This is a genomic window from Streptomyces sp. SCA2-17 (assembly GCF_044336695.1).
Genome location: NZ_CP117521.1, coordinates 4,550,204 through 4,780,889, shown reverse-complemented (window position 1 = coordinate 4,780,889; position 230,686 = coordinate 4,550,204). Strand labels below are relative to the sequence as shown.

The 230,686-nt window shown below is 70.8% G+C and carries 196 protein-coding genes, 5 tRNA genes, 8 pseudogenes and 2 riboswitches (1 of these 211 only partly in view); of the genes and pseudogenes, 72 read left to right on the top strand and 137 right to left on the bottom strand.

Features of this window, described 5'->3' with window-relative positions:
* From PS271_RS21775 to PS271_RS21750, 6 genes are all read right to left on the bottom strand, one after another.
* Positions 1-589, bottom strand: partial view of an ABC transporter permease gene (locus PS271_RS21775; RefSeq protein WP_398383901.1) — the 5' portion only. 242 nt of this gene lie to the left of the window's left edge; 589 of the gene's 831 nt are visible here — the first part of the coding sequence; its start codon is at positions 587-589; its stop codon lies off the left edge, out of view.
* Positions 589-1,509: an ABC transporter permease gene (locus PS271_RS21770; protein ID WP_398383899.1), complete on the bottom strand. Its 921-nt coding sequence runs from the start codon at positions 1,507-1,509 to the stop codon at positions 589-591. Before PS271_RS21770 ends, PS271_RS21775 begins: the two co-directional genes overlap by 1 nt.
* Entirely contained in the window at positions 1,509-2,672 is a 1,164-nt protein-coding gene (locus PS271_RS21765) for an ABC transporter ATP-binding protein (RefSeq protein WP_398383898.1), read from the bottom strand. Before PS271_RS21765 ends, PS271_RS21770 begins: the two co-directional genes overlap by 1 nt.
* Positions 2,673-2,782: 110 nt before the next feature.
* The gene (locus tag PS271_RS21760) at positions 2,783-3,979 is read right to left on the bottom strand and encodes a polyamine ABC transporter substrate-binding protein (protein ID WP_398383896.1); all 1,197 of its coding nucleotides are present in this window, start codon (positions 3,977-3,979) and stop codon (positions 2,783-2,785) included.
* 413 nt (positions 3,980-4,392) lie between these two features.
* Positions 4,393-5,916, bottom strand: a complete 1,524-nt coding sequence (locus PS271_RS21755; protein WP_398383894.1) for a gamma-aminobutyraldehyde dehydrogenase — start codon at positions 5,914-5,916, stop codon at positions 4,393-4,395.
* Positions 5,917-6,064: 148 nt separating this feature from the next.
* Positions 6,065-6,568: a DUF4190 domain-containing protein gene (locus PS271_RS21750; protein ID WP_398383893.1), complete on the bottom strand. Its 504-nt coding sequence runs from the start codon at positions 6,566-6,568 to the stop codon at positions 6,065-6,067.
* A gap of 138 nt (positions 6,569-6,706) precedes the next feature.
* On the opposite strand from PS271_RS21750, the gene ybiA reads away from it, so the two are divergent.
* Complete coding sequence (ybiA, locus tag PS271_RS21745; protein WP_398386979.1) at positions 6,707-7,327, top strand: riboflavin biosynthesis intermediates N-glycosidase; 621 nt, start codon at positions 6,707-6,709, stop codon at positions 7,325-7,327.
* On the opposite strand, the gene PS271_RS21740 is transcribed toward ybiA, so the two are convergent.
* Positions 7,279-7,842, bottom strand: coding sequence for a DUF4190 domain-containing protein (locus PS271_RS21740; RefSeq protein WP_398383892.1), 564 nt, complete (start codon positions 7,840-7,842; stop codon positions 7,279-7,281). The two genes, ybiA and PS271_RS21740, sit on opposite strands and share 49 nt — an antisense overlap.
* Before the next feature lie 396 nt (positions 7,843-8,238).
* Here PS271_RS21740 and PS271_RS21735 point away from each other — a divergent pair, with 396 nt between their 5' ends.
* Both PS271_RS21735 and PS271_RS21730 read left to right on the top strand, forming a co-directional pair.
* The gene (locus tag PS271_RS21735; protein ID WP_398383890.1) at positions 8,239-9,261 is read left to right on the top strand and encodes an adenosine deaminase; all 1,023 of its coding nucleotides are present in this window, start codon (positions 8,239-8,241) and stop codon (positions 9,259-9,261) included.
* A gap of 36 nt (positions 9,262-9,297) precedes the next feature.
* Complete coding sequence (locus tag PS271_RS21730) at positions 9,298-10,011, top strand: glycerophosphodiester phosphodiesterase (RefSeq protein ID WP_398383888.1); 714 nt, start codon at positions 9,298-9,300, stop codon at positions 10,009-10,011.
* 63 nt (positions 10,012-10,074) lie between these two features.
* Here the strand turns inward: PS271_RS21730 and PS271_RS21725 are convergent, their stop codons facing one another.
* Positions 10,075-11,238 carry a polyamine ABC transporter substrate-binding protein gene (locus tag PS271_RS21725; RefSeq protein WP_398386977.1) on the bottom strand — a complete coding sequence of 388 codons (1,164 nt, stop codon included), beginning with the start codon at positions 11,236-11,238 and terminating at the stop codon, positions 10,075-10,077.
* 490 nt (positions 11,239-11,728) lie between these two features.
* Positions 11,729-13,180 carry a gamma-aminobutyraldehyde dehydrogenase gene (locus PS271_RS21720; protein WP_398383886.1) on the bottom strand — a complete coding sequence of 484 codons (1,452 nt, stop codon included), beginning with the start codon at positions 13,178-13,180 and terminating at the stop codon, positions 11,729-11,731.
* 164 nt (positions 13,181-13,344) lie between these two features.
* Here PS271_RS21720 and PS271_RS21715 point away from each other — a divergent pair, with 164 nt between their 5' ends.
* From PS271_RS21715 to PS271_RS21695, 5 genes are all read left to right on the top strand, one after another.
* Entirely contained in the window at positions 13,345-13,848 is a 504-nt protein-coding gene (locus tag PS271_RS21715; RefSeq protein ID WP_398383884.1) for an Lrp/AsnC family transcriptional regulator, read from the top strand.
* Positions 13,833-15,212, top strand: coding sequence for an aspartate aminotransferase family protein (locus tag PS271_RS21710; protein ID WP_398383883.1), 1,380 nt, complete (start codon positions 13,833-13,835; stop codon positions 15,210-15,212). Before PS271_RS21715 ends, PS271_RS21710 begins: the two co-directional genes overlap by 16 nt.
* A 560-nt stretch (positions 15,213-15,772) precedes the next feature.
* Positions 15,773-16,510 carry an ABC transporter ATP-binding protein gene (locus tag PS271_RS21705; protein WP_398383881.1) on the top strand — a complete coding sequence of 246 codons (738 nt, stop codon included), beginning with the start codon at positions 15,773-15,775 and terminating at the stop codon, positions 16,508-16,510.
* Positions 16,492-17,760 (top strand): hypothetical protein, encoded by a 1,269-nt coding sequence (locus tag PS271_RS21700; RefSeq protein WP_398383879.1) that lies wholly within the window; start codon positions 16,492-16,494, stop codon positions 17,758-17,760. Before PS271_RS21705 ends, PS271_RS21700 begins: the two co-directional genes overlap by 19 nt.
* Positions 17,761-17,918: 158 nt before the next feature.
* Positions 17,919-18,839: a DMT family transporter gene (locus PS271_RS21695; protein WP_398383877.1), complete on the top strand. Its 921-nt coding sequence runs from the start codon at positions 17,919-17,921 to the stop codon at positions 18,837-18,839.
* A 68-nt stretch (positions 18,840-18,907) separates the two neighbouring features.
* Here the strand turns inward: PS271_RS21695 and PS271_RS21690 are convergent, their stop codons facing one another.
* From PS271_RS21690 to rpsB, 9 genes are all read right to left on the bottom strand, one after another.
* Positions 18,908-19,951 carry an ABC transporter ATP-binding protein gene (locus PS271_RS21690; protein ID WP_398383876.1) on the bottom strand — a complete coding sequence of 348 codons (1,044 nt, stop codon included), beginning with the start codon at positions 19,949-19,951 and terminating at the stop codon, positions 18,908-18,910.
* The gene (locus PS271_RS21685) at positions 19,952-21,667 is read right to left on the bottom strand and encodes an ABC transporter permease (protein WP_398383875.1); all 1,716 of its coding nucleotides are present in this window, start codon (positions 21,665-21,667) and stop codon (positions 19,952-19,954) included.
* Entirely contained in the window at positions 21,643-22,743 is a 1,101-nt protein-coding gene (locus PS271_RS21680) for a thiamine ABC transporter substrate-binding protein (RefSeq protein ID WP_398383874.1), read from the bottom strand. The genes PS271_RS21685 and PS271_RS21680 overlap by 25 nt, the downstream gene beginning before the upstream one ends.
* Positions 22,739-22,846, bottom strand: a riboswitch (TPP riboswitch). Its footprint overlaps the gene before it by 5 nt.
* Positions 22,847-22,912: 66 nt before the next feature.
* Positions 22,913-24,022: a dual-specificity RNA methyltransferase RlmN gene (rlmN, locus tag PS271_RS21675; RefSeq protein WP_030369662.1), complete on the bottom strand. Its 1,110-nt coding sequence runs from the start codon at positions 24,020-24,022 to the stop codon at positions 22,913-22,915.
* Positions 24,023-24,189: 167 nt separating this feature from the next.
* A complete protein-coding gene (locus tag PS271_RS21670; RefSeq protein ID WP_398383871.1) occupies positions 24,190-25,293 on the bottom strand; it encodes a phosphatidate cytidylyltransferase in 1,104 nt (367 codons plus the stop codon).
* Positions 25,293-25,850: a ribosome recycling factor gene (frr, locus tag PS271_RS21665; RefSeq protein ID WP_398383870.1), complete on the bottom strand. Its 558-nt coding sequence runs from the start codon at positions 25,848-25,850 to the stop codon at positions 25,293-25,295. The genes PS271_RS21670 and frr overlap by 1 nt, the downstream gene beginning before the upstream one ends.
* Before the next feature lie 168 nt (positions 25,851-26,018).
* A complete protein-coding gene (gene pyrH / locus PS271_RS21660) occupies positions 26,019-26,801 on the bottom strand; it encodes a UMP kinase (RefSeq protein ID WP_120753932.1) in 783 nt (260 codons plus the stop codon).
* A 162-nt stretch (positions 26,802-26,963) separates the two neighbouring features.
* Positions 26,964-27,800 (bottom strand): translation elongation factor Ts, encoded by an 837-nt coding sequence (tsf, locus tag PS271_RS21655; protein WP_398383868.1) that lies wholly within the window; start codon positions 27,798-27,800, stop codon positions 26,964-26,966.
* Positions 27,801-27,899: 99 nt separating this feature from the next.
* A complete protein-coding gene (gene rpsB / locus PS271_RS21650; RefSeq protein WP_398383866.1) occupies positions 27,900-28,775 on the bottom strand; it encodes a 30S ribosomal protein S2 in 876 nt (291 codons plus the stop codon).
* Positions 28,776-29,090: 315 nt separating this feature from the next.
* Here rpsB and PS271_RS21645 point away from each other — a divergent pair, with 315 nt between their 5' ends.
* Entirely contained in the window at positions 29,091-29,921 is an 831-nt protein-coding gene (locus PS271_RS21645) for a peptidoglycan DD-metalloendopeptidase family protein (protein WP_398383865.1), read from the top strand.
* Here PS271_RS21645 and PS271_RS21640 read toward each other — a convergent pair.
* The 4 genes and pseudogenes from PS271_RS21640 to PS271_RS21625 form a co-directional block, all read right to left on the bottom strand.
* Complete coding sequence (locus PS271_RS21640; protein WP_120754027.1) at positions 29,911-30,450, bottom strand: TetR/AcrR family transcriptional regulator; 540 nt, start codon at positions 30,448-30,450, stop codon at positions 29,911-29,913. The genes PS271_RS21645 and PS271_RS21640 overlap by 11 nt on opposite strands.
* A 104-nt stretch (positions 30,451-30,554) precedes the next feature.
* Positions 30,555-31,391 carry an RNA polymerase sigma factor WhiG gene (gene whiG / locus PS271_RS21635; protein ID WP_398383863.1) on the bottom strand — a complete coding sequence of 279 codons (837 nt, stop codon included), beginning with the start codon at positions 31,389-31,391 and terminating at the stop codon, positions 30,555-30,557.
* Positions 31,392-31,627: 236 nt separating this feature from the next.
* Positions 31,628-32,815: a DNA-processing protein DprA gene (dprA, locus tag PS271_RS21630; RefSeq protein ID WP_398383861.1), complete on the bottom strand. Its 1,188-nt coding sequence runs from the start codon at positions 32,813-32,815 to the stop codon at positions 31,628-31,630.
* Positions 32,812-34,260: pseudogene (locus PS271_RS21625) on the bottom strand (YifB family Mg chelatase-like AAA ATPase); the annotation flags it as partial. The gene dprA and the pseudogene PS271_RS21625, both read right to left, overlap by 4 nt.
* Positions 34,261-34,307: 47 nt before the next feature.
* On the opposite strand from PS271_RS21625, the gene PS271_RS21620 reads away from it, so the two are divergent.
* A complete protein-coding gene (locus tag PS271_RS21620; RefSeq protein WP_398383859.1) occupies positions 34,308-35,837 on the top strand; it encodes an integrase in 1,530 nt (509 codons plus the stop codon).
* Positions 35,838-36,943: 1,106 nt separating this feature from the next.
* On the opposite strand, the gene istB is transcribed toward PS271_RS21620, so the two are convergent.
* Complete coding sequence (gene istB, locus PS271_RS21615) at positions 36,944-37,714, bottom strand: IS21-like element helper ATPase IstB (protein WP_398382214.1); 771 nt, start codon at positions 37,712-37,714, stop codon at positions 36,944-36,946.
* On the bottom strand, positions 37,711-39,156 hold the full coding sequence (gene istA, locus PS271_RS21610) for an IS21 family transposase (RefSeq protein ID WP_398382215.1): 1,446 nt from the start codon (positions 39,154-39,156) through the stop codon (positions 37,711-37,713). Before istA ends, istB begins: the two co-directional genes overlap by 4 nt.
* Before the next feature lie 77 nt (positions 39,157-39,233).
* Between istA and PS271_RS21605 the strand changes: the two genes are divergently transcribed.
* Genes PS271_RS21605 through PS271_RS21595 form a run of 3 tightly spaced genes read left to right on the top strand, consistent with a single transcriptional unit; the run spans position 39,234 to position 42,483 of the window.
* A complete protein-coding gene (locus PS271_RS21605; RefSeq protein ID WP_398383858.1) occupies positions 39,234-39,932 on the top strand; it encodes a hypothetical protein in 699 nt (232 codons plus the stop codon).
* Complete coding sequence (locus tag PS271_RS21600) at positions 39,929-42,073, top strand: integrase (protein ID WP_398383857.1); 2,145 nt, start codon at positions 39,929-39,931, stop codon at positions 42,071-42,073. The genes PS271_RS21605 and PS271_RS21600 overlap by 4 nt, the downstream gene beginning before the upstream one ends.
* Positions 42,070-42,483, top strand: coding sequence for a hypothetical protein (locus tag PS271_RS21595; protein ID WP_398383856.1), 414 nt, complete (start codon positions 42,070-42,072; stop codon positions 42,481-42,483). Before PS271_RS21600 ends, PS271_RS21595 begins: the two co-directional genes overlap by 4 nt.
* Before the next feature lie 32 nt (positions 42,484-42,515).
* Here PS271_RS21595 and PS271_RS21590 read toward each other — a convergent pair whose 3' ends face one another.
* Both PS271_RS21590 and PS271_RS21585 read right to left on the bottom strand, forming a co-directional pair.
* Positions 42,516-43,154 carry a hypothetical protein gene (locus PS271_RS21590; RefSeq protein WP_398383855.1) on the bottom strand — a complete coding sequence of 213 codons (639 nt, stop codon included), beginning with the start codon at positions 43,152-43,154 and terminating at the stop codon, positions 42,516-42,518.
* Between the two features lie 251 nt (positions 43,155-43,405).
* Positions 43,406-44,797 (bottom strand): NsdA family TPR-like regulatory protein, encoded by a 1,392-nt coding sequence (locus PS271_RS21585; protein WP_398383853.1) that lies wholly within the window; start codon positions 44,795-44,797, stop codon positions 43,406-43,408.
* Between the two features lie 280 nt (positions 44,798-45,077).
* Between PS271_RS21585 and PS271_RS21580 the strand changes: the two genes are divergently transcribed.
* From PS271_RS21580 to recD2, 10 genes and pseudogenes are all read left to right on the top strand, one after another.
* Positions 45,078-46,853, top strand: a complete 1,776-nt coding sequence (locus PS271_RS21580; RefSeq protein WP_398383851.1) for an asparagine synthetase B family protein — start codon at positions 45,078-45,080, stop codon at positions 46,851-46,853.
* Positions 46,854-46,881: 28 nt separating this feature from the next.
* A complete protein-coding gene (locus PS271_RS21575) occupies positions 46,882-47,319 on the top strand; it encodes an NUDIX domain-containing protein (protein ID WP_398383850.1) in 438 nt (145 codons plus the stop codon).
* Positions 47,320-47,394: 75 nt separating this feature from the next.
* The gene (locus PS271_RS21570; protein ID WP_398383848.1) at positions 47,395-48,714 is read left to right on the top strand and encodes a UDP-glucose dehydrogenase family protein; all 1,320 of its coding nucleotides are present in this window, start codon (positions 47,395-47,397) and stop codon (positions 48,712-48,714) included.
* A gap of 480 nt (positions 48,715-49,194) precedes the next feature.
* Complete coding sequence (locus tag PS271_RS21565; protein ID WP_398383847.1) at positions 49,195-50,343, top strand: putative endonuclease domain-containing protein; 1,149 nt, start codon at positions 49,195-49,197, stop codon at positions 50,341-50,343.
* Positions 50,344-50,420: 77 nt separating this feature from the next.
* Positions 50,421-51,190 (top strand): annotated as a pseudogene (locus PS271_RS21560) (IS5 family transposase); the annotation flags it as partial.
* 891 nt (positions 51,191-52,081) lie between these two features.
* Positions 52,082-52,345 carry a helix-turn-helix transcriptional regulator gene (locus PS271_RS21555; RefSeq protein ID WP_398383845.1) on the top strand — a complete coding sequence of 88 codons (264 nt, stop codon included), beginning with the start codon at positions 52,082-52,084 and terminating at the stop codon, positions 52,343-52,345.
* Positions 52,346-52,513: 168 nt separating this feature from the next.
* Positions 52,514-52,909: pseudogene (locus PS271_RS21550) on the top strand (DUF6083 domain-containing protein); the annotation flags it as partial.
* A 147-nt stretch (positions 52,910-53,056) separates the two neighbouring features.
* The gene (locus tag PS271_RS21545; protein WP_398387139.1) at positions 53,057-53,398 is read left to right on the top strand and encodes a hypothetical protein; all 342 of its coding nucleotides are present in this window, start codon (positions 53,057-53,059) and stop codon (positions 53,396-53,398) included.
* A 68-nt stretch (positions 53,399-53,466) separates the two neighbouring features.
* Positions 53,467-53,949 (top strand): hypothetical protein, encoded by a 483-nt coding sequence (locus PS271_RS21540; protein WP_398383844.1) that lies wholly within the window; start codon positions 53,467-53,469, stop codon positions 53,947-53,949.
* Between the two features lie 105 nt (positions 53,950-54,054).
* Entirely contained in the window at positions 54,055-56,376 is a 2,322-nt protein-coding gene (gene recD2 / locus PS271_RS21535) for an SF1B family DNA helicase RecD2 (protein WP_398383842.1), read from the top strand.
* 340 nt (positions 56,377-56,716) lie between these two features.
* Here the strand turns inward: recD2 and PS271_RS21530 are convergent, their stop codons facing one another.
* On the bottom strand, positions 56,717-57,316 hold the full coding sequence (locus PS271_RS21530; protein ID WP_398383840.1) for a GNAT family N-acetyltransferase: 600 nt from the start codon (positions 57,314-57,316) through the stop codon (positions 56,717-56,719).
* 479 nt (positions 57,317-57,795) lie between these two features.
* Between PS271_RS21530 and PS271_RS21525 the strand changes: the two genes are divergently transcribed.
* From PS271_RS21525 to PS271_RS21480, 10 genes and pseudogenes are all read left to right on the top strand, one after another.
* Entirely contained in the window at positions 57,796-57,918 is a 123-nt protein-coding gene (locus PS271_RS21525; RefSeq protein ID WP_398383838.1) for a hypothetical protein, read from the top strand.
* 85 nt (positions 57,919-58,003) lie between these two features.
* Positions 58,004-61,081, top strand: a complete 3,078-nt coding sequence (locus tag PS271_RS21520) for a lantibiotic dehydratase (protein ID WP_398383836.1) — start codon at positions 58,004-58,006, stop codon at positions 61,079-61,081.
* Positions 61,074-62,330, top strand: a complete 1,257-nt coding sequence (locus tag PS271_RS21515) for a lanthionine synthetase LanC family protein (protein ID WP_398383835.1) — start codon at positions 61,074-61,076, stop codon at positions 62,328-62,330. Before PS271_RS21520 ends, PS271_RS21515 begins: the two co-directional genes overlap by 8 nt.
* 657 nt (positions 62,331-62,987) lie before the next feature.
* Positions 62,988-64,640: pseudogene (gene murJ, locus PS271_RS21510) on the top strand (murein biosynthesis integral membrane protein MurJ); the annotation flags it as partial.
* Between the two features lie 487 nt (positions 64,641-65,127).
* A pseudogene (locus tag PS271_RS21505) lies at positions 65,128-67,351 on the top strand (Tn3 family transposase); the annotation flags it as partial.
* Positions 67,352-67,507: 156 nt separating this feature from the next.
* Positions 67,508-68,635 carry a tyrosine-type recombinase/integrase gene (locus tag PS271_RS21500; RefSeq protein WP_398383833.1) on the top strand — a complete coding sequence of 376 codons (1,128 nt, stop codon included), beginning with the start codon at positions 67,508-67,510 and terminating at the stop codon, positions 68,633-68,635.
* Complete coding sequence (locus tag PS271_RS21495) at positions 68,632-68,955, top strand: helix-turn-helix domain-containing protein (protein ID WP_398383832.1); 324 nt, start codon at positions 68,632-68,634, stop codon at positions 68,953-68,955. The genes PS271_RS21500 and PS271_RS21495 overlap by 4 nt, the downstream gene beginning before the upstream one ends.
* 935 nt (positions 68,956-69,890) lie before the next feature.
* Positions 69,891-71,279: a hypothetical protein gene (locus tag PS271_RS21490; protein ID WP_398383830.1), complete on the top strand. Its 1,389-nt coding sequence runs from the start codon at positions 69,891-69,893 to the stop codon at positions 71,277-71,279.
* 9 nt (positions 71,280-71,288) lie between these two features.
* Positions 71,289-72,125, top strand: a pseudogene (locus tag PS271_RS21485) (Tn3 family transposase); the annotation flags it as partial.
* A 95-nt stretch (positions 72,126-72,220) separates the two neighbouring features.
* The gene (locus tag PS271_RS21480; protein ID WP_398383829.1) at positions 72,221-72,847 is read left to right on the top strand and encodes a hypothetical protein; all 627 of its coding nucleotides are present in this window, start codon (positions 72,221-72,223) and stop codon (positions 72,845-72,847) included.
* Positions 72,848-72,918: 71 nt separating this feature from the next.
* Here PS271_RS21480 and PS271_RS21475 read toward each other — a convergent pair whose 3' ends face one another.
* On the bottom strand, positions 72,919-73,893 hold the full coding sequence (locus PS271_RS21475; RefSeq protein WP_398383827.1) for a site-specific integrase: 975 nt from the start codon (positions 73,891-73,893) through the stop codon (positions 72,919-72,921).
* Positions 73,894-74,241: 348 nt separating this feature from the next.
* On the opposite strand from PS271_RS21475, the gene PS271_RS21470 reads away from it, so the two are divergent.
* Positions 74,242-74,742 carry a hypothetical protein gene (locus tag PS271_RS21470; protein WP_398383825.1) on the top strand — a complete coding sequence of 167 codons (501 nt, stop codon included), beginning with the start codon at positions 74,242-74,244 and terminating at the stop codon, positions 74,740-74,742.
* A gap of 255 nt (positions 74,743-74,997) precedes the next feature.
* Here PS271_RS21470 and PS271_RS21465 read toward each other — a convergent pair whose 3' ends face one another.
* From PS271_RS21465 to proS, 18 genes and pseudogenes are all read right to left on the bottom strand, one after another.
* Entirely contained in the window at positions 74,998-75,432 is a 435-nt protein-coding gene (locus tag PS271_RS21465; RefSeq protein WP_398383823.1) for a type II toxin-antitoxin system VapC family toxin, read from the bottom strand.
* Positions 75,429-76,148, bottom strand: a complete 720-nt coding sequence (locus tag PS271_RS21460; RefSeq protein WP_398383822.1) for a hypothetical protein — start codon at positions 76,146-76,148, stop codon at positions 75,429-75,431. The genes PS271_RS21465 and PS271_RS21460 overlap by 4 nt, the downstream gene beginning before the upstream one ends.
* A gap of 131 nt (positions 76,149-76,279) precedes the next feature.
* On the bottom strand, positions 76,280-76,465 hold the full coding sequence (locus PS271_RS21455) for a hypothetical protein (protein WP_398383820.1): 186 nt from the start codon (positions 76,463-76,465) through the stop codon (positions 76,280-76,282).
* Between the two features lie 455 nt (positions 76,466-76,920).
* Positions 76,921-77,082 (bottom strand): annotated as a pseudogene (locus PS271_RS21450) (magnesium chelatase domain-containing protein); the annotation flags it as partial.
* Positions 77,082-77,441: a YraN family protein gene (locus PS271_RS21445; RefSeq protein ID WP_398383819.1), complete on the bottom strand. Its 360-nt coding sequence runs from the start codon at positions 77,439-77,441 to the stop codon at positions 77,082-77,084. The pseudogene PS271_RS21450 and the gene PS271_RS21445, both read right to left, overlap by 1 nt.
* A gap of 82 nt (positions 77,442-77,523) precedes the next feature.
* Positions 77,524-77,832, bottom strand: coding sequence for a DUF2469 domain-containing protein (locus PS271_RS21440; protein ID WP_009714730.1), 309 nt, complete (start codon positions 77,830-77,832; stop codon positions 77,524-77,526).
* 39 nt (positions 77,833-77,871) lie between these two features.
* Entirely contained in the window at positions 77,872-78,381 is a 510-nt protein-coding gene (locus tag PS271_RS21435; RefSeq protein ID WP_398383817.1) for an NUDIX hydrolase, read from the bottom strand.
* Positions 78,371-79,117, bottom strand: a complete 747-nt coding sequence (gene lepB, locus PS271_RS21430; protein ID WP_398383815.1) for a signal peptidase I — start codon at positions 79,115-79,117, stop codon at positions 78,371-78,373. Before lepB (PS271_RS21430) ends, PS271_RS21435 begins: the two co-directional genes overlap by 11 nt.
* A 110-nt stretch (positions 79,118-79,227) precedes the next feature.
* Positions 79,228-80,232, bottom strand: a complete 1,005-nt coding sequence (gene lepB / locus PS271_RS21425; RefSeq protein ID WP_398386974.1) for a signal peptidase I — start codon at positions 80,230-80,232, stop codon at positions 79,228-79,230.
* Complete coding sequence (gene lepB, locus PS271_RS21420; protein WP_398383813.1) at positions 80,174-81,211, bottom strand: signal peptidase I; 1,038 nt, start codon at positions 81,209-81,211, stop codon at positions 80,174-80,176. Before lepB (PS271_RS21420) ends, lepB (PS271_RS21425) begins: the two co-directional genes overlap by 59 nt.
* A 163-nt stretch (positions 81,212-81,374) precedes the next feature.
* Positions 81,375-82,160: pseudogene (lepB, locus tag PS271_RS21415) on the bottom strand (signal peptidase I); the annotation flags it as partial.
* 45 nt (positions 82,161-82,205) lie between these two features.
* Positions 82,206-82,556, bottom strand: a complete 351-nt coding sequence (rplS, locus tag PS271_RS21410; RefSeq protein WP_030369336.1) for a 50S ribosomal protein L19 — start codon at positions 82,554-82,556, stop codon at positions 82,206-82,208.
* Positions 82,557-82,686: 130 nt separating this feature from the next.
* Positions 82,687-83,505 (bottom strand): tRNA (guanosine(37)-N1)-methyltransferase TrmD, encoded by an 819-nt coding sequence (trmD, locus tag PS271_RS21405; RefSeq protein WP_398383811.1) that lies wholly within the window; start codon positions 83,503-83,505, stop codon positions 82,687-82,689.
* The gene (gene rimM, locus PS271_RS21400; RefSeq protein ID WP_398383810.1) at positions 83,505-84,197 is read right to left on the bottom strand and encodes a ribosome maturation factor RimM; all 693 of its coding nucleotides are present in this window, start codon (positions 84,195-84,197) and stop codon (positions 83,505-83,507) included. The genes trmD and rimM overlap by 1 nt, the downstream gene beginning before the upstream one ends.
* An 84-nt stretch (positions 84,198-84,281) precedes the next feature.
* The gene (locus tag PS271_RS21395; protein WP_020868149.1) at positions 84,282-84,521 is read right to left on the bottom strand and encodes an RNA-binding protein; all 240 of its coding nucleotides are present in this window, start codon (positions 84,519-84,521) and stop codon (positions 84,282-84,284) included.
* A 2-nt stretch (positions 84,522-84,523) separates the two neighbouring features.
* Complete coding sequence (gene rpsP, locus PS271_RS21390; RefSeq protein ID WP_030369333.1) at positions 84,524-84,958, bottom strand: 30S ribosomal protein S16; 435 nt, start codon at positions 84,956-84,958, stop codon at positions 84,524-84,526.
* 155 nt (positions 84,959-85,113) lie between these two features.
* A complete protein-coding gene (locus tag PS271_RS21385) occupies positions 85,114-85,704 on the bottom strand; it encodes a hypothetical protein (protein WP_120753920.1) in 591 nt (196 codons plus the stop codon).
* Positions 85,705-86,000: 296 nt separating this feature from the next.
* Positions 86,001-87,416 carry a proline--tRNA ligase gene (proS, locus tag PS271_RS21380; RefSeq protein ID WP_398383807.1) on the bottom strand — a complete coding sequence of 472 codons (1,416 nt, stop codon included), beginning with the start codon at positions 87,414-87,416 and terminating at the stop codon, positions 86,001-86,003.
* Between the two features lie 297 nt (positions 87,417-87,713).
* Here proS and PS271_RS21375 point away from each other — a divergent pair, with 297 nt between their 5' ends.
* Positions 87,714-88,535 (top strand): class I SAM-dependent methyltransferase, encoded by an 822-nt coding sequence (locus tag PS271_RS21375; protein WP_398383805.1) that lies wholly within the window; start codon positions 87,714-87,716, stop codon positions 88,533-88,535.
* 160 nt (positions 88,536-88,695) lie between these two features.
* On the opposite strand, the gene ffh is transcribed toward PS271_RS21375, so the two are convergent.
* From ffh to nsdA, 5 genes are all read right to left on the bottom strand, one after another.
* A complete protein-coding gene (ffh, locus tag PS271_RS21370; protein ID WP_120753917.1) occupies positions 88,696-90,234 on the bottom strand; it encodes a signal recognition particle protein in 1,539 nt (512 codons plus the stop codon).
* A gap of 76 nt (positions 90,235-90,310) precedes the next feature.
* Positions 90,311-92,740 (bottom strand): [protein-PII] uridylyltransferase, encoded by a 2,430-nt coding sequence (locus tag PS271_RS21365; protein ID WP_398383802.1) that lies wholly within the window; start codon positions 92,738-92,740, stop codon positions 90,311-90,313.
* Between the two features lie 162 nt (positions 92,741-92,902).
* Positions 92,903-93,241, bottom strand: coding sequence for a P-II family nitrogen regulator (locus PS271_RS21360; protein ID WP_398383800.1), 339 nt, complete (start codon positions 93,239-93,241; stop codon positions 92,903-92,905).
* On the bottom strand, positions 93,238-94,548 hold the full coding sequence (locus tag PS271_RS21355) for an ammonium transporter (RefSeq protein ID WP_398383798.1): 1,311 nt from the start codon (positions 94,546-94,548) through the stop codon (positions 93,238-93,240). The genes PS271_RS21360 and PS271_RS21355 overlap by 4 nt, the downstream gene beginning before the upstream one ends.
* 340 nt (positions 94,549-94,888) lie before the next feature.
* Positions 94,889-96,379, bottom strand: coding sequence for a transcriptional repressor NsdA (nsdA, locus tag PS271_RS21350; protein ID WP_398383796.1), 1,491 nt, complete (start codon positions 96,377-96,379; stop codon positions 94,889-94,891).
* Positions 96,380-96,852: 473 nt separating this feature from the next.
* On the opposite strand from nsdA, the gene PS271_RS21345 reads away from it, so the two are divergent.
* Positions 96,853-97,530: a bifunctional DNA primase/polymerase gene (locus PS271_RS21345; protein WP_398383794.1), complete on the top strand. Its 678-nt coding sequence runs from the start codon at positions 96,853-96,855 to the stop codon at positions 97,528-97,530.
* Positions 97,531-97,740: 210 nt separating this feature from the next.
* On the opposite strand, the gene ftsY is transcribed toward PS271_RS21345, so the two are convergent.
* Positions 97,741-98,985: a signal recognition particle-docking protein FtsY gene (gene ftsY / locus PS271_RS21340; RefSeq protein ID WP_356277927.1), complete on the bottom strand. Its 1,245-nt coding sequence runs from the start codon at positions 98,983-98,985 to the stop codon at positions 97,741-97,743.
* A 208-nt stretch (positions 98,986-99,193) separates the two neighbouring features.
* On the opposite strand from ftsY, the gene PS271_RS21335 reads away from it, so the two are divergent.
* A complete protein-coding gene (locus tag PS271_RS21335; RefSeq protein ID WP_398383793.1) occupies positions 99,194-100,678 on the top strand; it encodes a purine-cytosine permease family protein in 1,485 nt (494 codons plus the stop codon).
* A gap of 597 nt (positions 100,679-101,275) precedes the next feature.
* On the opposite strand, the gene PS271_RS21330 is transcribed toward PS271_RS21335, so the two are convergent.
* From PS271_RS21330 to PS271_RS21315, 4 genes are all read right to left on the bottom strand, one after another.
* Positions 101,276-102,694: a sugar porter family MFS transporter gene (locus PS271_RS21330; protein WP_398383792.1), complete on the bottom strand. Its 1,419-nt coding sequence runs from the start codon at positions 102,692-102,694 to the stop codon at positions 101,276-101,278.
* A 222-nt stretch (positions 102,695-102,916) separates the two neighbouring features.
* Positions 102,917-106,534 carry a chromosome segregation protein SMC gene (gene smc / locus PS271_RS21325; protein ID WP_398383790.1) on the bottom strand — a complete coding sequence of 1,206 codons (3,618 nt, stop codon included), beginning with the start codon at positions 106,532-106,534 and terminating at the stop codon, positions 102,917-102,919.
* Between the two features lie 270 nt (positions 106,535-106,804).
* Positions 106,805-107,011 carry a hypothetical protein gene (locus tag PS271_RS21320; RefSeq protein ID WP_030369319.1) on the bottom strand — a complete coding sequence of 69 codons (207 nt, stop codon included), beginning with the start codon at positions 107,009-107,011 and terminating at the stop codon, positions 106,805-106,807.
* A gap of 443 nt (positions 107,012-107,454) precedes the next feature.
* Positions 107,455-107,736, bottom strand: a complete 282-nt coding sequence (locus tag PS271_RS21315) for an acylphosphatase (RefSeq protein ID WP_120753908.1) — start codon at positions 107,734-107,736, stop codon at positions 107,455-107,457.
* Between the two features lie 361 nt (positions 107,737-108,097).
* Between PS271_RS21315 and PS271_RS21310 the strand changes: the two genes are divergently transcribed.
* On the top strand, positions 108,098-108,934 hold the full coding sequence (locus tag PS271_RS21310; protein ID WP_398383789.1) for a CAP domain-containing protein: 837 nt from the start codon (positions 108,098-108,100) through the stop codon (positions 108,932-108,934).
* Positions 108,935-108,961: 27 nt separating this feature from the next.
* Here PS271_RS21310 and mutM read toward each other — a convergent pair whose 3' ends face one another.
* From mutM to PS271_RS21265, 9 genes are all read right to left on the bottom strand, one after another.
* Complete coding sequence (gene mutM, locus PS271_RS21305) at positions 108,962-109,852, bottom strand: bifunctional DNA-formamidopyrimidine glycosylase/DNA-(apurinic or apyrimidinic site) lyase (protein ID WP_398383787.1); 891 nt, start codon at positions 109,850-109,852, stop codon at positions 108,962-108,964.
* Positions 109,853-110,007: 155 nt separating this feature from the next.
* Positions 110,008-110,859, bottom strand: a complete 852-nt coding sequence (gene rnc, locus PS271_RS21300) for a ribonuclease III (RefSeq protein WP_398383786.1) — start codon at positions 110,857-110,859, stop codon at positions 110,008-110,010.
* Between the two features lie 19 nt (positions 110,860-110,878).
* Positions 110,879-111,052 (bottom strand): 50S ribosomal protein L32, encoded by a 174-nt coding sequence (rpmF, locus tag PS271_RS21295; RefSeq protein WP_015657589.1) that lies wholly within the window; start codon positions 111,050-111,052, stop codon positions 110,879-110,881.
* A 2-nt stretch (positions 111,053-111,054) separates the two neighbouring features.
* Positions 111,055-111,651 (bottom strand): YceD family protein, encoded by a 597-nt coding sequence (locus PS271_RS21290; protein WP_194960394.1) that lies wholly within the window; start codon positions 111,649-111,651, stop codon positions 111,055-111,057.
* Positions 111,652-111,865: 214 nt separating this feature from the next.
* Positions 111,866-112,981, bottom strand: a complete 1,116-nt coding sequence (locus tag PS271_RS21285) for a cell division initiation protein (RefSeq protein ID WP_398383784.1) — start codon at positions 112,979-112,981, stop codon at positions 111,866-111,868.
* A gap of 97 nt (positions 112,982-113,078) precedes the next feature.
* Positions 113,079-113,588, bottom strand: a complete 510-nt coding sequence (gene coaD, locus PS271_RS21280) for a pantetheine-phosphate adenylyltransferase (RefSeq protein ID WP_120753904.1) — start codon at positions 113,586-113,588, stop codon at positions 113,079-113,081.
* Positions 113,585-114,184, bottom strand: a complete 600-nt coding sequence (gene rsmD, locus PS271_RS21275; RefSeq protein WP_398383782.1) for a 16S rRNA (guanine(966)-N(2))-methyltransferase RsmD — start codon at positions 114,182-114,184, stop codon at positions 113,585-113,587. Before rsmD ends, coaD begins: the two co-directional genes overlap by 4 nt.
* 238 nt (positions 114,185-114,422) lie before the next feature.
* Entirely contained in the window at positions 114,423-116,687 is a 2,265-nt protein-coding gene (recG, locus tag PS271_RS21270; RefSeq protein WP_398383780.1) for an ATP-dependent DNA helicase RecG, read from the bottom strand.
* 72 nt (positions 116,688-116,759) lie between these two features.
* A complete protein-coding gene (locus PS271_RS21265; RefSeq protein ID WP_398383779.1) occupies positions 116,760-118,709 on the bottom strand; it encodes a DAK2 domain-containing protein in 1,950 nt (649 codons plus the stop codon).
* A 293-nt stretch (positions 118,710-119,002) separates the two neighbouring features.
* Here PS271_RS21265 and rpmB point away from each other — a divergent pair, with 293 nt between their 5' ends.
* Positions 119,003-119,188, top strand: coding sequence for a 50S ribosomal protein L28 (gene rpmB, locus PS271_RS21260; RefSeq protein WP_078660562.1), 186 nt, complete (start codon positions 119,003-119,005; stop codon positions 119,186-119,188).
* A 216-nt stretch (positions 119,189-119,404) separates the two neighbouring features.
* Here the strand turns inward: rpmB and thiD are convergent, their stop codons facing one another.
* Complete coding sequence (gene thiD, locus PS271_RS21255; RefSeq protein ID WP_398383777.1) at positions 119,405-120,196, bottom strand: bifunctional hydroxymethylpyrimidine kinase/phosphomethylpyrimidine kinase; 792 nt, start codon at positions 120,194-120,196, stop codon at positions 119,405-119,407.
* 176 nt (positions 120,197-120,372) lie between these two features.
* The gene (locus PS271_RS21250) at positions 120,373-121,344 is read right to left on the bottom strand and encodes a thiamine-phosphate kinase (RefSeq protein WP_398383775.1); all 972 of its coding nucleotides are present in this window, start codon (positions 121,342-121,344) and stop codon (positions 120,373-120,375) included.
* Between the two features lie 137 nt (positions 121,345-121,481).
* Here PS271_RS21250 and PS271_RS21245 point away from each other — a divergent pair, with 137 nt between their 5' ends.
* Positions 121,482-121,715, top strand: coding sequence for an Lrp/AsnC family transcriptional regulator (locus PS271_RS21245; protein WP_030369306.1), 234 nt, complete (start codon positions 121,482-121,484; stop codon positions 121,713-121,715).
* Between the two features lie 20 nt (positions 121,716-121,735).
* A complete protein-coding gene (locus PS271_RS21240) occupies positions 121,736-122,239 on the top strand; it encodes a DUF3515 domain-containing protein (RefSeq protein WP_356277883.1) in 504 nt (167 codons plus the stop codon).
* 14 nt (positions 122,240-122,253) lie between these two features.
* Here PS271_RS21240 and PS271_RS21235 read toward each other — a convergent pair whose 3' ends face one another.
* The 3 genes from PS271_RS21235 to PS271_RS21225 are packed head-to-tail and all read right to left on the bottom strand — an operon-like array spanning position 122,254 to position 125,184.
* A complete protein-coding gene (locus PS271_RS21235) occupies positions 122,254-123,402 on the bottom strand; it encodes a D-alanine--D-alanine ligase family protein (protein ID WP_398383773.1) in 1,149 nt (382 codons plus the stop codon).
* A 34-nt stretch (positions 123,403-123,436) separates the two neighbouring features.
* Positions 123,437-124,438, bottom strand: coding sequence for an NAD(P)H-dependent glycerol-3-phosphate dehydrogenase (locus tag PS271_RS21230; protein WP_398383772.1), 1,002 nt, complete (start codon positions 124,436-124,438; stop codon positions 123,437-123,439).
* Positions 124,435-125,184 (bottom strand): lysophospholipid acyltransferase family protein, encoded by a 750-nt coding sequence (locus tag PS271_RS21225; RefSeq protein ID WP_398383771.1) that lies wholly within the window; start codon positions 125,182-125,184, stop codon positions 124,435-124,437. Before PS271_RS21225 ends, PS271_RS21230 begins: the two co-directional genes overlap by 4 nt.
* A gap of 161 nt (positions 125,185-125,345) precedes the next feature.
* On the opposite strand from PS271_RS21225, the gene cofC reads away from it, so the two are divergent.
* Both cofC and PS271_RS21215 read left to right on the top strand, forming a co-directional pair.
* On the top strand, positions 125,346-126,080 hold the full coding sequence (gene cofC, locus PS271_RS21220) for a 2-phospho-L-lactate guanylyltransferase (protein WP_398386972.1): 735 nt from the start codon (positions 125,346-125,348) through the stop codon (positions 126,078-126,080).
* Between the two features lie 9 nt (positions 126,081-126,089).
* Positions 126,090-126,314, top strand: a complete 225-nt coding sequence (locus tag PS271_RS21215; protein ID WP_398383770.1) for a hypothetical protein — start codon at positions 126,090-126,092, stop codon at positions 126,312-126,314.
* A 103-nt stretch (positions 126,315-126,417) separates the two neighbouring features.
* Here the strand turns inward: PS271_RS21215 and PS271_RS21210 are convergent, their stop codons facing one another.
* From PS271_RS21210 to leuC, 4 genes are all read right to left on the bottom strand, one after another.
* A complete protein-coding gene (locus tag PS271_RS21210) occupies positions 126,418-127,116 on the bottom strand; it encodes an HU family DNA-binding protein (RefSeq protein ID WP_398383769.1) in 699 nt (232 codons plus the stop codon).
* 125 nt (positions 127,117-127,241) lie between these two features.
* On the bottom strand, positions 127,242-127,487 hold the full coding sequence (locus PS271_RS21205) for an SCO5555 family protein (RefSeq protein WP_120753894.1): 246 nt from the start codon (positions 127,485-127,487) through the stop codon (positions 127,242-127,244).
* Between the two features lie 169 nt (positions 127,488-127,656).
* Entirely contained in the window at positions 127,657-128,250 is a 594-nt protein-coding gene (leuD, locus tag PS271_RS21200; RefSeq protein WP_398383768.1) for a 3-isopropylmalate dehydratase small subunit, read from the bottom strand.
* A gap of 6 nt (positions 128,251-128,256) precedes the next feature.
* On the bottom strand, positions 128,257-129,717 hold the full coding sequence (gene leuC / locus PS271_RS21195) for a 3-isopropylmalate dehydratase large subunit (protein ID WP_398383767.1): 1,461 nt from the start codon (positions 129,715-129,717) through the stop codon (positions 128,257-128,259).
* Between the two features lie 127 nt (positions 129,718-129,844).
* On the opposite strand from leuC, the gene ndgR reads away from it, so the two are divergent.
* On the top strand, positions 129,845-130,573 hold the full coding sequence (gene ndgR, locus PS271_RS21190; RefSeq protein WP_398383765.1) for an IclR family transcriptional regulator NdgR: 729 nt from the start codon (positions 129,845-129,847) through the stop codon (positions 130,571-130,573).
* 221 nt (positions 130,574-130,794) lie between these two features.
* On the opposite strand, the gene PS271_RS21185 is transcribed toward ndgR, so the two are convergent.
* Positions 130,795-131,298 carry a DUF4188 domain-containing protein gene (locus PS271_RS21185; protein ID WP_398383764.1) on the bottom strand — a complete coding sequence of 168 codons (504 nt, stop codon included), beginning with the start codon at positions 131,296-131,298 and terminating at the stop codon, positions 130,795-130,797.
* Between the two features lie 81 nt (positions 131,299-131,379).
* Between PS271_RS21185 and PS271_RS21180 the strand changes: the two genes are divergently transcribed.
* Positions 131,380-132,051 carry a MerR family transcriptional regulator gene (locus PS271_RS21180; RefSeq protein ID WP_398383763.1) on the top strand — a complete coding sequence of 224 codons (672 nt, stop codon included), beginning with the start codon at positions 131,380-131,382 and terminating at the stop codon, positions 132,049-132,051.
* Between the two features lie 203 nt (positions 132,052-132,254).
* On the opposite strand, the gene PS271_RS21175 is transcribed toward PS271_RS21180, so the two are convergent.
* The 10 genes from PS271_RS21175 to PS271_RS21130 all read right to left on the bottom strand — a co-directional run bounded on the left by PS271_RS21175 (position 132,255) and on the right by PS271_RS21130 (position 137,229).
* A complete protein-coding gene (locus tag PS271_RS21175; protein ID WP_398383762.1) occupies positions 132,255-133,244 on the bottom strand; it encodes an anti-sigma factor RsbA family regulatory protein in 990 nt (329 codons plus the stop codon).
* The gene (locus tag PS271_RS21170; RefSeq protein ID WP_356277851.1) at positions 133,234-133,575 is read right to left on the bottom strand and encodes an STAS domain-containing protein; all 342 of its coding nucleotides are present in this window, start codon (positions 133,573-133,575) and stop codon (positions 133,234-133,236) included. The genes PS271_RS21175 and PS271_RS21170 overlap by 11 nt, the downstream gene beginning before the upstream one ends.
* A 252-nt stretch (positions 133,576-133,827) precedes the next feature.
* Positions 133,828-133,903 (bottom strand) — tRNA-Glu (locus PS271_RS21165).
* A gap of 42 nt (positions 133,904-133,945) precedes the next feature.
* A tRNA-Gln gene (locus PS271_RS21160) sits at positions 133,946-134,017 on the bottom strand.
* Positions 134,018-134,035: 18 nt separating this feature from the next.
* Positions 134,036-134,108, bottom strand: a tRNA-Glu gene (locus tag PS271_RS21155).
* A 39-nt stretch (positions 134,109-134,147) separates the two neighbouring features.
* A tRNA-Glu gene (locus PS271_RS21150) sits at positions 134,148-134,220 on the bottom strand.
* 81 nt (positions 134,221-134,301) lie between these two features.
* Positions 134,302-134,373, bottom strand: a tRNA-Gln gene (locus tag PS271_RS21145).
* A gap of 237 nt (positions 134,374-134,610) precedes the next feature.
* Positions 134,611-136,083: a glutamate--tRNA ligase gene (gltX, locus tag PS271_RS21140; protein WP_398383761.1), complete on the bottom strand. Its 1,473-nt coding sequence runs from the start codon at positions 136,081-136,083 to the stop codon at positions 134,611-134,613.
* Entirely contained in the window at positions 136,076-136,858 is a 783-nt protein-coding gene (locus PS271_RS21135; protein WP_398383760.1) for a fumarylacetoacetate hydrolase family protein, read from the bottom strand. The genes gltX and PS271_RS21135 overlap by 8 nt, the downstream gene beginning before the upstream one ends.
* A 149-nt stretch (positions 136,859-137,007) precedes the next feature.
* Complete coding sequence (locus tag PS271_RS21130; RefSeq protein ID WP_398383758.1) at positions 137,008-137,229, bottom strand: hypothetical protein; 222 nt, start codon at positions 137,227-137,229, stop codon at positions 137,008-137,010.
* A gap of 481 nt (positions 137,230-137,710) precedes the next feature.
* On the opposite strand from PS271_RS21130, the gene PS271_RS21125 reads away from it, so the two are divergent.
* From PS271_RS21125 to PS271_RS21090, 8 genes are all read left to right on the top strand, one after another.
* Entirely contained in the window at positions 137,711-141,484 is a 3,774-nt protein-coding gene (locus PS271_RS21125) for a sensor histidine kinase (RefSeq protein ID WP_398383756.1), read from the top strand.
* 9 nt (positions 141,485-141,493) lie between these two features.
* On the top strand, positions 141,494-141,907 hold the full coding sequence (locus PS271_RS21120) for a roadblock/LC7 domain-containing protein (protein WP_190022198.1): 414 nt from the start codon (positions 141,494-141,496) through the stop codon (positions 141,905-141,907).
* A gap of 104 nt (positions 141,908-142,011) precedes the next feature.
* Positions 142,012-142,419 (top strand): DUF742 domain-containing protein, encoded by a 408-nt coding sequence (locus PS271_RS21115; RefSeq protein WP_030370003.1) that lies wholly within the window; start codon positions 142,012-142,014, stop codon positions 142,417-142,419.
* A complete protein-coding gene (locus PS271_RS21110; RefSeq protein ID WP_120753884.1) occupies positions 142,400-142,996 on the top strand; it encodes a GTP-binding protein in 597 nt (198 codons plus the stop codon). Before PS271_RS21115 ends, PS271_RS21110 begins: the two co-directional genes overlap by 20 nt.
* 373 nt (positions 142,997-143,369) lie before the next feature.
* On the top strand, positions 143,370-146,582 hold the full coding sequence (locus PS271_RS21105) for a sensor histidine kinase (protein ID WP_398383753.1): 3,213 nt from the start codon (positions 143,370-143,372) through the stop codon (positions 146,580-146,582).
* A gap of 1 nt (position 146,583) precedes the next feature.
* Positions 146,584-147,006, top strand: coding sequence for a roadblock/LC7 domain-containing protein (locus PS271_RS21100; RefSeq protein WP_049717348.1), 423 nt, complete (start codon positions 146,584-146,586; stop codon positions 147,004-147,006).
* Positions 147,007-147,088: 82 nt separating this feature from the next.
* The gene (locus PS271_RS21095) at positions 147,089-147,613 is read left to right on the top strand and encodes a DUF742 domain-containing protein (protein ID WP_398383752.1); all 525 of its coding nucleotides are present in this window, start codon (positions 147,089-147,091) and stop codon (positions 147,611-147,613) included.
* Positions 147,594-148,175, top strand: coding sequence for a GTP-binding protein (locus PS271_RS21090; protein WP_049717346.1), 582 nt, complete (start codon positions 147,594-147,596; stop codon positions 148,173-148,175). Before PS271_RS21095 ends, PS271_RS21090 begins: the two co-directional genes overlap by 20 nt.
* Positions 148,176-148,437: 262 nt before the next feature.
* Here the strand turns inward: PS271_RS21090 and PS271_RS21085 are convergent, their stop codons facing one another.
* From PS271_RS21085 to PS271_RS21075, 3 genes are all read right to left on the bottom strand, one after another.
* Positions 148,438-148,632, bottom strand: coding sequence for an acyl-CoA carboxylase subunit epsilon (locus tag PS271_RS21085; RefSeq protein ID WP_398383751.1), 195 nt, complete (start codon positions 148,630-148,632; stop codon positions 148,438-148,440).
* A gap of 11 nt (positions 148,633-148,643) precedes the next feature.
* Complete coding sequence (locus PS271_RS21080) at positions 148,644-150,227, bottom strand: acyl-CoA carboxylase subunit beta (RefSeq protein ID WP_120753880.1); 1,584 nt, start codon at positions 150,225-150,227, stop codon at positions 148,644-148,646.
* A gap of 219 nt (positions 150,228-150,446) precedes the next feature.
* On the bottom strand, positions 150,447-152,873 hold the full coding sequence (locus PS271_RS21075) for a polysaccharide lyase family 8 super-sandwich domain-containing protein (protein ID WP_398383750.1): 2,427 nt from the start codon (positions 152,871-152,873) through the stop codon (positions 150,447-150,449).
* A gap of 242 nt (positions 152,874-153,115) precedes the next feature.
* Between PS271_RS21075 and PS271_RS21070 the strand changes: the two genes are divergently transcribed.
* Positions 153,116-153,736, top strand: a complete 621-nt coding sequence (locus PS271_RS21070; RefSeq protein WP_398383748.1) for a YceI family protein — start codon at positions 153,116-153,118, stop codon at positions 153,734-153,736.
* A gap of 13 nt (positions 153,737-153,749) precedes the next feature.
* On the opposite strand, the gene PS271_RS21065 is transcribed toward PS271_RS21070, so the two are convergent.
* Positions 153,750-155,258, bottom strand: coding sequence for an FAD-dependent monooxygenase (locus PS271_RS21065; RefSeq protein WP_398383746.1), 1,509 nt, complete (start codon positions 155,256-155,258; stop codon positions 153,750-153,752).
* Positions 155,259-155,343: 85 nt separating this feature from the next.
* Between PS271_RS21065 and PS271_RS21060 the strand changes: the two genes are divergently transcribed.
* The gene (locus PS271_RS21060; protein WP_398383745.1) at positions 155,344-155,979 is read left to right on the top strand and encodes a TetR/AcrR family transcriptional regulator; all 636 of its coding nucleotides are present in this window, start codon (positions 155,344-155,346) and stop codon (positions 155,977-155,979) included.
* 60 nt (positions 155,980-156,039) lie between these two features.
* On the opposite strand, the gene cimA is transcribed toward PS271_RS21060, so the two are convergent.
* From cimA to PS271_RS21040, 4 genes are all read right to left on the bottom strand, one after another.
* Positions 156,040-157,665, bottom strand: a complete 1,626-nt coding sequence (gene cimA / locus PS271_RS21055; RefSeq protein ID WP_398383743.1) for a citramalate synthase — start codon at positions 157,663-157,665, stop codon at positions 156,040-156,042.
* Positions 157,666-157,946: 281 nt separating this feature from the next.
* A complete protein-coding gene (locus PS271_RS21050) occupies positions 157,947-159,296 on the bottom strand; it encodes an MFS transporter (RefSeq protein WP_398383741.1) in 1,350 nt (449 codons plus the stop codon).
* A 212-nt stretch (positions 159,297-159,508) separates the two neighbouring features.
* Positions 159,509-160,594, bottom strand: coding sequence for a branched-chain amino acid aminotransferase (locus tag PS271_RS21045; RefSeq protein ID WP_398383739.1), 1,086 nt, complete (start codon positions 160,592-160,594; stop codon positions 159,509-159,511).
* A gap of 195 nt (positions 160,595-160,789) precedes the next feature.
* Positions 160,790-161,833, bottom strand: coding sequence for a 3-isopropylmalate dehydrogenase (locus PS271_RS21040; protein WP_359594682.1), 1,044 nt, complete (start codon positions 161,831-161,833; stop codon positions 160,790-160,792).
* 130 nt (positions 161,834-161,963) lie between these two features.
* Between PS271_RS21040 and PS271_RS21035 the strand changes: the two genes are divergently transcribed.
* Positions 161,964-163,616 carry a purple acid phosphatase family protein gene (locus PS271_RS21035; RefSeq protein ID WP_398383737.1) on the top strand — a complete coding sequence of 551 codons (1,653 nt, stop codon included), beginning with the start codon at positions 161,964-161,966 and terminating at the stop codon, positions 163,614-163,616.
* 20 nt (positions 163,617-163,636) lie between these two features.
* Here the strand turns inward: PS271_RS21035 and PS271_RS21030 are convergent, their stop codons facing one another.
* The 3 genes from PS271_RS21030 to PS271_RS21020 form a co-directional block, all read right to left on the bottom strand.
* Positions 163,637-163,780, bottom strand: coding sequence for a hypothetical protein (locus tag PS271_RS21030; protein WP_398383735.1), 144 nt, complete (start codon positions 163,778-163,780; stop codon positions 163,637-163,639).
* Between the two features lie 373 nt (positions 163,781-164,153).
* A complete protein-coding gene (pruA, locus tag PS271_RS21025) occupies positions 164,154-165,785 on the bottom strand; it encodes an L-glutamate gamma-semialdehyde dehydrogenase (protein ID WP_398383734.1) in 1,632 nt (543 codons plus the stop codon).
* 47 nt (positions 165,786-165,832) lie between these two features.
* A complete protein-coding gene (locus tag PS271_RS21020; RefSeq protein ID WP_398383732.1) occupies positions 165,833-166,759 on the bottom strand; it encodes a proline dehydrogenase family protein in 927 nt (308 codons plus the stop codon).
* A 268-nt stretch (positions 166,760-167,027) separates the two neighbouring features.
* Here PS271_RS21020 and PS271_RS21015 point away from each other — a divergent pair, with 268 nt between their 5' ends.
* A complete protein-coding gene (locus tag PS271_RS21015; RefSeq protein WP_398383731.1) occupies positions 167,028-168,257 on the top strand; it encodes a PucR family transcriptional regulator in 1,230 nt (409 codons plus the stop codon).
* 52 nt (positions 168,258-168,309) lie between these two features.
* Here the strand turns inward: PS271_RS21015 and PS271_RS21010 are convergent, their stop codons facing one another.
* From PS271_RS21010 to PS271_RS21000, 3 genes are all read right to left on the bottom strand, one after another.
* Complete coding sequence (locus PS271_RS21010) at positions 168,310-168,513, bottom strand: ferredoxin (protein ID WP_398383729.1); 204 nt, start codon at positions 168,511-168,513, stop codon at positions 168,310-168,312.
* Positions 168,514-168,542: 29 nt separating this feature from the next.
* A complete protein-coding gene (locus PS271_RS21005) occupies positions 168,543-169,757 on the bottom strand; it encodes a cytochrome P450 (protein WP_398383727.1) in 1,215 nt (404 codons plus the stop codon).
* Between the two features lie 177 nt (positions 169,758-169,934).
* The gene (locus tag PS271_RS21000) at positions 169,935-170,786 is read right to left on the bottom strand and encodes an imine reductase family protein (RefSeq protein ID WP_398386970.1); all 852 of its coding nucleotides are present in this window, start codon (positions 170,784-170,786) and stop codon (positions 169,935-169,937) included.
* Between the two features lie 164 nt (positions 170,787-170,950).
* On the opposite strand from PS271_RS21000, the gene PS271_RS20995 reads away from it, so the two are divergent.
* Positions 170,951-171,586: a TetR/AcrR family transcriptional regulator gene (locus PS271_RS20995; RefSeq protein WP_398383725.1), complete on the top strand. Its 636-nt coding sequence runs from the start codon at positions 170,951-170,953 to the stop codon at positions 171,584-171,586.
* A gap of 34 nt (positions 171,587-171,620) precedes the next feature.
* Here PS271_RS20995 and PS271_RS20990 read toward each other — a convergent pair whose 3' ends face one another.
* Positions 171,621-172,226: a TetR/AcrR family transcriptional regulator gene (locus PS271_RS20990; RefSeq protein WP_398383723.1), complete on the bottom strand. Its 606-nt coding sequence runs from the start codon at positions 172,224-172,226 to the stop codon at positions 171,621-171,623.
* A gap of 122 nt (positions 172,227-172,348) precedes the next feature.
* Here PS271_RS20990 and PS271_RS20985 point away from each other — a divergent pair, with 122 nt between their 5' ends.
* A complete protein-coding gene (locus PS271_RS20985) occupies positions 172,349-173,872 on the top strand; it encodes an MFS transporter (RefSeq protein ID WP_398383721.1) in 1,524 nt (507 codons plus the stop codon).
* A 383-nt stretch (positions 173,873-174,255) separates the two neighbouring features.
* Here PS271_RS20985 and PS271_RS20980 read toward each other — a convergent pair whose 3' ends face one another.
* The 7 genes from PS271_RS20980 to PS271_RS20950 form a co-directional block, all read right to left on the bottom strand.
* The gene (locus PS271_RS20980; RefSeq protein WP_398383720.1) at positions 174,256-175,083 is read right to left on the bottom strand and encodes a GntR family transcriptional regulator; all 828 of its coding nucleotides are present in this window, start codon (positions 175,081-175,083) and stop codon (positions 174,256-174,258) included.
* A 119-nt stretch (positions 175,084-175,202) separates the two neighbouring features.
* On the bottom strand, positions 175,203-176,807 hold the full coding sequence (serA, locus tag PS271_RS20975) for a phosphoglycerate dehydrogenase (RefSeq protein ID WP_120753862.1): 1,605 nt from the start codon (positions 176,805-176,807) through the stop codon (positions 175,203-175,205).
* Between the two features lie 282 nt (positions 176,808-177,089).
* Positions 177,090-178,091: a ketol-acid reductoisomerase gene (gene ilvC, locus PS271_RS20970; protein WP_398383718.1), complete on the bottom strand. Its 1,002-nt coding sequence runs from the start codon at positions 178,089-178,091 to the stop codon at positions 177,090-177,092.
* Positions 178,092-178,251: 160 nt separating this feature from the next.
* Positions 178,252-178,776 carry an acetolactate synthase small subunit gene (ilvN, locus tag PS271_RS20965; RefSeq protein ID WP_030368133.1) on the bottom strand — a complete coding sequence of 175 codons (525 nt, stop codon included), beginning with the start codon at positions 178,774-178,776 and terminating at the stop codon, positions 178,252-178,254.
* Between the two features lie 36 nt (positions 178,777-178,812).
* Complete coding sequence (locus PS271_RS20960) at positions 178,813-180,687, bottom strand: acetolactate synthase large subunit (RefSeq protein ID WP_398383717.1); 1,875 nt, start codon at positions 180,685-180,687, stop codon at positions 178,813-178,815.
* A gap of 223 nt (positions 180,688-180,910) precedes the next feature.
* Positions 180,911-183,799, bottom strand: coding sequence for a putative bifunctional diguanylate cyclase/phosphodiesterase (locus tag PS271_RS20955; protein ID WP_398383716.1), 2,889 nt, complete (start codon positions 183,797-183,799; stop codon positions 180,911-180,913).
* Positions 183,800-184,121: 322 nt separating this feature from the next.
* Entirely contained in the window at positions 184,122-185,084 is a 963-nt protein-coding gene (locus PS271_RS20950) for a 2-hydroxyacid dehydrogenase (RefSeq protein WP_398383714.1), read from the bottom strand.
* 74 nt (positions 185,085-185,158) lie between these two features.
* Between PS271_RS20950 and PS271_RS20945 the strand changes: the two genes are divergently transcribed.
* From PS271_RS20945 to PS271_RS20935, 3 genes are all read left to right on the top strand, one after another.
* Positions 185,159-186,151 (top strand): aldo/keto reductase, encoded by a 993-nt coding sequence (locus PS271_RS20945; protein ID WP_398383712.1) that lies wholly within the window; start codon positions 185,159-185,161, stop codon positions 186,149-186,151.
* 299 nt (positions 186,152-186,450) lie between these two features.
* Positions 186,451-187,629 (top strand): PQQ-dependent sugar dehydrogenase, encoded by a 1,179-nt coding sequence (locus PS271_RS20940; RefSeq protein WP_398383710.1) that lies wholly within the window; start codon positions 186,451-186,453, stop codon positions 187,627-187,629.
* A gap of 77 nt (positions 187,630-187,706) precedes the next feature.
* Complete coding sequence (locus PS271_RS20935; protein WP_398383709.1) at positions 187,707-187,886, top strand: DUF6191 domain-containing protein; 180 nt, start codon at positions 187,707-187,709, stop codon at positions 187,884-187,886.
* Here the strand turns inward: PS271_RS20935 and PS271_RS20930 are convergent.
* The 11 genes from PS271_RS20930 to PS271_RS20880 form a co-directional block, all read right to left on the bottom strand.
* Positions 187,849-190,068, bottom strand: a complete 2,220-nt coding sequence (locus PS271_RS20930; RefSeq protein WP_398383707.1) for an MMPL family transporter — start codon at positions 190,066-190,068, stop codon at positions 187,849-187,851. The genes PS271_RS20935 and PS271_RS20930 overlap by 38 nt on opposite strands.
* 205 nt (positions 190,069-190,273) lie before the next feature.
* Entirely contained in the window at positions 190,274-190,861 is a 588-nt protein-coding gene (locus PS271_RS20925) for an AMIN-like domain-containing (lipo)protein (protein ID WP_398383706.1), read from the bottom strand.
* A gap of 185 nt (positions 190,862-191,046) precedes the next feature.
* Positions 191,047-192,555: an Asp-tRNA(Asn)/Glu-tRNA(Gln) amidotransferase subunit GatB gene (gatB, locus tag PS271_RS20920; RefSeq protein WP_398383704.1), complete on the bottom strand. Its 1,509-nt coding sequence runs from the start codon at positions 192,553-192,555 to the stop codon at positions 191,047-191,049.
* Between the two features lie 26 nt (positions 192,556-192,581).
* Positions 192,582-192,842: a hypothetical protein gene (locus tag PS271_RS20915; RefSeq protein ID WP_398383703.1), complete on the bottom strand. Its 261-nt coding sequence runs from the start codon at positions 192,840-192,842 to the stop codon at positions 192,582-192,584.
* Positions 192,839-194,338, bottom strand: a complete 1,500-nt coding sequence (gatA, locus tag PS271_RS20910; protein WP_398383702.1) for an Asp-tRNA(Asn)/Glu-tRNA(Gln) amidotransferase subunit GatA — start codon at positions 194,336-194,338, stop codon at positions 192,839-192,841. Before gatA ends, PS271_RS20915 begins: the two co-directional genes overlap by 4 nt.
* A gap of 6 nt (positions 194,339-194,344) precedes the next feature.
* Entirely contained in the window at positions 194,345-194,641 is a 297-nt protein-coding gene (gene gatC / locus PS271_RS20905) for an Asp-tRNA(Asn)/Glu-tRNA(Gln) amidotransferase subunit GatC (RefSeq protein ID WP_030368121.1), read from the bottom strand.
* A gap of 265 nt (positions 194,642-194,906) precedes the next feature.
* Complete coding sequence (locus tag PS271_RS20900; protein WP_398383700.1) at positions 194,907-197,003, bottom strand: putative bifunctional diguanylate cyclase/phosphodiesterase; 2,097 nt, start codon at positions 197,001-197,003, stop codon at positions 194,907-194,909.
* Positions 197,004-197,312: 309 nt separating this feature from the next.
* Positions 197,313-199,598 carry an NAD-dependent DNA ligase LigA gene (gene ligA / locus PS271_RS20895; RefSeq protein ID WP_398383697.1) on the bottom strand — a complete coding sequence of 762 codons (2,286 nt, stop codon included), beginning with the start codon at positions 199,596-199,598 and terminating at the stop codon, positions 197,313-197,315.
* A gap of 32 nt (positions 199,599-199,630) precedes the next feature.
* A complete protein-coding gene (locus tag PS271_RS20890) occupies positions 199,631-200,650 on the bottom strand; it encodes a methionine synthase (protein WP_398386969.1) in 1,020 nt (339 codons plus the stop codon).
* Between the two features lie 143 nt (positions 200,651-200,793).
* Entirely contained in the window at positions 200,794-201,489 is a 696-nt protein-coding gene (locus PS271_RS20885) for an SDR family oxidoreductase (protein ID WP_398383695.1), read from the bottom strand.
* Between the two features lie 66 nt (positions 201,490-201,555).
* Positions 201,556-202,095 (bottom strand): LOG family protein, encoded by a 540-nt coding sequence (locus tag PS271_RS20880; RefSeq protein WP_398383693.1) that lies wholly within the window; start codon positions 202,093-202,095, stop codon positions 201,556-201,558.
* Between the two features lie 221 nt (positions 202,096-202,316).
* Between PS271_RS20880 and PS271_RS20875 the strand changes: the two genes are divergently transcribed.
* Positions 202,317-202,898, top strand: coding sequence for a hypothetical protein (locus tag PS271_RS20875; RefSeq protein WP_398383692.1), 582 nt, complete (start codon positions 202,317-202,319; stop codon positions 202,896-202,898).
* Between the two features lie 28 nt (positions 202,899-202,926).
* On the opposite strand, the gene mnmA is transcribed toward PS271_RS20875, so the two are convergent.
* Complete coding sequence (gene mnmA, locus PS271_RS20870; RefSeq protein ID WP_398383690.1) at positions 202,927-204,087, bottom strand: tRNA 2-thiouridine(34) synthase MnmA; 1,161 nt, start codon at positions 204,085-204,087, stop codon at positions 202,927-202,929.
* A 308-nt stretch (positions 204,088-204,395) separates the two neighbouring features.
* Between mnmA and PS271_RS20865 the strand changes: the two genes are divergently transcribed.
* The gene (locus tag PS271_RS20865) at positions 204,396-205,049 is read left to right on the top strand and encodes an N-acetylmuramoyl-L-alanine amidase (RefSeq protein ID WP_398383688.1); all 654 of its coding nucleotides are present in this window, start codon (positions 204,396-204,398) and stop codon (positions 205,047-205,049) included.
* On the opposite strand, the gene PS271_RS20860 is transcribed toward PS271_RS20865, so the two are convergent.
* Positions 205,042-206,211, bottom strand: coding sequence for a cysteine desulfurase family protein (locus PS271_RS20860; RefSeq protein WP_398386967.1), 1,170 nt, complete (start codon positions 206,209-206,211; stop codon positions 205,042-205,044). The two genes, PS271_RS20865 and PS271_RS20860, sit on opposite strands and share 8 nt — an antisense overlap.
* Positions 206,212-206,224: 13 nt before the next feature.
* Positions 206,225-207,223, bottom strand: coding sequence for a helix-turn-helix transcriptional regulator (locus PS271_RS20855; protein WP_398383686.1), 999 nt, complete (start codon positions 207,221-207,223; stop codon positions 206,225-206,227).
* Positions 207,224-207,333: 110 nt separating this feature from the next.
* Here PS271_RS20855 and PS271_RS20850 point away from each other — a divergent pair, with 110 nt between their 5' ends.
* Positions 207,334-207,924: a TIGR03086 family metal-binding protein gene (locus PS271_RS20850; protein WP_398383685.1), complete on the top strand. Its 591-nt coding sequence runs from the start codon at positions 207,334-207,336 to the stop codon at positions 207,922-207,924.
* Positions 207,925-207,945: 21 nt separating this feature from the next.
* Here PS271_RS20850 and PS271_RS20845 read toward each other — a convergent pair whose 3' ends face one another.
* The 9 genes from PS271_RS20845 to PS271_RS20805 form a co-directional block, all read right to left on the bottom strand.
* Entirely contained in the window at positions 207,946-208,779 is an 834-nt protein-coding gene (locus PS271_RS20845; RefSeq protein WP_398383683.1) for a thioesterase family protein, read from the bottom strand.
* Between the two features lie 87 nt (positions 208,780-208,866).
* Positions 208,867-209,526, bottom strand: coding sequence for a trimeric intracellular cation channel family protein (locus tag PS271_RS20840; RefSeq protein WP_398383681.1), 660 nt, complete (start codon positions 209,524-209,526; stop codon positions 208,867-208,869).
* A gap of 38 nt (positions 209,527-209,564) precedes the next feature.
* Positions 209,565-210,611, bottom strand: coding sequence for an ABC transporter ATP-binding protein (locus PS271_RS20835; protein ID WP_398383679.1), 1,047 nt, complete (start codon positions 210,609-210,611; stop codon positions 209,565-209,567).
* A 73-nt stretch (positions 210,612-210,684) separates the two neighbouring features.
* The gene (locus PS271_RS20830; protein WP_398383677.1) at positions 210,685-211,836 is read right to left on the bottom strand and encodes an ABC transporter ATP-binding protein; all 1,152 of its coding nucleotides are present in this window, start codon (positions 211,834-211,836) and stop codon (positions 210,685-210,687) included.
* The gene (locus tag PS271_RS20825) at positions 211,833-212,831 is read right to left on the bottom strand and encodes an ABC transporter permease (RefSeq protein ID WP_120753838.1); all 999 of its coding nucleotides are present in this window, start codon (positions 212,829-212,831) and stop codon (positions 211,833-211,835) included. The genes PS271_RS20830 and PS271_RS20825 overlap by 4 nt, the downstream gene beginning before the upstream one ends.
* A 143-nt stretch (positions 212,832-212,974) precedes the next feature.
* Positions 212,975-214,750: an ABC transporter substrate-binding protein gene (locus tag PS271_RS20820; protein ID WP_495656757.1), complete on the bottom strand. Its 1,776-nt coding sequence runs from the start codon at positions 214,748-214,750 to the stop codon at positions 212,975-212,977.
* 128 nt (positions 214,751-214,878) lie between these two features.
* Positions 214,879-215,877, bottom strand: coding sequence for an ABC transporter permease (locus PS271_RS20815; RefSeq protein ID WP_398383673.1), 999 nt, complete (start codon positions 215,875-215,877; stop codon positions 214,879-214,881).
* Between the two features lie 357 nt (positions 215,878-216,234).
* A complete protein-coding gene (locus PS271_RS20810; protein ID WP_398386965.1) occupies positions 216,235-216,975 on the bottom strand; it encodes an enhanced serine sensitivity protein SseB C-terminal domain-containing protein in 741 nt (246 codons plus the stop codon).
* A 146-nt stretch (positions 216,976-217,121) separates the two neighbouring features.
* Positions 217,122-217,940, bottom strand: coding sequence for an enhanced serine sensitivity protein SseB C-terminal domain-containing protein (locus PS271_RS20805; protein ID WP_398386963.1), 819 nt, complete (start codon positions 217,938-217,940; stop codon positions 217,122-217,124).
* A gap of 246 nt (positions 217,941-218,186) precedes the next feature.
* On the opposite strand from PS271_RS20805, the gene PS271_RS20800 reads away from it, so the two are divergent.
* Positions 218,187-218,750 (top strand): hypothetical protein, encoded by a 564-nt coding sequence (locus PS271_RS20800; RefSeq protein ID WP_398383672.1) that lies wholly within the window; start codon positions 218,187-218,189, stop codon positions 218,748-218,750.
* A gap of 46 nt (positions 218,751-218,796) precedes the next feature.
* Here PS271_RS20800 and PS271_RS20795 read toward each other — a convergent pair whose 3' ends face one another.
* Positions 218,797-219,486 carry an AAA family ATPase gene (locus PS271_RS20795; RefSeq protein ID WP_398383670.1) on the bottom strand — a complete coding sequence of 230 codons (690 nt, stop codon included), beginning with the start codon at positions 219,484-219,486 and terminating at the stop codon, positions 218,797-218,799.
* 163 nt (positions 219,487-219,649) lie between these two features.
* A riboswitch (glycine riboswitch) is annotated at positions 219,650-219,758 on the top strand.
* A 150-nt stretch (positions 219,759-219,908) separates the two neighbouring features.
* On the opposite strand from PS271_RS20795, the gene gcvT reads away from it, so the two are divergent.
* The 4 genes from gcvT to PS271_RS20775 all read left to right on the top strand — a co-directional run bounded on the left by gcvT (position 219,909) and on the right by PS271_RS20775 (position 224,427).
* Complete coding sequence (gcvT, locus tag PS271_RS20790; protein WP_398383669.1) at positions 219,909-221,024, top strand: glycine cleavage system aminomethyltransferase GcvT; 1,116 nt, start codon at positions 219,909-219,911, stop codon at positions 221,022-221,024.
* 133 nt (positions 221,025-221,157) lie between these two features.
* The gene (gene gcvH / locus PS271_RS20785; protein WP_398383668.1) at positions 221,158-221,538 is read left to right on the top strand and encodes a glycine cleavage system protein GcvH; all 381 of its coding nucleotides are present in this window, start codon (positions 221,158-221,160) and stop codon (positions 221,536-221,538) included.
* Positions 221,539-221,584: 46 nt separating this feature from the next.
* Complete coding sequence (glyA, locus tag PS271_RS20780; protein WP_194960429.1) at positions 221,585-222,847, top strand: serine hydroxymethyltransferase; 1,263 nt, start codon at positions 221,585-221,587, stop codon at positions 222,845-222,847.
* Positions 222,848-223,044: 197 nt separating this feature from the next.
* Complete coding sequence (locus tag PS271_RS20775) at positions 223,045-224,427, top strand: L-serine ammonia-lyase (protein ID WP_398383666.1); 1,383 nt, start codon at positions 223,045-223,047, stop codon at positions 224,425-224,427.
* A 50-nt stretch (positions 224,428-224,477) separates the two neighbouring features.
* Here the strand turns inward: PS271_RS20775 and PS271_RS20770 are convergent, their stop codons facing one another.
* The gene (locus PS271_RS20770) at positions 224,478-225,314 is read right to left on the bottom strand and encodes an SCO4651 family lipoprotein (RefSeq protein WP_398383664.1); all 837 of its coding nucleotides are present in this window, start codon (positions 225,312-225,314) and stop codon (positions 224,478-224,480) included.
* Positions 225,315-225,500: 186 nt separating this feature from the next.
* On the opposite strand from PS271_RS20770, the gene PS271_RS20765 reads away from it, so the two are divergent.
* Positions 225,501-226,076, top strand: a complete 576-nt coding sequence (locus tag PS271_RS20765; protein ID WP_398383663.1) for a DNA-directed RNA polymerase subunit beta family protein — start codon at positions 225,501-225,503, stop codon at positions 226,074-226,076.
* Here PS271_RS20765 and cutA read toward each other — a convergent pair.
* On the bottom strand, positions 226,063-226,407 hold the full coding sequence (cutA, locus tag PS271_RS20760) for a divalent-cation tolerance protein CutA (protein ID WP_398383661.1): 345 nt from the start codon (positions 226,405-226,407) through the stop codon (positions 226,063-226,065). The two genes, PS271_RS20765 and cutA, sit on opposite strands and share 14 nt — an antisense overlap.
* Positions 226,408-226,510: 103 nt before the next feature.
* Between cutA and PS271_RS20755 the strand changes: the two genes are divergently transcribed.
* Positions 226,511-226,822, top strand: a complete 312-nt coding sequence (locus PS271_RS20755; protein WP_398383659.1) for a hypothetical protein — start codon at positions 226,511-226,513, stop codon at positions 226,820-226,822.
* A 26-nt stretch (positions 226,823-226,848) separates the two neighbouring features.
* Here PS271_RS20755 and PS271_RS20750 read toward each other — a convergent pair whose 3' ends face one another.
* The 4 genes from PS271_RS20750 to PS271_RS20735 all read right to left on the bottom strand — a co-directional run bounded on the left by PS271_RS20750 (position 226,849) and on the right by PS271_RS20735 (position 230,329).
* Positions 226,849-227,064 (bottom strand): EF-hand domain-containing protein, encoded by a 216-nt coding sequence (locus tag PS271_RS20750; protein WP_398383657.1) that lies wholly within the window; start codon positions 227,062-227,064, stop codon positions 226,849-226,851.
* Positions 227,065-227,469: 405 nt separating this feature from the next.
* Positions 227,470-228,078: an ATP-binding protein gene (locus tag PS271_RS20745; RefSeq protein ID WP_391474065.1), complete on the bottom strand. Its 609-nt coding sequence runs from the start codon at positions 228,076-228,078 to the stop codon at positions 227,470-227,472.
* Between the two features lie 206 nt (positions 228,079-228,284).
* Positions 228,285-229,052, bottom strand: coding sequence for an enoyl-CoA hydratase/isomerase family protein (locus PS271_RS20740; protein ID WP_356277459.1), 768 nt, complete (start codon positions 229,050-229,052; stop codon positions 228,285-228,287).
* Between the two features lie 107 nt (positions 229,053-229,159).
* On the bottom strand, positions 229,160-230,329 hold the full coding sequence (locus tag PS271_RS20735) for a L,D-transpeptidase (RefSeq protein ID WP_398386961.1): 1,170 nt from the start codon (positions 230,327-230,329) through the stop codon (positions 229,160-229,162).
* Positions 230,330-230,686: the final 357 nt, after the last annotated feature.

Below are 230,686 nucleotides of genomic sequence, written 5' to 3'. Positions count from 1 at the left end.
GGGTGACCCGCAGGAAGGTCTGCAGCGGGGTGGCGTAGAGGTCCTGGGCGGCTTGCTCGAGGCGGGGGTCCATGGACATCACCCGGGCCTTGACTGCCGTCACCACGAAGCTCAGGCAGAACGTGATGTGAGCGATCAGGATGGTCCAGAAGCCGAAGGTGACGCCCATGTTGAGGAAGAGGGTGGCCAGCGAGGCGGCCATGACGACCTCGGGCATGGCCATCGGAAGGAAGATCAGGGTGCTCACGGAGGAGCGGGCGCGGAAGCGGTAGCGGGCGAGCGCGAAGGCGAGCGCCGTGCCCAGGACGGTGGCGCCCACGGTCGCCCAGACGGCGATCTGCAGGCTGAGCGAGAGGGATCCGCAGAGGTCGGCGACGCCGCACGGGTCGGTCCATGCGTCGGTGGAGAAGCGCTGCCACTCGTAGTTGAAGCGGCCGTTGGGCTTGTTGAACGAGAAGACGGTGACGATGACGTTCGGCAGCACGAGGTAGGCCAGTGTGGCCAGTCCGGCGAACACGACGAGGTTGCGGCGGAGCCACCGCACGGGGCGGCTGGAGAGGGCGGCCTGGCGGGCGGGCAGAGCAGACATCAGACCAGGTCCTCCGTCCCGGACTTGCGGATGTAGACGGTGACCATGGCGAGGATGGCGGCCATGAGGATGAAGGACAGGGCAGCGGCGGTCGGGTAGTCCAGGACGCGCAGGAACTGGGACTGGATCACGTTGCCGATCATCTTCTGGTCGGTGGAGCCGAGCAGCTCGGCGTTGATGTAGTCGCCTGTGGCGGGGATGAAGGTAAGCAGAGTGCCGGCGACGACGCCCGGCATGGAGAGCGGGAAGGTCACCTTGCGGAAGGTCGTCAGCGGCCGCGCGTAGAGGTCGCCGGCCGCCTCGTGCAGCCGTGCGTCGATGCGCTCCAGCGAGGTGTACAGCGGCAGGATCATGAAGGGCAGGAAGTTGTAGGTCAGGCCGCAGACGACGGCGAGGGGCGTGGCGAGGACGCGGTGCCCTTCGGTGACGCCGAGCGCGTTGGTGACGTCGAGGACGTGCAAGCTCGCGAGCGCGGAGACGACGGGGCCGCCGTCGGAGAGGATCGTCTTCCAGGCGAGGGTGCGGATCAGGAAGCTCGTGAAGAACGGCGCGATGACGAGGATCATCAGGACGTTGCGCCAGCGGCCGGCCTTGAAGGCGATGAGGTAGGCCAGCGGATAGCCGAGGGCGAGGCAGAGCGCTGTGGCGGTCGCGGCGTAGGCCACGGAGCGCAGGAACTGGGGGTAGTACTCGGTCAGCGCGTCCCAGTACGTGGCGAAGTGCCAGGTGACCTGGAAGCCCTCTTCGAGGGAACCGGTCTGCACGGAGGTGGACGCCTGGTAGACGAGCGGGGCGGCGAAGAAGACGAGCAACCAGAGGATGCCGGGGAGCAGGAGCCAATACGGGGTGGGCTTCCCGCCCTGTGCGGCCGTGCGGCGGGTCGCACGGGGCGCGGGGGCCTTGTCGGTGACGAGTGCCATCAGGTGCCCTCCCCCGCGTCCGTGCCGGCCTCGATGCTCTGCGCGGCGTCCAGGCCGAAGCTGTGCCCGGGGTTCCAGTGCAGGACGACGTCGGCGCCCGGCACGAGGCGGCTGTCGCGCTCGATGTTCTGCTCGTAGACGGACAGGCCCGTGGCCGCGGGGCTGTCGACGAGGTACTGGGTGGAGACGCCGATGAAGCTGGAGGCGGTGATGCGTCCGTGGACGCGGTTGCGCCCCTCGGGGATGGTGCCGGCGTCGTCGGCGTGCGTGAGGGTGATCTTCTCCGGCCGTATCCCGACGAGGAGCTTCCCGCCCGCACGGGGGGCGGTGGTACATCGCGCACGGGGCAGGGCGAGTTTGGTATCCGCGGCGCGCAGGACGAGGGACTCACCAGAGGCGTCGAGAACTTCGGCGGTGATGAGGTTCGAGGTGCCGAGGAAGTTGGCGACGAAGGTGCTGCGGGGAGTCTCGTAGAGGTCGGCGGGGGCGCCGAGCTGTTCGACCCGTCCGGCGTTCATGACCGCGACCGTGTCGGCCATCGTCATGGCCTCCTCCTGGTCGTGGGTGACGTGGACGAAGGTGATGCCGACCTCGGTCTGGATGCGCTTGAGCTCGAGCTGCATCTGGCGGCGCAGCTTGAGGTCGAGGGCGCCGAGGGGCTCGTCGAGGAGGAGCACCTGGGGGTGGTTGATCAGGGCCCGGGCCACGGCGACGCGCTGCTGCTGCCCGCCGGAGAGCTGGTGGGGCTTGCGGCGGGCGAAGTCGCCGAGCTGGACGAGGTCGAGCATGTCGCCGACCTGCTTCTTGACGGACTTGATGCCGCGGCGGCGCAGGCCGAAGGCGACGTTCTCGTAGATGTCGAGATGCGGGAAGAGCGCGTAGCTCTGGAAGACGGTGTTGACGGGGCGCTTGTGCGGGGGGAGGGCCGTGACGTCCTTGCCGGCGAGTTCCACGGTGCCGGTGGTGGGCTGCTCCAGACCGGCGATCATGCGCAGGGTGGTGGTCTTGCCGCAGCCCGAGGCGCCGAGCAGGGCGAAGAAGGAGCCGGCGGGGACGGACAGGTCGAGCGGGTGGACGGCGGTGAAGGCGCCGTAGCTCTTGCTGATGGCGGTGAGGCGGACGTCCGTGCCGCTGCTGCTGTCGGTCGGGGCGGTTGCTGTCATGGTTCTTCGGTCCAGGGGTCTCGAGGGCGTGAGCGCGTACGGCACGTACAGCCGCGTACGTTCTCATATGTCCGGGGCCGGGCGCCGCGCCGGTGGCCCGTTTCGGCGGTTCAGGCGCCGGTGAGCTCGGAGAAAGCGGCCTCGAACGCCTTGTCCTCGGCGGCCGTCAGGGAGCGGAAGGCGTGGGCCTTCGCCAGCATCGCCTCGCCGGGGATGATCAGGCTGTTGTCGGCCAGCTCCTTGTCGATCTTCGCGAGCTCGTCCCGCAGCCCGGAGACGGGGCTGACGTAGCTGATGGCGGCGGCGAGCCGTGCGGCGACCTTCGGCTGGTAGTAGTAGTCGATGAGGCGCTCGGCGTTCCTCTGGTGGCGGGCGTTGCGGGGGACCAGAAGATTGTCGCTGGAAAGCATGTAGCCCGCGTCCGGTATCGCGTACTGGATGTCCGTGTTGTCGGCTTGGAGCTGGACGAGATCGCCCGCCCAGGCGATGCAGGCGGCGATGTCGCCCTTGTTGAGGTCGCCCGTGTAGTCGTTGCCGGTGAAGCGGCGGACCTGGCCGCGGTCACGGGCCCGGCGCAGTCGGGTGATGGCAGCGGTGTATTCGTCGGCAGTGACTTCTTCGGGCCTCTTGCCCATGTCGAGGAGCGTGAGGCCGACCGTGTCCCGCATTTCGGAGAGCAGCCCGACCCGCCCTTTGAGCCGGGGGTCCTCCAGGAGCTGGGACATGGAGTCGACTTTGCGACCGCCGGTGGCTTTGCGGTTGTAGGCGATGACGGCGGGGATTCCGGTCCAGGGATAGGAGTGGACGCGTCCGGGGTCCCAGTCGGGGTTCCGGAAAGCGGGGGCGAGATTGGCGTAGGCGTTGGGGAGGCGTGATGCGTCGAGCCGCTGTGCCCAGCCGAGCCTGATCATCCGGTCGGCCATCCAGTCGGTGACGCAGATCAGGTCCCGGCCGATGTCCTGGCCGGCGGCGAGTTGTTTGCTGACTTTGCCGAAGAATTCGACGTTGTCGTTGATGTCCTCGGTGTACGTCACGGCGATGCCGGTCCGGCGCCGGAAGTCGTCGAGCGTGGGGTGGCTCTTGCCGTCCGCGCCGGCGTCGATGTATCCGGTCCAGCTGGAAAAGGCGAGGGTTCGCTCCCGGGAGGAGCGGTCCGCGGAGGCGCTCAGGGCGCCGTCCGGGCGCCCCGCGGGCGGGATGCCGCAGCCGGCGAGGGCGCCGAGCCCGCCGAAGGCGAGCGCGCCCGCTCCGCCCGTGCGCAGCAGGGTCCGGCGGTTCACCACGGTCCGTGGCTGGTAGCGCTCCATGCGAGGTGCCCTTTCCGTAGCTCCGACGGACTTTGAGCGTGGATCCTGACAGAGCAAACGGAGCCGAACAAGGGATTCCGTTGTTTCCTTTTGGTTACACGGAACCTGCGCTTCGCACGCACCCGCATAAGGGGAGCGAGTAGGCAGCACTGATTCCCCTCGCGGCACGGGGGTGGGGAAATTTCAGGGCAGGCTTACGCGCCCTATTGCCGGACCGACCGTAGCGGCGAAGGAGACCGACGGCTGCGAGCACCAGGTCGGGGACATTACCGGGGGCTATTAAGGGAAGGCTGGCTAGCACAACGCCCCCGAGATCGGCCTGTATTCACCTATTCAGCTCCGGGTCGGCCGGGACACAGCCGGCCGAGGGCCGGCCGAACCAGGATTGCGTCGGCCGGTACGAGAACGAAGTGTCAGTCCAGCGAGAACACGGTTCGGTGCCACGGCTTCCGGGCGACGGCAGTGTTGTCGGACATGACGTGTTTGATCTGGGTGTATTCATCGAACGAATAGGCGGACATGTCCTTTCCGTAGCCCGACGCCCGGTACCCGCCGTGGGGCATCTCGCTGACGATCGGGATGTGGTCGTTGACCCACACGCAGCCCGCCTTGATCTCCCTGGTGGCCCGCCCCGTGCGGTAGACGTCACGGCTCCATGCGGACGCTGCCAGCCCGTACGGCGTGTCGTTGGCGAGAGCGATGCCCTCGTCGTCGCTGTCGAAGGGCAGCACGACGAGCACGGGGCCGAACACCTCGTCCTGGACGATCTCGCTGCCCTGGGGCGCCCCTGTGATGAGCGTGGGGAGGTAGTAGGCGCCCTTGGCCAGCTCCCCCGCGGGCGTCGCACCGCCGGTGACGACAGAGGCATACGCACGCGCCCGCTCTACGAACCCGGCGACGCGGTCGCGCTGGGCGTGCGAGACGAGCGGACCGAGGTCCGTGGCGGGGTCGAAGGGGTCGCCGAGGCGGACGGACGCCATCAGGTCCGCGACGCCCGAGACAAACGCCTCGTACAGGGGGCGCTGCACGTAGGCACGGGTGGCCGCGGTGCAGTCCTGGCCGCTGTTGATGAGGGCTCCGGCGACCGCCCCGTGCACTGCGGCTTCGAGGTTTGCATCGTCGAAGACGACAAACGGGGCCTTGCCTCCGAGTTCGAGGTGCAGCCGCTTGACTGTCCTGGTCGCGATTTCGGCGACCCGCCGACCGACGGCCGTGGAACCGGTGAACGACGTCATGGCGACGCCAGGATGGCCCACGAGGCGCTCCCCCGCGTCCGCGCCGGCTCCGCTGACGACGTTCACGACACCGTCGGGGATACCGGCCTCGGTGGCCGCCTGGGCGAACATCAACGACGTCAGGGGCGTCAGCTCGGCCGGCTTGAGCACGACGGTGTTGCCCGCCGCGACGGCAGGCAGGACCTTCCAGGCGGCCATCTGGAGGGGGTAGTTCCACGGTGCGACGGAGCCCACGACGCCGATGGGCTCGCGGCGTACGTAGGAGGTGTGGTCAGCGCTGTACTCGCCGGCGGAACGGCCCTCCAGGTGGCGCGCGGCCCCCGCGAAGAAGGCCGTGTTGTCCACCGTCCCCGGGACGTCGAACTCGGTGGTGAGGCGGATCGGCTTGCCGCACTGCGCGGACTCCGCACGCGCGAACTCCGCCGCCCGCCGGGCGAGCACGCCCGCGAAGCGGTGCAGGGCGTCGGAGCGCTCCCCGGGCGCCGCGCCGCCCCATGCGGGAAAGGCGGCTTCGGCGGCCGCGACGGCGGCGTCCACGTCCTCCGCGCCGGCCAGCTCGTACCGGAGCAGCTCTTCGCCGGTGGCGGGGTCCACGACCGTGTGCGTACGGCCCGAGGTACCAGGCCGCAGCCGCCCCGCGATGTACTGCGCTCCGCCGGCGAACCGCTCCGCCGCATCGAACCGCTGATCCGTCGCGCCCATCGCACACTCCTCCGCCTGCTGCGTCCCTGCGCGTGGCACAGCACAGGAGCATCGAGGCCGATCCTGACAGAGGAGACGCCGACCAACAAGGGATTCCGTCGCAGTTGCGAGCCTCTGCGACGGAATCGGTGCAGCAGGTGGGGTCCGGCTACAGCCCGGCGCCGAGGCCGAGCAGGCTCGCGAAGAAGGCGAACCACAGCACGGGAAGCACCAGGGCCAAGATGCCGAGGACGATGCCGGTGGTCGCGGCGCTCCGGTTGTTCGCCTCGCCCTTCGTGACCTTGGAGCGGCCGACGGCGCCGAAGATGATGCCGAGGATGCCCAGGATCAGGCCGAAGAACCACAGGAAGACCAGGAGGCTGCATACGGCGCCGATGATGCCGCAGACGAGGCCTGCGGTGCCCATGCCGTTGCTGGGCGGCATGGGGCTCGCGTAGCCGCCTGCGGGGTAGGCCTGGGCGGGCGGGGCGGAGGGGTAGCTGTTCTGCGCCGGGTAGGCGCTCGGCGCCTGTGCGGGGTAGCCGCTCTGACCGGGATAGCCGCTCAGCGCCGGCTGGTTCGGGTAGCCGTAGCCGGGCTGCTGTGGCGGCACCGGGGGCTGCTGGGGCACCTGCTGCGGCGCCCCATAGGGATTCTGGTTGTAGTCAGACATGAAAATGTCCCCTCCGTTGAACTGCGTCCGGCAATGCTATGGGGAACGGTCGGGCACGGTCAGCCGAGTTCAGGTGCCCGCGGAGGACGCAGAATGACAGGCAGGAAGATCAACGGCGACCAGCGGGGAGACGAGCGCATGGAGCGGCATACGGGGCAGCAAGAGGGGCGGCAAGCGGACGGGCCGCGCTCGGTGGCGGAACTGACGGCGGCCGTCGCCCGCGGGGAGCGCTTCAAGTACGTCTGTTTCTGGGGGCATCAGCCGCTGCGTGACGGGCGCATAGGCGCGAGCTGCTTCAGCCAGTGGTGGCCTTCGCCGTTCACAGTGGACGGCACCGTCTACGCCACCGCCGAACACTGGATGATGGCCGGCAAGGCACGGCTCTTCGGCGACACGGAAGCGGAAGCCGAGGCGATCGCGGCCTCGCACCCGAAGCAGGCGAAGGATGCAGGGCGCAAGGTGCGCGGTTTCGACGAGGAGATGTGGCGCCGCCACCGCTTCGGGCTCGTAGTGGAGGGCAGCGTGCACAAGTTCACGCAGGACGCCGCGCTGAGCGCCTATCTGCTGGGCACCGGGGACCGGGTGCTGGTGGAGGCCAGCCCGCTCGACCGGGTCTGGGGCATCGGGCTCGCCGCGGACGACGAGCGGGCCGGGAACCCGGCCCGCTGGCAGGGCGACAACCTCCTGGGCTTCGCGCTGATGGAGACGCGTCAGCGGCTGGCCGGGCGGTCCACGATCAGCACCGGCGCCGACAGGTAGGCGCCATAGGTCCCCTCGGGGTCGTCCTCGGGCGCCGGACCGTCGCTGTCGTCGACATCGATGTTGATGTACACGATGACCATCAGGACGGTGGCGACGAGCCCCACGCCCCCGAGGATCAGGCCGGCGAGCGCCTGCCCGGGGTTCGTGGCCTCTCCCTTGCGCGCCTTGACGCGGCCCACCGCGCCGAAGACGATCGCCAGAACGCCGAGCACCGCCCCCAGGAGAACCGTGGGGGCGAGCACGGTGCCGACGATGCCGAGCACGAGGGCCGCCAGCCCCATGCCGTTGCTGGGCACGGGCGGCACGTAGAACGGCCCGACCGGATAGCCGTACGAACCCGGCTGATACGCGCCCGGGCCGTAGGGGCCCTGGCCGTACGGCGGCGGCTGCATGCCGTAGGGGGCAGGGCCGGGGGCTGAGGAGGAGGGACCGGGAAGTCCGTAGAGCGTCTGCTCGTACGGGTTTCCCTGGTACGCGCTGGGGGTGCCGGGGCCGGTCGGTGCGAGGGGCACGGGCGGGACGGTGCCAGGGGCCGGGGCGGGGGGCGGCGGTACCGGTGCCGCATGAGGCTCGACCCGGGCCGCATGGGGCGGGGCGGCGGCATGAGGCGCCGGAACTGCACGGGGCTGCGGCGGTCCGGCGGTATGAGGCGCCGGGGCGGCACCTGCGGGCGGCCCGGGGGCCGGCTGCGTACCAGGCTTGTCGAGGGGTATCCGCGGCGGCGGAGCCCAGGGATCGGAATCCCGCGGCTCCGGCTGCTCGTCGGCCCCGGTGGCCTTGTCGGACATAGCCCTCCCCAGTCGATACATCCGTCATGCTAAGGCCTGAGCACAACGGTCGCGCACGTCCCGCATACGATGAACGGCACCCGTCGACCGGCTCCAGCCGACCGCGCCATGGAGGCACGCATGTCCGTACTCGACTCGTTCATCGCCGGGCTCCCGAAGGCGGAGCTCCATGTGCACCACGTCGGGTCGGCATCCCCCCGCATCGTCGCCGAACTGGCCGCCCGCCACCCGGACTCGCCCGTCCCGACGGACCCCGAGGCGCTGGCCGACTTCTTCACCTTCCGCGACTTCGCGCACTTCATCGAGGTCTACCTCTCTGTGGTCGACCTGATCCGCGACGCGGAGGACGTGCGGCTGCTGACGTACGAGGTCGCGCGCGACATGGCGCGGCAGAACACCCGCTACGCCGAGCTGACCGTCACCCCCTTCAGCTCGACCCGGCGCGGCATTCCCGACGCCGCCTTCGTGGAGGCCATCGAGGACGCCCGCAAGGCGGCCGAGACGGAGCTGGGCGTCGCGCTGCGCTGGTGCTTCGACATCCCCGGCGAGGCGGGGCTGGAGGCCGCTGAGGAGACCGCGCGGATCGCTTGTGAGCTCAAGCCCGAGGGGCTCGTCTCCTTCGGGCTGGGCGGGCCGGAGATCGGGGTGCCCAGGCCGCAGTTCAAGCCGTACTTCGACCGGGCCATCGCCGCGGGGCTGCACAGCGTGCCCCATGCCGGTGAGACGACGGGCCCGCAGACCATCTGGGACGCCCTGGTCGACCTGCGCGCCGAGCGCATCGGGCACGGCACCAGCGCCCCGCAGGACCCGGACCTGCTGGCTCACCTGGCCGAGCACCGCATCCCGCTGGAGGTCTGCCCGACGTCCAACCTCGCCACCCGCGCCGTGACAGACCTGGAGCAGCACCCCATCAAGGAGATGGTGGCCGCCGGCGTCCTGGTGACGGTCAACAGCGACGACCCGCCCATGTTCGGCACCGACCTCAACCGCGAGTACGGGGTCGCCGCCCGTCTCCTGGAGCTCGACGCGGCAGGCGTCGCCGATCTCGCCAAGAACGCCGTCGAGGCCTCGTTCATGGACGCGGCGGGCAAGGCGGCGCTCCGGGCCGAGATCGACGCGTACACCGCAGCCTGGCGGGGCTGACGGCCTCAGGCGCACGCTGTGACGACAATGAGCAGCATGTCCATCCCGAACTCCCCCGCTGCGGAAGCCCGCTCCGTGACCGCTGTAGCCCACCGCGGCGATCCGTACCGGTTCCGGGAGAACACCCTCCCCTCGATCCGTTCGGCGCTGGAGGCCGGAGCGGGGGCGGTGGAGGTCGACGTCCGCCTCACGCGCGACGGCGTGCCCGTGCTGCTGCACGACGCGATGCTGGAGCGCCTGTGGGGCCTCACGCGGGTGTTGGACTCGCTCTCGGCGGACGAACTGCGAGAGCTGACCGGTGGCGGGGTGCCCACCCTGCGTGAGGCCTTGCATCTCGGCGCGGGGCACTCGGGCCCACGGTTGTTCATCGACCTGCCGGACGCGTCGGCCGCCGAGGCGGCGGTCGCCGAAGTGCACGCGAGCGGGGCCATCGAGCGCGTCTACTACTGCGGTGGGACGGCATCGATGCTGGCGGTGCGCCGCGCGGACGCGGACGCGGAGACGGCTCTGACGTGGACGACGCTGATGCCGCCGCGCCGTGCGCTGCTCACCGCCGTCGCTCCGCGCTGGCTGAACTACCGCTTCGGCCTGGTGAGCCCCGAGCTCGTGGCCCGCAACCACTCCGACGGGCTGCTGGTGTCGGCGTGGACCGCGGACACCCGGTTCACGATGCGGCGGTTGCTGGCGGCGGGCGTCGATGCGATCACCACGAACCGGGTCGGCACACTCCAGTCGCTGCTCCGAGGCTGAGGGGTGGGGAGTGCGGCTGGGCGGAGCGCACGGGGCGGCAGCGGGGCCGCCGCATGAGGCGGGCTAGAGGCCGACGATCTCGTTCCACTCTTTGGTGAAGGCCGGCCGCTCCCTCGCGGTCATGTCGCGCGCGGTCGCCAGGCGTTTGCGCATGTCATCACTGGGGAAGATGAGCGGGTTCTCGGCGAGCTCAGCCTCTTCCTTGTCCGAGGACGAGGCGAGGACATCGCGCGCGGCCGGCACGGGGCAGACGTAGTTGACCGCGACGGCAAGCTGTGCGGCGACTTCCGGCCGGTAGTAGTAGTCGACGAGCGCCTCGGCGTTGCGCTTGTGGCGGGCGAGGTTGGGCACCATGAGGCTCTCGGCCCACAGCTCGGCGCCCTCTTCCGGGACGACGAACTCGATGTCGGGGTTGTCGGCCTGGAGCTGGATGATGTCGCCGGAGTACGCCTGGCAGGCCAGGACATCGCCGGATGAGAGGTCCTTGATGTAGTCGTTGCCCGTAAAGCGGCGGATGTGCCGCTTGCGCACGAGGCGGCGCAGCTGGTCGGTCATGGTGTGGAAATCGTCGGCGGTCCAGCGGGTGACGTCGGCGCCGTTGCCCTGCATGAGCAGCGAGTACGCCTCGTCCAGGCCGGCGAGCAGCGTGACCCGGCCGCGCAGGTCGTCCTTCCACAGGTCGGAGGTGTGGCGGATCTCCCGGCCGAGCTTCTTGCGGTTGTAAGCGATGCCCGTGATGCCGGACTGCCAGGGGACGGTGTGGAGCCGGCCGGGGTCGAAGGAGGTCTTGCGCAGCAGCGGGTCGAGGTGGCGGTCGACGTTCGGCTGACGGGATCGGTCCATCTCCTGGACCCAGCCCAGGCGCACGTAGCGGGACGCCATCCAGTCGCTGACGACGATGAGGTCCCTCCCCGTCTCCTGATGGTTCATCAGAGCGGGGCTGACCTTGCCGAAGAACTCGTCGTTGTCGTTGATCTCCTCGGTGTACTTCACCGATATGCCGCTCTGCTTCTCGAACGCGTCGAGCGTGGGGCGCTTCTGCGGGTCCTTCTCGTCCACGTCGATGTAGAGCGGCCAGTTGGCGAACACGAGGCGCTTGTCACTGCCGGACCGGTCTTCGGCGGCCCTATCGGCCGGCTCGACGTAGGCGGCGGGCACGCCGCAGCCTGCGAGTGCGGCGGCCCCGGCGCCCGCGCCCAGCGCGCGCAGCAGGGTCCGGCGGGACAGGGGCTTCACGGGCTTCTCTCGCATTCCGGCAGCATGGTGGGTCGGATCTTCGCGGGCAATGTACGGCCTGTCCGGGAGGCGACCGCTCCTCCCGACACCCTGACGGCCGGGAACGGCCGGCCGTCGATGATACCGGCGCAAAGCGCGCGACGGCCCGCACCGGAACGAGCGTCCGGTGCGGGCCACCGTGGCGGCATGGGGCGCCCCGGGCCGGCGGGCCTGAGGCGCGCAGCCGTAGGGCATGAGGCCGACAGCCGTGCGGCATGGGGCGCGGTGGCCTCTGCGGGGCATGAGGCAGGCCCACCGGCCTGAGGCGGGCCCGCCCACGGCATGAGGCGGCCCTGCCCGCTGCACGGGGCGGGCGTTTCCCCCTGCATGAGGCGGCCTTCCCGCCGCACGGGGCAGGCGTTCTCCCCGCATGAGGCGCGCTGATCCGCCGCATGAGGCGGGCCTCCGCCCTCGCCCGGGGCGGAAGCCTGCCCGGTCCTCGTCAGTCCAGCGACGTCATGACGTGCTTGACCCGCGTGTAGTCCTCGAAGCCGTAGGCCGAGAGGTCCTTGCCGTAGCCGGACTTCTTGAAGCCTCCGTGGGGCATCTCGGCGACCAGCGGGATGTGCGTGTTGATCCACACGCAGCCGAAGTCGAGCTTCTTGGACATCCGCATGGCGCGGCCGTGGTCCTTCGTCCACACCGAGGAGGCCAGCGCGTACTCGACGCCGTTGGCGTACTCGACGGCCTGGTCCTCGTCCGCGAAGGACTGAACGGTGATCACGGGGCCGAAGACCTCGTGCTGGACGATCTCGTCATCCTGCTTGAGGCCGGAGACGACAGTCGGGGCGAAGAAGTAGCCCTTCTCACCGACCCGGTGCCCGCCCGCTTCGAGCTTGGCATGGCCGGGCAGCCGCTCGATGAAGCCGGCGACCTGCTTGAGCTGGTTGGCGTTGTTGAGCGGGCCGTAGAGCACGTCCTCGTCGTCCGGCTGCCCCGTCTTGGTGTCGGCGGCGGCCTTGGCGAGGGCGGTGACGAACTCGTCGTGGACCGACTCGTGGACGAGGACGCGGGTCGCGGCCGTACAGTCCTGGCCGGCGTTGAAGTAGCCGGCGACGGAGATGTCCTCGACGGCCTTGGCGATGTCGGCGTCGTCGAAGACGACGACGGGGGCCTTGCCGCCGAGCTCCAGGTGGACGCGCTTGAGGTCCTTGGAGGCGGACTCCGCGACCTGCATGCCGGCCCGCACGGAGCCGGTGATCGAGGCCATGGCCGGCACCGGGTGCTCGACCATGAGGCGGCCGGTCTCCCGGTCTCCGCAGATGACGTTGAAGACGCCCTTGGGGTGGCCGAGCTCCCCCAGCACGCCGCCGATGATCTCTGCGAGGAGGACGGTGGAAGCGGGCGTGGTGTCGGAGGGCTTGAGGACGACGGTGTTACCCGCGGCGAGCGCGGGGGCGAACTTCCACACGGCCATCATCATCGGGTAGTTCCACGGGGCCACCTGCGCGCAGACGCCGATCGGCTCGCGGCGGATGATGGAGGTCAGGCCCTCCATGTACTCGCCCGCGGAGCGGCCCTCCAGCATCCGCGCGGCGCCCGCGAAGAAGCGGATCTGGTCCACCATCGGGGGGACCTCTTCGCTGCGCGTGAGGCCCAGCGGCTTGCCGGTGTTCTCGGACTCGGCGGCGATGAGCTCCTCGGCGCGCGCCTCGATGGCGTCGGCGATCTTGAGCAGAACCTTCTGGCGCTCGCCGGGCACCAGATCACGCCATGCGGGGAAGGCCGCCTCGGCCGCGGCCATGGCGGCGTCGACGTCCGCGGCGCCGGACAGCGGGGCGGTGGCGTAGGCCTCGCCTGTGGCCGGATTGACCACCTCGGTGGTCCGCCCGTCGGCGGCGTCCCGGAACTCCCCGTCGATGAAATTGCGAAGTCGACGCAGTTCGGTGGTCATGGCTGCCACCCCTCCTGTCAGATGTCCACTGGGTGAGACCGTCAGCCTAGTCAGTGAGCCCGCGTTTTCGACATACCTCACACCCATGAACAACGGAATCAGTTATTCACCGACCCTGCGACAACGAATTTCATCGCTCCAGGGTTGCCACACGGGCGAGACGCATGCACAGTGGATGTGTGGCCACTCGTAGTCCGGATCCGAAGAACGTGCACGGCACGCCGCCCATCGACGCCGTCTCCCTGGCGATCATCGAGCAGCTCCAGGAAGACGGACGCCGCCCCTACGCGGCGATCGGCAAGGCCGTGGGGCTGTCCGAGGCAGCCGTACGGCAGCGTGTCCAGAAGCTGCTCGACCAGGGCGTGATGCAGATCGTCGCCGTCACCGACCCGCTCACCGTGGGCTTCCGGCGCCAGGCGATGGTCGGCATCAACGTGGAGGGCGACCTCGATCCGGTCGCCGACGCGCTGACCGCGATGGACGAGGTCGAGTACGTCGTCGTGACCGCGGGCTCCTTCGACCTCCTCATCGAGATCGTCTGCGAGGACGACGACCATCTCCTCGAAACGATCAACAAGCGCATCCGGACCCTGCCGGGCGTGCGCTCGACCGAGAGCTTCGTCTACCTCAAGCTCCGCAAGCAGACCTACACATGGGGAACCCGATAGCCGTGAGCAAGGACCTCTCCCAGACTGCGTACGACCACCTGTGGATGCACTTCACCCGCATGTCGTCGTACGAGAACGCCCCCGTGCCGACCATCGTGCGCGGCGAGGGCACCTACATCTTCGACGACAAGGGCAAGCGCTATCTGGACGGCCTCGCGGGGCTGTTCGTGGTCCAGGCGGGCCACGGGCGGGCCGAGCTGGCCGAGGCGGCCGCAAAGCAGGCTCAGGAGCTGGCGTTCTTCCCCGTGTGGAGCTACGCGCACCCCAAGGCGATCGAGCTCGCCGAGCGGCTCGCCCACCACGCGCCGGGCGACCTCAACAAGGTCTTCTTCACCACCGGCGGCGGAGAGGCCGTGGAGACCGCCTGGAAGCTCGCGAAGCAGTACCACAAGCTCACCGGCAACCCCACGAAGTACAAGGTCATATCCCGCGCCGTCGCCTACCACGGCACGCCCCAGGGGGCACTGGCCATCACCGGCCTGCCGGCACTCAAGGCTCCTTTCGAGCCGCTCGTCCCCGGCGCGTACAAGGTGCCCAACACCAACATCTACCGGGCCCCGATCCACGCTGACGACCCCGAGGCGTTCGGCCGCTGGGCCGCCGACCAGATCGAGCAGCAGATCCTCTTCGAGGGTCCCGACACGGTCGCGGCCGTCTTCCTGGAGCCGGTGCAGAACGCCGGCGGGTGCTTCCCGCCCCCGCCCGGCTACTTCCAGCGGGTACGCGAGATCTGTGATACGTACAACGTGCTGCTCGTCTCGGACGAGGTCATCTGTGCCTTCGGCCGCCTGGGCACGATGTTCGCGTGCGACAAGTTCGGCTACGTTCCGGACATCATCACGTGCGCCAAGGGCATGACGTCCGGCTACTCCCCCATCGGCGCCGCCATCATCTCCGACCGGATCGCCGAGCCGTTCTTCAAGGGCAGCAACACCTTCCTGCACGGCTACACCTTCGGCGGTCACCCCGTGTCGGCGGCGGTCGCGCTCACCAACCTCGACATCTTCGAGCGCGAGGGCCTCAACCAGCACGTGCTCGACAACGAGGCGGCCTTCCACGCCACCCTGTCGAAACTGCACGACCTGCCCATCGTCGGCGACGTGCGCGGCAACGGCTTCTTCTACGGCATCGAGCTGGTGAAGGACAAGGCCACCAAGGAGTCCTTCACGCCGGAGGAGTGCGAGCAGCTGCTCTACGGCTTCGTGTCCAAGAAGCTGTTCGAAAACGGTCTGTACTGCCGCGCCGACGACCGCGGCGACCCCGTCATCCAGGTCGCCCCGCCGCTGATCTCCGACCAGTCGACCTTCGACGAGATCGAGCAGATCGTCCGCGGCGTGCTCACGGAGGCCTGGACCAGGATCTGACGGACCAGGGCAAGCCGCCGGCACCGCTCCGCGGCTCGCCCCTCACGCCGTGGCCCCGCGCGACCCCCCACAGGTCATGCGCGCGCGGGCCACGGCTTTGCTGCATACGGGGGCATGAGGCGCAGGTACCGCGCGGCGCCCCATGCCGGGCCCCATGCGGGTCCCCGTAACGAGGTCTCCTGTCAGGCTACGTGCAGGCCGCCCCCACGCCGGGCCTCGTGCCAGGCCTCGTGCGGGGCCTCAGGCAGAGCCTCATGCCGCCGGCGGCCCACGGCACTCCAGGGCGCACACAACCGCACACCCGTCGCATGCGGGACGCACGCCCGTCGCACGCGCACCACGCCCCACCGCACACCCGGTCGCACGGTTCCGTCGCATTTGCGCTCCGACTCATATGCGACCCCCGGGGCATGAGGCCGACCGGAGGAAAGTGGGCCCTCCAGCGCCGAGCCTGGGCAAAGGCTAGGATCCCGGTTCCGTACGGTGCCAGTGACCCAATGGCCTCCGGTTCGTTCCCCCGGACAGGGGAACGGACCCTACAGCGACCCGAGGTGCTCGATATGGTGGCCCCGCCGGACAACGACGTGCTCTGGGCACGCGGCCTGCACTACGCCCACAGCGGTTCCCCCGCGCTCGCGGGGGTCTCCATCGGCGTACGCGAGGGAGAGATTCTCGCCATCACCGGGCCACGCGGCTCAGGCAAGACCACGCTCCTCAAATGCCTGTCCGGGCAGATCGTTCCCGCCCCCGGCGAGGTGTGGTTCAACAGCGCGCCCGTGCACACCCTCTCGCGTGCCGCCCGGGAGCGGCTGCGGCGGGAGCGGTTCGGCTGGATCGACAGCGAGCCCCACCTCGTGCCGGAGCTGACGGCCTGGGAGAACACGGCGCTGCCGCTGCTGATGCGCGGCGTGGGGCACCGGGCGGCCAAGCGCACCGCCGGCGAGTGGTTGGAGCGCCTCGACGTCGGCGATTGCCAGCGCAAGCGGCCGGCCGCCCTGCTCCAGGCACAGCGCCAGCGGATCGCCATCGCACGGGCGCTGGCGAGCGAGCCCACCGTGCTGTTCGCCGACGAGCCGACGGCTCCGCTGCACAACGCCGACCGCGCGCAGGTGCTGCGCACCCTGACCACGGCAGCGCGCTCGCACCAGATCACGGTCGTCATCGCCACGCTGGACGACGAGATCGCCACCTTGGCCGACCGCACGGTCTCCCTGGTCGACGGCCGCCGGGGCACCGCTCTTCCCGTGCTTGACGCTCCTGACGGAGAGGGCAGGGCGGCGTGCTCAGTCTCCGCCTAGCGCGTGGCGCGCACCCGCTCGTCCTGCTGCGCAGGTTGCTGGTGGCGGCCGCCGCGGCAGGCGTGGGCTTCCTGCTGCTGTGCACCCTGGGTTACGCGGTGGCCCATCCGCAGTCGACGGGCCAGTCGCTCGTTCGGCTGGTGTGGTGCGCGGTGCCGCTTGCGGCGGTCGTGCAGTTCGCGCTCGCGGTGGCCCGGAGTGATCCGGCCACGCGCCCCCGTGACGGCCTGGACGCCGCGGGCCTCGGCCCCGTGCAGCTCACGCTGCTCGCGGCGGCGTCCACCGCGATCTCCTGCACGCTCGGCAGCGGATTCGCGCTTCTGCTGTACATGGAGCTCCGTGGCGACCTCGGCGGCCCGCTGAGCGGTTCGGCGAGAGGGCTGCTGGACGGACAGGCGCACCTGCCATGGGGCGCGACGCTGACCCTGCTCGGCCTCCTGCCGGCGCTTGCGGCGGGCGCCTGCATCATTGCGCTGCACCCGCGGCGTGAGGCGGCGGCCATGAGGCAGCAGGCCGCTGACCAGACCGCCGCGGAGCCGGCAGAGGGCACAGAGGACGCGGAGGCAGCGGAGGCCCCTCCCGAGGCTTCTCCGGTCCCGCCTGCCGTCCCCATGCCCAAGCCCGCCTACGCGGGCCTCCCGTGGGGCATCGCGATCATCGCGGTGGGGCTCGCCCTGGAGGCGTACGTGGGTCACGGCCCGGCGCCCGCCCCCAACAAGCTGATCTCACTGCCCGGACGGACGGACGGCACCTCTCCCGGCGTGCTGGGGGGCTGGCTCCTGGCCTCCCTGGGGCTCGTGCTGGCCGGCCCCGGGCTGACCCACTGGTGCGGGGTGCTCCTGGCGGCCGGGCGGCCCGGAGCGGTGCGGCTGCTGGCCGGGCGGATACTGCAGGATGCCGCCACCCGGATCGGTCGGCCGCTCGGCGTGCTCTGCGCGGTCGCCTCAAGCGCCCTGGCCGCCGCCGAACTCTACGGTGCCGCATGGGACTCCTCCGGGCCCCGCCCCTTCGGTCCTCTCACAGGCCTCGGCGCGGCGCTCGTGATGGCCTGTGTCACCGCCACTGCCATCACTGCGGCCCTGGACAGCCGGCAGAACCGGACCGGCACCACGGCGGCCTTGCAGCGCCTCGGCATCCCCGCGTCCATGCTCCGTGGGGCAGCCGTCCTGCGTACGTGTGTGCTGCTTGCCGTCCTGGCACCGCTCACGTGGGCGATCGCGGAGCTCGTGGCACTGCCCATGTCGCGCTGAGGGCGCCTGGGGCGGGCCCGTGCTCCAGGCCCGGCTCCGGGCCCGCTAGGCAGCTGCAACACAACAGTTCTTGACCAGTTCTTGACTCAAGGCAACTTCGTCGCCGGATTGCGCGTCTGCTGAGGAGCACGACGGATATCCGGCGAACGGAGCTATTGGTGATCATCGGCCTTGTGACGGCTGTCGCGGCCTCGGCCTGTTATGGCACAGGTTCGGTCCTGCAAGCCGTGGGCTCGCGGAAATCGGCCCGCCGGGAGGCCGGGAAGGCCTCTTCGACGGGCACCACCCAGCACGGTGGACCGAGCCTGTCCTCCACCGCGAAGGCCGCGGTGACGTGGGAGTTCATGGTCGGTACGGTTCTCGACTTCCTCGGTTTCGGGCTCGGCGCGCTCGCTGCCCGCATGCTGCCGCTCTTCCTCTCCCAGACGGTCATCAGCGCCAACCTCGTCGTGACCGCGCTGCTGAGCATCAAGCTCCTGGGAATCCGACTGAGCAGGCCCGAGTGGGCGTCCATCGGTGTCGTCTGCTCGGCACTGGTGCTGCTGGCGACGGCCGCGGGCCACGAGGGCGGCGGCGACACCCCGATGTCCACGCACTGGTGGCTGCTGATCATCTCGGTCGTGCTGATGGGTGGCGGCACCGTGGCCGTCCGCCTGATGGGTGCACGGGCCGCGATCCTGGCCGGCCTGCTCTCCGGTCTCGGCTTCGGTGCGATCGGCGTGGGCGTCCGGATCCTGGACGGGATCGACCCGTTCGACCTGCCGACGCTGATCGCCGACCCTGCGCTCTACGCGATCCTGATATCCGGTGCGGTCGGCATGTACCTGCACACGGTGGCCCTGCAGATCGGTTCGGTCAACGGTGCCACGGCGGCGCTGGTGGTCGGCGAGACGATTCTTCCGGGCATCATCGGTGTCCTGCTGCTCGGCGACAACTCCCGCCCAGGCTTCGCCTGGGTCGCCGTCCTCGGCTTCGTCCTGGCGGTCGCGGGCGCTGTCTCAGTCGCCTGGTTCGGCGAACCGGACACGCCCGTTGCCGAGCCCGAACCACAGGAGCTCCAGCCGTCGGCGGTCCGCTGACCGCCGTCCGGGCCCCGGCCGCCGCCCAGGCAGCCGGGGCCCGGACGCATCGGGCCTTATGCCATCGCTCAGCCCTGCCCCGCGACTGCGCTGTCCAGCACGACGACATCCGCCACGTCGAAAGCAACGCCTACGCGATCACCGGCCTCGGGGGCCCCATGCAGCCCGCATGAGGCCTCCAGCACGGGGCCGTCCGCGGGGCACAACATCAGCACCACGTGATCACCCCGGAACGTCCGCCCGGTGACCGTGCACGGCAGGCCCTCCGCCTCAGGCACCAGCCGTACGCCTGCAGGCCGTACGAGCAGCCTGCAGAGGCCCTGCCGCGAGCCTGGCGGGACGGGAACCCTGCCCCATGCGGTGTCCGCGCGATCGCCGCTGACCGTCGCCTCGACCACGTTGTCGAAGCCCAGGAAGCGGGCCACGAATTCGGACGTCGGCCTCTGCCACACCTCCAGCGGCGTACCTGCCTGGGCGATACGGCCGTCACACATGACGACGACCCGGTCGGCGAGTGCGAACGCCTCCCCCTGGTCGTGGGTGACGGCCAGCACCGTGGTGCCCAGCCGGCCGAAGAGGTCGCGCAACTCCACCACCAGGCGCTCGCGCAGGCCTCGGTCCAGCTGTCCGAGGGGCTCGTCGAGCATCAGCAGCCGGGGCTGCGGCGCGAGGGCCCGGGCGAGGGCCACTCGCTGCTGCTCACCACCGGACAGGGCCGCGACCGAGCGACGCTGTGCACCGGGCAGCCCCACCAGGTCGAGCAGTTCGGCGACCTTACGGGCCGTCTCGGCACGCCCTGTCCCTCGCATGCGCAGCCCGAATGCGACATTGCCCGCCACGTCCCGCTGCGGGAAGAGCTGGTGGTCCTGGAACATGAGGCCCACCCCGCGCCGGTGCGTGGGGACCCCGCTCTGGTCCTGGCCCGCGAGGAGCACCCGTCCGGCGTCCGTGGCCTGCAGGCCGGCCACCGCCCGCAGCAGCGTGGACTTGCCGCTGCCGCTGGGGCCCAGCACGCAGACGATCTCGTGCTCGGCGACCTCCAGGTCCACCGCGTCGAGCACCGCGCGCTCGCCGAAGCGCACGGCGACGTCTTCGAGGTGCAGCAGGGCCATCTAGAACTCCCCCGTACGGTCGGTGCGGATACGTTCCAGCACCAGCAGCGCTGCGGCGCACACCAGCATCAGGATCGTGCTCAGGGCCATCGCCTGCCCGTAGGTGAGCTCCCCGGGGCGGCCCAGCAGCCTGGCGACCGCAACCGGCAACGTGGGGCTGTCGGGGCGGGCGATGAAAACGGTCGCCCCGAACTCGCCCAGGGACACGGCGAACGCGAAACCGGCCGCGACCCCGAGCGCCCTGCCGACCAGCGGCAGATCCACCTCCCGCCACGCCCGCAGCGGCGAGGCGCCCAGCACGGCGGCCGCCTCACGCAGGCGGGCGTCCACGGCGCGCAGGACCGGCAGCACGGTGCGGACGACGAACGGGACGCCCACGAGGGCCTGTGCGAGCGGCACCAGGATCCAGGAGGCCCGCAGGTCCAGCGGCGGCTCGTCGAGGCTGATGAGGAAGCCGAAGCCGACGGTCACGGCGGACGTGCCGAGCGGCAGCATGAGCAGGGCGTCGAAGCCCCGCACGAGGCGCCCTTCGCGCCGCGTCAGCGCCGCGGCCGCCAGCCCGCCGATCACGACCGCGATGGCCGTCGCGGCGAGCCCGTACGCGAGGGAATTGCCGATCGCCTCCAGCGGGGCGACGACGAACGTGCCGGCGTTGCCGTCCGCGGAGGCAAGGGCGCGGTAGAAGGCCAGCCCGTAGCCATCCGGGCCGTCGAAGGAGCGCAGCACGAGGACCACGAGCGGCGCGAGGATGAGCACGGCCACGACCGCCAGGACGGACGCCAGGAACGCCCACTGCCCCGCGCCCCGTGGGCGCCGCGCGGTGCGCGACGGGTCGACCAGCCGCAGGGTCGCCTCACGCCGGCGCACCGTCCAGGCGTGCACGGCCAGCAGGGCGGCCACGGCCACGAACTGGAGCAGGGTGAGGACGGCTGCCGTCGGCAGGTCGAGCATCTGCGCGGTCTGCTGGTAGATCTCCACTTCCAGGGTGGCGTAGCGCGGTCCGCCGAGGATCTGCACGACGCCGAAGGAGGTGAAAGTGAAGAGGAAGACCATGAGGGCGGCGGCAGCCACCGCGGGGGCCAGGGCGGGCAGCGTGACCCGCCGCCAGGCCGTGAAGCGCCCCGCGCCCAGGACCCTCGCCGCTTCCTCCTGCCGGGGGTCGAGCTGGGCCCACAGGCCGCCGACGGTGCGGACGACCACGGCGTAGTTGAAGAACACGTGGGCGAGCAGGATCGCCCAGACGGTGGTGTCCAGGCGCACCCCCCACCATGCGTCCAGCAGTCCCCCGCGCCCGAGCAGCGCCAGGAAGGCCGAGCCCACCACGACGGTCGGCAGGACGAACGGCACGGTCACCACGGCGCGCAGCATGCGCTTGCCGGGGAAGTCGAACCGCGCGAAGGCGTACGCCCCGGGCAGGGCCACGGCGAGCGTCAGTGCGGTGGAGGCGACCGCCTGCCAGGTGGTGAACCACAGCACGTGGCCGATGGCCGGGTCGGTCAGGACCTCGCCGACGCGGGCGAACTGCCACTGCCCGCCGTCCTTCAGGCCCCGGGAGACGATCGCGGCGACGGGGTAGGCGAAGAAGACGCCGAAGAAGGCGAGCGGCAGGGCCATGAGGCCGAGCCGCACCGCCGTCCGCCGCCCGGAGCCGGCCGCGCCCCGTGCGGGGCCCCGTGCCGCGGTCCCGGGCTCTACTTCAGGACGAGCGAGGACCATGCCTTGACCCACCGGTCGCGGTTCTTGGCGATCTTCTCGGGGGCCAGAGTGCCGGGCTCGTTCACCTGCGCGCCGTACTTGGTGAACAGCTCGGGCAGCTTGGCGTCCTGGTTGGCGGGCTTGACGAACATCTGCAGCGGCATGTCCTCCTGGAACGTACGGCTCAGGAGGAAGTCGATCAGGGCCTTGCCGCCCTCGGGGTTCTTCGCGCCCTTCAGCAGCCCGGCGAACTCGGTCTGCTGGAAGCAGGTGCCCGTGGCTACGCCCGTCGGCGCCTCGGCGGGCTGCGGCTTCACGCCCATCACCTCGGCCGGCGGGCTGGAGGCGTAAGAGACGACGAGGGGCTTGTCGCCCTTGGCCTTCTTCCCGCCCGCGGAGCCGGAGAAGCGCTCGCTGTAGGCCTGCTCCCAGCCGTCCACGACCTCCACGCCGTTGGCCTTGAGCTTCTTCCAGTAGTCCTGCCAGCCGTCGTCGCCGTACTTGGCGGCCGTGGCGAGCTGGAAGGCGAGACCGGGGGACGACGTGGCGGCGTTCTCGGTGACGAGGAGGTTCTTGTACTCGGGCTTGACGAGGTCGTCGAGGGTCTCCGGCGGGGCCAGCTTGTGGTCGGCGAAGTAGGCGCGGTCGTAGTTGACGCAGATGTCGCCGGTGTCGACGGGAGTGACACGGTGCTCGCCGGCGTCCGCCTGGAGTTTCCGCGGGACCCGCTCCAGGCCCTTGGCCTCGTACGGGGCGAAGATGCCGTTGTCGAGCGCCCGGGAGAGGAGGGTGTTGTCGACGCCGAAGAGGACGTCGCCCTGCGGGTGGCTCTTGGACAGGATGGCCCGGTTCACGGCCTGGCCGGCGTCGCCGCCCTTGAGGACGTTGACCTTGTAGCCGGTCTGCCGGGTGAACTGCTTGAGCACCTCGTCGGAGGCGTTGAAGGAGTCGTGCGAGACCAGGGTGACGGTCTTGTCCTTGCCGTCGGACGCACCCGAGCCGCCTGAGTCGTCCGAGCCGCCGCACGCGGCCAGGACCGGGATCGCGACCGCGGCGAAGGCGACCGTGCCGATGGCACGCCGCAGGTTGGTGTTCATGATTGAGCTGACTCCCTACGCCGGTATGACCCGGATCAGGTCCGAGGGTCTGCGGGCCGTGCCGCACTCTCAGCGCCCCGTGGGCGCTCCCCTGTCGGATTGTTCATTTGTGCGAGGGCACCGTATCAGTGCCCTCTCCACGGATCGGCGTCCGACCTGCGGCGCCCGGTCAGCGCTCGGTGGCGGCCAGCTGTCCGCAGGCGCCGTCGATCTCCTGGCCGCGGGTGTCCCGGACGGTCACGGGCACGCCGTGCGCGGCGATCGCCGCGACGAAGGCGCGCTCGTCCTCGGGCCGGGACGCCGTCCACTTCGACCCCGGGGTGGGGTTGAGCGGGATGAGGTTGACGTGTACGCGCTTGCCCTTGAGGAGCCGCCCGAGGAGGTCGCCGCGCCATGCCTGGTCGTTGATGTCGCGGATCAGGGCGTACTCGATGGAGATGCGGCGGCCGGACTTCTCCGCGTACTCCCACGCCGCGTCGAGGACCTCGCGGACCTTCCAGCGGGTGTTGACCGGCACCAGGGTGTCGCGCAGCTCGTCGTCCGGCGCGTGCAGGGAGACGGCCAGGCGGCACTTGAAGCCCTCGTCGGCGAAGCGCAGCATCGCGGGGACCAGGCCGACGGTGGAGACGGTGATGCCGCGCTGGGAGAGCCCCAGGCCGTCCGGCTCGGGGTCCGTGAGGCGGCGGATGGCGCCGACGACCCGCTTGTAGTTGGCCAGCGGCTCGCCCATGCCCATGAAGACGATGTTGGACAGCCGCGCGGGGCCGCCGGGGACCTCACCGTCACGCAGGGCCCTCATGCCGTCCACGATCTGGTGGACGATCTCGGCCGTCGACAGGTTCCGGTCCAGCCCGGCCTGGCCCGTGGCGCAGAACGGGCAGTTCATGCCGCAGCCGGCCTGTGAGCTGATGCACATGGTGACCCGGTCGGGGTAGCGCATCAGCACGGACTCCACCAGCTTGCCGTCGTGCAGGCGCCAGAGGGTCTTGCGGGTGGTGTCGTCGTCGCAGGAGATGTGGCGCACGACGCTCATGAGCTCCGGCAGCAGCTCGGTGGCGAGCTTCTCGCGCGCCGCCGCCGGGATGTCGGTCCACGTCGCGGGGTCGTGCGCGTACCGGGCGAAGTAGTGCTGCGAGAGCTGCTTGGCGCGGAACGGCTTCTCGCCGATCGCGGAGACGGCCTCACGGCGCTCGGCGGGCGAGAGGTCGGCAAGGTGGCGCGGAGGCAGCTTGGCCCCGCGGGGGGCGACGAACGTCAGTTCTCCAGGCGCGGGGGCCATGAGCAAGGACTCCTCATTGACGACGGCGGATGATCTCCGCAATCGCGGAGCCAGCGGCAGGACGATGCCGGAACCCGGAGATCTCACCAGGGGCACCCCCGCACGGTGCGGGGCCGGAAAAGGGCCCGCCGCACAGCGACGAGCCCTTCCAGGGTACCTGGCCCGCCTCAGGCCGAGCCGACGAAGACGACCAGGAGGAGCCAGACCACCGGCGCGGTCGGCAGGAGCGAGTCCAGCCGGTCCATGATGCCGCCGTGCCCCGGCAGCAGCGCGCCCATGTCCTTGATGCCGAGATCCCTCTTGATCATGGATTCGCCGAGGTCGCCCAGCGTGGCGCTGACCGCGACGGCCAGACCGAGGAGCAGCCCCTGCCACCACACGCCATCGTCGATCAGGAACTGCATGCACAGCGCGCCGGCGACCATCGCGAAGGCGACCGCCCCGAGCAGCCCCTCACGCGTCTTGCCGGGGCTGATGCGCGGGGCCAGCTTGCGCTTGCCGAACTTCCAGCCCACCGCGTACGCCCCCGTGTCGCTGACCACGGTCAGGATCAGGAACGTGAGCACCCGCCACGCGCCATCGCCGGCCGCCAGCATGAGGGCCACGAAGGTGGCCAGGAACGGCACGTAGAAGGCCGCGAAGATGCCCGCCGTGACGTCCTTCAGGTAGTCGTCCGGGGACTCCGTCATGCGCCATACGAGGACGGCCAGGGCGGTGAAGGCCACGGCCACCCACGCGCCCTCGGCACCGCTGGCGTAACCGGCGATGACCATGGCGGCCCCGCCGACCGCGAGGGGCACCAGCGGGGCGCGGATCGACTTGCGCTCCGCGAGGCGGGACGTCAGCTCCCACAGCCCGACCACCACGGCGATCACGATCACGCCGAGGAAGACGGGCTTGTAGATGAACAGGGAGGCGAGGATGACCGCACCGAGGCCGACGCCGACCCCTATCGCCGCCCGCAGATCGCGGCCGGCGCTCTTCTTTCCTGCCTTCGGCGACTCGGGCGAGGCAGGCACCGGGGCAGGGTCCTGGGGCCGGATGTCGGGCTCCTGTTCGTCGCGGAACAGGGGGCCGCGGAGATGGGCGGCCCCCTGGTCACGGTCGTCCTGGTCTCCGCCTGAGGAGGGCACGATGGGCATGGGCCGAGTCTGCGCCGCCACGCCCGCCTCGTGCACAGGACCCGCCGAGAGGGCCGCAGTGGACGGCCCCCGGTCGGTGGACCCCCGGAAACCGGCGCTCGGCGGGGTCCCCCAGGATGTCTCGTTCATCAGACCTCGAGGAGCTCGGCTTCCTTGTGCTTGAGCAGCTCGTCCACCTGCGCCACGTACTTCGCGGTGGTGTCGTCGAGCTCCTTCTCCGCGCGGCGCACCTCGTCCTCGCCGGACTCCTTGTCCTTGACGAGCTTGTCGAGGGCGTCCTTGGCCTTGCGGCGCACGGAGCGGATCGAGACCTTGGCGTCCTCGCCCTTGGTCTTCGCGACCTTGACGAACTCCCGGCGGCGCTGCTCCGTGAGCTCCGGGAAGGTCACCCGGATGATGTTGCCGTCGTTGCTCGGGTTGACGCCGAGGTCGGAGTCGCGGATCGCCTGCTCGATGTTGCGGAGCGCGCTCTTGTCGAAGGGCGTCACGACCGCCATGCGCGGCTCCGGCACCGAGAAGGACGCCAGCTGGTTGATCGGCGTCAGCGCACCGTAGTAGTCCGCCACGATCTTGTTGAACATCGCCGGGTGCGCACGCCCGGTGCGGATCGCCGCGAAGTCCTCCTTGGCGACCACAACGGCCTTCTCCATCTTCTCCTCGGCCTCGAGGAGGATCTCTTCGATCACCACTTGCTCCTGGTGTTATCAGTAAGCAGAGCCTCGCCCCTGCGCGCGTCTTCTCCTGCACGGTGTCCGACCGGCAGGCAGTTGTCCATCCCCGTGCCGAGGTCTTCCCTCGGCACGGAGTTGCCGTCCGTATCGGGTCTGGCCACTACGGACGGCCGTGCGGGTGGTTCAGTCCCGCGTGCTCTGGTCGCTCACGAGCGTGCCGATCTTCTCACCCTTGACCGCACGCCCGATGTTGCCCTCGGCGAGCAGCTCGAAGACCAGGATCGGCAGCTTGTTGTCCATGCACAGGCTGATGGCGGTGGCGTCGGCGACCTTCAGGCCCCGTGCGAGCACCTCGCTGTACTCGAGCGCGTCGAACTTCACCGCGTCGGGGTTCTTCTTCGGGTCGGAGTCGTAGATCCCGTCGACGCCGTTCTTGCCCATCAGGATCGCCTCGGCGTGGATCTCCAGGGCGCGCTGGGCGGCGGTGGTGTCGGTGGAGAAGTAGGGCATGCCCATGCCCGCGCCGAAGATCACGACGCGGCCCTTCTCCAGGTGGCGCACGGCGCGCAGCGGGATGAACGGCTCCGCGACCTGCCCCATGGTGATGCCGGTCTGAACGCGCGTCTCGATGCCTTCCTTGACCAGGAAGTCCTGGAGGGCGAGGGAGTTCATCACGGTGCCGAGCATGCCCATGTAGTCCGAGCGGGCCCGGTCCATGCCGCGCTGCTGCAGCTCGGCGCCACGGAAGAAGTTGCCGCCGCCGATGACGACGGCGATCTCGTAGCCCTCGCGGACGACGGCCGCGATCTCACGGGCGATGGCGTGCACGACATCGGGGTCGACGCCGAGGCCGCCCCCGCCGGCGAACGCCTCGCCGGACAGTTTGAGCAGGAACCGGCGGCGTGGGCCGCCGTGGTCAGCACTGGTGTCGTCGGCAGCCTGCCGGGCGTCCGCACCCTGATTCATTGGAGCTCTCCTCGTGCACATACGAAGAAGGCCATTGCCGGATGGGTCCTTTCGGTTCCCTGTACGGCAATGGCCTCCTCGTCACATCAGCGGCCGACCGGTGAGGGATCGGCTGCGTACGACCCTAGCGGGTCGCAGGTCAATCGCTGCCCTGCTGACGGCTCAGGCGCCGACGCGGATGCGCGCGAAGCGCTTCAGCGTGACACCGGCCTCGTCCAGGATCTTCTGGACGGTCTTCTTGTTGTCCTTGGCGAACGCCTGGTCCAGCAGGACGTTCTCCTTGTAGAAGCCGGTGACGCGACCCTCGACGATCTTCGGCAGGGCGGCCTCGGGCTTGCCCTCCTCGCGAGCGGTGGCCTCGGCGACGCGGCGCTCGTTCTCGACCGTCTCGGCCGGGATCTCCTCGCGGCTGAGGAACTTCGGCGCGAAGGCGGCGATGTGCTGCGCGACGTCCTTGGCGACCTCGGCGTTCTCCTTGTCCAGCTCGACCAGGACGCCGACCTGCGGGGGCAGGTCCGCGGCGGTGCGGTGCATGTACACGGAGACGAAGCCGTTGTCGAAGCGCGCGAAGCGGTCTACGACGATCTTCTCGCCCAGGGTGGCGTTGGCCTCGTCCACGAAAGCCTGGACGGTCTTGCCGGCCTCGATCTCGGAAGCCATGAGGGCCTCGACGTCGGCCGGGGCGCTCTTGGCGACGTGGGCGGCCAGGGCGTCGGCGACGGCGACGAACTTCTCGCCCTTGGCGACGAAGTCGGTCTCGCACTTCAGCTCGACGATGACACCGGAGGTGTTGTCGTCGGCGACGACGGAGACGACGGCACCGTTCTCGGTGGTGCGGCTCTCGCGCTTGGCCACGCCCTTCAGGCCCTTGACGCGCACGATCTCGACGGCCTTCTCGAGGTTGCCCTCGGCCTCGTCCAGCGCCTTCTTGCAGTCCATCATGCCGGCGCCGGTGAGCTCACGGAGCTTCTTGACGTCAGCGGCGGTGAAGTTCGCCATGGTCTGTGAATCTCTCTCGAAAGTCGTTGGGTGACTACGGGTGCACGACGGGGGCGGCGCCGGTGCGCCGTCCCCCGTCATGATCTACCGACTGAGTTGTCAGGCCTGCTCGGCGTCCGCGGCCGGAGCCTCGGCAGCGGCCTCGGCCGGCTTCTCGGCGGCGGCCTCGGCCGGCTTCTCAGCCTCGGCGTCGGCCTTCTTCTCGCCCTCGAGCAGGTCGCGCTCCCACTCGGCGAGGGGCTCGCCGGCGGCCTTGTCGGCCTTCGCGTCACCGGTGGCGGCACCGGAACGGGCGATGAGGCCCTCGGCGACGGCGTCGGCGATCACACGGGTGAGCAGCGTGACGGAGCGGATCGCGTCGTCGTTGCCCGGGATCTTGTAGTCGACCTCGTCGGGGTCGCAGTTGGTGTCGAGGATCGCGACGACCGGGATGCGGAGCTTGCGCGCCTCACCGACGGCGATGTGCTCCTTCTTGGTGTCGACGATCCAGACGGCGCTCGGCACCTTCTGCATCTCGCGGATGCCGCCGAGGGTCTTCTCCAGCTTGGCCTTCTCGCGGGAGAGGACCAGGAGCTCCTTCTTGGTGAGGCCGGAGGCGGCCACGTCCTCGAAGTCGATGAGCTCGAGCTCCTTCAGGCGCTGCAGGCGCTTGTAGACGGTCGAGAAGTTGGTGAGCATGCCGCCCAGCCAGCGCTGGTTGACGTAGGGCATGCCGACGCGGGTCGCCTGCTCGGCGATGGCCTCCTGGGCCTGCTTCTTCGTGCCGACGAACATGATGGAGCCGCCGTGCGCGACGGTCTCCTTGACGAACTCGTAGGCGCGGTCGATGTACGACAGCGACTGGAGCAGGTCGATGATGTAGATGCCGTTGCGCTCCGTGAAGATGAAACGCTTCATCTTCGGGTTCCAACGACGGGTCTGGTGACCGAAGTGGACGCCGCTCTCCAGCAGCTCCCGCATCGTGACGACGGCCATGGCCGCGCTCCTTGAAATACTCGGTTCCACGACGGCCGGGCGGCCGCCGCTCCTGACGCCCCGACGCGCCTGCCGTGGAACGGTGCCCTTGCGAGGACCCTTCCGCGGACCGAGAGACACGGCCACCGGGCTGCCCGAAAAGGGACTGACGCGCCGGTAGCGGGGCGTGCGAAGTCGATCCGGTGACCCGGATCGCCATGAGAAGTGTACGGGACCCGGGAAGGCCCGGGTGACGGCGTTGTGCACAACCCGCGAGTAGTCCACAGATCTCCGTCAAGATCCCCACGATCGGCGGAAGTCCGCCACCGTACCGGCATGACTCTCATCGGATCTTTGACACGGCTCGGATCTCTTTCGCGGCGCCTGCTCGCCGGGGCCGGGGCGGTCACGCTCTGTGTCCTCGCGGCGGTGGTCGCCGGCGGTGCGAATGCGGACGCACGGGATTCGGCGGCTCCCGCTCCGGCGCCCGGCGGTGTGCCGGCTCCTGTGCCCGCCCCCGGGCCTGCTTCAGCCCCCGCCCCCGGGCCCGCTCCGGTGCCCGAGGCGTCCACCGCCTCCGCAGCACCCGGCCGGTTCGCGGCTACGGGGCCCGGGCCCTCCAGGTCGTCCGGGCCGGGAGGCGGCGGGCCGCAGCGGGGCGATCGCGCCTGGCCGGTCGCCGGGGCGCGAGGCGGCAGGCCCCTGCTCGTACGGGCCTGGCGGCCGCCGCCGGTGCCCTGGGCGGCCGGGCACCGAGGGGTGGATCTCGTCGCCCGCCCGGGTCAGCCGGTACGGGCCGCCGCGCCAGGCACCGTGTCCTTCGCCGGAACCGTCGCGGGGCGGGGTGTGGTGGCGGTCAAACACGCGGGGACGGGCGAGCCGCCGCTGCGGACCACGTACGAGCCGGTGGACGCGGTGGTGAAGGAAGGCGACGAGGTGTCGGCGGGGCAGGTGATCGGCACGCTCCAGGCAGGACCCTTCCTCTCCCACTGCCTGAAGGGAGCCGGGGGTGCCGCCGGTTCCGGGAGCTGCCTGCACTGGGGGCTGCTCCGCGGAAAGATCTACCTGGATCCCATGTCCATGCTGCCGCCGTGGATGCTGCGCAGACCGCCGTCGCGGCTGCTGCCGCTGTACGGCGGGGCAGGCACTGCGGGGATCAGCCCCTGACGCCGCGCAGCGCCATGGACACGGCCGCCTCGATGATGCGGTCCGGGTCCTCGGCCGCGCCGAGCTCGATCCGGCGTACGGCGGCGTCGACGACGCCCTGCAGCAGCATGGCGGCCAGGCGCGGCTGATCGTGACCGAGTCCTTCGAGGGCCTCCACGACCATGGCGATGAGCCCGCCGTGGGCGGCCCGGATCTTCTCTCGGGCACCGGCGTCCAGCTCTCCGGCGGAGATCGCGACCACGGCCCGGTGACGGCGGTCGCCGACAAGGGCCAGCTGGCGGCGCACGTACGCCTCGATCTTCGCCTCGGGCGTGTCCGCACCCTCCATGGCGGCCTCGACCTCCGCCGCCCACACGGGGAAGTCGACGGCGCACAGCTCCTCGACCACGGCCGCCCGCGAGCGGAAGTACTCGTAGACCGAAGACCGCGCCAGCCCCGTGCGCTCGGCCAGGGCGGGGAAAGTCAGCGCCTCCGTGCCGCCCTCAGACAGCAGGGATCGGGCGGCGTCCAGCAGGGCGCCGCGCTGCATCGTCCGGTGCTCGGCCACGGAGGCCGCTCGAATCCTGGGCACGTCCCCACTTTACGGATTGCCGGTGGCGGGAACGAAGCCGAGGGAGGATTCCCGGCCGGGTGTCAGCGGCCGACGTCCGCCAGCTTGGCCCGCAGCTGGAGCACCGACTTCGTGTGGATCTGGCTGACCCTGCTCTCCGTGACGCCGAGCACGTGCCCGATCTCGGCCAGTGTGAGGCCCTCGTAGTAGTAGAGGGTGACCACGGTCTTCTCGCGCTCGGGGAGCGTGTTGATCGCGCGGGCGAGGAGGCGGCGCAGCTCGCGGTCCTCGGCGACCTCGACGGGGTCGTCGGCGGCGGTGTCCTCCAGAGTGTCCATCAGGCTCAGCCGTTCGCCACCCTCGGCGCCGGCGTGCAGGAGATCCTCCAGGGCGACGACGTTGGTGAGCGACAACTGACTGAAGACGCCGTGCAGTTCCTCGATGCCGATGCCCATCTCGGCCGCCACCTCGGCCTCGGTGGGGGTGCGCCGCAGCTCGGCCTCCAGCGTGGCGTACGCACGCTCGACCGCGCGGGCCTTCTGGCGGACGGAGCGCGGGATCCAGTCCAGCGCGCGCAGTTCGTCGATCATCGCCCCGCGGATCCGGGTGATGGCGTACGTCTCGAACTTGATCTCCCGCGCGGGGTCGAACTTCTCGATGGCGTCGATGAGTCCGAAGATCCCCGAGGACACGAAGTCGGCCTGCTCGACGTTGGACGGCAGACCGACGCTGACGCGCCCCGCCACGTACTTCACCAGGGGCGAGTAGTGGAGGATCAGCTGTTCCCGCAGCCGCTCGTCGCCCGAGGCCTTGTACGACCGCCACAGCTCATCGAGCGTCGAGGGTGCGGGAGGGCGCTCGGCGCCGCGCGCCGCGGGCGGCACCGCCGCGCGGTCCGAACCGGAGGTGTGCTGGGGCATTCGTCGTCTTGAGCCGTTCTGCTGTGACGTGGATCGAGTGGTACGAATGGCTGGAATCCCGTGAGCGTAGCGTGACTGCTGCGTTGCGGTATGCGATGAGTCCTCTTCGTCGATGGGCGGGGGCCTGCTCCGCCGGCGGCACCGGCGTGCAGCTGCCGGGGGCGGGTGGCCGTACGGGCCTCGCCGTATCGGCGGCCGCGGTCGTCCCCTTAACCTTTTCACCCGATCGCCCCAGGTCAAGAACCGCCTCGCCGCGCGGACGGGCGCCGTCCGGGGGGCTTGGGGGTGCCGGATGTTGACGGCGGGGCGGCCAACTTCCAGTGATCATCGTGGCGTTCGACGAAGCCGAGGGACTGCAGCTCGTACAGCCTGGCGAGCGTCTGATCCCTGCTCAGGCCCGCGTTTCGCGCGATGAGCTCCGCGTCGCCGCCGCTGCCCCCGGGCACGGCTTCGAGCACCACGGCCGCCGCCGGGGCCAGCAGGTCGCGCGCGACCACGGGGCCGTGGCGCTCGGGGGCGAGGTCGCCGATGCCGCCGACGAGCTCGGCGACCTCGTCGGCGTCGGTGACGAGGACCGCGTCCTCGCGGAGCAGTTCGTGAACGCCGGCCGAGAGGCCGGACGTCACGGGCCCGGGCACGCCCATGGTCTGCCGCCCCATGCGGCGTGCGCGACGGGCCGTCACCAGCGAGCCGCTGCGGTACTCGGCTTCCACGACCACGGTGCCGCGCGTCAACGCGGCGATGACGCGGTTGCGCAAGACGAAGCGACTGCGGGTGGGGTGGCCGCCCGGGGGCAACTCGGCCAGCACGAGACCCCGTTCCACGATCCGGTCGAGCAGGTCCGCGTGCCCGCGCGGGTAGGGCACATCGACGCCGCAGGCCAGCACGGCCACGGTCGCGCCGCCCGCGGTGAGCGCCCCTCTGTGCGCGGCGCCATCAACGCCGTACGCGGCGCCGGACACGACCACCCAGCCGCGCCGTGCCAGTCCGGAGCCGAGGAGGGACGCGACGTGCGAGCCGTAGTCGGTGCAGGCGCGGGCACCGACCACGGCGACGGAGCGCAGGGCCCACAGCCGCAGGTCGGCGCCGCCGCGCACCCATAGGCCGAGCGGACGGGCATCCCCGAGGTCGTCCAGCTGCCCGGGCCATTCGCGGTCGCCGGGGCAGACGAAACGGCCGCCCAGCCGAGCGACGGCGTCGAGGTCGCCCTGGGGGTCGAGGGCGGCGGCGCGCTGCCGGCAGCCCGCGAGCCGCTCACGGCCGGCGCCCTTCGGCACCGGCCCCGCGCCGGTGAGGCCCCGCACCACACCCGCGGCCCCCATCTCACGCACCCAGCGGCCCACGCGCTCGTCCCCAGGCTCGGTCAGCCTGGTCAGTGCTGCACGGGCCAGCCGCTCCTCGGAGGCGTGGGCGAGGGCGCTCATGGGCGGTCCCCCGTCAGAACGGTGCCGCGATGGACACCCGTACGCAGCTCCAGCGCGCAGTTGACGTCCGCGGCGTCGGGGCGGTCGTGCCCGGCGAGGTCGGCCACGGTCCATGCGACCCGCAGTACGCGGTCGAGGCCACGCGCCGTCAGCATGCCCCGCTCCATGTCGCGTTCGGCCTCGGTGAGCGCGCCGGGGCCGACGCGCCAGCGGGTCCGCAGTTCGTGGCCGGGGACCTCGCTGTTGGTCGCCCAGGGCATGTCCGCGAGGCGGGCGGAGGCCCGCTCCCGGGCGGCACGGACCCGCTCGGCCACCACGGCCGTGGTCTCCGACCCCGTCTCGGCTCCCGTGAGCTCGGAGCGGGCCACCGGTTCAACCGTCACCCGCAGGTCGACCCGGTCCAGGAGGGGGCCGGAGAGGCGGGCCCGGTAGCGCCTGACGGCCTGCGGGGCGCAGTCGCAGCCCTCGCCCAGCAACCCGTGCCGTCCGCAGGGGCACGGGTTCGCGGCCAGGACGAGCAGGAACCGGGCAGGAAGCCGGAGCACTCCGCCGGAACGGGCCACGATCACGTGCCCCGATTCGAGCGGCTGCCTCAGCGCATCGAGCACGCGCCCGGAGAACTCGGGTGCCTCGTCCATGAAGAGAACTCCACGGTGCGCCAGAGAGACCGCGCCTGGGCGCGGCAGCCCCGAGCCTCCGCCGACCAGGGAGGGCATGGACGCCGAGTGGTGCGGGGCGCAGTAGGGGGCCTGGTCGAGGAGGGGCTGCCCGGCGGGGAGCGTCCCCGCTACGGAGTGGACCGCCGTGACTTCGAGCGACTCCTGCGGGGTGAGCGGCGGGAGCAGGCCGGGCAGCCGCTCGGCGAGCATGGTCTTGCCCGCTCCGGGCGGGCCCTGGAGGAGCAGGTGGTGCCGCCCTGCGGCTGCTACTTCGAGGGCCATCCGGGCCTTGGCCTGCCCGGCGACCTCGGCGAGGTCGGGCTGCCGTTCGCCGAGCAGGACGCCCGTCCCCAGCCCTGCCCCCGGCACCGAGAGCCCCGCGAGCATCGGATCCGGGCGACCCTCCTGCAGCGGCTCCTCCTCCGGCACCGGCGCGTCCGTCAGGACCGCGATGAGCTGGCGCAGGCTGCGGATGCCGAGGACCGAGACACCGGGCACGAGGGACGCCTCGGCAGCGGTGCGCTCGGCGACGACGACCTGGCGGTAGCCGGCGTCGGCGGCGGCCAGGACGGCCGGAAGGACGCCCGGCACCGGCCGGACCCGGCCGTCGAGGCCCAGCTCTCCGATCAGCACCAGATCGGCGATCTCACGCGGGTCGAGGCGCTCGGAGGCTGCGAGGACGGCGCAGGCGACGGCGAGGTCGAAGCCGCTGCCGCTCTTGGGGACCGCCGCGGGGCTCAGGCCCACGGTCAGCTTCTTCTGCGGCCACTCGGCGCCGGAGTTGACGCATTCCCTGATGATTGGATGTGTTCAAGCGTCAAGGGAGGCGTCAGTTGGACGAGTGGCATGTGGTGTGGGTGCCGGATCCGGGGCGGTGGGGGTCGCTGCCGACGGAAGGCGTTCTGGGGGTGCAGAACCTCCCGGAGGCGGTCGCACGGATCGGCCTGCGGCCGGGCGACCCGGTGTACATCAGACCGGATGGCATGGTGGACCGGGATTTCCTAGATTTCGTACGGTCCGAGGTATTCCGGAATCTGGAACGGGAAACGAAGCGGAATTATGGAACGGATTATCGTCCGCTGCTGACTTTCTTATCTTCGCGCGGGGTGTCGTGGCGGGAGGCGACGCGGCAGGACCTGGCGGACTACCGGCACTGGCGGTGCGCCGCTCCGGAGAACCCGGGCCGGATCAGCGGGGCCAAGTGGGACCGAGAGGCGACGGCGTTCACCAAGCTGTTCAAGTGGGGGAAGGTCTACCCGCTGCCGGTGGATGTCTCGCGGCGGGAGGACCGGGCTGCGGACTCGGTCAGCTCGCGGGTGTCGTGGCTGACGCCACGGACCTGGGGCTTGTGGATGGACATCGGGCTACGCGGCCACACACGGGACGGTCTCGCGGCGCCGGGGTGGGAGTCGCGGACAGAGCTGCGCAACACGAGCTTCGTGCAACTGCTGCTCAGCTCGGGTCTGCGGCGGCAGGAGGGCGGTTCTCTGCTCACCTTCGAACTGCCGACTCAGCGCCTTCGTCATGGCCGCTACATGCACGGCCACATCGCGGGTGCGGTGACGAGGTCGAAGAACAGCCGGACGTACTACGCGTCGGTCGACTCTGTCGGCCAGGTCGAGAGCTACGTGGAGTCGGAGCGGGCGTGGGCGGTGCAACGCGCCCAGGCGGCGGGCCGCTACGAGCGCCTGCCGACGATGAGGCTGGTCACGAAGGTGACGCACGGGCTGAAGCCGAAGGTCGAGTGGGTGGACTCGGACGGTGTCGTCGGCGGGCAGGAACTGAGCCGTCTGGGCTGGCGTGAGCGGCAGTGGCTGTTCCTCAAGGGGCCGGAAGGGCCGGAGCCGGCGTGGTTGTGGCTGACCGAGCAAGGCCTGCCGATGGACCCGGAACGCTGGAACGGCGTGTTTAGGATGGCGAACCTGCGCTGCGAAGAGGTCCTGCTCACCGAGGAGGAGCGGAAGATCGAGCGGCAGTTCCGGCTGGCGCAAGTTCAGGGCAAGACCCCGTACGTGACGCCGCACGCCGCGCGGCATTCTATGGCCCTCTACATGCTGATCCTGCTAAACGAGCTGTTCGAGAAGCGCTACGGGCTCACGAAGAAGGACCGGCGAGACTTCGCCCAATTGTTCGGCGACCCGTGGTGGCTGGTCAAGATCCTTTTGGGGCATGCGGACGTGGAAACAACGAAACGGCACTACCTCGCGCCCGTCGCCCACCTGCAACTGGAGTCGATCCTCGCTGCCGCGGAGACCACCAACGAGGGGGAGGACGTCGAGGATCTGGACAGTGTGTTCGCACGGCTGGCGCGGGAGACGGCTGGCATCCAGGACATCGACGCGCTGATCGGGGCGGTCTCGTGAGCGGGCGGGGGCGGAGGGCTGTCCCGCCGCCGGCCGACCACCATGTCGGGCCGCCACTGGGTCCGGGCGGGCTGGTGGTGACCGTGGTCAACCAGGAGGGATACAAGAAGGAGTACGACTTCGCCGACCTGCCCGCCCCGGCGCCCATGCAGCATTCTTTGGCGGCTCTCTTCGCGCTGCAGTCACGGCGTTGGACCACCCACCTCACGAGCAGCAGCTACTGGCGCCAATTGACGGTGTTTGTGCGGTTTCTGTCCACGCTGGAGCATCCACCGCAGGATCTGGACGGGCTGACCGTGCCGATGCTGCGACGCTGGCGGGACAAGCACATCAAGTCCAACTACGGCAGGCTCACCCTGGCGATGGTCCGGGTCCTTCTCCGCCAGGACCCTCGCCTGGGCACCGGGGCAGTGGCGGAGGAGCTGGCCCGGCGCGTTCCCGGGGCCCGGCAGCCGGTGAAGCAGTCTTACACGGAGGCGGAGCGGCAGGCGGTGCTTTTGGCTGCACAGCGGCAGTTCCGGGCGGCCAGGATGCGCATTCGCGAGAACACGCAGCTGCTGGAGGCGTGGCGGGCTGGCGAGTTGGTGGAGGGCAGCCAGGACTGGCGTCTGGGTGAGGTGCTGGACCATGTGGCTCGGACGGGTGACGTTCCGCGCAGGTCGCTGCCGAGCGGGCAGACCACTGTGTCCAACCATCGTCTGCTCGGTGGTAGGAGCGTGGATCGGACCTGGGGACGGCTGTTCTTGACGCGCTTGGAGCTCACGGCGCTCGCGGTGCTGCTGACAGACAGATTCGGATGGAATCGGTCCGCGTTTGACCGCATGCTCGCCCCCACCGTCGCGCCGTCGGTCGCCGATACGACAGCGATCACTTATCAGGTCCAGGTCGTCAAGCGCCGTTCTGGGCGGGGGCACTGGTTCTCGACCGAGAACATCACCGACTCTGGCGCCGATTCCCCGGGGCGACTGATCACCCAGGCACTGCAGGCCACCATGCACGCTCGGGCTCTGGCCCAGTGTCTCCAGCCGGGCACCGACCTGCTGATGGCCGCTTGTCGACGTACGACCTCGGCTCCCCGGTCGTGTACGGGTGAATGTCCCCAGCTGTCAGGCCACGTCTGTCTCTCGTTCGATGGCCTTGAGGCGGTTCTTCAGCCGGTAGCTGGGGCCGTTGATCGCGATCACGTCGCAGTGGTGGAGGAGGCGGTCGAGGATGGCGGTGGCGAGGACTTCGTCGCCGAAGACCTGGCCCCATTCACTGAAGGTCTTGTTCGAGGTCAGGATGATCGACCCCTTTTCGTAGCGCTTGGAGATCACCTGGAAGACCAGGTTCGCCTCGGCTCGTTCGAGGGGCTGGTAGCCGACTTCATCGACCACGAGGACTCCGGGCCGCAGGTAGGTGCCGAGCTTGCTGGCCAGGCGGCCGGCTGATTCGGCTGCCTTGAGGTTGCGGACCATGTCGTCGAGGCTGGTGAAGTAGATCGAGTAGCCGGCCCGGCAGGCCGCGACCGCGAGGGAGACGGCGATGTGGGTCTTGCCGACTCCGGGCGGGCCCAGCAGGGCAGCGTTCGCCTTGGCCTCGACGAATGACAGCGTGGCGAGGTCCTTGACCTTGCGCGGGTCGAGTTCGGGCTGGAAGGAAAAGTCGTACTCGTCCAGGGTCTTGTGGTGCGGCAGCTTCGACAGCCTCAGGCCCTGGCGGAAGCGGCGGTCCTCGCGGACGGCGAGTTCTTCAGAGAGGACCAGGTCGAGGAAGTCGAGATATCCCATCTTGGCTTCGTCGGCCCGCTGGGCGTACTGGTTCAGCGCTTCAGCCAGGTGGGGCAGGCCGAGCTTGGTGGCGGTGGTGCGGATGCGGGTGCTGACCAGCTCGCTCAAGAGGATTCCTTGGTGCTCGGACGGGTGGTGAAGGGGCGGGTGCCGGTCAGCTCGTCGTAGACCGACAGCGGGCGGCGGCCGACCTCGACCTGGGTGATCGCGGCCCGGGTGAACAAGGCCTGCAGGGGCCCGGTCCCGGCCGGCGGTCGTTCGCGGCGAGCGGGTGGGATGTCTCCCGTGGTGACCCTGCGGTTGTCGCCCTTGGGCAGGCCGTCCCAGTGCTTGTCGTCGACGATGCGGGCGCCGCGGCCGACCGCCCGGGGGTGGCTGGCCAGCAGGGTCTCGCCACTGCCCTGCGGGGCTGTGAGGTGGAGCATGATCTGCGACCTGGTCGCCCGGACCTCGACCAGCTGGCGGGGCCGGACCCTGCGGGCAGGGACCGAGTAGAGGTTGCCGTCGAAGGCGACGAGGCAATCCTTGCCGACATGCCGCAGTTGCCGCTCGGCCACCAGATACGGGGTGGAGGGAAGCGGTTTGAGGGCGGCATGGTCGTGGGCCGCCCGCTCGCCGATGACGTCGCGGTGGGTCTGGTGGATCTGAGCGCGTCGCTGGGGGACCCAGGACATGAACGCGGCGTCCATCTCCTCGACCGAGGCGAATGACCTGCCTGACAGGACGTGGTCCCGGACGATCAGTACCTGCCGTTCGACCCGGCCCTTGCCGGTGGGTCGGTAGGCAGCCAGCACGTCGGGATCGAAGTCGTAGTGGCCGGCGAAGCCGACGGCCTCCGGGTGCAGCGGGACTGCCTCGCCAGGGGCGACGTGGCGGCGGACGACGGTTTTGGTGCGGTCGTAGACGATCGTCATCGGCACCCCGCCGTAGTGCGCGAACGCCCGCCGGTGGCAGTCGAAGAACGTCTGCAGGTCCTGGCTGGTCGTGAAACAGCAGAACGGATCGCGCGAGTACGACAGCGTCATGTGAAAGGAATAGACCTTCCCAATGCCCATGTGGGCGAGGATCTTGCCCTCGTCACCCCAGTCGACCTGGGCCTGGGCCCCCGGGATCACCTCGAACCGGCGGTGCATGCCCGCCAGCTCCTTCGGCGCGATACCCAGCTCGCCCGCGATCCGCGGGCGGGCTTCCTGGACGTAGAGCTTGACGCGCTGGTAGTTGCCGGTGAACCCGTACTCGCCGACCAGCCGCTCGTGGATCACCGAAGCTTTCATCAGGATCTCGGCCCGCAGCATCGAGTCGACCAGCGGGGTGAACTCGTCGATCACCCGCTTGTGGGACTGCCCGCCCGACGACCGCCGAGGCGGTGCAGCGGGACTCTTCTCCGACAGGTACTTGCGGACCGTCTTGCGGTCCAGCCCGGTCTCCCGCGCGATCTCCGACAGGCTCATCGCCCCGGATGCCAAGAGAGCACGGAACCGCCGAAGTTCCAGCCAGCGATGCGGATCGAGGACCACCGCCACCCCTTCCACCAGACCCACACCGATCATCAGAAGAGTGCCGGGCCCCAGCGGTCACCGCATCAACAACTGTCCCTTTTCATCCGTACGCGGCTGGGGACGTTCATGTGTACGCCGACACCGCTCGCAATCACCATCGCAGGCGCGAGCGCCAGGAGCGAAACCGCCCGCAGCCGGTGGGCCCTGTTGTCTTCGGTATCTCGGACGGCGACGCCAGGGCATGGGCGCTCAGCCACGGATTAAGCGGGGCTCCATTCCGGCGTTCGCGGCGGACCACGGTCACCCGGGAACGCAGGCCCCTGCAGCACGCCTCGCGCACGCACGAGAGCGTCTACGTGCTACCTGACCCCATCGTTCAGCAGGAGGCTCAGGGGGTGATTGAGGCTGGTATCCAGGATGCGCATGCCCAGGCTCTCGCTGTTGTCTTCGGCGGAGCGCTCGCTGAGGGCCCCGATCCTGATCATGAGGAGACGGCGACAGCGGACTGCGCGGACCAGTCCGCCAGTCTCTGGCCGGCTCCAGACGGGGGGTGCGCGGCTGACTTCCTGCTCTGCCTGGCTTGCAAGAACGCACACGTTCATCCCGGTCATCACCCGCGACTGGCGCATCTGCACCAGCAGGTGCTCAGCCTGCGGACCGCGCTGCCTGAGCAGACCTGGCAGAAGCACTGGCGTGACCACTTGCTGCGGCTGGAAGACCTCCGCCGCAAGGTCGGACCAGCGGCCTGGGCTGCCGCCCTCGCCCGGGTCGGTGACACCGACCGCGTGATCGTCGGCCTGCTGGTGGAAGGAGACCTCGCTCGATGACCGCCGTCGCGGTTGAAGTCGACCCCTATCTGCTGCCTTTGCCCACCGCGGACAGCCCTGTCGTGCTGCCCAAGTGGATCAGCCCCGGCAACCAGCACCCCAATGCCAGCTACCGGGACATGTGCTGGCCTCTCGCCCCGCTCATCGACAATCCCAGTGCCGCCCTGGCGTCGCTCTACTGGCAAAAGTGCCCCGCGGCGATGCGGGATCAGCTCAGGATGGTGGTTTGGGCCCTGATTAACGGTGAGCTCCGGCCCACCTACCTGAAGACTCGTGGCGGGGCTGCTCGTGGTCGGCGCTCGCCGGACGAGATGCAGGACTCGGCGCGTGAGTGGATGCGCCTTGCCCGCTGGATGCACAAGCGCGGCATCGCTGACCTTGGAACATGCACCGACGATGAGTGGCGCGAGTACGCAGCCCAACGCTGGGATGGTGATGTCAGCCGGCAGCACGCCGAGAAGGTCTTGGGCTGGCTGACGGACCTGTGGGCGTTCGATCAGCTGACCGCCCGCCCTTCGGGCATCGGTCGGCCTCCGTGGGTTGCCGAAGGCGTCGACGACTTCCTCCCGGCTGCGGACGGCAAGGGCGGTCGAGAGAACATCACTGAACCGTTGGACCCGCAGGTCCTGGGGCCGTTGCTGATCTGGGCGATCCGTGTGGTCGACGACCTCGCCAACGACATCCTGGCCGCCTGGGCCGAGAATCGGCGCCTGACCACCTTGGCGGCCACGACGCCAGCGACCCCCGAGGGGCTTGACGCCGTGACAACGTACATGTCGGCTTTGGCCAACACGGGCGGGCCAGTGCCCGCCGTTGCGCACAACGGAAAGATGGTGCTGGCCCGCACGTTCATCGCCGCCACCACCGGCGCTGGCGTCCATCAGGTCGACCGATTGGCCGAGAGCTTCGGGCTCAAGGCGATAGCAGGCCAACAGCCGGGGCCTTGCCCGCTGCAGATTCCTGTGACCGGTCAAATCAACGGGCGGCCGTGGCAGCAGCACCTCGACTTCAATGAGGCAGCCGGACTCATGCGGCACCTGGGCACGGCCGCGATGATCATCTGCCTTTATCTCACGGGCATGCGCCCGCAGGAGGTGCAGGGGTTGAGATCCGGGTGCTGCCCTGACCCTGAGCCTGACAAAGACGGCGCCCCTGGTCGGCACCTTATCTACAGCAACCACTACAAGAACGTCACCGACGACGACGGCCGCCACGTGTCCGCCGGCATCGAACGCGAAGTTCCCTGGGTTGCCATCACTCCCGTCGTCCACGCCATCCGCGTCCTTGAACGGATGGTTCCTGACGGGGAACTACTCTTCAGCTCCGCCCACCACGACTTCCGCGCTGATCGTGGGCACCATGGCGCGCTGAAAGGCTCCGGCCTGAGATCCCGGATCAACGATTTCGTGACCTGGGCCAACCGCGAAGCCACTGCCCAAAGCCTGCCTGATCAGGTAATCCCCAAGGACCCGCACGGCGACATCGCATTGTCCCGATTCAGAAGGACCCTGGCCTGGCACATCGCCAGACGGCCGGGCGGGCTGGTTGCTCTGGCCATTCAATACGGCCATATGCGCACGTTTCTGGATGCCCGCACCTCCAGCGGCTACGGCACCCGCAGCCGCCGCGGCGTCCACAGTGAGCTCGACGTGGAGACCGCCCTGGCAGCGGCGGACACCGCCGCCCATCTCCGTGACCGTGTCGCCGCCGGGGAGAAGGTCTCCGGCCCGGCCGCCCGCAGGGCTCTGACCGCCGCAGCGACGACGCCGCGGTTCGAGGGCCGCATCATCCCCAAGACGTTCGTGCAGAAGGCCGCCAAGTTCCTCGCCCGGGACGGCGTCGTGCTCTATGACAACCCGGACGCGTTCCTGATCTGCGCGTTCAAGCACGACAATGCGCTCTGCGAGCCCGATCCGGGCGCGACCGCGCCGAGGCAGTACGCCTGCCAGCAAGGCTGCGGCAACACCGTCCGCACCGACACCCACGCACAGCAGATGCGGGAAAAGGCCGACGAGATCGACCGCAAGGCCGCCTTCGTCCCGGAGAGGCTCGCCAAACGGATGCGTCGCAATGCCGACAACTTCCGCAAGATGGCCGACGCCCATGACTCCACCGCCCAGACCGCCGAGGCCCTGACATGAACCAGCAGAACCAGGACGAACGCACCCGCATCCGCGAGGCGATGAATCGGCTGCTGGCCGGGAAGGCCACCGCCTCCAACGGCAGCTTCACCGCCGCCGCCCTCGCCGCCGAGGCCGGCGTCCACCGCATGGCCCTCTACAAGCGGCACGCGGACCTGAAGAACGAGTTCGACGAGCGCGTCCGCACGGAGACCAAGCAGGTCCCGGAGACGGAGAAGCAGCTGCGGGCAACCGTCGCCAAGCTCAGGAAGACGATCGCGAACCAGCGAGCTGAGCTCGAAGAGCTCCGCCAGCTGGTGACCAACCTGACCCTCGCCAGCGCCGTCCTCACCCAGGGGCCGGACGCGCCGACGGAGCCTGCCCTGGTCCCCGACAACGTCATTCCGTTCCGCCGCCCCACCACCATCTGAGGTCTCCGATTTTGCCTGGCAGGAACGTGGCTTTAACCGGTTACCCACCGGACAATGGCGATCACTGCTCCTGTCAGGCCCCCTACTGCAGCAAGCATGGCCAGAGTGATGACCACGACGTCGAACTTGCCCGCTTTGTCGGCATCCAATTTGGCAGCCAACTTCTCCAGTGAGTCGGTCCGGGCTTCGAGCTTCGCCACAGCAACAGCGTGCGTGACGTTCGCGGTCTCATTGATCAGGGCATCAGTCGCCTCTGCTGACTCTTCCTCAAGCCGAGATGCCAGCTCTTCCTGCGTCCTGGCGTGCTCCTCCAACGCCTTGAGTAGCTGGCCGCGGATTACAGGGTCCGCGACCTTCTCCTCCACCTCTGCGCGAAACCTCTCAAACTGTGCAGCCGGCTGAAGATCCTTGATACGGCTGAGAATGAGCCTCTTACGCTCGAGGAGGAGGGGTGCAATTCCGATCTCAAAGTGAGCTTCGCTCTTGACCGGTGTCAGGACGAGTCCAGCCTCCGCATGCGCCTTGACCTTCATCAACCCGAAGGAATCCGGGTGAAGGAGTGCCTCGTTTACAGTTTCGAGTGAGACCTGAAGCTGTTCCAGGGACTGGCGTTCGATCTGCTCCACTGTTAGACCGAGCTTCTTCAGGGCCGGCTCGAAGAACTCGCTCATCCCCTCTTCCAAGCGCTGATGCGCCGAGTGGATCACGCTTGGACTCCTGCTCATAGCTCTCCCGCCCTGTCCTTAATCGAATGCGCTTTGGGATGATTGCTCGGCGCACAAGGCCCTATGCAACCGTGGCACGGCCCGGGCCTGCGCGGAACCTATTCGCCGCACCTCAACCGCCGAGGTCTGAACGATGTCAGAGCCGATCGTTCGCCAGCGAGGGAAAGCCCACGGGGCTGCTGTCACGGTCTGTCGTGTTAGGCGGCGATCTGGAGGTCCTTGCGGGTCCGGTGGAGGAACTCGCGGACCGCCGGCTCGCGCCGCCAAGGGGCCAGGGCGGCGTTGAACTCGCGCACATAGTCCAGCGCGCGGGTGGATTTCACGCGGGCGAGGATGTCGACGGAGCGGTTGCCCAGCTCCAGGCCGTGGTCGAGGTCGCAGGCCTGGAGGTGGGCGGTCCCGACGATCGCCAGCCGCATGCCAACGGAGCGGGTGAAGACCCCGGGCTGCATGGCGGCGGCCTGCTGGTTCCAGGCCAGGGCGGCCTGGGGGTTCTTCAGGTCCCGAAAGACCTCGGCGGCGTCGGCGGACAGCCGCGCGTGGTGATAGAAGTCGATCCATCCCGGCTCGTCGCCGCTGTCCTCGCGGGTCCGCTCCAGGAGCCCTTCGGAGGCGGCCAGGGCCCGGGAAGCGGCCCGCTCGTTGCCGGTCCGCGCGTGAGCGCGGGCCTCGATGAGCTTGGTGAAGGCCAGCACCCGGGGCACCGCGTCGTTCTTGGCCCGTTCGAAGGCACCCTGGGCCATGTCGATGGCCTCCTCGGCGAACCCGCGCATGAGGGCCTGCATGGCCATGGTCGTCAGGACATAGCAGCCGAGCTGGACGTCCCCGCCAGCCCGGGCGAGGCGGAGGGCCTGGATGAAGTGCCGCTGGGCGACCTCATGCTGCCCAACGTCGAAGGCCGTCCAGCCGGCGAGGCGGGAGAGCTCGGCGGTAACGGAGAACAGCTCGCGGCCGACCTCGTCGGAGAACGAGCCCTGCAACAGCGGGACGGCCTGTTGTTCGAGGCAGGTGGTGACGGAGTTCGCCCGCCAGTTCCCGCCGCCGTATTTGGAGTCCCAGCGGCGGGCCTCGTCAGCGGCGTCCCGCAGTTCGTCCAGGTCCAGGCGACCGACCTGCGTCCCGCCCCGGTGATGGGCGGTGTCGTCGGCGGGGGTGACGAGCCAGCGGGTGACGGGGGTGGTGAACGCGGAGAGCGCGAAGCTCGATCCGGTCAGGAAGTCGCGGCGGTTCACACTGCTCCAGAACGAAGTGGCGACGCGGACGGCATCGGCGGGATCCCTGGGGAAATCCAACCCCAGGTCCGCCTGCGGTGTCTCGGCCTCGCCCATCCCGATCTCCGCCAACGCGACGGGGCGGCCGAGCCGTTCACCGACAGCCTGGGCCAGGAGCCGGGGGACGGGCCACTTCGGGGTCATGCCCCTGCGGCACCAGTTCGCGATGGAGGTATGCGAGTAGTCGGTCTCTATCCCGGCGGCCTGAGCGAGCTGGTTGACGCGGTGGGCGAGGGCTTTGTGACTCGCGCCGCTGGCTTCGATGAGCCGGGCCAGATCCGCGTTGGGCGGACGGGTCCGGCGGACGGTCGACGCCACGGGCGTCCCCCTCTGCCGATTCCGGTGACCTTTGCCGCGGATTCGCACACCTGGCTGAGCACAGAAAGTCGTACGCGAACCCGCGCGTCGGGTCACCGAGGGTATTGCCTCCCCGGCCCGGGGTGAACCCGGTCTGCGAGTTGTGAGCCCCCCTGCGAGCCCTCCCCGCGATCTTGTCCGGCCGGTGTGATGACGGTCCGGGTCGCGGCCGGGATCCGAGGACAGCTCTTCCGGCCGCGACCGCCGCCAAGGCATCCCAACACTCTCGGGGGTGAACCAGATGTGCGGAATCGCAGGACTGGCCGGACCAGACGCGGCCCGGCACCAGGCGACGGTCTGGGCGATGGGCGTGTCCCAGTCGCACCGCGGTCCGGACGGCACCTTGCACGCCGCTACGGCGGACGGGCGGGCGGTGCTGGCCATGAACACCCTGCTGATCGTCGACCCGGCCGCCGAGCCCGGCCCCTACCTCGACGCCGACAGCGGGCTGCTGCTGGCCTTCAACGGCGAGATCTACAACTTCCGGCAGCAGGCCGCCGCCTGGGGCATCCCGCTCGCCGACCGCGAGACCGACGCCCACCTGGTCCTGAGGGCCTGGGCCAAGCTCGGGGCGGCCTGCCTGGACGGGCTGGACGGCATGTTCGCGCTCGCCCTCTACGACCCGAACGCCGGCGAGGCCGGACGGCTCTTCCTGGCCCGCGACCGGCTGGGAGAGAAGCCGCTCTACTGGCGCCTGGACGGCAGCCGGCTCGCGTTCGCCTCCGAGGTCACCACCCTGACCGGCTACGGCCGGGCCCCGCTCGTCGTCCGCCCCGAGATGCTGGCCATCGAAACCCCCGTCGGCGTCGAGACCCCGTTCCAGGGCGTCCAGCTGCTGGCCCCGGCGAGCCTGCTGTCCTTCGACCTCACCTCCGGCTCGCTGGAGCACACCACCTGGTGGCACCTGGAGGACCGCGAGCCCTGGCAGACCGACTACGAGCCGGCGCTTGCCCGCTTCTCCGTCGTCCTGGCCGAGCAGGTCCCGCTGCGAGCCCCCTCGGGCGACTTCGCACTGCTTCTGTCCGGCGGCCTGGACTCCTCGGTCCTGGCCTACCTGATGCGGCCGCCGGTCTGCGTCACCGTCCGCTACCGGGGCCAGGACCGGCTGGACGAGTCCCGGATCGCCACCGCCATCGCCCAGGACATCGGCGCCGAGCTGGTGGTCGTCGAGCCGGACACGGCCGACTTCACCACCGTCCTGCCCCACATGATCAACGCGCTGGACTACCCGATGGGCAACGCGGCCACCTTCTCCGAATACATGGCCTACCGGGCCGCCGCCGACCAGGGCGTCAAGGTCGTCGTCGGCGGGCTGGGGCCGGACGAGTTCCTGATGGGCTACGTCCGTCACGCCCTGGTCCTCTTCGGCCCCGACGCCGTCCTGGACGCCGGGCTGAAGGCATACCGGCCGCTCGCGGGCAAGCTCCTGCACCCCGCCGGAGAGCCCCTGGAGCCGGCAGAGGCCGCCGCCCGCCTGATCCTCCGCGGCCCCGATCCTGACGGCAGGGTCCGCGAGCTGGTGACCGATGCCTTCACCCGGTCGGGCGGCGACACCGCCCGTGCGCTGACGCTCGCCGAGCTGGCGACGGCATGGCGGCCGCTGGTGATGACCAGCGACAAACTCGCCTCCGCCTTCGCCCTGGAGCGACGCTCGCCCTTCCTCGCCCGCGACCTCGTTGAGCTGTCCTACCGGCTCCCGGCCGACCACAAGACCACCGCCCCGGCGGCGGGGAAGCGCATCCTGCGGGACGCCGCCAAGGCCCTGGGCCTGCCGCGCGAGGTCTGGGCCAGCCGGGACAAGCTCGGCTTCGCCTCCCCGGTCCCCGCCTGGCTGACCGGCCCCCTCGCCCAGTGGGCCGACGCCCAGATCCGAACCGCCCTCGACGACGCCCCGGCGACGCTGCGGCCGCTGCTGGAGCGCGGGCTGGAAGCCGGCGGGCGGTTCGACCGCTCCCGCATGCAGGCCCTGATGGCAGCGGCCTGGTTTTCCGACCAGACAGTGAAGGCTGCCGCATGACGAACCCTCACGTCACTACGGTGTCGGGATGCACTCCGACACCACCACCGCCAAGGGCTCGTCCACCGCCCGCGGGGCCGTCGCGATCATCACCAACCGCAGGGGCGACGTCCTGATGCACCTCCGCGACGACATCCACGGCATCGCCTGGCCCGCCCACTGGAGCCTCCTCGGCGGAGGCGCCGACCCCGGCGAGACCCAGGCCGAGGCGATCGTCCGCGAACTCCACGAAGAAGCTGGCCTCACGGCCCGGGACCTGACCGAGTTGTTCGAGGTCCGCGATGAGGACGGCTCCGGCCAGCTCATCACCTTCTTCGCCGCCACCTGGGACGGCGACGAGAAGACCCTCCCCCTGGCCGAGGGCGTCAAGCTCCAGTTCTTCGCCCCCGAACACCTGCCGGTCCTGACGATCCCGCCGTTCATCCGGGACGGGATCACCCGCTATCTGGCCGCCCGGCCCGCCTGACACCCCGCCCTTCCGGACGGGAGCAACGGGGGTGGGGCCGGGCGGCCCCACCCCCTCCCTTTCGGAAGGACGAGCATGAAGCTCACCGTCATTGGCTGCGGCTACCTCGGCGCCACCCATGCCGCCTGCATGGCCGAACTCGGCCACGAAGTCCTCGGCATGGACACCGACCGCGACAAGATCCTCGCCCTCGGCGCCGGAAAGGCCCCGTTCTTCGAACGCGGCCTGGACGAGCTACTGGCCAAGCACACCGCCAGCGGACGGCTGAAGTTCACCGCCTCCTACGCCGAGGCCGCCGCCTTCGCCGACCTGCACTTCCTCGGCGTCGGCACCCCCCAGCGGACCGGGAACAACGCCTACGACCTCAGCGACCTCTTCGCCGCCGTCCGCCGCCTCGCCCCCCACATCCACCGCCCCACCGTGGTCGTCGGCAAATCCACCGTCCCCGTCGGCACCGCCCCGCGCGTCGCCGACATCCTCCGCGACAAGGCCCCGGCGGGCGAGCAGGTCGAGGTCGCCTGGAACCCCGAATTCCTGCGCGAGTCCTCCGCCATTGAGGACACCCTCCACCCCGACCGCCTCGTCCTCGGCTTCGCCGGCGAGGACACCCACGCCGAGACCGTGCTGCGGCAGTGCTTCGACAAGATCATCGAGGCCGGGACGCCGACGATCACGACCAGCCTGGCCACCGCCGAACTGGTCAAGAGCTCGGCGAACGCCTTCCTCGCCACGAAGATCTCCTTCATCAACGCCATCGCCGAAGTCTGCGAAGCCGCTGGCGCCGACGTTTACCAGCTCGCCGAAGCCCTCGGCCACGACACCCGCATCGGCCCGAGGGGCCTGCGGCCCGGGCTCGGCTTCGGCGGCGGCTGCCTGCCCAAGGACCTCCGCGGCTTCATGGCCCGCGCCGACGAACTCGGCGCCGACCAGGCCCTCGGCTTCCTCCGCGAGGTCGACGCGATCAACAACCGCCGCCGCGAACGCATGGTCGATCTCGCCCGCGAACAGCTCGGCGGCACCTTCAAGGGCAAGCGCGTCGCTGTCTGGGGAGCGGCCTTCAATCCCGGCACCGACGACATCCGCGACTCGCCCGCCCTCGCCGTCGCCGCCCGCCTCCACCGGCTCGGCGCCGGGGTCACCGTCTATGACCCCAAGGCCCTCGACAACGCCCGCAAGGCCCACCCCGAACTCGACTACGCGGACAACGCCTTCGACGCCGCCGAACGTGCCGACCTGCTGCTGCACCTGACCGAATGGCCCGAGTTCACCGGCATCAGCCCCGAGCGGCTCGCCATCCGCGTCTCCCACGCCAAGCTCATCGACGGACGCGGCACCCTCGACCCGGTCCGCTGGCGCCAAGCCGGATGGACCCACCGAGCCCTCGGCTGTGCCTGATCCGCCAGCGCGATCCCGTCTGCCCCAGCCGCCCGACTGGGGCAGACGGGTGTTCCCTGAGACAAATAGACGACAGACTTCCTGCGTCTGGCACTCCTTCGAGGGGCTCAGCCGAGGCGATCACACCTCTCATCAGCCGTTACTTCCTGTTCGAAGATCCGCTGCTGAACGTACAGCCCCTGTCCTCCGACGCCCGTCTGCGATCGACAGGATCGAGAAACGTGCAGGAATGGCGACCGCGTGCCGATGTGGCCTAGGTCGCGCATTCGGCACCGCACCACACGGCCCACCGCTACTCAGACGATCACGGCTCTCGAAGCACACGCTGCCTACCTGCTCCCGATCATCGATCGCGGCGAAACTCCCGCCCGCCGAGGCCCCCGTGGACTGAGCTATGGGCGACAACCTGTCTCAGCCTGACCAACTCGGGTGCTGCTTCAACGCCCTAGGAGTGTCAGACGTTTTGAGTAGCCTGACGCCATGAAGGCGAGCGACTTCCTGGTCTCGGTGCAACAAGACTTCTTCGGGGCACCGTGGGTGCGGCAGGTCCTGGATATCGAACGTGTGGCAGCGTTGAGGTCCGGCCCACTCGAAGACGTGCCGGACCTGGAGGCCGCGCAGGCCATCGTCCGCTTCGCTCACGCCGAGCTCGAAGCGTTCGGCACCAGCGGTGGCGAACGCGTGGATGATGAAGGAAGCGAGGAACTCCTGCGCTGCCTCAAGGCGGTGCTGCGGAGACACGGTATCGACTTCAACCCGCCCTTTCGCAGCCATGCCGGATTTCGCCGGTATTGGATCGGAAAGGGAATGGACGGCGGAGGCGGCTATGCGAAGCGCCGCGGCTATCTAGCGGATCTGTTCGATCCGATCCGGGCTCGACTGGACGAGTTGGAAGTGGCCAGCGAGCGCCTGGACGGCCTGCGAGGTGTCGACGGCACTCTCAAGAACATCGTCTTTGCTTCCACTGGCTACAAGCCCGAGATCATCATGAGCGAGATGATCGACGGTGCGATCGAAATCGTCGAGCACGCGGACACCTGCCTGGTCTATGACCGCCCGCTGACAGACACCGGACTGACCTGGGGCGAACTCGTAGACTGGTGGCGTGAGCAGAACAAGATGGCGGACGCCGACGATCGCACCGTGGCTCTGTCACTACACGACCGGCTGAAGAGGTCTCTTGGCTCTGAGGCCGAACACTATCTCTTCTACGCCTTCGCCGGTCGCTACGCGGAGACGGATGGGATGTCACAGCCCGCGCTTCTTCCTCAAGTTTATGTGCACTTCGACCCGCTTACCGAGCGCCAGCGACAGCTTCTGAGGAAGCCGCGCCGGCTCACCCGAGAACGCATGGACTTCCTACTGCTACTGCCCGGTGGAGTGCGGATCGTGATCGAGGTGGACGGCAAGCATCACTACGCGCGGGAAGTTCCGCAAGAGTCAGGCAACTGGGAAGTTGCAGCCGACCTCTACTCGAAGATGGTCGCAGAGGACCGTGCGCTGCGACTGAAGGGCTACGAGGTTTTCCGCTTCGGGGGAAAAGAGATACTTGAAGCCCGCGAAGATCTCTCATTCATCCGCCAGTTCTTCCGCGACCTCGAAGCGCGGTTCTGGGGCAGTCAGTCCTGAGCATCTTCTCCCCCGGACAGGCATGTGCGGCTGAGCGCAGGTTATCGATCGCGCCAGCGCCCCGGGCACACCCTTGCCTGCCTGAACGCTACGGCCCCTGGCAGACCGTGTACGAACGCCACCGTCGCTGGTCCGCCGACGGCACCTGGGCCCGGATCCTTCGTGTGCTGCAGGCCGGAGCCGACACCACCGCCCAGGGCGTGGACGGCTCGTGGGCGGTCAACGCCGATTCGACCGTCTGCCGGGCCCACCAGCACGCGGCCGGGGCCCGGCACCGTCCGCCGTCGGACCACCCGCAAAAAGGGGCGGGGCCCGCGGGGAAGCGGAGGGCCGTGAGGCCTTGGGACGCTCCCGGGGCGGACTGACCTGCAAGGTCCATCTGCTGGCCGACGACCGGTGCCGGCCCCTGACCTGGCTGACCTCGCCCGGCCAGCGCGGGGACAGCCCGATGTTCATCCCGCTCCTGCAGACCCTGGATGTGGCCCGGACCGGGACCGGACGTCCGCGCACCCGGCCGGACCGGGTCCGCGGCGACAAGGCGTACTCCAGCCGCGCAAACCGCGCCTACCTGCGGCAACGCGGGATCAAGGCAACGATCGCCGAGCCTGTCGACCAGCGGGTCAAACGTCGGCACCGGGGTCGGGACGGAGGACGTCCCCCGGCCTTCGACAAGGACCAGTACCGCCGGCGCAACACCGTGGAACGGTGCGTGAACAAACTGAAGCAGCACCGGGCCGTCGCGACCCGCTACGACAAGCGCGACTACGTCTTCCACGGCACCCTCGCCACCGCCGCCATCGTCATCTGGCTCCACGACCTCGTCAAAGAGCCATCAGACACTGCCTAGTCGCCGAGCCCAGTCACATGTGCTCGCTGGTGCCAGCTCTCACTGGAAGGTGCTATGCCTCCCCGACATTCTCACTGGTGACGGACGGCGACCGACCATGAGGCTGCCTGGCCGTTACCCAAAGAGAGGGGAGCATTGGGTGCATCCACTACGCGAGCCCCGTCTAGGGCACGTCATCGACGTAGGCGAGCACGTGCGCCGGTTCGTCAGCCCAAAACGGCCCTTCGTCGCTAGGGTCCCACCATCCTTGCCAGCCGATCTCGGCCCCACTAGGCATGTTCATGTCGCACGCACCAGGGAAGGAACTGGGGTTGCACGCGACCGCTACGCCAACCACGTGGCCGGGCTCGGGAACCTCTGCGGCATGTGCAGTGGCAGCAGCGCAAGCCCGGCAGGTGTCCGCCAACCTCCACATGAGGCCCCTTCGCTCACGTGACAGAAGCAGCCGAATTGGCCCATCGCAGCCTCGGTGCCGCGGATGCCATCGGCAGCCGTGCTCGCCGCATTGGCACGTGCGCCAGTGGGGTGCGAGCCTCTCCTTACGAGCGTGTCCCGCAAGGTGGGCAACAACAGCTCTACGTGGGAAAGACCCGGCTCCGATCCGGGTCTGACCGCATTGCGGGCACACCACAACGGCTCCCTCCGTATGCGGGCGGACCTCGACGGTCCAGGCGCGCCGTACTGGGTGCGTGATCATGCCGGGCGTCATCGGCTGTCGTCCTCCATCCCGTGTACGCCGGCCACGCTTGGAGCCCGACCTCGAGGCCGGGGAGTGGGCTGGCGGCGGCACACGGTAGTGCAGACCTCTGCCCTGCCCGGAAGGGCGAGTCGCAGCAAATAGGGCAGAGATCTGCACTGACAGGGCAGGGGTCTGCACCGTGCGATGGACGGGTGACGATCTTCCCGCCCGACCCCAACCTCGACGCGCTCCGCCTGGAGCTGTCACGGCAGCGGGCGGACCGTGGATGGACCTACGACGAACTCGCGGCCCGCAGCGGCCTTTCCCGCCGCACGCTCATCGAACTCGAGCAAGGCCGCACCGTTGGCAGCCTTGCCACCTGGCACGCCCTTGCCCACGCCCTCGGATCCCCGATTAACCAGCTTTTGGGCGTACTGTGCAATGGCCACGAGCCGCCCTCCCCGTCGGCCCGCTGACAGGCCGTTGGGCACCCATAGGGCATCAGGGGTTGCCACTCGAACCGGTGGCAGCATGTGAACGGATACTCGAATCCGGGAACCTCAGTGCGATGAATAAGGCTGTGCGGATGACGCCGACGGCCCTGACACACACCGAGCGGCGTGTCGCCTGTCAGCTTCCCCTTCATGCATTCCACCAACGCATCGCCCTCGAGCAGCGGCAGCCGCGCCTGGGACGGCAGCCTCAAGCATTACCGCACTCCTCGCTCTCTGCGCGTAGCCCCGGACAGCCCTACTCGTCTTTTGCGTACCGCGCAGACCGGCTGGTGCGCCGCTTGCGGCAACCAGGTTGAGTGGTACTGCCGCACAGGGGACCGCACTGTCCCGCTGCACCCGCGCGAACTGCCGGCTACAGCCGTGCCCGCGAGCCAGCGCTGGCATGTCAGCTCTGGCCTTGCCTACCCAGCCGGTGACGGATCTCCCTGGTGCCGTGTACGCCACCACGCCATCTGTCCGGCTACCAATCCGGAAAACTACCGGGGGCTCCTAGGCGCTCTACGCCGCGCCCTGGCCATCCGCTCCCGCCGCCTGGCAGAAACAGGTGCCTTCGCGTCACACACGGATCCAAGTCGATCGGATGTCGCCCAGCCGACACTGCATGTCCGGCCGGTGATCCGTTGCCTCTACTCCCTGTACCTCGCACCTGGCCCGCTCGAGCAGGTTCTCTGCGTGGCTCAGACCCGTGCACGTCGCCGCTGTCCCCAGCCACTCCTCGCGCCCGGCGACCCGCCCGGCAGCTGGGTCCTCATCTCCTTGTACCCCCGCGACGACGGTGACCAGCTGTCGCTCACCGATGACCTGAGCATGGCCGTCTACGACCTAACCCACCTGCCCTACTTCGAACAGTTTCGCTGGCGTGCTCAACGCTGCGTCACACACGCCAGCGCACCGGCTGCCGCCGACCTCGCCGTGACCGCCTGGGAACCCTTCAACGCCCGCATTCACCACTGCCACATCCAGCAGCAACTTCCGGACGCCCGCCGTCACAGGCCCGAAGCGGTCGGCCAGTGACGCGTACTGCTGCCTCACGTGTGCTGATCTGCGGCAGCCGTCGATGGCCCTGGCCTGACACGGTCACCATGCTCCTCGACCGTGCTGCCGCCCGGTACGGCGATGACCTCGTCATCATCGAAGGTGCCGGTACTGGCGCCGCGCGCGCCGCCCACCGATGGTGTCTCGACCAGGACCTCGCCGACTGGCGTCACCGCTGCCACCCCCTCATCCGCGCGGGGCGCCGCACCCGTCGGTACTGGAGTGAGGCCGAACGCAACCAGCGGATGCTCCAGGATGAAGGTCCTCGCCTGGTCATCGCCTTCCACGACCACTTCGCACCTGGTGACGGCAGCACTGCACAACTCTGCCGACGAGCGCTGACCGCCGGCATTCCCGTCTGGCTGGTGCCCACAGCCGACCCCGACCGCGGCATGTGGCTCTCCCCGGACCACGTCGCCCATCAGCACAACAGCTCCACCCGTCGCCAACAGACCACAACACTTTCAGGTCCCGCCCACACGGCCTCGGAGAGCGAGCCTGGCCCCGCTTCGCCATCGCCCCCGCCATAACGCTTCGCTGCGAAGTGCTCCCTCGCCAGTTCTCGACCGCGCCCTCGACGTGCCCCCGACCGACAAGCTCAGCTCGCACTACACCAGTGCGAAAAAGGAGACCCTGTGCAGGCACCACCAGCTCCTTCACCGTCCCGCGACCACCTTGAGGGAGTCGTCGACCACCTCGTGCTGGTCACCTACGACCAGCACACGGTCCTGCGCCTGACACCAGCCCATGAAGGACACGGTGAGCAGACGATCACCGCGGTCGGCAAAGCCCTCTTCGGGACACAGCCAGGGGAGAGCCTGCGCCTGACCGGCACCTGGACCCAGCACCCCCGCTACGGCAGGCAGTTCAAGGCCCAGCTATGCGAGCGCACCTGGCCTGCCACGGTGCGCGCCATCCGCCTCTACCTCGCTTCCGGAATGATCCACGGGATCGGCGAGCTCTTGGCCGCCGCAATCGTCAAAATCTTCGGCGAACAAACCCTGCACGTCATCGACACTGACCCCCAGCGCCTACGAGAAGTCCACGGCATTGGCCCCACCCGCCTCGAGCGCATCACCGAGGCATGGAAGACCCAAAAAGCCATCGCCGACATCATGGTCTTCCTCCAGGGCCTGAGCATCTCGGCCCACCTCGCCGTGAAGATCTACCAGACCTACAAGGACACCGACCAAGATCCCCTGCAGACAGTCCGCGACGCCCCCTACCAGCTCTGCCGCGACATCCACGGCGTCGGCTTCGACACCGCCGACCGCATCGCCCTCGCCGTAGGCATCCCCAAACACAGCGACCAGCGCCTGCAAGCCGCCCTGCTGCACACCCTCACCGAAGCCCGTACCAGAGGCGACTGTCACCTGCCCGAGCGTGCTCTCCTCGCCCGCACCCGTCACCTCCTGACCGACGACGATCCCGCGACCGCCGAAATTCTCGACGACACCGTCCTGCGCCAAGCCCTCGACGCGCTACGGGCCAGTGGAGACGTCGTCCTCGAAGAACTCCCCGTCCCTCTCACCGAAGATCAAGATGCTTTCCACGCCATCACCGCTGTCAGCCTCAGCTGGATGTACCGCGCCGAAGCTGGCCTCGCCGAAGACATCCTCCGCCTCAACAGCGCTCCCTCCCGCCTGACCGACCACAACGATTGGCCCAGCCACCTAGCCCGAACCGCCTCCGCCGGCCTGACCGAACAACAGCAGCAAGCTGTGCTCACCGCCCTGACCCGCCCGCTCTCCGTCCTGACCGGCGGCCCCGGCTGCGGCAAGACCCACACCCTGCGCACTCTCGTTGCCGTCGCCGACGCAGCAGGAGTCAAGATCGCGTTGGCCGCGCCCACAGGGAAGGCAGCAAACCGCCTGGAAGAGACCACCGGGCACACCGCCATGACCGTGCACCGCCTACTCAAACCTGTGCTCGGCGAGTCCCTCTTCGATCACGAGACACCGCTTGCCGGCGCCGACCTGGTGGTCATCGATGAAGCCTCCATGCTCGACGTCCAGCTCGCCGCAAAACTCACCGCCACCATCCCCAGCGGATGTCACCTGCTCCTCGTCGGCGACACCGACCAGCTCCCCAGCGTCGGCCCCGGCCGCGTTCTGCGCGACCTCCTGGCCGTACCAGCGATTCCCCGTACCCGACTCACTCAGGTCTTCCGCCAGGAGGACGGGAGCACAGCCATCGTCGACAACGCCCACCGCATCTTGCGCGGCCTACCACCCGAAGCCACGGCCGGCGTATTCGGATGCCGGCCCATGGAAGACCCCGAGGCGATCGCCGAGTATGTAGTGAACCTTGTGGCCAGCGAGATCCCACGTCATTTCGACACGACCTCCCAGGACATCCAGGTCCTCTGTCCCGCCCGACGACACGCCGCTGGTGCTCTCGACCTCAACATCCGCCTGCAAGCTCGTCTCAACCCAGCCGAAGCCGGCAAGCCCGAGCACCATTTCGACGGCCAGGTCTTCCGCCTTGGCGATCGTGTCCTGCAGATCCGCAACCAGCCCCACCGCGGAGCTAACGGGGTCTTCAACGGCGCCACCGGCGTCATCACCGCCGTCGACACCGAAAACCAGCACCTCACCGTCACCCATCACGAGGACGAACCTGTCCTCTACCCCTTTACCGATCTTGACGAACTCATGCACGCCTACGCCCTGACCGTCCACCGCTCCCAGGGCAGCGAGTACTCCTACGTCGTCATCCCTATGACCACGTCAGCGGGCCAGCAACTCCTCCAGCGCAACCTGCTCTACACCGCCGTCACCCGCGCCCGCCTAGGCGTCATGCTCATCGGCCAGCCCACCGCCGTGACACGGGCACTCGCTAATACGCAAATCCGCCGACGCCACACCGCACTCGAACACCGCATCAACCGTCAGGCCACCATTACGGTGCCCCATCGGAGGGCCAGCGGCTCCGCCGGGCAACTTGCATGGGAATGAGCCACCCCCGGATGTGCACAGGCCGACCACCTCACAACGGGTCCCGCCGAGCCTGGCCGTCTATCACCAGAACGCCGCCAGATATCTATGCCCCGACGAGTCCGAGCAGACTCTGCGTGGACTGCCCCGGCTGCCGACGCTGCCGCAGGAGTTGAGTTCGATCAGGACAGCCCAGGGCCGAGCATGACTGCCAGGCCCCGCGCGCCGGCGGCCAGTGGCAGTGCGGCCGCAGAAGCAGCGTTGCCCGTGGCCATGGCCACGGGCAACCGTTCCTACACCTCCGCGACGGAGCACTGGATCAGGAGCAACCTCTCCATCCAGCGGGCTGCGGCAATAATGGTCAGGCTCGCGTCACGTTCGAGGCGGTGCTAATAAGGTCGTCTTGCAACTCACTCCTCAGGTGCAGATGAGCGAACTCGTCAGCGAGCATGCCCACCATGACGAGATCACGGTGCCGACCGGCGAGAAAAACATGGTCACGGAGGCGGCCCTCCTCAACGAATCCGAGTCGCTGATGCAGGGCCAGCGACGCCTCGTTGTGCTCAAAAATCCTTGCCTCGCACTTGTGATAGCGGCGCTCGGCGAACATGAAGCGCAGTAGCAGCACTACGGCTTCTGCTGCGTAACCCTTGCGCCGGTGATCAGCGCTGATGGTAACGCCGTATGCGAACGAACCCGCACGTGGATCAGCGTGGTACGAGCCGATACCACCGACTATCTCCCCAGTTTCGATGGCTTCGATTGCCAACTGAAAGGAGTTGTCATTGGGATTGGCAGACGCCTGCTCCTTCGCCCAAGCGCGATAGCTCTCGGCTGAACGGGGCAGCTGCAGCAGATCCCCTGCCCCCTCTTCATCCACAGTGAACTGCATGAATGCAGACCAGTCGTCGGGTTCGATACCGCGTAAGCGTACCTGCTCACCTGTCCAGAATGACGTCATTAAACGATCTGATCATGACGCAAGTCGAGCCGTCCAGGGTTTACGCCAAGGCGCTGGCCGAAAGTGCACCTTTCGACTACAGAACCCGCAACGATCCAGCCCTTCCGTAACCTTCCTGCAATAGTCCAGGGCGGTTCAGCGTGGGGTCACTCTCCACGGAACGTGATCAAGGGAAGATGTGAGAGCCCCCCTCCGGGAACACTCCAGATACGGGCATAACCTCAACACTTGCAGAATCGCCCAATATCGAAAGTTGGACATAAGGCTCAACTCTGCACGTTTGTATCATTTATAAATATTGCTTACAGAAAACCCTGAGCAGCCTACACGGAGCGTGATTGGCTGGTTCATTGCATGCCTACACCATGCATCACTCCTGACCCGGTAGTTTCATGGGTAACGGATCCGCCGACGCCTCGTTTTAGGTTGGCGTTTCCGTTGCAACCAGTAGTTACTAAGACGTGGAGCGTATTGTGAGCATGAACGAGTTCGACCTCGACATCCGCAACCTCAACGACGAGGTGGAGGACGCCGCGCAGACCGGCATCCGGAGCATCACCTGCCTCACCGTCGCGTGCACCCTGGTGGGCGACGAGTCCTAACTCGTCAGCAAAGATTAGTCATTTAACGTAAGGGCCGTTGCCGAAAAGGCAACGGCCCTTCGCTTATAGCCCGAGGGAAAGCGTCATGAAGCCCAAGAACTCTACCGGCGACATAAGCGTCGAAATTCCCAATTTCACCGTTGGCGAGCGGGTCATGATACGGACACCCCTCCTGTCGCTCGACGACTATGTGCTCTTCTCGAAAGGATCACTAGAAGATAACATCGCCCGCTACACCGCTTCCCCTCATCTGCAGGAAGCGATCTGGATTGCCAGCCCAGAGACCGCTGGCGAGATCGATCGCTACAGAGCGAATCCTGAAGGGCGCACAGATAAGAAGATACGTCGTTTGTCAAAATCCTTTACCAAATATCTTATCAGGGCCGCTTCTCGTCCCACGCCCTTCGGGCTCTTCGCCGGCGTTGCCACACTGAGCTGGGGCTCAAGCAACCAGATAGATTTATCCCAGGGGCTTCGCTGGACCCGGGCTGCAAAATTGGATCACGATCTTCTTTTCGCCCACATTGAACGCCTCGAGAAGCGCGTCTTCAGCTTTCCCAAAGTGATTGTCCGATGGAATGGCAGTGCGCACTGGCAAGAAAGCCGGTTGGTCTTGTCTGCTGACCCGGTAGGCGGCGCCAGCAATGGTCAAGAAATATCTGTCGCATCGACTTCTGCACTCGCAAAAGTGCACCAATATGCCATTGAAGACATCACGCTTGGGGAACTTCACCAAAACCTTTCCACCGACTTTCCACAAGCCGGTGCGAAGAAGTTGTGGTCGTACCTCCAGTCGCTGGTTGATAACGGCGTTCTCCTCACCGCACTACGTCCTCCGCGCAGCTGTCTAGATCCCATCGGATATCTGAAGAACGTCATGCAGGCTACCGGCATGCCAACGGATAAGGGCCTCGAAAACGATGCTCACCGTATCGCAACATATTCCAGTATGCCGGCCGGAGAAGCCATAACTTTTCTCAAGCCTGAGGCTGGCTCAACCGGAAAAGAGAGCCCATGGCTGCACGTCGACGCTCTTTCTAACGCCTCAGGAACAATTCCTGCGGAGTACGCGGCAGAGGCGAATCGGACCTTGGAATTTCTTTTCAGGATGAGTCCAGTGCGCCCGTACTCACAGGCTCTTAAGTCCTACGCTGACGAGTTCCGTGAGCGTTACGGAGAAACTGAAGTTCCTCTGCTGGAACTTATGGATCCGTACATTGGGCTGGGAGCCCCCGCCGGTTACACAACGCCACCCTCTGCACGTCAACTCCCTCCGCAGACCAGCGACGTTCGGGATCGGGCAAAGAGAGCGCTCATGCTGAAATGGCTGGCGCAGAGCCGGAATACCGATGATGGAACGGTTTCCATTCATCTAGATGACCTCCGAAGAGTTCCGCTCCCTGAAGGGGCCCCGCCCCCCAGCGCCGACATCTTTTTCCTCATCGATGAGGGCATGGAAAGCGGCTCGAACCTGGTCTTGTCGCCTTCACAGGCCGGAACTCCCTCGGGCAGGGCCGCCGGTCGCTTTGCTTACCTGGGAAATGAGTTCATACACGAATACCAAGAAGCGGCTACAGTTGAGGAGCGATTGAACCCTGATATCTGTTTCGCTACCCTTTCATATTTCACGTCGGGGCGCGGGAATAACGTCGCCGCATCCCCGAACATACATACATACGAGATCACTCATTTTGCCACGCCCAGCGTAGGCCAGGGAAAGCATATACCGCTGAACGACCTCTTGGTGGGGCTCTCCAGCAGCGGATTCTACTTGCGCTCGCGCCTCCTAAATAAACGCGTTATAGCGCGCGTGTCCAACATGCTTACCCCGCAGTATGCACCCAATTCGATCAGGTTCGCGCTTGACGTATCTCAGGAAGGCGTATGGAAGCCCGGTTGGACGTGGGGTGATTATTCCTCCCTGCCCTTCCTGCCCCGACTGACCCTAGGGAAAGTGGTCGTGTCGCCGGCGAGCTGGCAGGTCCCTCATCGCCTTGAGGATGGGAAACCGGATCCTCGTGCAGATATTTCACGCTGGCGACGCGATGTTGGAGTGCCCCGATATGTTGCTGCGGGCCAATATGATCAGCGGCTCCTGCTCGATCTCCACAGCGACCAGCATGTTGCCGTTCTGCGTGATCTCATGCAGAAGGGAACTAGCCGCGTAGATGAAGGACTCCCTAACCCTCAGTTTGGCGGTGTCATCAGCAATGAAGGTAAGCGCAAGGTGGTTGAAGCGGTAATATCAGTCACATCGCCGCAGCCGGCGAAGATAAGTCCCGCCCCATCTATCAGTCGCCCGATTAGTGACACGTCAGTCGGCAAGAGGGTACTGCAGCCCGGTGGTGACGCGGTGGCATTTGCTATTTACGGCCGCCCTCAATTCCAGGACGATATCCTCCAAAGCCTCACCTCTGTCCTGCTGGACCCGGATCTGGTGTGGTTCTTTGTGCGCTATGCCGACCCACTTCCTCATCTGCGACTTCGTATCTTGTCCCCGGATTCAAAGAAATTGTGGTCGCAGGCCGAACGAGTGGCAGAGGCACTGAAGGGGACTGTGAGTTCTGGGTTGGCGAGCCATTTCGAGATCCGGCCATATGAACGTGAGGTCGATCGGTACGGTGGGCCCGCAGGAATATTTGCCTGCGAGCGCATCTTCCATCATGACAGCGTTCATGTACTGCGATACATGTCCGTTGCCGATCACCCGAAGGGAAGCCTCACTCCTTTTCGTGCCGCAGCACTGAGCTCGGATGCGCTTCTGTCAGCACTCGGGTTGGAGCGCTCTCAGAGAAAGGACATCTTCGCTAGCATGCGGCGAGGCTATCGCAACGAGATGCAAGGCGATGAGAGTGTTTCTCAAGCAGCCTTGAGGAAAGATCTCGCTCAGCATGCGCATGTAATGCGCGACTACTTGAACGGGCTTACAGAACCCCAGACTGCGTCCCTGCTGCAATCTTGGGGCGCTTCCATATCAGCTCAAGAACTCATTCGTTGCGAAGGATCCGGGGAACTGACGAGAAGTCTGAACAGTATTGCGGCGAGCATTGTTCATATGCATGTGAACCGGATGGGATTCGACCGGCGTGACGAGTTTCGTATAGTCCACCACCTTCACCAAGTTCACCAAGATCTGCTTCATGCCGGAGAGATGAATGATTGACGACGCGCTGTCGCGGGATGCTTTGCGTGCCGGTATCGCTATCCTCCATCACCTGCGAAAAGTAGAGGTATTCACGTCGATATCCTCGCATGACTATGCGCAACAGCAGACGAGTCTGGCCTATGGATATCCGGGGGCGGCACTAGCGTTCGCAAACCTGGCATCGCTAGACCCCAACGCAGGATGGGAAAAGTCTGCCCACGCTTATCTGTCGGAGAGCGTCAGCGGCGGCGTCTCGACCAACAGCTGGTCAAATATTTTCGACGGAGTGATTGCCCAAGCATACTGTATCGAAATGGTGGCGCGGTCACATGGGGGCTACCGAAAGGCACGTTCTTCGCTGAACGCTACTGCTCTAGGGCAGGTAGAGGCGATGAGTCGCGAAGCTGAGGGACTTCAGGGATTCATCCCATCAGGAATCTTTGATATCACTTCCGGGCTAAGCGGGCTGGCGCCGTACCTCAAGCTCGTCAGTGGCGAGTCTTCGGGGGCGGTCCACGTCGCACGCACGCTCACCTCGCTAATCGCGAATTGGGTAGAGGAAGACCGTATCTGGAATCCTCAACCACCAGGCAGCGTGGAAAACTTCTCGCGGTCGCCGAATACCTACGAGCCTGTCTCATGCGATCTCGGGATGGCGCACGGTCTCGGAGGAATCCTGGCATTCCTTGCCGTTATGCACCGAGCCAACCTGGCTGGCGATAATGCACGCGTGGCCGCAGTCATAGCTGCGGACAGAATCCTCAACTCGCGTATCGTGACACAGTGGGGAGAAGACATCCCTGCCCATCTTGCCCACACCGTTCCCGCAGTCCAGGAAGCAACCCGTACGGCATGGTGCTATGGGAACCCTGGTATCGCGCACGCTTTGCGCCTAGCGGCTGACGCTTTCGGGATGCCAAGGTGGGCCGATGCTGCAGATTCCCTGATGGCTTCCAGTGCCCGCAGGACACCAGAAGCCCAAGGCATCCAGAACGATATGAGCATCTGCCACGGCGCGGCCGGCCTGCTCCATCAGTTCCACTCCTATGAGCGCAGATACACGTCGAGAGTAGTCCCTGCGGATTCCTCTCGATCACCAGCAATGCAGATACTGGCGGCGCTAGGCTCGTGCGAGACCATAAACGATTTTGTCTCGCTCAGCTCAGGCCCGGGTGTCTGGGAAGGTGCGATGGGTGTGGGTATCGCCCTGATTGGTTGCACTCACTCCAGCATGTCGTTCTTGGACGAACTCCTCTTGATTGCTTGACTCTGAGGCCGACGGCACTCGCCGGGGTTACCCGGCACCTCCACCCAGGCCAGGAAGAGACCGACCCGCCGTAAGCCGGCATCAACGCTGTACCGTTTGAAGGCCAGGATCACTGGACACGCCCGTGGTGTCGGCAAGACCGTCTGAAGCGTGCTGCGGTCACTCTTCCCGTGCCCGCTGGACGGCTCTGCCGGACCAGACGTCACGTCAGGTTGTGACGAGGGTGGCCGTTCACATTTGATCACGTTCGAAAATCACGGTCAGCTGGGCTTCCTACCAAGCCTGCCGTTGTCCGTGGCGAGGAAGGGAGCAATCATGGGCATGCCGGGTAATGGGGGGCGCCACCGGAGCAGAGGAGACGGGGAGGGAGACTTCTTACCGGCTTCCCCGCACTCTTCAGGGGCGAACTACTGGGGGCCCACTGACGGCTTTTCAAGCCGAACATCGCCTGAGGCTTCAACTGCTCTACCATCACAGCAGAACGGTGACTACATGTCGGGTTTAGAGAACAGGCCTGTGCGCCAGCCCTGGGAGTCCGAGCGAGCCCTCGACCCTGACACGATGCAACTCGCCGCGGTGAAAAGCCAACCAGATGCACAGTCAGCAAGCGGATCCGCCCCTCACGCAAACAGCGCACTCACGAACAACCAGGCCCACCCACCCTCCCCGGCGCAAGGCAAGGGAGGCCGCGCCTCCAGTCTATTGAAGTCCAGCGCCGTGATGGCTGCCGGCACACTGGTGTCCCGACTCACCGGCTTCATTCGAAGTCTCGTCATCACCGCAGCCTTGGGTGCCGCAGTACTGGGTGACACATACACCGTTGCCTACACTCTCCCGGTGATGATGTACATCCTCACCGTCGGTGGCGGGCTCAATTCTGTTTTCGTTCCACAGCTTGTGCGCGCCATGAAGGAGGACGAGGACGGAGGCGAGGCATACGCTAACCGCCTGCTCACGCTCGTAATGGTGACGCTCGGCGTGATCGTCACCCTCGCGGTGTTCGCCGCCCCGTGGCTTGTCCAGCTGATGTCGAACACCATCACCCGCGATGAAGCAGCGAACAGCGTCGCTGTCACCTTTGCCCGCTACTGCCTGCCCACCATCTTCTTCATGGGACTGCACGTCGTGCTGGGCCAGATCCTCAACGCCCGTGGCAAATTCGGGGCAATGATGTGGACACCCGTCCTCAACAACATTGTTGTCATTGCCACGTTCGGTTCGTTCATCTGGGTCTACGGCACCTCCAGTCAGTCCCGCATGGGCGTCGAAACCATTCCGCCGGAGGGAATCCGCCTACTCGGGGTTGGGACGCTGCTGGGCCTCGTAGTACAGGCTTTGTCTATGATCCCGTACGTTCGGGAAACCGGATTCCGGTTCCGTCCCCGCTTCGACTGGAAGGGGCAGGGGCTTGGCCAAACCGTCACACTGGCCAAGTGGACCGTGTTGTTCGTCCTTGCCAACCAAGCAGGGGCGACGGTCGTCACTCAACTCGCCACCGCCGCTGGAAAGACATCCGGTAAAGAAGGCGCTGGATTCACCGCGTATAGCAATGCCCAGCTGATCTGGGGAATGCCGCAGGCCATCATCACCGTCTCGCTTATGGCTGCGGTACTGCCCCGCATCGCCCGTGCCGCCCAGGATAACGACCCACAAGCTGTCCGCGATGACATCTCCCAGGGGCTTCGCACGTCAGCGGTCGCTATCGTCCCGGTAGCTTTTGCATTTCTCGCGCTCGGCCTGCCTATGTCAACCCTGCTCTTCTCCGGCGCAAACCTCGAAGCCGCCCGCGGCATGGGCTTCATCCTCATGGCATTCGGTCTCGGGCTCATCCCCTACTCCGTACAGTACGTCGTACTGCGCGGCTTCTACGCCTACGAAGACACCCGGACGCCTTTCTACAACACGGTCATCGTCGCTGGCGTCAACGGCGTTGCGTCTGCACTCTGCTACCTCGTACTCCCGGCCGCCTGGGCAGTTATCGGCATGGCGGCTTCGTACGGGCTCGCCTACGCCGTAGGTGTCGGCGTCGCATGGGGTCGGCTGCGCAACCGTCTCGGTGGTGACCTGGACGGGCCGCGCGTCATCCGGACGTATATCCGGCTGTGTATCGCCGCCATGCCGGCAGCGATCGCCGGCGGTGCTACTGCTTTCGCTATCACACACGGCCTGGGCGATGGCGCCCTCGGCTCGCTCACGGCGCTGATCGCGGGCGGTTCCGTACTGCTTGGTATCTTCACCGTCACGGCAAAGCGACTTCGTGTTGAGGAGCTCAATGCCTTGGTCGGCATGGTCAGAGGTCGGCTCGGCTAGCGTTCCACTCGATAAGGCTGGGCTCACGGCTAACCCGTCGGCAGGATGGCTCGGTGCGAGTTCAGGTTCATAGACCGTGGCCGATAGAGGAAGCACCCGTCTGGCGCGTGTCCACTGGCAACTCCGACATGCGCGGCTACGCTCATTAACAAGGCGATGCCCTCCTGGCAAGACAGCCGAGACCAAGTCATCCAGTCATGGTCAGCGGGCGGCCCCAGCTCGCCGCCGTTGGGCGCGGCGCCGGGCTTCTTCGAGAGAACAACGGCGCATGTCCCTGGCTGGCCCTGGTGGCCAGGGCCAGCAGCCGTTGGCTCACCTCAGGGTCGCCGTCCCCGTCGGGCGGCGATCCGGGTGGGCATCGGGGTCTGAGGAACATCCGTGTCAGATCGTGCGCTAAGCCGTCTCCGGGCTGATTGGGCCTTTGACCTGGGGTGATTGAGCGTCGGAGCCTTCGTGGGTCGTTGTTGTCGATCTTCGGAGAGCTGTTGTGGCGGTCGAGTTCCTGACGGACGAGCAGGCGTCCCGGTACGGGTCGTTTTACGAGGTGCCCTCGCGGGCGGAGCTGGAGCGGTACTTCTTTCTGGACGACGCGGACCGGGAGGCGGTGCAGGCCAAGAGGCGTTCGCATAATCGGCTCGGGTTCGCGGTCCAGCTGACGAGTGTGCGGTTCCTGGGCCGGTTCATGCCGGACCCGCGGCAGGTGCCGGCGGAGGTGGCCGAGTACCTGGCCGAGCAGTTGGAGATCGAGGACGCCTCGTGTTTGAAGCTGTACGGCGAGCGGGACGGTACGGCCCGTACGCACGCCGGTGAGATCCAGGAGTCCGGGGGCTGGCGGGACTTCGCCGAGGTCCGCGAGGAACTGGTGGTCTGGCTGGACGCGCGGGCGTGGACGACCGGGGACGGGCCGAAGGCGTTGTTCGACGCGGCGGCGGGCTGGCTGCGCGAGGGGCGGGTGCTGCTGCCGGGGGTGAGCCGTCTGGCCCGGCTGGTGGGCACGGTGCGGGAGGCGGCGAGTCAGCGGTTGTGGGACACGCTGTACGGGCTGCTGAGTGTCGGTCAGCGGGCGGTGCTGGACTCGCTGCTGACTGTGCCGCCTGGCGAGCGGGTCTCGGAGCTGGACCGGCTGCGGCGCGGGCCGGTGCGGGTGTCGGGCCCGCAGATGAAGTGGTCGCTGAAGCGCGCGGAGGAGATCGCCGCCCTCGGCATGGGAGACCTGGACATGACGGCGGTCCCGCCGCGGCGGCTGGCGGAGCTGTCCCGGTACGGGGTGGACGGCAAGGCGTCGCTGCTGCGCCGTCACGGCGATTCCCGCCGGCTGGCGACGCTGCTGGCCACCACGGTCTACCTGACGACCCGGGCCGTTGACGATGCTCTCGACCTCCTGGAGGTGCTGATCGCGACGAAGCTGCTGGCCAAGGCCGAGCGGGAGACGGTCAAGGAGAAGTTGAAGACGCTGCCGCGGGTCGAGCGGGGCCTCGGCGAAGCTGGCGACCGCGTTCCAGGTCGTGTTCGACACCACGAGCGAGCTGGTCGACACCGACACCGGGGAGGTCACCGGCCCGGTGGTGGAGTCATTCGAGGCGATGTGGGAGCGGATCGAGGCGGTGGTGCCCCGGCACGAGCTGGCCGCCGCGATCGCCGCGTTGTTCGAGCTGACGCCGCCGTTGGACTCGGACGCGGACGAGGCGTGGCGGTCCATGTTGGTAGGCCGGTTCGGCACGGTCCGGCCGTTCCTGAAGCTCCTGGTCGAGGTCGTCGACTTCGGCGCCGCCCCGGAAGGGCTGCCGGTCCTGGCTGCGCTCAAGTCGCTGCCGGATTTGATGGGCCGGAAGAAGGTTGGCCCGGCTGAGATCGACACGGGCCTGCTCACCGGCTCGTGGCGGCGCCTGGTGCTCTCGGCGCCGCACCTGGAGCCGGGCATGGTGGACTGGAAGGCGTACACGTTCTGCGTGCTGGAGCATCTGCACCGGATGCTGCGGAGCAAGCAGGTGTTCGCGAAGAACTCCTCCAAGTGGGGCGACCCGCGGGCAAAGCTGCTGGCCGGTGTGGCGTGGGAGCAGGCCAAGCACACCGTGCTGGCCTCCCTGGGGCTGCCCGGGGAGGCGGGCGAGCACCTGGCCTCGCGGGCCGCGCTGCTGGACGGCACGTACCGGGAGGTCGCCGGGCGCCTGCCGGACAACGCGCAGATCGTCTTCGACGACGACGGTCGGCTGCACTTCGCCGCGCTGGAACCGGAGCCCGAACCGGCCTCCCTGCTGGACCTGCGGGCCGCGGTGAACGCGATGCTGCCCCGGGTGGACCTGCCGGAGGTGCTGCTGGAGGTGTTCTCCTGGACCGGCGCCGACCAGGCGTTCACCTCGGTCACCGGCGGTGAGGCCCGCCTGAAGGACCTCCATGTCACGATCGCCGCGCTCCTGGTCGCCCACGGCTGCAACGTCGGCTACACCCCCGTGATCGGCGGGATCGACGCGCTGAAGTACGGACGGCTCTCCCACGTCGACCAGACCTACCTGCGGCTCGCGACCTACCGGGCCGCGAACGCCACCCTCATCGGCCATCAGGCGTCCATCCCGCTCGCACAGAGCTGGGGCGGGGGCCTGGTCGCCTCGGTGGACGGGATGCGGTTCGTCGTGCCAGTACCGTCGGTGTACGCGCGGCCGAACCCGAAGTACTTCGGGCGCCGGGGCGGCGCAACCTGGCTCAACATGATCTACCGGGCGGAATTGCGTTGGATGCAACATCCGACGTAGTCCGCACAGGTAGCTGACCAGCAGCTCACGAAGGGGACCGGCCGGAGGCTGGTCCCCTTCGTCGTGCCTGTGACCTGGGCGGCGTAACCGATTCAACGATGTTGCGTTGGATGCATCGTGAGTCGAGCGGTTGATTTGCCGGGTGCCGCGCATCTGGTGCTGGCCGACGGGGTCGTGCACCTCGATCCGGAGCCGGCGGTCTTCAAGGCGATGCTGGACGGCTGGGCCCGTCAGCAGCGGACCCGGTTCCTGGACGAGGGCGGGACGATCAAGCCACGGCTGTCGGTGGTACGGCGGTTCGCGGAGTTCACCAACCAGTACCCCTGGCAGTGGGAGCCCGCCGAGGTCGAGGCGTTCATCGATCACCTGCGGTCGCGGCGGAAGAAGTTCGCGGTGTCCACCGGGCGGAACTACCAGAACGCCCTGCGGATGTTCTGCGAGTACGTCACCGATGCCCGCTACGGCTGGCCTCTGCGGTGCTTGGAACGCTTCGGTCAGGCTCCCGTGCAGATCCTGCACGAGTGGAACACGGTCACCCACAGCAGCGAGTACGAGGGCGAAGCCGACCGGCGCCCGCTGACCTACGACGAGATCCAGGCACTGTTCGATGCGGCGGACGGACGCGTCGAGGAGATCCGGGCCCGGCACCGCAAGGGCTCGATGGCCGCTCTGCGCGACGCGATCCTCCTCAAGACCGTCTACGCCTACGGCCTGCGCCGTCAGGAAGCGTGCGGTCTCGATCTCGCCGACCTGCGGCGGAACCCGAAAATGCCGCACTTCGGCCGGTTCGGCGGCCTGTTCGTCCGCTACGGGAAGTCCTCCAAGGGCGGCCCGCCCAAGCGCCGCACCGTCCTCACCGTCCCCGAACTGGACTGGAGCGTCGATCTCCTCGACCAGTACCTGGAGGAGGTCCGCCCCGCGTTCTCGCCGGGCAAGCACCCCGCGCTCTGGATCACCGAACGCCGCGGCCGGATGTCCCTCCGGCGCCTGGACGAGGCATTCGAAACGGCCCGCAAGGCCGCCGGCCTGCCGGAAGAACTCGATCTCCATGGGCTCCGCCACAGCTACGTCACGCATCTCGTCGAGTTCGGCTACCCCGAGAAGTTCGTCCAGGACCAGGTCGGCCACGCCTACGCCAGCACCACCGCGATCTACACCGGTGTCTCGGACGAGTACCGCAACCGGCTGCTGCAACGGGTGTTGAAGGAACGGCACGCCGATGTGTGGGAGGACGACGAGACGTGATCAAGAAGATGGGCTACCGCTGGCACCTGCGGCAGATCATGGCCACCCGGCAGATGTTCCAGACCACCGACCTGGTCGGACCGCTCGCTGAGCGGGGCATCACTCTCTCCCGCGAACAGGTCTTCCGCCTGGTCACGCAGCCCCCGCAGCGGCTTTCCATGGACACCCTCGCGGCGCTCTGCGACATCCTCGCCTGCCAGCCCGGCGATCTCATCGAGGTCCAGATCGTCAACGAAGAGATCCGCAAAACCGCAGATGAAACGGTCCGGCCGCTGCCGACTGCCCGCCGGACCACGATCCGCCGCCCCGAGGGACTATGACCAAGGCCCGCGACCGCCAGCGAGCCGAACAGCGTCAGGCCGCCCTCGACCGTGTGATCACCACCCTCACCGCCTCGCTGACCAGCTTCGACCAGGAGAAGGCTCTCCATGCCCTCACCGAAGCCCGGGCCGCCCGGGGCACCCCACTGCGTGATCTTGATCAGCACCTCACCGACCACCCCGGGGCCCTGTTCTCCGGTGATGCCCGCTGCCCGGCCGTGATCGTCCGCCTCGCCGACGTACTGCACGCTGCCGGACACACAGCCGTGATCCGCCCAGCCTGCACCGGCTGCGGAAGGCCCGACGTGGATTTGCCACGGTTCGGTCCTGACGGGCGGCTCTGCGGCACCTGCGCCGCCCACAGCAACAAGGGAACCTGTGACCGATGCGGTCGCACCGGCACCCGGCTGGCCGCCCGCCGGGCCGAGGGCCGCATCTGCTACTCCTGCTACCGCAACGACACGGACGTCGTCGAAGAATGCGCCGACTGCGGCCAAGTCCGCATGCCCGTCACCCGACGCCAGGACAACTCACCCCTCTGCCTGAACTGCTGGCAACGGCCCCAGCACACCTGCTCGGTCTGCGGCACCGTCGGGCCGGCACACTCAAACGGTCCGGACGGGCCGCTTTGCTCGTCCTGTTACTACCGGCAGCACAAGCCGGTCCGCGAGTGCGGCCTCTGCGGAGATACGCGTCGGGTCGCCCGGCGGGCCACCGGATCGCGCCCGGACGTCTGCGAGGACTGCTGGAACGGGCCGGCCAAGACCTGCTCTGTCTGCGGGGAAGTGCGTCCCTGCCAGCGCGGGGCGGCCGGAGCATGGACATGCCGAAGCTGCCGCCCGGGCCTCACCCAGGAGTGCTGCCGCTGCGGGCGGACTCGCCGTGTTCACACCCGCTGGCCGATCGGCCCGGTCTGCTCGACCTGCTACACCGCCGTGCTGGACACTCCGGCCACCTGCTCAGGCTGCGGCCGCCACCAACCACTGATCGGCACCGACGAAGCCGGAACCGGAATCTGCGGCGCCTGCGCGGGCACAGCCTTCGACTACACCTGCCGCACCTGCGGACAGGGCGGACGCACCTACGCTGACGCCCAGTGCGCGCGCTGCGTCCTTGTCCACCGTCTCCAGCAGCTGCTGTCCGGCCCCGACGGGCACATCCCGGCGCAACTTCAGTCGCTCCGGGACACCCTCGCCGAGGCCGACCGGCCCCGGGGCATCCTGCTCTGGCTCAAACACAGTCCCAACGCCGCCCTGTTCGCCCGCCTGGCCGCCACCGGCGAACCGATCACCCACCAGCAGCTCGACCAGCTCCCACCCAGCCGTCACCTCCACTACGTCCGCCACACGCTCGTGCACCTCGGCGCCCTCGCTGAGCGCGACGAGGAACTCGACCGCATCCCCGCCTGGCTGGACACAGTCCTCGCTGGCCGGGCTGCCGGGCATGCCCAGCTGATCCGTCCCCACGCGCATTGGTACTTGCTGCGAAGGGCACGACGACGCGCCACCCAGCGCCGTCGCCCGGCCGAGTCCGGCTCGTTCCTCCGAACCCGCGTCCTGGTCGCCCTGGACTTCCTCACCTGGCTCGACGAACACCGCATCAAGCTCGGCGAACTCCGGCAAAACGACCTCGACCGATGGCTGGACGCGGGCAACACCCGCACCTACGTGATCCGCTACTTCCTGGCCTGGACCGCCGGCCGCGGCATCACCGGCGACCTCAAGGTGCCTGCCATCCCTCGTCAGCAGCCCAGCCAGCTGATGGACGAAGACGGCCGATGGCAGCTGCTGAAACAATGCCTGACCGACTCCACCATGGCCCTGGACACCCGGGCCGCCGGAGCCCTGATTCTCCTCTTCGGCCTGCACGCGTCCCACGTCCGGCACCTGACCGCGACCCAGCTCACCCGCCGCGGCGGCAACAGCTACCTCACCATCGACAAGCACCCGATCCTGCTGCCGCCCCGGCTCGCCAAAATCCTCCACCAGCTGGCCGACACCCCGCACACCCGCGCCGCCCTCACTCGCACCAGCCGCGGCGAGCCCTGGCTCTTCCCCGGGCTCGTCCCCGGCCGCCCGATCTCGCAGACGGGCCTCAGTTCAAAACTCCTGCCCCACGGCATCGACACCAGGCCCGCCCGCAATGCCGCTCTGGTCGCCCTCGCCGGTGACCTGCCCGCTCCTGTCCTGGCGAGCATCCTCGGGCTCCACCCCAACACGGCCGTCCGCTGGTCCGGGTTCGCCAAGACCTCCTGGGCCGACTACCTCGCAGCCCGCGCCGCAGACCTTCGCCGGGGAGGCATACGACACGCGAGGAACAAGTGATCTCCGCCAGTAAACGACCAGGCGGCGGGTCTCGGCGGGAAGGTCGTGGCCGGCACCCCGCGCGACTCCCTGTACGTGCTGGACGTCCTCTACGACCGCGACGGCGGCAAGCGCCCGGAGATGATCGTCACCGACACCGCCTCGTACAGCGACATCGTCTTCGGGCTCCTCACCCTGGCCGGGTTCGCCTATGCCCCGCAGCTCGCCGACCTGCCGGACCAGAAGATGTGGCGCATCGACCGCACCGCCGACTACGGCGCCTTCCAGGACGCAGCCCGCGGCCGGATCAACCTCGCTCGCATCGAACGGCATTGGGAGGACATCCTGCGGATCATCGGCTCCATCCACACCGGAGCCGTCCGCGCCTACGACGTCATCCGCATGCTCTCCCGCGACGGCCGGCCCACCCCGCTGGGCGACGCGGTCGCGCACTACGGGCGGATCGCGAAGACCCTGCACATCCTGCGCCTGGCCGACGAGCCCGGCTACCGCCGCCAGATCAAGGTGCAGGCCAACCTCCAGGAAGGCCGGCACGCGCTTGCGAGGAAGATCTTCCACGGCCGGGCCGGGCAGCTCTACCAGCGCTACCAGGACGGCATGGAGGACCAGATCGGCGCGCTCGGCCTGGTGTTGAACGCGCTCGTGCTGTTCAACACCAGGTACATGGACGCCGCCGTGAGCCAGCTGCGCGCGGACGGCTTCGATGTCCGCGACCAGGACCTGGCCCGCCTCTCCCCGTTCGTCCGCCATCACGTCAACATGCTCGGCCGCTACTCCTTTCAGCTCCCAGATCTTCCTGGGGGCCTGCGACCGCTGCGCGACCCGCACGCCAGCAGCGGGGAATGACGATGTTGGCTGAAGATGACCTATTGGCGGACTGTAACTGGATGAACACTTAGCGCTGATCGAAGGATCAGTCAGCCCCATCCATAGGAGCACCCATGGCCGACCAGTCGTACCGCACCATCGACCTCATGGTGCCAGCCAGCGAGGCGGACAACTTCAAAGACGTCTTCCAGGTAGAGCCGCAGTACCTCCCCCAGGCGCTCTCCCTCGCCGGGCAGTTCCAGGGGGCGATCAACCCGACCGACCTCAACTTCAACTTCGACCGGGCGATGCAGATCGCCCAGAGCATCCCGCAGAGCTCAGTGGCCACGCCGCTCACCCACAGCGTGAGCGACGCCAGCGTCCAGGTCAGCGCAATGGTGGCGCAGTTCCAGGAGGTCATCCGTACGAAGGCGGGAATCCGGACCAGTTCCCCTGCCTTCTGGAACCAGGTGAACCGCGGGCTCGCCCACGTCTTCACCGACCTGAGCACGCAGCAGGAATCGCCCTGGATCTCCTGGCGCAGTGCCACCGAGACCAATACGAGCTACTACTACAACATCCTGTTCTCCGTCCAGAACGCCGAAACCGGGGGCGTGATGGCTGTTCTGCCGATCGCCTTCGACATCCTCGTCGCGCTTGAGAAGCAGCGGGTCCTGTTCCTCACCATCCGGGACTCCGCGCGGTACGAGGTCCGTATGAGGGGCCTCGCCATGACCCAGGAGCTGAGGAAGCCCCAGTAGCGAGCATCGCCGTACGCCGGCTTGCCCGCAGCTGCGGGCAAGCCGGCGTACGCATGGGGTCCGGAGCGGGGTCAGCGCCGGCTGTTGCCGGGCGCGAGCAGACTGGTGACCTCCGCGATCGCCTCCGCGGACGGCTTGAAGTAGCGGCGGACGTTCTCCGGCTTCTTGTGCCGGGACTTGGCCATCAGCATCAGCAGGGAGGCGCCCTGCTCCCCGAGGTGGGTCAGGGAGGAGTGCCGCCACTCGTGCAGGTCCCAACCGGTGCCCGGCCCGCGCACTGCGGTGTGCTCGTCCAGCAGCGCGCGGGCCTGCCCGTAGGACAGGCGGGCCAGCCCGGTGTCCGGGCAGACGTCCCGGGAGGAGAGCACCTTGCCCGGTCCGGGGCGGCGGTGGGTGACGAACACCGGTCCGCGGGTGCGGCCCTTGAGCAGGCGGGGCAGCAGCCGAGCGGTGCCGGCGTCCCAGAACACCGTCTCCAGCACGTAGTCGGCGCGGGCGGCGCCGCGCCGACGGACCTTGGGCTGGGCACCCTTGGCCTTCACCGGGCAGCGGCGCCCTGCCAGATCCAGCTCCTCGATGTTGACGTCCAGGATCTCCTCGGAGCGGGCGCACGTCTCGTAGAGCATCCGCCACAACGTCTTCTCGCGCAGGTGGACGTCTCGGCGGGCGATCAGCCGGTCGATCGCCATCTTCGAGCGCACGGGGGTGTCGGAGTCCGGCGACGGCAGCCGCTTCACCCAGGCCGGGACCGCTGGCCCGTCGTAGCCGCGCTCGGCGCACCAGCCGGTCCAGGACAGCACCGCGCCGCGGCGGGCATTCCAGGTGTTCACCGCCGAGCTGCCCCACAGCAGCTCCAGCGCCTCACCGAGCTCGTCGTCGGCGACGGCGGCGAGCGGCCGGCCCTCGCCGATCCGCTCGGCGGTCTTCCCCACCGCGATGCCGTAGTTCCGGACGGTGTTCGGGTTGGCGAGCGAGTCGAGGAAGGCGTCGGCCGCCGTCCGGACGGTCAGCGCCTTCCCGGTCGGCAGCAGCAGGACCGCGGGCACCGTCTCTCCCTTACCGCAGATAACAGGGCCACTTCACGCAGCGTGCGAAAGACGTCCCCGCAGGTCGCCCTCAGTGATACCGCAGATAATAGGGCGTTATCTGTGGAACAACTTCACCACCGTCCCGGCACCGACGGACCGTCAGCCGCCCACCAGCCGCGATCCGGGCTTAGCGCACGATCCGGCATGGATGTTCCTCAACCCCCGCATCCTGCTCTTCCCCTGGTTACTTGTGGGCTGGGGGGCGAGAACCCGCAGCAGGTCCGGATGGAGCAACGTTTGGCGGACACGCGGTCCAGCACGCCGCTTCCTCCCGCATCACGGAAGCTGTAGGGCTATCGAAGGAGCATGCCAGCCACCACCAAGCGGAGCGGCAAGCCCTTCGCACACCCCACCCAGACCGTCACCGACGACGACAACGGCACTCCGTCGCTCGCCGACCGGCGACTCGCCCGCCGGCACATCAACGACTCGCTGCGGGTGTCCGCACTGGCCTACCAGCATCTCGGCGACGAAGGTCCCGCCCTCGATGCGGCCTACCAGATGACGCAGTGCATCGCGCGAATGCTCGACACGGTCAGCTTCGCACGGTTTCGGGCGTTCGCCACAGCGACCTATCGCCCAGACATCCCGACACCGGACGGCTCCAGTCGCTCCTGGGCGGCTCAGTGCCGGATCTTCCGGGCAGCCGACGAGCACCTGGGCGAACACCTGAGCGCCGATCTGAAGGTCGCGCACTTGATGATGAACTGCATCCACACCATGCTCACCGATGAGGAACTCAAGAAGTTCCTCACCTTCCTCGAGGCCGCCTACGGCCAGCCGCCCGGGGCAACGGCTTACGGATGACACCCACCAGCACCCTCGGTCCCCAAGGGGCCTGGCGGCTCGCAGAGGAGCCCTGCACAGCCCCAGGCCAAGGACCGAACGGGACCGATGGGACCCAACTCTCGGCACCACGAACCGTGGCTCATGCGCCCGGGCGGAACGGCCTGTCTTTCCTTTAATGAGCCAAGCAGCGCGTTAAAGGATAGACAGTCGCCTCACCCTCCTGGGCGACAGCGGCGCGTTAACCAGACCACGGGGACGCCCCTGGGCGAGGCCCTAGGACGGTGAGATCGCCTGGAGCCCGCGGTTCTCCGCGTGACCGCGAAGACGCTCGTCATAGGTGATGAAGCTCGTCAGAGACGATCCGAGGACCAGCGCACTCGCAAGGTGAATCGCGTCCAGAGACCGGATGTTGAACTCCTCAAGGGCCCCGGCCTCCTTCAAGACGGCGGTGTCGACAGCCAGCTGATCAGTCGCGTTGAGGCGCCTCTCAGCAGCCTCCAGCAGTCGGGTGAACGTTGGCTCGTCCAGAAGGGCCTGGCCTTGAGGGCCGCAACGGGCTCGCCGGATGACTCGCATGACCTCGGTCATAGCGAGTTCCGAGGTGACGTGCTTCTGCCGGGAGTGTGATTCGAGGAAGGAGACCAAGGCGTCAGTCTCTTTCTCCCGGACGATCAACTTGACCAACGCGCAGGAGTCCAGATAGATCACGTGCGCTCCTGGTCGCGCGCGTCCGTCAGGGCCTCGCTCAGCGGCTTCTCCAAGCCCTCGATGTCGATGGGCTCGATCGGCTCAGGTGTCCCGCGCCGCAGGCGCCCTTGCTTCAGCAAGGCATCGAGGTGTTGCTCGGCCTCCGTTGCCGGCATCAGCCACCCCACGATCTTGCCGTGATTGGTGACGCGAGCGATTTCACCCTTCTCCGCCAGCTCGCCCAAGACCTTCCCGGGGTTCCTCAAGGCCCTGATCGGGACCTCGGTGGCAGACATGATCTCTGCGACCCTGTCGTGCACGCTGCTGAGCGCCTCAACTCGGAGCCCTTCAAGCATCGCCGCCGTCACCAGGAGCGCTCGATCCGATGCCCCCATCTCCGCAGCCGCAAGATCGTCAAGGCCGGGCAAGGCCGGCTGCGACTCCGGAAAGGACCCACTCAGGTCATCTGGGACCTGCATGCGGAGGTCAGCCTCAGAAACAGGCTTCAGTTCAATAGCCCAGCCGCTATCCCCGCCGAAGACAAGAACGCCTTTGGGGAGTCTGGAGTGACTCCAGACAAAGTCGATACGGCCATCGATGCTCGCACGGCCCTCGCGCAGGAGGAGGCTGAACGCTTCCTCAAGCCGTGTCTTGCGAGCCTGGCGCACGACATCAGAATCCGCCGCCTCACCTTCAAAGCCTGCGGTCGTTCTCGGGACGCGTTCGCCCTCAGCCATGCGCCCACACTAGCTCCAGTCAGACGGTTTCAGCGAGTGTCTGACACGCCCCCGGCACCCGTCCGGGGCTAGAACCCGCAAGTCCCGGGGTCAGGGGCGATGCCCCGCGGGTTCAGGTAAGCGATCTACGGTCAGCGGAGCTTGTCCAGCCAGTCTCGGAGCTCTCCGTAACCCCTGACGTTGTGGGAGTACCTGTCATCGTGATGGGTGGCCTCGGTTGCCGCGCGCTGCTGTCGGGCTCGCCGTTCGGCCGCCGCCTCTCGCTCCTTCTTAGCCTCTTCGGCTTCGAACTCTTCGTGCCTCTTCTTGTCAGCCATGGCCATCGCCTACTTCTGTGTGGCTCTCCTTCCAGCCTGCTCCTCGTCGCAGGTTTCGCGCCCACCTGATGATGAACTGCATCCACGCCATGCTCACCGATGAGGAACTCAGGTAGTTCCTGACCTTCCTCGAGGCCGCCCACGGCCAGCTCCTGGGCGCAACGGTTTGCGGGTGGCGCCCACCGGCATACGCGGCCCCCGAGGCCCCTGACAGCCTGCCGACGAGCCGTTGCGCCGCCCAGCCAAGGGGCCGAAGGGGTCGAATTCTCGGCACCGGGAACCAAGGGATTCATGAGCCCGGGAGGAGCGACACATCTCCTGTTTTCTTTAACGGACCGAACAGCTCATTAAAGGAAAGACAGTCGCCTCACCCTCCCGGGCGACACCGGCACGTTGCCCATGCCACGGAGGGCACCGCCACACCCTCAAGCTGAACACAAAGACTTGACAGGGAACACCACGGCGGCGCGGACGCGGTCCTTGCTCTCGACGAGGCTCTTGTCGGGGAGGCCGACGAGGGTGAAGGCGGCGACGCCGGGCTCCAGGTCGGCCTGGACCTCGACCACCACACCCTCGACGCCGACCAGCGCCACCGAGCACGTACGGGCGAAACCCATCACGCCACCCCCTTGGCGTGCTCCACGGCGGGGGCGCCGCGACCGGGGACGATCACGCCCACCAGGTCGATCCGCACACCGCCCGCGGGCGGGCCGCCGTGGCGCTCCAGCCAGCGCTCGGCGAGCCGGCGCAGCCGATCCGCCTTCGCCGGGGTGACGGCGGCCATCGGATGTTCGTACACACCGGTGGTGCGGGTCTTGACCTCGCAGACCACCAGGGTGTCGGCCTCCATGGCCACGATGTCGATCTCGCCCTCGCGGCATCTCCAGTTCCGTGCGAGGACGACGATGCCGGCTTGGGCCAGCCGGCGGACGGCGAGATCCTCGCCGTAGCGACCGAGTGCTTCTCGGGCGTTCACGGGCACCACCTCCGGCGCCCACCCTGCCGCCGCGGCCCGCAACTATTGGATCTTGGTGGATAACCCGTCGGTTGTGGAGAACTCAGCCACCCGGAAGGTCGAGGTCGCTCTTGTTGAGCTCCTCGATGTTCACGTCCTTGAACGTGAGCACCCGCACCTGCTTCACGAAGCGCGCGGGGCGGTACATGTCCCAGACCCAGGCGTCGGCCATCGAGACCTCGAAGAAGACCTCGCCCTGGACGGAGTGCACCTGCATCTCGTAGTCGTTGGTGAGGTAGAAACGACGCTCGGTCTCGATCACGTATTTGAACAGACCGACGACATCGCGGTACTCCCGGTAGAGCTTCAGCTCCATCTCGGTCTCGTACTTCTCGAGGTCCTCGGCGCTCATGGCATGTTCCCCTTCAGCCGTGCGTCTCCCCATTGTGCGTCAGGCACGCTCCGTCTCCAGGAGCACCGGCGTACGCGGGGGTCCCTCGTCGAGCAGCGTACGCAGCAGCCCGGCGAGCCTGGTCGGATACACCGTCTCACGGGTCGCGAGGAGTTCCCCGCAGGTCCACCAGCGCAGCCCCGTGACGCTGCGCCGCTCCAGCTCCGTCCCGCCGCCGGTCCACCGGCCGGGCTGCGCCGTGCGGGCCAGGAAGTAGCGCTCGTCCTGCGTCCACAGGCGGCCGTCGAAGGGGAAGGAGCAGGTGCGGCGCCACAGCACGGGGCCCAGTTCGATCTCTGTGATCCCGGTCTCCTCGGCCAGCTCCCGGCGTGCCGCCTGCTCCCACGTCTCGGCGCCCTCCAGGCCGCCGCCCGGGGTGAACCACCAGGTGGTCGGGGGATCGTCCGGTTCGTAGCCGTGCATCAGCAGGATGCGGTCGGACGGGTCGAGCAGGACGACCCGGGAGGCCCTGCGCGGCTCGCCGGCGCTGCCGGACGCCTCACCGGCCATGGGCGAGCACCTCCTCCCTGCGCCTCGGCGTGACGAGGCGCGCCACGGGGCCGTACGCCGCGCCGCCCAGGATGAGCACCGCTCCGGCGATGACGGCGGCGAGCACCAGCGGCAGCGGGCCGGGCCGCGAGGTGCCGCCGGGGAGGGCGGCGAAGGACTCGGGTCTGTCCATCATGCCCCAGCCCGCCACGGGCCAGGCAGTGGCGTCCACGCGCGCCCTGACGGCCCCGCGCGGCACGGTGCCGTGGGAGGCGTCGGAGAGGTGGCCCCGGGAGTCCACGGAGTCGCTGCGGTGGTCTCCGAGGAGGAAGAGCTGCCCCTCGGGGACGGTCACGGAGAAGCGGGAAAACGACGCCGTGCCTTTGTCCTGAAGATACGGTTCCTCGACCGGTTTGCCGTTGACCATGAGGCGGCCCCGGCTGTCGCAGCAGGCCACCGTGTCGCCGCCCGTGCCGACGACCCGTTTGACCATCGGCGAGTCGCCCCAGACCTTGTCCTTGAAGACGACGATGTCCCCGCGCCGGACGTCACCGCCGCCGATGCGCTCGGCGAGGACCCGGTCGCCGCGCCCGATGGTCGGCGCCATGGAGTCGGTGGGAACGGTGTACGGCTGGTAGAGCAGGGCGCCCCAGGCGAAGCCACCGAGGAAGAGCACACAGCCGACGGCCACGGCCAGCCCGGACAGCATCCTGCCCGCGCGGCCGTGGCCGTCGTCCGTACGTCCCGCTCTGCTCATCCCAGTGCCCCCGCCCCGCGTAGAAAGATCGGACCCATGCCCAGGGGCACGGGAACCGCACACTACCCGGCGGTATGCGGGCGGGTCAGCCCTTCGGGAGGCTCTGCCGGTCAGTCCCTGGGGGCGCTCCGGAGGCTGAGCTCCTCGATGCCGCTCCGTGCGGCCGACCTGCGCCGGCGCCACAGGACGAGCGGCACCGCTCCGGCGAGCCCGAGCGCGGACGGCGCGGCCGCGGCGGCAGCGTTGATCCCCGGCTGGTCGAAGGTGCCGGGGACGCCGAGGAAGGACCAGCGGTTGATCGGCCAGGCGACCACGAACGCGCGGCCCACGACGTCCGACACGGGGACGAAGCCGTGGTCCTGGTTCGGGTGGTAGCGCGAGTCCAGGGAGTTCTGGCGGTGGTCGCCCATCACCCAGAGCTTGCCCTTGGGGATCTCGATCGGGCCGAAGGGCTGGTCGTCGCACGGGGTGTTGTCGGGGAAGAGGTAGTCCTTCTCCGACAGCGCCTTGCCGTTGACCTTGACCGGGCCGCCCTTCTGGCACTCCACGGTGTCCCCGCCGACCGCGATGACCCGCTTGATGAGGTCCTTCTCCTCGGCCGACGGCATGAGACCGATGAAGCTGAGGACCTTCTGCACGCCGCCGCCCACCGGGCCGGGCTGCGGGGTCTGGGTCTCGTCGCCGAGCCAGTTGTCGGGGTCGTGGAATACCACGACCTCGCCGCGCTCCGGCTCGGCGCCGAACCACGGGGTGAGCTTGTCCACCAGCACGCGGTCACCGCGCTGGAGGGTGTTCTGCATCGAGTCCGACGGGATCGAGAACGCCTGCACCAGGAACGTCTTGATCAGCAGTGCGAGGACCAGGGCGATGCCGATCAGGATCGGCAGTTCCTTCCAGAACGACCGCTGCTTCTTGGGCTGCGCCCCGCGCGGCCCCTCGCCGCCGGCGTCCCCGCCCGGGCTCACGTCTTCGCCGTCCGTCCGCGCCGGTCCGCCCGTAGCCTCCTGGGACGCCTGGGACATGGCCTCCGCCGGCACCCCGGCCCCTGGCGACCCGTCAGTCTCCCCGGGACGCTTCTCGGGCTCTTCGTGACCGGACCGTGCGCCGACCGCCAAGTCCCCCACATCCACTCCTCTCGCTCCGCTCTCCACGCTGCGGCCTGCCGTACGCATGGGGCAGGCCCACCACTCCCATAACGAGCGGGAGTTCCGCAGGGGTCGGGAGTTGGATCGATCCTTGCTGATCCATGGGAGACACACTATGCGGCGAACCGCGCGCTTGCGTCTCCGCGGGCGGCGCGTCACCGACCGATGCGAAAGTGTCTCTTTCGGACAGCTGCCTCCAGTGGCCCAGCGGCCAGGCGATCACGACCGCGCGCCCGACCACCAGGTCCTGCGGCACGGTGCCCTGGCCGGTGTCGTCCAGGTGGAAGCGGGAATCAGCCGAGTTGGAACGGTGGTCGCCCATCACGAAGTACCGCCCCGCGGGGACCCGCACCGTGAAGTCGAGCTTGGAGGGCGGGTTGTCCGGGTGCAGGTAAGGCTCGTCGAGCGGCGTTCCGTTGACCGTGATTTTGCCGTTCTTGTCGCAGCACTTGACCGTGTCACCCCCGACGCCGATCACCCGCTTGATCAGGTCGTGCTCGTTCGCCGACGGCAGCAGGCCGATGAAGGTCAGGAACTGCTTGACCTGTTTGACCCCCACCGGGTCGGGCCCGGTGTCCGCGACGTCCCCGTCCAGCCAGCCGCCGGGGTCCCGGAAGACGATGACGTCACCGCGCTGCGGCTCGGAGCCGAACCAGGGGGTCAGCTTGTCCACGAGCACGCGGTCGCCGATCCGGATGGTCTGCTCCATGGAGCCGGAGGGGATCACGAACGCCTGCACCAGGAACGTCTTGAGCACCAGGGCGATCAGCAGCGCGACCGCTATGAGGATCGGCACCTCTTTGACCGCGGAGCGGCGCCGGCGCCGCTTGACCCGCCGGGCCGCCTTGCGCCGCGCCGCGCGGCCGCCCGTGGCCGCGACGCCCGTACCGGCCGGTCCCGCGTCCGCGGGGCCTGCCGGGCCCGGCAGCGTACGCCCCCGGCTACCCACCCGGCCTCCCTGAGTGCCCGGCAGGATCCGCGGGGCGTCCGGCGGGCTCGGCGGGCTGTGCGTCCGGCCCAGCGGTGTGCTGCCCGCCCCGTGCGGCGCCTCGTGCGGGCTGCTGCTCCCCGCCCCGTGCGGCCGGCTTTCCTACGTGTCCGGCCCTCTCGTCCGGCTCCGGTACGCGCGCGTAGGCGCCGGGACGCTCCAGGGTGCTCATCCTCCCGAAGGGCCAGGCGATCCAGTCGGCCCGTCCGACGACCCTGCTGACCGGCACCATGCCCCCGCCGGGCTCCCCCAGGTGATCACGCGAGTCGCGGGAGTCGCCCCGGTGATCGCCCATCACCCACAGCTTCCGCGCGGGCACCACGACATCGAAGGGCACGCTCGAGGGCTCGTCGCCCGGATAGAGGAAGTTCTCGTCCACCGGGTGGCCGTTGACCTGCAACCGGCCGCGCGCGTCACAGCAGGTGACCCGGTCGCCCGCGACACCGACCACACGCTTGATGTAGACCGTCGCCGCGGGCCCCATGAGGCCGACGGACGAGGCGGCCTTCCGGAACAGCGCTGCCACCGGGTTCTCCGCCGGCACGTCCTGGACGAAGGACCCGGTGCCGTCGAAGACGATCACGTCACCGCGCTGCGGCTCGTCCCCGAAGGTGTAGGCGAGCTTGTTGACCAGGACGCGGTCCCCCACGCGGAGCGTGTTCTCCATCGAGCCGCTGGGGATCAGGAAGGGCTGCACCACATAGCTGCTCAGGAGCAGCATGAAGGCGAGGCAGAGCGTCAGCAGCACGCCTGCGCGGCGCATGGGGCCGCCGCCCCGCAGCCACGCCCCGGCGGCCCTGGCCGAAGCCACCGGAGACGCGGAAAAACGCGAGGAGCGCGACCCCTGCTCCTCCCCCTCTGCGGGGCGGGGAGAGCGGTCGCGCTCCGAAAGCTGTACGTCGGTGTCCATCGAGCCGAAAGCCTATCCGGCCGGGCGCGGACTCCGGACGGAAGCTCAGTTGTCGCGCTTCTCCTTGATCTTCGCGGCCTTGCCGCGGAGCTCACGGAGGTAGTACAGCTTGGCGCGACGGACGTCACCGCGGGTGACGAGCTCGACCTTCTCGAAGATCGGGCTGTGCACCGGGAAGGTGCGCTCGACGCCGACCGAGAACGAGACCTTGCGGACCGTGAAGGTCTCGCTGATGCCCGCGCCCTGGCGGCGGATGACGACGCCCTTGAACTGCTGGATACGGGAGCGGTTGCCCTCGATGACGCGAACATGGACGTTCACGGTGTCGCCGGGGCGGAAGGCCGGGACGTCGGTGCGCAGCGACGCGGCGTTGACGTTGTCGAGCAGGGAGGACATATGCGTCTGCTTCCTCGCCGATGCCACAGGTCATCAGCGGAATTCGTACTGAAGTGGGGATGGTGCCGGAGCACCGGGCGGGCGTCGTTCCCCCTGTGGCAGGGGCGCGCGCCGGGCGCAAGGCAACGGCTTATTCTTCCACGTCCGGAGCCACTCGCCCAAATCGGCCGTCGGAGCCGGGGCCCCAGCCCAGGATCGAGAGGATCTCGCGGTCCTTCTTGTCGAAGGCCGCGGGGTCCGCGCGCTCGATCAGATCGGGGCGGTTGCGCACGGTGCGCCGGAACGCCTCGTCGCGGCGCCAGCGGGCGATCTTGCCGTGGTGGCCGCTGAGCAGGACGTCGGGAATGCCGCGGCCGCGCCACTCCGGGGGCTTGGTGTAGACGGGGCCCTCGAGGAGGTCCGCCATGGCGCCCGGGGCGAAGGAGTCGTCGCGGTGGGACTCGGCGTTGCCGAGGACCCCGGGGAGCAGGCGTGCGACGGCCTCGACCATCACGAGGACGGGGGCTTCGCCGCCGGCCAGGACGTAGTCGCCGATGGACACCTCGCGCACGTCGAGGCGGTCGCCGTACTCCTCGATGACCCGGCGGTCGATGCCCTCGTAGCGGGCGGGGGTAAAGACCAGCCACGGCTTCTCGGAGAGCTCGACGGCGAGCTCCTGGGTGAAGGGGCGGCCGCTGGGCGTCGGGACGACGAGCACGGGCGGCTCCTCCCCCTGCGCCCCCGAGCCGATGACCGCGTCCAGGGCCTCGCCCCAGGGCTCCGGCTTCATGACCATGCCGGGGCCGCCGCCGTAGGGCGTGTCGTCGACGGTGTTGTGCTTGTCGTGCGTCCACTCCCGCAGGTCGTGCAGACGGACGTCCAGGAGGCCCCGTGCGCGCGCCTTGCCGACGAGCGAGACGTTCAGCGGCTCGAGGTACTCGGGGAAGATCGTGACGATGTCGATGCGCATCAGGCGTCGCCCCGCTCGGAGCCCCGTCCGGAATCCTGCTCGGAGCCGTGGCCGGTGTCCTGGCCGGGCTCCGCCTCGGGGGCCTGGCCGGCCTCGTGCGCCGCCCCATGCGGCGCCTCAGTCGCCGCCCCATGCGCCGCCGCGTCGTGCTCCGCCTCACGTGCGGAGGCGACCTCCGCCTCGTCGGCGTCGATCAGGCCGCGCGGCGGGTCGATGACGGCACGCTGCTCGTCCAGGTCGATCTCCGTGACGATCTCGGAGACGAAGGGAATCATGACCTCGGACCCGTCGGGCCGCTCCACGATGAACAGGTCCTGCGACGGCAGGTGGGAGATCTCGCTGATCCGGCCGACGACGGTGCCGTCGGCGGTGACGACCTCCAGGTCCATCAGCTGGTGGTCGTAGAACTCCTCGGGGTCCTCCGGGGTCTCCTCCGGGTCGACCTCGGCGATGAGGAGGGTGTTGCGGAGCGCCTCGGCGGCCGTACGGTCGCCGACGCCCGCGAAGCGCAGCAGCAGCCGGCCGCTGTGCACGCGGCCGGACTCGATGGTCAGCGGCCCCGCGGAGGCGGGGTCCGTGGCCAGGACGGCGCCGGGCCCGAGCCGCAGTTCGGGCTCGTCCGTACGCACCTCAACCGTGACCTCACCCCGGATGCCGTGGGCGCGGCCGATCCTGCCGACTACGAGCTGCATGTTTCCTTCTCTGCTCTCCGTACGCGACAACGGGCCGGGAAGGGCCCAAGCCCTTCCCGGCCCGTGCCGGTGCTCAACCGCTTCTCAGCGGACCTGGTCCACGTCGACGAGGTCGACGCGGATGCCACGGCCGCCGATGGCGCCCACGACGGTGCGCAGGGCGCGCGCGGTGCGGCCGTTGCGGCCGATCACCTTGCCGAGGTCGTCGGGGTGGACCCGGACCTCCAGCACGCGCCCGCGGCGCAGGTTGCGCGAAGCGACCTGCACCTCGTCGGGGTTGTCGACGATGCCCTTCACGAGGTGCTCAAGGGCCTCCTCGAGCATCCTCAGGCCTCGGTCGACTCAGCGGACTCGGCCTCAGCGGCCTCGTCCTTCTTCTCCGACTTCTTCGCCTTCGGGGTGATGGCCTCACCCTTCGCCTCGCCCGCGGCGCTCACGACGGCGTCGAAGAGACCGCTGTGGTCCTTCTTCGGCTCGGCGACGAGCATCGGGGCCGGGGCCGGCAGGCCCTTGAACTTCTGCCAGTCACCGGTGACCTTGAGGATGGCCATGACCGGCTCGGTCGGCTGCGCGCCGACACCCAGCCAGTACTGGACACGCTCGGAGTCGACCTCGATGCGCGAGGGGTTCTGCACCGGGTGGTACAGACCGATCTCCTCGATGGCCCGGCCGTCACGGCGGGTACGGGAGTCGGCGATGACGATGCGGTAGTGAGGCGAACGGATCTTGCCCAGACGCTTCAGCTTGATCTTGACTGCCACGGGAGTGGTGTCTCCTGGTCTTGACGTGGTTGGGCACAACGAGATGCCACGTGGGGTTGCGGTACTCGGATGCCCGACGGACGCGCCAGCCGGAGGAGAGAGGGGTCCTGTGCGACTGTCGAGTACAGCGTCCCATTGTGCCACACCGCTCCAGGTCAGCCGACCGTGACCGCCTCGGGAATCCGGAAGGGCTGGCCGCAGCCGCCGCACATGATGGGCGCCTGGGCGAGCACGGAGGGCACGACCCGCACGTTCCGGCCGCACTCGCACACCGCCTTGACCCGCACCCCGCCGCCCGACGAGCCGTGCCGCGCCGCCGGCCCGCGGAAGGTGCGCGAGGTGTCGGCGGTGGTGGCGACCGTGTGCGCCTTGAGGGCGCGCTGCAGTCTGTCGATCGTCGGCCGGTAGCGCTTGCGCGCTTCCGGGTTGAGCACGACCAGGGAGAAGCCGCTGCTGGGATGCGGATCGTCGCTGTGGTCGAGCCCGAGCTCCTCGGCGATCGCCAGGAACCGGCGATTGTGGTAGCGGCCCGCGCGTGACGTGTCACGTACACCGCGGGCGGCCGCGATGCCGTGCACTGCCTCGTGCAGCAGCCGTTCGAAGGAGAGCTCGGCGCCGCAGGCGGACGACGACTCCCCGATCAGCGATTCGGGCGCGGCAAGATCCGGCAGCTCGGGGTGGTGCCGCTGAATGTCGGCCCACGCCTGCGCCAGCTCTGCGGCGAGAACAGGTGGTGTCGTGCTCACGTCGTGACAACGAGCAGGGGCGGCCCGGTGTTCCGATACCGGGCCATCCCAAATAATTTGCACGTACCAGTCAGTTTCACGCTCATGCGTCGCGACGAGGGCGGGTGCGCAGATCTATGGAGAAGCCGCGCACCCGTTCGCAACCCGGGACGTACTGACTCATCAGTAAGCGCGCACCGGGGGGCGTGCGCCCCCTAGGGCCGACCGGCGCCCCTGGGCGCCCCGCGGAGCGTGGAGGGCGGCGCATGAGGCCGCCCGTCCCCGGGTGCCCCATGCGCCGCCCCATGCCTTCGCTGCTAGTAGGCGCGCCCCACGATCGCGATCGTGCCCGGCGCGTCGTCCGACTGCGGCACGGAGCCGTCCTCGGCCACCAGGCAGCGGACGGACACGGCCTGCTCGGCCAGCTTGGCCTCGCCCTCCGGGCCCAGGTCCGCCCAGCGGATCCGCGCCCAGCCGCCGGCGACTGCGGCCTCGGCGGCCTCCTCGATGGTCGTGACGTCGCTCGTACGGGACTCCCGGCGCTCGCGCGACTGGGTCAGCAGCAGCGCCTGGTCCTCCTCCAGGACCTTCGGCAGCATCCCGACGAGCTCGTCGATGCGGACCGGCTCCTTGCCGCCGGGGATGCGGCGGGCCAGCATCGCGGTGCCGTTCTCCAGGTCGCGCGGGCCGACCTCGATGCGCACCGGGACGCCCTTGAGCTCCCAGTCCACGGCGCGGCGGCCGAACGGCGTGTCCGTGCGGTCGTCGACCTGCACCCGGACTCCGGCGGCCTTCAGCTGGTCGCCGATCTCGCGGACCTTGGCGATGACGGCGTCATCACCCTTGATCGCGAGGACGACGGCCTGGACCGGCGCCAGGCGCGGCGGGACGCGCAGGCCGTTGTCGTCGCCGTGCGACATGATCAGACCGCCGACCATGCGGGTGGAGGAGCCCCAGGAGGTCTGCCAGACCAGTTCCTGCCGGCCGTCCTTGGACAGGTAAGAGGTGTTGAAGGCCTTGGCGAAGTTCTGGCCGAGCTCGTGGCTGGTGCCCATCTGCAGCGCCTTGCCGTCGCCCATCATGCCCTCGAGGGTGAGGGTGTTGATCGCGCCCGCGAAGCGCTCCTTGGGCGTCTTGCGGCCGAGGACCACGTCGATGCCCAGGACGTTGATCATGAAGTCCGCGTAGACCTCCTTGTGGATGTACGCGGCGTAGTCCCGGGCGTCCTCGTAGGTGGCGTGGGCGGTGTGGCCCTCCTGCCAGAGGAACTCGGTGGTGCGCAGGAAGACGCGCGGGCGCATCTCCCAACGGACCACGTTCGCCCACTGGTTGATCAGCAGGGGCAGGTCGCGGTAGCTCTGCACCCACTTCGAGAAGTAGTCGTTGATGATCGTCTCGGAGGTGGGGCGCACGACGACCGGCTCCTCCAGCTCCTTGCCGCCGCCGTGCGTGACGACCGCGAGCTCGGGGGCGAAGCCCTCGACGTGCTCGGCCTCACGCGTCAGGTACGACTGCGGGATGAAGAGGGGGAAGTACGCGTTGGAGGCGCCCGCCTCCTTGATGCGCGCGTCCATCTCCTGCTGCATGCGCTCCCAGAGCCCGTACCCGTACGGCCGGATGACCATGGTGCCGCGCACGGGGCCGTTGTCGGCCAGCTCGGCCTTGTTGATCAAGTCCTGGTACCAGCGGGGGAAGTCGTCCGCCTGGGGGGTGAGAATGGGAGCCTTTGCCATGATGCGAATGGTACGGGCCCGATCCGTCCGAGCGTGAATCCGCTGTTCCGGCCCCTCCCCCGCGCCGTCCGTGCGCCGCCACCGGCCGCGTACGCGCCTTTGTGCGCCTCTCGTGCGGATGCGCCCGGCACATGCCATCGTGGGCGTACGGGAACGCGCCCGCGCCACCCCCTGGACTCGGGAACGGATGCGGAGTTCCCTGGCACCAGGGGGTGCTTTTCCGGCAACGCGCACGGCAGCACACGGGGGCGGTGGATCGGGCATGCACACGTCTCTCGGCGGATTGGGGCGCTTTCCATGACACCTACGCTCGTTCGGCGGCACCGGCCGTCCTCTTCGTCGCCCGAGTCGCGGGCCCGTGACTGGGCGGAAATCCAGGAACGGATGCTGGTGCCGCTCTACGAAGCGGTGTACGAACGCCTCGAGGTCGGCTCGGGCACCAGGCTGCTCAGCCTGGGCTGCGGCTCCGGCCTGGCCCTGCTCATGGCGTCCGCCCGCGGCGCCACAGTCTCCGGCGTCGACCCCGACGGCCGACGGCTCGCGCTCGCCCGCGAGCGGCTGCTGCCCGAGGGCGGCGGCGCCGCGCGCCTGGGGCACGGGGCCCCTGAGAGCCTCATGGAGCGGGGTGCCCCGGCCTTCAACCTGATCACCGCTTTCGACCCGCTGTACTGCGCGGGCGGGAGCGCACGCGGCATGGCCGCGGCGCTCGCCCGAGCGGCCTCATGCGCCGAGCGGGGCGCCCCCGTGGTGCTGGCGGGCTGGGGCCCCCAGGAGCGCTGCGCGGCGTCCGGGGCGCTTCGGGTCGCGGCCCGGCTCGCGGACCCCATGTGCGCGCCGGCGCGCTGGCGGCCGAGCGGCCGCGACGACCTGGAGAACCTGGCGCATGAGGCGGGTCTCCGGCCGGACGGCTCGGGGCGGGTCGCCTGCCCGTACGGCTACGCCGACATGGGCAGCGCAGTGCGCGGCATGCTCTCCACCGGCGCCTTCGACGCGGCCGCCCGCGCCACGGACGAGGAACAGGTCACCAAGGAGCTCGTCGAGGCGCTGCACCCCTATCTGCGCCGCGACGGCACGGTGTGGATGCCCAACGTCTTCCGCTACCTGATAGCGCGCGCCTAGCCGGGGCCCGCGTCCGCCGCAACAGCCGGCGGCGGTACGTACGCGACAGCCCCCGCGGCCTTTCGGCTGCGGGGGCTGTCGACGTTTAATCCGGATGCGGCCGCCTACAGGGCGCTGTCCGCGTACGCGCCTACGGCGGCGCGCTGCGGGACGCGCACGGTCAGCCCATGAACTTCTTGAACTCCTCCGGGAGTTCGAAGTTCTTCGCGTCCTCGCCCGCGGGCAGACCCAGAGCGCCGCCCTGCTCGCGGCGCGCGGCCGCCGCCTGCTCCTCGGCCTTGCGCTTCATCGGGTTGCCGCTCTGGCGCTTGCCCTTGGCCTGCTTCTGCTGCTTCTTCTTGCGGCCGGCGCCGCCACCCATGCCCGGCAGGCCGGGCATCCCCGGCATGCCGCCGCCCTGCGCCATGCGGGACATCATCTTGCGGGCGTCGAAGAACCGCTCCACCAGGTTCTTGACGGCGCTGACGTCCACGCCCGAACCCTTGGCGATACGGGCCCGGCGCGAGCCGTTGATGATCGTCGGGTCCTGGCGCTCGGCCGGGGTCATGGACTTGATGATCGCGGCGGTGCGGTCGACGTCGCGCTCGTCCAGATTGTTGATCTGGTCCTTGATCTGCCCCATGCCCGGCAGCATGCCGAGGAGCTTGCTGATGGAGCCCATCTTGCGGACCTGCTCCATCTGCGACAGGAAGTCGTCGAGCGTGAACTCCTTGGGGCCCTTCGCCAGCTTGGCCGCCATCTTCTCGGCCTCGTCCTGGCTGAAGGTCTGCTCGGCCTTCTCGATCAGGCTGAGCATGTCACCCATGCCGAGGATGCGGGACGCCATGCGGTCCGGGTGGAACGCGTCGAAGTCGTCCAGCTTCTCGCCGTTGGAGGCGAACATGATCTGCTTGCCGGTCACGTGCGCGACCGACAAGGCGGCACCGCCGCGGGCGTCGCCGTCGAGCTTGGAGAGCACCACGCCGTCGAAGCCGACGCCGTCGCGGAAGGCCTCGGCGGTGTTGACCGCGTCCTGGCCGATCATGGCGTCGAGAACGAACAGGATCTCGTCCGGGGAGACCGCGTCGCGGATGTCCGCAGCCTGCTGCATCATCTCGGCGTCGATGCCAAGGCGGCCGGCGGTGTCGACGATGACGATGTCGTACTGCTTGGTGCGGGCGAACTCGATCGAGTCCTTGGCGACCTGGACAGGGTCGCCGACGCCGTTGCCCGGCTGCGGCGCGTAGACGCCGACGCCGGCGCGCTCGGCGACGACGGAGAGCTGGTTGACGGCGTTGGGGCGCTGGAGGTCGCAGGCGACGAGCAGCGGGGCGTGACCCTGGCCCTTCAGCCAGCGGCCCAGCTTGCCTGCGAGCGTCGTCTTACCGGCACCCTGGAGACCGGCGAGCATGATGACGGTCGGCGCGGTCTTCGCGAAGCGCAGGCGGCGGGTCTCGCCGCCGAGGATGCCGATGAGCTCCTCGTTGACGATCTTGATGACCTGCTGGGCGGGGTTGAGGGCCTGCGAGACCTCGGCGCCGAGCGCCCGCTCCTTGACCTGCTTGATGAACGCACGGACGGCGGGCAGGGCCACGTCCGCCTCGAGCAGGGCGATACGGATCTCGCGCGCGGTGGCGTCGATGTCCGCCTCGGAGAGGCGGCCCTTGCCCCGGAGGTTCTTGAAAGTCGCTGCGAGGCGGTCGGAGAGGGTATCGAACACGGTGGTCGCGGATCCTTCTTGTTGAGTGTCAAGTCGGCGGCTGACCCCCAAGGGTATCCGCACCCTCCCGGTCCGGTCAGCCGCCCAGCGCCTCCTCCATCGCGCGAGCGATCGCGGAGGCCGCATGAGGCGGGAGCGCGGCCCCGTCCGGGCCCGTCACGTAGAACGCATCCACCGCACTCGCCCCGAGCGTGCTCACGCGGGCGCTGCGCACCCATACTCCCGCCCCGTCCAGGGCCCGGCCGATGCGGTGGAGGAGGCCGGGCTCGTCCTGGGCACGGACCTCCAGGACCGTGGCCCCGTGCGAGGCCGCCGCGGCGACCGTCACGCTCGGCGGGGCGTGCACCACGCCCCGCCGGCGCCTGCTGTACGCGGCCTCGCGCTCGGCCAGGCGGGCCGGGACGTCGAGAGAACCGTCCAGGGCGCGCACGAGGTCGTTGCGCAGCCGGGCCGCCCCGGGCGGGGAGCCGTACTCGGCCGCCACCCGCCAGTTCAGCACGAGCGCCCCGTCGACCGCGTGCAGGTCCGCGGCCCGTACGGTCAGCCGGTGCAGCGCCAGAACGCCGGCCGCCGCAGGCAGCACGCCGGGCTGCTCAGGGACGGCGATCCGCAGCTCCACACCGACAGGGGCCGGGGCACCGTCGGCGGCGGGCCCCGTGCCCTCCGGGCGGGACTCGAGCGTCACGGCGGGGCCGCCCGTACGGACGGCCTCGGCGGCCAGGCGGAGCGCCTCCGGGCCGGGCGGGGCGGGCGCATGGGGCGCCGGGGCCCCGTCCCCCGCCAGGGCCTCCGCGGCCCGGCGGACCAGATCGGCGACGAGCGACGCGCGCCAGGCGCTCCATGCGGCGGGTCCCGTGGCGAGGGCGTCGGCCTCGGTGAGGGCGTGCAGGAGCTCCAGCGTGGCCGCGTCCGGTACGGCGTCGGTGACGGTGCGGACGGTCGCCGGATCGGCGAGGTCGCGCCGGGTGGCGGTGTCGATCAGCAGCAGGTGGTGGCGGACGAGCGTGGCGAGGACGTCGGTGTCGGCGGCGTCGAAGCCGGTCCTGCGGGCGATGTCCCGCGCGAGGGCCTCGCCCGTGACGGAGTGGTCGCCGGGCAGCCCCTTGCCGATGTCGTGCAGCAGGGCGGCGACGAGCAGGAGGTCCGGGCGGCCGACGCGGCGCGTGAGGCCGGCGGCGCGGACGGCCGTTTCGACGAGGTGCCGGTCGACGGTCCAGCGGTGGACGGCGTTGCGCTGGGGGCGGCAGCGCACGTGCTCCCACTCGGGCAGCAGCCCGGAGACGATCCCCTCGGCTTCGAGGGCCTCCCAGACGGGCACGGTGGGCGGCCCCGCGCCCAGGAGGGTCACGAGCTGTTCGCGGGCCTCGGCCGGCCAGGGCTGCGGCATGGGGCCCGCCGAGGCGGCGAGGCGGCGCACCGCATGAGGCGACAGCGGCAGGCCGGCCTGGGCCGCCGCCGCGGCCGCACGGAGCGCCAGGACGGGGTCGCGCTCGGGCCGCGCGGTGCGGGCGAGCCCGGCCTCGCCGTCCTGCTCGACGACCCCGTCGGCCAGGGAGAGCCGTTCGACCTCGGCGAAGCCTCCCCGTCCCCCGCGGCCGCCCAGGATGCGGCGCAGCCGTGGCCGCACGGAGCGGGCGCGCAGAACCCGGCCGACCTCGCGCCAGGTGATGTCCGCGGCGTAGGAGACCGTACGGGCCGCCTCGTACACGCCGTGCAGGAGGGCGTCGGCGTCGGCGAGGCCGAGGGCCTCGGCGACCTGGTCCTGCTCCTGGAGGGCGAGCCGGTCGGTGGCGCGCCCGGTGGTGAGGTGGAGGGCGTCGCGGACGTCGAGGAGGTGCGTGCGGGCGCGTTCGAGCCCCGCACGGGGCGCGTCGGCGAGCCATGAGGCCGCGACCGCGCGCAGGGCGGTGGCGTCGCGGAGGCCGCCCCGTGCCTCCTTGAGGTCGGGTTCGAGGAGGAAGCGCAGCTCGCCCTGGTGCCGGGTGCGGTCCTCGCCGAGTGCGCGGAGTTCGGGGAGGCGGGTGGGGGCCTGAGCGCGCCAGTCCGCGTAGGCGGTGGTGCGCAGGGCCGCGGTCAGCTGTTCGTCGCCGGCGAGGTGGCGGGCGTCGAGGAGGCCGAGGTGGACCTTGAGGTCCCCGGCGGCGGTACGGCGGGCCTCGGCAGGGGTGCGCACGGAGTGGTCGAGGGCGAGGCCCATGTCCCAGACGGGGTACCAGACGCGGTCGGCGATGGCGGCGATCTTGGCGAAGTCCGCGGTGCCGTCGTGCAGGAGGAGGACGTCGAGGTCGCTGCGGGGCGACAGTTCGCCGCGCCCGTAGCCGCCGACGGCGACGAGGGCGACTCCCTGAGTCTCGCCCAGCAGGGCGCCGAGCCACTGGTCGGTGATCCGGGCGAGGGCGGCGCGGCGCGGCGGTCCGGTGAGCGCCCCCTGGTGCAGGAGGTGCAGCCGGGCCGCCGCGTAGCCGCCGGGCTCGGTGTCGGCGGGGCGGGTCTGCGGGCCGGTCAACTCGGCTCCCTTCGCGGCGTGCTGGCGGGGTCGCGTCCGGTGGAGTGGATCCGGCGGACCGGGTCCACCGGGTGAGCCGGGCGGGCCGGGCCCGGCCGTGAAGCGTGGCGGGCCCGGTGGATCGAGCCCGCCGCATGGGGCACGACGAGCCGGGCCCCACGGTCAGATGGCGTCGGGGCCGCGCTCGCCGGTGCGTACCCGGACGACGGTTTCGACGGGGACGACCCAGACCTTGCCGTCGCCGATCTTGCCGGTGTGGGCCTTCTTGACGATGACGTCGATGACGTCATCGGCGTCGCCGTCCTCGACGAGGACCTCGATGCGGACCTTGGGGACGAGGTCGACCTGGTACTCGGCGCCGCGGTAGACCTCCGTGTGGCCGCGCTGGCGGCCGTAGCCGCTGGCCTCGGTGACGGTCAGGCCCTGGATGCCGAAGGTCCGGAGGGCCTCCTTGATGTCGTCGACGCGGAACGGCTTGACGACTGCGGTGATGAGCTTCATGCGTCCACCTTCTTGTTCTGCGGGGTGCCCGCCTCGCCCGGTCCGGCCTGTTCCGGGGTGGCGGCCGGCCGCGGCGGGGCGGGCGCGGCGCTGCGGGCGACGGCGCCGACCCCGGTGAGGTCGTAGGCGGTCTCGGCGTGGAAGGCCTGGTCGATGCCGCCGACCTCGTCGTCCTCGGTGGCCCGGAAGCCGATGGTCTTGTCCACGAGTTTGGCGAGGATCCAGGAGACGGCGAACGAGTAGGCCATGACGGAGAAGGCTCCGACGGCCTGACGGCCGAGCTGCGTGGCGCCACCGACTCCGTCGGTGGCGAGGAGGCCGACGAGGAGCGTGCCGATGACGCCGCCCACGAGGTGGACGCCGACGACGTCGAGGGAATCGTCGAAGCCGAGCCGGAACTTCAGGCTGACGGCCCAGGAGCACACGGCGCCGGCGACGACGCCGATGAGGAGGGCACCGAAGGCGTTGACGGCGGCGCCCGAGGGGGTGATGGCGACGAGCCCCGCGACGGCGCCTGAGGCGGCGCCCAGGGTGGTGAAGGCCCCGTGCCGGATGCGCTCGTAGGCGAGCCACCCGAGCATGGCGGCGCCGGTGGCGACCTGGGTGTTCATGGCCATGTTGGCGGCGGTGCCGTTGGCGGCGAGCGCGGAGCCCGCGTTGAAGCCGAACCAGCCGAACCACAGCAGCCCCGTGCCGAGCACCACCAGCGGCAGGCTGTGCGGGCGCATGGGGTCCTTCTTGAAGCCGATGCGCTTGCCGACGACGAGGACCGCGGCGAGCGCGCCGATGCCCGCGTTGATGTGGACGGCGGTGCCGCCCGCGAAGTCGATCACCTTGAGCTTGAACAGCCAGCCGTCGGCCTGCCAGACCCAGTGGGCGACGGGGAAGTAGACCACGCTGACCCAGAGGGTGATGAACAGGGCCCAGGCGCTGAACTTCACGCGGTCGGCGAGGGCGCCGCTCATCAGGGCGGGGGTGATCACGGCGAACATCAGCTGGAAGAGGGCGAAGGCGAAGACGGGGATGCCTTCCTTGCCTCCGGTCAGGGTCTCGGGGCCGATGCCCTTGAATCCGATGTGGCCGAGGTCGCCGAGCAGTCCTGCGCCGACGTCGTCGCCGAAGGCGAGCGAGTAGCCGAAGAGCACCCACAGGACGGTGACGATGCCGAGCGAGACGAACGACATCATCAGCATGTTCAAGGCGCTCTTGACCCGCACCATGCCGCCGTAGAAGAAGGCCAGTCCCGGTGTCATCAGCATCACGAGTGCGGCACTGATCAATACGAATGCGGTATCCGCGCCATTCATGGTCGGTGTCTCCTCGAAGCGGTGGCCCGAGCGGGCCGGTTTTCGCCATGAGGTTGGCGCAGCGGGATTTCAGCCGATGAAGCTGCTTGTTTCGCGGCAGTGACGAAGACGGCGGGCGTGTTACGCCCGGGTGAAGCGGACGCGGCGGGTGCGTGATCGCCGCTACTCTCCGCGGCCTCCTCCGGGCGTACGGGGGCGCTCCTCCCGGGGCATGAGGCCAGGCATGAGGCCGGGCATGAGGCCGGCCGCGGCGTCCGCCCGGAGTGACCTGGCATGGGGGAGCCGAGTCGGGTTGTTCGGGAGGAGCACCGCGGCCGGGTAGAGGGGCCGGCAGGGGCGGTCAGACCGCCTGGACGGCTTCCGGCGACTCCGGCAGCTGGACGGAGATCTGCTCGGTGAGGGCGAGGACTTCGGCGACGTCCCCGTAGTCGCGCACGGCATTGCCGACGGTCTTGCGCAGGCGGTTGTTGACCCGCTCGGAGCGCACCTGCTTGGCGAGCTTGAGGGCCTTGCCCGCGACAACGGTGGACTGCTCGGGCTCGCCCTCCATGAGGTGGACGGTGGCCATGCCGATGAGGTTGAGCGCATACGAACGGGGGTGCTCGTTGTCCTTCTCGAAGAGCTCCACGGCGCGCTGCATCTTGGGCCGGGCGAGGGAGGTGTACGTGGGGCTGCGGCCGGCCACGTAGGCGAGGTCGCGGTACGAGTGGGCGTTCTCCGCGTTGAGCTCGGCTTCGGAGAAGAAGCGGATCCAGTCGGGGTCGCCGTCGCCCGGGGTGCAGTCGGAGAAGCAGTCCTCCGCCATGTTGACCGCGCGCTTGCACTTGGCGGGCTGGCCCATGTTGGCGTATGCGCGGGCCTCCACCGCGTACAGCATCGCCTGGGTGCGCGCGGTGGCCGTCTCCCGGGACCCGTACTGGCCGAGGTGGATGAGCTCCAGGGCGTCGTCAGGCCGGCCGAGGTGGATCATCTGGCGGCTCATGCAGGACAGGATGTACGCCCCCAGGGGGCGGTCTCCGGCCTCCTTGGCGGCGTGGAGGGCGAGGACGAAGTACTTCTGGGCGGTGGGGTGCAGGCCGACGTCGTAGCTCATCCAGCCGGCCAGCCCGGCCAGCTCGGCAGCGGCCTTGAACAGCCGCCTGGAGGTGGCCTCCGGCTGGGACTCCTGGAGGAGGTCGGTGACCTCGTGGAGCTGGCCGACCACGGCCTTGCGGCGCAGGCCGCCGCCGCACTGGGCGTCCCACTGGCGGAACATCACCGTCGTCGACTCGAGGAGGTCGAGCTCGGGGCCGGAGAGGCGGCCCGGCCGCGAGCGCTCCTGCGACAGCACGCCGGAACCCTCCTTACCGCCGGAACCGGGAGCCAGCCAGCGCTGCATGGGCTCGATGAGCCCGGGGCCGGCGGAGAGGGCGAGCGAGGCGCCGAGGAAGCCGCGCCGCGCGAGCATCAGGTCGCTGCGGGAGAACTCACTGATCAGCTCGACGGTCTGCGGACCGGCCCAGGGCAGGTCGACGCCGGAGACGGACGGGGACTGGTGGGCCGTCCGCAGGCCGATGTCCTCGATGCCGACGACGCATCCGAAGCGCTCGGAGAACAGCTCCGACAGGATCTTCGGGATGGGCTCGCGGGGCTGCTCGCCGTCCAGCCAGCGGCGCACGCGCGAGGTGTCCGTGCTGATGTGATGGGCGCCCAACTGCCGTGCCCTGCGGTTGACCTGGCGCGCCAGCTCGCCCTTGGACCATCCGCTCCGCATGAACCAGGAACCCAACTGCTCGTTGGGGCGCTTGTCAGCCTTCTCGGCACCGCCGGCGCCGCTGCCGTTGCTGCCCACTTGGAAGCCCCCATCCCGAACTCTGCTGTCTGTGCGTGAACCGTGTGAACCACCCACAGCTTGCCGCCTCTTGCGGCTGTCCGTGTGGCGATGCACCCCCGGGCCGCGAGGAATTCCGGCCTGGCGACGAGACGGTCCATGCCCCCGGCATACCCACCGGCGGGGCACATCTCCCATGGGTTCGTGCACCGAAAGTAATCCTACGATCACTGCTGAGGCGAGGGCAGTCCAGTAAACGCCACCATTCGCCACCCCAAGGAATGAACCCGGCCGCTCCTCCACGCGATTGACTTGACAGCGGACGATCAGGGAGAGCCCAGGGAAGGGTGGACCGATGCACGCTCCGGCGCACATCCGGCCCCGCACCACCCGTTGCACACCGTCACGCCGCCTCCTGAAGGGATTCGGCAACGGTCCGTGTTCGAGACACTCCGACTCGTAACCATCTGCGAGCACGACCCGTTGGAGGGGGCATGGGCTTCACAATCGGCGGCATCCGGGACCTGCGCTCGGGCTCACGGCGCCGCGGACGCACGTCGGAGTGCGTGACGACGGTGGCGGAGTACACCGGCCTGTGGGGGTGGGATGTGGTGCCCGGCGCCCGCGCCTCCCGCACGGGGCGTCCGTCGAGCGCGGTCTGCTCGTGCGGTGCCGGCGACTGCCCCTCCCCCGGCGCGCACCCTCTCTCCTTCGGTCGTGCGGTGCCCGCGGGGGCCACGCTGGATGCTGCCGCGGCCGCATGGGCCGAGGTGCCGGGCGCGGCGGTGCTGCTGCCCGTAGGGCGCTCCTTCGACGTCCTGGAGGTCGCCGAGGCGGCCGGGCGGCACGCTCTGGTCCGGCTGGAGCGGATGGGGCTGCCGCTCGGGCCCGTGGCGCTGACACCGGACGGCCGGGCGCTGTTCTTCGTCGCCCCGGGCGCCGCGCAGGAGCTCCCCCAGCTGCTCTACCGCATGGGGTGGGACGACGCCCGGCTCGACCTTCGCTGCATGGGGCCCGGCGAGCACGTCACCGCGCCCCCCTCGGACCACGCCGGCCTCGGCCCCATGCGCTGGCTCCGCCCGCCCACGCTGGACACCGCGGGGCGCCCCCCGCAGGCCCGGCTGCTCCTCGGCACCCTCGCCTATGTGTGCCACCGGTCGGCGGCCTCCTGAGCCTCGGCGGCCGCGCCCGCCCCGGTCCGCCCGGCCCTGCCCCGTACGAAAGGGCCCCTTCCGCAGCTGCACCTGCGAAAGGGGCCCTTTCTCGGCCCGGCTTCCAGGCCCGGGCGGGGACGTCGGCGCGAGCGCCTGCGAGCCGGCCGATGCCTCGGCCGACGCTGTACGGAGCGTCAGTCGTGCGTCGGCCGACGCACGTACGGAGCGTCAGTCGCCGATGAGCGCGTCGACGAACGCCTCGGGCTCGAACGGCGCGAGGTCGTCCGCGCCCTCGCCGAGACCGACGAGCTTCACAGGCACGCCCAGCTCGCGCTGGACGGCAACGACGATGCCGCCCTTGGCGGTGCCGTCGAGCTTGGTGAGGACGATGCCGGTGATGTTGACGACCTCACCGAAGACGCGTGCCTGCACGAGGCCGTTCTGACCGGTGGTGGCGTCCAGGACGAGCAGCACCTCGTCGACCGAGCCGTGCTTCTCGACGACCCGCTTGACCTTGCCGAGCTCGTCCATGAGGCCGGTCTTGGTGTGGAGCCGGCCGGCGGTGTCGATCAGGACGACGTCGGCGTTCTCGGCGATGCCCTCCTTGACGGCGTCGAAGGCGATCGACGCCGGGTCGCCGCCCTCCGGCCCGCGCACCGTGCGGGCGCCGACGCGCTCGCCCCAGGTCTGCAGCTGGTCGGCCGCGGCGGCGCGGAAGGTGTCGGCCGCGCCCAGGACGACGGACTTGCCGTCGGCGACGAGCACGCGGGCGAGCTTGCCCGTGGTGGTGGTCTTGCCGGTGCCGTTGACGCCGACGACCATGACGACGCCGGGCTTCTCCTCGCCGTTCACGCCCACGCCGGGCTCGGTGTGGACGGTGCGGTCGGCGTCGGTGCCGATGAGGGTGAGCAGTTCCTCGCGGAGCAGGGTGCGCAGTTCCTCGGGGGTGCGGGTGCCGAGCACCTTGACGCGCTCGCGGAGGCGCTCGACGAGCTCCTGCGTGGGGGCGACGCCGACGTCGGCGGTCAGCAGGGTGTCCTCGATCTCCTCCCACGTGTCCTCGTCGAGGTGCTCGCGCGACAGCAGGGTCAGCAGGCCCTTGCCGAGCGAGTTCTGGGAGCGGGACAGCCTCGTGCGCAGCCGCACGAGGCGGCCTGCGGTGGGCTCGGGGACCTCGACCGCGGGCGCGGCGGGCGCCTCGGGCTCGGCCGGGGCGGCGGGGGCCTCGGGCGCGGCTTCGGCTGCCGGCGCCTCGGGGGCCGGCAGCTCGACCTCCTCCACGGTCCGGCGCGGCTCGGCGCTGGGGGGTTCGGCCTCCTCGCCTACGTGGGGCTCGGCGGGCGGCGCGGTGACGGACGGGCTGCTCGGCGGGGCCGGGGGCAGCTGCTTCTTCTTACGGCTGCTGACCACGAGCCCGCTGATCGCGCCGAGCGCGACCACAGCGATGACTACAGCAAGGATGACGATTTCCATAACGCCCCCAGTATCGGACACCGCGCCGCCGGTGGGGGGCCTCGGCGGGTGACGTGCGCGTTCGGGGATTCCTCCAAGGAGGAATCGCCCCAATGGGCTAAAGTTGGAGCAAAGTACGATGGCGTGGGGCTGTGCGACGCGCGTAGAGTCCCCTAGACCTTTTCTGCCCAGGCTTCCCGCCCCGCTTCACCCGCACGGAGCCCCCCACATGGACAACGCGTCCAAGCTGTCCGCCGCCGAATCCGGCGGCGCGATAGAAACCCGCGGTATCGAGCCCGTTCCGGATCATGAGCGTCACGGCCGGGTCCGTGAGCTCTTCCCGACCTGGGTCGCCGCCAACATCAGTGTGCTGCTGCTCACCATGGGCGCGGCCCTGGTGGTGTTCAACAAGCTGAACTTCTGGCAGGTCCTGATCGTCGCCGCCTGCGCCGCGCTGGCGTCGTTCGGCATGGTCGGCGTCCTGTCGGTCTCCGGCAAGTGGGGCGGTGCGCCCGGCGCGATGCTCTCCCGCGCGACGTTCGGCGTCCGCGGCAACCTCTTCCCGGGTGCGATCCTGTGGGTCGCGCGCTTCGGGTGGGAGACGATCAACGCGGTCACCGGTGCGTACGCGGTGCTGACCGTGCTCGACCTGGTCTTCGGGATCAAGAGCAACACCCCGCTGATCGTCGTCACGCTCTTCGCGTTCGTCGCGTGCACGTTCCTGGTGAGCGGCATGGGGCGCAAGGCGCTCAACGTGTGCAACAAGTGGTCGACGTACCTCTTCGGCATCTTCAGCGTCCTGGTGCTCGTCTACCTGATCGCCAACATCAAGTGGGACGACGTCTTCTCCAAGCCGGCCGGCACCACCGCGATGATGATCGCCGGCATCGGCACCATCGCCGCCGGCGGCATCAGCTGGGTGCCCACCGGCCCCGACTTCGCGCGCTACCTGCCCCACGCGGCGTCCGGCAAGAAGATCGTCGGTGCGACGCTCTCCGGTGCGGGCATCGTGATGGTCCCCATGGTCCTCATGGGCGGGGTCATGGCCGTCGCCACCCCCGACCTGGCCGAGGCCCCCGACCCGGTCTCCTTCCTCGGTGACATCCTGCCGACCTGGCTGGCCGTCCCGTATCTGATCACCGCCATCGTGGGCATGCTGCTGATCAACAGCCTCTCGATGTACTCGGCCGGCTTCACCGCCCAGACGATGGGCGTCAAGCTGCCCCGTGCCATGGCCGTCAGCATCAATGCGATCATCTCGCTCGTCGGCGGTCTGCTGCTGATGCTGGTCGCGAAGAGCTTCCTGAGCTCCTTCATCACCTTCCTGATCCTGCTCGCGGTCTCCTTCTCCGCCTGGATCGGCGTCTACGCGGTCGACATGGCACGCCGTAAGTCCCGCGCCGTGCGGTACGACGCTGAGGCCCTCATGGACACCGGCCGCACCAGCCGCTACTGGTACGTGGGCGGCTTCTGCTGGCAGGCGATGACGGCCTGGGCGGTCGCGCTGGCCGCGGGCATCTGCTTCACCCAGTGCGACTGGTTCACCGGCCCGCTGGCGACGACGTTCGTCGGCAAGTACGGGCTGGGCTGGGCCGCCACGATCGCCATTTCGGCGCTGATCATGGCTGTGCTGCCGGCCCCGCGGGAGGTCGCCGCGGCGGAGGCCGCGGACGCCGCCGCCGACGACTCGGAGCGGGTGAAGGTCGGCGCCTGACGCGCCGCTGTTCCCTGTACGAGGGCGCCCCCACTGCTACGGCGGTGGGGGCGCCCTCGTTTGTGCACGGCGCGTCCTTGCGCGCTGCGGCTGCCGCGCGGCGACAGCGGAGCGGGCCGGCAGCGAGGCGTACGTGCATCCGTGCCGGGCGGACGGCTCACGGACGGCGGGTGGCAGGGCGCCCTCTGGTTTTGCCCGGCAGCCCGGGCATGAGGCCCCCTTTGGGACGGATGGCTCCCTGCGGCGCCGGAGCGGCGTCGTACTGCGCGCCGCATGGGGCGGGCGGGGCATGAGGTGGTCCACGCATGAGGCACTGCATGAGGCGGCCGTACAACGCCGCATGGGGCGCCGCACGGGGCGTTGGATCGGGCGCCGTATGGGGCACTCCCGGGCCGCCTCATGCCCCGCCGCCTCAAGCCCGTACCGCCTCATGCGCCGCCTCATGCGCCGCCCCATGCAGCCACGCCCGGCCCGCCCGGCACCCCCCGGCCCGCCCGCATGAGGCGGCACCCGCTCCTCCCGTACGCAAACAGGACGCTGCCCCGGCTCGTCGGTGAGCCGGGGCAGCGTCCTGTTGAGGAGAGGGCGGCGGGGGGGTTAGCCCATCTCCTCCAACGCCTTGCCCTTCGTCTCCTTGACGTACTTGAGCACGAAGGGGATTGAGAGCACGGCGAAGACCGCGTAGATGACGTACGTACCGGAGAGGTTCCAGTCCGAGAGGCTCGGGAAGCTCGCGGTGATGGCCCAGTTGGCGATCCACTGCGCGGAGGCGGCGACGCCGAGCGCCGCGGCGCGGATGCGGTTGGGGAACATCTCGCCGAGGAAGACCCAGACCACGACGCCCCACGAGAGGGCGAAGAAGAGCACGAAGGCGTGCGCCGCGATCAGGGCGACCGTGCCCTGCGCGGTGGGCAGGGAGCCGTCGCCGGCCTGTGCGGAGAAGGCCCAGGCCTCGAGGGCGAGGGAGATGGCCATACCGGCGGAACCGACGAGGGCGAGCGGCTTGCGGCCGACGCGGTCGACGAAGATCATCGCGATCACGGTGCCGACGATGTTGATGATCGACGTGGTGAACGAGTAGAGGAACGAGTCGCTCGGGTCGATGCCCACGGACTGCCACAGGGTGGCCGAGTAGTAGAAGGCCACGTTGATGCCGACGAGCTGCTGGAAGACCGACAGGCCGATGCCGACCCACACGATGGGCAGGAAGCCCGCCTTGCCGCCGATGAGGTCCTTGAAGGTGGACTTCTCCTCGCTGTGCATCGCGAGCTCGATCTCGGCGACGCGCTTGCCGAGGTCGACACCGTGGCCCTCGACGTCGGCGAGGACGGCCTTCGCCTTGTCGATCTTGCCGACGGAGATGAGGAAGCGGGGCGACTCGGGGATCGCGAAGGAGAGCAGGCCGTAGAGGACGGCCGGGACGACCATGACGCCGAGCATCAGCTGCCAGGCCTCGATGCCCAGGAGGTGACCGCGCTGGTCGCCGTCGGCGAGGTTGAGGATGCCCCAGTTGACGAGCTGGGAGACGGCGATGCCGACGACGATCGCGGCCTGCTGGAAGGAGCCGAGGCGGCCGCGGTAGGCGGGCGGCGAGACCTCGGCGATGTAGGCCGGGCCGATGACGGAGGCCATGCCGATGGCGATGCCGCCCAGGACGCGCCAGAAGGCGAGGTCCCACAGGGCGAACGGCAGGGCGGAGCCGACGGCGCTGATCGTGAAGAGCGTCGCCGAGATCTGCATGACGCGGATGCGGCCTATGCGGTCCGCGAGGCGGCCCGCGGTGGCGGCACCGATCGCACAGCCGATGAGGGCGATGGCGATGACCTGGGCCAGGGCTGCGGAGCCGATGTCGTACTTCCCGCGAATGCCCTCGACGGCACCGTTGATCACGGAGCTGTCGTAACCGAAGAGAAAGCCACCCATGGCCGCGGCCGCGGTGATGAAGATGACATGGCCGAGGTGGTCCGGCTGGGCCTTGCGGCCCTCGGACCCCTGCGCCGTCGCAGTGCTGGTCAACGTGTACTCCTGAGGCCCGGCGGCACTGCCGGGCGTGGGGGCTGGCTCTTCAAGTGGGGCACAGGACTTGGGGGCCCACCACTTGAAGGTATTAGCAACGATGCAGACCCTATGTCTTCATCTTCTTAAGTCAATAGGTCGTAACCAAGAAGTTTCCCGCGGGTATCTCACAGGTTGAGTTCAACACTTGAAGAACTGAAGTCGCCTACGAGGATTACAAGATCAACGAAGTCGCTGGCTGATCACCTTGGAGACGCCGTCTCCCTGCATCGATACCCCGTACAGGGCGTCGGCGACCTCCATCGTCCGCTTCTGGTGCGTGATGACGATCAGCTGCGAGCTCTCCTGCAGCTCCTTCATGATCCCGATCAGCCGCTGGAGGTTGGTGTCGTCCAGCGCCGCCTCGACCTCGTCCATCACGTAGAACGGGCTCGGCCGCGCCTTGAAGATCGCGACCAGCAGTGCCACTGCGGTCAGGGAGCGCTCGCCGCCCGACAGCAGCGACAGGCGCTTGACCTTCTTGCCCGGCGGGCGCGCCTCGACGTCCACGCCGGTGGCCAGCATGTCGTCCGGGTCGGTGAGGACGAGCCGCCCCTCGCCCCCGGGGAAGAGCCGGGAGAAGACTCCCTCGAACTCGCGGGCCGTGTCCCGGTACGCCTCGGTGAAGACCTCTTCCACGCGCTTGTCGACGTCCTTGACGACCTGGAGCAGGTCGCTGCGGGTCTTCTTGAGGTCCTCCAGCTGCTCGGAGAGGAACTGGTGCCGCTCCTCCAGGGCCGCGAACTCCTCCAGGGCGAGCGGGTTGACCTTGCCCAGCTGCTGATAGGCGCGCTCAGCGGCCCGAAGCCGCTTCTCCTGCTCCGCGCGGACGTACGGGGCCGGCCGGTTCCTGGGGTGGTCCGGGTCCTCGGGGAGCTCCTCGCCCTCGGCCGGCGGGGACGGCGGTACGGGCTGGTCCGGCCCGTACTCGGCGACCAGGCCGGCGGGTTCGACGCCGAGCTCCTCCAGGGCCCTGGCCTCCAGCTGCTCGATGCGCAGCCGCTTCTCCGCGCCGAGCACCTCGCCCTTGTGCACCGAGTCGGTGAGCTTGTCCAGCTCGCCCTTCAGCTCGCGGCCCCGGTTGCGCTCGGCGACGAGCTCCCGCTCCCGGGCGCCCTTCGCCTCTTCCGCACGGCGCCGCTCCTCGTCGGCGCGCACGAGGGAGACCTCGACGTGCGCGAGGAGCTGCCGGGCGCCGGACGCGACGGCCCCGGCGACCGCCGCCTCATGCCGCAGCCTGAGGCGCCGCTGCTCCGCGCGGGTCCGGGCCTCGCGCTCGGCGCGGGCCGCGCGGTCCAGGCCGTCCGCCCGGCCCGCGAGGGCCTTCACGCGCTCCTCGTGCGTACGGCCCTGGAGCCGCGCCTCCATCTCGGTCTGCCGGGCGTTGGCGCCGTCGGCGGCGAGCCGGTCCCGTACGGAGGTGTCGGGCTCCTCGGCGCCCTCGCCCGGGGCGGCTTCCTCGGCCACGGCCAGCCGTTCGGCGAGCTCCTCGGCTTCTTCGCAGGCCCGCGCGAGGGCCTCCTCGGCACGGGCCACGGCAGCGTCCGTGCGGCCGGCCTCGTCGGCCGCCGCGCGTGCCTGCCCTGCGAGCCGGCCGAGGGCCTGGGCGACCTGGGACTTCTCCCGGTCGGCGGCACTGCGGCGGGTGGCCAGCTCTTCTACGTGTGCGGCGCACTCGGCGCGCCGTGCGGCGGCGTCATGCTGAGCGGTCTGCAGGGCGGCGCACCGTGCGTCCAGGTCGGCCAGTTCGGCGGTGGCTTCGTCGACAGCCGCCTGGACCTCCAGGAGGCTCGGTGCGCCGCCGGAGCCGCCCTGGGCGAAGTGGGCTCCGAGGAGGTCGCCTTCGGCAGTCACGGCGACGGTCCCGGGCCGCTCCTCGACCAGTTCCTCGGCGTCCTCCAGCGTCGCGACGACCACGACGTCGCGCAGCAGGGCGCGGACGGCGTCGAGGACAGGGGCGGGGCCGTCGACGAGTTCGAGGGCGGGGCGGGGGCCGCATGGGGCGGCTTCCTGCGCGCCCCGTGCGGACAACGGCACGGGGTTCGGCATGGGGCCCTCGCTGTGCACGGCGCCGCGCTCCAGGCCCCGTGCCACCACGAGCGCCGCCCGCCCGGCGTCCTGCTTGCGGAGCAGCCTCAGCGCCTCGGCCGCCGTCGCGGTGTCCGTGACCGCGAGCGCATCGGCGGCGGCTCCGAGGGCGGCGGCGACCGGCAGTTCGTAGCCGGGGGCGACGGTCAGCAGGCCGGCCGCCGGCCCCAGCAGCCCGGACAAACGATCCTGCGCTGCCAGCAGCGCGCCCGTGCCGTCCTTGCGGCGCAGCCCGAGGGCGAGCGCGTCGCGGCGTGCGCCCGTCGCCGCGCGGCGGCGCTCGGTGGCCGTGGCCTCCTCGCGCGCCTCGGTCAGTGCGGCTTCGGCGGCGGCGAGCTCCTTCTTGGCGGCCTCATGCCGGCTCGCCAGTTCGGCGTCCCCGGCGTCGAGTCCCTCGACCTCCGCCTGCTGCCGCTCGTACTCCTCCTGGGCGGCGGCCGCCCGCTCCCGGGCCTCGTCGCGCGCGGTGACCAGCCGGTCGATCTCGGACTGTGCGGAGGCCGCGCGGCCCCGTGCGGCGGTGACGCGGCCTTGGAGCCGGGCGAGCCCCTCGCGGTGGTCGGCGATGGCCCGCGCGGCGTCCCTGAGGCGGCGCTCCTCCTCCGCCAGCTGCCGCTCCAGGGCGGCACGGTGCTCGCTGGTGTCCTCCAGGGCGCGGCTCGCCGCCTCCAGGGCGGCTTCCAGTTCGGCCTCCTGCTCGCGGATGCGGGCTGCCTCGCGCTCCAGGTCCTCCGGGTCGCGGCCGCGTCGTTCCTCGGCCGGGGCGGTGGTCGCGCTGGTGACGCGCGCGTCCGCGAGGCCGATCGTGCCCCGTACCCGCTCGGCGAGGCGGGAGAGTTCGTACCAGGTCTGCTGGGCGCCGGCCAGTCGCGGGGTGAGCGCCCGCACCTGCTCCTCCAGGGCCGTCTCGCGCTGGAGCGCGGCCCGCAGCTCGGCCTCGGCGGCGTCCTTGCGGGCCTTGAGCGCGGCCTCGTCGGCGAGCTCGGTGCGCAGCGCTTCCCGGAGGGTGACGAGGTCGTCGGCGAGGAGCCTCAGGCGGGCGTCGCGCAGGTCGGCCTGGATGACGGCGGCGCGGCGCGCGACCGCGGCCTGCCGGCCGAGCGGCTTGAGCTGCCGCCGCAGTTCGTCGGTGAGGTCCTGGACACGGGCGAGGTTGGCGCGCATCGCGTCGAGCTTGCGGAGCGCCTTCTCCTTGCGCTTGCGGTGCTTGAGGACGCCCGCCGCCTCCTCGATGAAGGCGCGGCGGCCGGCCGGGTCGGCGTGCAGGACGGAGTCGAGCTGTCCCTGGCCGACGATGACGTGCATCTCGCGGCCGATGCCGGAGTCCGAGAGGAGCTCCTGGATGTCGAGGAGCCGGCAGGTGTCGCCGTTGAGCTGGTACTCACTGCCGCCGTTGCGGAACATGATCCGCGTGATGGTGACCTCGGAGTAGTCGATCGGCAGGGCGCCGTCGGAGTTGTCGATCGTGAGGGAGACCTCGGCGCGGCCCAGCGGAGGGCGGCCGGTCGTCCCCGCGAAGATGACGTCTTCCATCTTGCCGCCGCGCAGGGACTTGGCCCCCTGCTCGCCCATGACCCAGGAGAGGGCGTCGACGACATTGGACTTGCCGGAGCCGTTGGGCCCCACGACGCAGGTGATCCCGGGCTCGAAGCGCAGGGTCGTCGCGGAGGCGAAGGATTTGAACCCCCGCAGGGTCAGGCTCTTGAGGTGCACGCGGAAGGACTCTACCGCCCGGCCCTCTTCCGGCACCGACCCGGACGGGGCGCTGGCGCGCCGCGGAAGTCGCAAAGGGTTTCACCCGGGAAGGGGCAGGGCACATCAGTCGTTAAGAGCGCACCGAAAAGTGGGAAAAAATAGCCGCAGTCACCAGAAATACCGCGACCGTATGATGATCGGATATGACGAAGGGACGCCGAAGCGTCCCTTACAACTCTCAAGCGGCTGACAGTGCAGCCTGACCGGCCCCCGGGGCAGGGCCTCTGGTCAGGCGAGCGCAGGCTCCGCCTTGGAAACGTCGATGCTGTCGAGCAGCGAGTCGCCGTGGTGAGCGGCGGCAGACAGCGCGTCATTCTCGGCCTGCATCCGGATGAGCTCGGATTCGAGGTCCTGGACACGCTGCTGAAGCCGTCGCATCTCGGCGAGGACTCGGGGGTCGGAGCCGCCGACGTAACCGAGAAGCGCCTTTGCCATGATGGATGGTCCTCCACACTGAGTGACCGACCGAAGCGGTGTGGGTCGTGAGGGATTCGCACCCGCGGTGTCTGCCATCGCTACTGCGTGTTCAATGCCAAACAGCTAAGGTGCGCGGGGCTTCCAGAGTCTCACCAAAAGGTTTGACGGTCAACACGATCACACCCCGTATCCGCGGGCGTCCCAGGGGGCGCGGCGGTACGTGTGCGGCGCCGACTCTGCCGGGGCCCGTAGGGGCGTGGAGATCATCCGTTGTCTCGCAGCCTTCCACGCCGGGGCCGTCTTGGCAACCATCAGGGAATTTCTGCCCTTCGCATATGCCAAAGGCATATCACTAAGGTCATCGCGGCCCTTCGCACCCGCCCTTCACGGCCCCCGCGCACCCCTCCCTGTTCCCTCCTGGATGATTTTCCGTTTTCCGAACCGTTATGTCGGCGGATCCGTCAGCGGATCTCGAACCCGTCGTATCCGCCCCGCGGGTCACCCCAGATCTCGGTGACCCCGTCCACCCGCCCGGGCGTGTCGCCGGCCCGCAGCCAATCGAGCAGAAGTTCGCATCCTTCTCGCGGGCCTTCCGCGACGATCTGGACCCGGCCGTCGGAGAGATTCGACGCGAAGCCTGCCAGCGCTCCGATGCGCAAAGCGTTCTCCCGCGTGAACCACCGGAAGCCGACACCTTGCACATGTCCACGGACCCACGCCGTGAGACGGACATTCTCGTTCATGTCTGCACGCTAACCGGCCAATTACATAATCAGCACTTCGACCCCTCATGTATTGCCGTACAGTCGCCGGTCGACAGGTCGCCCCGTACGAGTGACGCACACCGAGCCGAACACGTAAGGAAGGCAGCGGATGGGTCGCCACCGACGCTCTGGCCCACGGACCGCAGGCAGCCCCGTCCCCTCTCCCCCGGCAGCCGGGGGGACGCACGGCGCCCCGGAGTCCGGCCCCCCTGACGACCCCGGCGGCCCGCCCGGGTCATGGCCCCCGGGGTCGCGCCGCCCCGCCCGCAGCCGGGCGCGGACACCGGTACGGACGGGCCTGCTGGGCGCGTCCGCCGCGATGGCCATAGGAGTGGTCGCGATGACCTCCGGCCTCTTCTCCGGCGGCGGCACCCTCCAGCTCGGCAGCGACAGCAGCGGGGACCGGCAGGTGCGGACCGACGAGCCGCCCGTCGAGTTCGCCCTGCCGGACGGCGCCGGGCCCGGCCGGGGACAGCCGCACGTGAGCCGCAATGCCGAGCGGCCTCAGGCGCACGGGGCGGACACCGCGGCGCCCGTCGCCGCCTCGGCACCTGCCGCACCCGTCACACCCTCGGCAGCGCCTTCCGACCCGGCGCCCGGGCCCGGGGCCGGCCCCGGGGAGCCGCATGAGGCGGACACCGGCTCCGAGGGCTCCGAAGAGGCGCCCCCCGCCGACGCCCCGGACGACGACGGGACGGACCCCGCGGGCCGGGCCCGCGACCAGGCGCAGGACCAGGTCCAGGCCGCCGGCCATGCGCAGCTGACGGACCGGGAGAGCACGGCCGAGCAGGCCGGCATGTATCCGGCGATGGCGCGGCAGTTGCTCGCCCTGGTCAATCAGGAGCGCGCCAAGGCGGGCCTCCGGCCCCTCCGGGCCAGCACCCAACTGACGAGGCTCGCCCAGTCGTTCAGTGACGACATGGCCCGGCGGGGGTTCTTCAGCCACACGGACCCGGACGGCCGCACCCCCTGGGACCGGGCCGCCAAGCACGGCATCCGCAACCTCGGCGGGGAGAACATCGCCCGGGGCCACCCCGACGCCCGCGCCGTCATGGACGCCTGGATGCACAGCGCGGGCCACCGCGCGAACATCCTCAACGGCGAGTACCGGACGCTCGGCATCGGGCTCAACACCAGCGGCAGCGGCCCCTGGTGGACGCAGGACTTCGGCTACTGACGGGGGCTTCCCCGCCACCGGGCGCCGTTAGGAGGCGGCGCCCGGGCGCGGGGGGCGCTGACAGCGGGGGCAGAAGTAGCTGGAGCGGTTCATCCAGGGACGGCGGCGCATGGCCGTGCCGCAGCGGCGGCACGGCTCGTCCTCGCGCCCGTACGCGTCCAGCGAGCGGTCGAAGTACCCGGACTCGCCGTTCACGTTGACGTAGAGGCTGTCGAAGCTCGTGCCGCCGACGGCGAGGGCCTCGTTCATGACCTCACGGATGTGCGTGAGGAGCTCGGCGCTGCGCGGCCGGGTCAGGGTCGCGGTGGGGCGGTCGTAGTGCAGCCTGGTGCGCCACAGCGCCTCGTCGGCGTAGATGTTGCCGACCCCGCTGATCAGTGACTGGTCGAGCAGGGCGCGCTTGATGGTCGTACGGCGACGGCGCAGGGCGGCGTGGAAGGCCGCCTCGTCGAATGCGGGGTCCAGAGGGTCGCGGGCGATGTGCGCGATGACGTCGGGGAGTCCCTCGGGGTCCCCGGGCACCGTGTCGTGCAGGGAGAGCCCGCCGAAGGTGCGCTGGTCGACGAAGCGCAGCTCCGTGCCGGCGTCGTCGGCGAAGCGGATGCGGATGCGCAGGTGCTTCTCGTCGGGGGCCTCGTGCGGCTGGACGAGGAGCTGGCCGCTCATCCCGAGGTGGGCGAGGATCGCGCGGTCGGGCCCCGTGGGGCCGTCCGTCTCCAAAGGCAGCCACAAGTACTTGCCGCGTCGGCGGGCCGCGCCGAGGCGGCGTCCGGTGAGCTGGGCGGCGAAGTCGCCGGGCCCGGCGAGGTGCCGGCGGATGGCGCGGGGGTGGAGCACGTCGACGGCGGCCACGGTGCGGCCGCAGACCCAGCGCTCCAGGCCGCGGCGTACGACCTCGACCTCGGGCAGTTCGGGCACGGTGCTCCTCCAGCGCATGGGGCGGCCGCGCATGGGGCGGCCGGTACTCCGGATGCCGGTACTCGCGTACGGCGGCTGCTCGCGTACGGTGGCGCATTCGCCGAACGCCGGGCGGGCCTGGAGTCAGGCCCGCCCGGCGTCCGGGGATGTGCGCGTCAGGATGCGGTGCCGGCCTCGGGCGCTTCGGCCCCGGCCTGCTCCACGGCGTCGGCCTTGACGGCGTCCGCCTGACCGGCGTCGGCCTGGGCGGCCTCGGCCTTCTGGGCGGCAGCAGCGCGTGCTTCGGCCGCCTCATGGATGGCGCGCCAGGCGGCCTCGGCCGCCTGCTGCTCCGCTTCCTTCTTGCTGCGGCCGGTGCCGGTGCCGTACGCGACACCACCGACGCGGGCAGCAGCCGTGAAGGTCTTCTCGTGGTCGGGACCGGTCTCGGAGACCAGGTACTCGGGCACGCCGAGACCCTCCGTCGCGGTCAGCTCCTGGAGGCTGGTCTTCCAGTCCAGGCCGGCGCCGAGGTTCGAGGACTTCTCGATCAGGGGATCGAAGAGCCGGTGCACGAGCTCGGCAGCGGCCTCCAGGCCCTGGTCGAGGTAGACCGCACCGATCACCGCTTCAAGGGTGTCCGCGAGGATGGACGCCTTGTTGCGGCCTCCCGTGCCCTCTTCACCGCGGCCGAGCCGGATGAAGGAACCGAGGTCGAGCCCGCGGCCGACCTCCGCCAGTGCACGGGAGTTGACCACCGCGGCGCGCAGCTTGGCGAGCTGGCCCTCGGGCAGGTCGGGGTGGATGCGGTAGAGCGTGTCCGTGACCACGAGGCCCAGCACGGAGTCCCCGAGGAACTCCAGGCGCTCGTTGGTCGGCAGACCGCCGTTCTCGTACGCGTAGGAACGGTGGGTCAGCGCACGCACCAGAAGGGCGGTCTCGAGTTTGTACCCGAGCCGCCCTTCCAGAAGCGTGTGAGACGAGGCCGTGTCCGCCGGCGCCCTCTTCGGCGTAGTGGCGTCTGACATGAAGCCTGTCACCCGCCGATCAGACCTCGAGGACCTGGCGCTTGTTGTAGGTGCCGCAGCTCGGGCACGCGATGTGCTGCTGCTTCGGCTCGTGGCAGCGCTCGCACGCCACCAGGGGGGTGACCGCAGCCTTCCACTGCGACCGGCGGTGGCGCGTGTTGCTGCGCGACATCTTCCGCTTCGGAACAGCCACGGCTACTTCTCCTGTGAGTCATCCCCGCCGGAGCGGGGTGCGTTGTCCTTCTCGCCGTCCTGGTCGGAACCGGCGAGTCCCTGCAGTGCCGCCCAACGGATGTCGACGGTCTCGTGGTGGTGGTCCGGGTCGTCCGCCAGCCGTGCGCCGCACTCGGAGCACAGGCCGGGGCAGTCTTCCTGGCACACCGGCTGCAGCGGCAGTGCGAGCACCACCGCGTCGCGCAGCACGGGTTCGAGGTCGAGCAAGTCGGCCTCGAGAAAGAGCGTGTCCTCTTCGTCTTCCTCGGCGTCGTCGCCGGTATCCGCGGGGCGGCTCCGGTCATCGGCGTCGGGGTAGGAGTACATCTCCTGGAAGTCCACTTCGAGCTCTCGCTCGAGCGGCTCCAGACACCTTACGCACTCCCCGGTGAGCGGTGCACGGGCGGTGCCTGTGACAAGCACCCCTTCCATGACCGACTCCAGTCGGAGGTCGAGCTCGACGGTCGCGCCCTCGGCCACGGAGATGACCTCGATACCGAGGTGATCGGGGGCCGGGACGGAGCGGGAGAGCCGCTTCAGCGCACCGGGACGCCGCCCCAGCTCGCGTGTGTCGAACACGAGAGGAGAACGGTGATCGAGGCGGGCGTTCAGGGCTTCCTGCTTTCTACGCTGCGGTAACGGCGACCCTGCGGCCGCAAGGGATGCGGGCAGCCGAGATCGCGAATGCACACGCGACCGAAGAGCCAGGATACTGGACGGGTCGCCGTAGACCCAATCGGCCGCATGAGGCGACCGATCGGGCCCCCAGGGAGCCGGAGCCCGCCCCGTGCGGTCAGCGGCCCTGCTCGTACCTGCGGAGCTGCTCCAGGTCGATCATCGAGGTGTCGAAGAGGCTCGTCTCGTCCAGGGCGCCGCCCGCATGGGGCGGGCTCTGGGCGGGCTGGTGCTGCTGGGGCTCGTAGCCGCCCTGGGCGGCCCCGTAGCCGTCTCCCTGAGCGGGAGCGGGCCAGGCGTAGGGATCGGCCTGCTGGTAGCCGCCCTGGACCGCGTACGGGTCCGGCTGCTGCCCGTGGGAGCCGCCGTCCGTCCCGTACTGCTGCTGATAGGTGTACGGATCCGGCTGGTAGGCCTGAGTCTCGTAGTAGCCGTCGTAGCCGCCCGCATGGGGCGCGGCATGAGGCGCTCCGTGCACGGCCGCCGCCGGCTCCGGTGCGCTCGCCGCCTGGGGCGCGGCCAGCCCGGCGAGGAAGTCGGCGTCGCTGGTGGGGTGGGCGGCGCGGAGGCCGTCCTGGGCAGCCATGTGGGCGCCCAGCTCGTCGGCGGGGCGGGCGCCGAGGAGCTTCTCGCGGCCGCGGCCGACGGCCTCCAGCGTCTTGCTCAGGACAGCGGAGACGGCGCCCAGCTTGGCGTCGACGTAGGCGTCGGCCTGCTGCCGCTGCGTGCGCGGGTCGGAGCTGGGCTCCGGGGCGTCCCCGTCGGGGTCGCCCTGGCCGCCGACCTCCCCCGTGCGGCCCAGGAGCTTCTCGCGCCCCCGGTCGACGGATCCGATGGTCTTGGTGAGGACGACCTCGAAGTTGGCGAGCTTGCTGTCGACGTAATCATCGGCCTCGGCACGGACCTCCTCGGCCTGCCGGCGGGCCTCCGCGAGGATGCGGTCGGCCTCCTCCTGGGACTGCCGGGCGACCTCGGTGTCGGAGATCAGTGATCCGCGGTGGGCCCGAGCGGACTCGATGATCCGCTCGGCCTCCTCGCGGGCCTCGGCGACCAGCTGCTCGCGGTCGCCGATCACCTCCTGCGCGCGGGCGAGCGACCCCGGCAGCCCCGTGCGGAGCTCCTCGAGGAGGGCGAGCAGCTCGGCGCGGTTGATGACGCATGAGGCGGACATCGGCATGGACCGTGCGGCGGTGACGGTCGCGACGATCTCGTCGAGCTTCTTCTGGACGTCCACCTGGCGCTCGCCACTTTCTTCTGCCGGACGACACGAACGGGGACGACTGTACGGGCAGTCGGCCCCCGCCCGACAGCCGCCGGCGGAGGGGCGGGCGTCAGCGCTCGCCGAGGCGCTGTGTGAGCGCTTCCAGCACCAGCGGGGGCACCAGGTGGGAGACGTCGCCGCCCCAGGCGGCGACCTCCTTGACCAGGCTGGACGACAGGAAGCTGTACGTCGGGTTGGTGGGGACGAACAGGGTCTCGACGCCCGAGAGCCCGTTGTTCATCTGGGCCATCTGGAGCTCGTAGTCGAAGTCGCTGACCGCCCGCAGCCCCTTGACGATGGCGGGGATGTCGCGCTGCTTGCAGAAGTCGACGAGCAGGCCGTGGAAGGACTCGACCTTCACGTTCCCGTACTCGGCCGTGACTCGGCGGAGCAGGTCTATCCGCTCCTCGACCGTGAACAGTCCCTGCTTCGACTGGTTGATCATCACTGCGACGTGGACGACGTCGTACAGCCTGGAAGCGCGGGCGATGATGTCGAGGTGTCCATTGGTGACGGGGTCGAACGACCCCGGACAGACGGCGCGGCGCAACGGTGTCTCCTCGCTCTCCGGTCCATTCATGACGCGCGGGGAGATGTCTCTTCGGCGCACGTCGAGGCGGCGCGACCGTACCAAAGCGTCCCCTCGCCGTAACGACGGGCCCTCAGTGCCTCGAAACCGTCCGGCCAGGGGAATTCCCCGCCTCTGGTGCTGCGCTCCACGGTGACCAGCACCTCGTCGGCAAGCCACCCTCCGGTACGGAGTGTGACGAGAATCTCGCGGAGCGCCTCGTCGGTGACGGCGTAGGGCGGGTCCAGGAAGACCACGTCGTACGGGGCGGCGGGCGCGGGGCCGGCGATGGTCTGCTCGGCCTTGCCGGCGCGGACCTCGGCGCCGGGGAGGCCGAGGGCGCGGACGTTCTCCCGGATGGTGCGCACCGCGCGGGCGTCGGACTCCACCAGCAGGACGTGCGCGGCGCCGCGGGAGAGCGCCTCCAGGCCGACCGCGCCCGAGCCGCCGTACAGGTCGAGGACGCGGGTGCCGTGGAGGGTGCCCAGGAGGGACTCCAGGGTGGAGAACAGGCCCTCGCGCGCCCGGTCGGAGGTGGGGCGGGTGCCGGTGCCGGGCGGCACGGCGAGGCGGCGTCCGCCGGCGGTGCCGGCGATCACGCGGGTCATGGGGGTCCTCGGTCCTTCGCGACGGTGTGACGGAGCGGCGGCGGCCTGACGGTCGGCAAGTCGGGCACCGCCCCTTCAGCCTAGGGCGTCGGCGCCCGGCGGGCGCCTCCGCGGGGCCCTTGCCGAGGGGCTCCACGAAGGCTGGGGCGCCTGCTTGCGGGTCCGCCGCGGCGCGCGAGGCACCGCGCCCCTCAGCTGTACGTCACGGGCCGTAGGTACAGCCCTTGTCCGCCGTACGTCAGCCCTTGTCCAGGTACTGCTCGCGCTCCTCGTCCAGGAGGGCGTCCAGGGCGGTGCGCAGCTCGGGGAGCCCCTCCAGCTCCGGGTCGGCGGCGACGACCGCGGCGGCCTCTTCGCGGGCCGCAGCGATGATCTCCTCGTCGTCGATGACGGCGAGCATGCGCAGGGACGAGCGCACGCCGGACTGGGCCTGGCCGAGGACGTCGCCCTCGCGGCGCTGTTCGAGGTCGATGCGGGACAGCTCGAAGCCGTCCAGCGTGCCCGCGACGGCGGCGAGGCGGGCGCGGGCGGGGCTCGCCTCGGGGGCGTCGGTGACGAGCAGGCACAGGCCCGGGGCGGAGCCGCGCCCGACGCGGCCGCGGAGCTGGTGGAGCTGGGAGACCCCGAACCGGTCCGCATCCATGATCACCATGACGGTGGAGTTGGGCACGTTCACACCGACCTCGATGACGGTCGTGGCGACCAGGACGTCCACCTCGCCGGCGGCGAAGCGGCGCATCACGTCGTCTTTCGCCTCGGGCTGCATGCGGCCGTGCAGCACCTCCACGCGGAGCCCCTTCAGAGGCCCCTTGGTGAGCTGCTCGGCGACATCCACGACGGCGAGGGGCGGACGCCGCTCACCGTCCCCTTCAGCGCCTTGCTCAGCGTCGCCCTTGGTGCCGCCGGAGCCGGAACCACCGGAGCCCCGCTTCGCGGCCGCCTTGGTCCCGTTCTCCTCCCCCAGGTCGTCGCCGATGCGGGGGCAGACCACGTACGCCTGGTGCCCGCCCTCGATCTCCTCGCGGACCCGCTCCCAGGTGCGCGCCAGGAAGTGGGGCTTGTCCTTCGCGGGCACCACGTGGGTGGCGATGGGCGAGCGGCCGGCGGGCAGCTGGTCCAGGACGGAGGTCTCCAGGTCGCCGAAGACGGTCATGGCGACGGTGCGCGGGATGGGGGTCGCGGTCATCACCAGGAGGTGCGGCGGTTGCTTGCCCTTGGAGCGGAGGGCGTCCCGCTGCTCGACGCCGAAGCGGTGCTGCTCGTCCACGACGACCAGGCCGAGGTCGTGGAACTGCACCTTGTCCTCGATGAGGGCGTGGGTGCCGATGACGATGCCGGCCTCGCCGGTGACGAGGTCGAGCAGCGCCTGCCGCCGGGCCGCCGTCCCCATGGAGCCCGTGAGCAGCACGACCTTGGTGCCGTGCTCAGCGCCGCCGAGCATGCCGCCCTCGGCGAGCTCCCCCATCATCTCGACGACGGAGCGGTGGTGCTGCTGGGCGAGCACTTCGGTGGGGGCGAGCATGGCGGCCTGGCCGCCCGCGTCGACGACGCCGAGCATGGCGCGCAGCGCCACCATGGTCTTGCCGGAGCCCACCTCTCCCTGGAGGAGGCGGTGCATGGGGTGCTCGGTGGCCAGGTCGTCGAAGATCTCCGCGGAGACGGTGCGCTGGCCCTCGGTGAGGGCGAAGGGCAGCTTGGCGTCGAAGGCGTCGAGGATGCCGCCGGCCACGGGCTTGCGGGCGACGGCGGGCAGCTGGGAGTCGGCGTGCCGGCGGCGGGCGAGAGCGACCTGGAGGACGAACGCCTCGTCCCACTTCAGGCGGGCCCTGGCGTCCTCGATGTCGGCCTTGGTGCGGGGCCGGTGGACCTTGCGGAAGGCGTCGGGGAGCTCCGCGAGGCCGCGGCCGTCGCGCAGGGACGGGGGCAGCGGGTCGGTGAGGCCCTCCCACTGCTCGGCCTCGAAGAGGTCCAGCAGGGTGTCGACGGCCTTGGTGAGCTTCCACGACTGGAACTGCTTGCAGGCGGGGTAGATCGGCAGCAGGCGGCCCGCGAAGGCCTCCGCGGCGTCGGCTCCGCTGTCGCGGTCCAGGAGCTCGTAGTCGGGGTGGAGGAGCTGGCGGGTGCGGTTGAAGACGGAGACCTTGCCGGCGAACATGCCGCGGCGGCCGGGGATCAGCTCCTTCTCCCGCGCGTAGGCGCCGCGGCCGAAGAAGACGAGCGTCAGGGAGCCGCTGCCGTCGGTGACCACGACTTCCAGGCGGACGCCCTTGCCGTGGTTGAAGGTCTTCATGGCGGCTTTGGCGACCTGGGCGACGACGGTGACGTGCTCGTCCAGCGGCAGGTCCGCGAGGCGGGTCAGCTCACCGCGCTCGGCGTAGCGGCGCGGGTAGTGGTGCAGCAGATCGCCGGCCGTGTGCAGGTCGAGGTGCTCGGCCATCACCTTCGCGGTGCTGCCGCCGAGGATCTTCTTCAGGGGTTCATGAAGCGCGGGCACGGGTCCCATTGCACACCACGGCACTGACAGGCCGCGTCACGCGGCGCCGTCAGCCGTGGTCCGGCCGGTGCCGCCGGGGGGTCATTCGATGCCGATGAGCAGCGGGGGCGACTGCTGTCCGCCCCGGTAGACGACCGTGTCGACGGCGAGGTGCCCGCCCCGTACGTGCCGCTCCAGGCGGTCGGCGACGGCGTCGGGGACGTCCGCGCCGAGGACGAGGGTGACCATCTCGCCGCCCGCGGCGAGCATGCGGTCGAGGACGGTGCCGGCGGTGACGGCGAGGTCGGAGCCGATGACGACCACGTCGCCGTCGATGAGGCCGAGCACGTCGCCGGCCTGGCAGACGCCGGCCATGGTCCAGGCCTGCCGCTCGGCGACGGCGAGCTCGGCGTAGCGGGTGGCGCCCGCGGCGGAGGTCATCGCCACGACGTCCTCGTCGAAGCGGCGTGCGGGCTCGTGGACGGCGAGCGCGGCGATGCCCTGGACGGCGGCGCGGGTCGGGATGAGGGCGACGCGGACGCCCTCGGTGCGGGCCTGCTCGGCTGCGGCGGCCGCGGTGTGATGCAGTTCGGGGTCGTTGGGCAGCAGGACGACCTCGCGGGCGTTGGCGCGCCGGATGGCGTCGACGAGCTCGCCGCTGGCGGGGGGTTCCCCGGGGCGGGTCGCGACGGCGGTGGCGCCGGCTTCGGCGCACAGGGCGGCGAGGCCCTCGCCGGGGACGACCGCTACGACGGCGCGCTGGGCGGGCTCGCGGGTACGGGCCGCGGCCGGTTCGCCGGGGGCTGCCGCGGTGCTGCCGGAGCCGGCGAAGTGCGTGATGCGGATGCGGTGGGGGCGGCCCGCGTCGATGCCGGCTTCGACGGCTGCTCCGGCGTCGTCCACGTGGACGTGGACGTTCCACAGGCCGTCGCCGCCGACGACGACGAGGGAGTCGCCCAGGGCGTCGAGGCGGGTGCGGAGGCCGGGGATGGCGGTGTCGTCGGCGTCGAGGAGGTAGATGACCTCGAAGGCGGGCGTGGTGCTGCCGCCCGGGGCGGTGGCGGGGCAGGGCACGGGGCCGTGGGCGGGGGCCTGGGGCCGGGGCTCGGCATGAGGCGGGGCCGGCTCGGCGTGCTGCCGGTACGGGGCGGGGGGACGCGTCCACGCGCGCGCCCCACGCGGGCCCCATGGGGCCGTCTCGCCGGACAGGGCCCGGGCGAGGGCGCCGATCACCTCGACGAGGCCCAGGCCGCCGGAGTCGACGACTCCGGCCCGGCCGAGGGCGTCGAGCTGGCCGGGGGTCATCGCGAGGGCGGAACGGGCGGCCTCGTCCGCGGCGCGGGCCACGGCGGCACTGTCGCCCTGAGCTTCGGCTGCGGCATCCGCCGCGGCCGCGGCGACGGTGAGGATGGTGCCTTCGACGGGGCGGGCGACACCTTCGTAGGCGGACTCCACGGCCCGCCGCAGGGCGCGGCGCAGCTGCTCGGCGTCGTGGCCGGCGGGGTGCCCCGTGCGGGTGCCGGCGGGGGGCATGAGGCGGGCCTCGTGCGGGCCACTCGTGGCCTCATGCCCGCTCGCGGCCTTGAGGGGCACGCGCTTGGCCTCGTGCCCCCCGCGGCGGGCCTCGTGCCGATCGCCCGCCGCCTCATGCGGCGGCGCCGCGGCCTCCGTGTCGTCGTCCGTGCCCCCAGCGCTCTCCGCGTCTGAGGCTGCATCTACGTCCTCCGCCAGGACCTCGGCCATGCCGCGCAGCAGCTGGGCCAGGATGGTGCCGGAGTTGCCGCGCGCGCCTATGAGGGCGCCGTGCGCCATGGCACGGACGGCGTCGGGGAGCGTGGGGCGGGAGGCGGGGCCGGTGGTGGCGTGGCCGTCGAAGACCGCGTCGACGGCCCGGGCGGCGGATTCGACGGTCAGGTACAGGTTGGTGCCCGTGTCGCCGTCCGGGACGGGATAGACGTTGATGGCGTCGATCTCCTCGCGGGCCCGCCCCAGTGCGTCGAGGGCCAGCGCGCACCAGGTGCGTACCGCAGCGGCGTCGAGCGTGTGCGGCACGTGTGTCCTCCTCGGACTCCCTGGGGCTGTGGAACGGTGATCGCAGACTAGCCCCGGGGCGGGCCCCGGCGGGAAGGCGGGCGGCCGGGGGGCGGGACGATAAGTCACAGCCCGGGCAGCCATGGTAGTTTCGTTGAACGGGAGCAGTCGTTGTATGCTGCTCCGGTTGCCTGATGAGAATCAGGCCATACCCCCTGGTAATGCCGGTCACTACAGATTTCGGCACGCAGGGATTTTCCGTACGTGCCTGTCGTCTCCGCGTGAGCGGGGGTGACCCGTCTTTGGAGTAACCCGTGGCTGCCAACTGCGACGTCTGCGGCAAGGGGCCGGGCTTCGGCAACGCTATTTCGCACTCGCACCGCCGTACCCCCCGTCGTTGGAACCCCAACATCCAGCGGGTGCGTGCTGTGGTCGGTGGGACGCCGAAGCGGCTCAACGTCTGCACCTCGTGCATCAAGGCCGACAAGGTCTCGCGCTAAGCGAGTGCTGTCCCCCGCGCAAGCGGGGGAAGCCGGTCTCGCTGTGACGTTATGTCGTAGCGCAGCCCATCCGGTTGCCTTGAGAGCCGGTCCACCTCACGGTGGGCCGGCTTTTCGCCGTACCCGGATCCTGCTTCCCTCCTCCTCCGGACCGCGCCTCATGCGGCGCCCCGTACCCCCGCACGGCGCGCCTTGCAAGCCCCCCGGCGGCACGCCCTACAGCCGCCCGCGCCACCCGTGGTCGACCGGGCCGATGCCGCCCCCCAGCGGGAAGCCCGCCGCGATCGCGCCCGTCACGTAGTCCTTGGCTTCCGCCACCGCCTCGGGCACCGTGCGCCCCTTGGCGAGGCCACTGGCGATCGCGCTCGCCAGCGTGCAGCCCGTCCCGTGCGTGTGGCGGTTGTCGTGGCGCGGGGCCCGCAGCCAGTGCTCCTCCGTGCCGTCGGTGAGCAGGTCCACCGCGTCGCCTTCCAGGTGGCCGCCCTTGATGAGCGCCCACCGGGACCCGAACGCCAGCATCTCGTCGGCCGCCCGCCTCATGCCCTCCTCCGAGGTGACCCGCAGGCCCGTCAGCCAGGCGACCTCGTCGAGGTTGGGGGTGGCGACTGTGGCGACCGGCAGCAGCTTCGTACGGACCGCGTCCAGGGCGGAAGCGGCGAGCAGTGCGTCGCCGTGCTTGGAGATGCCCACGGGGTCGACGACGACGGGGACAGGGGTGCCGGCGAGGAGTTCGGCGACGGTCCGCACGAGTTCGGCCGAGGCGAGCATGCCGGTCTTGACGGCCTGGACGCCGATGTCGTCGACGACGCTGCGGTACTGGGCCCGCACGGCCTCCGCGGGCAGCTCCCAGGCCCCTTGCACGCCGCGGGAGTTCTGCGCGGTGACGGCCGTGAGCACGCTCATGCCGTGCACGCCGAGCGCGAGCATGGTCTTGAGGTCGGCCTGGATGCCCGCACCGCCGCCGGAGTCGGATCCGGCGACGGTCAGTACGCGTGGGGGTATCGGCATGAGGCCGAATCTACAGCGCCGCCCCGGCCCCGAGCCGGGGCATGAGGCCGGGCATGAGGCCGGGCATGAGGCGGGGCATGAGGCGCGCCGCACGAGGCAGCCCGCACGAGGCGCATCCCCCGCCGCCCGCACGAGGCGCTCCCCCGCCCTCTCCTGCACTGCTCCCCCGCGCCGCGCTACTCCCCCGGCTCCAGGTCCCCGAAGTGGTCCCAGCCGCTGGTCTTGTCCCACGGGGCGCCGTCCACCGTCACCTGGGGCAGGGCCGAGGGGCTGACGACCTCGCCGATGACCTTCCAGCGGGCGGGCAGCTTCACGTCCGGCGGGAAGGTCGCGACGATCGCGTGGTCCTCTCCCCCGGTCAGCACCCACTGGAGCGGGTCGATGCCGACGGCCTGCCCGATGTCCGACATCTGCGTGGGGACGTCGATGGCCGCCGTACGCAGGTCGATCCGGACCTTGCTGGCCTCGGCGATGTGCCCGAGGTCGGCGACGAGGCCGTCGCTGACGTCCGTCATCGCGGTGGCACCGAGGCCCGCCGCGGCCGGGCCCGCGTGGTACGGGGGCTCGGGGCGGCGGTGGGCCTCCACGAAGGCGCGGGGCGAGCGGAAGCCGCGGGCGAGGACCGCGAGGCCGGCGGCGGACCAGCCGAGCCATCCGGTGACGGCCACGACGTCACCGGGCTGAGCGCCGGAGCGGGTGACCGGCTCGTGGTTGCGCAGGTCGCCGAGGGCGGTGATGGCGACGGTGATGGTGTCGCCGCGCACCACGTCGCCGCCGACGACGGCGGCGCCGGCGACCTGGCACTCGTCGCGGATGCCGTCCATCAGCTCGGTCGGCCAGGTGGCGGGGAGTTCGGCGGGGACGACCAGGCCGAGCAGGATCGCGGTGGGCACGGCACCCATGGCCGCGATGTCGGCGAGGTTCTGCGCGGCGGCCTTGCGCCCGACGTCGTAGGCGGTCGACCAGTCGCGGCGGAAGTGCCGCCCTTCCAGAAGCACATCCGTACTGGCCACGACCCTGCGGTCGGGCGCAGCCACCACCGCGGCGTCGTCACCCGGCCCGAGCCGGACCGCAGGGGTGGTGGTGAGCCGGGAAGTAAGCTCTCTGATGAGCCCGAACTCCCCCAACTCGCCCACGGTGCCTTTCACTGAGCTCCTCCTAGGAGTATCGGTTGTGACGTACGCCGCGCCGCGCAGGCAGCGCGGGTCTCCCCGCGCCGTGCGGCGACGCGGTACCGTGGCGTCTCTTCTCCCCACATGATCCTCGTAGCCGCCCTGGAGGTTCCGTGGTACAGGCGTACATCCTGATCCAGACCGAGGTCGGCAAGGCGTCGACCGTGGCCGAAGTCATCTCGAAGATCTCGGGGGTGATCCAGGCCGAGGACGTGACCGGTCCGTACGACGTGATCGTGCGCGCCCAGGCCGAGACCGTGGACGAGCTCGGCCGCATGGTGGTGGCCAGGATCCAGGCCGTGGAGGGCATCACCCGCACACTGACCTGCCCGGTCGTCCATCTCTAGGTCCCCCGTATGCTCGGCCGGTGAAGTCTTTCCTTCGCCGGCCCTTCGGCCTGCCCGCTGTCGTCGTGCTGTGCGCGGCCGCCGGCTGCTCGCCGGCGGGCGGCACGGAGGGGCCCGCGGTGCCCACGCCACCGGCGCGGGCCGCCGGGCTCTGCCGGGCGCTGCACGAGGAGCTGCCGAAGACCGTGGGCGGGAAGGAGCGGCGCACCGCCGATCCTGTCTCGGACTTCACCGCAGTGTGGGGCGATCCCGCGATCGCCCTGCGCTGCGGGGTGGAGCGTCCCGAGATCATCAAGCCCGGTTCCGAACACTACAACCCCGCCGCGGACTCGGTGGAGATCGACGGTGTGGACTGGCTGCCGGAGCGGCAGCCGGACGGCAGCGTCCGCTGCACGACCACCCTGCGGGAGGCGTTCGTGGAGGTGACGCTGCCGAGGCAGGTCGTCGGCGGGGCCGGCGATCTCAGTGCGCTCACCGATCTCGCCGGCGCCGTCGCGAAGACGATCCCGGTGGGGGTCGTCTAGGCGGTGCGCGGGGGCTAGCGCAGGCCGGTCGGCCGGCGCAGCGCCGCCTGGATGAGGCGGTCGATCAGCTCGGTGTAGCCGACGCCGCTCTCCTGCCACATGCGCGGGTACATCGAGATGGGCGTGAAGCCCGGCAGGGTGTTGATCTCGTTGATGACGAACTCGCCGTCCTCGGTGAGGAAGAAGTCGGCCCGCACGAGGCCCTCGCACGAGGCGGCGTCGAAGGCCTGGATGGCGAGCTCCTGCACCCGTGCCGTCTCCTCCGGCGTCAGCGGCGCGGGGACGAGGCCGGCGGCGGAGTCGATGTACTTCGCCTCGAAGTCGTAGAAGTCGTGGGCGGTGACCGGGGGGATCTCGGCGGGGACGCTCGCGCGCGGCCCGTTCTCGAACTCCAGGACGCCGCACTCGATCTCCCGGCCGCGCAGCAGCGACTCGACGAGGATCTTCGGGTCGTGGCGGCGGGCCTCGGCGACGGCGTCGTCCAGGCCGGAGACGTCGTCGACCTTGGTGATGCCCATGGAGGAGCCGGCGCGGGCGGGCTTGATGAAGACGGGCCAGCCGTGCTCGCCGGCGAAGTCGGTGATCTTCTTGCGGGCGGCGGCCGGGTCGGCGTCCCACTCGCGGGGGCGGATGACCTCGTACGGGCCGACGGGCAGGCCGAAGGAGATGAAGACGCGCTTCATGTACTCCTTGTCCTGGCCGACGGCCGAGGCGAGCACTCCGGCGCCCACGTAGGGGATGCCGGAGAGCTCCAGCATGCCCTGGAGGGTGCCGTCCTCCCCGTAGGGGCCGTGGAGCACGGGGAAGACCACGTCGACCTCGCCCAGGGCCTTGGGCACGGCGCCCGGCTCCGTGTAGACGATCTCGCGGTCGGAGGGGTCGACCGGCAGGACGACGGTGCCGTCGGGCGACTGGGCGAGCGCCGCGACGCTCGGCAGCGTGCGGTCGGCGATGGTCATCCGCTCGGGGTCGTCGGCGGTGAGCGCCCAACGGCCGTCGGTGGTGATGCCGATCGGCAGCACGTCGTACTTCGTGCGGTCGATGGCGCGCAGCACGGCGCCGGCGGTGACCACGGAAATGGCGTGCTCGGAACTGCGGCCGCCGAAGACGACCGCCACACGCGGCTTCCGGCCAGGGCTCTGGGGGGTGATCTCGCTGCTCATATCGCGACGAGAGTACCTCGTGGTGCGGGCCGCGTCAGTGCCGCTCGGGCTTGGCGCTGCGCGACATCAGCTCCTTGAGGGCGACGAGCGGGGGCTTGCCCTCGTGCACGATCTCCACGACGGTCTCCGTGATCGGCATGTCGACGCCGTGGCGGCGCGCCAGATCGAGCACCGACTCGCAGGACTTGACGCCCTCCGCGGTCTGCTTGGTGACGGCCACGGTCTCGGCGAGGGTCATGCCGCGGCCGAGGCTCGCGCCGAAGGTGCGGTTGCGGGAGAGCGGCGAGGCGCAGGTGGCGACGAGGTCCCCCATGCCGGCGAGGCCGGCGAAGGTGTGCGCGTCGGCGCCCATGGCGAGCCCCAGGCGGGTGGTCTCGGCCAGGCCGCGGGTGATGAGGGAGGCCTTGGCGTTGTCGCCGAGCCCCATGCCGTCGGCGATGCCGACGGCGAGGGCGATGACGTTCTTGACGGCGCCGCCGAGTTCGCAGCCGACCACGTCGGTGTTGGTGTACGGGCGGAAGTATGCGGTGTGGCAGGCGGCCTGGAGCCGCTTGGCCGCGGACTCGTCGCGGCAGGCGACGACGGCGGCGGCGGGCTGCCGGGCGGCGATCTCCTTGGCGAGGTTGGGGCCGGTCAGGACGGCCACCTGGTCGGCGGAGACCTTGGCGACCTCCTCGACGACCTCGCTCATGCGCTTGGCGGTGCCGAGCTCGATGCCCTTCATCAGGGAGACGAGGACGGTGTCGGCGGGCAGCAGGGGCGCCCACTCGGTGAGGTTGCCGCGCAGGGTCTGGGAGGGGATGGCGAGGACGGTGAATTCGGCGCCCCGTGCGGCCTCCGCGGGGTCGGTGGTGGCCCGTACGGAGGGCGGGAGCTCGGTGCCGGGGAGGTAGTCGGGGTTGGTGCGGGTGGTGTTGATCGCCTCCACGACGGCGGCGCGCCGGCCCCACATGGTGACCTCGCAGCCTGCGTCCGCGAGGATCATGGCGAAGGCGGTTCCCCAGGAACCGGTGCCGTAGACGGCGCAGCGTGTCACTTGTTGTCCTCCTGGGCCTTGCGGCGGGCCGCGGCGCGGGCCTTCTTGGGGTTGTACGGCTCGGCGGGGGCCGGCTCGCCGCGCAGTTCGGCGAGGAGGGCGGTGATGGCGGTCATGATCTCGTCGGTCGCGGCGCGCAGGACGTCCGCGGTGGGCTCCTTGCCGTAGTACGCGGAGAGGTCCACGGGCGGGCCGGCGATGACCTTGAGGGTCTTGCGGGGGAAGAGCCGGAGCTTCTTCTCCTTGGCGTACGGCGGCATGGCCTCGTTGGCGCCCCACTGGGCGACGGGGATGACCGGGGCGCGGGTGAGGAGGGCGACGCGGGCGGCGCCGGTCTTGCCCTCCATGGGCCACATGTCGGGGTCGCGGGTGAGGGTGCCCTCGGGGTAGAAGGCCACGCACTCGCCCTTGTTGATGGCCTCGACGGCGGCCTTGAAGGCGGCCGCGGCGTCGGCCGACTCGCGGTAGACGGGGATCTGGCCCGTGCCGCGCAGGATCGCGCCGACGAAGCTGCCCTTGAACAGGGCGGCCTTGGCGAGGAAGCGGGGGACGCGCCCGGTGTTGTACTGGTAGTGCGCGTAGGACAGCGGGTCGAGATACGAGTTGTGGTTGACGGCGGTAATAAAACCGCCGTCGGCCGGAATGTGCTCCATTCCTCGCCAGTCCCGCTTGAACAGAACCACGAGCGGCGGTTTTGCCAACACCGCCGTAAAGCGGTACCAGAAGCCGATTCTGTGGCGGGACACTCGGACACCCTTCTCTTGGGACCTGGGCTCTGTGCTGAACCCGGAGGCCGCACAAGTGTCGCCCCAGGTCCCCGGTCTGTCGAGAACACCGTAACCCCGCGCTCCGCGGGCGGCTGCGGCAGCGGGTGACAATGAGGCTGTTGCGAAGAGAGGGGGCGGATGTGGTCTGGACGCTGGTGGTGCCGGTGAAGCCGCTGGCCCTGGCCAAGAGCCGTCTCGCCAGGGGGGCCGGGGAGGGGGCGCGGGCCGGTCTCGCGCTGGCGTTCGCGGTGGACACGGTGGCCGCGGCGCTGGCCTGTGGGGCGGTACGGGATGTGGTGGTCGTCACGGGCGATCCGCTGGCGGGGGCCGAGCTGGCCGCCCTCGGGGCGCGCGTCGTGGCCGAACCCGTGGGGCCCGGCGGCCTGAACGGCGCCCTTGCGCACGGGGCGCGGAGCGTACGGATCGGGCGGCCGGACGCGGCCGTGGCGACGCTCAACGCGGACCTTCCCGCGCTGCGCCCGGCGGAACTGGCCCGGGTGCTCGATTCGGCGGCGGAATTCCCCCGCGCATTTCTCGCGGACGCGGCGGGAATCGGAACGACGCTGCTGGCGGCGGCTCCGGGAAGGGAATTGGCGCCGGCGTTCGAAGGACATTCGCGCGCCCGTCACCGCGGTTCGGGAGCTTGCGAGATCGGGCTGGCCGGGGTGGATTCCGTGCGCCGGGACGTGGACACGGAGGAGGATTTGCGGGCCGCCCTGGTGCTGGGCGTGGGGCCCCGTACGGCTGCTGCCGTGGGGGCGTCGGCAGGGGTGCAGGGCGCATGGGGCGGCCGCCTCATGCGGCAGGGCCCCGCGGGCGGTGCGCAGCCGCATGAGGCGGCCGCGGCGGAACGCTCCGCCCCATGCGCCGACTAGGCTGCTGCCATGCAGGCCACCGCGTACACCTTCGACCCTCAGACGCGCTCCGGGAGCGTCCTCCTGGACGACGGCACCCCGCTGCCCTTCGACGCCGCGGCGTTCGACGCGGGGGGCCTGCGCCTGCTGCGGCCGGGCCAGCGGGTGCGCATCGAGTGCACGGAGCCCGCCGCCGGCGCGGAGGGGTCCCCGGAGGGACGCCGCGTGACGCTGGTGACCCTGCAGACGTTCTGACGGCGCCTGAAAGCGCTGCGGGCGTTACCGCATACGCCCGCACACACCGCGGGCCGGGCTCCCCGAGGGGAGCCCGGCCCGGCGCGTGAGGCCGTTCGCCGCCTTACTTCTTGGCAGCGGTCTTCTTGGCGGTGGTCTTGCGCGCGGTGGTCTTGCGCGTCGTGGCCTTGGTGGCCGTGGCCTTCTTGGCGGGCGCCTTCTTGGCGGCGGCCTTCTTGGCGGTGGCGGCCGTGGTGGCCTTCTTCGCCGGAGCGGCCTTCTTGGCGACGGTCTTCTTGGCGACGGCCGTCGTCTTCTTGGCCGTGGTCTTCTTCGCCGTCGTCTTCTTGGCGGCGGCCGTGGTCTTCTTGGCCGTCGTGGTCTTCTTGGCGGCGGCCTTCTTGGCGGTGGCGGCCGTGGTGGCCTTCTTCGCCGTCGTCTTCTTGGCGGTGGCCTTCTTCGCCGCGGCCTTGGTGGTGGCCTTGCCGCCCGAAAGGCTGCCCTTGGGCGCCTTCTTGACGGAGACCTCGCCGCCCTTGGGCAGCTTCTTCGAGCCGCTCACCAGGTCCTTGAAGCCCTGACCCGCACGGAAGCGCGGCACCGAGGTCTTCTTGACCCGCACGCGCTCACCCGTCTGCGGGTTGCGGGCGTAACGGGCCGGGCGGTCGACCTTCTCGAACGAGCCGAAGCCGGTGACCGAGACCCGGTCACCCGCGACGACCGCGCGGACGATCGCGTCGAGCACCGCGTCGACGGCGTCTGCGGCCTGCTGACGGCCGCCGAGCTTGTCGGCAATCGCTTCAACGAGCTGCGCCTTGTTCACGTCTTCCCCTTCGGAGACATTGCTGGAACGAATGCGCTCCAGCCTTTTCGCACGTTAGGCAGATATATACCGCAAATCAAACACGAAACGGTCTAATCACCCTTGTGCCGCAACGAACTCGACCATCACGGAGTTCCGTCACGGTCGGGCTCTTCGGGGAAACGGCCCTCGTCGAGGTCGTTCATCAGCCGGTCCAGACGCATTGCGGCGCCTGAGAGATCGTGCTTCGCCGCGGCCGTGATGGCCAGCAGCTTCCGGGACAGCGCCATCCGTACGCCCTCCGGGACTTGCAGTGTGCGCACCCGGGAGTGCGCTTCCTTGAGCCGGTCCGCAACGAGCCGGAAAAGCTCGAGTTGGCTGTCGCGTTCCATGCACCGATTGTGCCATCTGAGGCGAGTTGTCGCTTCACAGGGCCTCAACAGAGCGATGCGCCCCCTGTCCGAAGACAGGGGGCGCATCATGCCAAACCCTGGGTGAGCAGCGAAAATCCGGGGTCCTCGGAGAGCCGTCCCGGGCGGCCGGAGGGGCGCGAAATCCGTGTCAGATCCGGGCTGTGGAGGGCTTGAAAGAGGGCCTTCCGGCCTCGAAGGCGGCGATGTCGGCCTCGTGCCGGAGGGTCAGACCGATGTCGTCCAGCCCCTCCAGCAGACGCCACCGGGCGTTCTCGTCAAGGTCGAAATCAGCCGTGATCCCCTCGGCCCGGACCTGGCGCGCGACGAGGTCGACGGTCACCTCGGCGGTGGGGTCGGCCTCGGTCAGCTCCCAGAGGGCGTCGACGGTCTCCTGCGGCAGGACGACCGTCAGCAGACCGTTCTTGAGCGAGTTGCCGCGGAAGATGTCGGCGAAGCGTGCGGAGACGACCGCCTTGAAGCCGTAGTTCTGCAACGCCCAGACGGCGTGCTCGCGGGAGGAGCCGGTGCCGAAGTCCGGGCCGGCCACCAGGACGCTGGCCCCGCGGCGCTCGGGGCGGTTCAGCACGAACTCGGGGTCCTTGCGCCAGGCCTCGAACAGACCGTCCTCGAACCCGTCGCGGGTGACCTTCTTGAGCCAATGCGCGGGGATGATCTGGTCGGTGTCGACGTTGCTGCGGCGCAGCGGTACGGCGCGGCCGGTGTGGGTGGTGAAAGCTTCCATGACGGTTCAGGCCCCCAGGGGAGTGCGGACGTCGGACACGCCGGCCGGGCCGGACGGGACGGACTGGCCGGGGAGGTCGGCCGGGGAGGCCAGATGGCCCAGTACGGCGGTGGCGGCGGCCACCTGGGGCGAGACCAGGTGCGTACGGCCGCCCTTGCCCTGCCTGCCCTCGAAGTTGCGGTTGGAGGTCGACGCGGACCTCTCGCCCGGCGCGAGTTGGTCGGGGTTCATGCCGAGGCACATCGAACAGCCCGCGTGGCGCCACTCGGCGCCGGCCGCGGTGAAGACCTTGTCCAGCCCCTCGCCGACGGCCTGCAGGGACACGCGTACGGAACCGGGGACGACCAGCATGCGGATGCCGTCGGCGATCCGGCGGCCCTCCAGGACGGCCGCGGCGGCGCGCAGGTCCTCGATGCGGCCGTTGGTGCACGAGCCCACGAAGACGGTGTCGACGCGGATGTCGCGCAGCGGCTGACCTGCCGTCAACCCCATGTATTCCAGGGCCTTTTCGGCGGACAGGCGGTCGGACGGGTCGGGATACGAGGCGGGGTCGGGGACGGCCGCCGACAGGGGGGCGCCCTGGCCCGGGTTGGTGCCCCAGGTGACGAACGGGGAGAGCTCGGCGGCGTCGATGACGACCTCGTGGTCGAAGACGGCGTCGTCGTCGGTGCGCAAGGTGCGCCAGTGGGCGACGGCGGCGTCCCAGTCCTCCCCCTGGGGGGCGTGGGGCCGGTCCTTCAGGTAGGCGAAGGTGGTCTCGTCGGGCGCGATCATGCCCGCGCGGGCGCCCGCTTCGATGGACATGTTGCACACGGTCATCCGCGCCTCCATCGAGAGCTTCTCGATGGCCGTGCCGCGGTACTCGATGACGTAGCCCTGGCCGCCGCCGGTGCCGATGCGGGCGATGACGGCGAGGATCAGGTCCTTGGCGGTGACGCCCTCGGGCAATTCGCCGTCGACGGTGACCGCCATGGTGCGGAACGGGGCCAGCGGCAGCGTCTGGGTGGCGAGGACGTGCTCGACCTGGCTGGTGCCGATGCCGAACGCCAGCGCGCCGAACGCGCCGTGGGTGGAGGTGTGGCTGTCGCCGCAGACGACGGTGGTGCCGGGCTGGGTGAGTCCCAGCTGCGGTCCCACCACGTGGACGACGCCCTGCTCGACGTCGCCCAGCGGGTGCAGCCGGACCCCGAACTCGGCGCAGTTCCTGCGCAGCGTCTCCAGCTGCGTGCGGGAGACCGGGTCGGCGATGGGCTTGTCGATGTCGAGGGTCGGGGTGTTGTGGTCCTCGGTCGCGATGGTGAGGTCCAGGCGGCGCACGGGGCGGCCGGCCTTGCGGAGGCCGTCGAAGGCCTGGGGGCTGGTGACCTCGTGGAGCAGGTGCAGGTCGATGTAGAGCAGGTCGGGCTCGCCCTCGGCGCGCCTGACGACATGGTCGTCCCAAACCTTCTCTGCGAGTGTGCGTCCCATCGCTGTCCCTCCGGCCGGCTTCGTCGCCGGTCACATTCCTGTGGCTGCGGGTGCTCTCCAACCAGGTTGAGGCTTCTCCGGGAAATTTGAACTTGCGTTTCACACTGTGAGACGCAAGTATCGTTGCATGGACAACACTGGTGGCGCCTCGAGCGGCGTGGGAGTACTCGACAAGGCGGCTCTGGTGCTGAGCACGCTGGAGTCCGGTCCGGCGACCCTTGCGGGGCTCGTCACGGCCACGGGCCTGGCGCGCCCGACGGCGCACCGCCTGGCGGTGGCGCTGGAGCACCACCGGATGGTGGCGCGGGACATGCAGGGCCGGTTCATCCTCGGCCCGCGGCTGAGCGAGCTGGCGGCCGCGGCGGGCGAGGACCGGCTCCTGGCGACGGCGGGCCCCGTGCTCACCCACCTGCGGGACGTGACGGGCGAGAGCGCGCAGCTCTACCGCCGCCAGGGCGACATGCGCATCTGCGTGGCCGCGGCGGAGCGGCTGTCCGGCCTGCGGGACACGGTGCCGGTGGGCTCCACGCTGCCGATGAAGGCCGGCTCGGCCGCCCAGGTGCTGATGGCGTGGGAGGAGCCGGAGCGGCTGCACCGCGGCCTCCAGGGGGCCCGCTTCACGGCGACGGCGCTCTCGGGTGTGCGGCGCCGGGGCTGGGCGCAGTCGATCGGTGAGCGGGAGCCGGGCGTCGCCTCGGTGTCCGCCCCCGTGCGGGGCCCGTCAAACCGCGTGGTCGCGGCCGTCTCGGTCTCCGGGCCGATCGAGCGCCTCACGCGGCACCCGGGGCGCATGCACGCCCAGGCGGTGCTGGACGCGGCGATGCGCCTCTCGGAGGCACTGCGCCGCAACGGCTGACGGGAGGGGCCGCGTGGGGCGGGCGCGGGGCGCATGAGGCGGCCCGCGCGAGGGCCTCATGCGGCCCGCTCCGCACGGCCCGCCCCATGCGACGGGCAGCTGCCGCCTCATGCGACCCGGCAGCACGCCCCATGCGGCCGCTCCGTGCGCCCGCCCCGTGCGGCTGCCTCATGCGCCCGCCTCAGGCACCCGCCCCCGCGCGCCCGCCCCATGCGGCTGCCTCAGGCAGCCGCCTCGCCGCCGGTGCTCGCGAACCGTTCTGCTGCGCGTTCGCCGCGCCTGCCGACCGGCTCGATGCCGTAGGCCTTGCCGAGCCCGGTTTCCGGCATGCCGGAGTAGATCGACTCGTACGAGCCGGCCGGCACGACGTACGTCTCGTGCCAGATGCCGACGGCCCCCTCGCTGTCCCGCGCGCGGCGGTTGAACGCCGTCCACGCGGGGCGGTGCTCTTTGCTCCGGTCCGCGGCGTAGGCGAGCAGCTTCTCGCGGGATTCCCAGTACTGGATGACGGCGCGGTCCCTCGGTCCGCTCGCGAACAGCCGGGAGCCCAGCAGTCCGCTGTGCTCGTCGCGCGCGAGCTCCTTGAGCATCCGCGGCATCGCGAGGAGGGTGGGCACCCAGTGACGTACCGCCCGCCAGCGGTTGACCCGCATCCCGATCAGGAAGACGACCACGTCTCCGTCGGCTGCGGCGGTGACCCGTCCCGGTATCGGCTGTGCGCTCATGAGAACACTCCCCCAGTCATTGGATAGCGTCGCTATCCATGCTTGGATAGTGCCACTCTCCAAAGAAGGGCGCAAGAGGACATGCGACTGGCCGAGCTGAGCGAACGCAGTGGCGTGTCCACCGCCACGATCAAGTACTACTTGCGCGAAGGGCTGCTCCAGCCCGGCCGCAGGGTCTCCGCCACCCAGGCCGAGTACGACGACGCGCACGTCCGCCGGCTGCGCCTGGTGCGGGCCCTGATCCAGCTGGGCAAGGTGCCGGTGGCCACCGCACGCGAGGTCATCGCCGCCGCGGAGGACGAGTCCCTGGACCACCATCTGAGACTCGGCGCGGCCACGTGGGCCCTGCCGACCGGGCCGGAGCCCGACGAGGACGACCCCGAGGTCGCCGCGGCGGGCCGCACGGTGACCGCCCTGCTGGAGCACGTCGGCTGGCGGCACGACCAAGAGCTCGGGGAGCTGTCCCCCGCCTACCGCACGCTGGTCGCGGCGGTTGCCGCGCTCAGGCGCCTCGGTTACCCGTGCGGTGCCGCGCACCTGCTGCCCTACGCACGGCTCGCCGCGCAGCTGGCGGTCACGGACCTGGACCTGGTCGAGGAGCAGCCCACGGAGGCCGGGCAGATCGAGGCGGCGGTCGCGCTGACGGTCCTCTACGAGCCGGTGCTGCTGAGCCTGCGCCGCCTCGCGCACGCCGAGGAGTCCGCACGGCGCTTCACGGGCGACGACGGGGCCGACGGCGCCGCCGGGGCATGAGGCCGGAGGCCCATGGGCTCCACAGCGCCTCAGGCGACCTCCGGGCCGGGCAGGCGCCTCGCCTTAGGCGACCTCCGGGCCGGGCGGGCTTCCCGCCTCAGGCAGGCCTCACACCCAGGCAAGCCCCGCCCGCCTCATGCGCGCCCCGACCGCAAGCCCGACCGCAAGCGCCTCACGCCCCCGCGCCTTGTGCCCCCGCCCCTTCACAAGCGCTCCGCGTCGCCCGCCCCCGCCACTCTCAGCGTGAGGACCGTCTCCGGGCCCCGTACGTGCAGTTCCAGGGAGTCGCCGAGGGTGCGGGCCAGCCACAGGCCGTCCTCCGCCCCCTGCGCGTCGCCGGGCGGCCGGTAGCCCGCGAAGGGCGGGACATCCGCGTCCCGCCCCAGGCGCCCGCCCTCCCGCTCCGTGCGCCGTAGCTCGTAGACCAAGGCTCCCGGCTCCTCCCACGCCCGCAGCGTGACGCGCGCGCCCTCCCGGGCCAGCAGGTAGGCGGCGGCCTCATGCGCGGCCAGTTCGGCCAGGGCGAGCCGGCCGCCGGTCAGCCCGGCCCCCACGGCCCGTTCGCGGGCGAGACGGCGCAGCACGGACGCGTCCCCCGTGGGCCCCGTGCACGCGGCCGACGGAGGCGCGCATGAGGCGGCCGGCCCCGCCATCGCAGCCGCGTACGCCGCCGGGTCCGCATACGACGCGCACGGGGCCTCCCGCTCGCCGTCCAGGCGGGCGGGATGGGTGGCCAGGGCCGCCTCCGCCACGCCAGCGGGAACGACGCGTGTGTCGTAGGGGCAGACCATCCACACGGGCAGTCCGGCCAGGAGCACGTTGAGCCCGGACTCCATGCGTTTCCACTCGGCGGTCTGGCGGGCGGAGCGGCCGGCCCACACCGGTTCGGCGATCACGCGGGTGCGCCGGCCCGGCCGGGTGCGCCGTTCGTGGTAGCGCAGGAAGGCGGAGACCCGGTCGACGGGGCGGCGGCCGAAGTAGGCGGTCTCGGCGGTGTCGAGGTGGTGGGCGCTCTCGCCCAGGGCCGCGCGCAGCAGCTCGATGTTGGCGGGCGTCGTGGCGGCGAGGACGGGTTCCCCGGCCGCGAGCCCGTCCCGTACGAAGGGCACCGCCATCGCCAGGAACTCCGCGTCGGAGCCGTACAGGCAGGCGTGGTGGACGAACGCGGCCGGGCCGGTGCGGTCAGCAGCCATGCGCGGCCCCCAGCCGCAGGCCCGGCGTGGTGTCCCAGCCGATGAGGGTGATGACCTGGAGCAGGTGGGGCGGCACTCCGGCGAGCTCCACGGTGCAGTGGCGGGCGGCGCGGGCCCGGGCGAAGGTCATGAGCAGCCGCAGCCCGGCGAGGTCCAGGAACTCCACGCGGGACATCTCCAGGCGCAGGTCGCCGCGGACGGAGGCCACCGACTGGAGGGCCTCCCTGAGGTGGCGGTGGGAGTCCGCGTCGACCACCCCTTCGATCCGCAGTCCCGGCGGGCTGACGGTGGCGACGACGGTCAGTTCGGCCGTGCGGACGAGAGGATCCACTTCGACGCTCCTGGAATGGGCCGCTGCGGGGGCGTCCGGCGCGGCGGGCTCTCGGCGGCGGATGTCGTGCGGACGCTGCGGAGGCGCCCCGCCGGCGCCCGAACTCCTCGGCGGGCAGGGCTCCGTGGCGCGGCGGGACCGGCACCGGCCGCCGCTGGGATGGGCCATGGGGGGATTATCGGGCCGGGCCGGTGTGCGCGGAAGGCCGCATGAAAAAATGCCCCCCGCGTATGCGGGAGGCATTCTCTCCTGTGGTACCCCCGACCGGATTCGAACCGGCGCTACCGCCTTGAGAGGGCGGCGTGCTAGGCCGCTACACAACGGGGGCCTGCTTTTATTTTGCTTTTGCAGACTCAAAAAGCAATCTGCGCTGGGCTACCAGGACTCGAACCTAGACTAAATGAACCAGAATCACTCGTGCTGCCAATTACACCATAGCCCATGGTGGTTTTATAACCAGTACCCCCGACCGGATTCGAACCGGCGCTACCGCCTTGAGAGGGCGGCGTGCTAGGCCGCTACACAACGGGGGCCCTAGCGATCTCCGTCAGGTCCCCCTGAGTGGAAATCTGTACCCCCGACCGGATTCGAACCGGCGCTACCGCCTTGAGAGGGCGGCGTGCTAGGCCGCTACACAACGGGGGCTTGCACTTCGCTTTTGCGCTTTCGCGCGCTTCTACTTTATCAGTAGTTTTGCGAGAGAATTTCGGCGAAGAATTTCTCTTGCTGGGGTACCAGGACTCGAACCTAGACTAAGGGAACCAGAAACCCTCGTGCTGCCAATTACACCATACCCCACCGTAACTCCACCCCCCTCAGGGGGTCTTGTCCGGCTTGCGCCCTCCGCTCCGGCCTCTCGGCCCTCTCGGGCGGCGCAGGAAGAACATTACCCGAAGGAGGACGGGGCGCCAAAATCGATAGACGCTCCTGTGCGGACGCCACGGGGCCCGGCAGCCCCGGGAGAGGCTGCCGGGCCCCGTGCGGGCCGTGCGTCAGCGGTGATCAGGCGGTGATCAGGCGGTGATCAGGCGATGATCACGCGGCGAGCTTCGCCAGCGCCGCGTCCACGCGGGCGAGCGTGCGCTCGCGCCCCAGGATCTCCAGGGACTCGAACAGCGGCAGGCCGACCGTACGGCCGGTGACGGCGACACGGACCGGCGCCTGGGCCTTGCCGAGCTTCAGGCCGTGTTCCTCGCCCGCGGCGACGACGGCGGCCTTGATGGCCTCGGGGGTCCACTCGGCGTCGGCCAGCTTGGCGCGGGCCGTGCGCAGCAGGGCGTCCGAGCCCTCCTTCATCGCCTTGGCCCAGGACGCCTCGTCCTCGGCCGGCTCGTCGAGGAAGAGGAAGTCGACGTTGGCGGTGATGTCGGAGAGGACCGTGAGGCGGGTCTGGGCGTGGGGCGCGATGGCCTCCCAGGCGGCCCGGTCGAAGGCCTCGGGCGCCCAGGGGGCGTGGGGCGCCTGCAGCCAGGGCTCGCAGGCCTCGGCGAACGCCTTCACGTCCAGCTGCCGGATGTGGTCGGCGTTGATCGCCTCGGCCTTCTTGAGGTCGAAGCGGGCCGGGTTGGCGTTGACGTCCCTGATGTCGAAGGCCGCGACCATCTCGTCCATCGAGAAGATGTCCTGGTCGGCGGAGAGCGACCAGCCGAGCAGCGAGAGGTAATTGAGCAGGCCCGCCGGGAGGAAGCCGCGCTCCCGGTAGAGGTTGAGGGAGGCCTGCGGGTCGCGCTTGGAGAGCTTCTTGTTGCCCTCGCCCATCACGTACGGCAGGTGGCCGAACTCCGGGACGGTCTTGGCGACGCCCAGCTCGATCAGCGCCTTGTAGAGGGCGATCTGCCGGGGCGTGGAGGAGAGCAGGTCCTCGCCGCGCAGGACGTGGGTGATCTCCATCAGCGCGTCGTCGACGGGGTTGACCAGCGTGTAGAGCGGCGCGCCGTTGGCCCGGACGATGCCGTAGTCCGGCACGTTCTCCGGGGTGAAGGTCAGCTCGCCGCGGACGACGTCGGTGAAGGTGATGGCCTCGTCGGGCATCCGGAAGCGCACGATGGAGGCGCGGCCCTCGGCCTCGTACGCCGCCTGCTGCTCGGGCGTGACGACGCGGCACTTGCCGTCGTAGCCGGAGGGGCGGCCGGCGGCGCGGGCGGCCTCGCGGCGCTCGTCGAGCTCCTCGGCGGTGCAGTAGCAGCGGTACGCGTAGCCGCCGTCCAGGAGCTTCTGCGCGACGTCCCGGTAGATGTCCATGCGCTGCGACTGGCGGTACGGCGCGTGGGGGCCGCCGATCTCGGGGCCCTCGTCCCAGTCGAAGCCCAGCCAGCGCATCGAGTCGAGGAGCTGCTCGTACGACTCCTCGGAGTCGCGCGCCGCGTCGGTGTCCTCGATGCGGAAGACCAGGGTGCCGCCGTGGTGGCGGGCGAACGCCCAGTTGAAGAGGGCGGTCCGGACCAGGCCCACGTGGGGGTTGCCGGTCGGGGAGGGACAGAAACGTACGCGGACGTTCGCGTTAGCCACGCTTGATCACCTTGTTGGTGAGAGTGCCGATGCCTTCGATGGTGACGGCGACCTCGTCGCCGACGTTGAGCGGTCCGACTCCGGCCGGGGTGCCCGTGAGGACGACGTCGCCGGGGAGCAGCGTCATCGCCTCGGTGATGTGGACGATCAGGTCCTCGATGGAGCGCACCATGTCGGCCGTGCGGCCCAGCTGGCGCTGTTCGCCGTTGACCGTGCACATGATCCCGAGGTCGCCCGGGTCGAGCTCGGTCTCGATCCAGGGGCCGAGGGGGCAGGAGGTGTCGAAGCCCTTGGCGCGGGCCCACTGCTTCTCGCGCTGCTGGGCGTCGCGCGCGGTGACGTCGTTGGCGCAGGTGTAGCCGAGGATGACGTCCTTGACGCGCTCGCGCGGGACCTCGCGGCACATGCGGCCGATGACGACGGCCAGCTCGGCCTCGTGGTGCAGCTCGCTGGAGAAGGAGGGGTACTCGATGGCGGCGCCGGGGCCGATCACCGAGGTGGAGGGCTTGAGGAAGGCCACGGGGAGGTCGCCGACCTCGTTGCCGAGCTCGGCGGCGTGCTCCGCGTAGTTGCGGCCGATGGCCACGACCTTGCTGGGCAGGACGGGCGGGAGCAGCCGGACCTTGTCCAGCGGGACCTTCGTCCCGGAGCGCTCGAAGTCGCCGTAGGGGATGCCCTTGATGATGTCGAGGACGGGGCCGCCTTCTGTGGCGGCATCCCCCTCCACGACGCCGTAGCCGACGTTGCCGTCGATGGAGAACCTGGCGATGCGCACGGGAAGCTTTTGCCCCTATCTGATCCGGCCGGAGTCTGACACCCCAGGCTATCGCGGGGGCCGCCGGGTCACCCGTGCGCGCCGGTGTGCCCGCCGCGGGGGCGGGTCCGGAACCGGGCCGGGGCAGCGGCCCCGGCCCGCAAGCGGGCTCAGTCCTGCGGGAGGACGATGACGGGGGCCGTCATCAGCACGGTGCGGCGCGGGTTCGCGGTGACCTGCGGGAGCTCGGTGGCGTGGGCGACGGCCTCGGCGATCCGCAGGGAGGCGCTGTCGTCGAGGTGGACGAGCGTCGTGCGGCGCGGGTTGGCGGTCTTGCGGTTCGCCTTCGGGGTCGCGTTCCGGGACGTCAGCTTCGTCGTCGTGGTCTTCACTTGCTGCCTCGCGGTGTCGTGGTGCGCTGGTCGTTCTCGCGGCTGTGTAAAGGACCAGGCTAGGCGCGCCTATCCCCACGCGTCCGCGGGTGAAGTCCTGAGTTGCTTGTGAGTTTGCTCACGAGTGCGCCGAAATATGCCGCAAACCGGACGGCAGTTCGGCGCTCGCGAAACGGACATTGCAGGGCTGAACCTGACGTTCCGCTCCTGATCATGGAATCTGGGACACCGGACGAGCTCCCTCGCCGACCCGGCGATCTGTCCGAATAAGCCCCTTATAAAGACCCTGGTCCTCTACGCCCCGTGACGAATTCCGGCACTGAGCGTGATGCCGGAGCCGGTGGGGTGCACCGGCCTTGTTGGAGATCTGGCACTGTGCTGGAATTCCACGGACCGCCAGGGGGCAACCGCGGTCCCCCCACGACTCGACACCGTCCCGTCTTCTACCGGCGGGGCGCCTGGTCCAGAGGTTGCGACGCTAGTGCAGGGACGTTTCAAGAGGGATGGCAGCGCTGCGGCGGAGCCGGAGCCGCGCGGTGCGACCGACCGCGGCCCGTCCGCCGAGGGGCAGGCCGGCGACGGATCCGCCGACCGGCCGCAGGCCACGTCAAAGGCGAAGGCCAAGGCGAACAAGGCCAAGCTGCCGAGCGGGCCGGGCTCACGAATAGCCCTGCGCAACTGGCGCATCAGTACCCGCCTCGTCTCCCTGCTGGCCCTGCCGGTCGTCGCCGCGACGACGCTGGGTGGCCTGCGGATCAACGACGCGCTCACCAACGTCGACCAGCTCGACCACATGAAGCTGCTCACGGACATGACCGGCAAGGCGACCCAGCTCGCCAACGCGCTCCAGGAGGAGCGCGACCGGTCCGCCGGCCCGATGATGGACGGCAACCCCGGCGACGACGCCGTGACCGCGTCGCGGGAGAAGACCAACCAGGCGATCGACGCCTTCAACGGGACCACCCGGGGCGTGAAGCCGACCGACCCGACGATGGTCGGCGTGCAGACCACCCTGGTCGACATCACCCGGCAGCTGAACAAGATCAAGCAGGTCCGGGACGACTCGTTCAAGCCCGGCCAGAGCGACTACATCGCCCGCTCGGTCAACAACTACGACGGCCTGATCAACGCCCTGCTGTCGCTGTCCCAGGACATGGCCCAGGCGACCAGCAACGCCGAAATGATCACCAGCACGCGTGCCCTGGCGACGTTCTCCGCCGCCAAGGAGTACGCGTCGATCCAGCGCGCCGTCATCAGCGCCGCCCTCGCCAACAAGAAGGGCCCGTACCTCTCGCAGAACGACCAGCAGTACGGTCGCGAGGCGTACGACGCGGAGAACGAGGCGATCCGCCGCTTCACCGCCATCCGCGGCGGCGACTCCCAGCAGCTGCTCCAGGCGATCAACGGCGGCAACCCGGACATCACGACCGCCAAGACCTACACCGACCGCGTCTTCACCAAGGCCGACGGCATCAAGAACGAGCCGAAGTCCTACAAGGACTGGTACGACCAGGCCTCGGTCAAGCTCGGCGAGATGTCCAAGATCGAGCAGACCCTGCTCTCCCAGATGGAGCAGAAGGCCCTCGAGCTGCGTGACGACGCCCAGCAGGACGCCATCCTCAACGGTGTCCTGATCATCCTCGTCCTCGGCATCTCGCTCGTCGGCGCCTTCGTCGTGGCCCGCTCCATGGTGCGCTCGCTGCGCCGTCTTCAGGACACCGCCCAGCGAGTCGCCCAGGACCGTCTGCCCGAGCTCGTCAAGCAGCTCTCCGAGACCGACCCGCAGGACGTCGACACGTCCGTCGAGTCCGTCGGCGTGCACAGCCTCGACGAGATCGGCAAGGTGGCCGCGGCCTTCGACGACGTGCACCGCGAGGCCGTCCGCCTCGCCGCCGAGCAGGCCCTTCTGCGGGGCAACGTCAACGCGATGTTCACCAACCTCTCGCGCCGGAGCCAGGGCCTCATCCAGCGTCAGCTCTCGCTCATCTCCGAGCTCGAGAGCCGCGAGGCCGACCCGGACCAGCTGTCCTCGCTGTTCAAGCTCGACCACCTCGCGACCCGCATGCGCCGTAACGGCGAAAACCTCCTCGTCCTCGCGGGCGAGGAGCCGGGCCGCCGGTGGACCCGCCCCGTGCCGCTCGTCGACGTCCTCCGTGCCGCCGCGTCCGAGGTGGAGCAGTACGAGCGCATCGAGCTGAGCGGTGTGCCGCCGACCGAGGTCGCCGGCCGCGTCGTCAACGACCTCGTGCACCTCCTCGCCGAGCTGCTCGAGAACGCGACGTCGTTCTCCTCCCCGCAGACCAAGGTCAAGGTCACCGGTCACGCCCTGCCCGACGGGCGGGTGCTGGTCGAGATCCACGACACCGGCATCGGTCTCTCCCAGGAGGACCTCGCCTCCATCAACGAGCGGCTCGCCAGCCCGCCGACCGTGGACGTCTCGGTCTCGCGGCGCATGGGTCTGTTCGTGGTCGGCCGCCTGTCCCTGCGACACGGCATCCGCATCCAGCTCCGGCCGTCCGACTCCGGCGGTACGACCGCGCTCGTCATGCTGCCGGTCGACGTCGCCCAGGGCGGCAAGAAGCCGATGCCCGGCGCCGTGCCCCCGGCCGGCGGCAACGGTGCGCCCGGCGCTCCGGGCGGCAACCCCGGCCTCGCGGCCTCCGCCCCGCGCCGGCAGGTGCCGGCCGGCGGCGGGCAGCAGCGCCCCGCGCTGCCCCCGCGCCAGGGTGCGCCCGACGGCGGCCTGCCCGCGCGCCCCGCCCCGGCGCCCGGCGGCAACAACCCCGCCGCGGGCAGCCTCTTCGACACCACGCCGCGCGGTGGTGCGGCGCCGGCGCCCGCCCAGGGTGCCGGCGGCCGCCCCGCGCTGCCGACCCGTGGCAACGGCGGCCCCGCCGCGGTGCCGCCGCCCGCGCCCCAGGCGGGCACGCCTCAGGCGGGCAAGGGCGGCCGCCGCAAGCAGCAGCCCGCGCAGCCGAACCAGCAGGGCGGCCGCCCCGGTCAGCCGGGTCAGAACGGCCAGAACGGCCAGTCCGGTCGTGGCAACGGCGCCGGCGCCGGCGAGCTTCCGGCCCGTCAGGCCCCGAGCTGGGGCAGCGAGCAGCCCTCCGGCGCGCCCAAGGCGCCCCAGGCCCCGAAGGCGCCCGCCGCCCCCGTGGACGACTGGCCGGTCGCCGGCAACAACTCGTCGCGCTCCGCGCAGGACACGCCGCGCGGTCACGAGGACGTCGAGCGCACGGGGCAGTTCCCCGCGCCCCAGGCCGCGCCCCGCCCGGCCCTGCCGAGCGCCGGTCCCGGCGACACCGCCGAGTTCCCGGCGATCGGTGCGGGTCCGGACGCGTCCGGCGGCACGGGGCAGTTCGAGCGCCCGCGCCCCGTCGACGCCCCGAACAGCACGTCGGGCCAGTTCGCCCGCCCCATGCAGGGCGACACGCCCAGCAGCACCTCGGGCCAGTACGAGCGCCCCGCCCTCGGCGAGGCACCCGGCAGCACGTCCGGCCAGTTCGCCCGCCCCGTGCAGGGCGACACACCCGGCAGCACCTCCGGCCAGTACGAGCGCCCCATGCAGGGCGACGCGCCGAACAGCACCTCCGGCCAGTACCCCCAGCCGGGTGCCGACGAGGATCCGCTGACCAGCACCACCGGTCAGTTCGCCCGCCCGGCGCTGCGTGAGGCCGGGCACAGCTCGCCGCTGTTCGAGGAGCTGGAGTCCAACTGGTTCCGGGGCACCGCCGAGGAGCAGGCCGCCGCGCCGGAGCAGGCCGCGCAGGCCCAGGCCCCGTCCACGGACAGCCTTCCGAAGCGTCAGCCGAGCCGGTCCCTCCAGGACCCGGAGCGCGGTCCGCTCGGCGACATGCCGCGGGCCCCGCAGGCAGGCCGGCCGGTCCGCCCCTCGCAGGCCCGCCCCGTCCCGCAGACCCGCCAGGCGCCCCAGGCCCAGCAGCCCGCGGCCGACAACTGGCGCCAGTCCCCCAACGACGAGCGCTGGCGCCGGGCCGAGCAGGTCCGCGAGCCCGCCTCGGGCGGCACCACCGCCTCCGGCCTGCCGCGCCGCGTGCCGCGCGCGAACCTCGTCGACGGCACCGCGGAGACCCAGGCGGTCCCGCAGGTCGGCCCGCAGGTCTCGCGTGCGCCCGACGACGTGCGCGGCCGTCTGACCAACCTCCGCCGGGGCATCCAGCAGGGGCGTCAGGCCGGCAACACCTCGACCACGGGCAACCACAACGTTGACCCCACCTACCAGCAGGAGCGTTAGTTGAGTCCGATGAGCCAGGCGGCGCAGAACCTGAACTGGTTGATCACCAGTTTCGTGGAGAACACCCCAGGGGTGTCCCACACGGTCGTGGTCTCCGCCGACGGACTCCTTCTGGCGATGTCCGAAGGGTTCCCGAGGGACCGCGCCGACCAGCTGGCGGCCGTGGCCTCCGGCCTGACCTCGCTGACCGCCGGAGCCTCCCGCATCTTCGAGGGCGGGCCCGTCAACCAGACCGTGGTGGAGATGGAGCGCGGCTTCCTCTTCATCATGTCCGTCTCCGACGGTTCTTCGCTGGCCGTGCTGGCGCACCCCGAGTGCGACATCGGCCTCGTCGGCTACGAGATGGCCCTCCTCGTCGACCGCGCGGGCAACGTCCTCACCCCGGACCTCCGCGCCGAGCTCCAGGGCAGTCTGCTGAACTGACCGATGTTTACCGCCGATCCCGTCCGACCGTACGGCCGAAAACCCCCCACCGGCCCGCGCCCGACGGCATTATTGCCAGTCCTGCTGTCCCGTCCGGAGGATTCATGACCCCGCCCGCCTCGCCCGGCCCGTACGGCGCCTCTCATCATGCGCCGTACGGGAGTGAAGGCGAAGAGCCGCTGATCCGCCCCTACGCCATGACGGGCGGCCGCACCCGGCCCCGCTACCAGCTCGCCATCGAGGCGCTGGTCAGCTCCACGGCCGACCCGGCCGTGCTCGGGACCCTGCTCCCCGAGCACCAGCGCATCTGCCACCTGTGCCGCGAGGTCAAGTCGGTCGCCGAGGTCTCGGCGCTGCTGAACATGCCGCTCGGCGTGGCGCGCATCCTCGTCGCGGACCTGGCGGAGGCCGGCATGGTGGCGATCCACCAGCCGGGCGGCAGCGGAGAGTCCGGCGGGACGCCGGACGTGACACTGCTCGAAAGGGTTCTCAGTGGACTTCGGAAGCTCTAGCGGAGGGATGGGTGGTGGCGGCACGGGCCGTTCCACCACCTCCGCGAAGATCGTGGTGGCGGGCGGCTTCGGCGTGGGCAAGACCACGTTCGTCGGCGCGGTCTCGGAAATCAGTCCGCTGCGCACCGAAGCCGTCATGACCTCCGCCTCGGCGGGGATCGACGATCTGAGCCACGTTCAGGACAAGACCACGACGACCGTGGCGATGGATTTCGGCCGTATCACCCTTGATGACGACCTGATCCTCTATCTGTTCGGTACGCCGGGCCAGGACCGTTTCTGGTTCATGTGGGACGACCTGGTCCGCGGTGCCATCGGCGCCGTGGTCCTGGTCGACACCCGCCGTCTCGCCGACTGCTTCCCCGCGGTCGACTACTTCGAGAACAGCGGCCTGCCCTTCGTCATCGCCCTCAACGGCTTCGACGGGCACCAGCCCTACGCTCCCGAAGAGGTCCGCGAGGCGCTCCAGATCGGGCCGGACACGCCGATCATCACCACCGACGCCCGCCACCGCAACGAGGCGAAGAGCGCTCTGATCACTTTGGTCGAGCACGCTCTGATGGCCCGGCTCAAGTAGCTCTTCGGTGGCTGTTCGTCAGAAACTTCCGGCACGTCACGCGTCACGCACATTGCCCGCTACGGCACTGCCGCGGGGCTGTGGCATTGGACACGACCCGGCCCGGAGTTCATAACGTTTCGACAGAGAATCGGCCGGACGCGGCAACAGACCGCGTTCGGCCGGTTTCACTCTGCGCACATGTCGCCCGCCATTTGGCGCCGCTCGCTCTTAATGCCCGTTTTATGTCGGGCAAATCGAGTGGCCTGGCGGGAGCCCCCGCTGTTTGGAATGCGCACCCCCGACGTGCTGGAATTCCAGGAACTGAGCAGTAACGGCCCAGTTCGAAAAACGGCACACACCCCGGGTGCCGACGCCGAGAGGTTTTGGTCGAGTGACGCGCAGAAAGACGGGCGCCGCACAGCAGACGCAGGACGGGCGAGGCAACTTCACTCCCCCGTCACGCGCAGCGGTGCCGCCTTCGGCTTCCCCTGCTTCCAGCGTGCCCGAGACCCCGGCTCCCGCCGCGGGCTCCGGCGGCCGGTTCTCCCCCCGCAACTGGCGGGTGCCCGTCCGGCTGAACGCGATCCTGCTCATCCCCGTGATCGTGGCCCTCGTCTTCGGCGGCCTCGACGTCAAGGGATCGGTCGACACCTGGCAGGAGGCGAAGGACGCCGCGAACACCGCGCGAGTGGTGCGGGCCGCGGCCACCTACGCCCACGCGGTGATCGACGAGCGCGACCTGACGGCCAAGCCGCTCCTCACGGATGACCGCGAGAACCCGGTCATCAAGAAGACCCAGGACGCGACGGACGCCGCCCGCGCGGAGTTCGACAAGACCGTCAAGAACATGCCGGACACGGCGTCGCTGCGCCGCCGCATGAAGCTCTTCCGCGAGGCCGAGGCCACCCTGCCCGAGCTGCGGAAGGCCGCCTACACGGCGAAGCTGTCCGGCGTGAAGACCGAGGACGGCTACGGCGCCATCCAGCGTCCCCTCATGGCCTTCGCCAACGAGCTGGGCGCCGGTCTGGGCACCGACAGCGTCGCCTCGTACGGCCGCATGGTCTACGCCGTCTCGCTGGCCAAGGCCGCCGAGTCGCTGCAGCGCTCCATCGGCGTCCACCTGCTCGTCGAGAAGAACGCCGACCCGAAGGAGCAGCAGCTCCAGCGGACGTCGTTCTCCTCCTACTACTTCCTCGAGTACATCGCCCGCGCCGAGTACGACGCGAGCGGCACCGAGGACGACATCAGCCGGCTCAACGACGCCATCGCCACCAAGGCGAAGTCGTCGGAGCAGGAGAAGATCGCCGGCGCGATCATGGCCGGCAAGACGCAGAAGCAGCTGGAGACCGCGGGCATCACGGCCGACAGCTGGCTGGACGCCTCCACGGCGAAGTTCGACGCGTACCGCTCGGTCGAGGCGTACCTGACCGACAAGGCGGTGGACGAGGCCGAGAAGATCTCCTCCGACGCCCAGCGCGACGCGATCGTCAACTCCTCGATCATGATCGTGGCCCTGCTGCTCGCGTTCTTCGTGGCCGGCATGATGGCCCGCTCCATGAGCCGCAACATGCGGCACCTGCGGCGCGCCGCCTTCGACGTGGCCGAGCAGCGCCTGCCGGCCCTGGTCGACCAGCTGTCGCGGACCGACCCGGGCCGGGTCGACACCCGCGTCCAGCCGATCCCGATCACCACCCGGGACGAGATCGGCGAGGTCGCCCGCGCCTTCGACCAGGTCCACCGCGAGGCCGTCCGGCTCGCCGCCGAGCAGGCCCTGCTCCGTGGCAACGTCAACGCGATCTTCACCAACCTCTCGCGCCGCAACCAGAGCCTCATCGAGGGTCAGCTGACCCTGATCACCGAGCTCGAGGAGCACGAGGCGGACCCGGACCAGCTGGAGAACCTCTTCCGCCTGGACCACCTGGCCACCCGTATGCGCCGCAACGGCGAGAACCTCCTGGTCCTCGCCGGCGAGGAGCCCGGCCGCAGCTGGGACCAGCCGGTCCCGCTGGTGGACGTGCTGCGCGCCGCCTCCTCCGAGGTGGAGGCCTACGAGCGCATCGAGCTCTCGGGCGTCCCGGAGGCGGACATCCACGGCCTCGCCGTGACCGACCTCGTGCACCTGCTGGCCGAGCTCCTGGAGAACGCCACCACGTTCTCCTCCCCGCACACCAAGGTGCGCGTCACCGCGACGCGGCTGCCCGACGGCCGCGTGATGGTCGAGATCCACGACAAGGGCATCGGCCTGACCGCCGAGGACTTCGCGGACATCAACCACAAGCTGGCCAACCCGCCGACGGTGGACGCCGCGATCTCCCAGCGCATGGGCCTGTTCGTGGTCGGCCGCCTGGCCGGGCGGCACGGCATCCGGGTTCAGCTGCGCCCCTCGGGCGAGCAGGCCGGCACGACCTCGCTGGTCATGCTGCCGGACCGGATCACCCACGGTGGCGGTGGCGAGGACGAGCCGTCCCCCGACAGCTTCACGGTCTCGCAGATGGTCCCGGAGCAGCCGCAGCAGCCGCAGGCCGCTCAGGCGCCCGCCATGGGCCGCATGCGGACGGCGGCGGAGCTGGGCTTCGACGACTCCCGCTACGAGCAGCAGGGCGGCACGGCGAGCCCCGCGCTGGACCCGGTGAACCGTTCGCGGCTCCGCGAGGAGCGGCGCGCGGCGCTGGAGGCCGCGGCGGACAACCGCCCGCTGTTCCGCGACGAGGTGCCCCAGCAGCACGAGCAGCAGCCCTACGAGCAGCAGCAGGCGCAGTTCGACCAGCAGCAGCCGTACGAGCAGCAGGGTCACCAGCACACCGAGCAGTTCCCGGCGATCGGCGACCAGCCGTACGAGGAGCCGTACGGCGAGTCCTACGACCGCTCGTACGAGCAGCAGCCGCAGCAGGGCTACCAGGACTCCGGTTACCCGGAGCAGGAGTACGCCGAGCAGGGCTACGCGGACTCCGGTTACCCGCAGCAGCAGCCGTACGGGGAGACCACCGGTCAGACCCGGAGCGACGTCTGGCAGCAGCCTGGTACGTACCAGGACGGCGTACAGCAGGGTTACGGTGCGGATTCGGAATCACTGCCGCCCGCTGACACGGCGCAGCCCGAGCGCGTAGAGTTCGACCGTCCGGGCCCCGCTTCGAGCGGCTCCCACTCGCTGACCGGGTCCGGTCTGCCGCGCCGCGCGACGCAGTGGCAGCAGTCCGAGTCTGTCGAAGAGGCCGCGGGGGCCGGCGAACCGGAGCAGCCCCAGCAGGACGTCCCACAGCAGCCTCACGAGGGTGACAACCCCGACTGGCGATCGGAGAACGACGAGCGCTGGCAGCGTGCCGAGCAGCTCCGGGATCCGAAGGCCGGTGGAGTGACCCCTTCCGGACTGCCCCGCCGAGTGCCCAAGGCCAATCTGATCGAGGGCAAGGCGGCGCAGACGCCGCAGGGCGGACCCCAGATATCCCGTGCCCCTGAGGACGTACGCGGCCGGCTGAGCAATCTCCGCCGCGGCGTCCAGCAGGGGCGCACCGAGGGGGCCGACAGCGGTTCGGCCACCCCTTCGCAGCATGAGCAACACGACCAGGGCTTCGGCCCCGGCGGCACCTACGATCAGGAGCGTTAGTGTGAGCCCGATGAGCCAGGCGGCGCAGAACCTGAACTGGTTGATCACCAGTTTCGTGGAGAACACCCCAGGGGTGTCCCACACCGTCGTGGTCTCCGCCGACGGACTCCTTCTGGCGATGTCCGAAGGGTTCCCGAGGGACCGCGCCGACCAGCTGGCGGCGGTCGCCTCCGGCCTGACCTCGCTGACCGCCGGAGCCTCCCGCATCTTCGAAGGCGGCGCCGTCAACCAGACCGTGGTGGAGATGGAGCGCGGCTTCCTCTTCATCATGTCCATCTCCGACGGTTCTTCGCTGGCCGTGCTGGCGCACCCCGAGTGCGACATCGGCCTCGTCGGCTACGAGATGGCCCTCCTCGTCGACCGCGCGGGCAACGTCCTCACCCCGGACCTCCGCGCCGAACTGCAGGGGAGCCTTCTCAACTAGCAAAGAGGCAGTGCGTTTCGCGCCACCGCGCCATAGGGTGCGGTGGCGCGACCAGCAGCAGACAGCACGTTGAGGAGGAGACGTGGCAACGCCCCCCGGCGGTTACCCGTATGGCAATGATCAGCAGGCTCAGCCTCCGCTGAACCGCTTCAACTTCCCCTCCGCACCCAGCCCGCGTGCGCAGGCGGAGCCATCACGGCCGCCGCAAGTACCACAGGCGCCCCAGCATCGCAGGGCGTCGCCGTCCCCCTCCGGGGGCAAGCGGAACAACCCGCTGGTCCGCCCCTACGCGATGACCGGCGGCCGGACCCGGCCGCGGTACCAGCTCGCCATCGAGGCGCTGGTGCACACCACGGCCCAGCCGGCCCAGCTTCACGGGCAGTTGCCGGAACACCAGCGCATCTGCCACCTGTGCACCGAGATCAAGTCGGTCGCCGAGATCTCGGCGCTCCTCACCATTCCCCTCGGCGTCGCCCGAATCCTCGTCGCCGACTTGGCGGAGGCCGGGCTCGTCGCCATCCATCAGCCCGGCGGCGACGAGTCCGCCGGCGGCCAGCCTGACGTGACACTGCTCGAAAGGGTGCTCAGTGGACTTCGGAACCTCTAGCGGCGAGGCAGCCCGCTCCACCACCTCCGCGAAGATCGTGGTGGCAGGCGGTTTCGGCGTGGGCAAGACCACGTTCGTCGGTGCGGTCTCGGAGATCAACCCGCTGCGGACCGAAGCCGTGATGACGTCCGCCTCGGCGGGCATCGACGACCTCACCCACGCGCCGGACAAGACCACGACGACCGTGGCCATGGACTTCGGCCGTATCACCCTGGACCAGGACCTGATCCTGTACCTGTTCGGTACCCCCGGTCAGGACCGCTTCTGGTTCATGTGGGACGACCTCGTGCGCGGTGCCATCGGCGCCGTGGTGCTGGTCGACACCCGCCGTCTCGCCGACTGCTTCCCCGCGGTCGACTACTTCGAGAACAGCGGCCTGCCCTTCGTCATCGCCCTCAACGGCTTCGACGGGCACCAGCCCTACACGCCGGACGAGGTCCGCGAGGCGCTCCAGATCGGCCCCGACGCGCCGATCATCACGACCGACGCCCGCCACCGCAACGAGGCGAAGAGCGCCCTGATCACCCTGGTCGAGCACGCCCTGATGGCGCGCCTGCGGTGAGGCCCCGGCCGCACCGACGCCGGCCCCATCGACGCAGAAAGGTCCCCGCGCTCCTGGTGGAGTGTGCGGGGACCTTCTGCGTTGCCGGGGGGCATGAGGCGGTACGAGCCGGCCGCATGAGGCCGTACGAAGCGGCGGCATGAGGCCATGCGTGAGGCCCGGGGCGATGCCCCGGGCCTCACGCATGGATCGGTTTCTCAGCCCTGCCAGCTGTGCGGTGCCCGGCTGTGTTTGCCCGGGGGCTACCCCCGGACCCCCGGCCTCAGCCCTGCCAGCTGTGCGGTGCCCGGAAGCCCGGCGAGCGCTCCAGGCGGCGCCAGACGGCCGTGGTGCGGCGGGGGCGGGGCGGTGCCGCCTCGTTGCCGGCGGCGGCACGGGCGAGGAGGACGGCGGTGACGGCCGCGAGCTCTTCGGCGTCGGCCGTGCCCTTCTCCACGCGGACGAGCGTGTCGGTCATGCGTTTCTCCCTTACTGGGGCGGGTTGCCGTGCTTGCGGGAGGGCAGGTCGGCGTGCTTCGAGGCGAGCATCGCCAGGGCCCGGATCAGCACCTGACGGGTCTCGACCGGGTCGATCACGTCGTCGATCAGCCCGCGCTCCGCGGCGTAGTACGGGTGCATCAGCTCGGCCTTGTACTCCTTGACCATCCGCGCCCGCATGGCCTCGGGGTCATCGGCCTCGGCGATCTGCTTGCGGAAGATCACGTTGGCCGCACCCTCGGCGCCCATCACGGCAATCTCGTTCGTCGGCCACGCGTACGTCAGGTCCGCGCCGATCGACTGGGAGTCCATGACGATGTACGCGCCGCCGTAGGCCTTGCGCAGGATCACCGAGATGCGCGGCACCGTCGCGTTGCAGTACGCGTACAGCAGCTTCGCGCCGTGGCGGATGATCCCGCCGTGCTCCTGGTCGACGCCGGGAAGGAAGCCCGGGACGTCCAGAAGAGTGATGATCGGAATATTGAAAGCGTCGCACATCTGGATGAAGCGCGCAGCCTTTTCGCTCGCCTCGATGTCGAGCACGCCGGCCAGCGACTGGGGCTGGTTGGCGACGATGCCGACGACCTGGCCGTCCAGTCGGCCCAGGGAGCAGATGATGTTGGTGGCCCAGCGCTCGTGGACCTCGAGGTGCTCGCCGTCGTCGACGATCTCCTCGATGACCTTGCGCATGTCGTACGGGCGGTTGCCGTCGGCGGGCACCAGGTCGAGCAGGGCTTCGCCCAGCCGGTCGGCCGGGTCCTCGCTCGCGACGCGCGGCGGGTTCTCCCGGTTGTTCTGCGGCAGGAGCGAGAGGAGGTAGCGCACCTCCTCCAGGCACGTCTCCTCGTCGTCGTAGGCGAAGTGCGCCACGCCCGAGGTCTCCGCGTGCACGTCGGCGCCGCCGAGGCCGTTCTGGGTGATCTCCTCGCCGGTGACGGCGCGGACGACGTCGGGGCCGGTGATGAACATCTGCGAGGTCTCGCGGACCATGAACACGAAGTCCGTCAGCGCCGGCGAGTACGCCGCGCCGCCCGCGCACGGGCCGAGCATCACGGAGATCTGCGGGATGACACCCGAAGCCTTGGTGTTGCGCTGGAAGATGCCGCCGTAACCGGCCAGCGCCGAAACGCCCTCCTGGATACGGGCACCCGCGCCGTCGTTCAGCGACACCAGCGGCGCACCCGCCGCGATCGCCATGTCCATGATCTTGTGGATCTTCGTCGCGTGGGCCTCACCCAGCGCACCACCGAAGATCCGGAAATCGTGCGCGTACACGAACACGGTCCGGCCGTGCACCGTGCCCCAGCCCGTGATCACACCATCGGTGTAGGGCTTCTTGCTCTCCAGCCCGAATCCCGAGGCACGGTGCCGGCGCAGCGGCTCCACCTCCGAGAAGGACCCCTCGTCCAGCAGGAGGTCGATTCGCTCGCGGGCCGTCAGCTTCCCCTTGGCCTTCTGGGCCTGGGTCGCCCGCTCGCTCGGACCTCGCCGAACCTGCTCGCGAATGGCGTGCAGCTCGGCGACGCGCCCACGGACGTCACTCGCCTCTACGGGCGCACCTTCGAGATTGCTCATGCATAGACGGTACGTGGCGGGGCCGTCCGAAACTCATGTCGTTTCCATACAACGTCATGTGCGTTTTGGTGGGCAGGCGTCACAGAGGGGTGCAGCGGCCCGGAGCGGGGGTCCCCCCGATCGGGGGGTGCTTATGTGGAGGTCCCACAAAACTCCCGCCCTCGACCCGTAGGCAAGTGAACTTGACGGGCATCAGGCCCGAAAAGGCGTCACGCCCGGTCATGCCAGGGCTACGGAGCAGCGGTGCGGGGCGCAGGCGGTGCCGGGGGCGATGCGGAGCCGGAGGCTGTCGCCTGTCGACAGGACGCGGACGGCGGGGTCGTGGGCGGTGACGCGGCGCACGGGGCGGTTCCAGGTGATCTCGAAGGGTGCGCCGGTGCGGGGCGGTTCGGCCATATGGAGGGTAGCGGTCCGGCCGTGGTCGCGGACGAGCACGGCGGCGGGGGCGCTGGAGGTGAGGGGGCCGGCCGTGCCGGGGGTCCAGAAGGCGGCGGCGGTGAGGCCGAGGGAGGGCAGGTGGGCGGCCTGGCAGCCGGCGGTGTTGGTGAGGAGGCGGAGCCAGGTCGCGTCGTCGGCGCGGGCGGCCAGGGCACGGGGCCCCGCGCCGGGCATGAGGAGGTAGGCGTAGGCGGCGTCCTCGGGGTCGGTGCCGTGGGGGTGCCAGAGGGTGAGGTAGCGCCGCGTGAGGCGGTCGGGGGCGCCGCCGGCGTTGATGTCGCGCCAGGAGCCGGTGCGCGCCTCGCGCAGGGCGTGGAGCGGGGAGGTGCCGCCGGGAACGCCGGGGAGGCAGGCGGGAAAGACGTAGCCGCCGTGGCCTTCGAGGTGGATCCAGCGGGCGGCCTCGTAGCGGGCGTTCCAGCCGTCGGTGACGGGCTGCGGGGTGCCGTCGACGAGGAGGGCGGGGGCCCCGTGCGGGCCGAGGTTGCGGTGGTCGACGGTGGTCACGACGGGGTGGCCGTCGCGCGCGGTGATGCCGGCGCCGAGGCAGACGACGGCGTCCGCGGTGCAGATCCACGTCTTGCGGGCCTCCAGGGTGGAGGAGAGCCCTTTGAGGTGCTGGCCGACGAGGGCGTACTCGCCGTCGGTCACGCCGCCGACCCAGCGCGCGGCGGGCCGGGGCTCGCCCCATGCGCCGCCCTCATCGGCGGCCAGCGGCTTGGCGGAGGCGGTGGTGCCGGGCAGGCGGTAGGGGTCGGCGGTGGGCCAGAAGGCATCGGTGTAGGGGCCTCCGGCGCCCGCGCGCCACCAGTAGAGCATTCCGGCGCCGGTGTGCCAGCCGCGCGGGTTCTCGCCGTTGCCGTTCTCGTAGTGGGCGATGCGGTCGGAGGCCATGGCGATGGCGGCCGTCCAGCCGGGGCGGCGGTGCACGGCGCGGTCCATGGCGGGGAAGAGGCGGTGCCCCACGGGGGCGGGCGCGGGGGCCCCGTGCGCGGCGCAGGCGGCGGCGAGGCGGGCGAGGTCGGCGATGGGGAGCGCGGGGTCGGTGAGCAGCGGGAGGGTGGTGTCGCGGGCGGCCCAGCCCTTGATCATGCCGTGCCAGCGGGTGCGTTCGGCGGGGCTCGCGCTGGTGGCGAGGAGGGCGATGGCGGCGATGAGGGCGTGGCCGCGCTGGTGGTCGCTCTGCTGCGGCGTGCCGGGGTCCGCGGCCTGGAGGCCGCGGCTGACGGCGCGGCCGGAGACGCTGTCCATGACGAGCCCGTCGTGGACGAGCGGCGCGTACGCCTTCTCGACGCTGTCGTAGACGGTCCGCCGGGCGGGGTCGGTGATCTCCCAGGGGGAGCCGTGGAGCAGGGCGAGGAGCCGGCCGAGCCCGTCGAGCAGCACTTGTCCGTACGTGCCGGAGTAGGCGACGTGGGTGTGCTGGACGAAGGAGCCGTCGGCGTAGAGGCCGTCGCCGCGGGTGACGTAGGGGAAGACGGGCGAGAGGGCGTCGCGGGCGAGGGCGGTCTTGGCGGCGGAGGCCCCGAGGATGCCGCGGAGGGCGACGACGCGGCACAGGTCGACGCGGTTGGCGCCGGTGCTGGTGCCGGTGTAGTCGCCGAGCGCCGTGTCAGGGACGAAGTGGTCGACGGCGGCGAGGTACGCGGTGCGCCGTGCGGGACCGGCCTCGTCGTGGAGGAGCACGAGGCTGTCGAGGAGAAGTCTGGGGCTGCCGATCTGCCATTCCCACCAGTTGCCGTACGGGGTGGTGGCGGGGTGGTAGGCGCGGGCGTGCACGTGGTCGAGGCCGGTGAGGGTGTCGGCGGCGAGGGCGGGGTCGCCGGTGAGCCCCGTGCCGGGCCGGGCCCAGGCCTGGGCCATGGTGTGCAGGCGGGCGTAGCTGCGGGTGATGCCGGAGGGCGGGTCGAAGGGGGCGTCCGGCCAGAGCGAGCCGGGGCCCGGGGAGAGGGCGGCGCGGTAGGCGCGGGCGAGGTCTCCGGTGCGGCGCAGGGCGGTCGCGTAGGGCTCGGCGGCGGGGTCGAAGCCGGTGCCGAGCATGAGGCCGCGCCAGCGGGCGCGAAGAGATGCGAACGCGTCGTCCTGACCATCGCCGTCGCCGCTGCCGCGTGGGACCGTGGTGAAGCCGAGACCGCCGGCGACGGAGGCGGCCAGGAACCCTCTGCGGGTCCAGGCGAACGGGCGGGGAACGGCGGGACCGGACGGCACGGCGGGGCCTCCCCGGGGGCGCGGTGCGGGACGGTGCGGACGGTGCCGGAGGCACACGGTGGCACGGGGCGGGAGGCGGGGCAATGACACGTGGCGGTGCCGGCCCGGAGTCGGCCGGAAATTCACCCCCGCAAGATGTTGAATGTTTAACAAGTACGCGCTACGGTACTTCTCGAAGCATCAAGTTGAATATTCAACGATCTTCCGTTCGACATCCCGGACCCAGCCACAGGGAGCACACCATGGGCCTCTTCAGCCGCAAGCAGAGCACCGCCCCGGCCGCCGTCGCCGCCCCGCGCGCCGTCGACCCCGCGCTCGCCGCCCTCACCGGCGACTACACGATCGACCCCGCCCACAGCAGCATCGGCTTCACCGTCCGCCACGCCATGGTGACCAACGTCAAGGGCGCCTTCCTCGAACACGAGGGCACCCTGCACCTGGACGGCACCGACCCGTCCCGCTCCACCGCCGCCATCGACGTCCGCATCCCGAGCGTGGACACCGGCATGAAGGACCGCGACGCCCACCTGCGCGGCGAGGACTTCTTCGACGCCGAGCGCTTCCCGCTCATGACCTTCCGCTCCACCGCCGCCGAGCAGCTCGGCGGGGACCGTTACCGCATCACCGGCGACCTCACCATCAAGGACGTCACCCGCCCGCTCGCCATCGACCTGGAGTTCAACGGCGCGGCCACCGACGCCTACGGCATGGAGCGCGTCGGCTTCGAGGGCGGCGCCGAGATCCTGCGCTCCGACTGGGGCCTGACCTGGAACGCCGCCCTGGAGGCCGGCGGGGTCATGGTCAGCGACAAGGTGAAGCTGACCTTCGACATCTCCGCGGTCAAGGCCGCGCCCCAGGCCTGAGCCCCGTGCGGCGTCAGCGGCCGAGGCGCAGGAGACGACCGGCGATCTCCGCGCCCCGGTCCGCACCCGCGCTCAGCGCGATGTGGTTGTCCGGCCGCACGAGCACCAGGGCGTCCTCGCCCTCCCCGATCCCGTAGGCGCGCCGGGTGTGCCCCGTGGGGTCGTCGACGAGGCGCGTGCGCAGGCGGTCCGCGCACTTCTCCCCCGCCTCCGCCAGGGCCGGCGCGCTCCCCTGCCCGAAGCCCAGCAGCGTGAAGTGCGGCCCGGCGAAGGCGTCGAAGAGCCGGCCGTCGCCGCAGGGCCCGTCGGGGGCCCGTTCGCCCGCCTTCGCCCCGCCCCATGCGAGCGAGCTCCAGCCGTAGCCCACGCCCAGCGTGGTGACGTCGTCCGTGACCACCGCCTCCGTGCCGACGCCCGCCTGCTTCACGCCTTCGGTCACCGCGCGCAGCCGCTCCTCGGTGAGGCCGAGCGTCCAGGCGGCGACGGGCAGCCGCTCCTCCTCGTAGGTGTCCAGGAGGCCGGGCGAGGCCAGGCCGCGCACCACGTACGCGAGTTTCCAGCCGAGGTTGAAGGCGTCCTGGATGCCCGTGTTCATGCCCAGCCCCCCGGCGATGGAGTGGACGTGCGCCGCGTCCCCGGCGAGGAGGACCCGCCCCGTGCGGAAGCGGTCGGCCATCCGGACGTTGATGCGGTAGACGGAGAACCAGGTGGGGTCGGACAGCCGGATGCCCGCCTGCCGTGAGCAGCGGTCGACGAGCCGCTGGAAGGACTCCAGGGACGGCGGCAGGGCGCGCCCGTCAGCGTCGCGCTCGGGCATGCCCTGGAGCTGCCAGTGGGCGCTGCCGCGGAACGGGCAGAGCATGACCGCCGCGTCCTCGTCGAACCACTGGTGCCAGTAGGCGGGGTCGAGCCCGGCTACGCGGACGTCGCCGATCACCATGCACTCCTCGGCGTCGGTGCGGCCCTCGAAGGTCACGTCGAGCGCCTTGCGCACGGGGCTGCGGCCGCCGTCGCAGCCCACGAGGTAGGCGGCCTCGATGCGCCGCCCGTCGGCGAGCGTCGCGACGACGCCGCCCGCGCCCTGGGTGAACGCGGCGAGTTCGCAGCCGAACTCCGGCTCCACGCCGTACCGGGCGAGCGTGCGGCGCAGGACCTCCTCCGTGCGCCACTGGGGGATGAGCAGGCCGCTGGCGTACGGGGTGTCCGGCGTGGGGGTGCGGTCCCCGAAGGCGACGGTGTCGGCGACGGCCACGCCGTCGCGGTACTTGCGCAGGGTGATGTGCTCGGTGCCCCATGCCGCGGCCTCCGCGCCCGCGCCGAGGTCGTCGAGGAGCTCGCGGCTGCGCTGGTTGAGGCCCTTGCCGCGGGAGGCGCGGTGAGGTTCCGGGGACTTGTCGATGATCCGTACGGCCGCTCCGGCACGGGCGAGGGTACAGGCGAGGGTGAGGCCGGTCGGGCCGGCGCCCACGATCAGGACGTCAGTAGCGGTCGCCGCTCCGGCGGTGGCGGTGGTCGTCGTCATGGGTTCATGAAAGACCGCCCGGACGTAAAATGCAACCGAGTAACAAAAGTTTCTGAGTAACGCCGATCGTTGCTAGGGTGGCCTGGTGACCGAGGAGAAGACCGGGCTGCGGGAGCTCAAGAAGCACCGCACGCGGCAGACGCTGTCCGAGACCGCCATCGCGCTCTTCCTGGAGCGCGGCTTCGACCAGGTGTCGGTGGCCGAGGTGGCGGCGGCCGCGGAGGTGTCGAAGCCGACGCTGTTCCGCTACTTCCCGGCCAAGGAGGACCTGGTCCTCCACCGCATCGCCGACCACCAGGGGGAGGCGGCGCGCGTCGTGCGCGGGCGGGCCCCGGGCGAGTCGCCCCTGGCCGCGCTCCGCGCCCACTTCCACGCCCGGCTCGACGCCCGCGACCCCGTCACCGGACTGTGCGACGTGCCCGCCGTGCTGGCCTTCCGGGACATGGTCTACTCGACGCCGAGCCTGCAAGGCCGCCTCATGCGCTACGCCGCCGAGGACGAACGGGCCCTGGCCGGGGCCCTGGCGGAGACGGGAGCGGACGAGGCGGCGGCGCGGCTGGCGGCGGCGCAGATCATCGCCGTCCACCACGTCCTCGCGCGGGACAACTGGCAGCGCCTGGAGGGCGGCCGCATCACCGGCGCCGTCCTGGACGCGGCCCATGCCGACGCCGAGCTGGCGTACGAGCTGCTCGGCGCCGGACTGGCGGCCCGGGGGCTCTGAACCCCGCTCAGGCCGCCTCAGGGGCGGCCTCATGCGCGGGCCCGCGCCCCGGCCCGCGGTTCACTCCCGCGGCTCCACGCCCGCGCGCCGCAGCCCGTACGCGTAGGCGTCGTCGAGCGCCTGCCACGAGGCGGCGATGACGTTCTCGGCGACGCCGACCGTCGACCACTCGCCCCTCTCGTCGCTCGTGGAGACCAGGACCCGGGTGATCGACCCCGTGCCCCGGCTGCCCTCCAGGATGCGCACCTTGTAGTCGGTCAGCTTGAGCGCGGCCAGCTGCGGGTAGATGCGCTCCAGCGCCACGCGCAGCGCCCGGTCGAGCGCGTCGACGGGGCCGTTGCCCTCCGCGGTGGCGACGATGCGCTCCCCCTTGGCCCACAGCTTCACGGTGGCCTCGTTGGCGTGCGTGCCGTCCGGCCGGTCCTCGGCGATCGCCCGCCAGGACTCGATCCGGTAGTAGCGCCGGGCGCGCCCCTCGGCCTCCTCACGCAGCAGCAGCTCGAAGGAGGCGTCGGCGGCCTCGTAGGTGTAGCCCGCGAGCTCGCGCTCCTTGACGCGCTCGACGACCCGGCCGATCAGCTCGCGGTCGCCGCCGAGGTCGACCCCGAGCTCCTTGCCCTTGAGCTCGATGGAGGCGCGGCCGGCCATGTCGGAGACGAGCATGCGCATGGTGTTGCCGACCCGCTCCGGGTCGATGTGCTGGTACAGGTCCGGGTCGACCTTGATCGCGGAGGCGTGCAGCCCGGCCTTGTGCGCGAACGCCGAGACACCCACGTAGGGCTGGTGCGTGGAGGGCGTGAGGTTGACGACCTCGGCGATGGCGTGCGAGATGCGCGTCATCTCGGCCAGGGCCCCGTGCGGCAGCACACGGCGGTCGTACTTGAGCTCCAGGGCGGCCACGACGGGGAACAGGTTGGCGTTGCCGACGCGCTCGCCGTAGCCGTTGGCGGTGCACTGCACGTGCGTCGCGCCGGCGTCGACGGCGGCGAGCGTGTTGGCCACGGCGCAGCCGGTGTCGTCCTGCGCGTGGATGCCCAGGCGGGCGCCGGTCGCCTCGATGACCTCCCGCACCGTCGCACCGACCTGCGCGGGCAGCATGCCGCCGTTGGTGTCGCACAGGACGACGACGTCGGCGCCCGCCTCGTGCGCGGTGCGGACGACCTCGAGGGCGTAGTCCGGGTTGGCCCGGTGGCCGTCGAAGAAGTGCTCGCAGTCGACGAAGACGCGCCGGCCGTGCCCGCACAGGTACGCCACGGTGTCGCGCACCATGGCGAGGTTCTCGTCGAGGGTGGTGCGCAGGGCCAGTTCGACGTGCCGGTCGTGGGACTTGGCGACCAGGGTGATCACCGGGGCGCCGGAGTCGAGCAGGGCGGCGACCTGCGGGTCGTCCTCGGCCCGCACGCCCGCCTTGCGCGTGGCGCCGAAGGCGACGAGCTGCGCGTGGCGGAAGGCGATCTCCTCGCGGGCGCGCTGGAAGAACTCGGTGTCGCGGGGGTTGGCGCCCGGCCAGCCGCCCTCGATGAAGCCGACGCCGAAGTCGTCCAGGTGCCGGGCGATGGTCAGCTTGTCCGCGACGGTGAGGCTGATGCCCTCGCGCTGCGCGCCGTCGCGCAGCGTGGTGTCGAAGACGTGGAAGCGGTCGTCGACGTGGGTGCGTTCGTCGGGGCCGTCGGTTGCGTCCGTCATGCTGCTCTGACTCCTGTGAGGATGTCGGTCTACCGGAATTACCCGTTCCACCGTCCCCATGCTTCCCTCGCCCTGCGTCCCCCGGCGCGGGTGGGCCGGAAAACGCAAAAACCTCTCGCGGGTGCGAGAGGTCTGCGCGCGGGTCTGGGACGACGGTGTCCGCTCCGTACGGGTGGTACGGGAGCGGTCACTGCGGACCGGCGCGCCTGCTGCCAATAATCATGGCGAACGGGAGCATAGGTGCATCCTGGCACACGCCGGTTCCGCCGTGCGGGCGGGTCTCAGGATGCGGGCACCTTGCCCGCGTCCGCCGGGGCGCCCTCGGACGCGCCGCCGACGCGCTTGAGGTCGATGTCCCGCGTCTCCCGCATGGTCAGGTAGACGACCAGGGACACCGCGGCGCAGCCGGCCACGTACCAGTAGAAGCCCGACTCGATGCCGCTGTTCTTGAACCACAGGGCCACGTACTCGGCCGTGCCGCCGAAGAGCGCGTTGGCGATCGCGTACGGCAGGGCGACGCCCAGCGACCGGATGCCCGTCGGGAAGAGCTCGGCCTTCACGCACGCGTTGATGGAGGTGTAGCCGGTGACGACGACCAGGGCGAGCAGGGACAGGCCCAGCGCCGGCCAGAACGAGCCCGCGTGCTTGAGCATGGTCATGATCGGCACGGTGAGGAAGGTGGAGCCCACCGCGAAGGTGATCAGCAGGGGGCGGCGGCCGATGCGGTCCGAGAGGGCGCCCGCGAGGGGCTGCAGGCAGGCGAAGACCAGCAGGGCGCAGAAACTGACCAGAGTCGCGGTCTGCTTGGGGAGGCCGGCGCTGTTGGACAGGTACTTCGTCAGGTAGGTGGTGTACGTGTAGTACGCGAGGGTGCCGCCCATGGTGAGGGCGATGACGAGGAAGGCCTCGCGCTTGTGCCGCATGAGGGCCCGGATGGTGCCGCGCTCGGCTGCCTGCGCGGCGGCCTGCTCGGCGCTCTCCCCGGTGGACTCCCCCGTGGCCTCCGTGTACGCCTCCGTCTCCAGCATGTTGCGGCGGAGGTAGAAGATGACGGCCGCGCCGAGCGCGCCCACGACGAACGGGATGCGCCAGCCCCAGCTGTGCAGCTCGCCGCTGGAGAGGGTGTGCTGAAGCACGATCTGGAGCCCCAGGCCGAGGATCTGGCCCGCCGTCATCGACACGTACTGGAAGCTGGAGGCGAAGCCGCGGCGGCCCGGCGCGGACGCCTCCGTGAGGTACGTGGCGCTGGCCGCGTACTCGCCGCCGACCGACAGGCCCTGGAGCAGGCGGGCGACGAGGAGGACGGCGACGCCGCCGTAGCCGGCGACCGCGTACGTGGGCGCTACGGCGATGAGGACGGCCGAGGCGGACATCAGGGAGACGGTCAGCGTGAGGGCCGCCTTGCGGCCCTTGCGGTCGCCGACCCGGCCGAGCAGCCAGCCGCCCACGGGGCGCATGAAGAAGCCGACGGCGAAGATGCCGGCGGTGTTCATCAGCTTCGCGGTGTCATTGCCCGCGGGGAAGAAGGAGCCCGCGAAGTACGTCGCGAACGACGCGTAGACGAACCAGTCGAACCACTCGACCATGTTGCCGGCCGAGCCGACCCAGATCTTCTTCCAGTGCTGTCCCATGATGGATCACGGTGGCGGAACGGCACGGGGCGGACAAGGGTCCGGCCGGCAACGATCACGCGTACTTGCGTGCGTTGCGTTCACGGGGACGCGGCGTGCGGGCGCTCCCGTTTTCGTACAGCGGCGTGCGGGCGTGCCCGTTCCGCCGCGTACATACGTATGCCCGCATCCGTGGACGCGGGCATACGGACGTACGTCAGTCAGCGCGGGCTTCAGCCCAGGGGGTGCATCCAGCCGTGGGTGTCCTCGGCGACACCGGTCTGGATGTCGAGGAGCGCCTTGCGGAGCTTCATGGTGACCTCGCCCGGCTGCCCGTCGGCGACGGTCCAGCCGGCGCGCGCGGACTTCACGGAGCCGACCGGGGTGATGACGGCGGCGGTGCCGCACGCGAAGACCTCGGTGAGGGTGCCGTCGGCGCAGCCGTTCTTCCAGTCGTCCACGGAGATGCGGCCCTCGGCGACCTCGTAGCCGAGGTCGGCGGCGATCGTCATCAGCGAGGCGCGGGTGATGCCCGGGAGGAGGGAGCCGGTGAGCTCGGGGGTGACGATCTTGTCGCCGTACACGAAGTACAGGTTCATGCCGCCCATTTCCTCGATCCAGCGGCGCTCGATGGCGTCCAGCCAGACGACCTGGTCGCAGCCGTGCTCCATGGCCTGGGCCTGGGCGACGAGGGAGGCGGCGTAGTTGCCGCCGGCCTTGGCGGCGCCGGTGCCGCCGGGGCACGCGCGCACGTACTCCTCGCTCAGCCACACCGAGACCGGCTTCACGCCGCCGGGGAAGTAGGCGCCGGCGGGCGAGGCGATGACCACGAACATGTACTCGTTGGCCGGGCGGACGCCGAGGCCGACCTCGGTCGCGAACATGAAGGGGCGCAGGTAGAGGGAGGCCTCGCCGGAGCCGGGCACCCACGCCTTGTCCTGCTTCACCAGCGCGTCGCACGCCTCGATGAAGGTCTCGACGGGCAGTTCGGGCATGGCGAGCCGGCGCGCGGAGGCCTGCAGGCGCTTGGCGTTCTCCTCGGGCCGGAAGATGGCGACGGAGCCGTCGGGCTGGCGGTAGGCCTTGGCGCCTTCGAAGATCGTCTGCGCGTAGTGCAGCGTCATGTTCGCCGGGTCGATCGACAGCGGCGCGTACGGAACGAGCTGGCCGTCGTGCCAGCCCCGGCCTTCCGTCCACTTGATCGTCACCATGTGGTCGGTGAAGTGGCGGCCGAAGCCGGGGCTGGCCAGGATCTGCTCCCGCTCCGCGTCCGACAGCGGGTGCGAAGAGGGCTTGAGCTCGATCGTGGGCGTCGTCATGAGTGCGTGTCCTTCACCGTTGTGTGTGTCGGACCGCGAGCTCGCCCCGTCCCTGACGGTGTCAGAGCATCCGAGCTTCCCCTCATGCCGCGGCCCCACGTTCGATTATCGCTCGTGGGGCCGTGGACGGAAAACGTGCGCGCGGCCCTGGATCGATGGTCGCATCCGGCCGCGCGCTGAGTCAGCGGCCGGGTGCTAGCCGGTTACCCGTAGGGCGAGGGCGTCGCCGGTCTCGTCCGTGGTGCGGGGCGCGGCCCCGTCCCGGGCGGCCAGGTCCTCGGCGACGGCCGTCTCGATGCGGGCGGCCTCGGCCTCGTAGCCGAGGTGGCGCAGCAGCAGGGCCACGGAGAGCACCGTGGCGGTGGGGTCGGCCTTGCCGGTGCCCGCGATGTCGGGCGCCGAGCCGTGGACCGGCTCGAACATGGAGGGGAACGCGCCGTCGGGGTTGATGTTGCCCGAGGCGGCGAGGCCGATGCCGCCGGTGACGGCCGCGGCGAGGTCCGTGAGGATGTCGCCGAAGAGGTTGTCGGTGACGATCACGTCGAACTGCCCGGGCCGGGTGACCATGAAGATGGTCGCCGCGTCCACGTGCAGGTAGTCGGTGGTGACCTCGGGGTACTCCCGGCCCACCCGGTCGAAGGTGCTCTTCCACAGCTGTCCGGCGTAGACGAGGACGTTGTTCTTGTGGACGAGCGTCAGCTTCTTGCGGGGGCGCGCCTGGGCCCGCTCGTAGGCGTCGCGCACCACGCGCTCCACGCCGAGGGCGGTGTTGACGCTGACCTCGGTGGCGACCTCGGCGGGGGTGCCGGTGCGCAGGGAGCCGCCGTTGCCGGTGTAGGGGCCTTCGGTGCCCTCGCGGACGACGACGAAGTCGATGTCCGGGCGCCCGGCGAGCGGGGTGGCCGTGTTCGGGAAGAGCTTCGAGGGCCGCAGGTTCACGTAGTGGTCGAAGGCGAACCGCAGCTTGAGCAGCAGGCCGCGCTCCAGCACGCCGGCGGGCACGGAGGGGTCGCCGATCGCCCCGAGCAGGATCGCGTCGTGGTTCTTGAGGGACGCGAGCTCGGCGTCGGGCAGGATCTCACCGGTCGCGTGGTACCGCCGGGCGCCGAGGTCGTACTCCTCGGTCTCCAGCTTCACGTCCGACGGGAGGACCGCCGAGAGCACCTTGAGGCCCTGGGCCACGACTTCCCGGCCGATGCCGTCACCGGGGATCACTGCGAGGCGAATGCTGCGAGACATACCGGGACCGTACTCCGCCGTCCCGTTGGATGACACACCTTGTCCACGATACGGACACATGGTGAACCCGCCAGGTCACGTTCACCCAAAGTCCGCAACGGGGTTGCCGGTTCCTGGCACGTTGGTCGCCATGGACACACCACGCGTAGGCATCCCCGAACAGCTCGCGGACCGCATGACCATGGCGGAACAGCACGCATACCTGCGGGCCCGGTTCGGCCGGCCGCTCACCCGGCGCGGGATGCTGCGCGCCGGGGCGGTGACGGCCGGGGCCGCCGCCGGCACCGGCCTCCTGGGCGGCGCCGTGCGCGCGTACGCCGACCCGGCGCCCTCCCCCGGGCCCTCGCCGCTGTCGTCCCCGGCGCTGCTCGTCTCCTCCGCCGCCCCGGCGGTCGACGGCAAGCACGTGGCGCCGTTCGGGCGGCACCTGGCCTTCGGCGCCGACCCGCGGACGCAGATGCGGATCTCCTGGCAGGTGCCGTTCGCGGTGAGACGGCCGTACGTCCGGGTGGGCCTCGCGCCGTGGGACCTCGGCCTCAAGCTGGAGGCCGAGGTGCGGACGCTGCACACGCCGCCGCTGTCGAAGAAGCTCCCTGCCGTCGATCAGGTCTACCTGCACGCCGCACTCGACAACCTGCGCCCCGGCCGGACGTACTACTACGGCGTGGGGCACGACGGGTACGACCCCGCCGACCCGCGCCACTTCTCCGGCATAAGCACCTTCCGCACGGCGCCCGAGCGCCCGGAGAAGGGCGGCACGGCCGAGAAGTTCACCTTCACCGCCTTCGGTGACCAGGGCGTCAGCTACCAGGCCCTCGCCAACGACCAGCTGATCCTCGGCCAGAACCCGGTGTTCCACCTGCACGCGGGCGACATCTGCTACGCCGACGACAGCGGCTCGGGGCGGCCCACGGACGTCTACGACGCCCGGGTGTGGGACCAGTTCCTCGCCCAGACCGAGTCCGTGGCGGCGTCCGTGCCGTGGATGGTCACCACCGGCAACCACGACATGGAGGCCTGGTACTCGCCCAACGGCTACGGCGGCCAGAGCGCCCGCTGGGCCCTCCCCCGCAACGGCTTCGACCCCGCGCACTCCCCCGGCGTCTACTCGTTCGTCTACGGCAACGTCGGCGTCGTCGCCCTGGACGCCAACGACCTCTCGTACGAGATCACCGCCAACACCGGCTACAGCGGGGGCGCGCAGACGGCGTGGCTCGACCGGCGCCTGGGCGAGCTGCGCCGCACGCGCGGGCTCGACTTCATCGTCGTCTTCTTCCACCACTGCGCGTTCTCCACGACGAAGGCGCACGCCTCGGACGGCGCGGTGCGGGAGACGTGGCTGCCGCTCTTCGAGAAGCACAAGGTCGATCTGGTCATCAACGGCCACAACCACATCTACGAGCGCACCGACGCGCTCCGCGGAACGCGCGTGGGGCGGAAGGTCCCCGTCGGCGGCACCGCCGACTCCACGCGCGACGGCATCGTCTACGTGACTGCCGGGGGCGCGGGGAAGTCGCTGTACGACTTCTCCGCGCCGGACAGCTACGAGGGCCATGTGAAGGACCAGGAGAGCGTGGAGAGCTTCTTCTGGGAGAAGGGGCGCGTGAAGCACCCGGAGCAGGTGGAGTGGTCGCGGGTGCGCTACACCGGCTTCTCGTTCCTCGCGGTGGAGTCCGAGCCGGCCGCACGGGGCGGGCGCCCGCGGCTGCGGGTGACCGCTCTCGCGGAGAACGGCGCGCGCATCGACCACTTCGACGTCGTCCGCCCCGCGCGGCAGGACTGAGGGCAGGTCCTGCCGGTCGCTCAGTGACCGGTGTCGCCGCCGTTGTCGCGGCGGTCAAGGGCCCGCTGGAGTGCGGCGGCGGCGTTCATCCGGTCGGTCTGGCGGGCGGTGCGGTCGGCCGCACGGGGCGTGCGGCGGGTCCTGCGGACGGCGGTGTCGGCCATGGGACGTCACTTCTCCTCTGCTGCCTGCGGGAGGGGTGTGAAAGGAAGACACAAGGAAGGGCGGGAAGAGCGCCGGGGGAAGGGCGGGGGCCGCGGTGCCGCAGGGGTCGCCTGCGCTCGCGCACGGGGCCGCAACCGCTTGACGCTCGATGGAGCGCGCGTCCGGCTTCTTCCACGCTAAGACAGCCGTACCGCGCTGTCTGCCCAAATACTCGGGCTTCCTACTATCTGAGACGGCACGGCGACGGAACAGGGCCGGATCAGGACGGGAGCAGGGCCACAGGCGCCCCGCGGGCCCGCGGGCCGGCAACGACGCCGCCCCCGCCCGGCTGGGGAGCCGGGCGGGGGCGGAGGGTCCGCTACGGGGCTGAGGTCAGCCCATGTGCGGGTAGCGGTAGTCGGTCGGCGGGACCAGGGTCTCCTTGATGGAGCGGGTCGAGACCCACCGCATCAGGTTGGAGGCCGCGCCGGCCTTGTCGTTCGTGCCGGAGGCGCGGCCGCCGCCGAACGGCTGCTGGCCGACCACGGCGCCGGTCGACTTGTCGTTGATGTAGAAGTTGCCGGCGGCGAAGCGCAGCTTGGCCATGGCGTCGGCGGCCGCGGCGCGGTCGCTCGCGATGACGGCGCCGGTCAGGGCGTACGCCGAGACGGACTCCATCTGCTCCAGCATCGCGTCGAAGTCGGCGTCCTCGTAGACGTGGACGGCGAGGATCGGGCCGAAGTACTCGGTCGTGAAGACCTCGTTCTCCGGGTCGGTGCACTCGATGACGGTCGGGCGGACGAAGTAGCCCACCGAGTCGTCGTACGTGCCGCCGGCGACGATCGTGCAGCTCGGGTCGGCCTTGGCGCGGTCGATCGCGCCCTTGTTCTTGGCGAAGGCACGGTCGTCGATGACGGCGCCGATGAAGTGCGACAGGTCGGTGACGTCACCCATGGTGATGCCGTCGACCTCGGCCGCGAACTCCTCCTTGAAGCCGTCCTCCCAGATGGAGCGGGGGATGTAGGCGCGCGAGGAGGCGGAGCACTTCTGGCCCTGGAACTCGAAGGAGCCGCGGGTCAGGGCGGTCTTCAGGATGGCGCGGTCGGCGCTCGGGTGGGCGACGACGAAGTCCTTGCCGCCGGTCTCGCCGACCAGGCGCGGGTAGGACTTGTACGTCTCGATGTTGTTGCCGACCGTCTTCCACAGGTACTGGAAGGTCTTGGTCGAGCCGGTGAAGTGGATGCCCGCCAGCTCGGGGTGGTTCAGGGCCACCTCGGAGACGGCGATGCCGTCGCCGGTCACCAGGTTGATGACGCCCTTGGGCAGACCGGCCTCCTCCAGGAGCTGCATGAGCAGCACGGCGGCGTGGGTCTGGGTGGGGGACGGCTTCCAGACGACCACGTTGCCCATGAGGGCGGGGGCGGTCGGCAGGTTGCCGGCGATGGCGGTGAAGTTGAAGGGCGTGATCGCGTAGACGAAGCCCTCGAGCGGGCGGTGGTCGCTGCGGTTCCACACGCCGGCGGAGTTGGCGACCGGCTGCTCGGCGAGGATCTGGCGCGCGAAGTGCACGTTGAAGCGCCAGAAGTCGACGAGCTCGCAGGGGGTGTCGATCTCGGCCTGCTGGGCGGTCTTGGACTGGCCCAGCATGGTGGAGGCGGCCAGCGTCTCGCGCCAGGGGCCGGCGAGCAGCTCGGCGGCGCGCAGGATGATCGCGGCGCGGTCGTCGAAGGACATGGCGCGCCAGGCCGGGGCGGCGGCGAGCGCGGCGTCGACGGCGTCCTGGGCGTCCTGGGTCGTGGCGTTGTTGAAGGTGCCGAGGACGGCGGCGTGGTTGTGCGGCTGGACGACCTTGAACGGCTCGCCGCCGCCCATGCGCTTCTCGCCGCCGATGGTCATCGGCAGGTCGATCGGGTTCGCCGCCAGCTCCTTGAGCTTGGCCTCCAGGCGGGCGCGCTCGGCGCTGCCGGGGGCGTAGCCGTGGACCGGCTCGTTCACCGGGGCGGGGACCTGGGTCACTGCGTCCATGGGTTCCGTGTCTCCTTGGGGGCTCTACGGGGGGTGTGGGGGGCGGCTCAGCCCTTGGTGAGGATGGAGCGGGCGAAGAAGAGCAGGTTGGCGGGCTTCTCGGCGAGGCGCCGCATGAAGTAGCCGTACCAGTCGGTGCCGTACGCCGTGTACACGCGCATCCGGTGGCCCTCGGCGGCCAGGCGGACGTGCTCCTCGCTGCGGATGCCGTACAGCATCTGGAACTCGTACTCGTCCAGCTTGCGGCCGGCCTGCCGGGCGAGCTCCTGTGTGATGGCGATCAGACGCGGGTCGTGCGAGCCGATCATCGGGTAGCCCTCACCCGCCATGAGGATCTTGACGATGCGGACGAACGCCTTGTCGATCTCTGCCTTGTCCTGATATGCGACGGAGGCGGGCTCCTTGTACGCACCCTTCACGATACGCACACGGCTTCCGGCGGCGGCCAGGCGGCGGGCGTCGTCCTCGGTGCGGAAGAGGTACGCCTGGATGACGCAGCCGGTCTGCGGGAAGTCCTTCCGCAGCTCCTCGTGGATGGCGAACATCGAGTCGAGGGTCGTGTGGTCCTCCGCGTCCAGCGTAACCGTGGTGCCGATGGCGGCGGCGGCCTCGACGACGGGGCGGACGTTGGCGAGGGCGAGCTCGTGGCCGCCCTCCAGCGCTTGGCCGAACATGGAGAGCTTGACGGACATCTCGGCGCGCTCGCCCAGGCCGAGCTCCTTGAGGCGGCCGACGAGCTCCAGGTAGGCGTCGCGGGCGGCGTGGGACTGCTCGACGGTGGTGATGTCCTCGCCCACCACGTCGAGGGTGACCTCAAGGCCCTTGGCGGCGGCGTCCTTCACGATCGGAATGACCTGGTCGACGGTCTCCCCCGCGATGAAGCGGTCGACGACCTGCTTGGTGCCCGGGGCGGCCGACACGAAACGGCGCATTTTGTCGCTGCGCGAAGCAGCGAGGATCACGGGACCCAGCACGGGGCACCTCCACGATGACGGTCGTCCCCACAGGGGGAAACGGCATAAGTAACTCATCGTGAAAACTAGAGATCACCTCGATCGTGAGCCATCGACAGCTGTCACGCATCCGTGGCCCGGATCTCAGACACATGTATGACAATGGTGACCTGCACATAGAACCTTGGGTTGATTTCGGGACAATTTGCGAACCCAAAGTGTCCGAAGGCCGCGTCCGGCGTGGACCGGGCGGGCCCGCACGGGGCGGGGGAAGGAGCGTGGCGGGGCCATGCGCGGTGACTATCAGCACCTCGTCGACGAGATATCGGCGGCGCTGGGCGCCCCGGCGACGCTGGAGGACCGGGACTTCGTCCTGATCGCGTTCGGCGCGCACGGCGGCGACGACGACCTCGACGCGATGATGGACCCGGTGCGGACCCGCTCGATCCTCCAGCGCCGGTCGACGGCGGCCGTCCGGGCGTGGTTCGAGGCGTTCGGCATCGCGCGGGCGCAGTCGCCGCTGCGGATCCCGCCGGACCCGGCGGCGGGAGTGTTCAAGGGCCGCATCTGCCTGCCCGTGCGCCACCGCGGCGTGGTGCACGGCTATGTATGGCTGCTGGATGACGAGCAGCTGGCGGGCCTGGACCTGGCCGTCCCGTACGCGGACCCGCGGCTGGCCCAGGCCATGGAGACGGCGGCCCGGATCGGCGAGCTGCTGGCCGCCGAGGCGCGGGCCGGCGCGGAGCTGGGCGAGCTGCTGCGGGAAGTCCTCGCGGGGCGGCCCGCGGGGCGCGACGCCGCGGCCGCCGCGCTGCGGGAGGCGATGGGCCAGGCGGCGGACGGGCCGCTGGGGCTGGTCGCGGTGGCGCCGTGGGCGCTGGGCGACGGCGAGCACGGGGAGGCCGATCCGGGCGCTCCCGACGGGGTCGGTTCCGCGCTGGCGGGGCAGTCGGGGGTGGCAGCGCTGTGCGCCGTCCCGGATTCCCACCCGGAGGGTCCGGCGGCGCTGGCCGCGCTGGTCCGGCTGCGGACGGCGACGGCGGTCGCCCCGGCCCGTACGGCGGCGGAGCGGCTGCTGCGCTCCCCGCGCGCGGGGGCGGGCGCGCGGCGCGGCACAGCCGGGCTGGCCGCCCCGCGCCGCGGCCTGGCGGAGCTGCCCGAGGCCTGGCGCGAGGCGCTGGCGGCGGCGCGCGCCGCGGCGGCGGAGCCGCGCCTGGGGCCGGTGGCGGAGTGGGGTGACATCGGCCCGTACCGCGTGCTGGCGGCCCTGCCGGCCGGGGCCGCGGCGGACACCTCCGTACGCCCCCTGCTGGCCCCGGCCCACGCGGAACTGGCCCGCACGGCGGAGGTGTTCCTCGACTGCGCGGGCCAGGCGGGCCGCACGGCCGCCGCCCTGGGCATCCACCGGCAGACGCTGTACTACCGCCTGGCGCGCGTGGAGCAGCTCACCGGCCTGGACCTGGACGAGGGCGAGGGCCGGCTGCTCCTGCACATGGCCCTGAAGGCGTCCCGCCTGTAGCGGCCCGCCCCGTGCCCGCGGCCCTCCCCGTACCCGTGGCCCTCCTCGCCCGCTAGACCTCCTCCACGGTGATGGCCTGCACGGGGCAGGCCCGGGCGGCCTCCTTGAGCAGCGGGTCGCCCGCACCGTCCTCACGGCCGGAACGCACGACGCCGAAGCCGTCGTCGTCCTGGTCGAAGACGGCCGGCGCGGTCAGGGCGCACTGCCCGGAGCCGATGCAGACGTCGGGGTCGATGGAGACGCGGAGGGGACTCATAAGGGCTTCCGTTCTGTCGTCGTCGCCGGTCACCAGGCGACGGGCAGGGCGAAGACGCCCTGCAGGGTGTCACCGGGCTTCACGGGCACCTCGTCGGGAGCAACGGCGAGGTGCAGGTCCGGGATACGGGTGAAGAGCGTGCCGAGGGCGATCTCCATCTCCGCACGGGCCAGGTTCTGGCCCAGGCACTGGTGGACGCCGTAGCCGAAGGCGACGTGGTGGCGGGCCGAGCGGCGGACGTCGAGGGCGTCGGGTCCGGGGTAGGCGGCGGCGTCGCGGTTGACGAGCGAGGTGCTGATCATGATGCCGTCGCCCGCGCGCAGGGTGTGCCCGGCGATCTCGATGTCCTCCGTGGCGACCCGCACGAGGCCGTCGGCGATGGACAGGAAGCGCATCAGCTCTTCCACAGCGGTGGGCATGAGGGAGGGGTCGGTGCGCAGGGCCGCGAGCTGCTCCGGGTGTTCGAGGAGCGTGTACACGCCGAGCGCGATCATGTTGGACGTGGTCTCGTGGCCGGCGACGAGCAACAGCAGCGCTGCCATGACCAGTTCGTCGCGGTCGATCTGACCGTCGCCGAGGCGCTCGGCGATGAGCTCGTCCAGCAGCCCCTCGCCGGGCTCGGCCTCCTTGCGGGCCACGAGGCGGTGGAGGTAGTCGCGCAGGTCGTCGCGCGCGGCGACGGCCTCCGCGGAGGTCGGTGCGCTCACCAGCCGCCGGGAGCACCCCTCGAAGTAGTCGTGGTCGGCGTAGGGGACGCCCAGCAGGCTGCAGATCACCATGGACGGCACGGGCAGGGAGTACGCCGAGACGAGTTCGGCCGTGTTGCCCTTGGCGAGCATGGTGTCGATGAGGCCGTCGACGACGAGCTGGATACGGGGCCGCAACGCATTGGCGTGCTTGACGGTGAAACGCGGGATCAGCATGCGGCGCTGGCGGGAGTGTTCGGGGTCGTCCACGCCGAGCAGCGGGAGCACCACGGACGCCTGGTCCTCGGCGCGCGGGGCGATGACGGGAAAGGCCGGATTCCGGCGGTCGGACGAGACGCGGGGGTTCGCGAGCAGGGAGCGGGCCTCGGCGTGGCCGGTCACCAGCCAGACCACGTGGCCGTCGTACAGCGTGACGTGCGTCAGCGGTCCGCGGGCGGCCAGGTCCTGGTAGCCCGCGGGCGGCTGGTAGGGGCAGGAGCGGTCGCTGGGGAAGGAGGGAGCCGAAGTGCTGGTGGACTGGGTCCCGGTGTCGGTCATGTGCTTCCTTCCAGGCGTTCGGACTGTTGTCCTCTACATCCGGTTCACCCAGTCCAAGCCCGTTTCGCGCTGCGGGCTACGAGCATTCCGGCCATATTCCGCCACAACGCCCGACACCTGCCGCACCGTGTAAACGGCCGCGCCCCCGCCGCGGCGCCCCCGGCTCACCCGGCCGGCTCACCCCTCGCGGAACACGTCCAGCAGGCGGGTGAAGCTGCCGTCCCCGTATCCGCGCTCCATGCCGCGCCGGAAGACCTCCAGGACGGCGGCGGGCAGAGTGGTGCCGACCCCCGAACCCTCGGCCGTGTGGAGGACGTGCTCGACGCTCGCGACGCCCATGGCGAGCTTGTCGACGTCGCCCTCGTGGTGGCCGGCGTCGATGCGCGGCGCGTAGAACGCGAGGAAGCCCGGGAGCGAGGCCATCGTGGACTGCGCGTACGGCAGGAACTCCTGCGCCGTGATGCCGTTCGCACCGGCGACCGCGGTGGCATGCACGTAACTGAGCATCGCGGTCCAGAACATGTCCATCTGGATCTGGTAGTACAGCGCGGCCAGACCGGGGTCGGTGCCGCGGTAGTCGGCGCCGGTGAGCACCTTCAGCGCGGCCTCGTGCGCCTCGAAGACCTCCTTGGGGCCGCTGTAGAAGGTGGACGACTCCGGCTTGCCGATGCCGGAGGGCGGCACCTGCACGCCGCCCGTGAGGTGCCCGGCCCCGTGCCCGGCGGCCCAGGCGGCGGCCTCGCGGGCCCGCTCCGGGGTGTCCGAGCTCAGGTTCACCAGGACCCGGCCGCGCAGGGCGCCCGCGGCGGGCTCCAGGATCGCGTACACCGCGTCGTAGTCGGTCAGGCTGAGGATCACCAGCTCGTTCGCGGCCAGCGCCTCCTCGGCGGACTCCGCGCGGCGCGCGCCCCGCGCGACGAGGGGGGCGGCCTTGGCCGCGGTGCGGTTCCAGACCGTCACCTCGTAGCCGGCGTCGAGGTACGCCCCCGCCATGGCCTGCCCCATGGGGCCGAGGCCGATGACGGTCACTGCCGCCTTGCTGTCCGCCGCCTTGTCATGCGCTGCCTTGTTGTTCGCTGCCTCGTTTGCGGGAACCACGAGATCCACACCCCTCTAGAACGAACGCTCTATCTAGTGACGGGATCAACGTAGCACGCTTCTAGAACGAACGCTCTACCTATATTCTCGGGAAGATGAAGACCACCCCGGAGCAGTCGGAGCAGTCGGAGCAGCGCGACGGAACGGCCGCGGCCCCCGGCGCCGGCCTCGGCACGCGCGAGCGGATCGTCCGCGCGACCGCACGGCTGATGCAGCGTCAGGGCTACGAGGGCACGGGGATCAAGCAGATCTCCCGGGAGGCGGAAGCGACGCTCGGGTCGGTCTATCACTTCTTCCCGGGCGGCAAGCAGGAGCTGGCCACCGAGGCGATCCGGCACGGCGACCGGGAGTTCACCGACATGCTCCGCAGGGCGCTGGAGAGCCGGCCCGACCCGGCCGAGGCGGTGCTCGCCGTCGCGAAGGACGTCGCCGCCGAACTCCGCGCGTCCGACTGGCTGGACGGCTGTCCCGTCACGGCCACGTCCCTGGGGACCGCCGCGCACGCCCCGGACATCCGGCTGGCGGCGGCCGAGGCGTTCGAACGCTGGCGGGGCCTCGTGCGCGACAAGCTCCTCGCCTGCGGCGTCGGCGCGCAGGACGCCCTGGAGCTCGCGCACACGGTGATCAACACGCTGGAGGGCGCCGAACTCACGGCCCAGGTCGCCCGGGACGAGGAGCCCCTGCTGATCGCGGGGCGCCATCTGGCGCGCCTGATCGACTCCTACCGCTGAGCCCGGCGCGGGGCGGGCCCGGGGGCGGCTGCCGTCAGCGGCCCGTCCCCTCCTGCGCGTTCAGCACCGTGCCCGCGAGCGCCCGCCGGGCACCCTCGACGATCTCCTTGCCGGTCGGCGCCGCCGCGGGGTCGATGAGCCACTGCATCCACAGCCCGACGAACAGGGCGTGGTAGAAGGCGCCCGCCGTACGGGTCGCCTCCGGGCCGACCTCGCTGTCGTCGACACCCTCAAAGAGCGCCACCATCCCCTCGCGCCCGTGGGACTGCACCGCGGCGAACTGCTCCCTGAGCTCAGGGTTCTTCACCAGCTGGCCGATCACTTCCATCTGCACCGACCAGTACTCGCGGTCGTTCGCAAAGCTCGCGGACACGCGGTCGAGCGTGGCGGCGAGGCGCTCCTCGCGCGGCGCGTCCGGATCCGCGGCGGAGGCGATGGTGGGTGCCGCCCCGTCGGCCCACTCCACGGTCAGCTGGAGAAACGCCTCCATCATGAGCGCGTCCTTCGAACCGTAGTGATAGCCGATGGAGGCGAGGTTGGCCCCTGAGGCCGCCACGATGTCGCGCGCCGTGGTGCGGGTCCAGCCCTTGTCGAGCAGGCAGCGCTTGGCGCCTTCGAGCAGATCTTCGCGATGTCCCATGGTGGCAGCGTAGTCCGTAACCATACGTATGTCCTAGACGACCGTCCCAGACGTACGTTCAAGACGCTCGTTTTATACAAGCGTCATAGACAAGCGTTTAAGACGTGCGTATAGTCCTGCCCATGACGACCACTCCGGCGACTCCGCCCACCCCCCGCGTCCTCGCGGGACGCAAGGAATGGACGGCCTTCGTCGTCCTCCTGCTGCCCCTCCTCCTGGTCTCGATGGACGTCTCCGTCCTCTTCTTCGCCATGCCGGCCATCAGCCGGGACCTGGAGCCGACCGGGACCCAGCAGCTGTGGATCTTCGACAGCTACGCCTTCGCCCTCGCCGGCCTCCTGATCACGATGGGGTCGCTGGGCGACCGGATCGGCCGCCGCAAGCTGCTGCTGGGCGGGGCGCTCGCCTTCGGTGCCGCGTCGGTCGCCGCCGCGTACGCACAGAGCACGGAGACGCTGATAGCCGCGCGCGCCGTGCTGGGTGTCGGCGGGGCCACCCTGATGCCCTCGACCATGGCGCTCGTGCGCAATCTGTTCCACGACGAGCAGCAGCGCAGCAAGGCCATCGGCATCTGGTCCGGGGCGATGGCGGGCGGCATCGCGCTCGGCTCCGTCCTCGGCGGGCTGCTGCTGGACCACTTCTGGTGGGGCTCGGCGTTCCTCGTCAACGTGCCCGCGATGGTGCTGCTGCTGGTGCTGGTGCCGCTGCTCGTCCCGGAGTTCAAGGACCCCGCCCCGGGCCGCTTCGACTTCCTGAGCGTGCCGCTGTCCATGGGCTCCGTCGTCCCCGTCATCTACGGGATCAAGGAGATCGCGGCCGACGGGTTCGCGCTCGCTCCCGCCGCGTGCGTGGCCGTGGGCCTGCTCCTCGGCGTCGCGTTCGTCCGGCGCCAGCGCACGCGCCGCGACGCGATGATCAGCCGTGAGCTGTTCCGGCACCGCGTGTTCGGGGCGGGCGTCGGCATCAACACCCTCGCCACGTTCGGCATGATGGGCTCCGCGTACTTCAGCACGCAGTACCTCCAGTCCGTGCTCGGCAAGGGCCCGCTCGAGGCGGCGCTGTGGGGCGCGATCCCCTCGGTCGCGGTCGGCTTCGCGGCGCCGCTCGCCGCCATGGCGGGGCAGAAGTTCCCCAAGGCGTACGTCATGGCGGCCGGATTCGTCGTCGCCGCCGCCGGCTACGGGCTGCTCACCCGCGCCGGCACGGACTCCCTCGCCCTGACGCTGACCGGGGCGGCGGTCATCGCCTGCGGCATCGTCGCGGTCATGGCTCTGGTCTCCGACATGGCGCTCAGCGCCACCCCGCCGGAGAAGGCCGGCAGCGCGGCCTCCCTCCTGGAGACCGGCCAAGAGCTCGGCGGCGCGCTGGGCATGGCGCTGTTCGGCAGCGTGGGCGTCGCCGTCTACCGCCGCGACATGACCGACGAGCTCCCCGCGAACCTGCCGCACGGCGCGCTCGACGCGGCCCGCGAGACGCTCGGCGGTGCGGCGGCGGTCGCGGCGCAGCTGCCGGGGCGGGTGGGCGAGTACGTCCTCACCACCTCTCGCGAGGCCTTCACGCACGGCATGAACGTCGCCGCCGTCGGCGGCGCGGCGGCGCTCCTCCTGTCCGCGGTGATCACGATGGCGGCGCTACGTCGCCGGTGAGGGGCGGGCGCGGCCCCCGCAGCGCCCTTCCGCCGCGACGGCGGAAAGAGGGGCCCAGGCCCCATGCAGGCGCCGGCGCACTCCTTCCGCCGCCACAGCGAGCAACCGAAACGGCGAACACCGGCGGTGCCGAACAGCCTCAGCGAGGCTCGGCACCGCCGGTTACCGACGTTGTGGTGATCCGCCATCGCGGCGGAAGGAGGGGCTCGGCCCCATACAGGAGCAGGCGGCGGCTCTCCCGCCGAGCGGAGACAGGGCCCCAGGCCTCACGCAGGAGCCGGCGACATCCCTCCCGCCGCCGCAGCGAGCACCGGCGGCGTGTGATCCGCCGTCACAGCGGGAAGAAGGGCCCCGGCCCCCTGCAAGAGTCAGTGGCGCCGCCATTACAGGGCCCCCGGGCGCTGTTCTATGTACGTGTGCACGCCGTCCAAGACGCGGGCCAGGCCGAAGGTGAAGAGGGTGTCCAGGTCGGTGGTCGTGGGGGTGTCCGTCAGGCTTACGGCTGCGCCGCGCACGTAGGCCGCGACCGTGGCCGCGATGCGGGGCACCGCTCCCGGCTCCAGGCCCTGGCGGAGGGCCGGGGACACGGCCCATTCCATGAGGCCGGCGGCGGCTGCGGGGAGGACGGTCCTGGCCAGCCAGGGGTGGCGCCGGTAGAGGGACCACTGGTGCCGGGCGACCGCCTCCAGGCGGCCGCGCCAGCCGGCCGGCACGCTGCCGGAGAGGCCGGCCTCGGCGAAGACCGCGTCCGCCATCAGGGCGACGAGGTCGTCCTTGCCCGGCACGTGCCGGTACAACGCCATGGTGGGGACGCGGAGTTCGGCGGCGAGGGCGCGCATGGACAGGGCGGCGCCGCCACGGGCGTCCGCCAGCGCGACGGCGGTCCGCACGATGCGGTCCCGGGTGAGCGGACGCGTCCCGTTCGCCCGGCCGGGCGGCGGCCCCGTGCGGGCTCCGGCCGCGCCGCCCGGGGCGGCCGCCACGACGGTGCCGACACCCGGCACGGCCCGCACGAGGCCCTCCGCGCGGAGCACGGACAGCACCTTCCCGGCCGTGGCCGTCGCGATCCCCCACTCCTGTGCGATCCGCCGGACGGAGGGGACCTTCTCGCCCGTACGGATCTCGCCGGAGGCGATACGGGCGCGGAGTTCGGCGGCGATCCGGAGGTACGGGGCGGACGCCGCGGCCGCGGGCTGTTCCAGTACACCCATAGCCGGAAGGTTAAGAGAGCCGCGGGGCGCCGCGAAAGCGCATAAGGCCCGGCCGCCCCCGCACGGGGCAGCCGGGCCTCACCGGCATCCGCACGCGCACCGACCGGTGCGCACACGCGTCAGTCCGTCAGGTTCACCGCGCGCGCCGACGCCGCGCCGATCTCCTCGGCGATCTCCGCCAGCACGGTCGGCGGGACGGACTCGTCGACCGTGAGGGCGACGAGCGCCTCGCCGCCCTCCGTGGCGCGGGAGACCTGCATGCCGGCGATGTTGATGCCGGCCTCGCCGAGGATGCGGCCCAGCGTGCCGACGACGCCGGGGCGGTCGCCGTAGCGGAAGAAGGCCATGTGGTCGGCGAGCGCGAGGTCCACGTCGTGGTCGCCCACGGCGACGATCTTCTGCTGGTTCTTCGGGCCGGCCAGCGTGCCCGAGATGGAGACCTCGTCGCCCCCGGCGAGCGTGCCCCGCACGGTGACCACATTGCGGTGCTCGGTCGACTCGGAGCTCGTGGTCAGCCGCACCTCGACGCCGCGCTCCTGCGCGAACAGCGGGGCGTTGACGTAGGAGACCGTCTCGTCGACGACGTCCTCGAAGACGCCCTTGAGGGCGGACAGCTCCAGGACCTTGACGTCGTACTGCGTGAGCTCGCCGTAGACCTCGACGTCGAGCCGGACGGCGACCTCGCCGGCCAGGGCCGTGAAGATCCGGCCGAGCTTCTCGGCCAGCGGCAGGGCCGGCTTGACGTCCTCGGCGATGACGCCGCCCTGGACGTTGACCGCGTCCGGCACGAGCTCGCCGGCGAGGGCGAGCCGCACGGAGCGGGCGACGGCGATGCCGGCCTTCTCCTGGGCCTCGCCCGTGGAGGCGCCGAGGTGCGGGGTGGCCACCACGTTGTCGAACTCGAAGAGCGGGGAGTCGGTGCACGGCTCCGACGCGTAGACGTCGAGGCCGGCGCCCGCGACGCGGCCCTCCTTGAGGGCGGAGGCGAGCGCCGCCTCGTCCACGATGCCACCGCGCGCGGCGTTGACGATGCGGACGCTCGGCTTGACCTTGTGGAGGGCCTCGTCGCCGATGAGGCCGAGCGTCTCGGGCGTCTTGGGCAGGTGGACGGTGATGAAGTCCGCGACCTCCAGCAGCTCGTCGAGCGTGAGGAGCTTGACGCCCATCTGGGCGGCGCGCGCGGGCTGCACGTACGGGTCGTAGGCGACGACCTTCATCCCGAAGGCGGACATCCGCTGGGCGACGAGCACGCCGATCCGGCCGAGGCCGACGACGCCGAGGGTCTTCTCGGAGAGCTCGACGCCGGTGTACTTGGAGCGCTTCCACTCGCCGTTCTTCAGCGCGGAGTTGGCCTGCGGGATGTTGCGCGCGGTGGCGATGAGCAGGCCGCAGGCGAGCTCGGCGGCGGTGACGATGTTGGAGGTCGGGGCGTTGACGACCATCACGCCGGCCTTGGTGGCGGCGGAGACGTCCACGTTGTCCAGGCCTACACCGGCGCGGGCGACGACGCGCAGCTTCCCGGCGGCGGCGATGGCCTCGGCGTCGACCTTGGTGGCGCTGCGGACGAGGATGGCGTCGACGTCGGCGACGGCCGGCAGGAGCTCCGCCCGGTCGGCGCCGTTGCAGTGGCGGATCTCGAAGTCGGGGCCGAGGGCGTCGACGGTGGCCGGGGAGAGCTCCTCGGCGATCAGGACGACGGGTTTACGGGGCGAAGCAGTGCTCACGGGTTCCTCACTGGTCCTTGGCGGACGGCCGTCCCGACGGCCGAAGGCGGTGGAGGGGGCAGGCAGCCGCGTGGAAGACGCACGACGCTGTGAGCCTGGTACGCGCTTGTTGGTGTGCAGTGTATCGGCGCTCGTCGCGGGCTCGCGCGAGCTTCGCCCGCAATCACCGGGCGGGCCGGGCGGAACGGAGCGCGGGCGCCGGGCGGGCCGGGTGACGGCCCGCCCGGCGCCCGGGACGGAGCGGCCGGCCGCTCCTGGCCGGCCGCTCCTTGAAGGAGTCGGTTACTCCTTGTCGTCCACCCAGCTCATCAGCTTGCGCAGCTTCTTGCCCGTGGTCTCCAGCAGGTGGTCCTCGTCGGCCTTCTTGTACTCGTTGTACTTGGGCAGGCCGGCCTGGTACTCCTTCATCCAGTTGTTGGCGAAGGTGCCGTCCTGGATCTCGCCGAGGACCTTCTTCATCTCGGCCTTGGTGCCCTCGTTGACGATGCGCGGGCCGGTGACGTAGTCGCCCCACTCGGCGGTCTCGGAGACCGACCAGCGCATCTTCTCCAGGCCGCCCTCGTACATCAGGTCCACGATGAGCTTGAGCTCGTGGAGGCACTCGAAGTACGCGATCTCCGGCTGGTAGCCGGCCTCGACCAGCGTCTCGAAACCGGCCTTCACCAGCGCCGAGGCACCGCCGCACAGGACGGCCTGCTCGCCGAAGAGGTCGGTCTCGGTCTCCTCGGTGAAGGTGGTCTTGATGACGCCGGCGCGGGTGCCGCCGATGGCCTTGGCGTAGGAGAGGGCGAGCTGGAAGGCGCTGCCGGAGGCGTCCTGCTCGACGGCCGCGATGCACGGGACGCCGCGGCCCTCCTCGTACTGGCGGCGCACGAGGTGGCCCGGGCCCTTGGGGGCGACCATGCAGACGTCGACGCCGGCCGGGGGCTTGATGAAGCCGAAGCGGATGTTGAAGCCGTGCCCGAAGAACAGCGCGTCGCCGTCCTTGAGGTGCTCCTTGACGGACTCCTCGTAGACCTTGGCCTGGATCGGGTCGGGGACGAGGATCATGATGACGTCGGCCTCGGCCGCCGCCTCGGCGGGGGTGACGACGCGCAGCCCCTGCTCCTCGGCCTTCTGCTTGGACTTGGAGCCCTCGTGCAGGCCCACGCGGACGTCGACGCCCGAGTCGCGCAGGGACAGCGCGTGGGCGTGGCCCTGGCTGCCGTAGCCGAGGACCGCGACCTTGCGGCCCTGGATGATGGACAGGTCGGCGTCGTTGTCGTAGAAGAGCTCGGCAGCCACGTTGGGTTATCTCCTTGTTTCCGGTTGTCCGGTGGTGCGTCCCACCGTATGACGGGCGGGCGGGGGAAAGACTTCAGGTCTCGCTATACGGATGAACCAGATCCGGCCGGGCAGGGCCGGTCCCGTTCAGGTCGGTGCGGTCGTCCGGGCCCGGCGGCGGTCAGGCCGAGCGGTCCAGCGCGCGCAGGCTGCGGTCCGTGATGGACCGCGCGCCGCGCCCTATGGCGATCGTCCCGGACTGCACGAGCTCCTTGATGCCGAACGGCTCCAGCATCTTGAGCATCGCGCCGAGCTTGTCGCTGCCGCCGGTGGCCTCGATGGTGACGGCCTCCGGGGAGACGTCGACTGTCTTGGCGCGGAACAGCTGGACGATCTCGACGATCTGGGAGCGGGTCTCGTTGTCGGCGCGGACCTTCACCAGGACGAGCTCGCGGTGGATCGCCTGGCTGTCCTCCAGCTCGACGATCTTCAGCACGTTGACGAGCTTGTTGAGCTGCTTGGTGACCTGCTCCAGCGGCAGCGACTCGACGTTGACGACGATGGTGATGCGGGAGATGTCCGGGTGCTCGGTCACGCCGACGGCGAGGGAGTCGATGTTGAAGCCGCGGCGGGCGAACAGGGCGGCGATCCGGGTGAGGATGCCGGGGGTGTTCTCCACCAGGACGGAGAGCGTGTGCTTGGTCATCTGCTCGTTCTCTCTCTTCTCGCTTCTCGCGGTCCCTCAGTCGTCCACGCTGTCGCCGAAGTCCGGGCGGACTCCGCGCGCGGCGAGGATCTCGTCGTTGGAGGTGCCGGCGGCGACCATCGGCCAGACCATGGCGTCCTGATGGACGATGAAGTCGACCACGACCGGCCGGTCGTTGATGGCGTTGGCCTGCTGGATGACGGCGTCCAGGTCCTCCGGGCGCTCACAGCGCAGGCCCACGCAGCCCATGGCCTCCGACAGCTTGACGAAGTCCGGGACGCGGGTGCCCGCGCTGGCCTCGGTGCCGTCCGACTCCGGGCCCGAGTGGAGCACGGTGTTGGAGTAGCGCTGGTTGTAGAACAGGGTCTGCCACTGGCGGACCATGCCCAGGGCACCGTTGTTGATGATGGCGATCTTGACGGGGATGTTGTTGAGGGCGCAGGTGACCAGTTCCTGATTGGTCATCTGGAAGCAGCCGTCGCCGTCGATGGCCCAGACGGTGCGGTCGGGCATGCCGGCCTTGGCGCCCATCGCGGCGGGCACCGCGTAGCCCATCGTCCCGGCGCCGCCGGAGTTGAGCCAGGTGGCGGGCTGTTCGTAGCCGATGAAGTGCGCGGCCCACATCTGGTGCTGGCCGACGCCGGCGGCGTAGATGGTGTCCTTCGGGGCGAGCTGCCCGATGCGCTGGATGACCTGCTGGGGGGCGAGGCTGCCGTCGGCGGGCTGGTCGAAGCCGAGCGGGTAGGTGTCGCGCCAGCGGTCGAGGTCCTGCCACCAGGAGGCGTAGCGCTCGCGGGCGGCCTCGCCGCTGCGGCCCTCGGCGAGCTCGGCCTGGAGGGCGACGATCAGGTCGGCGATGACCTCGCGGGCGTCGCCGACGATCGGCACGTCGGCGGCGCGGTTCTTGCCGATCTCGGCGGGGTCGATGTCGGCGTGGACGACCTTGGCGTTCGGGGCGAAGGAGTCCAGTTTGCCGGTGACGCGGTCGTCGAAGCGGGCGCCGAGGGCGACGATCAGGTCGGACTTCTGCAGGGCGGTGACGGCGGCGACCGAGCCGTGCATGCCGGGCATGCCCAGGTGCTGGGGGTGGCTGTCGGGGAAGGCGCCCAGGGCCATCAGGGTGGTGGTGACGGGTGCGCCGGTCAGCTCGGCGAGGACCTTCAGCTCGGCGGTGGCGCGGGCCTTGAGGACGCCGCCACCGACGTAGAGCACGGGGCGGGCGGCCTGGCTGATCAGCTTGGCGGCCTCGCGGATCTGCTTGGAGTGCGGCTTGGTCACCGGGCGGTAGCCGGGCAGGTCGGTGTGCGGCGGCCAGGTGAAGGTGGTCTGCGCCTGGAGGGCGTCCTTGGCGATGTCCACGAGGACGGGGCCGGGGCGGCCGGTGGAGGCGACGTGGAAGGCCTCGGCGATGGTGCGGGGGATCTCGGCGGGGTCGGTGACCAGCCAGTTGTGCTTGGTGATCGGCATGGTGATGCCGCAGATGTCCGCCTCCTGGAAGGCGTCCGTGCCGATGGACTTGGAGGCGACCTGGCCCGTGATGGCGACGAGCGGGACGGAGTCCATGTGGGCGTCGGCGATGGGCGTGACGAGGTTGGTGGCGCCGGGGCCGGAGGTGGCCATGCAGACCCCGACCTTGCCGGTGGCCTGGGCGTATCCGGTGGCGGCGTGGCCCGCGCCCTGCTCGTGGCGGACCAGCACGTGGCGGACCTTCGAGGAGTCCATCATCGGGTCGTAGGCGGGGAGGATCGCTCCGCCCGGGATCCCGAACACGATCTCGGCCCCGACCTCCTCCAGCGAGCGGATGAGGGACTGCGCGCCCGTGACGTGCTCGACGGTGGCGGGCTGCTGCGCCGCGCTACGGGCCCGCGGCTGCGGATGGTGGGCTCCGGTGGCCTGCTCGGTCATCGACATTCTCTTCTCGAAGGATTCGACGGGGGTTCGCGGAGGTGGTTTTGGGTGGGTCTGTCACGTTCTAGTGCAACAAAAAACCCCTCGTGCCGTGAGGCAAGCGAGGGGAGCGCGCCGGTGTGGTCAGCAGGGCTTGTGTGGAAGGCCTGCTTCAGCCGACGCGCTGTCCAAGTACGAGAATTCGGGTGCGCATGGGACCGACCCTCCACCCGCCACCAGCGAAGTGTCAAGTGGGTGGGACGGGCGTCTCATTATTTGAGCGCAATGGAGCATGGGCCAGCGATCCGGCGCCCCCCGCGGACCCCGATCGCGTACCGGACGGTACTGCTCCTGCGGGCAGGGCGCCGCCACAGGCCCATGCATGTGCGCCATCCACGGACGGGCCCGGCACGGGATACGCCCCGAGGCTCAGTGCGTGCCGCAGCCGGTGCTCGTCGAGCGGGCCGGAGAAGGCGGCGCCCAGCGCGTGGGTGCAGCCCATGGCGCGCAGGGCGAGCGCCTGCTCGGGGACGTCGACGCCGTCGGCCACCGACTGCATGCCCAGGTCGGTGGCGATCCTCAGCAGCCCGGCGGTGATCTTGTGCAGCCGGGCGGACTCCACGACGCCGTCGACCAGCCCCCGGTCGAGCTTGAGGGTGTCGATGGGCAGCCGGCGCAGGGCGCTGATCGCGGCATAGCCGCTGCCGAAGCCGTCGAGGGCGATGCGCACGCCCATCCGGCGGAGGGCGGCGAGCCGCCGCTCCAGCTCGTCGAGCGGCACCCGGGGGTCGCTTCCGGACAGCTCCAGGACGAGCGCCCCGGAGGGCAGTCCGTGCCGGATCAGCAGCCCCTCCAGGTTCTTGGCGGGAAGCGACCTGTCCATCAGCCGGGCGGCGGACAGCCGCACGTACACCGGGACGGCGTGGCCCGCGCGGCAGCGCTGGGCGGCCTGCTCGACGGCCTTCTCCACCGTCCAGCGGCCGAGCTCGGCGATGCGGGAGGCCTCGTCCCCCCGGTCGTTCTCGGCGACGCGGAGATACTCCGCAGGGGTGAACAGTATTCCCTGGGCGGAGCGCCAGCGGGGCTGTGCGGCGACCGCGGTGACCATGCCCGTGCCCAGGTCCACGACGGGCTGGTGGAGCAGGGCGAACTCGCCTTCGTGCAGGGCGGTGCGCAGCCGGGTGGCGAGCTCGGCGCGGCGGACCACGTCGGCCTGCATCTGCGGTGCGTAGAGCTCGACGCGGCCCTTGCCGGCCTGCTTGGCGCGGTACATCGCGAGGTCGGCGTTGCGCATCAGCTCGCCCGGGGTGATGCCGGGCTCGGCGAAGGCCACGCCGATGCTGGCGGCGACGCGGACCTCGGTGCCTCCTTCCACGCGGTAGGGCTGGGAGAGGGTGACCCGCAGCCGGTCGGCGATCTCGTGGATGCGGTACTCGCGGGCGGCCGGGTCGCGGGTGCCGTCGCCGATGATGAGCGCCGCGAACTCGTCGCCTCCGAAGCGGGCCGTGGAGTCGCCCGCGCGGACGGAGTCCTGGAGGCGACGGGCCGCCTGCACGAGCAGCTCGTCGCCGGCTTGGTGGCCGACGCTGTCGTTCACCGCCTTGAAGCCGTCGAGGTCGATGAAGAGCACGGCGGTGCCCGCGTCGGTCGCTCTGCGGCCGGTGAGGGCCTGCTGGACGCGCTTGGTGAACAGGGCGCGGTTGGGCAGGTCGGTGAGCGGGTCGTGCTCGGCGGTGTGCTGGAGCTGGGCCTGCAGGCGGACGCGCTCGGTGACGTCGCGGCTGTTGAAGATCAGGCCGCCGTGGTGGCGGTTGACGGTGGACTCCACGTTGAGCCACTCGCCGCCGCCCGAGCGGAAGCGGCATTCGATGCGGGTGGTGGGCTCCTCGGCGGGCGGCGCGGCGAGGAAGCGGCGCACCTCGTGGACGACTCTGCCGAGGTCCTCCGGGTGGATCAGCGAGGCCAGTTCGGAGCCGACGAGGTCCTCGGCCTCGCGGCCGTAGACCCCCGCGGCGGCCGGGCTGACGTAGCGCAGTATGCCCGTGGGCGCGGCGATCATGATGACGTCGCTGGAGCCCTGGACCAGGGAGCGGAAGTGGTTCTCCTTCTGGGCCAGTTCCTGGGTGAGGGAGATGTTGTCCAGCAGCATGATGCCCTGGCGGATGACCAGGGCCAGGACGACCGTGCAGCCGGTGAACAGGACGACTTTGTCGACCTGGTGGCCGTCCAGGACGTTGTAGAGGATGCCCAGGGTGCACACCGCGGCGGCCAGATACGGCGTCAGGGCCGCGAGGGAGCCGGCGATGGGACGGCTGGGGTGGTGCGGGTGCCGGGCCGGGACGTCGTCGCCCTCCTCGCGGGCGACCCAGGGCGCGTACGCCATGAGCATGTAGCCCGCGAACCAGCCGGCGTCGAGGATCTGGCCCGAGCGGTAGTGCGAGCGCAGCAGCGGTGAGGTGAACAGGGCGTCGCACAGGACCGTCAGGGCGAGGGCCGCGATGGCGGTGTTGATGGCCGAGCGGTTGGCCGTGGAGCGCCGGAAGTGCAGCGCCAGCACCATGGACACCAGGGCGATGTCCAGCAGCGGATAGGCCAGGGACAGCGCGGCGTGGGCGACGCTCTCGCCCTCGAAGTGGGCGGTGTGCGCGAGCGCCAGGCTCCAGGAGAGCGTGAGCAGCGAGCCGCCGGTGAGCCACGCGTCGAGGGCCAGGCACACCCAGCCGGCCCGGGTGACGGGGCGGCGGGCGAGGACCAGCAGGCCGATGATGGCCGGCGGCGCGAAGAGCAGGAAGCAGAAGTCGGCGATGGAGGGCGTCGGGACGCGGGCGTCGAGGACGACCTCGTACCAGCCCCAGACAACGTTGCCCAGTCCTGCCATGGCGGAGGACGCCGCGAAGAGGAACCACGCGAGGCGGAACCGCGTGCGGTGCGTGCGCCCGTACCAGAAGCAGGAGACGGCGGCGAGCACGGCGGCCCCGCCGAGGCCGAAGTCGCCCATGGCGGAGGCGAGCTCGCTCGATCCCCAGCCGAAGGCCGCGCCGGTGGCATAGCCGCCGCAGACGAGGGCCAGGAGGAGCTGGGAGACCGGGCCCGAGCCGCCGGACGGGCGCGGCAGGGCCGCTCCTGGGGCGCTCACCGCGCCGCCGTCCGCAGCAGCGGAAGCCGTCGGAGCCGCTGGAGCGGAGTCGCCGCGCAGTGCGGGCGCGGTGTGCGGTGCCGGGCACCGCGTGGTCGTGGTCGGTGCGTGAGCCGCGTCGGGTTGATCGTCCATTGGCCGTGCATCGCCCGTCGCCCCCCTCGAGTTCCGGTCCTCGCTGCGGCCGTTCCCGTGCACGCCGCAGCCCCCGTCCGGACGATACACCAGACTCGTCACTCAGGGACATAGCTCATATACATAGCGTAATCAGCCACGGGGTTATGGACACTGAGTGCAGTCGAACGGTACCTCTACGTGGTAACTAGCGGGCGGCGACTACGACATTTTGCAGTGGGGCGTCCAGAGCGAATCTGGCCAGCTGATCGCGGAGCAGCCGCTCGGCGCGCGGCAGGAAGGCCGAAGAGGGGCCACCCACATGGGGGGTGATGAGCACCCCCGGAGCGCTCCACAGCGGGTGGCCCGGCGGCAGCGGTTCGGGGTCCGTGACATCCAGGGCGGCACGCAGCCGACCTGCGTCCAGTTCGGCCAGGAGGGCCTTGGTGTCCACGATGGGACCGCGCGCGACGTTCACCAGCAGGGCGCCGTCCTTCATCCTGGCCAGGAAACCGGCGTTGACGAGCCCGCGGGTCTCCTCGGTCAGCGGCGCGGCGAGCACCACGACGTCGGCGTCGGGGAGCAAGCCGGGCAGGGCGGCGATCGGGTGCACGGGACCGCGCGCGGCCTCCCGCGCGGAGCGCGCGACGCGTGTGACCCGCGCGCACTCGAAGGGCGCGAGCCGGTCTTCAATGGCGCTGCCGATCGAACCGTAACCCACAATGAGCACCGACTTGTCGGCCAGCGCCGGCCGGAAGCCCTGCCGCCACTCCCCCGCGTCCTGCGCGCGCACGAAGCCGGGGATGTCGCGCAGCGAGGCGAGGATGAGGGCCAGGGCCAGCTCGGCGGTGCTCGCGTCGTGCAGCCCGCGGGCGTTGCACAGCACGGCGCCCTTCGGCAGGTGCTCCACGGCGGGCAGCAGGTGGTCCACGCCCGCGGTGAGCGCCTGCACGACCCGTACGCGCGTCATGGCGGCCAGCGGCCGGGTGCACAGCTCGGGGTCGGTGCGGTAGGGGACGGCGTAGAAGTCGCAGCGCGCGGGGTCGGTGGGGTAGTCGGGGCCGCCGTCCCAGAAGGCGTAGTCGAGGGTCTCCGGCAGTCCCTCGATCCGCTCGGCGGGAAAGGGCAGCCAGACCAGGGGGCGGGCGGAACCGCTGTCATCTGCACTCATGCCTGGAGGCTATGCGATCGGGCCGGGGCGGCAGAGGTTAGCTTTGGGGGCGAGGAACGGGAGGGGTACGGCCGGTGGAGCGCAGGAATATCGGTGCGACGGCGCTCGAAGCGGGCGCGATCGGCCTGGGGTGCATGCCCATGCACTGGGGATACACCGCCTCCCAGCAGAGCGGCGAGACCGCGCTGCGCACGGTGCACGCGGCGCTCGACGCAGGAACGTCCCTGCTGGACACCGCCGACATGTACGGGCCGTTCACCAACGAGTTGCTGGTGGGGCGGGTGCTGCGGGAGAGGCGGTCCGAGGCGTTCGTCTCCACCAAGTGCGGGCTGCTGGTGGGCGACAGCCACGTCGTCGCCAACGGCCGCCCGGGGTACGTGAAGCGCGCGTGCGACGCCTCGCTGCGCCGGTTGCAGACCGACGTCATCGACGTCTACCAGCTGCACCGGCCGGACCCCGAGGTGCCGGTGGAGGAGACCTGGGGGGCGATGGCGGAGCTGGTCTCCGCGGGCAAGGTGCGGGCGCTCGGCTGGTGCGCGATCGGCGCCCGTACGCGCCGCAGGTCGCGCGCCGGGCTGTACGACGCGACGATACGGCAGCTCGAACGGGTGCAGCAGGTGTTCCCGGTGAGCTGTGTGCAGGCGGAGTTGTCGGTGTGGTCCAGGGACGCGCTCGACGCGCTGGTGCCGTGGTGCGCCTCCCGCGGGGTCGGCCTGCTGGCCGCCATGCCGCTGGGGAACGGCTTCCTCAGCGGCACGCTGACGCCCGGGCAGGGCTTCGAACCGCAGGACCTGCGGGCCCGCCACCCGCGCTTCACCGCGGAGATGATGGCCGCCAACCAGCCGATCGTGGCGGGGCTGCGGCGGGTCGCGCTGCGGCACGACGCGACGGCCGCGCAGGTCGCCCTGGCGTGGGTGCTGGCCCAGGGCCGGCACGTCATACCCGTGCCGGGCACGAAGAAGCCGGTGTGGGCGGTGCAGAACGCCGCGGCGGCGCGGTTGCGGCTGACGCCGGAGGACTTCGCGGAGATAGCGGGGCTGCCGCGGGCGCAAGGGTCCTGGGACTGACGCGTGATGCCGTTCCGGCGGATTCCTGCGGGCGTACGGGGTGCGCGCCGCCGTTCCGGCCGGGCCCTGCGGGCGTACGGGTTGCGCCGTCGGCGCGGCGCGGCACCGTTCCGGGGCCCTGCGGGTTTACGGGTTGCGCACGGTGCGCATTCCGCCGGGCCCTCGCCGCGGTGGTTTCCCGCCGTGGCGGCGGCATGAAGTCGCGCGGGCACTTCACAGGCCGAAGAGCCGGCCGCTCCGTCGCCCCGGTATGGCACAGTGCCGGATAGCCAACCGCGCCCCGCGAGAGGATCCGCACCGTGCGACGACGTTCCCGTGCCCGTACCGGCGGCGCCGCCGCGCTGATCTCCGCCACGCTTCTGGCGCTCGCCGGCTGTTCGAGTGAAGACGGCTTCCCGGGCGAGGGGCCGCGGCAGGGGTCGTCGGCCAAGTCTCCCGGCACGGGGGCGTCTTCGGGCGCGCCGCAGGCGTCCCCCGCACCGGCCACCGGTTCGGTCAAGGTCGTCCGGACGCTCACCACGAAGCTCGGCACGCCGTGGGGCCTCGCCGCGCTGCCCGGCGGTGATCTGCTGGCCGGCTCCCGCGACACGGGAAAAATCGTCCGGGTGGCCGCCAAGGACGGCGCGCAGACCGAGGTCGGCGAGGTGCCCGGCGTCGTCAAGGGCGGCGAGGGCGGCCTGCTGGGCCTCGCGGTCTCCCCCGGCTTCTCCACCGACCGGCTGGTGTACGCGTACTTCACCACCGACTCGGACAACCGCATCGCCCGCCTGCGCTACGACGAGGGCAAGCCCGCGGGCCAGCGGCTGGGCGCGCCCGACACGGTGCTCCGGGGCATCCCCAAGGGCACGGTCCACAACGGCGGGCGCCTCGCCTTCGGCCCGGACCGGATGCTCTACGCCGGCACGGGCGAGGCCGGGCAGCGCGAGCCCGCCCAGGACCGGACGTCGCTCGGGGGGAAGATCCTTCGTATGACGCCGGACGGCCGCCCCGCGTACGGCAACCCCGAGGCGGACTCGGTGGTCTACTCCTCCGGCCACCGCAACGTGCAGGGCCTGGCGTGGGACGCGGGCAAGCGCCTGTGGGCGTCGGAGTTCGGCCAGGACACCTGGGACGAGCTCAACCTCATCCGGCCGGGCGGCAACTACGGCTGGCCCGTCGCCGAGGGCACGGCGGGCCGGTCCGGCTTCACCGACCCCGTCGAGCAGTGGAAGACCGCCGACGCCTCCCCCAGCGGCCTCGCGTACGCCAAGGGCTCGCTGTGGATGGCGGGGCTGCGCGGCGAGCGCCTGTGGCGGATCCCGCTGGACGGCACGAGGCCGGTGGCCGCACCGCAGGCGTTCCTCAAGGGCGAGTACGGGCGGCTGCGCACGGTGCTCGCCACGGACGACGGGGGGCTGTGGCTGACGACGAGCAACACGGACGGGCGCGGGAAGCCGGGCGCGGAGGACGACCGCATTCTGCGGCTCGAAGTGAGCTGAACACCGTGCACCACGCTTCCGTGGACCATACATCCGCCCGCCTATGCTGGACGGACAGTGCGGCGACGGGAGTTGAGATGTTCAACGTGTTCGAGGAGATGTTCGCACCGGGCCGGAAGCACGCTCACGAGGAGCAGAAGCGCCTCGAACTCACCCGTGAGGACACCGGGGACTCCGACCCCGCCCGCGGCCCGGTCGACCTCGACTCGGGCTGCGTGCTCATACGCCCGCCCCGGCAAGGCTCCGCTCGGGACTGACCTCGACGAGCTCCGGCAGCGGCTCCGGCTCCGCGTCCAGCGGCTCCGGCGGCTCGATGCTGATCCGCGGCAGGCGGCGGTCCAGCCACGCCGGCAGCCACCAGTTGGCGCCGCCCAGCATGTGCATGAGGGCCGGCACCAGCAGCGTGCGCAGCACGAAGGCGTCGAGGGCGACGGCCGCGGCGAGCCCGATGCCGAACATCGCGATGACGCGGTCGCCGCTGAGCACGAAGGCCAGGAAGACCGAGATCATGATCACTGCCGCGGAGTTGATGACGCGGCTGGTCTCGGCAAGCCCGACCCGTACCGCACGGCAGTTGTCGCGCGTGGCCAGCCACTCCTCGTACATCCGGCTGACCAGGAAGACCTGGTAGTCCATGGACAGCCCGAAGAGCACGGAGACCATGACGACGGGCAGGAAGGGCTCTATCGGCCCGGCGCCGCCGAGGCCGAGGAACCCGGCCCCCCAGCCCCACTGGAACATGGCGACGACCACGCCGAAGGACGAGGCGACGGCGGCGATGTTCATGACCGCGGCCTTCAGCGGGATGCCGATGCTGCGGAAGGCCAGCAGGAGCAGCACGCAGCCCAGGCCGACGACGGTGCCGACGAAGAGCGGCAGCTTGCCGAGGATGATCGCGGCGAAGTCGTCGTAGCTCGCGGTCATGCCGCCCACGTGGACGTCCACGCCGGTGCCGGCGGTCGCCTTGGGCAGCACGGTGCCGCGCAGCCGGTCCACGAGGTCGCTGGTGGCGCGCGACTGCGGGGACGTGGTGGGGACGACGCTGATGACGCCCGTGTCGCCGCTGGCGTTCACCTCGGCGGGCGAGGCGGCGGCGACGCCCTCGGTGTGCCGCAGGGCGTCCGGGAGCTTGGTGAAGGCGAGCCGGTCGGCGGCGCTGTCCAGGTCTGCCACGAGCGTCAGGGGCCCGTTGACGCCGGGGCCGAAGCCGCGGCCGAGCATGTCGTAGGCCTGCCGCGTCGTGGACGTGGCCGGGCCGGTGCCCTGGTCGGAGGTGCCCAGGTGGAGGGAGAACGTGGGCAGCGCGAGGACGAGCATGACGGCGGCCGCCACGGCGCCCAGGAGCTTCGGGTGGCGCTCGACGAACGCGGACCAGCGGGCGGCGGGCCCGGTGGGCTGCTCGGGGCCGGGCCCGCCGGCCGCGAGACGGCGGCGCTCGCGGCGGCCGAGGGCGCGGTGGCCGATGACGCCGAGGAGCGCGGGCAGCAGGGTGACGGACGCGGCGACGGTGAGGACGACGGTGAGCGAGGCGGCGACGGCGACGCCGTTGAGGAAGCTCAGCCGCAGGATGAGCATGCCGAGCAGGGCGACGCACACGGTGCCGCCCGCGAAGACGACGGCGCGGCCGGTGGTGGCCACGGCCCGTTCGGCCGCGACGGCCACGGGCAGGCCGGCCCGCAGGCCCTTGCGGTGCCGGGTGACGATGAAGAGGGCGTAGTCGATGCCCACGCCGAGGCCGATGAGGGTGCCGAGCATGGGCGCGAAGTCGGCGACGTTCATGACGTGGCCGAGCAGCTGGGTGCCCATGGCGGCGGTGCCGACGCTCACGAGGGCGGTGGCGATCGGCAGCAGGCTCGCGGCCAGCGAGCCGAAGACGACGAAGAGGACGACGGCGGCCACGGCGATGCCGATGATCTCGCTGAGGTGCCCGCCCTTGCTCTCCGCGCCGTCGACGCCGGTGCCGCCGAGGGCGACCTGGAGGTTGCCGTCCGCCGCGGAGCGCGCCGTGTCGACGACCTTGCGGGCGAGCTCCTTGCCGGGGCCGCCGGCGTCCGTGAAGGTGAGGGAGGCGTACGCGGTGTGCCCGTCGCCGCTGATCCGGGTGGCGCCGTCGGGGCCGCTGTACGGGCCGCTGACCGCCTCGACGCCGGGGAGCGCGGCCACCTCGTGCAGGACCTCGGTCATGCGCTGCTCGACGGCGGCCGCGCGCACGGTGCCGCTGCCGGTGTGCCAGACGATGGTGTCGTCGCCGCCCTGGCCGGGGAAACCGGCGTCCAGGAGGGCGCTCGCGCGGGCCGCTTCGGTGCCGGGCACGGCGTAGTCGTTGGAGTAGGCCGGGCCGCTGAGCAGGGCGGCGGCCGCGGTGCCCGCGAGGGCGACGAGCCACAGCACGATGACGGCGGAGCGGCGGCGCAGGCACCACCGGGCGAGTGAGGTCATACGGGCTGCTTCCCGGGTATCGCGTCGATCCCGCCGGGATGCTGACCCGTGCTGTTCCGAGCGCTTGGGGCTACTGGGCTCGGGGCCCCCGGGACGCACCGGGTGCAGACGGTGCGGAGGGGCCCCTTGCCGACCCACTGTGACAGCCGGAAAAGATCGATTGTCCGCTTTGTGGCCCACCCCACACGGGGGTGCGGGCGGCCGCTCAGCTCGGGGCCTGCCAGCTGTGGGCGACGTCCACGACGATGCGGTTGCGCTCCTGGAAGACGCGGAAGGGAAGCCGCGCGCGGACGCCGACGCCGACGAGGGTCTCGCCCTCGAAGCTGCTGGCGAAGCGGGTGTCCTGGAAGGTCCTGAAGCCGGTGAGGTCCACGCCGGTCAGCGGCTGCCCGGCGTGGCCGGGGTAGCGCGGCTCGGCGGTGCTCGGGTCATAGCTCGGGGCGGACACGCGGATGGCCAGGACCGCTCCGCCGGAGACGGGGATCGGGTCGCCCGAGCCGTCCTGGCGCAGCTGGTCCACGTACTCCACGCGGTAGCCGATGCGGTGGTCGCCGATGCCCTGGACGTCGAAGACCAGGCGGTCGAAGCACTCGTGCGCGCCGGCCCTGATGTCCAGGAGCGGCTTGTAGGCCGAGGTCGCGGCCGTCTTGGTCAGGCTCCCCCAGCCCGCCTCGCACTTCGCCGCGGCCGCCGGTCCGGGCCGCTCGGTCGCCGCGCCGGCCGGGACCGTCGTCGCCAGCAGGCCGGCGCCCGCCAGCGTGACCGCCGCCAGTGCTCTGCTCAGCCGTCTCATGTGCCAACCCCCATACCTCGGTGGCGGGCACAGGGTGGGCCCGCCCGCATGCGGGATCATGCCGGACGGGGGCCACGAAGGCCATAGAGGGCAAGAAACCAGCCATTCTCGACCCAATTCCGGACAGACAATGGCCGCCCCTCAGAAAAGGGGCGGCCATGAATCGTCAGGCACGAAGCGGAAGGTCAGCCCTCGACGCCGAGGCGCTCCAGGATGAGCTCCCGGACCCGGGCCGCGTCGGCCTGGCCGCGCGTGGCCTTCATGACCGCGCCGACCAGGGCACCCGCCGCGGCGACCTTGCCGGCACGGATCTTGTCCGCGATGCCCGCGTTGGCCGCGATGGCCTCGTCCACGGCAGCACCCAGGGCGCTGTCGTCGGAGACGACCTTCAGGCCGCGCTTCTCGACGACCTCGTCCGGGCCGCCCTCGCCCGCGAGCACGCCCTCGATGACCTGGCGGGCCAGCTTGTCGTTGAGCGAGCCCTCGGCGACGAGCGCCGCCACCCGGGCGACCTGCGCCGGGGTGATCGGCAGCGCCGCGAGGTCCGTACCGGACTCGTTGGCGCTACGGGCCAGCTCGCCCATCCACCACTTGCGGGCGGCGGCGGAGTCGGCACCGGCCTCGACGGTGGCGGTGATCAGGTCGACCGCGCCCGCGTTGAGGATCGACTGCATGTCGTGCTCGGTGATGCCCCACTCCTCGCGCAGCCGGTTGCGGCGCACGCGCGGCAGCTCGGGCAGGGTCCCGCGCAGCTCCTCGACCCACTCCCGGGAGGGGGCCACCGGCACCAGGTCCGGCTCGGGGAAGTAGCGGTAGTCCTCGGCCTCTTCCTTGATGCGGCCGGACGTGGTCGACCCGTCCTCCTCGTGGAAGTGGCGGGTCTCCTGCACGATCGTGCCGCCGGCCGAGAGGACGGAGGCGTGCCGCTGGACCTCGAAGCGCACCGCGCGCTCGACGGAGCGCAGCGAGTTGACGTTCTTGGTCTCGGAGCGGGTGCCGAACTTCTCGGTGCCGTCCGGGCGCAGCGACAGGTTCACGTCGCAGCGCATCTGGCCCATCTCCATCCGGGCCTCGGAGACGCCCAGCGCCTTGATGAGCTCGCGGAGCTCGGCGACGTACGCCTTGGCGACCTCGGGGGCCCGCTCGCCCGCGCCCTCGATCGGCTTGGTGACGATCTCGATGAGCGGGATGCCGGCGCGGTTGTAGTCCAGCAGGGAGTGCTGGGCGCCGTGGATGCGGCCGGTGGCACCGCCCACGTGCGTGGACTTGCCGGTGTCCTCCTCCATGTGGGCGCGCTCGATCTGCACGCGGAAGACCTCGCCGTCCTCCAGCTGCACGTCGAGGTAGCCGTTGAAGGCGATCGGCTCGTCGTACTGGGAGGTCTGGAAGTTCTTCGGCATGTCCGGATAGAAGTAGTTCTTCCGGGCGAAGCGGCACCACTCGGCGATCTCGCAGTTCAGCGCGAGACCGATCTTGATGGCGGACTCGACGCCGATGGCGTTGACCACGGGCAGGGCGCCGGGCATGCCGAGGCAGACCGGGCAGGTCTGGGTGTTGGGGTCCGCGCCCAGCTCCGTGGAGCAGCCGCAGAACATCTTCGTCTTGGTGCCGAGCTCGACATGGACCTCCAGGCCCATGACGGGGTCGTAGGAAGCCAGCGCGTCCTCGTACGACACCAGTTCAGTGACGGTCACGGAAAACTAACCTCTCAGGTCCTGGCTCAGTCCGCGAGGACGTCGTCGCTGCTCATCCGGCGCAGTTCGCGCACGAGCAGCGCGACGCCGGTGGCGATGGCGGCGGCGGAGACGATCGCGTCGACCAGCTGGAGCGTGTCCTGCTCGCCGCGCGCCTTCTTCGCCTGCTTGATGACGCTCACGGCGCCGAACAGCGTCGTGCCGATGGACAGGTACGTGCCGGGCTTGGACTTCTTGAAGCCCTTGGCCTTCTTCAGCGCGCTCGCCTTGCTCACTTCGGTGCTCACAGCGACGGTGCCTCCTCGATCAGGTGGTGGCCCCAGCGCTCGGTGAACGCGGCCTCGACCGCGGCACCGACCTTGTAGAGCCGGTCGTCCTTCAGGGCGGGAGCGATGATCTGCAGACCGACCGGCAGGTTGTCCTCGGGCGCCAGGCCGCACGGCAGCGACATGGCCGCGTTGCCCGCCAGGTTGGTCGGGATGGTGCACAGGTCCGCGAGGTACATCGCCATCGGGTCGTCGGCGCGCTCGCCGATCGCGAAGGCGGTGGTCGGGGTGGTCGGCGAGACGATCACGTCGACCTGCTCGAACGCCTTCTCGAAGTCGCGCGTGATGAGCGTGCGGACCTTCTGCGCCGAGCCGTAGTAGGCGTCGTAGTAGCCCGAGCTGAGCGCGTACGTGCCGAGCATGACGCGGCGCTTGACCTCGGGGCCGAAGCCGGCCTCGCGGGTGAGGGCGGTGACGTCCTCGGCCGAGCGGGTGCCGTCGTCGCCGGTCCGCAGGCCGTAGCGCAGGCCGTCGAAGCGGGCCAGGTTCGAGGAGCACTCGGACGGCGCGATCAGGTAGTACGCGGCCAGGGCCAGGTCGAAGGACGGGCAGTCCAGCTCGACGACCTCGGCGCCCAGCTCCTTCAGCAGCTCGACGGACTCGTCGAAGCGCTGGAGGACGCCGGCCTGGTAGCCCTCGCCGCGGAACTGCTTGACGACGCCGACGCGCATGCCGGCGACGGAGCCGTTGCGGGCGGCCTCGACGACCGGCGGGACCGGCGCGTCGATGGACGTGGAGTCCATCGGGTCGTGGCCGGCGATGACCTCGTGCAGCAGGGCCGCGTCCAGGACCGTACGGGCGCAGGGGCCGCCCTGGTCGAGGGAGGAGGAGAAGGCGACCATGCCGTAGCGGGAGACCGCGCCGTAGGTCGGCTTGACGCCGACCGTGCCGGTGACGGCGGCGGGCTGGCGGATCGAGCCGCCGGTGTCCGTGCCGATGGCGAGCGGGGCCTCGTACGCGGCGAGGGCCGCGCTGGAGCCGCCGCCGGAGCCGCCGGGGATCTTGGTGAGGTCCCAGGGGTTGCCGGTCGGGCCGTAGGCGCTGTTCTCCGTGGAGGAGCCCATCGCGAACTCGTCCATGTTGGTCTTGCCGAGGATGACGACGTCCGCGTCCTTCAGGCGCTTGGTGAGCGTCGCGTCGTACGGCGGGATCCAGCCCTCGAGGATCTTCGAGCCGACCGTGGTCGGGATCCCCTTGGTGGTGAAGATGTCCTTCAGCGCGAGCGGGACGCCGGCCAGCGGGCCGAGCTTCTCGCCGCGGGCGCGCTTGGCGTCGACCTCGCGGGCCTGGGCGAGGGCGCCCTCGCGGTCCACGTGGAGGAAGGCGTGCACCTTCTCGTCCACGGCCTCGATGCGGGCCAGGTGGGCCTCGGTGACCTGCACGGCGGTGAGCTCGCCCGAGGCGATCTTCTCCGCGATCTCAGCGGCCGTGAGCTTGATGATGTTGATGTCCGTCATGACGGTTTAGTCCTCCCCCAGGATCTGCGGCACCTTGAAACGCTGCTGCTCCTGGGCGGGGGCGCCCGACAGCGCCTCCTGCGGGGTCAGCGACGGACGGACTTCGTCCGGGCGCATGACGTTGGTCAGCGGCAGCGGGTGGGACGTCGGGGGAACGTCCTGCTCGGCGACCTCGGAGACGCGGGCGACCGCGCCGATGATGTCGTCGAGCTGGCCGGCGAAGTGCTCGAGCTCTTCGTCCTTGAGCTCCAGACGTGCCAGCCGGGCGAGGTGGGCTACCTCCTCGCGCGTGATGCCAGGCATGCGGCGATCCTCAGGGTTCGTGACGGATTCTGGGCGGGTTGTGCGCCCAATCCTATGGCTCCGGGAGCCGTGCCTGCTAAACGCTTTCCCCGTGGCTGCGCCCCGGGGCGCTCCGGCCCCGCCGGCCTGCCCCACGGGCGGGGTCGTCCGGCACCGCCGGATTCCCCGGTGGGGGTTGATCACCGTCGCGGCGGGAAGAAGTGCCCGCCGCCGCGGCGCTCAGCCCCCGGCCACGTGACCGGCGGTGCCGGGCCGGCCGTCAGCCCTACGTGACCGCGTCCTCCTCCGCGGGGGCGGACGCCGCCGCGGACACGCGGTCGGCCTCCCGGTGCCAGCCGGACTCGTTGCGGAGGCGGAGCCAGGCCGTCGTCTCGTCCGGCGGCATGGCCGCGGCGACGAGCCAGCCCTGGACCGCGTCGCAGCCCAGGTCCCGCAGGCGCTCCCAGGTCTCGTCGTCCTCGACGCCCTCGGCGACGACGAGCAGGCCCAGCGAGTGCGCGAGGTCGAGCGTGCAGCGGACGATCTCCGCGTCCTCGTTGTCGATGGCGAGCCGGGCCACGAACGACCGGTCGATCTTCAGTTCGCTGACCGGGAGCCGGCGCAGGTGGACCAGCGACGAATAGCCCGTGCCGAAGTCGTCCAGGGACATCTTCACGCCGTGCCCCGTGAGCCCGGCGAGCGTGTCCGCGGCCCGCTGCGGGTCCTCCAGCAGGACGTGCTCGGTTATCTCCAGCTGGAGCGCCCCCGCGGGGACCCCGTGCCGGGCGAGCCGCGCCGCGACGGAGCCCGCGAACCCGGGGGTGTGGACGTCGCGCGGCGAGACGTTGACGGCGACCGGCACCTCCAGGCCCATGGCCCGCCACTTCGCCACCTGCGCGAGGGCGGTCTCCAGCACGTACTCGGTGAGCCTGGGCATCAGCCCCGAGGACTCGGCGATCGCGATGAACTCGTCCGGGGAGACCCGGCCCCGCTCGGGGTGGACCCAGCGCACCAGCGCCTCCAGCCCCGCGACGTGCCCGTCGAAGCCGACCTTGGGCTGGTAGTGCAGCTCGACGTCGCCCGCGTCGAGCGCGCGCCGCAGATCACCGAGGAGCCCGAGCCGGTCGGGGGTGTTGCCGTCGCGCCGGGCCTCGTAGACCTCGACGCCGCTGCGGTCGCGCTTGGCCTGGTACATGGCGACGTCCGCCCGGCGCAGCAGCCCCTCGGCGTCGAGGGCGTGGTCGGGGTAGACGGCGACGCCGGCGCTGGCCTCCAGGACGAGGGTGAGCCCGTCGAGGTCGAGCGGGGAGCCGAGCGCGGCGACCAGTGAACGGGCCACGCGCTGGGCGCCGGTGAGGGAGTCCGCGGTGGGCAGCAGGACCGCGAACTCGTCGCCGCCGAGGCGCGCCGCCTCCGCGTCCCGCGGCAGGGCGAGGCGCAGCCGTTCGGCTATCTGCAACAGCAGCCGGTCCCCGGCGAGATGGCCGAGGGTGTCGTTGACGGAGCGGAAGCGGTCGAGGTCGATGAGGACGAGCGCGGAGCGGGTGCCGGCGCGCTCGGCCTCGTCGAGGGCACTCCAGGTGCGCTCCAGGAGCCACTGGCGGTTGGGCAGGCCGGTGAGCGGGTCGCGCAGCTGCTCCTCGGCGCGGGCGCGGGCGATCCACAGCGTGGAGTCGAGGGCGATGAGGGGGACGGCGAACAGCGGCAGCAGCAGCGGGGCGTGGTCGGCGACGACGGCGATCAGCGGGGCGATGCCGAGGAGGGCGCCGCCGACGAGGGCCTGCCGGACCAGGGCGGTGCGGGCGATGGTGCTCAGGCCGGCGCGGGGCGCCATGGAGTACCACAGCAGGGCGCGGGTGACGGCGAGGTAGAGGAAGGCGGCGAGGGCCACTTGGGGGATGGCGGTGAGCGGCCACTCGTCGGGCATCCAGGGGTTCTCGACGGTGGAGACGACGCCGCAGACGGCGAGGGCGAGGCCGGCGGCGCCGATGCCGAGGATGTCGACCGCACCGTGGAGTAAGGCCTGGCGCCAGCGGTGGCGGCGTGCGGTGGCGACGAGCAGGACGACGGCGATGCTGATGAGGACGGCGGGCAGCCAGCCGTAGAGCAGCAGGACGGCGAGGGTGAGGGCGGCTCCTGAGCCGGTGCCGCCCCACCAGCGGTCGCGCCCGAGGGCGACGAGGTGGGCGACGATGAGGCCGGTGAGGACGGCCAGGGACCAGCCGACGGCGCGGCCGGGGAACACGGCGTGGCCCGCGCCGATCACCCGGCAGACCCCGGCGGCGAGCGAGACCGCCGCCACGGTGACGCAGACCGTCGGCAGCGCGGGCGGAGGAACCCGGCGCAGCCGGGATGCCGGTTCGGCGCTGTCGGTGGGTTTCATGCCCGTCCCTCTCACAGCCGGCGGTGCCCGCGCCACGGCAGGCGCACATCTCAACAGTAGGCCGCAGAAGGCTACGGCGGGCAGCGATCGGCAGCGGTTGTCCGATGGGGATCCGGCCTCTTGTAGCCATCTGGTATGCGCTGTAGGGGTAATGCCCACTGACTATGCGGGCATTACTCCGCTGGGGTGGCGACCGGTGTGCGGACCTGCCTTCCGGTGGCGGTGCCGCTCCGCGTGGGGCGGGTGGCGGCGGGGGTGACGAAGGGGGTACGGAGGGGGTGCGAAGGGGCTACCCGCACCCCCCGTCCGCTACGCCTCGCTATCGGCGCTCGTCTCCTCGCCCGCGCCCCCGGCCGCTCCCGCGCCCTCTTGCGGAACGGCCGCTTCGCGTGCGGCGTCGGGCCCTTCGGCGAGGAGCACGGCGAAGCCGTCCTCTTCCAGGACGGGCACCTTCAGCTGCATGGCCTTGTCGAACTTGGAGCCGGGGTTGTCGCCGACGACGACGAAGTCCGTCTTCTTCGACACCGAGCCGGTGACCTTGGCGCCGCGGCTCTGGAGGGCTTCCTTGGCGCCGTCGCGGGTGTACGCGGAGAGGGTGCCGGTGACGACGACGGTGAGGCCGACGAGCGGGCGCGGGCCCTCGTCCTCGGCGGCCTCCTCCTCCATGCGGACGCCGGCGGCCCGCCACTTCTCGATGATCTCGCGGCGCCAGTCCTCGGCGAACCACTCCTTGACGGCGGCGGCGACGATCGCGCCGACGCCGTCGACCGCGGCCAGCTCCTCCTCGCTCGCCTCCGCGATCCGGTCGATCGAGCGGAACTCGCGGGCGAGGGCGACCGAGGCGACGGGTCCCACGTGCCGGATCGACAGCCCGGTGAGGATGCGGGCGAGCGGCCGCTGCTTGGCCGCCTCGATGTTGGCCAGCATGGCGAGGGCGTTCTTCTTCGGCTCGCCCTTCTGGTTGGCGAAGAAGGTGACGACCTTCGGCTCGCCCGTCTCCGGGTCGCGCTTGGGCAGGCCGGAGTCGGGGTCCACCACGTAGGACTTGATGGGCAGCAGCTGTTCGATGGTCATGCCGAACAGGTCGCCCTCGTTCTTCAGGGGCGGCTCGGCGGGCTCCAGCGGCTGGGTGAGCGCGGTGGCGGCGACGTAGCCGAGGTTCTCGATGTCGAGGCTCTTGCGGCCGGCGAGGTAGAAGAGGCGCTCGCGGATCTGGGCGGGGCAGGAGCGGGCGTTGGGGCAGCGGAGGTCGATGTCGCCCTCCTTCATGGGCCGCAGCTCCGTGCCGCACTCGGGGCACTCGGCGGGCATCACGAACTCGCGCTCCGTGCCGTCGCGGAGGTCCACCACGGGGCCGAGGATCTCGGGGATGACGTCGCCGGCCTTGCGCAGCACGACGGTGTCGCCGATGAGGACGCCCTTGGCCTTGACGACCTCCTGGTTGTGCAGGGTGGCGAACTCGACCTCGGAGCCGGCGACGGTGACGGGCTCGACCACGGCGTACGGCGTGACGCGGCCCGTGCGGCCGACGCCCACGCGGATGTCGACCAGCTTGGTGTTGACCTCCTCCGGGGCGTACTTCCAGGCAATGGCCCAGCGGGGGGCCCGGGAGGTGGAGCCGAGGCGGCCTTGCAGGGGGATCTCGTCGAGCTTGACGACGACGCCGTCGATCTCGTGCTCCATGGAGTGGCGCACGTCGGGATTGCCGTAGTGGGCGATGAACTTCCGGACGGCCGCCAGGTCATCGACGACCGAGGCGTGCGCCGCCGTCGGCAGCCCCCACTCGCGCAGCAGTTCGTACGCCTGGGACTGGCGGGCGATCTCGAAGCCCTCGCGCGCGCCGACGCCGTGGACGACCATGTGCAGCGGCCGGGTGGCGGTGACGCGCGGGTCCTTCTGGCGCAGCGAGCCGGCGGCGGCGTTGCGCGGGTTGGCGAAGGGGGGCTTGCCGGCCGCCACCAGGCCGGCGTTGAGCTCCTCGAACTTCTCCATGGGGAAGTAGACCTCGCCGCGGACCTCGACGAGGGCCGGGATGCGGTCGCCTTCGAGGCGGTCGGGGATCTCGGCGATCGTGCGGACGTTGGGCGTGATGTCCTCGCCGGTGCGGCCGTCGCCGCGGGTGGCGGCGCGGGTGAGGCGGCCGTGCTCGTAGGTGAGGTTGACGGCGAGGCCGTCGACCTTGAGCTCGCACAGGAAGTGGTACGGGGTGCCGCCGCCGATGTCCTTGGCGATGCGCTCGGCCCAGGCGGCGAGCTCCTCGTCGTCGAAGGCGTTGTCGAGGGAGAGCATGCGCTCGCGGTGCTCTACCGCCGTGAACTCCGTTTCGTACGCGCCGGCGACCTTCTGGGTGGGCGAGTCGGGCGTGCGGAGCTCGGGGTGCTCCTCCTCCAGGGCCTCCAGCGAGCGCAGCAGCTTGTCGAACGCGGCGTCGCTGATGACGGGGGCGTCCTTGACGTAATACCGGAAGCGGTGCTCCTCGATCTGCTCGGCCAGCAGCGCGTGCTTCTCCCGTGCGGGTGCGGGCACGGAGGAGCCCGCCGTGAGCTCTTCGCCCTGCTGTCCGCCCTGCCGTCCGCCCTGCTGTTCGACAGCCACCGTCTCGTCCTCCCGTTGATCCATGAGCGCCGTCACTCAGGGTTGTCTGCGAGTGATTTCGCCGCCCGGACGCAGTGGGCGAGGGCCGCGCGGGCATATGCGGGCGAAGCGCCCGCGAGACCGCACGAGGGCGTGACGACCACGGACTCCGCAAGGGTCCCCGGTGCCAGCCCCAGCCTGCGCCACAGCGTCCTGACACCCATGACGCTACCGGCAGGGTCTGACAACGGGCCGTCCGTGCCGGGCACCACGCCCATGAAGAGTGCCGTACCCGCCTCGACCGCCTCTCCCACCGCTTCTTCCTCACGCTCGGTGAAGAGCGAGAAATCGAACGAGATGCCCTGGAAGCCGGCCCGGCGCAGCAGCGCGAAGGGCACGCCGGGGGCGCAGGTGTGGACGACGGGCGCCTGGCCGGTGGCTTCGCGGGCCATGGTGACGAGGTCGCGCAGGGCGCCTTCGACGACGGCGCGGTCGACGGCCCGGTAGGTGCGGTAGCCGCTGGCGGTGCGCACCCGGCCGGTGAGGACGGCGGTCAGGGACGGCTCGTCCAGCTGGAGCACGATCCGCGCGCCGGGCACCCGCCGCCGCACGTCGGCGAGGTGGTTGCGCAGGCCTTCGGCGAGGGAGGCGGCGAGGTCGCGGCAGGCGCCGGCGTCGCCGAGCGCGGCCTCGCCGCCGCGCAGCTCCAGGGCCGCCGCGAGGGTCCAGGGGCCGACGGCCGAGACCTTGAGCGCGCCCTCGTAGCCCTGGGTGTACTCCTCCAGGGCGTCCAGGTCCTCGCCCAGCCACGAGCGGGCGCGCTTGGTGTCGCGCCCGGGCCGGTCGCTGATGCGCCATCCGCTGGGCTCGACGTGCGCGTAGACGTCGACCAGGAGGCCGGTGGTGCGCCCGGTCATGTCGGCGCCGGGGCCGCGGGCGGGCAGCTCCGGCAGGTACGGCAGGGCCTCCAGGGACCCGGTGACGGTCTTCGCGGCCTCACGGGCGTCGCCCCCGGGCATCGACCCGATGCCGGTGGCCGCCCCGGTGCCCCAGCTCTTCCCCGCTGCCGGCAGGCTGCTGCCGGGCCCCTGCTCGTTGTTGCTCTTGTCGCTCACGCAGGAAGCCTACGGGGCGCGTGAGGGCCCCTGCGCAGGCCGGCGGGGCGGCGCGGACGCCCCCGGGGCTCAGCGCTCCAGGGGCGTACGGCGGACCGGCCTCAGGCCTGTGCGCCCGGCCGGACCGTCAGGTCGTTGATCTCCGCGTCACGCGGGAGGTCGATCGCGAGCAGGATCGTCGTCGCGACGGACTCCGGGTCGATCCACCGCGACGGGTCGTACGGCTTGCCCTCCTGCTGGTGCACCTTCGCCTGCATCGGGGTCGCGGTGCGGCCCGGGTAGACGCTGGTGACGCGCACGCCGGCCGCGTGCTCCTCGGCGCGCAGCGAGTCCGCGAGCGCCTTCAGGCCGTGCTTGCTCGCGGCGTACGCGCCCCACGTGGCGTGGGCGTTGAGGCCGGCGCCGGAGTTGACGAAGAGGACGTGGCCCTTCGTCACGCGCAGCTGCGGCAGGAACAGCCGGGTCAGCTCCGCCGGGGAGACCAGGTTGGCGGCGAGGGTGCTGTTCCATGTCTTGGGCGTCAGCTCGCCGACGGAGCCGAGTTCGACGACGCCCGCGATGTGCAGGAGCGTGTCGACGCGGTCCGGCAGCGACTGCTTGTCGAGGGCCCAGGAGAGCCGGTCCGGGCTGGCCAGGTCGGCCACGAGCGTGTGGGCGCCGGGGAACTCCGCGGCCAGCTCCCTGGCCCGGCCCGCGTCGCGCGCGAAGAGGTGGACCTCATCGCCCCGGCCGAGGAGCCGGCGCGCGACCGCCGCCCCGATGCCGGAGCCGGCCCCGGTGATCAGATGTGTTGCCATGGGAGCCAGCTTGCCTTACGGCGGGGGCGGGTGCAGCAGCGCGGGTCCGCGGGCGGGCGCGTGCGGCTAGCTCAGGCCCGCGGACTCCTCCAGGTACGCCATCGCGCCCAGCCCGTCCTCGGCGAAGAAGACGAGGGCGGTCAGCGGCAGGGGCAGGAAGCCCTCGTCCTCCATGCGCTGGAACTGCGCCTTGAGGCCGTCGTAGAAGCCGGCCGTGTTGAGCAGGACGACGGGCTTGTCGTGGATGCCGTGCTTCTTCAGCTCCAGGATCTCCGTCGCCTCGTCCAGCGTGCCGGTGCCGCCCACCATGACGACGACGGCGTCGGCGCGCGCGAGCAACTGCGCCTTGCGCTCGGCGAGGTCGCGGGTGACGACCATCTCGTCGGCGTTCGCGCGTGCCCGCGCGGCGAGGAACTCGACCGACACGCCGACCAGCCGGCCGCCGCTCTCCTGCACGCCGTCGGCCATGACCTTCATCAGGCCCGACTCCGAGCCGCCCCACACGAGCGTGTGCCCGCCGCGGCCGATGAGTTCGGCGAACTCACGGGCGGGGGCGGTGTAGCGGGCGTCGAGGTCGGCGGCGGAGCAGAAGACGGCGATGTTCATGAACGCCACCGTACGGGGTCGTACCGCACGGGCTGCTGTGGGCTGTTTTCGGCCCCTTTCCCGCCTCTTCCTGTCCCTGTTACGGCCCCGTTCGGCTGCGGGTTCGTCACAGGGAGCAGGCTGGTTTGGCGCCTTGTAAGCGCGCTGTTAGCGTGACGTGCACTCGTCAGCCGGGCGTCAACAGGCGCTGTTTCCAGCCAATTCATCGGGGGAATTTTCCAGTGAAGCTTCGTCATGTCCGCGCGGCCGCCGTCTTCGGAATCGCCGTCGTCGCCCTGACCGGAGCCCGCGGGCATCACGGCGGCAGCTGCAGCGGCGGCAGTTCCAGCCACCACAGCAGCAGCTCCACCTCGGGCGGCACCACGACGACGGGCGGCACGAGCGGCGGCTCTACCAGCACGGACGGCGGCCTCACCACGGGTGGCAGCACCGGCAGCACGGGCAGCACCACCAGCGGGTCCACGACCAGCGGCACGACCACCTCGGGCGGCATCACCGGCGGCAGCAGCGCGAACGCCTCCCGCGACCTGAAGATCGTCAGCTGTGACTACAGCGACGCCCGCGGCATCACCGCGAAGATCTCCGTCACCAACCCCAGCCTGACGGACAACAACACCTACGCGTTCTCGGTGAAGTTCACCGACGCGAACGGCACCCTCATCGGCACCCGCAACCGCACCATCCCCTACGTCGGTCCCGGCAAGACCGAGACGCAGGACGTCTCCCAGGTGTACGTGCCGAAGGCGGGCACCAGCGTCAGCGGCAAGTGCGAGGTCAACAACGTGACGCGCACCAAGTCGTAGCGAGCGCCGCCGGAACGGGCCGTGCGGGTCAGGCGCTCTGCGCCGCCTGCGCGGCCCGCGCGCGTTCGGTCGTGGCGATCGTGGCCGAGCCGACCACGCGCGTGCCGTCGTACAGCACGATCGCCTGGCCCGGGGCCACGCCGCGGACCGGCTCCGCGAAGGCCACCCGCAGCTCGTCGCCGACGAGCTCGGCCGTCACCTCGGTCTCGCCGCCGTGGGCGCGCAGCTGGGCGGTGTACGTGCCGGGGCCCTGCGGGGCCGCGCCGCACCAGCGGGGGCGGATGGCGGTCAGGGCGGCGACGTCCAGCGCCTCCACCGGGCCCACCGTCACGGTGTTGTTCACCGGCGAGATGTCCAGGACGTAGCGCGGCTTGCCGTCCGGGGCGGGGTGGCCGATGCGCAGGCCCTTGCGCTGGCCGATCGTGAAGCCGTACGCGCCCTCGTGCGTGCCCACCTTCGCGCCGGTCTCGTCGACGATGTCACCGTCGGCCTTGCCGAGGCGCTTCGCCAGGAAGCCGCGGGTGTCGCCGTCGGCGATGAAGCAGATGTCGTGGCTGTCCGGCTTCTTCGCCACGGCCAGGCCGCGGCGCTCCGCCTCCGCGCGGATCTCGTCCTTCGTGGTGACCGTGTCGCCCAGCGGGAACATCGCGTGGGCGAGCTGCCGGTCGTCCAGCACGCCGAGGACGTAGGACTGGTCCTTGGCCATGTCGCTGGCGCGGTGCAGCTCGCGCGTGCCGTCCTCGTTGACGAGGACCGTGGCGTAGTGGCCCGTGCACACCGCGTCGAAGCCGAGCGCGAGCGCCTTGTCGAGCAGCGCCGCGAACTTGATCTTCTCGTTGCAGCGGAGGCAGGGGTTGGGCGTGCGGCCCGCCTCGTACTCGGCGACGAAGTCCTCCACGACGTCCTCGCGGAAGCGTTCCGCCAGATCCCAGCAGTAGAACGGGATGCCGATCACGTCCGCGGCGCGGCGGGCGTCGCGGGAGTCCTCGATCGTGCAGCAGCCGCGGGCGCCCGTCCGGAACGACTGCGGGTTCGCGGACAGCGCGAGGTGCACGCCGGTCACGTCGTGCCCGGCCTCGGCGGCGCGGGCCGCGGCGACGGCGGAGTCGACACCGCCGGACATGGCGGCGAGCACGCGGAGCCCCTTGCGGGGGGCGTTGAGGTCGGGAGCACCGGGGAAGTCAGTCATAACCCTTCCAGGGTACGGGGGCGACCGGCGTCGTGGCGTCCGGGTTTCCGGGGGTGCCCGTACGACGGGGCCCGGCGATCTTCTCCCGCCGCGACGGCGGGACACCCCCACGGTCCTATCCGGCGGCGCCCAGCCGCCATCAGGCCGTCCGGCACCGCCGGAGAACGCCGTCCTGGTTGCGCGCCGCTGCGGCGGAAGGAATTCGCCGGACCGGCGGTGCCTGGCCGGCCTGCGGTGGTCACGGGGCGGAACCGGGGGCCGGATCGTGAGCGTTGGGGTGGGGAGGGGACACGGCACTCGGGGGTGGGATGGGCGCGGAGCGGATTTCCCGGCGGCGGGTGCTGGTCGGCGGGGCCGGGATCGTCGTGGGGGCCGGCACCGCCGGGTACGCCGGGCGGGACGAGGTCCGGCGCTGGTGGTGGCGGGTTTCCGGGCGGGAGAGACCCCGTACGGACGGAGCGGTCGACCACGCCGGCGCCGAGTGGGCCGCCGCCTCGTCCGCGAACTGGCGGCGCGCGTCGCGGCCGGACGACTACGACGTCGACCGCGTCGTCGTCCACGTCGTCCAGGGCGGCTACGACGACGCCCTCCGCGTCTTCCGCGACCCCCTGCACGAGGCCGCCGCGCACTACGTCGTCCGCAAGGACGGGCACGTCGCGCAGACCGTCCGCGAGCTGGACGTGGCCTTCCACTCCGGGAACCGCGCCTTCAACGAGCGCAGCATCGGCATCGAGCACGAGGGCTACGTGGACCGCCCCGCCGGCTTCACGGACGCCATGTACACCGCCTCGGCGCGCCTCACGGCGGACATCTGCGCCCGGTACGGGATCCCCGTGGACCGCACGCACATCGTCGCCCACTCCGAGGTGCCGGGGACGGATCACACCGACCCCGGCCCCCACTGGGACTGGGAGCGCTACCTGCGGCTCGTCACGCTCGCAAAGGAAGCAGCCGCTAGCTGAGGCCCGCCGTGCGCGCCCGCTCCACCACGGGGCCGATCGCGTCCACCACGGCCGCCACGTCCGCCGCCGTGGACGTGTGCCCCAGGGAGAAGCGGAGCGTGCCGCGGGCCAGGTCCGCGTCGGTGCCCGTGGCGAGGACGACGTGGCTCGGCTGGGCCACGCCCGCCGTGCACGCGGAGCCCGTGGAGCACTCGATGCCCTGGGCGTCGAGGAGGAGCAGCAGGGAGTCGCCCTCGCACCCGGGGAAGGAGAAGTGCGCGTTGGCGGGCAGCCGGCCGGCCGGGTCGGGGTCGCCGCCCAGGACGGCGTCGGGGACGGCGGCCCGCACCCCGGCGATCAGCTCGTCGCGCAGGGCACCGACCTCGCGGGCGAAGTCCGCGCGCCGGGCGGCGGCGAGCTCGCCGGCGACGGCGAAGGCGGCGACCGCGGGCACGTCGAGCGTGCCGGAGCGCACGTGGCGCTCCTGGCCGCCGCCGTGGAGCAGCGGCACGGGCGCGTACTGGCGGCCCAGGAGCAGCGCGCCGATCCCGTACGGCCCGCCGATCTTGTGCCCGCTGACCGTCATGGCGGCGAGCCCCGAGTCGGCGAAGCCGACGTCCAGCTGCCCGACGGCCTGGACGGCGTCCGCGTGCAGGGGCACGCCGAACTCGGCGGCAACCGCGGCGAGTTCGCGCACCGGCATGACGGTGCCGATCTCGTTGTTGGCCCACATCACCGTGGCCAGGGCGACGTCCCCGGGCCGGCGGGCTATGGCCTCGCGCAGCGCGTCGGGGTGGACCCGCCCGTGGGAGTCGACGGGGAGGTACTCGACGGTCGCGCCCTCGTGGGTGGCGAGCCAGTCGACGGCGTCCAGCACGGCGTGGTGCTCGACGGGGCTGGTGAGGACGCGCGTACGGGCGGGGTCGGCGGCGCGGCGCGCCCAGTACAGCCCCTTGACGGCGAGGTTGTCGGCTTCGGTGCCGCCCGCGGTGAACACGACTTCGCTGGGGCGCGCGCCGAGCGCCGCGGCGAGGGACTCGCGCGCCTCCTCGACGGTGCGGCGCGCCCGCCGCCCGGCGGCGTGCAGCGAGGAGGCGTTTCCGGTGAGGGCGAGCTGGGCGGTCATCGCCTGCACCGCCTCCGGGAGCATCGGGGTGGTGGCGGCGTGGTCGAGGTAGGCCATGGTGGGCACGATTCTACGAGGCCGGGTCCGGAACCGTACCGGGCGTTCCGGCCCGGGGCCGTCCGTACAGTTCCGCGGTCGCCGCGGCCGCCTCCGCCAGGTCCGCGCGGACCTCCTCCGGGGAGAGGACCTCGACGTCGGGGCCGAAGGCCAGCAGGGTGCGGGCGGCGCGGGGGTCGGTGAAGAGGAGTTCGACGGTGGCGGGGTCGCCGGCGGAGGGCGGGGCCGCGACGGCGGAACCGAGGAAGCGCAGGAACAGGTCGAGCCGGGAGCGCCGTACGGCGGCCGTCACGCGCACGTCCGCGGGCCGCTGTTCGACCTCGCGCCGGAGGAGCTCCCAGGCGTCGGCGAGTTCGACGCCGGCCCGGCGCCGCACGGCGTCCGCGGTGACGGTCACGGCGGCCATGCGGTCGGCGCGGAAGAGCTGCGGGCGGGCCCGCCGGTCGGCGACGAGGTACCAGACGCCGGCCTTGGCGACGAGGCCGTAGGGGTCGACGGTGTACGTACGGGTGTGTTCCTGGCCGCCGTGCCGGTAGCGCAGGCGCAGCCGCCGGTCGGCGAAGACGGCGGTCTGCAGTGCGCCGACGTCGACGGCAGGGGCCGGTGCGGGGCCGCCCAGCCAGCGGACGGGGTCGACGAGGATGCGGCGGCTGGTGGCTTCGGCGGCGGGGCGGTGCGGGGCGGGCAGGGCGGCCATGACCTTGCGCAGGGCGGAGCCGAGGGCGCCGTCGAGGCCGAGGTCGGCGAGCGTGCTCCGGGTGGCGAGGACGAACAGGGCGCGGGCTTCGTCGGCGGTGAGGCCCGTGACGTCCGTGCGGTAGCCGGGCAGCAGCGCTATGCCGCCGTGCCGGCCGCGCTCGGCGTAGACGGGCACGCCGGCGGCGGACAGGGACTCGACGTCGCGGTAGACGGTGCGGACGGACACCTCCAGGCGGTCGGCCAGCTCGCGGGCGGGCACGCGGCCGCGGGTCTGGAGGAGCAGGAGGATCGACAGCAGGCGGTCGGATTTCACCGCTCAAGGATCGCCTGCGGGGGTGGGGAAAACCTGACGGCCGTTGTCAGGTTATGGCGGGATGCTCTGCGTGTTCTCCCAACGGATCTCTCCTTGCGAATGGAGTCGCCATGACCGGCGCGCCCACCCTCTCCGACCCCCGCCCCCTGATGGAGCGCGCGGTCGCCCAGGTCGCGGCCCTGATCGAGGCCGTGCCCGCGGAGCGGCTCGGGAACCCGACGCCGTGCGCGGAATTCGACGTGCGGGCCCTGCTGGGGCACCTCGTGGCCGGCGTGCAGGACGCGGCGCAGCTCGGCGAGACCGGCACGCTGAAGAGGAGCGGCCCGCCCGCGGACGTCGCGGACGACGGCTGGGGCCGGGCCTACGGGGCGGCGCTGGCCCGGCTGAGGGCGGCCTGGGCGGACGACGCGACGCTGGAGCGCCCGGTGACCGTGGAGTGGGGGACATTCCCGGGGGCCGTGTACCTGGCGTCGGGGGTGGTGCTGGAGAGCGTCACCCACGCCTGGGACCTGTCGCAGGCACTGGGGCACCCGCTCCCCCTGGACCAGGAGCTGGCCGGACTGGTGCTGGACCCGGCCCAGCGGTTCCTGCCGGCGGACCGGCGGGGCGAGGAGGTGCCGTTCGGGGCGGTGCGGCCCGCGCCGGAGGGTGCGGACCCGTATACGCGGCTGGCGGCGTGGCTGGGCCGCGAGGTCGCCTAGCCCCGCCGTGAACCCGCGGCCTCAGCGCCGCGGGGCGGCCGCCAGCTGCCGGGACTGGGCCACGAGCCGGTCCTCGCTGTCCCAGACCTCGGCGTCCTCCTCCAGGAAGCCGCCCGCGAGGTTGCGCGTGGTGATGGCGATGCGGACGGGGCCGGGCGCGGGCCGGCAGCGGATGTGGGCGGTCAGCTCGACGGTGGGCACCCAGCCGCTCAGGCCCATCTCGAACGTCGTGGGCGGCAGGGCGTCGACGGCGAGCAGCAGGGCGAGCGGGTCCAGGGGGCGGCCGTCGGCGAGCCCGAACCAGCCGCGCATCTCGCCGCGGCCGCTGGGCGCGCCGGCCGCCCAGCCGGCGGTCGCGGGGTCGAGGCGGATGTCGAGGCGGCGGGCGATCTCGGCGAGGGGGTGGGAGCCGTCGCCGTGCTCCTGGCCGAGGCAGTGCTCGTACGGGGGGAGGGCCGGCGGCTTGGCCGTGGTGCGGACGTCGTCGCTGAGGGCGCCGAGGTCGCCGTAGGTGGCGAGGACGCGGATCCGCTCGATCTCGCTGCCGTCCGCGTCGTACTGGAGGAGGGAGGCCTGGCCCGTGGAGAGGGCGCGGCCGGTGCGCACGGTCTGCGTGCGGACGACGGCGGGGCCGGGCCGGCTCACGGAGAGGTAGTGCGCGGTGATGGTGAACGGGTCGGCGTGGGGCAGTTCCCCGGCGAGGCCCCGGCCGAGCACGGCCAGGAGGAAGCCGCCGTTGACCGCGCCGCCGATGGTCCACCCGGCCGGGAGCCCGGCCTCGTACGTGCCGGGGCCGCGCCGGGTCAGCGCGGTGTCGCGGTCGAATTCGCTGTCACCGATGGTTGCCTGTGCCATGCCGGTCACGCTACACCCGGGAGTTACTGACCGGTAGGTTCTGAGTGAAGGATCAACGACCCGGACCTACCGGACGGCGCCGCGCCCTCACGCCTCTTCCGTGGCCGCGCTCCGCCGGTGCCACGCCCGCGGCGCCCGCCAGTTGAAGCGCATCGCGAGCAGCCGCAGGACGAACGCCGTCACCACGGGCACCGCGTACGCCGCGCCGTCCAGCGCGCCGAAGCGGAGCAGCAGCGCGGCCAGCGCGGCGCCGACCATGGCCGGCACGGCGTACAGGTCGCGGTCCCAGCGCAGCAGCGACGGCACCTCGTGCGCGAGTATGTCGCGCAGCACGCCGCCGCCGACCGCCGTGGCCATCCCGAGCGTCGTGGCGAAGACGAGGCCGAGCCCGTGCCCGTACGCCTTGACCGTGCCGGTGACGCAGAACAGCCCGAGGCCCGCCGCGTCGAAGACCCCCACCGCCTTGGTGATCCGCTCGACCTCCGGGTGCAGGAAGAAGACGATCACCGTGGCGAGCAGCGGGGTGAGGAAGTAGCCGAGGTCGGTGAAGGCCGCGGGCGGCACGGCGCCGATGATCACGTCCCGGATCAGCCCGCCGCCCAGCGCCGTGACCTCCGCCAGGACCGCCATGCCGAAGACGTCGAAGTTCTTCCGCACGGCGAGCAGGGCGCCGGAGATCGCGAAGACGAAGATCCCCGCGATGTCCAGCGAATGCTGGACGGAGGGACTGAACAGGTCGGTGAGCACCAGACATTCTTACTCGGCCCGGACGCCGTTTCGGACGCTCACCCTCCGGCAGCCGCCGGCGCGGCCGCCTCCGGTGCGTTCTCCGGGTGGTGGCAGGCCACCTGGTGGCCCGGCTCCAGCGCCAGCAGCGGCGGCTCCTGCACCGTGCACACGTCGGTCGCCTTCCAGCACCGGGTGTGGAAGCGGCAGCCGGACGGCGGCGAGATCGGCGAGGGCACGTCGCCCTTGAGCAGGATCCTCTCCCTCTTCGTGCGCCGCTTCGGGTCAGGCACCGGCACCGCGGACAGCAGTGCCTTGGTGTAGGGGTGCATCGGCTTCGCGTAGAGCGAGGAGCGGTCGGTGAGCTCCACGAGCTTGCCGAGGTACATGACGGCGATGCGGTCCGAGACGTGGCGGATGACCGACAGGTCGTGCGCGATGATCACGTACGTGAGCCCGAGCTCGTCCTGGAGGTCGTCGAGCAGGTTGACCACCTGGGCCTGGATCGACACGTCCAGCGCGGAGACCGGCTCGTCGGCGACGACGAGCTTCGGCTTGAGCGCGAGCGCCCGCGCGATGCCGATGCGCTGCCGCTGCCCGCCGGAGAACTCGTGCGGGTAGCGGTTGTAGTGCTCCGGGTTGAGCCCGACGAGCTCCAGCAGCCGCTGGACCTCCTTCTTCACCCCGCCCTCGGGCGCGATGCCCTGGAGTTTGAAGGGCGCACCGACGATGGTGCCGACGGTGTGCCGGGGGTTCAGCGACGAGTACGGGTCCTGGAAGATCATCTGGATGTCGCGGCGCAGCGGGCGCATCCCGGCCACGCCGAGGTGGCTGATGTCCTTGCCGCGGAACGTGACGCGGCCCCCCGTCGGCTCCAGCAGCCGGGTGATCAGCCGCCCCATGGTGGACTTCCCGCAGCCGGACTCCCCCACCACGCCCAGGGTCTCCCCCGTGCGGACGTCGAAGGTGAGGCCGTCCACGGCCTGGACGGCGCCGACCTGCCGGCGCAGCAGCCCCTTGGTGATCGGGAAGTGCTTGACCAGGCCGTCGACCGTGAGGAGGGCCTCGGGCCCGTCGGACGGCGCCTGCTGCCCGGGAATCGTCATCGCGTGGTCCTCGTGGTCCTCGTGGTCGTCATGTCCTCGTGGGCCTCACGGGCCTCGTGCTCCTCGTGAGCCCTCACAGCTTCGGTGCAATCTCTTCGGTCCAGATGCGGGTCCGCTCCTCCTCGGCCATGTGGCAGGCGGACCAGTGCTGCCCGCCTCCCGGGCCTCCCGCGCCGCCACCCTCACCGCCGCCGGCAGCGGCCCCCGTCACCAGCCGCAGTTCCGGCCGCTCCGTACGCGTGATCCCGTCCGCGGGCACGTCCGCGTACGGGCAGCGCGGGTTGAAGGCGCAGCCGGAGGGGATGTTGATGAGGCTGGGCGGGGAGCCCTTGACGGGGATCAGCCGTTCGGTCTGCTCGCGGTCGATGCGCGGCATGGAGCCGAGCAGGCCCCAGGTGTACGGGTGCCGGGGCTCGTAGAAGACCTTCTCGGCGGGCCCGCGCTCCACGCAGCGGCCGCCGTACATGACGAGGATGTCGTCGGCCAGCTCGGCGACGACGCCGAGGTCGTGGGTGATGACGATGACGGCCGAGCCGAACTCCTTCTGCAAGTCGCGGATGAGGTCGAGGATCTGCGCCTGGACGGTGACGTCGAGAGCGGTGGTCGGCTCGTCCGCGATGAGCAGCTCGGGGTTGTTGACCAGCGCCATGGCGATCATGGCGCGCTGGCGCATGCCGCCGGAGAACTGGTGGGGGTAGTCGTCGACGCGGCGGTCGGGCTGCGGGATGCCGACGCGGTCCAGCAGCTCGACGGCCCGCTTGCGGGCGGTCTTCTTGTCCGCGTCGCCGTGGTGCACCCGGTACGCCTCGACGATCTGGTGGCCGATCGTGAAGTACGGGTGCATGGCGGACAGCGGGTCCTGGAAGATCATCGCCATCTCGCGGCCGCGTAGCCGCCGCACCTCGTCGGGGTCGGCGCTCATCAGCTCCTTGCCGTCGAGCCAGATCTCGCCGGAGATCCGGGCCTTGCCGCGCCCGTACTGGCCGACGGTGTGCAGGCCCATGATGCCGAGCGAGGTGACCGACTTGCCCGAGCCGGACTCGCCGACGATGCCGAGCGTCCTGCCCTTCTCCAGCTGGAAGGAGAGCCCGTCGACGGACTTGACGAGGCCGTCGTCGGTGGGGAAGTGGATGCGCAGGTCGCGCACGTCGAGGAAGGCGGTGGGGGGCTCCCCCGGGCCGGGGCCGGAGGCGGGGCTCGGGGCGGGAGCGGGGGCGGTGGTCACGAGAGCCTCACTCGGGGGTCGATCACGGCGTACAGGAGGTCCACGACCAGGTTGGCGAAGACGACGGCGGAGGCCGTGATGAGCGTGACGCCGAGGATCATCGGCAGGTCGCGTTCGTTGATGGCCGCCACCGCGGCCTGGCCGAGGCCGGGCAGGCTGAAGGCCGTCTCGGTGAGGATGGCGCCGCCGACCAGCGCCCCGAGGTCCATGCCGAGCACGGTGAGGATCGGGGTCATGGTGGAGCGCATCGCGTGCTTGCCGATGACGACGGGCTCGGCGAGCCCCTTGGCGCGGGCGGTGCGGATGTAGTCCTCGCCGAGCACTTCCAGCATGGTGGCGCGGGTGAGCCGCGCGTACATCGCCGCGTAGAGGAAGGCGAGGGTGACCCAGGGCAGGATCAGGCCGCCGAACCAGCTCCCGGGGTCGTCCCCGAAGGAGGTGTACTCGCCGCCGACCCAGCCGAGCTTGTACTTGAAGACCGCGAGCGAGAGCAGGGCGGTGAAGTAGATCGGCAGGGAGACGCCGCTGAGGGCCACGGTCATGGCGGTGCGGTCCCAGACGGTGCCGCGCTTGAGCGCGGAGACGACGCCGGTCAGGACGCCGCCGGTGACCCACAGCACGCAGGCGCCGCCGGCGAGCGAGAGGGTGACGGGCAGCCGGCTCGTCAGCTCGGGCCAGATGGGGCTCTCGTGGCGGAAGGAGTAGCCGAAGCAGGGGGCCGGGCAGTGGACGGAGTCGTTCGCGCTGGCGTAGTCCCGGCCGGCGAAGATCCCCCTGACGAAGTTCCAGAACTGCTCCAGGATCGGCTCGCCGAGCCCCAGCTTCTGCCGGATGCCCTCGATGGCCGCCGGGTCGGCCTGCTTGCCGACGTACATCAGCGCGGGGTCGGACCCGGTGAACTTCGGGATCGCGAAGAAGATGCCGAAGGTCACGAGGATGACCACGAGCAGCATCACGATGACGGCGAACAGCCGCCTGACGATGTAAGCGAACACTGCGGTCGGCCCGGCGGCGGCCCGGAGGCGCCCCCCTGGGGAAGAGGGGGGCGTCCCCGGCCGTCGCGCTCGGCCCTCACCTGCCCTTCGGGCCTAGCGGCGGGTGCGCCGGCGGAGCGGACGGACTGTCACCACTGGCGTGGTCATTTGACGACGCCCAGCGAGGCGTAGTCGTAGCGGCCGTTGTAGATGTCGGCCGTGTAGACGTTGGTCAGCCGGGAGCTGCGCCAGATGATGTTCTTCTCGTAGGTGAAGGGCAGGTACCAGGCGCCCTCCATGACCTTCTTGTTGGCTTCCTGGTAGAGCTTCCCGGCCTTCTCGACGTCGGTCTCCGCGATGGCCTCGTCGAAGGCCTTGTTGACCGCGGGGTCGTTGAGCTCGGGGTAGTTCTGGTTGCCGCTCTCCTGGATGAAGCGGCCGTCGGCGATGGGCTGGAGGAAGCCCTGGCCGCTGGGGAAGTCGGAGCCCCAGCCCATGATGATGATGCCGTAGCCCTTGGCTTTGACGTTCCCCGGCGAGCCGATGATGCCGGTGGACTGCGCGCCGTCGTACTTGTCGATCTGCGCGTCGATGCCGATGGCCTTCAGCGACGCCTGGAGCGACTCGGCCGTGGCGACCTCCTGCATCTTGTTGTTGCGCACGGCGATCGTCGTCTTGAAGCCCTCGGGCTTGCCGCAGGCCTTCAGCTCCTCCTTGGCCTTGGCCACGTCGGGCTTGCCCTGCTTCATGTTGAACGGGTCGTAGCCGGGGTCGAAGCCCTTGACGGCCGGCGGCAGCATGCTGATGCCGATGTCGCCGCCCGCCTGGGGGCCGCCGCGGGCGGTCTGGAGCGAGGTGTGGTCGGCGCCGTAGATGACGGCCTTGCGGCAGTGCTCGTTGTCGAACGGGGCGACGGTCTTGGGGAAGGACGCGTAGCGGATGAAGCCGGTCTGCGGGTTGTCGACGTTGCCCTTGTGCTCCTTGAGGGCCTTCTGGCGGCCCGCGGAGCCCATGCCGGTGGCGTTGATGTCGAGGTCGTAGTCGCCCTTGATCAGCCGGTTGTCCATGTCGTCGGCGTTGGTGATCAGCGTGACCGAGATCTTGTCCGGCAGGGCCTTGCGGACGCTGTCGGAGTCCTTGTTCCACTTGTCGTTGCGGACCAGTTCGAGGCCCTTGTTCGGGCTGTACGAGACGAACTTGTACGGCCCGTTGGAGAACGGCTTCTGGCCGTAGCGCTCCGCGGTGTCCTTGTCCGGGCGGACCGGGGCCGCGGCGGGCATGGCCAGCATCTGGAGGAAGTCGCCGTTGGGCTTGGGGAGTTTGAAGACGATCGTCTTGTCGTCCGGCGTCTCGATCGCCTTCAGCCCGAGCTTGTCCTTGCTCTCGTCCTTGTACGGGCCCTTGTACGTCTTCTCCGGGTCCAGGACCTGCATCAGCCAGGTGGGGCCGCCGGAGATCTTGTCGGTGGCCCAGATGCGCTCGATGCCGTACTTGATGTGCTGGGCGGTGACGGGCTGCCCGTCCTCCCAGGTCAGACCGGGCCGCAGGGTGAAGGTGTAGGTCTTCTTGTCGTCCGAGACCTTGCCGGTGTCGGTGGCCATGTCGGGCACCAGCGTGGTGCTCTCGCCGCCGGCGGCCGGCTTCGGGCTGATCAGCGTGCGCGTGTAGTAGCGGGCGAAGTCCCACATGAATCCGTAGTAACCGCGCTGCGGGTCCCAGGAGTCGGCGTCCTGCGTGCCGATGAACTTCAGCTCGCCGCCCTTCTTCTCGGAGGCGCCCGCGATCTTGTCGACCCCGGCGTTGAAGCCCGCGCCCTTGCCCTCCCCGCCACCGTCCTTGCTCCCGCCACCGCCGCCGCAGGCGGCCGTCGTGACCAGGGCCGCGACCACGAGGGCCGCGCCGGCGGCGGACCTGCGCATCGGAGTTCTCTGTGTTCTCAAGGTGTCGCGACCTCCGTGATCGTCGCCGCCCGGGAACGGGCCGGCGGGTTTGCGGACGTAAGCCTCCTGACGGACCGACAGGGGCGGTGGGACACGAGTGGGACGGCGGATGCGGGCCCCGGCGGGCGCTAGCGCGACCCCTTGGGGTCCAGGGCATCCCGGACACCGTCGCCGAAGAGGTTGAACGCGAGGACGGTGACGAAGATGGCGAGACCCGGGATGATCATGAAGAGCGGGTCCGCCTCGTAGTGGTCCACGGCCCTGGCGAGCATTTCGCCCCACGATGCCGTGGGGGGCTTGACTCCGGTACCGAGGAAGCTGAGGGCGGCCTCGGTGAGGACGTTGGTGGGGATCATCAGCGTGGTGTAGACGGTGATCGGCGCGACCAGGTTGGGCAGCAGCTCGCGGAAGAGGATGTAGCCGCGGCCGGCGCCCAGGCTGCGCGCGGCCTCGACGTACTCCCGCTCTCTGAGCGAGAGGGTCTGGCCGCGCACGATGCGCCCGATGTAGGGCCAGCCGAAGAAGCCGATGACGGCGATCAGCACCCCCATGCGCACGCCCGAACCGGTCAGGCCCCAGAGGGAGTCGGGGACCACGGACACCAGCGCGATGATGAACAGCAGCTGGGGGAAGGCCAGCAGAAGGTCCATGACCCGGCTGATCAAGGCGTCGACCCAGCCGCCGAAGAAGCCGGCGACGATGCCGAAGACGGTGCCGATGACGACCGCGACGACGGCGGACAGGAAGGCCACGAGGAGCGAGACCCGGGCCCCGTAGACGATGCGGCTGAAGACGTCGCGCCCGTTCGTGGGTTCGACGCCGAAGAGGAAGTCCGAGTTGATGCCGCCCCAGCTGCCCTTGGGCGTGCTGAAGAGGGGGTCGATCTGGTCCTCGTGGAACTCGTTGGGCGGGTGGCCCAGCGCGCTCACGATCAGCGGTGCGAAGACCGCCACGAGGATGAGCAGCACCACGACGGTGCCGCCGGCCAGGGCGAACTTGTCGCGCCTCAGCCGGATCCAGGCGATCCGCCACGGGGACCGGCCCTCGATGGCCTTGACCGGGAGGTCGGCGGCGAGGTCGACGGCAGCGGTCTGCGCCGCGTCCGTGTCGTGCAGTGGTGCCGTCATCGTCTGGTGGACCCCCCTCGGCCGGCACGCGCCGGTCCAACCCCGCCGCGGATACGGCTGGTTCACATCACTGGTGCGAAAGGTGCGAGAAGTGCGATGGTGCGAGAAGTTGCGGGCCGTGCATGCGAAAAGCTGCGGGACGTGCACGCGGAGCAGGTCGTACGCGGGAGCCGGGGTCCTCGTTGCGCAGGACCCGGAGTCCTTGTGGCGGGAGTCTTCAACGGCCCGGCGATCACCCGCCAGACCCGGTCGGCAAAGGATGCGCAACCGTGATGTGTGCAGAGGAATTCCGTTATACGGACAACGGTGGTCGGCCTACGGGGCGCGGGGCGGGCCGCCGGGCCCGCCGGACCTCCGTCAGTAGGCCCCGGTCTGCGGCGGATAGCCGTAACCGGAAGGCGCGGCGGGCGCGCCGTGGGCGTCGCGGTCGTAGAACGGGCGGGCGTTGGCGCGCATCCACATCGCGACCGGATCGTGCTCGTCCGCCATCGCGACCGTGGACACCGGCAGGCCGTCCGGCACCGCGCCGATCGACTGCTGCATCATCAGCCGCACGGACTCCACGGACCCCGGCGAGGTGTCGTACAGGTCCAGGCCGATCGCCAGGTACGCGCTGCCGAGGGCGGGCTGCACCCAGGCGCGGCGCAGCGAGCGCACCGCGGGGGTGCGGTGGGCGTTCTGCCCCAGGAGGGCGTAGAACTGCGGGATCTCCACGCCGGGCTCGCTCACGCGCAGCGGCCCGGCCGGCAGCCGGTCCAGGCCGCCGGCGATGCGGCGCAGGTCGAGCCAGGGGATGCCGACGCCGCCGCCGGGCGCGTGCGGGTTGAGCCACAGGCCCCAGCGGCCGGGGTAGAGGGCTTCGGCGACGGCGCGGCCGGAGATCACCTCATGGGCGCGGTTCCAGCCGCTGGCGGCGAGCTCCTGGGCGGACGTCACGCACGGGGCGTAGCCGAGGCCTTCGACCTCCATGTTGCCGTACTGGGCGTCGGGCGAACCGGCCTGGCCGTGCCAGAGCAGCATCCAGACCCGGCCCTCGGCCAGCGACCGCAGCAGCTCCTCGTACGCGTCGTACCGGCCGGGCGCCACTTGGCGCAGCATCTGCTCCACGCCGCTCTCCGCGCCCGCGCTCACCTGGGTCCGCCTCTTCTCTCGGCCTTGACTGCTGCTGCGACCCGGGGAGCGCCGGTGCGCCCCCGTGGTCGTCCGACCAGCTTACGAGCCCGCCGCGGCGGACAGGGGAGGAGTCACAGGTCGCGGTCGTAGAACGGGCGGATCCGCTCCCGCATCCAGTCGCCGACGGGGTCGCGCGCGACGTCGAGGAAGACCAGCTGGACGGGCCAGGGCACGGGCACGGAGCCGAGGGCCCGGCCGAGGGCCTCCAGCGCGGCGGTGCGGCTCTCCGGATCCGGCAGGTCCAGCTCGACGCCGATGAACAGCGCCGGGCCGGCGCCCTCGACGCTGGCGAGGGCGCGGCGCGCCGTCCGCACGACGCGGGCGGCGGTGAACTCCAGGCCCGCGGCGGCCAGGAAGGCCGTCGGCTCGTCCTGCCAGTCGGGCTCGAAGAGCCGCACCCGGCCGCCGGTGGCGTCGCCGTCGAGGGCGGTGCGGCCGGCCCGGCACAGCTCGGCGACGGCCGGCGGGGGCAGCGGCGCGCCCACGGAGCCCTCGGGGTTGACGACGATGCCCACCTGCGGGGGCAGGCCGCGGGCGAACTCGACGGCCGGGGCGACCGCGTACGGCATGCGCTCGCCCGCGACGCGCAGGAGCTCGCCCTCGGAGCTGAAGACGGGCACGAAGGCGGCACCGCCGAGCTCCAGCGTGGGCACGTCGAGGTCGGGGCTGTCCTGGCCGCCGCCGGCCGGAAGCGGAATCCAGACGTGGCTGCGGCCGAGCACCTCCACGATGCGCGGGCCCGCGCCGGGCACGCCCACGGAGGCGGCGAGCACCTCTTCGAGCTCGTTGGCGGGCCAGCCGGGCGCGCTGCCCGCGGGCACACCGGGCACGGGTGCGCCGCTGCCGGCGGGGGCCGGGGTCCAGCCGCCGTGCTGCCCGGGGATGCTCATCTCGTCCAACTCGTCCAACGCCGTCCAACCACCGTCTCGACAAGGCCGCACCCGCACCCTAACGGCTGAACCCCCGAAGACTCCCGCCGGCTGCCGAAATCGGCGGTGATGTCCCAGGTCAGAGGGGGCCGGGGAGGCAGTCACCCACTCCTGTCACGGCACTGACCGTGTCCCCCGGGTTGCGCAGCGCCACCACGCGTCCCACGGTGATCGAGCAGCCGCCCGACAGCCGAAGGGACCTCCAGCATGCGTGCCAACAAGCTCGCCGCATCAGCGATAGCCGTCGCCGCCTGCGGATCCGTCGCCGTGGCCGTCGCAGGGCCCTCCCTCGCCGCGGTGAACGCACCCGACCCCGACATGTCCGTCGTCGTGACCGTCCCGTCCGAGGCGCCGAAGTCGGGGGCGGCGGCCCAGCAGCAACAGCTCGACGCGGTGGGGCAGCTGGGGGAGGCGCTCACCCTGGTCTCGCGGATCGGCAAGGAAGCCCGGTCGAAGACGCCGGACGTGGCCGCGCTCAAGGACATGCAGCAGCGGCTGCGGGCGGCGACGGGGCACCTCTCGGACTCGCTGCGGCAGTCCCCGCCCACCAGGGGCCGCACGGCGACGGACCCCGTGGGCGACGTCCAGGACCTGCTGAAGAAGCTGGGGGCGGCGGTCCAGAAGCTGATCGACGCGGCGGGGAAGAACGACACGGCGGGCACCCAGGCGGCGATCGGTGAGGCCCTGGCCGTCGTGAAGGACCTCCTGGCCAGGCTCCCGCTGACGGGAGCGGGAAACGGCATGCCGCTGCCGGCACCCCTGCCGCTGTAGGCCGGGCCTTCCACGGGGGCCTTCCGCCGGGGCCCTCCCCGTAGGCCTACGTGAAGGAGATCCCCCGCAGCGCGTCCGCCGCCTCGCGGTCCAGGACCACCGCCGACGCCACCCCTTCCGGGACGGACCGGGCCGTGACCTCGGCGATCAGGCGGGCCATCGCCCGCCGGTGCCGCCCGAACGCATGCGGCGAGACGCCCCGGCCCCGCGCCGCCTGCCCGGCCAGGGCCGTGCCCGGCGGCACGTCGAGGAGCAGGAGGTGGGCCGCGGTGCCCCGGCGGCGGGCGTCGCGCGCGACCCAGCGGCGCACCCACCCCCGCTGCCCGCAGTCGTGCACGACGACGCTGGCGCCGGAGCGCAGGGCGCGCCGCAGCGCCGCGTAGTGGGCGAGCCGGGCGAACGGCCGGTAGGCGCCGTACGGGAGCCAGCCGGGCGCGTGCCGCTCCAGCCGCTCGCGGGCGTCCTGGGAGTCGACGCACCAGACGATCCCCTCCCGCGCGTCCAGCGCGGCCACGGCGCGCCGGATGAGCGTGGACTTCCCGCTCCCGGGCAGCCCGGAGACGATCAGCAGGTCCCCCGCGGGGAAGCGCAGCTCCCGGCGGCCCGCTCCGCCGCGCAGGTCCAGCACCCCGGCGCGGGGCCGGGCCGCCGCGGCCGCACCCACTGCCGGTTCTGCCGGTGCTGTTGATGCCGGTGGCTCTGTTGGTGCTGTTGGTGCTGTCGGTGCTGTTCCCATCGGTTCTGTCCTCCCCCGGCCCGGTCACTGCCCGTCACCAGCCCCTACCCACGGAACGTAAAGGCAAGGTAATCGAATTCGAGGGGCGCCAGGCAGTCCGCAACGCGCCCGTACGTGCAATGATGTGCGCGCCAACTGCGAATCCAACTGCATACCGGCCGCTCGAATCCGCGCGGGAGAGTCCCAGTCAGCACGCCACGCCGTGTTGCCCTGGGCGCCGAAGGAGCAAGTTCCTCCCTTGAATCTCTCAGGCCCCGTACCGCGCGGACGAGGCAGATCTGAAAAGCGGGCCGCATCCTGTGCGGCCCCACCCAAGGTGCAAGCCGGGCTCCCGCGTGTCGCGGCGGCTTCCGGTGAACCTCTCAGGTTCCGATGACAGATGGGGAGGACGTCCTCACTGCCATGTCCGGGAGCCCACACTCATGACCGACACCCCTCGCCGCACCGCCCTCGACGCCCTGCACCGCGAGCTCGGCGCGACGATGACCGACTTCGCCGGCTGGGACATGCCGCTGCGCTACGGCAGCGAGCGCGACGAGCACGTCGCGGTCCGCACCCGCGCGGGCCTCTTCGACCTCTCGCACATGGGCGAGATCACCGTGACCGGCCCGCAGGCCGCCGCCCTGCTGGACTACGCCCTGGTGGGCAACATAGGAGGCGTGGCGACCGGCCGCGCCCGCTACACGATGATCTGCCGTGAGGACGGCGGCATCCTCGACGACCTGATCGTCTACCGCCTCGCCGACACCACGTACATGGTCGTGGCCAACGCCTCCAACGCGCAGACCGTGCTCGACGCGCTGACCGAGCGCGCCGCCGGCTTCGACGCCGAGGTCCGCGACGACCGCGAGGCGTACGCGCTCCTCGCCGTCCAGGGGCCGGCCTCGCCGGGCATCCTGAAGTCCGTCACGGACGCCGACCTGGACGGCCTGAAGTACTACGCGGGCCTGCCGGGCACCGTCGCGGGCGTGCCGGCCCTCATCGCCCGCACCGGCTACACGGGCGAGGACGGCTTCGAGCTGTTCGTCGCCCCCGGCGACGCCGAGAAGCTGTGGAAGGCCCTCACGGAGGCGGGCGCGGACGCCGGCCTCGTGCCGTGCGGCCTCTCCTGCCGCGACACGCTGCGCCTGGAGGCGGGCATGCCGCTGTACGGGCACGAGCTGACGACCGCGACCACCCCGTTCGACGCGGGCCTGGGGCGGGTCGTGAAGTTCGAGAAGGAGGGCGACTTCGTGGGCCGCGCGGCGCTCCAGGCGGCCGCGGAGCGCGCCGAGGCGCAGCCGCCGCGCAAGCTCGTCGGGCTGATCGCCGAGGGCCGCCGCGTGCCGCGCGCCGGCTTCGCGGTGGTGGCCGGCGGCGAGGTCGTCGGCGAGGTCACCTCGGGCGCCCCCTCCCCCACGCTCGGCAAGCCGATCGCGATCGCATACGTGGACGCGGCGCACGCCGCGCCCGGTACGGCGGGCGTGGGCGTGGACATCCGCGGCAGCCACGAGCCGTACGAGGTCGTCGCCCTGCCCTTCTACAAGCGGCAGCGCTGACCGTCCCCGCCGACGGCAGCACTGATCGTCCGGAGGCGTTCCCGGGCCCGCCCGGAGATCATCCGGACCGCTCCGTTCTCACCTGTCAAGACCCGTTGCACAAGCACTCACGCGCATCCAGGAGAATCTAGCCATGAGCAACCCCCAGCAGCTGCGCTACAGCAAGGAGCACGAGTGGCTGTCGGCCGTCGACGCGGACGGCGTGGCCACGGTCGGCATCACCGAGTTCGCCGCGAACGCGCTCGGTGACGTCGTCTACGCCCAGCTCCCGGCCGTCGGTGACACCGTCACCGCGGGCGAGACCTGTGGCGAGCTGGAGTCGACCAAGTCGGTCAGTGACCTGTACTCCCCGGTGACCGGTGAGGTCACCGAGGCCAACCAGGACGTCGTGGACGACCCCGCGCTGGTGAACTCCGCCCCCTTCGAGGGCGGCTGGCTGTTCAAGGTGAAGATCACGGACGAGCCGGCGGACCTCCTCTCCGCCGACGAGTACGTCGCCCTCACCGCAGGCTGACCTCGCCCTCACCTCCTCCTCCGCCCAGGAAGTCCAGGAAGAACTCATGTCGCTTCTGAACAGCTCCCTCCATGAGCTCGACCCCGACGTCGCCGCCGCTGTCGACGCCGAACTCCACCGCCAGCAGTCCACCCTCGAGATGATCGCGTCGGAGAACTTCGCTCCGGTCGCGGTCATGGAGGCCCAGGGCTCGGTCCTCACCAACAAGTACGCCGAGGGCTACCCCGGCCGCCGCTACTACGGTGGCTGCGAGCACGTCGATGTCGTCGAGCAGATCGCCATCGACCGGATCAAGGCGCTCTTCGGTGCCGAGCACGCGAACGTCCAGCCGCACTCCGGTGCGCAGGCCAACGCCGCCGCGATGTTCGCGCTGATCAAGCCGGGCGACACCATCCTGGGTCTGAACCTCGCCCACGGCGGGCACCTGACCCACGGCATGAAGATCAACTTCTCCGGCAAGCTCTACAACGTGGTCGCCTACCACGTCGACGAGCAGACCAACCTGGTCGACATGGAGGAGGTCGAGCGCCTCGCCAAGGAGCACCGCCCGAAGCTGATCGTCGCCGGCTGGTCCGCGTACCCGCGCCAGCTGGACTTCGCGGCCTTCCGCCGGATCGCCGACGAGGTCGGCGCGTACCTGATGGTCGACATGGCCCACTTCGCGGGCCTCGTCGCCGCGGGTCTGCACCCCTCCCCGGTGCCGCACGCGCACGTCGTGACGACCACCACGCACAAGACCCTCGGCGGTCCGCGCGGCGGTGTGATCCTCTCCACTGCCGAGCTGGCCAAGAAGATCAACTCCGCTGTCTTCCCCGGTCAGCAGGGTGGTCCGCTGGAGCACGTGATCGCCGCGAAGGCCGTCTCCTTCAAGGTCGCGGCCAGCGAGGAGTTCAAGGAGCGCCAGCAGCGTACGCTGGAGGGCGCGAAGATCCTGGCCGAGCGCCTGGTGCAGCCGGACGTCGCCGAGGCGGGCGTCTCCGTCCTCTCCGGCGGTACGGACGTGCACCTGGTGCTGGTGGACCTGCGCAACTCCGAGCTGGACGGCCAGCAGGCCGAGGACCGCCTCCACGAGGTCGGGATCACGGTCAACCGGAACGCCATCCCGAACGACCCGCGGCCCCCGATGGTCACCTCGGGTCTGCGGATCGGCACGCCGGCGCTGGCCACCCGCGGCTTCCAGGCGGAGGACTTCCGTGAGGTCGCCGAGATCATCGCCGCAGCGCTGAAGCCGTCCTACGACGCGGAGGCCCTGCGCGGCCGCGTCACGGCGCTCGCGGACAAGCACCCGCTGTACCCCGGCCTGAAGTAACACATAGGCATCCGATTCACCCGAAGGTACGGGGCACCGGGCACACTGAAGAGTGAGCGCCCGGTGCCCCGCGCCGCGCGCCCCGCGCACACCACCGGGTGCGCCCCCGAGCTCGACCCCGAGTCCGGCGCCCGGCACCACCGCGTTCCACCCCGTACGACCCCGTACCACCTCCAAGCAGACAGGGAGCAGCCACCGTGGCCATCTCCGTTTTCGATCTCTTCTCGATCGGCATAGGCCCGTCCAGCTCCCACACGGTCGGCCCCATGCGGGCCGCGCTGATGTTCACGCGACGGCTGAAGAACGAGGGCCTGCTGGCCCACACCGCCTCCGTCCGTGCCGAGCTGTTCGGCTCCCTCGGCGCCACCGGCCACGGCCACGGCACCCCCAAGGCCGTCCTGCTGGGCCTGGAGGGCTACTCCCCGCGCACGGTCGACGTCGAGCTGGCGGACGCCGAGGTCGAGCGGATCCGCGAGTCGAAGCGGCTGCGGCTGCTCGGCGCGGAGATCGGCAGCACCCACGAGATCGACTTCGACGAGTCGTCGCAGCTGATCCTGCACCGCCGCCGCTCCCTGCCGTACCACGCCAACGGCATGACCCTCTTCGCCTACGACGAGGCCAGCGCCCCCCTGCTGGAGAAGACCTACTACTCGGTCGGCGGCGGCTTCGTCGTGGACGAGGACGCGGTCGGCGAGGACCGCATCAAGCTCGACGACACCGTGCTGAAGTACCCCTTCCGCACCGGTGACGAGTTGCTGCGCATGTCCCGCGAGTCCGGCCTGTCGATCTCCGCGATGATGATGGAGAACGAGAAGGCCTGGCGCACCGAGACGGAGATCCGCGAGGGCCTCCTGGAGATCTGGCGCGTGATGCAGGCGTGCGTGGCGCGCGGCATGTCCCGCGAGGGCATCCTGCCGGGCGGCCTGAAGGTCCGCCGCCGCGCCGCGAACACCGCCCGCCAGCTGCGCGCCGAGGGCGACCCGCAGGCCCGCGCCATGGAGTGGATCACGATCTACGCCATGGCCGTCAACGAGGAGAACGCCGCGGGCGGCCGCGTCGTGACCGCCCCCACCAACGGCGCCGCCGGCATCATCCCGGCCGTCCTGCACTACTACATGAACTTCGTGCCCGGCGCGGACGAGGACGGCATCGTCCGCTTCCTGCTCGCCGCCGGCGCGATCGGCCTGCTCTTCAAGGAGAACGCCTCGATCTCCGGCGCCGAGGTCGGCTGCCAGGGCGAGGTCGGCTCCGCCTGCTCCATGGCCTCCGGTGGCCTCGCCGAGGTCCTCGGCGGCTCCCCCGAGCAGGTGGAGAACGCGGCCGAGATCGGCATGGAGCACAACCTGGGCCTGACCTGCGACCCGGTCGGCGGCCTCGTCCAGATCCCGTGCATCGAGCGCAACGGCATGGCCGCCGCGAAGGCGGTCACCGCGGCCCGCATGGCCCTGCGCGGCGACGGCCGGCACCACGTCTCCCTCGACAAGGTCATCAAGACCATGAAGGAGACGGGCGCGGACATGAGCGTCAAGTACAAGGAGACGGCGCGCGGCGGTCTCGCCGTGAACATCATCGAGTGCTGACGCACTGACGACGACGGGCGGGCGCCGGGATCCGGCGCCCGCCCGTCGCGTTACTTCTGCTTCTTCATCTCGTACGCGACGGCCTCTTCCTCGGTCGCGGTCTCCGCGGCCGGAGGCGCCTGGATCTTCAGGTCCGCGCCGAAGTCGCTGTACTCGTCGGCCCGGTGGTATTCGCCCTTGGAGCCCTTGCCCGACTCCTCGGTCTTGGCGATCACGCCGTCCGCGTCCACCCACACGCTGACGGTGACCCGCTCCAGGCCCTCCTCCTTGAGGTCCTTCGCGTAGTCGTCGCGGTCCTTCTCCTTCATCGCGTCGCCCTTGTACGCGGTGAGCTCGGAGCGCACGACGGTGCCCTGGAAGCGGGCCGTGCGACGGCCGCCGACCGTCTCGGCTCCGGCGTTCCGGACGTCCTTGGCGGTGGCGAGCGCGGACGTCAGCTGGACGAAGGGCTCCGAGGCGTCGCGCCCCTTCGCCCCGTCGAGGTTGAGCGTCCACCACTTCTTGCCCGGCACCTTCTCGCCGTTGAGGTACATCTTCTCGCCCACCTTGATCACGTGGGAGACGCCGTCGGGCGTATCGGCGGTCTTCGGGCCCACGTCCTTGCCGTCGGAGGCGTCCGGCTTCACCTGGACGGCGTTCTCGGTGGTGAACTCACCCCGCTCGTCCTTCCGCATCCCCTTCATGCGGTAGGTGTTCTGCTCGGCGCCCTTGGCCGCGGCCTTCTTCAGGGTGGCCACCGGGTCGGCCGCCTTGAGCGCCTTGTCGGCGCCGTCCTCACCCGGCTTCTGCCCGCCGCCGGTGCCCCCGCTCCCGCCCCCGCACGCCGCCAGGCTCAGGGCGAGCGCCATCCCGGTGGCCGCCACGACGGTCTTACGTATCGCCTTCAAGGGTCTTAACTATCCTTTGTCCGCACTTCGTAAAGTTTTGGCCAGGATATCCCGAGTGATCATAGGTAGCGAGCGAAAATGACCATGTCTGGAAACAGTGTGTCAGCTCTCGGGTGCCGTCAGTAGTGTCAACGCCCTCGTTCTCTTCTGCTCGCTCTTGTCACCCCTGATCGAGGAGCCTTCGCCATGCGCCATCCCCTCCGCGCCACCGCAGCGATCCTCGCCGCCGTCGCCGCCCTCGGCGCCGCGGCACCCACGGCCGGCGCCGACACCGCGGCCACTCCCCCGGCGCCCTCCGGCGCCGTGCGCATCCACAACGGCGCGCTCGGCGGCTGCCTGACCGCCGAAGGGTCCGGCTACCGCGACCCGCACGGCACGCCGCGGCCCTGGCTGGTGTCCCTGCAGCCGTGCCGGGAGTCCACGCGGATCGCCCAGACCTGGGTCTACAGCTCCGCCACCCACCAGTTCTCGTCGCAGGCCCAGCCCTACCGCTGCGTCAGCCCCGGCACCGCCACGGGCAGACGGGGCGCGCTGCTCGTCACCGTGCCGTGCGACGCGGACGCGGCCGGGCAGCGCTTCCGGACCGAGCGGACCGGCTCGGGCGAGCGGCAGAAGGTCGTCGCGGAGGTGGACGGCCGGATCTGGGAGCAGGCGTCGCACCGCACCGGCACCTCGCGCGACGCGACGGGCGAGGGGGTGCGGACGGTGCGCGACACGGGCTCCGCGGGCGCGGAGCGCAGCTGGCTCTTCAGCCGCGGCTGACGCGCGTCTCCGCCCGGAGCCAGGCGAGATATGCGTCGCTGCCCGCCGTGACGGGGGTGGCGATGATCTCCGGCGTCTCGTACGTGTGCTCGCTCTTGATGCGGAGTTCGAGCTCGCGGTAGCGGTCGGCGGTGGTCTTGTAGAGGACGCGCCACTCGGTGTCGCTCCGCACCTCGCCCTGCCAGCGGTAGACGCTCGTGACGGGGCCGTCGATCTGGGCGCAGGCGGCGAGCCGCGCCTCGACGGCGGTGGCGGCGAGGTGCCGGGCACGCTCCTCGCTGTCGGTCGTCGTCATCACGGCGAGGTACTGGGTGTCCTGGGCCTCCGGCATGGCGCCGACCGTACCGCAGGGGGCCGCGGAGGCGGGCGGCCGGGCAGGTCGCGCGGCAGGCGGCGGTGCGGCGTTGTCAGTGGCGGCGGTTACGCTCGCAGGCATGAGTTACGCAGACCTGCGCGAACTCCAGAGCGCGCTCACCACCGCCTCGGACATCGCCTTCTCCCTCGACGCCGCCGCGCCCGCGCCCCATGAGGCCGAGCAGTTGGTGGACGCCCTGCGCAGGGCGCTGACCGCGGCGAGCGCCCTGGGCGGCGGGCTGGGGGCCACGGGCTGCTCGGAGCACCCCAAGGGCCCCGTGGATCCCCTGTACGGGGACAAGAGCGACCCCCTGCCGGCGGGCTGGGGCCGGTGCCTGCTGTGCAACGACCGGCGGCGGCGGGCCGGGGCACAGCGGCGCGGCTGGCGCTGAGCCGGCCGCGGCCGCGGCACGTGCACTCAGCCCTTGCTGACCGACGCCCAGAACTCGTCGAAGGACAGCAGGCGGTCGCCGTTGGTGTCCTTGGAGTCGATGATCGACTGAGCGACGGCCTCGGTGACGAAGTGGTCGCCGAGCTGCGCCATGGCCTTCTTGTACTCGGCGGCCGTGATGAACCCGTCGCCGTCGATGTCGAACTTGGCGAACGTCTCGCGTGCGCTCTCGATGTCGGCCATAAGAGCCTCCCCTTTGGTGTGCTGCTGTGGTGTGCTGATGTGACCGGCACAGAGTAGCGGCCCGTTCGAGGAGTTCGATCACGGCCGGATATCACTCTCTGTGATTTCGCATAAAAATAAGTGATCTCCATGATCTATTCGCGAATTTCAAGGCACGTGGCTCACCTCACCTTTGATTTCCGAGAGGAATGGCGCCACTTGCCCGAATTGAACGGATAGCCGTTTTGGCTGGAACGCACCCCGTCTGCCATAGTCGGAGGCCACGACCCTCATTGACCCGAGCCAGGTCGTCTTGCACGCCGCGGAGCACACCCCATTTCTCCGCGGCGCACGAAGAGGCCCCCGCCCCGTCGCACGCCGACGGATGGGGGCCTCTTCGTTATCCGGTCACGCGCCCCGGCCCGCTCAGCGGTCGGCGACGCGCATCTCGAACCACGTCGTCTTGCCGCGCGCCAGCAGGTCCACTCCCCAGCGGTCGGAGAGCTTGTCGACGAGGAACAGGCCCCGGCCGGTGACGTCGAGCTCGCGCACGGGCATGAGACAGGGCAGCCCCCGGGAGGGGTCGCGGACCTCTATCCGCAGCCAGCCCCTGCGGCGCAGCATCCGCAGGCCGAAATAGCGCGCGCCGGTGTGCCGGACGGCATTGCCGACGAGCTCGGAGACCAGCAGGACGGCGTGCTCGGTGAGCTGGCCCGAGAGGCCCCAGTGCCGCAGCACCACGGTCTGGGTGAGCCGCCGTGCGGCGACGGCGGACTCGGGGCGGGAGGGCAGGCGCACCTCGCCCTGTGTGGGGTTGCCGTACAGATCGAGCGCCTTGAGCGCCAGTTCATCCTCTACGGTCGGCGACCACCGGACAGCGGCGGTGGCTCCCCGCTGCCGTGGCTGCTCCGTTCCCTCCAGGCCCGCCATGCCCCCATCATGGCCGCCGCAAGCACGCCCGGGGCCGGAACCCGGGGATTCACCTGACCGGAAGGACAGCCTCCGGGGCGCCGCGGCGACATATGCCAAGGGCAGGCGATCTTCCCGGAAACCCTTGCTGACCTGCGGCGACCACCGCCTCGGGAGAGATCGCCGAAAGGGGCCGGAAGGGCCGTCGCGCAAGGGCGTGCACGGTGCGTGATTCCCCCACAAGAGGCACCCCCGGGTGGACACCCGCACGACCGCGCGTCAACGCGGGCGCCGGCGGCGGCCCTCCCGGACCGCCGCCAACCCTCCGGATGTCAGACGAACTTGGCCTTACCCGGCCCGTCCTCGACAAAGCTGCGCATACCGATCTCGCGGTCCTCGGTCGCGAACAGCCCGGCGAACCAGTTCCGTTCGATGGCGAGGCCGGTGTCGATGTCGGTCTCCAGACCGGTGTCCACGGCCTCCTTGGCGGCGCGCAGCGCCGTCGAGGGGCCGGCGGCGAGCCGCGCCGCCCACGCGTGCGCCTGCTCGTACACCTCGGCGGCCGGCACGACGCGGTCGACCAGACCGAGGGAGAGGGCCTCGTCGGCCTTGACCTGACGGCCGGTGAAGATGAGGTCCTTGGCCTTGGACGGGCCGATCAGGCGGGAGAGCCGCTGGGTGCCGCCGGCGCCGGGGATCAGGCCGAGCAGGATCTCGGGCTGGCCGAGCTTGGCGTTGTCGGCGGCGATCCGGAAGTCGGCGCAGAGCGCGAGCTCGCAGCCGCCGCCGAGGGCGTAGCCGGTGACGGCGGCGACGACGGGCTTGGGGATGCGGGCGACGGCGGTGAAGGAGTCCTGGAGCCCGCGGGACCGCGCCACCATCGCGGCGTGGTCCATCTTCTGCATCTCCTTGATGTCCGCGCCGGCCGCGAACACCTTCTCGCCGCCCCACAGGACGACGGCCCGGACGTCGTCGCGGCGGGTGGTCTCCTCGGCGAGCTCGCGGAGCCGGTCCTGGGTGGCGATGTCGAGCGCGTTCATCGGCGGGCGGTCCAGGCGGATGGTGCCCACGCCGTCGGCAACCTCAAGATGCACAGTCATGGCACCAGGTTAGTGCCGGTTAACGGCGAACGGCCCGGTGCACTCAGTCACAAGTGCACCGGGCCGCCGGCCCCTGACGAAGGGCGGAGCATCGCAGAAGAGACGTTTCAGTCGGTCTGGGGGCTGTTCTTGACCCACTCCGACCACGGCAGGTTCCAGCCGTTGAGGCCGTTGTCCGGCTTGATCATCTTGTCGTCGGAGTTCTTGACGATCACGACGTCACCGATGAGGGAGTTGCTGTAGAACCAGGCGGCCGGGGTGTTGGGGTCGCCGCCGCCGCGCTCGTCCTCCAGGCCCACGCAGCCGTGGCTCGCGTTCTCCGCGCCGAAGGTGGACGAACCCGACCAGTAGTTGCCGTGCAGGAAGGTGCCGGAGGTGGACAGGCGCATCGCGTGCGGCACGTCGGGGATGTCGTACTCGCCCTTGCCGTCGCCCTTGGTGAAGCCGACGGTGGCGCCGTTCATGCGCGTCACGTCGTGCTTCTCGCTGATGACCATCTGGCCGTTGTACGTGGGGTTGGCGGGGGCGCCGGCCGAGATCGGGACCGTCTTGATGATCTTGCCGTCGCGCTCGACCGTCATCTGGTGGGACTTGGCGTCCACCGTGCTGACCTGGCTGCGGCCGACCGTGAACTTCAGGGTCTTCGTCTGCGAGCCGTACACGCCCTTGCGGCCCTGGACGCCGTCGAGGTTCAGGTCGACCGTCACCTTGGTGCCGGCCGCCCAGTACTTCTCGGGGCGGAAGTCGAGGCGGTCGTTGCCGAACCAGTGCGGCTTGACCTCGACCGCCGGCTCGGCGGTCACCTTGATGGCCCGCTCGACGGCCTTGGGGTCTTCGATGCCCCGGCTGAAATTGATCGATACGGGCATGCCCACGCCGACCGTGCTGCCGTCCTCCGGCGTGAAGTAGCCGACGAAGGTGTTCTGCGGCGTGAGCGTCGTGAACGACGCGTGCTTGGCCGACGGACGGCCGTCCTTGTCCTTGGCCAGCGCGTCCACCGTGTACTGCGTGGAGGCGCCGAGGTGCGCCGTCGGCTCCCAGCTCCTGCCGTCACCGCTGATCCTGCCCTCGACCGTACGGCCCTTGGCGTCGGCGACCTTGACCGACGTCAGGCTGCCCTTGTCGGCGGTCACCTTGAGCTTGCCGGACGTCTCGACGTTCTTGGTGCCGTCGTCCGGAGTGATGGCCACGACGGCCTCCGACGGGCCGTCCGGGACCTTCTTGGCCCCGTCCTTCTTCGCGTCGTCACCGCCGCCACAAGCGGTGACCAGCAGCATCAGCGCGCCGAGCAGCAGCGCGAACAGCCCCTTGCGGCGGGCTGCGCGCCTGCTCGGTATCAGCTGCACGTTCAAATCGGTTGTCTCCCCTCGCACGGCCCGCGGCCACGCGGCGCCCCCGAAGCGCGGCTCACGCGCTGGCGATAGACAACCACAGGGCTCCGGCGCCGCAGACCCGTGCAATGTCACCGTTCGGTCCCAAATGGGAACGGTGGTACGAGATATGCGGCTGAGGTGATCCCCGTGGCTGAAGGTGAGCATCATAATCCGGCCACCTGGGTGCTCCGGCCCGGGGTGACGGAGGGTACGCCCCTGTGAGCACGCGCTTGCTTCTGGGCAGAACTGGGGGCAGGACGA

Excerpts from the sequence above, each read along its gene's own strand:
- PS271_RS21770 (WP_398383899.1), bottom strand. The coding sequence starts at position 1,509 with ATGGCACTCGTCACCGACAAGGCCCCCGCGCCCCGTGCGACCCGCCGC.
- PS271_RS21765 (WP_398383898.1), bottom strand. The coding sequence starts at position 2,672 with ATGACAGCAACCGCCCCGACCGACAGCAGCAGCGGCACGGACGTCCGC.
- PS271_RS21760 (WP_398383896.1), bottom strand. The coding sequence starts at position 3,979 with ATGGAGCGCTACCAGCCACGGACCGTGGTGAACCGCCGGACCCTGCTG.
- PS271_RS21755 (WP_398383894.1), bottom strand. The coding sequence starts at position 5,916 with ATGGGCGCGACGGATCAGCGGTTCGATGCGGCGGAGCGGTTCGCCGGC.
- PS271_RS21750 (WP_398383893.1), bottom strand. The coding sequence starts at position 6,568 with ATGTCTGACTACAACCAGAATCCCTATGGGGCGCCGCAGCAGGTGCCC.
- ybiA (WP_398386979.1), top strand. The coding sequence starts at position 6,707 with ATGGAGCGGCATACGGGGCAGCAAGAGGGGCGGCAAGCGGACGGGCCG.
- PS271_RS21735 (WP_398383890.1), top strand. The coding sequence starts at position 8,239 with ATGTCCGTACTCGACTCGTTCATCGCCGGGCTCCCGAAGGCGGAGCTC.
- PS271_RS21730 (WP_398383888.1), top strand. The coding sequence starts at position 9,298 with ATGTCCATCCCGAACTCCCCCGCTGCGGAAGCCCGCTCCGTGACCGCT.
- PS271_RS21720 (WP_398383886.1), bottom strand. The coding sequence starts at position 13,180 with ATGACCACCGAACTGCGTCGACTTCGCAATTTCATCGACGGGGAGTTC.
- PS271_RS21715 (WP_398383884.1), top strand. The coding sequence starts at position 13,345 with ATGCACAGTGGATGTGTGGCCACTCGTAGTCCGGATCCGAAGAACGTG.
- PS271_RS21710 (WP_398383883.1), top strand. The coding sequence starts at position 13,833 with ATGGGGAACCCGATAGCCGTGAGCAAGGACCTCTCCCAGACTGCGTAC.
- PS271_RS21705 (WP_398383881.1), top strand. The coding sequence starts at position 15,773 with ATGGTGGCCCCGCCGGACAACGACGTGCTCTGGGCACGCGGCCTGCAC.
- PS271_RS21690 (WP_398383876.1), bottom strand. The coding sequence starts at position 19,951 with ATGGCCCTGCTGCACCTCGAAGACGTCGCCGTGCGCTTCGGCGAGCGC.
- PS271_RS21685 (WP_398383875.1), bottom strand. The coding sequence starts at position 21,667 with ATGGTCCTCGCTCGTCCTGAAGTAGAGCCCGGGACCGCGGCACGGGGC.
- PS271_RS21680 (WP_398383874.1), bottom strand. The coding sequence starts at position 22,743 with ATGAACACCAACCTGCGGCGTGCCATCGGCACGGTCGCCTTCGCCGCG.
- rlmN (WP_030369662.1), bottom strand. The coding sequence starts at position 24,022 with ATGGCCCCCGCGCCTGGAGAACTGACGTTCGTCGCCCCCCGCGGGGCC.
- PS271_RS21670 (WP_398383871.1), bottom strand. The coding sequence starts at position 25,293 with ATGAACGAGACATCCTGGGGGACCCCGCCGAGCGCCGGTTTCCGGGGG.
- pyrH (WP_120753932.1), bottom strand. The coding sequence starts at position 26,801 with ATGAATCAGGGTGCGGACGCCCGGCAGGCTGCCGACGACACCAGTGCT.
- tsf (WP_398383868.1), bottom strand. The coding sequence starts at position 27,800 with ATGGCGAACTTCACCGCCGCTGACGTCAAGAAGCTCCGTGAGCTCACC.
- rpsB (WP_398383866.1), bottom strand. The coding sequence starts at position 28,775 with ATGGCCGTCGTCACGATGCGGGAGCTGCTGGAGAGCGGCGTCCACTTC.
- PS271_RS21645 (WP_398383865.1), top strand. The coding sequence starts at position 29,091 with ATGACTCTCATCGGATCTTTGACACGGCTCGGATCTCTTTCGCGGCGC.
- PS271_RS21640 (WP_120754027.1), bottom strand. The coding sequence starts at position 30,450 with ATGCAGCGCGGCGCCCTGCTGGACGCCGCCCGATCCCTGCTGTCTGAG.
- whiG (WP_398383863.1), bottom strand. The coding sequence starts at position 31,391 with ATGCCCCAGCACACCTCCGGTTCGGACCGCGCGGCGGTGCCGCCCGCG.
- dprA (WP_398383861.1), bottom strand. The coding sequence starts at position 32,815 with ATGAGCGCCCTCGCCCACGCCTCCGAGGAGCGGCTGGCCCGTGCAGCA.
- istA (WP_398382215.1), bottom strand. The coding sequence starts at position 39,156 with ATGATCGGTGTGGGTCTGGTGGAAGGGGTGGCGGTGGTCCTCGATCCG.
- PS271_RS21600 (WP_398383857.1), top strand. The coding sequence starts at position 39,929 with ATGACCGCCGTCGCGGTTGAAGTCGACCCCTATCTGCTGCCTTTGCCC.
- PS271_RS21595 (WP_398383856.1), top strand. The coding sequence starts at position 42,070 with ATGAACCAGCAGAACCAGGACGAACGCACCCGCATCCGCGAGGCGATG.
- PS271_RS21590 (WP_398383855.1), bottom strand. The coding sequence starts at position 43,154 with ATGAGCGAGTTCTTCGAGCCGGCCCTGAAGAAGCTCGGTCTAACAGTG.
- PS271_RS21580 (WP_398383851.1), top strand. The coding sequence starts at position 45,078 with ATGTGCGGAATCGCAGGACTGGCCGGACCAGACGCGGCCCGGCACCAG.
- PS271_RS21575 (WP_398383850.1), top strand. The coding sequence starts at position 46,882 with ATGCACTCCGACACCACCACCGCCAAGGGCTCGTCCACCGCCCGCGGG.
- PS271_RS21570 (WP_398383848.1), top strand. The coding sequence starts at position 47,395 with ATGAAGCTCACCGTCATTGGCTGCGGCTACCTCGGCGCCACCCATGCC.
- PS271_RS21565 (WP_398383847.1), top strand. The coding sequence starts at position 49,195 with ATGAAGGCGAGCGACTTCCTGGTCTCGGTGCAACAAGACTTCTTCGGG.
- PS271_RS21540 (WP_398383844.1), top strand. The coding sequence starts at position 53,467 with ATGCTCCTCGACCGTGCTGCCGCCCGGTACGGCGATGACCTCGTCATC.
- PS271_RS21530 (WP_398383840.1), bottom strand. The coding sequence starts at position 57,316 with ATGACGTCATTCTGGACAGGTGAGCAGGTACGCTTACGCGGTATCGAA.
- PS271_RS21525 (WP_398383838.1), top strand. The coding sequence starts at position 57,796 with ATGAACGAGTTCGACCTCGACATCCGCAACCTCAACGACGAGGTGGAG.
- PS271_RS21520 (WP_398383836.1), top strand. The coding sequence starts at position 58,004 with ATGAAGCCCAAGAACTCTACCGGCGACATAAGCGTCGAAATTCCCAAT.
- PS271_RS21515 (WP_398383835.1), top strand. The coding sequence starts at position 61,074 with ATGATTGACGACGCGCTGTCGCGGGATGCTTTGCGTGCCGGTATCGCT.
- PS271_RS21480 (WP_398383829.1), top strand. The coding sequence starts at position 72,221 with ATGGCCGACCAGTCGTACCGCACCATCGACCTCATGGTGCCAGCCAGC.
- PS271_RS21470 (WP_398383825.1), top strand. The coding sequence starts at position 74,242 with ATGCCAGCCACCACCAAGCGGAGCGGCAAGCCCTTCGCACACCCCACC.
- PS271_RS21460 (WP_398383822.1), bottom strand. The coding sequence starts at position 76,148 with ATGGCTGAGGGCGAACGCGTCCCGAGAACGACCGCAGGCTTTGAAGGT.
- PS271_RS21455 (WP_398383820.1), bottom strand. The coding sequence starts at position 76,465 with ATGGCTGACAAGAAGAGGCACGAAGAGTTCGAAGCCGAAGAGGCTAAG.
- PS271_RS21440 (WP_009714730.1), bottom strand. The coding sequence starts at position 77,832 with ATGAGCGCCGAGGACCTCGAGAAGTACGAGACCGAGATGGAGCTGAAG.
- PS271_RS21435 (WP_398383817.1), bottom strand. The coding sequence starts at position 78,381 with ATGGCCGGTGAGGCGTCCGGCAGCGCCGGCGAGCCGCGCAGGGCCTCC.
- lepB (WP_398383815.1), bottom strand. The coding sequence starts at position 79,117 with ATGAGCAGAGCGGGACGTACGGACGACGGCCACGGCCGCGCGGGCAGG.
- rplS (WP_030369336.1), bottom strand. The coding sequence starts at position 82,556 with ATGTCCTCCCTGCTCGACAACGTCAACGCCGCGTCGCTGCGCACCGAC.
- trmD (WP_398383811.1), bottom strand. The coding sequence starts at position 83,505 with ATGCGCATCGACATCGTCACGATCTTCCCCGAGTACCTCGAGCCGCTG.
- rimM (WP_398383810.1), bottom strand. The coding sequence starts at position 84,197 with ATGCAGCTCGTAGTCGGCAGGATCGGCCGCGCCCACGGCATCCGGGGT.
- PS271_RS21395 (WP_020868149.1), bottom strand. The coding sequence starts at position 84,521 with ATGCTCGAGGAGGCCCTTGAGCACCTCGTGAAGGGCATCGTCGACAAC.
- proS (WP_398383807.1), bottom strand. The coding sequence starts at position 87,416 with ATGGCAAAGGCTCCCATTCTCACCCCCCAGGCGGACGACTTCCCCCGC.
- PS271_RS21375 (WP_398383805.1), top strand. The coding sequence starts at position 87,714 with ATGACACCTACGCTCGTTCGGCGGCACCGGCCGTCCTCTTCGTCGCCC.
- PS271_RS21360 (WP_398383800.1), bottom strand. The coding sequence starts at position 93,241 with ATGAAGCTCATCACCGCAGTCGTCAAGCCGTTCCGCGTCGACGACATC.
- PS271_RS21355 (WP_398383798.1), bottom strand. The coding sequence starts at position 94,548 with ATGAATGGCGCGGATACCGCATTCGTATTGATCAGTGCCGCACTCGTG.
- PS271_RS21345 (WP_398383794.1), top strand. The coding sequence starts at position 96,853 with ATGGGCTTCACAATCGGCGGCATCCGGGACCTGCGCTCGGGCTCACGG.
- ftsY (WP_356277927.1), bottom strand. The coding sequence starts at position 98,985 with ATGGAAATCGTCATCCTTGCTGTAGTCATCGCTGTGGTCGCGCTCGGC.
- PS271_RS21335 (WP_398383793.1), top strand. The coding sequence starts at position 99,194 with ATGGACAACGCGTCCAAGCTGTCCGCCGCCGAATCCGGCGGCGCGATA.
- PS271_RS21320 (WP_030369319.1), bottom strand. The coding sequence starts at position 107,011 with ATGGCAAAGGCGCTTCTCGGTTACGTCGGCGGCTCCGACCCCCGAGTC.
- PS271_RS21315 (WP_120753908.1), bottom strand. The coding sequence starts at position 107,736 with ATGAACGAGAATGTCCGTCTCACGGCGTGGGTCCGTGGACATGTGCAA.
- PS271_RS21310 (WP_398383789.1), top strand. The coding sequence starts at position 108,098 with ATGACCTCCGGCCTCTTCTCCGGCGGCGGCACCCTCCAGCTCGGCAGC.
- rnc (WP_398383786.1), bottom strand. The coding sequence starts at position 110,859 with ATGTCAGACGCCACTACGCCGAAGAGGGCGCCGGCGGACACGGCCTCG.
- coaD (WP_120753904.1), bottom strand. The coding sequence starts at position 113,588 with ATGAATGGACCGGAGAGCGAGGAGACACCGTTGCGCCGCGCCGTCTGT.
- rsmD (WP_398383782.1), bottom strand. The coding sequence starts at position 114,184 with ATGACCCGCGTGATCGCCGGCACCGCCGGCGGACGCCGCCTCGCCGTG.
- recG (WP_398383780.1), bottom strand. The coding sequence starts at position 116,687 with ATGGGACCCGTGCCCGCGCTTCATGAACCCCTGAAGAAGATCCTCGGC.
- thiD (WP_398383777.1), bottom strand. The coding sequence starts at position 120,196 with ATGCCGATACCCCCACGCGTACTGACCGTCGCCGGATCCGACTCCGGC.
- PS271_RS21235 (WP_398383773.1), bottom strand. The coding sequence starts at position 123,402 with ATGAGCAGCGAGATCACCCCCCAGAGCCCTGGCCGGAAGCCGCGTGTG.
- PS271_RS21215 (WP_398383770.1), top strand. The coding sequence starts at position 126,090 with ATGCAGGCCACCGCGTACACCTTCGACCCTCAGACGCGCTCCGGGAGC.
- PS271_RS21205 (WP_120753894.1), bottom strand. The coding sequence starts at position 127,487 with ATGGAACGCGACAGCCAACTCGAGCTTTTCCGGCTCGTTGCGGACCGG.
- leuD (WP_398383768.1), bottom strand. The coding sequence starts at position 128,250 with ATGGAAGCTTTCACCACCCACACCGGCCGCGCCGTACCGCTGCGCCGC.
- leuC (WP_398383767.1), bottom strand. The coding sequence starts at position 129,717 with ATGGGACGCACACTCGCAGAGAAGGTTTGGGACGACCATGTCGTCAGG.
- ndgR (WP_398383765.1), top strand. The coding sequence starts at position 129,845 with ATGGACAACACTGGTGGCGCCTCGAGCGGCGTGGGAGTACTCGACAAG.
- PS271_RS21185 (WP_398383764.1), bottom strand. The coding sequence starts at position 131,298 with ATGAGCGCACAGCCGATACCGGGACGGGTCACCGCCGCAGCCGACGGA.
- PS271_RS21180 (WP_398383763.1), top strand. The coding sequence starts at position 131,380 with ATGCGACTGGCCGAGCTGAGCGAACGCAGTGGCGTGTCCACCGCCACG.
- PS271_RS21175 (WP_398383762.1), bottom strand. The coding sequence starts at position 133,244 with ATGGCTGCTGACCGCACCGGCCCGGCCGCGTTCGTCCACCACGCCTGC.
- PS271_RS21120 (WP_190022198.1), top strand. The coding sequence starts at position 141,494 with ATGAGCCAGGCGGCGCAGAACCTGAACTGGTTGATCACCAGTTTCGTG.
- PS271_RS21115 (WP_030370003.1), top strand. The coding sequence starts at position 142,012 with ATGACCCCGCCCGCCTCGCCCGGCCCGTACGGCGCCTCTCATCATGCG.
- PS271_RS21085 (WP_398383751.1), bottom strand. The coding sequence starts at position 148,632 with ATGACCGACACGCTCGTCCGCGTGGAGAAGGGCACGGCCGACGCCGAA.
- PS271_RS21080 (WP_120753880.1), bottom strand. The coding sequence starts at position 150,227 with ATGAGCAATCTCGAAGGTGCGCCCGTAGAGGCGAGTGACGTCCGTGGG.
- PS271_RS21070 (WP_398383748.1), top strand. The coding sequence starts at position 153,116 with ATGGGCCTCTTCAGCCGCAAGCAGAGCACCGCCCCGGCCGCCGTCGCC.
- PS271_RS21065 (WP_398383746.1), bottom strand. The coding sequence starts at position 155,258 with ATGACGACGACCACCGCCACCGCCGGAGCGGCGACCGCTACTGACGTC.
- cimA (WP_398383743.1), bottom strand. The coding sequence starts at position 157,665 with ATGACGGACGCAACCGACGGCCCCGACGAACGCACCCACGTCGACGAC.
- PS271_RS21050 (WP_398383741.1), bottom strand. The coding sequence starts at position 159,296 with ATGGGACAGCACTGGAAGAAGATCTGGGTCGGCTCGGCCGGCAACATG.
- PS271_RS21045 (WP_398383739.1), bottom strand. The coding sequence starts at position 160,594 with ATGACGACGCCCACGATCGAGCTCAAGCCCTCTTCGCACCCGCTGTCG.
- PS271_RS21040 (WP_359594682.1), bottom strand. The coding sequence starts at position 161,833 with ATGTCTCGCAGCATTCGCCTCGCAGTGATCCCCGGTGACGGCATCGGC.
- PS271_RS21035 (WP_398383737.1), top strand. The coding sequence starts at position 161,964 with ATGGACACACCACGCGTAGGCATCCCCGAACAGCTCGCGGACCGCATG.
- PS271_RS21030 (WP_398383735.1), bottom strand. The coding sequence starts at position 163,780 with ATGGCCGACACCGCCGTCCGCAGGACCCGCCGCACGCCCCGTGCGGCC.
- pruA (WP_398383734.1), bottom strand. The coding sequence starts at position 165,785 with ATGGACGCAGTGACCCAGGTCCCCGCCCCGGTGAACGAGCCGGTCCAC.
- PS271_RS21015 (WP_398383731.1), top strand. The coding sequence starts at position 167,028 with ATGCGCGGTGACTATCAGCACCTCGTCGACGAGATATCGGCGGCGCTG.
- PS271_RS21010 (WP_398383729.1), bottom strand. The coding sequence starts at position 168,513 with ATGAGTCCCCTCCGCGTCTCCATCGACCCCGACGTCTGCATCGGCTCC.
- PS271_RS21005 (WP_398383727.1), bottom strand. The coding sequence starts at position 169,757 with ATGACCGACACCGGGACCCAGTCCACCAGCACTTCGGCTCCCTCCTTC.
- PS271_RS20995 (WP_398383725.1), top strand. The coding sequence starts at position 170,951 with ATGAAGACCACCCCGGAGCAGTCGGAGCAGTCGGAGCAGCGCGACGGA.
- PS271_RS20990 (WP_398383723.1), bottom strand. The coding sequence starts at position 172,226 with ATGGGACATCGCGAAGATCTGCTCGAAGGCGCCAAGCGCTGCCTGCTC.
- PS271_RS20985 (WP_398383721.1), top strand. The coding sequence starts at position 172,349 with ATGACGACCACTCCGGCGACTCCGCCCACCCCCCGCGTCCTCGCGGGA.
- PS271_RS20980 (WP_398383720.1), bottom strand. The coding sequence starts at position 175,083 with ATGGGTGTACTGGAACAGCCCGCGGCCGCGGCGTCCGCCCCGTACCTC.
- ilvN (WP_030368133.1), bottom strand. The coding sequence starts at position 178,776 with ATGACCAAGCACACGCTCTCCGTCCTGGTGGAGAACACCCCCGGCATC.
- PS271_RS20960 (WP_398383717.1), bottom strand. The coding sequence starts at position 180,687 with ATGTCGATGACCGAGCAGGCCACCGGAGCCCACCATCCGCAGCCGCGG.
- PS271_RS20950 (WP_398383714.1), bottom strand. The coding sequence starts at position 185,084 with ATGAGTGCAGATGACAGCGGTTCCGCCCGCCCCCTGGTCTGGCTGCCC.
- PS271_RS20935 (WP_398383709.1), top strand. The coding sequence starts at position 187,707 with ATGTTCAACGTGTTCGAGGAGATGTTCGCACCGGGCCGGAAGCACGCT.
- PS271_RS20930 (WP_398383707.1), bottom strand. The coding sequence starts at position 190,068 with ATGACCTCACTCGCCCGGTGGTGCCTGCGCCGCCGCTCCGCCGTCATC.
- PS271_RS20925 (WP_398383706.1), bottom strand. The coding sequence starts at position 190,861 with ATGAGACGGCTGAGCAGAGCACTGGCGGCGGTCACGCTGGCGGGCGCC.
- gatA (WP_398383702.1), bottom strand. The coding sequence starts at position 194,338 with ATGACGGACATCAACATCATCAAGCTCACGGCCGCTGAGATCGCGGAG.
- gatC (WP_030368121.1), bottom strand. The coding sequence starts at position 194,641 with ATGCCTGGCATCACGCGCGAGGAGGTAGCCCACCTCGCCCGGCTGGCA.
- PS271_RS20900 (WP_398383700.1), bottom strand. The coding sequence starts at position 197,003 with ATGAAACCCACCGACAGCGCCGAACCGGCATCCCGGCTGCGCCGGGTT.
- PS271_RS20885 (WP_398383695.1), bottom strand. The coding sequence starts at position 201,489 with ATGGCAACACATCTGATCACCGGGGCCGGCTCCGGCATCGGGGCGGCG.
- PS271_RS20880 (WP_398383693.1), bottom strand. The coding sequence starts at position 202,095 with ATGAACATCGCCGTCTTCTGCTCCGCCGCCGACCTCGACGCCCGCTAC.
- mnmA (WP_398383690.1), bottom strand. The coding sequence starts at position 204,087 with ATGACTGACTTCCCCGGTGCTCCCGACCTCAACGCCCCCCGCAAGGGG.
- PS271_RS20865 (WP_398383688.1), top strand. The coding sequence starts at position 204,396 with ATGGGCGCGGAGCGGATTTCCCGGCGGCGGGTGCTGGTCGGCGGGGCC.
- PS271_RS20860 (WP_398386967.1), bottom strand. The coding sequence starts at position 206,211 with ATGGCCTACCTCGACCACGCCGCCACCACCCCGATGCTCCCGGAGGCG.
- PS271_RS20850 (WP_398383685.1), top strand. The coding sequence starts at position 207,334 with ATGACCGGCGCGCCCACCCTCTCCGACCCCCGCCCCCTGATGGAGCGC.
- PS271_RS20845 (WP_398383683.1), bottom strand. The coding sequence starts at position 208,779 with ATGGCACAGGCAACCATCGGTGACAGCGAATTCGACCGCGACACCGCG.
- PS271_RS20835 (WP_398383679.1), bottom strand. The coding sequence starts at position 210,611 with ATGACGATTCCCGGGCAGCAGGCGCCGTCCGACGGGCCCGAGGCCCTC.
- PS271_RS20815 (WP_398383673.1), bottom strand. The coding sequence starts at position 215,877 with ATGACGGCACCACTGCACGACACGGACGCGGCGCAGACCGCTGCCGTC.
- PS271_RS20810 (WP_398386965.1), bottom strand. The coding sequence starts at position 216,975 with ATGCTGCGCCAAGTGGCGCCCGGCCGGTACGACGCGTACGAGGAGCTG.
- PS271_RS20805 (WP_398386963.1), bottom strand. The coding sequence starts at position 217,940 with ATGAGCATCCCCGGGCAGCACGGCGGCTGGACCCCGGCCCCCGCCGGC.
- PS271_RS20800 (WP_398383672.1), top strand. The coding sequence starts at position 218,187 with ATGCGTGCCAACAAGCTCGCCGCATCAGCGATAGCCGTCGCCGCCTGC.
- PS271_RS20795 (WP_398383670.1), bottom strand. The coding sequence starts at position 219,486 with ATGGGAACAGCACCGACAGCACCAACAGCACCAACAGAGCCACCGGCA.
- gcvT (WP_398383669.1), top strand. The coding sequence starts at position 219,909 with ATGACCGACACCCCTCGCCGCACCGCCCTCGACGCCCTGCACCGCGAG.
- gcvH (WP_398383668.1), top strand. The coding sequence starts at position 221,158 with ATGAGCAACCCCCAGCAGCTGCGCTACAGCAAGGAGCACGAGTGGCTG.
- glyA (WP_194960429.1), top strand. The coding sequence starts at position 221,585 with ATGTCGCTTCTGAACAGCTCCCTCCATGAGCTCGACCCCGACGTCGCC.
- PS271_RS20765 (WP_398383663.1), top strand. The coding sequence starts at position 225,501 with ATGCGCCATCCCCTCCGCGCCACCGCAGCGATCCTCGCCGCCGTCGCC.
- cutA (WP_398383661.1), bottom strand. The coding sequence starts at position 226,407 with ATGCCGGAGGCCCAGGACACCCAGTACCTCGCCGTGATGACGACGACC.
- PS271_RS20755 (WP_398383659.1), top strand. The coding sequence starts at position 226,511 with ATGAGTTACGCAGACCTGCGCGAACTCCAGAGCGCGCTCACCACCGCC.
- PS271_RS20750 (WP_398383657.1), bottom strand. The coding sequence starts at position 227,064 with ATGGCCGACATCGAGAGCGCACGCGAGACGTTCGCCAAGTTCGACATC.
- PS271_RS20740 (WP_356277459.1), bottom strand. The coding sequence starts at position 229,052 with ATGACTGTGCATCTTGAGGTTGCCGACGGCGTGGGCACCATCCGCCTG.
- PS271_RS20735 (WP_398386961.1), bottom strand. The coding sequence starts at position 230,329 with ATGCTGCTGGTCACCGCTTGTGGCGGCGGTGACGACGCGAAGAAGGAC.